Below are 168,963 nucleotides of genomic sequence, written 5' to 3'. Positions count from 1 at the left end.
CGTGGGATGTGGTCCCCCCGCCGGCGCCCCCCCCCGCGGCCCGCCCGGGGGGCTGGGGACCACGGCCGCCCCCCGGACCCCCCCAGGTCGGGGTGTGGGGCGCCCCCCACCGCGCCCCACCCCTCAGTCATGTGACAACCAGGGTGACCTGCCTGCTTTACATTTGTTACTCGATTGTAATTAGTCAATGCCTGGTCACGCTGCGCTGCTCATCGCGCCTCGTGGTGTCCACTTTGCTGGTATATCAGAGGATCGGTACGGCAGGCGCGTTGACGATCTGTGACGCCGCGCCTCCGACCGGTCGCCCTGCTGTTACCGCCGGGTAATCAGGGGGTTGTGACCTGCGCCGCAACGGGTGCACCATCAAGCCCGATGGTTACCAGCCGGTAACAGACCGCGGGCTCCCCGTGCGGGCCGCCCGTTCGGACCGGCCACTCGCGCGCATCGACCCGAGGAGGAGCCCGTGCAGGATCGGTTAGACAGTCAGGGTCGTACCCGATGGTGGCGGTTCGCCGCCATGATGGTGCCCGCCACGGCGGCCGCCGGCGCCATCCTGTTCGGAATGTCGACCGGCGCGATCGCGTCCGACATCACCGTCTCCGGGCAGACGTTCAAAATCGGCGCCGACCGGCTTGAGGGCGACGGCTTCAAGCAGTACGGCGGCATCGTCCGCGAGAAGGGCAAGGACGGGAAGTCCGGCCAGGTCCACCCGATCGCGCTCTCCGAGATCAGCAGCGCCGAGCTGTACAGCCTCTGCCAGTCCGTCCGCGCCGACCTGCCCGGCCTGCCGGTGGTGCTCACCATCAACGCCGGCGAGGGCAAGGAACCCGCCCGCGCCAAGGACCTGTTGATCGCGATGGACTCGTTGAACGGCAACGCCACCTTCACCAACATCAGGATCGGCCGCGACGCCACCGACCTGAACCCCACCGCGCAGGCCGGGTCGTTCGGCCAGAACTCCGACCACGTCACCATCACCAACCTGCAACAGGTGTCCCGCTACACCACGGCGGCCACGTTCAACCTGGTCGGCCTCCGACTCAAGGTCAACGTGGGTGACGACGCCAAGGGCAAGGAGTGCTTCTGAGGTGAGCACCGGCCCGTGGTAATCAGCACCGCGGGCCGGGCCCATGCCCCCATCCCCGCTCGGCCAGGAGGAGTACGTGACAACCGCGAACCCGTCCCACGCCCGGCCCGGTGGTCCGGCTCAGGCGTGGCGGCGCTTCCGCCGCTGGCAGCGCAGCCGGCCGTTCTGGGGCGGACTGCTCATCGCCCTGGCCGGACTGGAGATGTTCGCCTCCACCCGGATGACCCTCAACGGCCTCAGCTTCCACAGTGGCGCGAGCGGCCTGTTGTCGCTGTTGATCCCGATCATCCTGGTGACCTGCGGACTGCTGCTCTGGTTCACCCCGGCACAGCGGCTGTTCTACTCGATCGTCGCGGCGGTCACCGCGGTGTACTCGCTGATCGGGCTCAACCTCGGCGGCTTCTTCGTCGGTCTGCTGCTCGGCATCGTCGGCAGCGCGCTCGCCTTCGCCTGGACGCCGATCCGCCCCGCACCACCCACCCCGCAACAGGTCGAGACCGAGCAGGACGGCGATGATCTGGACGGCGTCGGCTTGGCAGGCGTTGGTCTGGCAGGTGTTGGCCAGGACGGAGCTGACCGCGGCGGCGTTGACCAGGACGGTGTCGAGCGGGCCGGTGTTGGCCAGGACGACCGTGACCCGGCCGGTGCTGGCCAGGACGGTGTTGGTCTGAGCGGTGACGGGCAGACTGGCATCGACCGGGTCGACCATCCGGCGGTCCGGGGGGCCGACGAGGGTTCGCCGCCCGAGTGGCCGGGACGTTCCGTGGATCCCCGCGCCTTCGCCGTCGCTCTCGTTGTTCTCGGCCTGGCGGCCGTCGGCCTGGCCAGCCAGCCCCGAGCGGTGCAGGCCGCGCCGAGCCGACCGACCCCGACCGGCTGTCCCACCCCGCCCCGGGCCGTCATCCCGTCGCCCAGCCGCAGCGCGGCCACGCCGGCGCCCACCCCGAGCCCGGCGCGGGGCGGCAACGTGATCACCGACATCCTGGACGGAATCGGCGATCTGCTCGGCATCGGTGGCCAAGAGGACCCCGCGCCCTCGGTGGCCCCCACCGCCACGCCGACAGCCCGGCCGACCAGCACGGCAGCGCCACGCCCCAGCCCCGGCGACTGCCCGTCGCAGCCGCCGGGCCAGCCGGGCCCGGGCAAGCCCGGCACGCCGGCACCCGACAAGCCGGGAACGGTGCAGCCGGGCAAGCCGCTGCCGCGTATCGCCGCCGACCCGGCCCTGCCGACGGTGGCCCGGACGCCGTCGAAGCTCACCGGGTCGTCGGTGCGGATGACCGGGCTACGGTTTGAGGGGGTTACGGACCTGCACACCGTGCAGGGCGACCTCAAGGTGCTGAAGTTCAGCATGCGGGAAGCCGTGACCGCAGACTTCCTGCTGCAGGCCGACGGCCCCGCAGGGCGCACCCAGCGGTACGCGACCAACCAGCTGACCGTCCGGGGAGACGTGGCCTTCTACGCGACCCGGTTCGTCGGCCGACTGCTCGGCATCAAGATCACGCTGACGCCGGACCTGCCGCTACCGGACGGCCTTCCGGTCACCTCGCCCATCCCGATCACGTTCACCGACCCCGTCATCGACCTGGCGTACGTCACCAGTGACACGCTGACCGCACGGCCGGCGCTGGCACTCACCCTCGGCTGAGCCCTCGGTGGCGCGAGCGGCCTCGGGTGGAGCGGCGAGCAGCCCTGACTCGGGCGGTCGGTCGCGGGAGCAGCCCCGGCTCGGGGCGTGGCTGCGCGCGGCGACGGACTCGTCGTACCGTCGGCGCGCGCAGCCGTGGCCGGTCAGAGCCGGGCCAGCGCCCGGCGCAGCGGGTCGAGACCCAGCGCACCCAGGTCCAACGCCTGCCGGTGGAACTCCCGCAGGTCGAAATCGGCGCCCTTGCGGGCCTTGGCGTCCTCGCGGGCCTGGAGCCAGATCCGCTCACCCACCTTGTACGACGGCGCCTGCCCCGGCCAACCCAGGTAGCGGTTCAACTCGAAGCGCAGGTTCTCGTCCGGAACCCGGCAGTGCGCCCGCATGAACTCCCAGCCCAGCTCGGGCGTCCACCGCTCGCCCGGGTGGAAACCGAAGGGATTGTCCTTCGGGATCTCCAGCTCCAGGTGCATGCCGATGTCCACGATCACCCGTGCCGCGCGCATCGCCTGGCCGTCGAGCATGCCCAGCTTGTCGCCCGGGTCCTCCAGGTAACCCAGCTCGTCCATCAGCCGCTCCGAGTAGAGCGCCCAGCCCTCGCCGTGCCCGGAGACCCAGCAGAGCAGCCGCTGCCAGCGGTTGAGCAGGTCGGCCCGGACAGCGGTCTGCGCCACCTGGAGATGGTGACCCGGCACGCCCTCGTGGTAGACCGTGGTCACCTCGCGCCAGGTGGAGAAGTCGCTGATGCCCTGCGGCACCGCCCACCACATCCGACCCGGGCGGGAGAAATCCTCACTCGGGCCGGTGTAGTAGATGGCGCCGTCGCTGGTCGGGGCGAGGCAGCACTCGATGCGGCGGACCTGCTCCGGGATGTCGAAGTGGGTGCCATTCAGCTCGGTGATCGCCTTGTCGGCCAGCGCCTGCATCCAGTCCCGGAACGCCTCCTTGCCCTGAATGGTCCGGGCCGGGTCGGCGTCCAACGTGGCCACGGCCTCGTCGACGCTGGCACCGGAGCCGGCGATGCGCCCCGCCACGACCCGCATCTCCGCCTCCAGGCGGGCCAACTCCGCGAAACCCCAGGCGTACGTCTCGTCGAGGTCGATCTTGGCGCCGAGGAAGTACTGCGAGGCGAGCTCGTAGCGCTCCCGGCCGGCGGCCTGCTTGTCCCGCCCGTGCGGGGCCAGCTCGTTACGCAGGAACTGGCCGAACTCGGCGGTCGCCGCGGTCGCCGCCGCGGCACCCCGACGCAGCTCCGCGCCGAGCGTGCCCTCCGCCCCCAGCCGCTCGACCAGCCCGTGGAAGAAGTTGTCGCCGGTCGGGTCGACCCAGATGTCGCACTGCTTGGCGACCTCGACCAGCTGCACCTTCGCGCTGACCTCACCGGCGGCGAGCGCCTCACGCAGCGTGGTCTTGTAGCCCTCCAGCGCGGCCCCGAAGCCGTTGAGCCGGGCGGCGATGTTGGCCTGCTCGTCGCTGGTCGCGGTCGGCATCAGGTCGAACACCATGCGAATCTCGTGCAGCCCGCTGGCGATCACGCTGACCTCGCTGGTCACCTCGCCGGCGTCGTAGCGGGCGAGGTCCAGGCCGAGCCGTTCCTGCATGGCCTCCTTGGCGGTCCGTTCCGATTCGGTCTCCGGCTCGGTCACCTCCAGCTCGGCGAGCGTCCGGCGGGTGAGGTCCGCGCGGGCCGCATAACCGTCGGGCGAGAGGTCGTCGAGCTGGTCGTCATGGCCGGCGATGCCGACGAAGGTCGCGCCGGTGGGGCTCAACGGCGCCCACTCGGCCACGTAGCGGTTGGCGAGTTCATCAATTCGTCCCACGGTGCGACCCTACGTGACCACCCCACCCCGGTGTCGCCGACGTTTGTCGTGTTCGAGCTGCGGGTTCAGGCACGGCGCGACGGCCGAAAGGCGCGCGACTTTGTCGTACGGTTCGGGCAGAGTGTCAGGGGTGACCACCGATACCACTCCTGACAAAGCGCCGGTCCGCGCCTGGCTGCCCGGCTTCGTCGCCCTCGCCGCGATCTGGGGTTCCAGCTTCCTCTTCATCAAGGTCGGGGTGGCCGAGCTGCACCCGGTGCAACTCACCCTCTACCGGGTCGTCGCCGGCGCGTTGACCCTGCTGGTCGTTCTCGCCGTGCTGCGCGACCGGCTGCCCCGTGAGCCCCGGGTCTGGGCGCACCTGGCCGTCGTCGCCGCCTTCGGCGTGGCGGTGCCGTTCACCCTCTTCGGCTACGGCGAGCAGCGGGTCGAGTCGATGCTGGCCGGCATCTGGAACGCCACCACGCCTTTGATCGTGCTGCCGCTGGCGGTGTTGGTCTTCCGCACCGAGCGGCTCACCCTGCGCCGTGCGGTCGGGCTCGGGCTCGGCTTCGTCGGGGTGCTGGTGGTGCTCGGGGTCTGGGAGGGCATCGGCGGGGCGCACTTCACCGGGCAACTCATGTGCTTCGGTGCGGCGGCCTGCTACGGCGTGGCCATCCCGTACCAGAAGCGGTTCGTCGCCGGCAGCGCGTACTCGGGGCTGTCGCTCTCCACCGCGCAACTCCTGCTCGCCGCCGCGCAGTTGGCCATCGTCACCCCCTTCGTCGCCGGCCTGCCGCCGCTGCCCACCGAGCTGTCGGCGGGGGTGGTGGCAAGTGTGCTGACCCTCGGTGCGCTCGGCACCGGGCTCGCGTTTGTGATCAACATGCGCAACATCCGGGTGGCCGGCGCGAGCACCGCGTCCACCGTCACGTACCTGATCCCGATCTTCGCGGTGCTGATCGGTGCCGTGGCGCTCGACGAACGACTCAACTGGCACCAACCGGTCGGCGCGCTGATCGTGCTGCTCGGGGTCGCGGTGTCGCAAGGGATGTTCAGTCGCCGCCGGACCAGCCCGGTCGTCGGCGTCGGCGCACCCACCACACCCGTCGCCGAACCCGCCCGCCGCTGACAGACCACCCGGATCAGGCTGGAGGGCTGGTCAGGAACGGTTTTGCGTCCAGGCCACCAGTTGCTCCGCCGACCAGGTGTTGATGACGCGGTCGGCGGGGACGCCGCAGAGGGCGGCGCGTTCGCAGCCGAATCGTTGCCAGTCGAGTTGGCCGGGTGCGTGCGCGTCGGTGTTGATGGCGAACCGGCAGCCGGCCTCCAGTGCCCGGCGGATCAGGCGCTTTGGGGGGTCCTGCCGCTCCGGCCGGGAGTTGATCTCGACGGCGGTGTCGTGCTCGGCGCAGGCGGCGAAGACGGCGTCCGCGTCGAAGTCGCTCTCCGCCCGGGTACGGGCGCGGTGCCCCCGGTCGCCTGGACCGGTCACCCCGGCCGGGCGGGACGACACCATCCGGCCGGTGACGTGGCCGAGGATGTCCAGGTGTGGGTTGGCGACGGCCTTCAGCATGCGCCGGGTCATCTTCGACCGCTCGTCCTTCAGGCCGCTGTGCACCGACCCGACCACCACGTCGAGCCGCGCCAGCAGGTCGTCGTCCTGGTCGAGGGAGCCGTCGGCGAGGATGTCCACCTCGATCCCGGTGAGGATCCGGAAGCCCTCGGGCAGCGCCGCGTTGACCTTTGCCACGTGGTCGAGTTGCTGGCGCAGCCGGTTCGCGGTCAGCCCCCGGGCCACCGTCAGCCGGGGCGAGTGGTCGGTGAGCACCAGGTACTCGTGGCCCAACTCCACCGCGGCCAGCGCCATCTCCTCGATGGGCGAACCGCCGTCGGACCAGTCCGAGTGGGTGTGACAGTCGCCGCGCAGGGCGGCGCGCAGCGCCGTGGCCTCGGCGTCCAGGTCGCTGCCCTCGGTCGCCACCAGCCGACGGAGGTAGACCGGTTCCTCACCGGCGAGGGACTCCGCCACGCAGCGGGCCGTGACGTCACCGACCCCGGCCAGCTCGGTGAGCGTGCCGTTGCCGGCCCGTTCGGTCAGCTCGGCCGCGGGCATGCCGGCCAGCGCTTTCGCCGCCGACCGGAACGCGCGTACCCGGTAGGTGGCCTCGTTGGCCCGCTCCAGGAGGAACGCGATCCGGCGCAGGTCGGCGATGGGATCTCTCGCGCGGGCCATGTCAGGGCGCCTTCGGGCAGCCGTGTCGGCGTTGCCACGCGGCGACCTCGGCAGCCGGTTCCCGGTTGCCGTCACGCCGCCAGGAGTCCAGGTAACGCGCCGGCCAGATCACCCCGCGTCGGATCCACCAGCCGTCCTTGCCCGAGCACGCCGGTGAGATGCCGAAGTGCACGTGGCAGACGTTGTTCGCGTTGCCGGTGCGGCCCACCTTGCCGAGCTGCTGCCCGGCGCGGACCCGCACTCCGGCGTCGACGCCGCTGGTCACCACGCTCAGGTGTGAGCCGTAGTAGCGCACCCCGTCGTCGCCGAGCAGGGCGACCGACAGGCCGCCGTTGTCCGGCCCCTGCCGCCCACGTTTGCTGTACCGGTCGACGCGGCTCACCTCCAGCACCGTCCCGTCGGTCACCGCCACGAACGGCTCGCCGCAGTCGGCGAAGAGGTCCGTCGCCGGGTACGCCCCGTGCGTGGGGTGGTAGTCGACGTTGTCGGCGCGTACCGGAAAGACATGCTTCAGCCCGGCGCGGGGTGCCGTCGCGGACGGCCTGGCCGACGACGGCGCCGGAGGGCTCGGGTCGGTCGCCGTCGGTGTGGGCGACTGCGACGCCGGCTGGTCGGCGGTCGCCCAGACCGCCGGTGGCGTCGGCGCGGCGCCGTCGGGCACCCCCGGCCGGGTGGTCGCGCAGCCGGCGGCCAGCACCGGGGCGAGCAGCAGCAGGATCGGGTACGCCGGACGAGCGCGGCGGCTGATCGTCGGCGAGGACATCAGGTCATCCTGGCAGAGCCGGTACCGTGGGCACGAGCGGCACGCGTGAGGGAGGGCAGCGACGGTGACCATTGCCCGACCCGAACCTGGCCCGGATTTCGGTGCCGCCCGCCCGGTGCCGCGTACCCCGTCGGGCCTCTTCCCCTCCGGGCCTCCGACCCGGCCCACCTACCGCGAGCCGCACCCGGTCACCGGCGGTGGTGTCGCCGCCGGCGGCGGCGCGGCGGCCGGTTGGCTGCTGTTGTTCGGCCTGCTCGGCACCGACGTGGCCAGCTACGCCTGGTGGACGGTGATCGCCGGCCTGCTGGCCTGGGTCACCGCCCTGGTGCTGGTCCGTTACGGCGACCGGGGGGTGGCCACCGGGGTCGCCATCGTCACGGCGGGTGGCTGGAGCATCGCCGCCGCGGTGGTGGCGGTCCGCTGGGCGACAAGTGGTGACTGGCCGCTGTGGTGACCGGCACGGACAGGCCCCGAAACGGCGCTCGGTGACTGCACCCTGTGCCCGGTTGGCTGCGTAGCGAACGCCGTCTTGACGTGGCCGCCGAGACTCGGCACGCTCGGGACTATGGCCTGGACCACTCCGCGGCAGGATCCCGATCGCAGTCGCCGTCGCCTGCAGTTGCTGGCCGAGTTGGCGGGCGCCCGGGCGGTCCGTCAGCGCAGCCGACCGCAGCGGCAGCGCACCGAGCGTCTGCGCCAGCTCATCGCCACCCGCCGCCGGGTCGTCGGCTGATCCGACTTTGTCAGGAATGACCCGCCCTTCGGGGCGTTGACGGGTCGCCCGCCGACCCGACCGGCTAACGTGCACGCGTAACGAGTCGACGCTGTGTCGAGGGCTATTGGGGGGACCGTGTCGTACTTCGCTGCGGCCGTGGTGCGCGACGACAGTGGCTGGACCGCCGCCGAGGTCAGCCTGCGTGGCGCCACCGACATCGACGAGGTCGCCGACCGGCTGCGGGACGTCGACCTGGAGGCCGACGTGTCGCTGCTCTTCGTCGAGGCCGACGACGCGTATCTGGTGATCCTGCGCCTCGACGAGGGCGAGGACCTGCGGGTGTTCGGTTCGGACTCCGCGTACGCCGAGGAGTCGCTGCTGGGGTCGGTGCTGGTCGGTGACCTGAAGACCTCGGTCACCGGGCTCGACGGTGACGAGGAGCCACGACCGGTGAGCACCGGCGACGAGGAGAGCGAGCAGCCCGTCGTCGACCCGGAGGCCGACCCGGTCGGTGAAGCCGACCTGCTGGCCAACCTGGGCATCTCCGCGCAGAAGCTGCTGACCCTCTGCACCCACGAGGGGATGATGCCGGCGGACGTCACCTCCGAGATCTGCCAGGTGCTCGGCTGCGCCGACGAGGTCGAGGAGCTGCGTGAGGTCTGAGCCGGCCGACGCGACCGATCCGTCTCTGGAGTCGATCCGGCCGGGCCAGCCGACCCCCGGAGCGGTGGGCCGCGCCGGGCCCGGCGCCAACGAGGGCCTGGCCGACCTGGGCGAGGCCGGCCGACGGCAGCGGCACGAGCTGTGGATGCGCCGCGCCCTGGAGGTCGCCGTCGCCGGACCACCCGTCGACGACGCGGTCAGCACCGACGTCGACGACGTGCCGGTGGGTGCGGTGCTCTACGCGCCGGACGGCACCGAGTTGGCCACCGGCCGCAATGAGCGGGAGCTGACCGGCGACCCCACCGCCCACGCCGAGGTGCTGGCCCTGCGCCGGGGTGCCGAGCGCGCCGGCCGGTGGCGACTGGACGGCTGCACCCTGGTGGTCACCCTGGAACCGTGCACCATGTGCGCCGGGGCGCTGGTGCTGTCCCGGGTCTCCACAGTCGTGTTCGGCGCGTGGGAGCCCAAGACCGGTGCGGCCGGGTCGCTCTGGGACGTCCTGCGGGACCGTCGGCTCAACCACCGCCCCGAGGTCTACGGCGGGGTGCTGGAGGCCGAGACCGCCGCCGTTCTGCGCGCGTTCTTCCGCTGAGGCAGGGCCGCCGGTCAGGCCGGCGGCAGGGTGACCGTGACGATCAGACCGCCGTCCGGGCGGGGCTGCGCCTCGGCGGTGCCGCCGTGGGCCCGGGCCACCGCGCGGACGATGGACAGGCCCAGCCCGAAGCCCCGCGCGCCGACGACCCGCTCCCGCGACAGCCGACGGAAGGGCTGGAACATCGTCTCGACGTCGTAGCCGGGGATGACCGGGCCGGTGTTGGTCACCACGAGGGTGGGCCGGCCGTCGACCAGCCCGGTGCGCACCTCCACCCAGCCGCCGGCGGGCAGGTTGTGGCGCAACGCGTTCTCCACCAGGTTGAACGTGAGCCGCTCCAGCAGCACCGGGTCGCCGCTGGTCGGCGCCGGGGCCAGGGCCCGCCGTACCGGCACGTCGGGTGCCTGCTTCCCGGCCTGCTCGGTGGTGTGCGCGCAGACCTCGGCCAGATCGACAGGCGTACGCTCGGTCAGCTCGTTCTCCGAGTCGGCCAGGGTCAGCAGGCCGTCGATCAGCCGCTCGTGGCGTTCGTTGACCGCCAGCAGCGACTCACCCAGTCGCCGGGTCTCCGCCGAGGCGTCCGGGCGGGTGACCGCCAGCTCCACCAGGGCGCGGTTGAGCGCCAGCGGGGTACGCAGCTCGTGCGAGGCGTTCGCCACGAACCGGCGCTGCCCGTCGAAGGAACGGTCCAGCCGTTCCAGCATCTCGTCGAAGGTGTCGGCGAGTTCGCGTACCTCGTCGGGGGGCCCGGTGAGCGCGATCCGTTCGTGCAGGCCACGGCCGGCGGTGTCGGCGCCGGCGATCCGGCGGGCCGTGCCGGTGATCTGGTGCAGTGGCTGCAACGCCCGGCCGGCGAGCAACCAGCCGAACGCGATCGCCACCGTCGACACCACGATCAACGCGATGCCGCCCTGGGTGAGCAGCGACTCCAAGGCGTTGCGCTTCGCCTCGTCCTGCACCTCCTGCACCAGGGCGCGCAGGTTGTCGATGTTCTGCCCGGTGGGTGTCGTCGGGGTCGTCGTCGGCAGGTCCCGCAGTTTCACCCCGAACGGCTGCGGCATCCGCTGATCCACCAGCACGTACGTGACGGCGAGGAGGACCATGCCGGCCAGCAGGAAGAGCCCCCCGTAGATGAGGGTGAGCCGGGCGCGGATCGTCAGGCGTTTCATCGGATCTGGTACCCCGCCCCGGGGACCGTCTCGATCACCGGCGGGTCGCCGAGTTTGCGGCGCAGCTTCATGACGGTCACCCGGACGACGTTGGTGAACGGGTCGATGTGCTCGTCCCAGGCGCGTTCCAGCAGGTCCTCGGCGGAGACCACCGCCCCGTCGGCGCGCAGCAGCTCGGCCAGCACCGCGAACTCCTTGCGGGACAGCGCCACGTGCCGGTCGTCCCGGCGTACCTCGTGTCGGGCCGGGTCGAGCTGGATGCCGGCGCGACGCAGCGTCGGCGGTGCCGCCGGCCGGGACCGGCGGGTCAGCGCGTGCACCCGAGCCGAGAGCTCGACCAGGGCGAACGGCTTGGTCAGGTAGTCGTCGGCGCCGAGCGCCAACCCCGCCACCCGCTCCCGGACCGCCGCCGACGCGGTCAGCATCAGCACCCGGGTCTCCCCACCCGCGTCCACGATCGCCCGGCACACGTCGTCGCCGTGCACCACCGGCAGGTCCCGGTCCAGGACCACCACGGCGTACTCGTTGACGCCGAGCCGTTCCAACGCGGCGTCCCCGTCGTACGCCACGTCGACCGCGAACGACTCGCGACGCAGCCACTCGGCGATGGCGTCCGCCAGCACGCTCTCGTCCTCGACCACCAGCACTCTCACCCCTCCATGGTGCTCGGGGTGCGGTAACGGCGGCATAACCGCCGACGGTAACGCCAGGGATACGCCCGCTGCCGTGCACTGAATGCCACGTTCGGCGAACCGCGCCGGACCTGAGCGGAAGCGGACACCATGCGACGACAGATGCTTGCGATCCCTGTCCTGCTCGCCCTGGCGCTCTCCGGGTGCGGCGGGGGAGGCGACGACGGCGGCGGGGTCGCGACCGCCGGTGGGGCGAAGGCCGAGGCCACGGCGAGCGGTGCGCCGGTCAGTGACTCGGACCGGCAACTCGCCTTCGCCCGGTGCATGCGGGAGAACGGGGTGGACATGCCCGACCCGGAGGCGGGCGGCCGTCCCGGCTTCCGGTTCGGCGCGGACGTGGACCAGCAGAAGGTCCAGGCGGCCATGGAGAAGTGCCAGGACAAGCTGCCCAACGGCGGGCAGGGACCGCAGCTCAACCCCGAGCAGGCCGAGCAGATGCGCACGCTGGCCAAGTGCATGCGGGAGAACGGGGTGCCGGACTTCCCGGACCCGGACGCCGACGGGCGGGTCCGGATCGGGGCGGGGGGCAACGCGATCAACATCGGCGATCCGGCCATGAAGGCCGCGCTGGAGAAGTGCCGGCAGCACGCACCGCAGTTCGGGGGTGGCCGGTGACCGGCACCATCCGACGCTCGCGGCTGCGCGCCGCCGTCACCGGCGGCGTCGTACTGCTGGTCGCCGCCGTGGGCGTGGTCGCGGCGGTGGGCTTCGGCGGTGGTGCCGACGAGGGCCGCGCCCAGGCCGGCGGCGCGCCACCCGCCACCGCCACGGTCACCCGGCAGACCCTCGCCGACTCGGAGACCGCCGACGGTGAGCTGGGGTACGGCACGACGCGTACCGCCACGGCGAAGCTCAGCGGCACCGTCACCGCGATGGCGGCCACCGGGTCGACGGTACGGCGGGGCAAGGCGCTCTACCTGGTCGACAACGAGGAGGTGGTGCTCCTCTACGGCGGGCTGCCCGCGTACCGGACCCTCGCCCCCGGGGTGGAGGGGCCCGACGTCGCGCAGTTCGAGCGGAACCTCGAAGCGCTGGGCTATACCGGCTTCACGGTCGACGACGAGTACACCGGCGCCACCGCGGACGCCGTCCGGGACTGGCAGGAGGACCTGGGTCTGCCCGAGACCGGTCGGGTCGAGCCGGGGCGGGTCGTGTACGCCGACCGGGAGGTCCGGGTGGAGAGCCACCAGGCCGACGTCGGCGGTCTCACCCAGCCCGGCCAGGCGGTGCTGACCTACACCGGCACCAGCCGGGTCGTCACCGTCGAGTTGGACGTGGACGACCAGCGGTTGGCCAAGCGCGACGCGAAGGTCAGCGTGCGGCTGCCGGACGGCCGGGCGGTGGCGGGCACGATCAGCACGGTGGAGACGGTCGTCCAGGCCGGCGCGACCGGCGCCAACGGGCAGGCCGGCGACGCCGAGACGAAGATCGAGGTGACCGTCGCGGTGACCGACCCGAAGGCTCTAACCAGCTTCGACCAGGCCAGCGCGGACGTCACGTTCACCGTCTCGGAGCGCCGCGACGTGCTCACCGTGCCGGTGGCGGCGCTCTTGGCGCTGGCCGAGGGCGGCTACGGCGTCCAGGTCGCCGAGGGTGACGCGAGCCGGGTCCTCGCGGTGACCACCGGGTTGTTCGCCGACGGCAGGGTGGAGGTCACCGGTACGGGGCTCGCCGAGGGCACGACTGTGGTGGTGCCGACGTGAGCGGCGAGGTGATCGTGCTCGACCGGGTCAGCAAGCGGTACGTCGGCGGCGTCGTCGCGTTGGACGACGTGTCGCTGCGGATCGGCCACGGCGAGTTGGTGGCGATCGTCGGCCCGTCCGGGTCGGGCAAGTCGACCATGCTGCACCTGATCGGGACCCTGGACCGGCCGTCGTCGGGCAGCGTGCTGATCGACGGGTACGACGCGGCGAAGCTGACCGACCGGGAGCTGTCCGCGTTGCGGGCCACCCGGATCGGCTTCGTCTTCCAGCAGTTCCACCTGGCTCCGGGTGTCCCGGTCGTGGACAACGTGGCCGACGGGTTGCTCTACTCCGGCGTACCCCGCAGGAGGCGGCGCGACCGGGCGGAGGCCGCGTTGGTCCGGGTTGGCCTGGGCCACCGGTTGCGGCACCGGCCGCACGAGCTGTCCGGCGGGGAACGGCAGCGGGTGGCCGTGGCCCGCGCGGTGGTCGGCGAGCCGGCGGTGCTGCTCGCCGACGAGCCGACCGGCAACCTCGACTCCCACTCGGGCGCCGGGGTGTTGGAGCTGCTGCACGATCTACACCGGGCCGGCACCACCGTCGTGGTGATCACCCATGACCGGGAGATCGCGGAAAGCCTGCCCCGGCAGGTGCGGATGCGCGACGGCGCGGTTCGGCACGACTCGGCCCTCGCCTCGGGCGGGGGCGGCTGATGGCGACGCTGACCCCGGCCCGACTGGGGCCGGCGGACGTCCTGCGCGTCGGTGGGGTGGGGCTGCGGACCCGTCCGCTGCGGGCGTTCCTCTCCGCGTTGGGCATCGCGATCGGCATCGCCGCGATGATCGCGGTGGTCGGCATCTCTTCGTCGTCCCGCGCCGAGCTGGACCGTGCGCTCGACGCGCTCGGCACCAACCTGCTCACCGTCGAGCCGGGCAGCACCCTGTTCGGCGCGGACGCGCAACTGCCCGAGGAGTCGATCGCGATGATCGGGCGGATCGGCCCGGTGACCGAGGTGTCCGCGACCGGCCAGGTGCCCGACGCCAAGGTGTACCGCTCGGACCGGATTCCGGCGGCGGAGACCGGCGGCATCGCCACCCGGGCAGCCCGGCTCGACCTGCTCGGCACGGTCGGGGCCGAGGTGACCACCGGCACCTGGCTCAACGAGGCGACCGCCCGCTACCCGGCGGTCGTGCTCGGCGCCACCGCGGCGCAGCGGCTCGGGATCACCAGGGCCGACCCGCGGGTGCAGGTGTGGCTGGGTGGGCGGCCGTTCACGGTGGTCGGCACCCTCGCCGCCGCACCGCTCGCCCCGGAGTTGGACACCTCGGCGTTGATCGGCTGGCCGGCGGCGACCGAATACCTGGGCTTCGACGGTCACCCCACCACCGTCTACACCCGGGCGCGGGAGTCGCAGGTCGAGGCGGTCCGGTCGGTGCTCGGCGCGACCACCAACCCGGAGGCGCCGAACGAGGTCGAGGTGTCCCGGCCCTCGGACGCGCTGGCCGCCGCCGAGGCGACCGACGACGCGTTCACCGGCCTGCTGCTGGGCCTGGGCGCGGTCGCCCTGCTGGTCGGTGGGGTCGGCGTGGCGAACACCATGGTGATCTCGGTACTGGAACGCCGGGCCGAGATCGGCCTACGCCGGTCACTGGGTGCCACCCGGGGTCAGGTCCGGACCCAGTTCCTCGCCGAGTCGCTGCTGCTCTCCGCGCTCGGCGGGATCGGTGGGGTGGTGCTGGGCATCCTGGTCACCTCGGCCTACGCGCTGTCGCAGCACTGGCCGACAGTGGTGCCGGCCTGGGCGATGCTCGGCGGGGTGGGCGCGACAGTGGTCATCGGCGGCTTGGCCGGCCTCTACCCGGCCGTACGGGCCGCCCGCCTCGCGCCGACGGAGGCGCTGGCCGTCGTCTGACTTGGGTGGCGCGGGTTGGGCCGGCGGTCTGGGCCCGGCGTGGCGCGGGTCGGGCCGGCGTGGCGGCCTGGGACCGGCACATGCGAAAGAGCGGTATGACTCAGAGGCATATTTATGCCTCTGAGTCATACCGCTCTCGGGCGTGACGCCGCCCGTCGGAACGGATCAGGCGATGATCGTGTCGAGGGCGATCTCGACCATCTGGCTGAAGGTCTGCTCGCGCTCCTCCGAGGTGGTCTTCTCGCCGGTCTTGATGTGGTCGCTGACGGTCAACACGGTCAACGCGCGGGCCTTGAACCGGGCGGCGATCGTGTACAGCGCCGCCGACTCCATCTCCACCGCCAGCACGCCGTAGTCGGCGAGGGTGTCGTAGAGGTCCGGCCGGTCGGTGTAGAAGGCGTCCGCCGCCAGGATCGGCCCGACGTGCATGGTGATGCCGCGCCGCTCCGCCACCTCGACCGACGTACGCAGCAGCCCGAAGTCGGCCACCGGGGCGTAGTCGATCAGCCCGTCGAAGCGCATCCGGTTCATGTTCGAGTCGGTGGACGAACCGATCGCCGCCACCACGTCCCGCAGTTGCAGGTCCGTGCTGAGGGCACCGCAGGAGCCGACCCGGATCAGCGTCTTCACGCCGTACTCGTTGATCAACTCGTGGGCGTAGATGGAGGCCGACGGCATGCCCATGCCGGAGCCCTGGACGGAAACCTCGACGCCGTTCCAGCGGCCGGTGAAGCCCAGCATGCCCCGAACCGTCGAGTAGCAGGTGGCGCCCTCGAGGTAGGTCTCCGCGATCCACTTGGCCCGCAGGGGGTCACCCGGCATCAGGACCCGCTCGGCGATCTCGCCCGGCTTCGCGCCGATGTGCGTACTCATGGCAAAGATCCTGCCAGGCCGGCCCGGGCGATACCGGTTCGGCGTCGGAACCGACGGTCCTGTACCCTCGTCGGCGGTGGCGTGTCCGAGCGGCCTAAGGAGCACGCCTCGAAAGCGTGTGAGGGTTAACGCCCTCCGAGGGTTCAAATCCCTCCGCCACCGCTCTGAGATGCAGAAACGCCCGGTCGATCCGCGAGGATCGACCGGGCGTTTTCGCGTCAGAGCTGTTGTTCGCCGCCGTCGACGAAGATCTCGCCGCCGGTCATGAAGCTGCTCTGGTCGGAGGCGAGGAAGAGCGCCGCGTTGGCGATCTCGTCCGGGTGTGCCATCCGCTGCATGGGCACGCCCGAGGCGATGGCCTGGAGCAACCCGGGGGCCTCCGCGGGGCTGGGTGCGAGCCCCGCGAGCCCCGGGGTCTCGGTCGAGCCGGGAATCAGGGTGTTCACCCGGATCTTCCGGCCGATCAGCTCGGCGGCCCAGGTGCGGCCGAACGAGCGGATGGCCGCCTTGGACGCGGCGTAGACGCTGAACGCCGGGGTGCCGTTGCTCGCGGCCGTCGAGCCGGTCAACACGACCGACGCGCCCTCGTTGAGCAGGGGCAGGGCCTTCTGGACGGTGAAGATCGTGCCGTAGACGTTGGTGTCGAAGGTGTTGGCGATGTGCTCGACCGTGATCGAGTCGAGCGAACGGAACTCCCCACCGCCGGCGTTGGCGAACACCACGTCCAGCCCCGCGCCGCGCTCCTCGATCGCCCGCATCACGCGGTCCAGGTCGTCGAGCTTGCTGACATCGCTGGCGATGCCGGTGACGTTGGCGCCGATGCTGGCCACGGCCTCGTCCAGCGGGCCCTTGCGGCGGCCGGTGACGAAGACGTACGCGCCTTCGGCGGCGAAGCGGCGAGCGGCGGCCAGGCCGATGCCCGTGGTACCCCCGGTGACGAGGGCGGTCTTGCCGTCGAGCTGTCCCACGATGGATCTCCTCTGTTGGGGTGTGGTGGTGTGCGGCCGGCCGTCGGGGCCGGTGGTCAACGGGTTGCCGAGGCGGCGAAGCTCGGCAGGAGGGTGGCCAGCTCGCGCCACTGCGGTAGGGGCAGCGTCGGCCGGTCGCGGGCGTCGGGTCGCAGCACGTGGAGGGCGACGTGGTCCGCGCCCGCGTCCAGGTGCTCCCGGATGCGGGTGGCCACCGCGTCCAGGTCGCCCCAGACGACGAGGGCGTCGATCAGGCGGTCGCTGCCGCCGGGGACCAGGTCGTCGTCGGTGAAGCCGAGGCGTGCCAGGTTGGCCCGGTAGGTCGGGAAACCGATGAACATCCCGATCCCCGCCCGTGCGGCGGCACGGGCCCGGTCCGGGTCCTCGTCGAGGACGACGGCGAGGTGCGGTGCGATCAGCGGCTGCTGCCCGACGCGCTCGCGCTGCCTCTCCGTGTAGTCCGGCGTCACGAGGAACGGGTGCCAGCCGGCTGTCCGCTCGGCGGCCAGGTCCGCCATCTTCGGCCCGAGCGCGCCGAGGATGCGTCGTCCGGCGGGGACCGGTCGAGGTGCGGCGTCGAGGGCGTCCAGCCAGCGACCCATCGTCTCCACCGGCCGGCCGTACTCCTGGCCCGCCTGAGCTGCGGAGTGGGCGTTGCTCACCCCGAAGCCGAGGATCGTCCGGGGGCCGTGCGTGGCGTCCAGCGCGGCCAACCGGTCACCCAGAGCCGTCGGATCCTGGCCCCAGATCGCCAGCACTCCCAGCGCGACAGTCGCGTGCGGTGCAGCCCCCAGCAGGTGCCCGATGTCGTCCACCGCGCCGCCGCCGTCCAGTCCGGGCACCCACAGCGCGCGAAAGCCCTGCTCGTCGAGTTCGGTCGCCGCGTCCCGGACGGCCGGGTCGGCGGCCCCCCGCAGCTCCATGCTCCAGAGCCCGAATGCAGGCAGCGAGGTGTTCAGTTCAGCCGTCACACCAACCTCCAGCAAATTTTGTACCGAGCGGTACGTATCCGACCGTAGCAACCCCCGGCCGGGTCCGCAAATTTCTGTACCGATCGGTTTTCTCTGTCGGTAGGATGAGGGAGAAGGGTGGTGGGCTGTGCCGCAACGAGGGCGACCACGGGGTTTCGACGCCGACGAGGCGCTGGAGCGCGCGGTGGAGGTGTTCTGGCGTCAGGGGTACGAGGGCGCCTCGGTGAACGACCTAGCCGAGGCCATGGGGATCAACAAGCCCAGCCTCTACGCCGCCTACGGCGGCAAGGAGGAGTTGTTCCGCAAGGCCGTGGCCCGCTACGCCGAAAAGGACATGGGGTACGCGCGGGACGCCTTCGCCCAACCGACCGCGTACGAGGTGGTGGCCACCCTGCTGCGCGAGAACGTGGTCGCCGTGACCCGGACCGACCGGCCGGCCGGATGCCTGTCGATCCAGGGCGGCACCAGCTGCTCCACCGAGAACGCGCCCATCGCCGGGTTCCTCGCCAGCAGTCGCCTGGCCGGCGAAGGTGCCCTCGCCGACCGCCTCGCCCGTGCCGTCGCCGACGGTGACCTACCCGCGCACGCCGACCCGGTCGCGCTCGCCCGCTTCGTCATGGTCGTCACCGAGGGGCAGGCGGTGCACGCCGCCGCAGGAGTCAGCAGGGAAGACCTGCGACAGGCAGCGGAGATCGCGCTCGCCGGTTTCGCCGCCGCGTCCGGGGCGCGGCCGCCCGAGTAGGCCATCGACCCGGCCCGAGCGTTCGAGCAGCTGTCCGGGGCAGCCGTCAGGCGACCGAGAACGTGATCATTCCGGTGTAGACGCCCGCGACGGTCGACATGGGAATCTGGACCGAGACGACGGGGTCCCAGGTCGCCGAGTTGTTGCCGATGCCGTCGGTCAGGGTGAACGCGGTGCGTTCGACATTGATGGTCTCTGCGTCCGCCGCAGTGGGTTGGCCCGAGGTGAAGGTGCCGATACCGCTGGTCGCGGTGGCCGGGCCGGACCAGTAGGAGACGTTGGTGTTGGAGATCGAGTGAACCGGCACGCCGCTGGTGACGAAGTTCGTCGCGACGACGGTCGCGGTCCAGGTCGGCGCCGACAGCAGGCGTTCGTCCGTCACCGTGACCGGGCCGAGGTTGCCCGACACGACTCCACCCAGGCTGGCGCTGCCCAGGTCGGCCGTCTCCGGCGCGCTGATCGACAACTCGCCCGGCTCCGCGCAGGTCGACCTGGTGACCGTGTCCGTGTCCATGGTGACCGCGCCGTTGATCGCCAAGGTCCGGCCGTCCACCTCGAGCGCCGCGCCCACGGTGATCGCCGTGAGGGCGAGGATGTTGCCGCGAAACAGGGAGTTGGCGCCGAGCGTGGCGGAGCTTCCCACCTGCCAGAAGACGTTGCACGACTGGGCGCCGTTGATCAGGTTCACAGTGCTCAACGCGCCGGTGACAAGTGTGCTGACGGTCTTGAAGATGAAGACCGCGTTCGGGTCACCCTCCGCGTCGAGGATCAGGTCTCCGGCGAGGGTGAAGGTGCCCCCAGCGGATCCGTACACGCCGGGGGTCTTGGTGGTGCCGCCGAGTTCGGTCGCGACGATGTCAGTGGTCGTACGCGAAACGGCGTCGTTGTAGGCGATCGTCAGATCGCTCTGGGCTTGCGCGGCAGGGCCGTCGTTGGAGTGGATCACCCCGTTCAGTTGACCCGGGGGGAACCCGGTCACGGCGGTGCCCGGGCTCACGCCCAGGTCACCGGTGACCACGCTGAGCCCGGTGTTGGTGACCGTCGTGCCGGCGAGGACAGCGAAGCTCTCGGCCGTACCCAGCGGCACCGGCAGTTCGGCGGCGCTCGCGGTGCGGGGGCCAGCCAGGACGGCCAGGACAGTGGCCGCGGCGAGCACTGTCAGGGCGGTGCCTACCCGGGCCATCTTTCGAGAAGCGCCATTGTGGGCAAGCATCGCCATGGTCTCCTCGGGAAGCTCGACTGGTAGTAGTCCTTCAGTGACCCATAGTGGCACAATCCGGCATGAAAGGACTTAACTCCTCATTGCTTGAGGAGCTGTTCCACGCCGTCGAGCAGACGTTGCAGACCGAATTCGAAAAGACTCTCGACATTGAGGTCGACCGCCGTCCGGCTGAGTCGGGCCAGGTGCGGAAACTCGCCCGCCGCGAGCAGCCCACCGAGCACCTCGGCCTGGGCCGCCATCCACTCGTCGTCGGTCAGGCCGGTGTCCTGCTCCGCCTCGGCCTCCCGTTCCAGGTTGATGGCGGTGCCGCGAACATGGTTGGCCAGGGCCGCCACCAGGTGGAGCTGGGTGTGCTGGTCCAGGCCGTGCCGCGCGAGGGCGCGCAGCGCCCACTCGGTGTGCGCGACGGCGTGCGGTGCCATCAGGGGGCGGGTCAGCGAGATGACCTGGGCCAGCCAGGGATGCCGCCGGTAGATCGACCACTGGAGCCGGCTGAGCAACTCCAGTTGGGCTCGCCATCCGGGTGGGAACGTGCGCGGCAGCCGATGCGCGGCGAAGGCCGCGTCCGCCATCAGCACCAGAAGTTGCTCCTTGCCCCGAACCTGCCGGTACAGCGACATGGTGGGGACGTCCAGCTCCGTCGCGATGCGCCGCATGCTCAGCGCCGGTAACCCCTCGGCGTCGGCCATCGTGATGGCGGCCCGCACCACCTGATCGCGGGTCAGCCCCGGGGCCGGCAGTCGCCGACCGCCGGCTGGTGTGCCTCGACCCGGCGCGGTCGGCTCTACGCCGGTCACCACCATGCCCACACCCGGCACCGCCCGCACCAGGCTCTCCTGCCGCAGCGCGGTGAGGGCGCGGCTGGCGGTCGCCATGGCGACGCCCCACTCCCGGACGATCTGCCGGGTGGACGGCACCCGGTCGCCGGGGCCCAGCTCGCCTGTCATGATGCGCCGTCGCAACTCCCCGACGATGCGCAGATAAGGGGGAGTGCTCTCGTCGATCTCCGCCACGGTCGCCTCCTGCCGGCCTCGGGGTGACCGTAGCGCACTAGAGCACCGGCAGGTGCCCCGTCGATGGTCGCGCGCTTCCTGCCACGGCGTACTAGAGCTCCCTGGCCAGGTGGTTGCCAGCTCGACATGCTCAGTGCAGCCCGGTGCGTACGCCGTACCGGCGTCGACGAAATGGGGAGACCATGACCAGCATTCCGTACTCTGGATGGGCCGTCACGTTGACCGCCCTCGCCCTCCTCGGCCCGGCGATGGCCGCCGGTCCGGCCGCGGCCACCGACGGTCTCCGGAGCGCGGCCGTCGTCCGCACCGACCAGGGCGCGGTGCGGGGGACCGTCGCGGCCGACCACCGCACGTTCCAGGGCATTCCGTACGCGAGCCCACCGCTGGGCCGGCTGCGCTGGGCCCCGCCACAGCCCGGTGCGACGTGGACCGGAGTACGCGACGCGACCCGGCCCGGTGCCGACTGCGCGCAACTGCAAGGGCTGCCGATGGACACACCCTCGGAGGCTGAGGACTGCCTCTACCTGAATGTCACCACCCCGCGTTCCGGCACCCGAACGCCTCGACCGGTCCTGGTCTGGTTGCACGGAGGGGACTTCCGGTTCGGCAGCGGCGCCGGGTACGGCGGACAGCGGCTGGCGGCCGGTGGTGACGTCATCGTCGTCACGGTGAACTACCGACTCGGCGCGCTCGGCTTCCTGGCGCATCCGGCGCTGGCCGGCCGGAACGGAAGCACCGGCAACTTCGGCCTGCAGGATCAGCAGGCGGCGCTGCGCTGGGTACGGCGCAACGCCGCGGCCTTCGGCGGCGACCCGGGCAACGTCACCCTGTTCGGCCAGTCCGCCGGGGCGACCAGCGTCTGCGCTCAGCTCGCCGCGCCCGCCACCGCTGGTCTGTTCCACCGCGCGATCATGCAGAGCAATTCGTGCGCCAACCCGGTCCAGACTCGGGCCGAGGCGACCGGGGCGGCCGAGGAGTTCGCTCGGAGGATCGGCTGCACCGACCCGGCCGTGGTCGCCGCCTGCCTGCGCGGACAGACCCCCGCCCGGCTGGTCGAGACGGTCGGCTATCCCGGCGCGGGTGTCGACCTCGGCCCGGTCGTCGACGGCCACACGCTGCCGGTGGACCCGGCCGAAGCGCTGACCACCGGGCGGCTTCATCGGGTGCCGGTGTTGACCGGGATGAACCGGGACGAGTCCCGGCTCGTGGTGTGGGGAATGGAACGGGTCGGACTCAACTGCCCGTCGCCGTCGCCGTCGCCGTCGCCGTCGCCGTCGCCGTCGCCCGAGCCGGAGCCGGAGTCTTGCCCGCTCACTGACGACCAGTACCGCGACCAGGTGCGCGGCATGTTCGGTGATCAGGCGGAGGAGGTGCTGGCCCGCTATCCGCGCGACCCCGCACAGCCCGCCAGCGCGACGTTGGGTGCGGTGCTGACCGATCACGACTACGCCGAGCCGGTCTACTCCGCCGCGCTGGCGTTCGCGCGGCGGGTGCCGACCTTCGGGTACGAGTTCGCCGACGAGGACGCGCCGTTCTTCACCGAGGGACCCGAAGCGACGTTCGCCATCGGCGCGTACCACTGCGCTGAGCTGCCGTACCTGTTCACTGTCGACTACGCCGAAGCGCTCACGCCGACCCAGCGGCGGCTCTCCGACGAGATGGTCCGCACCTGGAGCGACTTCGCCCGGACGGGTCGGACGGGCTGGCCTCGACTGCGCCCTGACGCCCCGTACGTGCGGGTGTTCGCCGGTGGCGGCGGTTCGGGCCCGACGGACTTCGCGGCAGCCCACTCGTACGACTTCTGGCGGTCGCTCCGCTGAACGACGACTGACCTGTCGGCCGGCGCGGTCCAGGTGTGTCGAGCCGACCCGACAGGTCAGTCCGCGCCGGTCAGCACGGGCCCGCACCCTCGTCGAAGAGGCGGCGGGCCCAGTCCGCGTACCCGGCGATGGTCTTTCGGACCGTGCGCCCGTCGTGCAGGAACAGGTACGCGCGGTCGCCGCTGCGGGCGAGTAACCCGTCGAGGCGGTGCGTCCCGTGTGGAGCGCGAAGTCGACTGACCTCCGGATAGCGGTCCCAGACCTGGTCAACGGGCGAGCCCGCCGTTATGCCCTCCGGTGTCCGCATCGGGTCGCCGACCCAGAGGAGCACGAGTTTGTCCTCCACGAAGACCGGGCTGACCGTGTCATGGCCGGCGAGCACCGGCCCGCAGGCATCCAGGCTGGTACGCAGGATGCCGCGCCGGGTCAGCTCGTCCTCGGTGGCACCGAACTCGATGTTCCGCAGGCCGTTCAGGTCAATGATCTCCACGCTGCCGGCGGGCCGGCCCTCCGGGACCGGCCCGGTTGGCGGTACGCCGCTGCCAGCGATCGAGGCAGCCGTCATCAGCGTGGCGATAAACGCAAATTGTCGCAATTTCATGGAATCCCCCAGTCCCCAACGGAACGGGAGCGTTCAGGTTGCTGCCGGTGGCCGGATTACTGGTTTTCCCATTGTTCGACCAGCTCGTCCCAGTAGTCGGCGCTGAGTCGACGCCGCCCGTGCGCCAGCCAGCCGTCGGTGTTCCGCTCCAGGTGCAACCCCAGTTCGGCGAACGGGTCGATCCACGTGCCGGGCTCGACGCCCAGTCGGGTCAGCGCCCCGTTGATCGGCCACCGCTCGCGCGGCGCGTCCAACTCGTCGTCGAAGCTCGGGCCCCAGGACAGCGCCCCGCCCAACCACACCGCCGCCGACTGGTAGCCGGCGCCACCGCCGAACTCCGCCTCCAGGTAGGCCACCGGCCCCGACTGCGACCAGCTGGTCAGCACCTCGACCAGCGCCGTCGACAACACCAGGCCGAACGGGCGCGCGGCGCTCCGGTCGTCCGTCGCGAAATCCGGCAGGGACCCGGTCAGCTCGACCACCAACTGCGGGGTGACCGGCAGCAACGCGAAGTCCTGGCGCAACTCGCCGAGGACCGCGTGATCCAGCTCGGCGGTCTGCTCGCGGAGCAGCTCAGCGTCCGCGACCACCGCGCTGAGCTGGTAAGCCATCAGGTCCCTCCGCCGTCCACAGCCTGTGGATAGAACATGTGTACGACGGCTCCCGGCCCGTCGGCTCCCGGACGGTACCCGCCGTCCGCACCGGTCCCTCCAGCCCACTACCCGTTCGTCTCATTTCGGCAACCTAATCGCCCACCTATGGTGTCGAGGCACCTATCGAAACGGGGTCTCTATGCGGCGAAGCTTATCTTTTCTCGTTCTTCCCACCGTCTTAGCCAGCCTGGTGCTCAGTGCTCCGGCGAAGGCTGCGGAAAGCGTTCGGACGATCACCCGGGACGGCGTTGTTCTCCAACACCACAAGGTGTCCTGGATGAAGACGCCGACAAGGTTTCGGGGCACGGGTCTCGGCCGTTCCGACTTCGACGGCGACGGTGTCGACGACATCGCGGCCACCAGCGACCCGTCCGATTACACGCTGCCGAAGGAGCCTTCTGGCGTGGTCCAGGTGCGCTACTCGTCGGCCCCGAAGGTCGACTACCTCATGGGCACCCTGGCGGATGGCGGCGGCTGCGTCTGTTTCGGCATGGCGCTCGTCGCGGGGGACTTCAACGGCGACCGTTTCGACGACCTGGCAATCGGCGATCCTGACGAGCCGGATCCCAAGAACAAGACCCACGCCGGGGGACTCTGGGTCATTCCGGGTAGTGGCACTGGCCTGGCTGTCGACTCGGCAGTGCACTTCAATCAGGATTCGCCTGGTGTTCCGGACAGTCCGGAGGACCTCGACCGGTTCGGTGCCGCGCTCGCGGCCGGTGACATCAACGGGGACGGCCGCGACGACCTCGCCATCGGCGCCTTCGGTGAGGCGATCGGAAGCAAGGCGACCGCCGGGGCTGTCACCGTCCTCTTCGGCGGGTCGGCCGGCCTCACCGGCACCGGGGCGCAGCACCTCCAGCAGGACCTGGCTGCCGTACCCGGCGCGGCGGAGAGTAACGACCAGTTCGGCTACACGCTCGCCATCGGCAAGGTCGACAACAACAAGTACAACGACCTGGTCATCGGCGCTCCTCGGGAGAACGACGGCGTGACCTGGGACGGCAGTGGCATGGTCACCCTGATGTGGGGTTCGCCGAGCGGTGTGTCCCCGACCGGCGCCACCTCGGTCACCGGTTCGGTGGTACAGACGAACGATGGGACCGACACCTACGCGTGGTACCTCGGCGACGCGCTGGCGGTCGGCGACGTGAACGGCGACGGGTTGGGTGAGGTGATCGCCGGAGCCCCCGGCGCCCAGACCCCGCACATCAACGGCGGCCTCGTCGCGGCTTTCGTCGGTCGGGCCAGTGGCCTGTCCGGCAGCGGGGTACAGATCATCACGCAGCGCACGGCCGGCGTACCGGGCGATCCTGGGAATGACGAATACTTCGGCGGGGCGCTCGCGGTCGGCGATGTGACCGGCGACGGCAGGGCGGACGTGCTGGTCGGGGCCCCCGGCGACCAGATCGGCTCGCGGACCGCGGCCGGCAGCATCACCCTGCTCAAGGGGTCCGCCGCCGGGCTGACGGGGTCCGGTGCGCAGGCGTTCGACCAGAACCACTCGGCTGTGCCGGACGGGGCCGAGAACGGCGACAGGTTCGGCTCCACCGTCGCTCTGCTGAACCTCGACCGCACCGGCGGGCTCGACGCCGTCGTGGCGTCGCCCGGGGAAGAGGTCAGCGGTGACCCGTCCGGATACCCGTCCGGAGTGATCAATCCGTTCTACGGTTCGGCCAGCGGGCTCGTACCGCAGAACAAGACGTGGAGTGGCCTGTCCGAGCGGACGGAGATCATCTGGCCCCAGCGTTACGGTCTCCGGATCGCCGGGCCGCAGAGTGGCGGCTCGCTGTTCTGAGCTGAGCGCAGCAACGCCCGGCCGGTCCGTCGTGGACCTGCCGGGCGTTCGCGCGTATACCGGCCGTGAACATGCCGTGAGCCGACGGTCGGCCGGCCCGCCGGCGCCGCTCAACCTGCCTGTCGGCGATGGTCCGCCGCCCTGTCGTCGTGGACCTGCCTGTCTGCGATCGTGGAGCGGCCTGTCGGCGACGGTCGAACCCGGCAGGCAGACGGTCGCGCCGGCCGCTACCGGTGCGACGGTGCCCGCCCAGCAAGCCTTCCGGCACCAAGTCTCCGAATCTTGGACAGTTTCCGTTCCGTGCGAACGGAAACTGTCCAAGATCTCGACGAACTTGAGGGGGTGGGCCGCATCCGGGCCGTCAGGGCCGGGTAGCGGTCGGAGCTGCGACGGTCGTCGGGGCCGTTCAGGCCCGCCGGGCGAGCTGGGCGACGAACGCACGCCAGGCCGCTGGCGCGAAGGCGAGCGCCGGGCCGGTCGGGTCCTTCGAATCCCGTACGCCGACGACGTCGGGCAGGTTGTCGGCGACCTCGACACAGGCGCCGCCGTTGCCGCTGCTGCGGCTGCTCTTGCGCCACCGGGCGCCGTTCAGCTCCATGACTCCGCCACTTCCTGAATGAGGTCGACCGACTGCCGGTGGGACAACGCCTCCCCGCGCACGTTCTCCCATGCCGCCATCATGGCGGCGATGTCGTCGGGATCGCTAGCGACTTGTCCCTGGAGTTGGTTGTCGAGGTAGCCGGCGACCCGGTGGTCGTGGCTGTGCGCGATCACGAACGGCCCGTTGAGGCCGGCGTAGGCGCCGACCGTGCTGGGCACGACGTGCACCCGGATGTGCGGCTCGGCGCACGCCGCCACCACGGCCAACAGTTGCGCGCGCATCGTCGACCGGCCGCCCACCGGACGGCGGATGACCGCCTCGTCGACGACCGCCGTGAACTGCGGCGGGTCGTCCCGCTTGAGCACGCCCTGCCGGCCGAGTCGGACGGTGAGATGCCGCTCGATCTCACCCCGGGGGATCAGGCCCGCGCCGCCCAGCACCGCGCGGGCGTACGCCTCGGTCTGCAGCAACCCCGGCAGAACTGTCGACTCGAACCAGCGAAGTGACACCGCCTCGCGCTCGATCTCCTGCCACGGACGGAACCAGATGGGGTCACGACGTCTCGAAGTGTCTGGCCAGATGTCCGACACGTCCTTGTGCAGCGCCTCCGCTGCCGCCAGTCGGTGCCGCGGATGCGGGATGCGGTCCTCGGTCAACCAGCGCCCCACGGTCTTCGGGTCGACGCCGACGGTCTCGGCGAGGGATTCGGTCGTGTGCCCGGTGTCGCTGAGCGCCACCCGGAGCGCATCGTTCACGGCTCCTCCATCGGATGTCCTAAATATCTGGAGACCATATAGCTACGCGGTGTATCTGTCTCGTAACTCACCCGAAGGTGGTCCACAGAAGACGGCGCGACCGGTGGAGGCGTAGGAGCCCGGCGGTCGGCGTCAGTCCGGGGGTCGCCCCGACGGGGAGGCGGGGCGGCCCCCCGTCCACCGCGCAGGAGGTCCGTCCATGCCCCGCCGCCGCTACCGGAACCACCTGCCGACCCGGCCCACCTGGCGCTGCGCCGCGTGCGGCATCGCCTGGCCATGCTCGGCGGCGAAGCTGCGGCTGCTCGGCGAGTACCGACACGACCGGCTCGCGTTGACCGTCTACCTGGCGACGCTACAGACGGAGGCCGGCGAACACCTCACCGACGTCGACCCGGCCCGACTGACCGACCGCTTCCTCTCCTGGGCCCGCGCCCGCGCCTGATCGAGCGCTTCCCGCCCTGGGCCCGCGCCGCGCCTGACCGAACGCTTTCTCGCCTGGGCGCACGCCGACCGAGCGTCAGGCGCCCGCGCCTGGCCGAGCGTCAGGGGCGCCAGATCGCCACGTCGATGTCGCGGCGTCGTTCGGCGAAGCGGCCGTTCCGTGCCGCCGTGATCAAAAGCTGGCGCAGGTCCGCCTCGAAGGCCGGGAGCCGGTCGGCGAACAGGTGTGGCGCCGCACTGGAGAGCGAGAACACCGCCGAGGTGACCTCGTCCACGGTGCGCTCCACCACCATCCCCTGTTCGACAGTGATCCGGGTGGGGCCGGTGAAGCCCGCCGCGCGCATGATCTCCCCCTCACCGGAGGGGGTGCCCGTCGGCAACAAGCCCTGCCCGGCCCGGCGGACCGGTCCCAGGTAGCTCGCCACCAGCTCGTCGATCTGCTGCCAGGGCGGTCGGGGGTACGGCAGCCGGTCGTCCCGGGTCACGCCCTGGTGCGTGTTGGCGCCGACGTGGACCCAGGCCCCGTCGGGCGTGAGCATGTCGCGGACGCGACCAACCACGAGCGGCCGGTCCATCCAGTGGAACGACTGGGCGAACGTGACCACCCGGAACGTACCCAGGTCGGCCGGAAGGGCCTCGGCGCGCAGGTGGCGCCACTCGACGTTGGTGGCCCCGACCTCGCCGGCTCTGCGCTGGGCTACGACGAGCATGTCCCGGTCCGCGTCGACGCCCACCGCCGCCTCGAACAAGGGCGCGAGCACCAGCGTCACCGATCCGGGCCCACAGCCGACGTCGAGGAGTCGCCCGGTGCCGTCGAGGTCGAGCGCTGCGCCGATCGCCTCGGCGAGGCTGGGTGGATAGGGCATCCGGCCGACGCTGTAGTGGCTGGCGCTGCCCGCGTACAAGGTCTCGTCCCACTCCCACACCGCGTCGGTCACGACGTCGATGAGACCACAAAGCCGAGCGTACAGGCGGTTACCGCACAGACGATTCAGGGCCGGTCCCCGTTGGGGCCGGCCCTGTCGTTCGTGCTGCTCAAGCGAGCGGAGGATACGAGATTCGAACTCGTGAGGGTGTAAACCCAACACGCTTTCCAAGCGTGCGCCCTAGGCCTCTAGGCGAATCCTCCGCGAGCCAGGATACAGGCCCGTGTCGGCCGGGCCACCCCACCACCCCCTGAAGATCGACGGGCGGTCGGGTAGGCTGGGCGTCACCTCCCGTGCGGCGGTATCTCGTGAACCTCCCCAGGGCCGGAAGGCAGCAAGGATAAGCGAGCTCTGCCGGGTGCACGGGAGGCCTTTTTGTCTGTGGGCCGGTTGATCCACTCGGCATCCGTGATGTCGCGGTGTCCCGGCCACACGGACACCGCGGTTTCCAGGAAGCCGAGTCGATCAAGCCCGGCGGCCGGGAAGCCGAGTCGATCAGGTCCGAAGGCCCAGGCGCCCCGGGGTGGTGGGTGGTCACCCGCGCCCGACCGGCGCAGAATGGCTCGGTCGAGAGGAGGCGGGACGAGTGACGCTGGCGCTCTACCGCAAGTACCGGCCGCGTACCTTCGCTGAGGTCATCGGTCAGGAGCACGTGACCGAGCCGCTGTCGCAGGCGCTGCGCAGCGGACGGCTCAACCACGCCTACCTCTTCTCCGGCCCACGCGGCTGCGGCAAGACCTCCAGCGCCCGGATCCTGGCCCGCTCGCTCAACTGTGAGCAGGGCCCCACCCCGGAGCCGTGCGGCAAGTGTGAGTCCTGCCGCTCGCTCGCCACCGACGGCGCCGGCTCGATCGACGTGATCGAGATCGACGCGGCCAGCCACGGTGGTGTCGACGACGCCCGCGAGCTGCGTGAGCGCGCCTTCTTCGCGCCGGCCAGCAGCCGCTTCAAGATCTACGTCATCGACGAGGCGCACATGGTCTCGACCCAGGGCTTCAACGCCCTGCTCAAGCTGGTCGAGGAGCCTCCGGAGTACGTCAAGTTCATCTTCGCGACCACCGAGCCGGAGAAGGTCCTCGGCACGATCCGCTCGCGAACCCACCACTACCCGTTCCGGCTGATCCCGCCGAAGGTGCTCCGCCCGTACCTGGAGCAGCTCACCCAGGCCGAGGGCGTCTCCGTCGAACCGGCGGTCTTCCCGCTGGTGGTCCGTGCCGGTGGCGGCAGCGCCCGGGACAGCCTCTCCGTGCTCGACCAGCTCATCGCCGGGGCCGGTCCGGAGGGCGTCAGCTACGCACGGGCCGCCGCCCTGCTCGGGGTCACCGACGCCGCGTTGATCGACGAGATGTGCGACGCGCTGGCCGCCGGGGACGGCGCCGCCGCGTACGCCACCGTCGACCGGGTCGCCGAGGCCGGGCACGACCCGCGCCGGTTCGCCTCCGACCTGCTGGAGCGGCTACGCGACCTGATCGTGATCCAGCAGGTGCCGGACGCCGCCGCGAAGGGCCTCATCGACGGTCCGGCCGACCAGATCGAGCGGATGGCCGCCCAGGCTTCGCAACTCGGCCCGGCCACGCTCTCCCGCTGCGCCGACATCGTGCACGACGGCCTGGTGGAGATGCGCGGCACCACCGCGCCGCGCCTACTGCTGGAGCTGATCTGCGCCCGGATGCTGCTGCCCGGCGTGGACGACTCCACCGGCGGCCTGCTCCAGCGCCTCGAACGGATGGAACGCCGGCTCACCCTGAGCGGCACCGACGCGCCGTCGGCCGCCGCGCCAACCAACAACCCAGGGGTACGCCCACAGCCAGCCACCCCGGTCCCGGCTGCCGCCACCCCGGCACCCGCGAACGCCCCGACCTCCGCACCGCCGTGGGCGGTCGACCCGGCAGCGTCCCCGACCCAGAACGCTGTGGGCGCTCCCGCCCCGGCGGCCTCGGTCACCGGGGCACCCGCCTCGCCCGCTCCGACCTCCGGTGCACCGGCCTCGTACGTCTCGGCGGCCGACTCGCCGATCCCGGCGTCCCCCGGCGCGTCGACCGGGTCGGGCCCCGCTGACCAGGCCGCACCAGTCTCGCCCGCCGGGCCGGCCCCGCGTCGCGTGGTGCCACCGTCGGCGGTGCTGCCCGACCCGGCCACGCCCGCGCCGCCCCGACCGGGCGCGCCGGCCGCCGCGCTGGACGCGGTCGCGGTCCGCCGCGTCTGGCCCGACGTGGTCGGCAAGGTCAACCGGACCAACAAACGGATCGCTGCCCTGATGCGGGACGCGGTCGTCCGCGAACTCGACGGCGACATGCTGGTGCTGACGGTGAAGTCCACCGTGCTGGCCAAGATGATGGCCGACCACGCGGCGGTGCTCACCGACGCGCTCTACGAGGAGTTGGGCGGGCGCTGGCAGATCCGGTGCGAGGTGGCCGGCGAGCGTGGTGGCGTGTCGCTGTCCGGCTCAGCCCGCTCGCAATCCGCCGCACCGCCCCGACCCGCCGCGCCGCCAGCCACGTCGGACACGCCGCCCGCCGCGCCGAACACCCCGACGCCGACTACCGCCGCCGGCCCGACGAGCGCGCCGCCAGCCGTCCCAAGCTCGAACCCCGCGCCAGGCTCGAACCCCGCGCCAGGCTCGAACCCCGCGCCAGGCTCGAACGCCGTGCCGGGCTCGAACGCCGTGCCGGGCTCGAACGCCGTGCCGGGCTCGAACGCCGTGCCGGGCTCGAACGCCGTGCCGGGCTCGAACGCCGTGCCGGGTTCGAACGCCGTGCCGGGTTCGAACGCCGTGCCGGGCTCGAACGCCGTGCCGGGCTCGAACGCCGTGCCGGGCTCGACGAGCGCGGCGCCAGCCGCGCCGGGCTCGAACCCCGCGTCAGGCTCGAACGCAGCGCCAAGTGCGTATGCCGCCGGGCCGGGGAGTGCGGCACCAAACACCCCGACCGCAGTCACCGGCCCGACGAACGCCCCGCCGAGCGCGGCGCACCCGACCGGCGCTGCCGGCCCGGCTTCGCGTGGCGGTGCCGGTGGTCACGGTGCCGGTGGGCAGGTCGCAGCGCCGTCCGCCCCGGCGGACGACGAAGGCGACTGGCCGGAGCCGGCCCGTCCCGGCGGCGGTGCGCCCCCGGCCGGCGAGGCGACGGATGACGAGGACTGGCCGGAGGCCGCCCGACCCGGCGGCGCGTCGGCCGGAAACGATTCGAGCGCCCACTCCGCACCGGCGTCGACCGGCACGAACGGGAGCGGCAGCAACGGCGGTGGCCCCAACGGCGGTGGCGCGAACGGCACCGGACCAGGCGGTTCGGGCGGTCCCGGGGTAGCGGCCGGTGGCGGCAAGCCGGGCGGGCGGGGTAACCCGACGCCGGCGGCCCGGCAGCCGGCGACAGCCGGTGGTGCCCCGGTGAGCAGCGCCATCGCCGCGGCTCGCGCGGCGGCGGCGGGGCGCGGTGCGCGTACCGGAGCGGCAGCCCGGCCTGTCGCGGACGCCGAATGGGCCGGCGAGCCGCCCTACGACCCGGACTACGACGGCCCGGCGCGGGCCGGCGGCCGGTCCGGTGGCGCGGCGGCCCCGGCCCCGGCCTTTGAGGGGTTCGACCCGGGCGACGAGCCGTTGGACGAGATCATCGACGAGAAGACCGCGCGGGAGTCCAGCGAGGAGCAAGCGGTACGGCTGCTCCGGGAGACCTTCGGCGCCGAAAAGATCAACGAAGTCGACGCCCGCTAACCCAACCCCCCGGCCGCCCGCACCGTCGATCATGGAGTTGTGGTGGGTGGCAATTCGCCCGTTGCTGACCTATTCCGGCACCACAACCTCATGATCGACGCGGGCGGGAGTGATCGACGCGGGCGGGGGCGGGGGCGGTCGACGGCTCGGCTAGCAGGACGCCGAGGCAGCAGGCCCAGAGGGGGAAGGGTAGGACGGCTACCCGTTCCATGCCGCCTACCCCGATCCCGAGGCCCTGCTGGGCGAAGAACAGCGTCGTCCCGGCCAGCGCGATGAGCCCGGCGGTGAGGGTGAGTCGTCGCCACCGGCCGAGCGTCGTGCCGCGCGGTGCGAAGCCGGCTAGGAGCAGGCCGATGTTGCCCACCCCCATGATCAGGAATGCGCCGAGGACGTGCAGGTTCTCGTCGATGTCGGCCGGGTAGACGGCCGCTAGGGCGTATCCGCCGGCGGCCAGCAGCAGGAGTGTCTGGGCCGAGCGCACCACCGGGCCGTGGCCGAGGATCCGCCAGGTCAGTAGGAGCCCGGCGGCGAGCAGTACGGCGGTGGCCAGCGTCGCGGTGTTCATCAGGGGGTGCCAGGGCGAGCAGACGTAGCGGGGGCGGGTGGTGTCCCAGATGCCGCAGTGGGCGTTGCCGAGGTCGCTGATGTTGTGGGTGGCCCAGCTGTAGGTCGGCTCGCGCCACCGCAGCCCGGTGATCAGGCTGGCGACGAGGAAGAGGGGAGCGGCCGCGAGCCAGCACAGCGCGCCGATCCGGCCGGTGCGGTTGAGGTTCATGCCACGAGCAGACCAGTGCGACGGGTCCGGGCGCACTACCCCCAGATGGCCGGTTCGGGGTAGTGGTAGCCGTACCGGGAGGCTCGGCGTGGGCGGACGCACCGGGCGGGGCGAGGTCGGTCCCAGCGGATAGGCTGAGCGGCGGTCGAGCAGACGAGTGCGAGAAGGAGCCATCCCGTGCGCCCAGGTGGACAGCCGAACATGCAGCAGATGCTGAAGCAGGCGCAGAAGATGCAGCAGCAGATCGCCGCCGCCCAGGCCGAGCTGGCCGAGGCCGAGCTGACCGGCACCGCCGGTGGTGGGCTGGTCACCGCGACCGTCTCCGGCTCCGGCGAGCTCAAGGCCATCAAGATCGACCCGAAGGCCGTCGACCCGGACGACGTGGAGACGCTGGAGGATCTGGTCGTCGCGGCCGTGCACAACGCCGCCGAGGCGGCCCGGGAGCTGACCGAGCGCAAGATGGGTCCGGTCGCCGGCGGCATGGGCGGCCTCGGCCTGCCCGGTTTCTGAGCCGGCAGATGTACGAAGGTGCCATCCAGGATCTGATCGACGAGCTGGGTCGGCTGCCGGGCGTGGGTCCGAAGAGCGCTCAGCGGATCGCGTTCCACGTCCTGTCCGCGGATCCGGCCGACGTCAACCGGCTGGCCGGCGCGCTGCGCAAGGTCAAGGAGCTGGTGCGGTTCTGCACGACCTGCTACAACGTGGCCGAGTCCGAGCAGTGCCGGATCTGCCGCGACCCGCGTCGCACCGAGGAGGTGCTGTGCGTGGTGGAGGAGCCCAAGGACGTGGTGGCCATCGAGCGGACGGGTGAGTTCCGCGGTCGCTACCACGTGCTGGGTGGCGCGATCAATCCGCTGGAGGGGATCGGCCCGGACAACCTCCGCATCCGGGAGCTGATGATCCGGCTCGGTGGCGGTGGCGTGCGGGAGTTGATCCTGGCCACGGATCCGAACACCGAGGGCGAGGCGACCGCCACCTACCTGGCGTTGATGGTGAAGCCGATGGGCATCTCGGTGACCCGGCTGGCCAGTGGACTGCCGGTCGGCGGCGATCTGGAGTACGCCGACGAGATCACCCTCGGTCGGGCCTTCGAGGGGCGCCGCGCGGTCTGACCCCCTGACGTAAGGCCGGTGGCCGGCACCCACGCGGGTGCCGGCCACCGCTGCGTCTCTGCCCGGAAATGATCTGACACCTGTGCCCTCATCGGGGCTGTTCGACGTAACAGTTTGGCATCGTGGTTGCTGATTGATCGGTTTTTGCCGCCGTTTACCTACGAATCGAATGTCAAGCGGCGGTTGAGGCACGATCCGATACCAACCGTCCACTCACCGGTTTCCGGGTGGACGCCTCGGGAGCTATGGTCACCGCCATCGGTGACCCCTGTCACCACGTTGTCCGTACCCCCAAGGACGAGGTGAAGCACACATGCGTGCACCCAGGCCGAAGGTCGCGATCGCGGCCATCGCGGTCGCGGCCCTCGCGGTAGCAGGCTGCGCCGAGAGCAACCGCGACGACAAATCCGGTGGTAGCAAGAAGGACACCCTCGTCTTCGGCGTCGCCGGAGACCCGAAGGTGCTCGACCCGAGCTTCGCCAGCGACGGTGAGTCGCTGCGCGTGGCGCGTCAGGTCTTCGAGACCCTGGTCCGACCGGAGGAGGGTGGCACCAAAGTCACCCCCGGCCTGGCCGAGTCCTGGACCCCGGACGCCGCCGGCACCACCTGGACCTTCAAGCTCCGCTCGGGCGTGAAGTTCCACGACGGCACCGACTTCAACGCCGAGGCCGTCTGCGTCAACTTCAACCGCTGGTACAACGCCAAGGGCCTCATGCAGAGCCCGGACGTGACCGCGTACTGGCAGGACGTCATGGGCGGCTTCGCCAAGAACGAGAACGCGGACCTCCCGCCGAGTCTCTTCAAGTCCTGCACCGCCAAGGACGCCACCACTGTGGACCTGTCCTTCACCCGGGTCTCCAGCAAGATCCCGGCCGCGCTGATGCTCCCCTCGTTCTCCATCCACAGCCCGAAGGCGCTGCAGGAGTTCGACGCGAGCAACGTCGCGGGCACCGCCGAGGACATCAAGTACCCGGCGTACGCGACGGAGCACCCGACCGGCACCGGCCCGTTCAAGTTCAAGGCCTGGGACGTCGCGAACAAGACGCTGACCCTGGAGCGCAACGAGGACTACTCGGGCACCAAGGCCAAGCTGAAGACCCTCATCTTCAAGACGATCTCGGACGAGAACGCCCGCAAGCAGGCGCTGCGCTCCGGTGACATCCAGGGCTACGACCTGGTTGGCCCGGCCGACGTCGACCCGCTGAAGAGCGAGGGCTTCAACGTCCTCACCCGTCCGGCGTTCAACGTGCTCTACCTGGCGATCAACCAGAAGGGCAACCCGAAGCTCGCCGACCTCCGGGTCCGGCAGGCCATCGCGTACGCCCTGAACCGTCAGCAGTTGGTCACCTCCAAGCTGCCGCCGGGTGCCAAGGTCGCCGACAACTTCATGCCGGACACCGTCGAGGGCTGGAACGGTGACGTCACGAAGTACACCTACGACCCGGCCAAGGCGAAGGCGCTGCTGGCCGAGGCCGGCGCGTCGAACCTGACGCTGAAGTTCCACTACCCGACCGAGGTCACCCGGCCGTACATGCCGAACCCGAAGGACATCTTCGAGTTGCTCTCGGCGGACCTGAAGGCCGTTGGCATCACCGTCGAGGCGATCCCACTGAAGTGGAGCCCGGACTACCTGAACGCCACCACCTCGGGTAGCAAGCACGACATCCACTTCCTCGGCTGGACCGGTGACTACGGCGACGCCTACAACTTCATCGGCACCTTCTTCGACCGGCCGAAGGACGAGTGGGGCTTCAACAACAAGGCCCTGTTCGACCAGTTCAAGGACGCGGACACCACCGCCGACATCGCGGCCCGGACCGAGAAGTACAAGGCCCTGAACAAGTCCGTGATGGACTTCCTGCCCGGTGTGCCGATCTCGCACTCGCCGCCGGCGATCGTGTTCGGCAAGGACGTGACCGGCGTCAAGGCCAGCCCGCTCACCGACGAGCGGTACGCCACCGCCGAGTTCAAGTAAGTCCTGATCTGACGCAGCAAGGAACGCGGGCGGGCGCTGTCGCACAGCGCCCGCCCGCAACCCTCCGCACCCCTTCGAGGCCGCCGTGTTCCGGTTCATCGTCAGGCGCCTGCTTCAGCTGATACCCACGCTGTTCGGGCTCTCCCTCCTGCTCTTCATCTGGCTCCGCCGTCTCCCCGGCGGCCCCGAGACCGCCATCCTCGGCGAGCGCGGCACGCCCGAGATGCGTGCCGCCATCCGCCGCAACATGGGGCTCGACGAGCCCATCCTGGTGCAGTACGGCCGTTTCGTACGGCGGCTGATCAAGCTCGACCTGGGCACCTCGACCTCCACCAAGCGGGCGGTCACCACGGAGTTCATCGAGCGCTTCCCCGGCACCGTCGAGCTGACCATCACCGCGATGATCATTGCGATCGGTGTCGGCATCCCGTTGGGCTACCTGGCCGCCCGTCGTCGCGGCCGTTTCCTGGACCACGCGTCCGTGGGCGGCTCGCTGATCGGCATCTGCATCCCGGTCTTCTTCCTGGGCTACGTGCTCAAAGCGATCTTCTCGGAGAACCTGCACTGGTTCCCGTCCAGCGGCCGGCAGGACCCGACGCTCGGAGCGACCCGGGTCACCAACTTCTTCGTCCTGGACGGGTTGATGACCCGTGAGTGGGACGCCGCCGCCGACGCCCTCTGGCATCTGGTGTTGCCCAGCATCGCGCTGGCCAGCATTCCGCTGGCGATCATCGTCCGGATCACCCGGGCGAGCGTGCTGGAGGTGCTGAACGAGGACTTCGTACGGACCGCGGAGGCGAAGGGCCTGACCGAGCAGACGGTTCGTCGCCGGCACGTGCTGCGCAACGCCATGCTGCCGGTGGCCACCTCGATCGGTCTGCTCGCGGGTGGCCTGCTCTCCGGCGCGGTGCTGACCGAGACCGTCTTCGCCTTCAGTGGCATCGGAGCGTTCGTCGCCGAGGCCATCGGCCAACGCGACTATCCGGTGCTGATGGGCTTCATCCTGATCATCGCGGTGGTGTACGTGCTGGTGAACCTCCTGGTCGATCTCTCCTACAGCTTCATCGACCCGAGGGTGAGGGTGCGATGACACTCAGCCCAGGCAAGAAGCGCGAAAAGATCGACCGGCTCTCCGAACTGGCCGCCCGTGACGACGAGCGGGGCGTCAGCCTCTGGCAGGAGGCGTTCCGCCGGCTGCGCGGTAACCCCGCCGCGATCGTCGGCGCGGTCATCCTGGCGCTCTTCGTGCTGGTCGCGGTGGTCGGCCCGTTCCTCGTGCCGTACGCCGCGACGGACACGATCGGCATCCGGGAGGGGCTGATCAAGCCGGGTGTCATTCCCGGCCCGACCGGTGACCACTGGTTCGGTTACGACCACCAGGGCCGTGACGAGTTCAGCCGGATGATCGTGGGTGCCCGGCAGACCCTGCTGGTCGGTGTGGTCTCCACCCTGATCGGTCTGGCGATCGGCGCGCTGATCGGTGGCGTCTCCGGTGCCGCGGCCGGTCTCGGTGGCCGCTGGGGGCGGTGGATCGACACCACCCTGATGCGCTTCATCGACATGCTGCTGGCGATGCCGAGCCTGCTGCTGGCGGTGAGCATCGCCGCCCTGCTCGGGGCCAGCCTGACCACTGTGATGATCGCGGTCGGTGTGGTTTCGGTGCCGGTGTTCGCCCGGCTGCTGCGCGGCTCGATGATCTCCCAGGCCAACAGCGACTACGTGCTGGCGGCGACCTCGCTCGGCGTGAAGAAGTCGAAGATTGCGCTGACCCACGTGGTCCCCAATTCGCTCGCCCCGGTGATCGTGCAGGCCACGCTGACCCTGGCCACCGCGATCATCGAGGCGGCGGCGCTCTCCTTCCTCGGCCTCGGTAACCCGGACACGGCCGTACCGGAGTGGGGTGTCATGCTCGCCGACGCGCAGCAGTACCTCGGCATCCGGCCGTCGCTGGCGATCTACCCGGCGGTCGCGATCATCATCACCGCGCTCGGTTTCACCCTGCTGGGTGAGGCGATGCGCGAGGCCCTCGACCCGAAGCTGCGGAAGTAGGCCCGCAATGGCACTGCTCGAAGTTGAAGATCTCGCCGTCACGTTCGCCCGCCGCGGTCAGCGCGCCGTGCACGCGGTCGACGGGGTGTCCTTCTCGGTCGACGCCGGTGAGGTGGTCGGCCTGGTCGGCGAGTCCGGCTGCGGCAAGAGCGTCACCTCGCTCGCGATCATGGGTCTGCTGCCCAAGCAGCCCGGCCTGCGGGTTGGCGGCAAGGCCGTCTTCGACGGCACCGACCTGCTCCAGCTCGACGACCGGTCGCGGCGGGACATCCGGGGTCGGGACATCGCGATGATCTTCCAGGATCCGCTCTCCTCGTTGAACCCGGTGATCCCGATCGGCTTGCAGGTGACCGAGGTGCTCACCCGGCACCGGGGGATGAAGGGCGAGACCGCGGCGAAGGAGGCGGCGGCGCTGCTGGACCGGGTCGGCATCCCCGACCCGAAGCGGCGGCTCAAGGAGTACCCGCACCAGCTCTCCGGTGGGATGCGCCAGCGTGCGCTCATCGCGATGGCGGTGGCCTGCCAGCCCCGGCTGCTGATCGCCGACGAGCCGACCACCGCGCTGGACGTCACCATCCAGGCCCAGATCCTGGAGCTGCTCAAGGAACTGGTCCGGGACTCCGGCACCGCGCTGCTGATGATCACGCACGATCTGGGCGTGGTGGCCGGCATGTGCGACACCGTCAACGTGCTCTACGGCGGCCGGGTGGTGGAGACGGCTCGCCGTCGTCCGCTGTTCCGTCAGCCGCGTCACCCGTACACCGTGGGTCTGCTCGGCTCGGTGCCGCGCCTGGATGCCGGGCGGGGCGAGAAGCTCAACCCGATTCCCGGCTCGGTCCGCGACCTGCTGCCCTGGCCGGACGGTTGCGCCTTCGCCCCGCGCTGCGCCCGACGGATCGACGAGTGCGTGGGCGAGCCGCCGGAGTTGGTGCACGCGCACGACGGACGGAGCTACCGGTGCGTCAACCCGGAGCCGCTGCCGGGCATGGTGCCCGCCCCGCGCGAGGAGGAACGAGCGTGAGTGAGAACGACATCCTCGTCGAGGTGCGCGACCTGAAGGTGCACTTCCCGATCAAGCGGGGGGTGCTCTTCGACCGGGTGGTCGGCCAGGTGAAGGCCGTCGACGGGGTCGACCTGAGCATCGCCCGGGGCAAGACGTACGGCCTGGTGGGCGAGTCCGGCTGCGGCAAGTCGACGTTGGGCCGTGCGCTGCTCCAGCTCACCCCGCCGACCGCCGGCGAGGTCAGCTTCGACGGCGTCGAGCTGACCACGCTGCCGTCCGGCAAGCTGCGCAGCATGCGTCGCCGGATGCAGATGATCTTCCAGGATCCGATGTCCAGCCTCGACCCCCGGCAGAACGTCGAGTCGATCCTGACCGAGGGCCTACAGACCCACGGGATCGGCACCGACCGCACCGACCGTCGACGGATCATCGGCGAGACGCTGGACGCGGTCGGGCTGCCCCGCTGGGCGCTGTCCCGCTACCCGCACGAGTTCTCCGGCGGGCAGCGGCAGCGCATCGGCATCGCCCGCGCCCTGGTGCTCGGGCCGGAGCTGATCGTCGCCGACGAGCCGGTCTCGGCGCTCGACGTGTCGATCCAGGCCCAGGTGGTCAACCTGCTGGACGAACTCCAGGACAGCCTGGGGCTGACCTATCTGGTGATCGCGCACGACCTCGCGGTGGTTCGGCACATCTCCGACACGGTCGGCGTCATGTACCTGGGGGCGCTGGTCGAGGAGGCGCCGAGCGACCGGCTCTACAACGAGCCGCTGCACCCGTACACGCGGGCGCTAATGTCCGCGGTGCCGGTGCCGGACCCGGACGTGGAGGACCGTCGGGAGCGGATCCTGCTCGCCGGTGACCTGCCGTCGCCGGCCAACCCGCCGTCCGGCTGCCGCTTCCACACCCGCTGCCCGTGGGCGCAGCCCACCCGCTGCGCCGACGAGCGACCGGTGCTGCGGGACATCGGCGTCAGCCGGGTGGCCTGCCACTTCGCCGAGCAGATCGCCAGCGGCGAGTTGCGCCCGCACGGGGTCAGCGCGCAGATCGTCCGACCCGCGGGCGAGGGGGACGCGCCGGGCGTGGTCTCCGCGCCCACCGAGCCCGGCTCGTACGTCTGAGACTGGACGCGGTGCCGGCGGTCGCGTCAGCCCTCGGGGCGGTTCAGCAGCCCCACCGCGACGCCGTGCACCGCGTCCAGCCCGGCCGGGTCGGCCAGCGTGACCGACGTGCCGGTCACCGCGTACCACTCGTCCGCGTCCTTGTACTGCACCCGCAGGGTGACCTTGCCGTCGGCGTACTCGGTGCGCAGCGTCAGGTCACCGGTGACGACGCCGACCTCGTCGGTCATCACACCGCCGGGGCCGGGCACGATGTCGGTGGTGCGGCTCTGTGGGCCGGCCGCGCCCCCCGAATCCGCGACCATGCCGGCACCGGGCACGGCGGCGGGGGTCTCGGCGGTGCCGTCCGCGGTCATGCCGGCGGCGGACGGGCCGCTCTCCCCGGCGGCGCTCACGAATCGCTCCCCACTGAACAGCCCTCCAACATGTCGGTCAGGGCGGCCTTCTCGGCGCTGGTCACCGTCAACCGCCAGTAGTGCTTGACCGTCACCCAGTCCTGGGCATATTTGCACCAGTAAGACCGGTTTGCCGGCTTCCACTGCGACGGGTCCTGGTCACCCTTTGCCCGGTTCGACGAGGCGGAAACCGCGAAGAGCTGCGGACGGGTGGTGTCGTTGGCGAAATCGCCGCGCTTCGCGTTGTCCCACTCGTCGGCACCCGAGCGCCACGCGTTGGCCAACGGCACCATGTGGTCGATGTCCACGTCGGAGGGATCCGAGAAGCTGCGACCGTCGTACACGCTCTCCCAGCGCCCACCGACCACGTTGCAGCCGGAGAGCTTCACGTCCTTGCCGTCGCGCTGGAGGATGCTGTCCCGGACATCGCAGTTCTTGCCGGTGTCCCGCCAGTGCGGGAAACGCTCCCGGCTGTAACCCTTCATCGAGCCGGCGGTAGCGACGGTGAGCTGGCTCAACTGCTCCGCGGCGTTGCCGCCGTCACTCGGCGGCGGTGCGGTCGGCTCATCCTGCGGGACGCAACCGGCCACGCCGAGCGCCAGCGCCGCGGCAAGCGCGGCCACCGCCGCTCGCGGTCCTGATCTGGTACGCACAGACGACACCTCTCCAGCTTGGGGGCTCCCGGCGATTGCGCACAGTACCCGGGCACGGTTTCGGCGTTTCGTGGCGTCTCCCACATGATGCAAGGCAGATTGGTGGGATGACCGCACCCGTACCGGCGTCCGCCCTCCGGATGGGCACCACCGCCGGCCGGGGCACGCTGCTCGCCGCCGTACTCGCCTCTGGCATGGTCTTCCTCGACAGCACCGTCGTCAACGTGGCGCTACCGAAACTCGGGCAGGACCTCGGCGCGAACGTTGCCGATCTCCAGTGGACCATCAACGGCTATCTGCTGATGCTGGCGGCGTTCGTGCTGCTCGGTGGCGCACTCGGGGACCGCTTCGGCCGGCGTCGCGTCTTCCTCATCGGCGTGGTCTGGTTCACCGCCGCCTCCGTGCTCTGCGGGCTGGCCCAGGGCACCGGCATGCTGATCGCGGCCCGATTCCTCCAGGGCGCCGGTGGCGCGCTGCTCACGCCCGGGTCGCTGTCGGTGCTCCAGGCGAGCTTCCACCCCGACGACCGGGGCCGGGCGATCGGCGCCTGGGCCGGACTGTCCGGGGTGTCCACCGCGCTGGGACCGTTCATCGGGGGCTGGCTGATCGACGCGCTCTCCTGGCGCTGGATCTTCTTCCTCAACCTGCCGATCGCCGTGCTGGTGCTGCTGGCCGCCCTGCGCTGGGTGCCGGAGAGCCGGGACGAGAGCGCCTCCCGCACCCAGGGACGGGGTCCGACCCGACGGCGGTTCGACGTCGCCGGAGCCCTGCTCGGAGCGCTCGCGCTCGCCGGCGTCACCTACGCCCTGATCGACGCGCCGGCCCGCGGGTTCGACTCCGCCGAGGTGCTGATCGCGGCGGTGGTCGGGGTGCTCTCCGCGGTGGCCTTCGTGCTGCTGGAACGGCGGCGTGGCGACGCCGCGATGCTGCCCACCGGGCTGTTCGGCAGCCGACTCTTCTCGGTGCTGAACCTCTTCACAGTGGTCGTCTACGCGGCGCTCGGCGGCTTCACCTTCTTCTTCGCCGTCTACCTGCAGAACGTGGTCGGGTGGTCGGCCTTCCGCACCGGCATCGCGCTGCTGCCGATGACCCTGCTGCTGTTGGTCGGGTCCGCCCGGGCCGGTGCGCTGTCGGCGCGGATCGGCCCCCGGCTGCCGCTCGCCATCGGACCGGTGATCGCCGCGGTCGGTCTGCTGCTGCTGCGCGGCGTCGGACCGGGCGCGTCGTACTGGCGGGACGTGCTGCCCGGGGTGCTGCTCTTCGGCATCGGGCTGACCCTGGTGGTGGCACCGCTGACCGCGTCGGTGCTGGCCGCCGTGCAGGACCGGTTCTCCGGGGTGGCCAGCGGCTTCAACAACGCCGCGTCCCGGGCCGGCGGCCTGCTCGCGGTGGCGGCGCTGCCGCTCCTGGTCGGGCTCTCCGGCGGCGGGTACGAGCAGAAGGCCGAGCTGACCGACGCCTTCCGGGGCGCGATGGAGTGGTGTGCCGGGCTGCTCGTGGCCGGCGCGGTGCTGGCCCTCGTGCTGGTCCACCGACCACCCCGGAAAGCACCGCCGTCCCAGCCCTGCCATTCGCTGCCCGCCGCGACACCCCCGAAGTAGGGATCCACCCCGGGGGTGTCGCGCGTAGGTCAGCGGCGGGCGCCGTTGACGGCGCTGGTGACCGCCTTGATCGACGCGGTGACGATGTTGGCGTCGGTGCCGACACCCCAGACCGTCTTCCCGTCCACCTCACACTCCACGTACGCGGCGGCCTGCGCGTCACCACCGGAGGAGAGCGCGTGCTCGTGGTAGTCGAGCACCCGTACGCCCACCCCGACGGACTGGAGCGCGTTCACGTACGCGTCGATCGGGCCGTTGCCGACCGCGGTGAGGGACCGCTGCTCGCCGCCCACACCGACCTGGGCCTCGATCTCGACCTTGCCGTCCGCCGTGCCGATCGTGTAGCCGGCCAGCCGGACCGCCGGGTCGGGCTGGTGGTCGAGCAGGTAGTGCGTCGCGAAGATCTCCCACATGGCGGCCGGGTCGACCTCGCCACCATCGTGGTCGGTGACCTGCTGTACCACCCCGGAGAACTCGATCTGGAGCCGGCGCGGCAGGTCCAGCTGGTGCTCGCTCTTCATGATGTACGCGACGCCGCCCTTGCCGGACTGCGAGTTGACCCGGATGACCGCCTCGTAGGTGCGGCCCAGGTCCTTCGGGTCGATCGGCAGGTACGGCACCGCCCAGGTGTGCTCGTCCACCGGTACGCCGGCCGCCTTCGCGTCGGCGGTGAGGGCGTCGAAGCCCTTCTTGATGGCGTCCTGGTGAGAGCCGGAGAAGGCGGTGTAGACCAGGTCGCCCGCGTACGGGTGGCGCTCGTGCACCGGCAGCTGGTTGCAGTACTCGACGGCTCGCCGGATCTCGTCGATGTTCGAGAAGTCGATCATCGGGTCGATGCCCTGGGAGAAGATGTTGAGCCCCAGGGTCACCAGGTCGACGTTGCCGGTGCGCTCGCCGTTGCCGAACAGGCAGCCCTCGATGCGGTCGGCACCGGCGAGCAGGCCCAGCTCGGCGGCGGCCACGCCGGTGCCCCGGTCGTTGTGCGGGTGCAGGCTCAGCACCACGCTGTCCCGGCGCGGCAGGTGCCGGTGCATCCACTCGATCGAGTCGGCGTACACGTTGGGGGTGGCCATCTCGACGGTGGCCGGGAGGTTGATGATCAGCGGCCGGTCGGGGGTCGGATCGATCACGTCGATCACCCGGGAGCAGACTTCCAGCGCGTACTCCAGCTCGGTGCCCGTGTAGGACTCCGGCGAGTACTCGTAGAAGATCTCCGTGTCCGGGGTGTGGATCTCCGCGTACTTCTGGCAGAGCCGCGCGCCGGTGGTGGCGATGTCGGCGATGCCGTCCTTGTCCAGGCCGAAGACCACCCGCCGCTGGAGAGTGGAGGTCGAGTTGTAGAAGTGCACGATGGCCCGCTTCGCGCCGCGCAGCGACTCGAACGTCCGGTCGATCAGGTGCTCCCGGCACTGCGTGAGCACCTGGATGGTGACGTCGTCCGGGATCATGTCGTCGTCGATGAGCTGCCGGACGAAGTCGAAGTCGGTCTGGCTGGCCGACGGGAAGCCGACCTCGATCTCCTTGTAGCCCATCTGGACCAGCAGCTGGAACATCCGGCGCTTGCGCTCCGGCGACATCGGGTCGATCAGGGCCTGGTTGCCGTCGCGGAGATCCACGGCGCACCAGCGGGGGGCGGCCTCGACGGTGCGGGTGGGCCAGGTGCGGTCCGGCAGCTCGACCCGGAACTGCTCCCGGTACGGCTGGTAGCGGTGGTACGGCATCCGGCTGGGGCGCTGCCGGGCGATGGGATCGGCGTCGGGATCGGTCGCGGCGTCGGTGACAGGTTGAGCCATCTCAGAGTGCTCCCTGGAACATGTGGCGTCAGCAGATCGGAAGGTGTCGGCGGGTGCCGGGCGACGGTGCGCGGCGGTGCCGAGAAGAAACTCGGATGTGCTGGACGGCGCGATGCGACTCCGCGACGAGGTGCCGGCCGGTCAGGCCTCGTCGCGGCGGCTAAGGAGGAGAAGCGCCCGCCACATGACCAGGTCACCCTACGTGATGGAACGGGGGGTGGAAAGACAGGTCCGGACTATGGGACCGGGGTCATGGCCGGCGCTGCGGCCTCGGCACCCAGCCGCGGCGTCCGTTGCGCCCAGGCCACCACGGGCACGATAGCCACCGCTACCAGCACGAAGATCGCTGCTATCGGTAACCAACCCCACCCGCCGGTGGTCACCCCGAGCGCGGTCAGCCCGGCCGGGGCGATCAGGTACTGCACCTGCGAGCCGAGCTCGAACGCCCCCACGTACGCGCCGCGCTGACCGGCCGGCGGCAGGGTGGCGGTGAGCCCCCAGCTGCCCGCCGACTCGATCAGCTCGGCCAGGATCAGCACCGTGGCGGCGGCCACCAGCACCACGACGGTGAGCGCGCCCCGGGTGACCCCGGAGATCGGCAGGACCAGGCAGAACAGGGCGATCAGCAGTCCGCCCCGGCGAGAGGCCCGTGCCGCGCCCGCCGCGGTGTCGGCGCCCCGGCTCACGCGGACCTGGAGCAGCACGATGAGGACCGTGTTGAGCAGCACCAGCCCGGCGATCACCGTCTTCGGGGCGTCGGTGTGGGTGAGGATCCAGAGCGGCATGACCGTCAGGTAGAGCGCCTGGTGCGCGGTGAGCAGCCCGGACAGCAGGGACACCGTCATGAACGGCCGGTCCCGCAGCACGGCGAGTCGACTCATCGGTTGCACCGGCCGGGCCACCTGCGACAGCCGGGGCAATCGCCGCACGAACAGGGCCGTCACCAGGAAGACAGTCGAGATGAACCAGGCCATCCCCCGGTACGCCGTGATCGTGTCCACCGCCAGCACCAGGCCGCTGATCACCGCACCGAGCCCGAAGCCGACATTCAGCGACGAGCGCTGGTACGCCATCGCGGTGACCCGTTCGGCCGGCGCGAGCGCGTTGATCGAGTAGACCTGCCGGGCCACGCCGACAGCGGCGTCCACGGCGGCCAGCGCCACCACCACGGCGAGGAAACCGGCGAAGCCGCCAACGAACGGGTACGTCGCGAAGAGCGCCGCGTTCAGCACCAGCCCGACCACCCAGACCCGCTGCGGTCCGTACCGGTCGGTGAGCCCGCCCAACGGCACCGTTCCCAGCAGCGACACCCCCGCCGCGATGGAAAGCCCCAGCCCCACCTGGGCGGCGCTGAGCCCGAGCGCCCGGGTGAAGAAGACGGCGCTGCCGGCGTGGAACAGCCCGCTGCCGACGGCGTAGACCATGGCCTGTACGGCCAGGGCGCGAGTCAGCCCGGCCGGCGGTACGACGTCTCGAACGGCGGTACGGATGGTTTCTCTGGTCCCCATGTCCGGGGAGTGAAGCGGGTCCCATCACCTCGGTCGAGTCTTTTAGGCTGGACCGAATCCTGCTCTGGGGGGCGCGTGTCCGAGTTGCGGTTCAGCCTGGCCGACGTGGCGGGAGTACGGCTCGCCGTGTCACCGGTCAACGAGACGGTCATGAGCATGTGGGCGCTGGCCAAACCGGTGCGCTACGCGGTGCACCTGCCCTGGATCGACCGGGCCCGGGTGACGTTGCGTCGTCCCGAGGTGGCCGACCGGGTCCGACCTCTGGTGGGGTTGGTCGTGCCGGGTCGCTGGCTGCCCGACTTCCTCACCCCCGCGGCCCGACCGAACGTGGAGATTGCCGAGCAGCTCGACCAGATCGCCGCGACGCCGCCGGCCGTGGTGGTCCAGGACCTGCTGTCGACCACCTGGCAAAAACCGCTGAGCCCGTTCGGGCGGGCGCTGCTCGCCGACCCCGGCGGGCTGTTGCCGCTGGTCGTCGACGCGGTGCGGGTCTGGTACGACGAGGCGATCGCCCCGGACTGGCCGCGGATGCGGGCGCTGCTCGACGCCGACGTGGCCTACCGGGCCGCGCAGCTCGCCGAGAGCGGCGCCGGTCGGTTCTTCGAGCAGCTCCACCCGAGCCTGCGCTGGCACGGCGACCGGGTGATCAGCGACGACACGTTCGAGCGGGACTTCGACCTCCGTGGGCGTGGGCTGGCGCTGAACCCGACGGTGTTCACCGAGCAGCACGTGCTGTGGAACCTGCTGGAGGATTCCCTGCCCGCCGGCGCGTACCCGGTCCGTGCCGTCGGCACGCTCTGGGAGGCGACCACCCCGCCGCCCGGCGACCCACTGGCACGGGTGATCGGCCCGGGGCGAGCCGCGCTGCTGCACCGGCTCGACACGGCGACCACCACCACCGACCTGGCCCGACTCACCGGGATGTCCGCCGGAAACGTCTCCCAGCACCTGACCGCCCTGCACGCCGCCGGCCTGGTCGACAGGTCTCGACAGGGTCGGCACGTCCTGTATCGCAACACCGAGGCCGCGGCGGTCCTTCTTCGCGCGAGCCGCGGCGAGTAGGACCGGCGAGCGGTCAGCCGAGCAGGAGTTCGGCCAGCGGTCGGCGGCGGCGCAACCCGGTCTCCTCGGCGACGAGGTCCGCCGGCAGGCTGAGCGGGTCGCCGAGTTGCCCGACGACGAGCACCGCGTACGGCCGCACGTCGGGGGGCAGGTGCAGGTCGGCGGCGAGGCCGGCGCGGTCCACGGTCAGCACCTGTCGCACGTGCAGCCCGAGCGCGGTGGCCTGCACGGTGAGATGGGCGACCGCCTGGCCCAGGTCGTACGCGGCTCCGTCGGGCGGCGTGGCGTCCGGTGCGGTGTCGCCGTCGACGTGTGCGGCGAGCAGCAGCGCGGCGGCACGGTGCGCCCACCGTTGGTCGCGCTCGGGCAGGTTGACCAGGATCCGCTTCCACGTCTCGTCGTCGCGGTGACCGAGGGTGAACCGCCAGGGTTGGCGGTTGCCCAGTGACGGTGCCCAGCGGGCCGCTTCCAACAGGGAGGACGCATCGCTCGCGCTCAACTCCTCGGTGGGGTGGAACGCCAGCGGACTCCAGCGGTAGGCGAGCAGCGAGGTGAGGTCGGCCATACGACGGATCGTCCTGTATGGGTGATTCGCCCCCTCGGCGAGGGTGGCTGAATGTGGGCAAGAGCACCCGTAACGGGACGAAGATCAAGGCGTTCCCGCGCTGGGGCTCTCCGACGGGTCCGGGGTCGGCGCCGCGGTGTCGAGCGGCTCCCGGTCGACCACCACCGGGCCGGCCAACTGCACGGTGGCAGGTGCCGGGCCGGGCGCGGCGGCCAGCCTCAGCGTCCCGGCCCCGGTCCGGACGCCGGTCGGCGTGCCGTCCCCGTCGTAGCAGTAGATGCCCACGTCCAGCGGGGCGTTGAGCGACGCCGAGGTGGAGTCCACCGAGTAGCAGGTGCCGGTGACGCCCTCGGGCGCGTTCGCCGGCGCGACCGCCAAGGGAGCGCGTCGGTCGGTCAGCACGTCCAGCCAGTCGGTGAACGGGTGCTGGACCCGGGGGTCCGACCGACGGGGGATCGCGTCGTCGCGATCACCCAGGCGTACGCAACTCGCCGACTCGGTATGACCGGCCGACGGCAGGGCGCACTGGAACAGCCCGTCGGCCGTGCTGGCCATCGAGACGTCGGCGGTGCCGCCCAACGCGCCCCCCGGCACGTCGACCCGCCAACTGCCGTCGTTCGCGCTGGTGAAGACGATGGTGCGATCCGGTTCGCCCGCCCGGCTGTACACGTACTGGGCCACCAGGTGACGGTCCTGAGCCGCCGCGGCCAGCGCGGCCAGCTCATCCCGCGCGGCCTCCACCTCGACCGGCCCCGGATCGGCGGGCGGTGGGGTCGGAGGCTGCTCAGTGGTGCAGGCGACAAGGAGGGCCGGCAGGGCGAGGACGAGCGGCCCGAGCACGCGGCCGGCCGAGCGGATGAGGACGGGCACCGGCCCATTCTGGTGGGTGTGGGCGGTTGGTGGGTGCCGGCGCGTACCGGCCCGTCCCGGCGTGTCGGGCGAAGCGTTCCCACGTACCGCCCGACCTGGCGGGACCGGCCCGGCCGGCCCCGGGCGGGCCGGATGGTGGGATCACCTGACCCGGCGTCGTTGCCCGCCGGATACCCTCATGGGGTCTGACACGCGCCGCCGGCCCCGGTTCCGGCGGCGTCGGCACGCTCAGGGTCGCTGGGAGGGAGTGCACGTCGTGGCACTCGTGGTGCAGAAGTACGGCGGGTCCTCCGTCGCCAACGCCGAGCGGATCAAGCGGGTGGCCGAGCGCATCGTCGCCGCCCGTAAGGCCGGCGACGACGTGGTGGTGGTGGTCTCCGCGATGGGCGACACCACCGACGAGCTGCTCGACCTGGCCAACCAGGTCAGCCCGCTGCCGCCGGGCCGCGAGCTGGACATGCTGCTCACCGCCGGTGAGCGGATCTCCATGGCCCTGCTGGCCATGGCCATCCACAACCTGGGGTACGAAGCCCGCTCGTTCACCGGTTCGCAGGCCGGCGTGATCACCACCTCGGTGCACGGCCGCGCACGGATCATCGACGTCACCCCCGGGCGGCTCAAGGGCGCGCTCGACGAGGGGTCGGTGGTCATCGTGGCCGGCTTCCAGGGCGTCTCGCAGGACACCAAGGACGTCACCACGCTGGGCCGCGGTGGTTCGGACACCACCGCCGTGGCGCTCGCCGCCGCCCTGCACGCCGACGTCTGCGAGATCTACACCGACGTGGACGGCATCTTCACCGCCGACCCGCGGATCGTGCCCAACGCCCGGCACATCCGGCACATCACCTACGAGGAGATGCTGGAGCTGGCGGCGTGCGGCGCGAAGGTGCTGCACCTGCGTAGCGTGGAGTACGCCCGGCGGGCGGGGTTGCCGATCCACGTCCGTTCGTCATACTCGACCAACACCGGCACGATGGTCACCGGATCGATGGAGGACCTTTCCGTGGAGCAGGCACTGATCACCGGGGTCGCGCACGACCGCAGCGAGGCCAAGATCACGATCGTCGGGGTGCCCGACGAGCCGGGTGCCGCCGCGCGGATCTTCGACACCGTCGCCGGCGCCGAGATCAACATCGACATGATCGTGCAGAACGTCTCCACCGAGGGCACCGGCCGGACGGACATCTCGTTCACCCTGCCCAAGGCCGACGGCCCCACCGCGATGGCGGCGCTCAGCAAGATCCAGGAGCCGGTCAAGTTCAAGGGTCTGCTCTACGACGACCACGTCGGCAAGGTCTCGCTGATCGGCGCGGGCATGCGCTCGCACCCCGGTGTGGCGGCCGGCTTCTTCGCCGCGCTCGGCGCGGCCGGGGTCAACATCGAGATGATCTCCACCTCCGAGATCCGGGTCTCCGTGGTCTGCCGGGACACCGACCTCGACGCCGCCGTCCGCGCCATCCACGACGCGTTCGAGCTGGGCGGCGACACCGAAGCCGTGGTCTACGCGGGGACGGGTAGGTAGCGCCGATGACGGCGCTGCCCACCCTCGCCGTGGTCGGAGCGACAGGTGCCGTCGGCACCGTGATGTGTGAGCTGCTCACCGGACGACGCAACGTCTGGGGTGAGATCCGGCTGCTCGCCTCCGAGCGCTCCGTCGGGCGTCGGGTGCGCTGCCGGGGCGAGGAACTCGTCGTCCAGGCGCTGACCCCCGAGGCGTTCGACGGGGTCCAGGTGGCCATGTTCGACGTGCCCGACGAGGTCTCCGCCGAGTGGGCGCCGATCGCCGTCAGCCGGGGCGCGATCGCGGTCGACAACTCCGGCGCGTTCCGGATGGACCGCGACGTCCCGCTGGTCGTTCCGGAGATCAACCCCGAGCAGGTCCGCAACCGACCCCGGGGCATCATCGCCAACGCCAACTGCACCACCCTCGCGATGATCGTCGCGGTCGCGCCGCTGCACCGCGAGTACGGCCTCCGAGAGCTGGTGCTCGCCTCCTACCAGGCGGTCTCCGGAGCCGGGCAGTCCGGCGTCGACATCCTGCACGACCAGCTCGCCAAGGTCGCCGGCGATCGGGCGCTCGGCTCGCGCACCGGCGACGTACGCCAGGCGGTCGGCGACGACCTGGGCCCGTTCCCGGCACCCATGGCGCTCAACGTGGTGCCCTGGGCCGGCTCACCGACGGACAGCGGCTGGTCGTCGGAAGAGATGAAGATCCGCAACGAGTCGAGGAAGATCCTCGGCCTTCCCGACCTCAAGGTCTCCGCCACCTGCGTCCGGGTGCCGGTGGTCACCGCCCACTCGGTCGCCGTGCACGCGGTCTTCGCCACCGAGGTCGACGCCGAGGGCGCCCGCGAGGCGCTCCGCAACGCCCCCGGGGTGATCCTGGTCGACGACCCCGCGGCCGGGGAGTTCCCGATGCCGATCGACGCCGTCGGCACCGACCCGTCCTGGGTCGGCCGGATCCGCCGCGCCCTCGACGACCCCCGCGCCCTCGACTTCTTCGTCACCGGCGACAACCTCCGCAAGGGCGCGGCTCTCAACACCGCCCAGATCGCCGAGCTCCTGGCCAAAGAGCTCCGCACCCCCTGACCCCGCGCCGGCCCAGGCTTGTCCCACCAGCGGCGTCGATCATGGAGTTGTGGTGGGCGAAACGTGACCGAACGAGGGTTATGTTCAGCACCACAACTGCATGATCGACGAGTGCCCGGGTGGGGTTGGGTGGGGTTAGGCGGCGGAGAGTAGGACTCCGTCTCGGCCCTGGCGTTTCACCGCGTAGAGGGCCTGGTCGGCCCGCTTCAGGGTGCGGTCGGGGGTTTCGCCGGGGCGGGGTAGGGCGACACCCACGCTGATCGTGCGGCCGATGCGCCGGGCCGCCTCGGTGAGCCGTTCGGCGATCCGGACCGCCTCCTCCGGGCGGCTCACCTCGATCACCGCGACGAACTCGTCGCCGCCGATCCGGTACAACTCGTCGCCGTGCCGCAGCGCGCCCTCCAGCGCCCGGGCCAACCCGACCAGCACCCGGTCGCCGGCCTGGTGGCCGTACGTGTCGTTGACGGTCTTGAAGCCGTCCACGTCGATCGCCAGCAGGGCCGTACGCCCGGGGGTGGCCGCAGCGATCCGCTGCCCGAACGGGCCGGTGTGCCGCAACCCGGTCAGCGGGTCGGAGCTGGCCTGCTCCCGCAGCCGGGCCAGCGTGCGCAGTCGATCCACGCTCGTCCACGCCTGCCCGGCGAGCAACTCCATCAGGCTGACCGTGGTCGGATCCGGACGCAGCGCGCGTTCGTCGGCGACCAGCAACACCCCGCCCGCGTCGGTCGGCCCGACCGGCACGGCGACCAGCGTGCGTACCCCCGCCCGGGTCAGCGGACGGTAGTCCTCGGTCGGGGGATGCCCGGGCTCGCCGAGCGTGTACCCGGCGCCGTAGCGGTGTGCCCGGTCGACCATCCGGTCCAGAGCGGCCGGACCCGCCCCGGCCAACTCGGCACGGATCCGGGTCTCCAGGTCACCCGGCGTCGCCGGGGACGGGCCGAGCTGACCGCCGAGCAGCAGCAGCGCGGTGGAGAGGGTGGAGACCTCCCGGGCGGCACGGGCTGCCGCCCCCATCACCTCCCCCTCGGTCGGTGCGGCGGAGAGCGCGGCGGCGTGCCGGAGCAGCTTCTCGCTGCGGCTCTCCGCCGGTGGCCCCCCGAGGGCGGCGACCCGCGTGCCGAGCCCGTCGGCCAGCCGCTGCGCGGTGTCCCGCCACGGCTCCAGGTCGGTCGGCTCACTCCACTGCAGGTCGAGCACGCCGATCGCCCGACCCGTCGGGTCCAGCACCGGTACGCACAGCTCGGCGGTCACGTCCGGGCGTACCGGGAGGTAGTCCGGGTCGAGGGTGACGTCCGGAACGACCGCGGGTACGCCGGTCGCGTACACCCGACCGACGATGCCGGTCCGCGCCGGCACGGTGGCGAAGACCTGCCAGGCCCCGGTCGCCGCGACGCAGCGCAGGCGGTCGTGGGCCGCGAGCAGCACGGAGATGGTCGCCGGGGTGTGCCGGGACAACGCGGTGACCGTCCACCGGCACGCCTCCGGCGTGCTGGACGCCATCGGCAGGCGGCCGGTGACGTCACGGATGACTCGCTGATGATCCACTCGCACGTCGTTCCAGGTAGGGGAGGGGCCCGGCCGACGCCGAACCGCTCGATCAAGCGTACTCACGGTGGCTGGGACCGGCCGGGCTTCGTACACACGTGCTATCCACAGCCTGTGGACGCAGCCTGTGGACGTGTGCCCCCGGGATGCCGTGCCTGGCGATAGCGTGGAGCATCCCGGCACCGAGGAGGCGAGCCCATGCTCATCGCCCAGCTCAGTGATCCGCACCTGACCACCGGCCTGCTCGCCGCCGAACCGGCCGCCGGGTTGCACCGAGCGCTGGGCCGGGTGCTGGCGTTGCGACCCCGACCGGACTGCGTGGTGATCACCGGCGACCTGGCCGACCACGGCCAGCCCGACGAGTACGCGGCGCTGCGTGAGGTGATCGGCCGGTTCCCGCTGCCGGTGCACCTGGCCACCGGCAACCACGACGACCGGGAGTCCCTGCTCGACGCGTTCGGGGGCACACCGTGGCTCGGCGGCGGCTTCTCGGCCTACTACCACGTCGACCACGAGGCGGCGTCCGTCGTGGTGCTCGACTCGCTCGTCCCCGGCAGCGACGGCGGCCAACTGGGTGAGGAGCAGCTCGGCTGGCTCGACGGGGTGCTGGCCGGGCGGCCCGAGGTCCCCGCCGTGATCTTCCTGCACCACCCGCCGGTCGCGGTCGGCATCCCCGTGGCGGACTCCATCCGGCTCGCCGACGGTGCCGCGCTCGCCGAGGTGATCGGCCGGCACCGGCACGTCGTACGGGTCGCCGCCGGCCACCTGCACCGCCCGGTCACCACGGCGTACGCGGGCACCGTCCTCACCGTGGCACCCAGCACGTGGAAGCAGAGCACGCTGACCATGAGCGCCGACGAGCAGATCGGTTGGGTCAACGAGCCGACCGCCTTCCTGCTGCACTCGGTCGAGGCCGGCGGGTGCGTGACCCACACCGTGCAGGTGAGCCACTCCGCCGGGCAGACCTGCGGCTTCTGAGAGCGTCGTCGTGCTGGTCTGGTACGTCTCGTACGGCTCGAACATGCACGCCGCCCGGCTGGCCTGGTACATCGGTGGCGGCTGCCCACCCGGCGGAAAGCGGACGTACCCGGGCTGCCGCGACCGGCGTCCACCGAGCCGGTCCGCGCCCGTGTCGCTGCCCGGCGGCATCTACTTCGCCGGCGAGTCCGGTGCCTGGACCGGCGGCATGGCCTTCTACGACCCGCATCTGCCGGGCGAGGCCGCGGCCCGCGCCTACCTGGTCACCCTGGAGCAGTTCACCGACATCGCGGCACAGGAGATGTACCGCCCGCCGGGCGACACGGCCGACCTGATCCCGGCGACCGGTGCGGCCATCGACGCCGCCGTCGCCAACGGACGGGCCACCCTCGGCCCGGGACGGTACGAGACGCTGGTCTGCCCGGGCCGCCGCGACGGCGTTCCGATGCTCACCTTCACGGCCCCCGAGGGGGCGTCAGCCGTGCGGTGCCGACCACCCGCGCCGATCTACCTCGGCATGATCGCCCGAGGGCTACGCGAGTCGCACGGCTGGCCGGCCGAGCGGATCGCCAGCTACCTGGCGGCCCGGCCCGGCGTGGCCGGCGCCTGGCCGCCGGACGCCGTGGCGGCCCTGGTCGACGAGGCGCTGGTCAACGGCTGACCCGCCCGGTCCTGCGCGGGTGCCGCCCGTCAACCGAGCAGGAACTCGCGCAGCGCGGGGGCCAGCGTCGTCGGCGGCACGTCGTGGTAGCCGCCGTCGAGGCTGACCGACCGGCCGACCGGGACCGCCTCGGCCGCAGCCCGGCTCGCATCCCGCAACCACTGTGGACTACCGGTGCTGTCCAGTGCGAGGGTCGGCGCGGTGATGGTCGCCAGCCGGTCCGCGGGGAGTCGCCCTCCGGCGGTGATGATCGCGTCGTACACCAGGGTGTGCGCGACCGCCGTCAGCCCACCCCACATCGGCTGCGACCGCATCCCGGTGATCTGCTCGGCCGGCAGCCCCACCGAGTCGCGGAGGAAGGTCTCCACCGCGCCGTCCCGGTCATCAGCGGCGATCAGCTCGATGAGCTCGGGTGTGATGTCCTTGCGCACGCCCACGTGCGGGCCGACCTGGAACGGTGGCTCGAACATGACCAACGCCGTCACCGGCAGGCCCTGTGCGGTGGCGAGGGCGGCCAGGACGGCGCCGGAGGAGATGCCGTAGACGGCGGCGGAACCACCTGCCGCCGCGATCAGGGCGGCCAGGTCGTCGATCTCGCGGCCGACCTCGTACGGTGCGGTGTCGCCGCTGTAACCCCGGCCCCGACGGTCATAGCTGAAGGCGGTGAAATCCGGTGCCAGCGCCGCACCCAGGTCACGAGTCGCGTTGCGATCGCTGAATGCGCCGCCGACCAGGATGACCGCCGGCCCGGCCCCGGACCGCTCGAACGCGATGGGCGTGCCGTCGACCGATCGCACCTGCTCCGCCACGGGTGTCGTTCCGTTCACGATGCCGCCCCCAGTCCTCGTTGGCTGTCCCGTCCTTTCTAGACCCTCGGTCCGACACTGTCCGGCAGACCGCGTTAAACGGTGTTCGATCTTGGCCTCGGCGTACCCCCTGCTCCGATGTGTCGCCTGGGTCGACCACTCGGCGTGCGGATGAGAGGCTGTCGGGGCGGGGGCCATGCTCAACCGCCGCCATCCGCGACCCTTCCGACGGCGTCCGTCGGCGGCCCGGTCGACCCAGAGGCCGGGCACCGTACGCGCCGATTCTCACGAGGAGATCCATGTTCATACCCGGGATGCGTCGGGCCGCTGTCGGCCTGACCGCGCTCGCGGTGGCCGCTTTCGGCGCGGTCGCCACCAGCCCTGAGCAGGCCGACGCCCGACCGAAGCCGGTCGACGTCACCCTGCTCGCCCTCAATGACTTCCACGGCAACCTCGAACCGCCGACCGGGTCCAGCGGCACCATCGCCGGGCAGACCGCGGGCGGCGTCGAGTTCCTGGCCACCCACCTTGCCGAGCTGCGTGCCGCAGCCAAGAAGAAGAACACCATCACGGTCGCCGCCGGTGACCTGATCGGCGCGTCCCCGCTGCTCTCGGCCGCATTCCACGACGAGCCGACCATCGAGGCGCTGAGCATGGCCGGGCTGGACTACGCCAGCGTCGGCAACCACGAGTTCGACGAAGGCGCCGCCGAGCTGCTGCGGATCCAGAACGGCGGCTGCCACCCGGTGGACGGCTGCGCCGACGGAACCCCGTACCGGGGTGCGGGCTTCCAGTACCTGTCCGCGAACGCCTTCAAGACCGCCACCGGCAAGCCGCTTATGGCGCCGTACGCGATCCACAAGGTGCAGGGCGTCAAGGTCGGCTTCATCGGGATGACCCTGGAGGGCACCCCGCAGATCGTCAGCCAGCAGGGCGTCGCCGGCCTCAGCTTCGCCGACGAGGCGGACACCGCCAACCGGTATGCGCGCGAGCTGCGCCGCAAGGGCGTGGAGGCGATCGTCGTACTGCTGCACGAGGGCGGTGCCCAGGCGTCGACCGGCGGCATCAACGACTGCGTCGGCATGACCGGGCCCATCGTGGACATCACCAACCGGATGGACCCGTCGATTGACGTGGTGGTCAGCGGGCACACCCACCAGGCGTACAACTGCGACATCAACGGCAAGCTGGTCACCAGCGCCAGCTCGTTCGGTCGCCTGGTCACCGACATCGACCTCAAGATTGACCGTCGGAGTGGGGACGTGCTCGCGGCCGCTGCGAACAACGTCGTGGTCACCCGCGACGTCGCCAAGGACCCGCGGCAGACCGAGCTGATCGACCGGTACAAGACGGTGCTCGGCCCGGTCGCCGACCGCCAGGTCGGCGTGACCAGCCAGGCGATCACCCGGAGCCAGGAAACCCTCTTCGGTACGAGTCTGGGCGAATCGCCACTGGGCAACCTGATCGCCGATGCGCAGCTCGCTGCCACCGACGACGAGCAGAACGCCGTTGCCGCCTTCATGAACCCGGGCGGGGTCCGGGCCGACCTCGACGCCGGCCCGGTCACCTACGAGGAGGCGTTCACGGTTCAGCCGTTCGCCAACAACCTGGTGACGCTCGACCTGACCGGCGCGCAGCTCTACTGCGTCCTGGAGCAGCAGTTCGTCACCGGTCGGACCCTGTACCCGTCGGCCACGGTGGGCTATGTGGTCGACCCGAACGGCACCACCGGTACGGTCGCTGACCCGTGCGCCGGCACCCGCGTGGTCCGGGGCAGCCTCACCATCGGCGGCACCGCCGTCGACACCGCCGCCACCTACCGGGTGACGGTGAACAACTTCCTGGCCGGCGGCGGTGACGGCTTCAGCGCCCTCACCGGTGGGACGAACCTGGTCACCGGCCAGATCGACCTGGACGCGTTCGTGGCGTACCTGACCGCCCAGTCGCCGGTCTCCGCACCGACGCTGGACCGGATCCGCACCACCGCCGAGTTCCCCGCCGCCTGACGGCCGACCCCGCGAGATCGGGCCCCGGAGCACCAGCTCCGGGGCCCGACCCGTCCCACCCACAGCCGCGCCGTGCGCTTGGTCGGGCCGTGCGCTTGGCCGTGCCGTCCCGCGTCCGCGCCCCGCAAGATCGCGCTCGAACATGGATGTAGTGGCATTGAGGGCGCCGGGATGCCACTACATCCAGGATCGTGCGCGATCTTGCTGCTCGGCGAGATCAGGCCCGCGCAACATCCGGGACGTAGCGCGGATCTTGGCGCGGGGTGCGGGGTGCGGGGTCCGTGACACCCCGCGCCGCACACACCCCGCGCCCCGCGGGGTGTGTCACGGGCCGCGCGGGGGTGTTCGAGGTCAGGCGGGGGTGGGCGTGGGGGCGGGGGACGCCGGGGTGGTGGTCACGAGGCCGTCCTGCTCGTTGGTGAGCAGCCGGCGCAGGGAGAGCGCGACCAGTGAGGCGACCAGGCAGCCGCCGACCACGGTCGCCACCCAGACCATGCCGTTGGCGGCGCCGATGAGTGGGCCGGCGGTCACCGGGCCGATCACACCGCTGATTCCGAAGATCATCGAACTCATCGCGTTGTACCGGCCGCGCAGCTCGTCGGTGGCCAGCGCGTTGGTCAGTGCGGGCATCACCGGGGAAAGCATCGTCTCGCCGAAGCCGAAGATCGCCGAGCAGAGCACGACGCACAGGGCGGCCAGCACGGCGTGCTCACCACTGACCAGGCCGGCCCCGCCGAGGACCAGCCAGGCGGCGGCGAACACCGCTCCCACCACGGCCAACGCCCGGGTGCGGCTGCGCCCCTCGATCCGGCGGATCACCAGCAGTTGAGCGAGCACGATCATCACGGTGTTGGCCGCGAGCGCCCAGGCCACGACGCGGGGGTTCACCTCGGCCACCCGCACCGCGTACGCGGCGAAGCCCACCTCCACCTGCGCGTATCCGCAGGTGGTGAGGATCAGCCCGAAGATCACCAGCCGTCGGAACGGGCGGTCGCGGAGCACCGTCAGGTAGCCGCCGGGCGACGGCTCGTCGACACCTCGACGTTTACCGAGTCGGTGACCCACGCCGGGCAGGGTGAGCAGGATCAGCGCCGGCATCAGGTAGGTCACCGCGTCCAGCAGGTAGATCGCCTGGAAGGTGCCGGGTCGGGCGGTGTCGACGATCGCGCCGGAGGTCATGCCACCGATGCCGATGCCGAGGTTGAGCAGGGCGAAGTTCAGCCCGAAGACCCGTTGCCGCTCATCGTCGTCGGTCAACGACGCGAGGATGGTGTTCTGCCCGGACCAGATCGCCGAGCTGCCGATGGCGATCACCGTCATCACCAGCAGGGCCGAACCGGTCGAGTGGACCAGCGCGAGCGAGCCGGTGCCGATCGCCTCGATCACCAGGCAGGGCACCACCACCCGGCGGGCGCCGATCCGGTCGATCAGCGTCCCGCCCAGCGGAGACAGGGCGAGGGTGACCACGCCGTACCAGCCGATCACGAGCCCGGCGCGGGTGTCGGTGAGCCCGCGTACGTCGGTCAGGTAGATGAACAGGAACGGCAGGGTCAGACCCCGCCCGACCGCCGACAGCAGAGTGCCGAGGAGGAGCCGGCGAGCTTCCGAACGGCGGGGCAGGGCACGACGCAGCATCCCGGCATTCTGTTCGGTGGGTCTGACGCCGCGCGAACCGTTTTGGCCACGCCTCGCGGTCACCGGGACCGTTCGGTGACCAATCCCACGTTGATCCACTCGTCCTGGTCGCGCTCGGCCGGTGTCCGCCGGGTCTGCGATGCTGGCGCGATGACCGGCACCTGGCGACATCTGCCCGCTACCGCCCGCGCCATCGCGGTGACCGCCACGACAGCCGTCGCCGCCGCCCAGGCACGCGACGGTGGGGCGTACGACGAGGCGGTCGGCGGTCTCGCCGCGGACGAACGTTCGGGGCTGGTGCTCGGCGCGGTGGTCCGGTTGCTGCTGGAGGAGAGCCATCCGGACGGGCTGACCGGCGACGACATCCGCCAGGTGTTGACCCGCTGCGTGCAGGAGTCGACGCGGTGGCGTTCGGACGTCGACCCGCACGTGGTGCTCGTCCTGCTGGCCGGCGCCCTGGGGGTGTACGACCCCGAGGGCGACGAGTCACCTCCGGACGCGTCCGCTCTGGCCCGACACGCCCCACTGCTCGTGGCCGACCTGTTGGCGGCGACCAGCGTGCCGTTGGACGACTACCTGGCCGCCGCGTTCACGGAGATCGAGCGCACCGAACGGCAGGACTGACCGGTCCCCGCCACCTCGAACGGAGTGGCGCGGACGGGCGTCAGGCCGTTCGCTACGAGCCGGTACTGGCGGTCGTCGAAACCCAGATCAGGAACACGATCGTCGCGGCGACTCCGGCGACCGCGACCAGACCGGTCACCAGGGCCGCACGAGGCGAGTTGCGTCCGCGCAGCTCGAAGGCGGCGGTGATGGTGAACAGCAACGCGAACACTTCAAACCCAGCGAGCCCGAGCAGTCCGATGAAGCTCAGCAGGCCCTCGACCATGTCGCGGCCAAGAAAGATCAGCCGGGCGCTGTACGCCGCTCCCGCCCAACACACCGTTGCCAGGCCCGCCAACACGTACACGGCCAGGAACGAGACGGGACCGCCCGGGGTCGCAGGGGGTGCCCCCGCCGGACCGTCGGGCGGGAGCCACGGTTGCGGTGCCTGAGGGTGGGTCATACGCGGACGCTAACCACGCGGCCCTACCACGGGAATCGGTCGACAGGGCTTGCCGGGGCAGACAAAAAGGCCAGGTGAGAGAAGATCTCACCTGGCCTTTACCTCTGGTCGGGGTGGCCGGATTCGAACCGACGACCTCTTCGTCCCGAACGAAGCGCGCTACCAAGCTGCGCCACACCCCGAGGCGTGCCGACAAATAGTAGCCCACTAGCCCCGATGGTCAAACTCGGTACCCCCGCCGCCCCGGCCAGCGGGCGGCGGGCCGGTCAGCGGGGGATGAGGGTGAGGATGCTGGCCTCCGGGGGGCAGGCGAAGCGGACCGGGGCGGTCGGGTGGGTGCCGAGGCCGGCGGAGACGTGCAGCCAGGAGTCCGAGCCCGGCCACCGGTGCAGACCGCGCGCCATCGAGCGGGGCAGACCGCAGTTGGTCACCAGCGCCCCGTAGCCCGGTACGCAGACCTGACCGCCGTGGGTGTGCCCGGCCAGCAGCAGCCCGAAGCCGTCCGCCGCCATCTGGTCGAGCACCCGGGGCTCGGGTGAGTGCGTCAGCGCGATGGAGAGGTCCGCCGAGGACGACACCGCGCCGGCCACGGCGGGGTAGTCGTCAAGGTCGATGTGCGGGTCGTCGACGCCGACCAGGTCGAGCTGTCGGCCGCCAGCCTTCAGCATGGTCCGGGCGTTGTTGAGGTCCGCCCAGCCGGCGCCGGTGAAGACCTGACGCAGCTCCTCGTAGGGCAGCTCGACGCCCTCGGTGTACTCCCGGTCGGGCAGGAAGTAGGTGAAGGGGTTCTTCAGCACCGGCCCGGTGTAGTCGTTGGAGCCGAACACGAACGCGCCCGGGTAGTCCAGCAGTGGTTGCAGGGCGCGTAGCACCCCGGGCACCGCGCCCGGGTGCGCCATGTTGTCGCCGGTCACCACCACCAGGTCGGGGTCGAGGGCGGCCAGCGATGCCACCCAGCGCTGTTTGCGCGCCTGGTCGGGCATCATGTGCAGGTCCGAGAGGTGCAGCACGCGCAGCGGTTCCGCGTCGGCCGGGAGCACCGGCACGTCGTACCGCCGCAGGGTGAACATGTTTCGCTCGACGAGCGACGCGTACGCGAGGGTGGCCGCGCCGATCGTGGCGGTTCCGGCGGCGAGCCGGAATAGTGTGCGCTTTCGCATGGCGTTCAGGGTAGTTTGACCGTCCATGAGCACGCTGAAGGACCGCCTCACTGCCGACATGCGTTCCGCGCTCAAGGCGCGCGACGAGCTGACCACCTCCACGCTGCGGATGGCCCTGGCCGCCGTCGGCACCGCCGAGGTCGCCGGCAAGGCCAAGCGCGAGCTCACCGACGACGAGGTGCTCGCGGTGCTGACCAAGGAAGCCAAGAAGCGTCGGGAGGCGGCCACCGCCTTCGCCGACGCCGGCCGCGCCGAGCAGGCCGCGAAGGAGAGCGCCGAGGGCGAGGTGTTGGACCGCTACCTGCCCAAGCAGCTCTCGGACGCCGAGCTGGCCGAGCTGGTGTCGGGGGCGCTCGCCGCGGGCGGCTTCACCGGCAAGGCCCAGATGGGCCCGGCGATGAAGGCGGCCCAGGCCGCGGTGGCGGGCCAGGCCGAGGGCGGCCGGGTGGCTGCCGAGGTACGCCGACAGCTCGGTATCTGACCCAGGAGGGTCAGCGGCACGCCAGGACGGTTGTCGCAGCGCTCGCTGGTCCGGACAGACGGAACGGGCGGGCACCCGAGGAGGGTGCCCGCCCGTTGCGTCCTACTGGTCGGCTCAGCCGTTCGGACGGCCGTTGCCGGGTCGCCCGCCGGGTTGGTTACCGGGTTGGCCGCCCGGAGTGCCGCCGGTGTTGCCCGGCGTGCCGCCGCCGCTGCTGACCTGGATGGTGACCACGCCACCCTTGATCGTGCGGCCGTCCGGGCTGGTGCCGGCCGCGTCGCCCGCCTTGCAGGAGGACGGCACCTTCGCGCTGGAGACGACCGGCTCGAACCCCGCGCCCTTGAGCCGGGACTTCGCCTGATCCACCGAAACGCACTTCACGTCGGGGATGCTGCGCTGGTCACCCTCGGAGATCTTCTGGCCCGGCGGCTCGAACTGGATCCGCGGTTTGCCCTTCATGGCATCCCGCAGGGTCTCGTACACCGGCGGGTTGATGCCGTCCTTCTCCTTGTGCTTCATCTTGACGTTCGTCTGCGGCCAGTCCGGGTCGGCCATGATGCCGGCCACCGAGTACTGCTTGGTCATGGCGACCAGGGCGGCTGTCTTCTCCGAGTCGGTGGTGCCGGACTTACCGGCCACCGGCGCGTCGACGATGCCCTTCACGACGGCGGCCGTACGGCTGCTACCGCACTTGCTGGTGCTGGAGTTGTCGCCGACCGGGCAACGGGCGGCGTCCACGGCGGCCCGGGCCACCTCGGTGCTGAACCGCTTCTCGCAGCGCGGGTTGGCGATGTCCAGCTTGTTGCCCTCCGGGTCCCGGATTTCCTGCACCGGGATCGGCTCGCAGTACTTGCCGTCGGCCGCCAGGGTCGCGTACGCGTTGGCCAGGTCGAGCGGGGTGGTGGAGGAGACACCCAGGGTGAAGGCGCCCCACTGGTGGGCATCGTTCTTGGTCGCGGCGAACTTGGCGTCGTTGCTCGCCCGGAACTGGATGCCGGCCCGCCGGGCGGCGTCGACCACGTTCTCCGCGCCGACCTGCTGCTGCAGTGGGACGAAGTAGGTGTTGACCGACTGGGCGAACGCGCTCCACATGTTCTGCACGCCGCCGGCCTTGAGGCCGGAGTTGGTCGGGCAGTAGAAGTGGGTGCCCTTGCAGGCCGCGGGGCTGCTGCTGTCGATGATGTATTCCGACTTGAACTGCTGCGGCGCGTTGAAGGTGTAGCTGAGCGGGATGCCCTTCTCCAAGGCGGCGACGATGCTGAAGATCTTGAAGGTCGAGCCGGCCTGGTAGCCGGTGATGCCGTTGCCTCCGGTGAGCAGCGGGTTGACCGTCGCCGGGTAGTTGCCCCGGATGCCCTTCCTGCTCTTCGCCGGATCGCTGGAGATCTTGTTCTTCGGGTTCTTCGGGTCGTCGAGCTTGAACTGCCGGTTGACCGCGAGCGCCCGCACCCGACCGGTGCCCGGCTCGACGACCGCGACCATGGCCGCTTCCTTGCTGTTCACGCTCTTGGCCTTACGGACCGCCTTGTCCGCGCCACGCTGCGCCTGAACGTCGATCGAGGTCACGACGGTGTAGCCGCCGCTCTTCAGCCGGCGCTCCCGGTCGTACGTGGTCGAGCCGAACGTCTCCTGATCCATCCACCAGCGGTAGAAGTAGTCGCAGAAGAAGCCCCACTCGTTGACGTTGGCGGCAACGCAGCCGTTGGGGGTGCGCTTGTCCTTCACCACCAGCTTGGTCGCCTTGGCGACGTCCGCCTCCTGCTGGGTGATGGCCTTGATGTCGACCATGTTCTGGATGACGTAGTCGCGCCGGTCCTTGGCGAGCGGGTAACCCGCCTCGGTGGTCGGGTCGTTCGTCGTCGGCGCCTTGACCATGCCGGCCAGCAACGCCGCTTCCTCGATCTTCAGCTTGCTCGGCGGCTTGCCAAAGTAGACCTGGCTGGCGGCATAGATGCCGTACGCGCCGTTGCCGAACGAGGCCAGGTTGAGGTAGCGGGTGAGGATCTCGTCCTTGGAGAACTCCTTGTCGACCTGGAGGGCCAGCCGCATCTCGCGGAGCTTGCGGGCGCTGGTGTCCTCGGTCGCCGCGACGACGTCCGCCGGGTGGGTGGCCGAGTAGGCGATGGCCAGCCGGACGTACTGCATGGTCAGCGTCGAGGCGCCCTGCCGACCGGAGCCTTCGCTCTGGTTGTTGACGAACGCGCGGGCGACACCGTTGATGTCGACGCCGTTGTGCTTGTAGAAGTCATGGTCCTCGGCCGCGATGATGGCCTTCTGCATGAACGGCGAGATGTCGGCGAGCTTCACGTCGCGCCGGTTCTCGTCGTACATCGTCGCGAGCGGTGTCTTGCCGTCCGAGGCCAGCAGGTAGCTGATCTGTGGCGCGCGGGCCACCGTCAGCTCCGTGGGCAGGGCACCGAATGTCTCGGCGCCAGCCTTCGCGGCCAGGCCGGACATCGCTACCGCGGGGAAGGCCGCCGCAGCGACCACCACGCCGGCCAGCAGGCCACATACGAGTAGCGATGCGGCGTTGGTCAGCACATTGTGGTCACGTTTCCGCATCCAGGTCACCTCGACAGGGTACGCGAGTAGGGAACGAGGGGCGCTGGGGCGTTCTTTCCCCATTTCCTGCGCGCGCTGCCCTCGTTGTGCTAAACGCACGACCCCCGGTACTTGGTTGCGTGTGACCTGGCGCGAGTCTCCTCCGATTCGGCGAGGCGGCGCAGCGTTATCGCCGAGCTCGGCGGGGTAACCGGCGGTCGAAGGCCCGGGAAGCCGGGAGTGTCCGGAATGATGGATTTCGTCGACAACGTTGCGTAATCAGTCGACTACAGAGCATGATGGGGGCGGCGACAGCGCCACATGTCGTCCGCGCCGCCTTGGGGAAGGCAGGCCGGGCGATCGGGGGGAATTGCCGGCTGACGTGCATCGACGAGGTCGGTAGGTACTGCAAGGGGGGACGTGTACACATGGGCATGATCACTGACTGGCCGTCGCTTGCGGCATGTCAGAACGGGGACCCGGACGCGTTGTTCGTACAGGGCGCCGAACAGAACGTGGCGAAGCGGATCTGCCGGAGCTGCCCAGTTCGGTACGAGTGCCTGGCCGACGCGCTGGACAACCGGATCGAGTTCGGTGTGTGGGGCGGCATGACCGAACGCGAACGGCGGGCGCTCCTGCGTCGTCACCCGCAGGTGACGAGCTGGCGCAAGATGTTCGAGGCCGCGATGAAGAAGAACAGTAAGGACAAGGCCGGTAAGGACAAGATTCTCGTCAGCGCGGCCAACTGACGCCGGTCACGGCCGGCTGATCGCCGCGCCGATCGTCCGTAGCCCGTCGACGTCGTGCACGTCGGCGGGCTGCGCCGTAACCGAAACCGCCGGCACGGCCGGGAACGCCTCGGTGAAGCGCGCGGCGACCTGCTGCTCGCGTACCGCCTGGCGAGCCAGCGTCGCGTGCGCCCGCAGCACGTCGGCGGTGGCCTCGTGCCCACCCAGCTCGGTCAGCCGCTCGGCGGCGACCCGGCTCTGCTCGGCGTCCAGCTCCGGGACCGCCGGACGGTGCACCCGGTTGAGCACCAGGCCGGCCAGCGGCATCCGCTCGTCCCGCAGCCGGCCCGCGAAGTAGGCGGCCTCCCGGACCGCGTCCGGCTCCGGTGTCGCGACCAGCAGAAAGGCCGTCTCCCGCGCCTGCAGGATTCGGTACGTCTGCTCGGCGCGCTGCCGGAAACCACCGAACATCGAATCCAGTGCCGCCACGAAGCCGGACAGGTCGGTGAGCAGCTGCGCGCCGAGCACCTTCTGCACCACCTTCGAGAACATCCCGAACGAGGCCGTGACCAGGCTGAACATGCTCCGGCCACCGCTGCGCGCCGGAGCCAGCAGCAGTCGCAGCATCCGGCCGTCGAGGAAACGGGAGAGTCGGGCGGGCGCGTCCAGGAAATCCAGTGCCGAGCGGGACGGCGGAGTGTCCACCACGATCAGGTCCCACTCGCCCCGGGCGTGCAACTGGCCCAGCTTCTCCATCGCCATGTATTCCTGCGTGCCGGCGAAGGTCGAACTCATCGCCTGATAGAACGGGTTCGCGAAGATCTCCGCGGCCTTCGTCGGGTCGGTGTGCTGCAACACCACGTCGTCGAAGGTGCGCTTCATGTCCAGCATCATGGCGTGCAACTCGCCGCCGCTGCTCTCGACGTCGATGCCCTTGACCTGGCGGGGGGTGTTGTCCAGCTCGGTCAGGCCCAGCGACTGGGCCAGCCGGCGGGCCGGGTCGATGGTGAGCACCACCGTGCGCCGGCCGTGGTGCTCGGCGGCCCGCAGCGCCAGCGCCGCGGCCGTGGTCGTCTTTCCCACTCCGCCGGCACCGCAGCACACGACGATCCGCACGCCGGGGTCGGCGAGGATCTGGTCGACGTCCAGCTGCGGCGCCGCGTCTTCGGAAGGCACCAATCGAGCGTATCGGGCCGGCGGGTCCACGCGCCCGCGCTGCGCCTAGGTGTGAGTCATTCGGCGCGGACGAGGGCCTGGGCCAGCGTCGCGAGCCCCGCCCGGTCCACCCCGTCGGGCAGCAACGGCAGCTCGATCATCGGCAGCCCCAACTCCACCAGGTCGGCGCGGAGCGAATCCTCCAGTTCGCGCCGGATGAGCTGGTCACGTGCCTCATCGTGCAGCCCGGCCACGATGTCCCGATCGGCCGGCAGCCCGGCGGCGACCAGCCCGCGCCTCAACTCCGCGGCGGTGACCGCCGGTCCGGCGGGCAGCGGGGCTCGGACACCGTTGACGAGCACCTTTCCGACGCCGAAGCCGAGGGCGGTCAGGTCGGCGATCGCGTCGACGGTCTCCTGGATCGGCATCTCCTCCAGCAGCGTGACCACGTGCACCGCGGTCATCGGGGAGCGCAGCAACGCGGCGACCCCCTCGCTCTGGGTCTTGATCGGGCCCACCTTGGCCAGCCGGGCGGTCTCCGCCGTCACGTTGAGGAACCGGCCGATCCGTCCGGTCGGCGGGGCGTCCAGCACCACCGCGTCGTACGCCCGCCGCTGCCCGGTGGTGCGGGTGGTGGCCTCCTTCACCTTGCCGGTGAGCAGGACGTCCCGCAGGCCGGGCGCGATGGTGGTGGCGAAGTCGATGGCGCCCAGCTTGCGTAGGGCCCGGCCCGCCGCGCCCAGCTTGTAGAACATGTCCAGGTACTCGAGCAGCGCCTCCTCGGCGTCCACCGCGAGCGCGCGTACCTCACCACCGTCCGGCGCGTCGGCGAGGTGCCGCTCCTCGTAGGGCAGCGGGTCGATGCCGAACAGCTGGGCGATGCCCTGCCGCCCCTCCACCTCGACCAGCAGGGTGCGCCGGCCACCCGCGGCGAGCGCGAGGGCCAGCGCCGCCGCCACGCTGGTCTTACCGGTGCCGCCCTTGCCGGTCACCACGTGGAGACGGGCGGGCCATCCGGTACCGGCCGGGTCGATGGGGCGCTCAGCTGCACACACCCGTCGAGCCTATCCAGGCGTGGCGGTCACGCGACCTCGCAGACCCACCAACCCGTCTTCTGCACCACAGTGAAGCGCAACTCCTGGTCGGCGACCTTCTCGTCGGCGGTGGTCATGGTGAGCCGGGTGGAGACGGTGGCCCGTTCCCCGGTCTGGTTGTCCACCTTCGGCGTGGTCCAGCGGAAGCGCGGGTTCTGGTAGGTGGAGGCGTACTTCTCCACCTCGGCCACCTTCGCGGCGATCTTGTCGTCGTCGCGGGAGGCGGCGCAGACGCGACTGGCCGCCTTGGTCGCGTCGCGATCCTTGTAGACCGCGGTGAGGAACTCGTCGACGGCGACCGCCGGCTCCTTGGCGCCCTCGCCGGTCTCGGCATTTCGCAGGGTCAGGAAGGCCACCACGCCGCCGCCCACGCAGAGCACCATGATCACGACCAGTGCGATCGCCGCGATCAGCAGGCCGCGCTTCTTCTTCGGCTCGGTTGTGCCCGGGTAGGGCGGGTAGGCCGGCGGGGGCGGAGGGATCGACGAGGGGTTCGGGGCACCCGGCTGCGTCGGGGGTGTGGCGGTCGAGGTGGGGCCGCCGGGCCCTTCCGGCTGGCCGGCACCGCTGGGCTGCCCGGGAAAGGTCGGCTGGCTGGCACCGCTGGGCTGCCCGGGAAAGGTCGGCTGGCTGGAGCCGGCCGGCTGCCCGGGGAAGGTCGGTGCGGTGGGGGCGGCGGGGAGCGCCGGCTGCGCGGGGGAGGTGGGGAGGGCGAGCTGCCCGGGCGGCGGAGCGGGGGTTGGCTGGGCGGGGATGGTCGGTGCGCCGGGCTGACCGGCGGGATCCGGGTGGGCCGGTGGGTGAGTGGGTGTGCCGGCCTGGTCGCCGCTGGGCGGGTGGGTCATGTCGTTCCCCCAGGGGTGCGGCGCCCGCCGCCACCCCTGGCGCCGAGCGTGATCGAGCGGGCGGCCGGGCGCTGCGCGACCGTCCGACCGGAAGGGTAGCGGTCGATGACGGGGTCGGTGTCGCCCCTGCCTGTCGGGCGGGCCCCACGATCCGGCGAGGGGTACCCGCGTCGGTTCCGGTGTCGGGCCTCCGACCTGCGGTGTGTCGCATATGTGACTGTTGGTGTCCTCTTGTGCGCGTCCTGTTGGCGGGACTGCGGCCACAGACCTACCTTCGTCCCGGTGCGGGGGCCGGAACGGACGAATGGGTCCGGGCCGGAAGCATGATCCGAGAGGTACGACCGGAGGCAGTGCATGCGCGACGCGGACAACATCCCTCGCACCCAGTTCCCGACGAACGACCGGCCCCGCCGGCCCGGGGCCGTGGTCGAGGCCGGCGGGCAGGTCACCAACCAGCCGATCAACGAACGGTCGTACCGCCGGATGCCGGAGCAGACGGAGACGAGCCGGATGCCGAGCCAGCCCGCCGAGCGGACCCGTGAGGACGACGAGCCGGGCTTCGTCATCCACCTGCCGATCCGGGTGCCGAACCTGGCGGCGGCGACCGTGTTGGCCGGCCGGGTCGCGGTGTCCCTGGGGTTCCTGCCCGAGCTGGACGCCGGCGAGACCACCGTGTCCAACGCCGACGACCAGAACAACCGGCACCGGGTCTTCTGTGACCTGCTGCTGCCCGACCGGTCCCGCTGCCCCCAGGGGTACGAGCACGAAGGGGGCTGCGGGGAGCTGCCGGCCACGCCGGAGCAGCGTCCCGTACCCGGTCCGGCCAGCGGACCGTAGGCTGTCCCTCGAACAATTCCGCACCGAGAGGGAGCCCTTCAGCGATGCAGAAGTGGGAATACTCCACGGTCCCGCTGCTGGTCCACGCGACCAAGCAGATCCTCGACAACTGGGGCGAGGACGGGTGGGAGCTCGTCGCCGTGGTCCCCGGCCCGAATCCGGACCAGCTGGTCGCCTACCTGAAGCGGCCCAAGGCGTGAGCAACGGTCCGCACGCGAAGCTCGCCGAGCTCGGTCTCGAACTGCCCGAGGTCGTGCCGCCGGTGGCCAGCTACGTCCCGGCCGTGCAGTCCGGGCAGCACGTGTACGTTTCCGGCCAGTTGCCGATGGCCGAGGGCAAGCTGCTCGCGACCGGCAAGGTCGGCGCCGGGATCTCCGCCGAGCAGGCGAAGGACCTGGCCCAGCGGTGCGCGCTCAACGCGCTGGCCGCGGTCGACTCGCTGGTCGGCCTGGAGAACGTGGTCAAGGTGGTCAAGGTGACCGGGTTCGTGGCGTCCGCGCCCGGCTTCACCGGTCAGCCCGCCGTGATCAACGGTGCCTCCGACCTCCTCGGCACCGTCTTCGGGGAGGCCGGCCGCCACGCGCGCAGCGCGGTGGGTGTGGCCGAACTGCCCCTGGACGCCCCGGTGGAGATCGAGCTGATCGTCGAGGTCGCCTGAGGTCCCCAGCACCCCGCGATCTTGCCCTTTCCGCTCGGACGAAAGCCCTGAACGGGGATGAATCAGGGACGGCAAGTGCAAGATCGTGGGGTGTGGCGGGCGGGGTCGTACGATCGCAGCCATGAGCGGGCACGTGACGGGGGCGGTGGCGGCGCTTGCCGACGAGCTACCCCGCTGGGTTTCACTGCTGCGTGCGCCGAACCCGGGGCCGATGACTCTCGACGGCACCAACACCTGGGTGCTGCGCGCCCCGGCAGCCGAGTACGCCGTCGTGGTCGACCCGGGGCCGGCGGACGAGGGGCACCTGACCCGGATCGCCGACCACGGCCCGATCGGGCTGATCCTGATCACCCACGGCCACCCCGACCACACCGAGGGCGCCGCACGCCTCAGCGAACTGCTCGGCGGGGTGCCGGTGCTCGCCGTCGACCCGGCGCACACCATCGGCGGTGAACCGTTGACCGAGCCGGCCGAACGCCTCGGCGGGTTCGGCCTGGAGATCAGTCTGCTGGGCACGCCGGGGCACACCGCCGACTCGGTCTGCTTCCTGGTCGCGCACGACGACGAGCGGGTGGTGCTCACCGGTGACACCATCCTCGGCCGGGGCACCACCGTCGTCGCCCATCCCGACGGGCACCTCGGTGACTACCTGAGCAGCCTGGAGCTGCTGTCCGCGTACCGGGGGATCCCGGCGCTGCCCGGCCACGGCCCGGCGCTGGCCGACTGCGCCGCCGCCGCCGACTTCTACCTCGCCCACCGCCGGGCCCGGCTCGACCAGGTCCGGGCGGCGGTCGCCGCCGGCGCCCACACCCCGGCCGACGTGGTGGCGACGGTCTACGCGGACGTGGACCGCTCACTCTGGTGGGCGGCCGAATGGTCGGTCCGTGCCCAGCTGGAGTATCTGGGCGTCGACACCGGGGAATCCGCGCCCGGGGTCAGTGGGTTGGAGCACATGTGACCTGCCCCGTGTGTGGAACCGTTGCCGTTCCCGGGGCGCGGTTCTGCCACAACTGTGGCGCCGCGCTGCCGGCCGCCGCCACGTTGCCGGCAGCCGAGCGCCGGGTGGTCACCGTGCTCTTCGGTGACCTCTCCGAGTTCACCTCCTGGTCGGAGGACCTCGACCCGGAACGCGTCGGCGCGGTCACCGACCGGGTGCTCGCCGCCCTCGCCGGTGCGGTGAAGACGTTCGGCGGGCACGTCGACAAGCTGACCGGTGACGGCATCATGGCGGTCTTCGGCGCCCCGGTGGCGCACGAGGACGACGCCGAACGGGCCGTCCGGGCCGCCCTGTCCATGCAACGGGCCGTCCGCCGGGTGCTCGACGACGAGCGGGGCGGCGGTGCGCCCCTCGGGCTGCGGGTCGGCCTGAACACCGGCGACGTCATCGCGGGCATCCAGGCCGCGATCGAATACACGGTCATCGGCGACACGGTGAACACCGCGGCCCGGCTCGCCGACGCCGCCGCGGTCGGGGCCGTCTACGCCGGTGGACGCACCGCCGCGGCCACCAGGCACGTCTCCTCCTGGCGGGCGCTGCGCCCGCTGCGGCTCAAGGGCAAGCGTGAGCCGGTCGAGGCGTACGAGCTGCTGGGTCTGCTGGACGCCCCGGGCACCCGCTCGGGGCTCGGCGACGAGGCGCCGTACGTCGGCCGGGAGACGGAGATCGGGCGGGTCGCCGGCCGGCTCGCCGAGGTGATCGACCAGGGCGACCCACGGGTGCTGCTGATGACCGCCGAGGCGGGCATCGGCAAGTCCCGGTTCGCCGCCGAGGTGGAGCGCCTCGCCGCCGGGTACGACGTCGGCGCTGGCCGGTACGCGGCGCACACCGGGGCCCGGGTGCTCTCGGTGCGCTGTGCCGCGTTCGGTGAGCGGCGACGGCTCGCGCCCCTGGCCGATCTGGTGCGGGCCGCCGTCGGTCTGCCCAGCGACGCGTCCACCGCGCTGACCCGCCCGGCGGTGGAGGAACGGCTGCGCCGGCTCGGGCAGCGGCTGGCCCGTTCCGGCGCGGAGACCCCGCCGATCGCCACGGAGCAGCTGCTCGCCCTGCTCGGCTACGCCGAACTCCCGGCACACAGTGGCACCGACAGCGGCGAGTGGGGCGGATCGGGCACTCCGGCCGCGGATGCCGAAGTGGTGCCGAACGCGGTCGCCGACCTGCTCAGCGGGCTCGCCTCGGAGGCGCCGCTGGTGATCGTGGTGGACGACCTGCACGACGCCACCGCCGAGACGATCAGTGCGCTCGGGTTGACCCTGTCCAGGCTCACCGGCCCGGTGCTGGTGCTGCTGCTCGGCCGCCCCGAGCTGGTGCGTACCGCCGGCGCGCTGACCCGGGTCGCGGACGCCGAGGTGCACTCGCTGCCGCCGCTGCGCGGCGCCGACGCGGCCCGGCTGCTCACCACCTACCTCGGCGGCGGCAAGTTGCCACAGGCCGACGCCGACCGGTTGCTCGCCACCGCGCAGGGCAATCCGTTCTACCTGGCTGAGCTGGTCACCCTCCTGATCGAGCGCGGCGCGCTCACCACCGAATCGGTGCGCGGTTCCGCTGCCGCGTCGGTGCGTGGCGCCGGCTCAGCGCGGGGTGCCGCCGCGGAACGGCCCGGCTCCGGCGAGCGGGAGCAGAGCGGGCCGGCCGGCTGGCGGTTGGTGCCGGGTTCGCTGGGCAGCCGGCTGCTCTCCCGGGACCTCGCCGCCGTGCTGGCGGCCCGCATCGACGCGCTGCCGCCGGACGCCCGGTCGGTGCTGCGCGACGCCGCGGTCACCGGTGACACGGTGCCGACCGGGGCGCTGGAGGCGATGCGGGAGCAGCGGGGTGGTCGCGACGGCCGGCCGTCGGCCGTGGTCGCCGTCGAGCTCGACCGGGCGGTCGAGGAGTTGCTGCAACGCCGGATGCTGCACCGCTCGCGTACCGGCTACTCCTTCGCGACACCGTTGATGCGGGAGGCCGCGTACGCCGGGGTAAGCAAGGCCGAGCTGGCCGAGCGGCACGCCGCGCTGGCCCGCTGGGCGGCGCCGGCCGACGACACCACGGCCAGCACGGTGGGCGGGTTCACCGACGAGGCCCGGGACGACTTCGTGGCGACGCACGTCGAGCGGGCCGCCACGCTCGCCGACGCGGTGAAGCTGCGCCCGGACGCGCCGGCCCGGGCGGTGGTTCCGCTCGGCGTCGCCGCGCTCGGCCGGGCCGCCCGCCGGGCGCTGTCCGCCGGTGAGCCGGCGATGGCCGTGGAGTACGCCGAGCGCGCCACCGAACTGGCCCGCGACGGGGTGCCGGCGGCCGATCAGGTGGTGCACGCCCGGGCTCTGCTCCAGGTCGGCCGGGTCTCCGACGCGTTGGCGTACGCGGAGAAGATCGCCGCGAACGCGGGGGACGAGGTCACCCGGGTCAGCGCCCTGCTGCTGGCCGGGCAGGCCCAGGAGACCCTCGGCGACCAGGGTCGGGCGGTGACCGCCTGGCAGGAGGCGTTGCAGGTGGCCACGGCGGGTCAGCTGCCCATTCAGCGTGCCACGGCGATGCGCCGGCTCGGCATGGCCGACTTCGTGGCCGGGCGGCTGAGTCAGGCGAGCAGCCGGTTGGCGGCCGCGTACCAGGTCAGCCTCGGCGCGCAGGACCGCCGCGGGCAGGCATGGTCTCTGCAGAACCTGGCCTGGGTGACCACCACCCGGGGCGACTTCGCCGGCACCGACGCGGTGCTCGGCCGGGCCGCCCGGCTCTTCGCCGAGCTGAAGGACCCGTACGGGCGGGCCTGGCTGCGGGGCACCACGGCGTTCGCCCGGTTGCTCGCCGGCCGACTGCGCGAGGCGTGTCGGATGGCGCAGGTGTTCCTGCCGTTCGGCGAGCGGGTCGGTGAGGCGTGGGCGGTGGGCACGTTGCGCGCGGTGGCGGCGTTCGCCACCGCCGAGTTGGGTGACCTGGCCGAGGCGGACCGGGAGGCCCGGCGGGCGTACCGGGAGTTCGCCGCCGCCTCCGACGACTGGGGGCGCGGGTTCGCCCTGGTGGTCCGGGCGGTGGTGGCGCGCGGGCTGGGCGAGCCGGAGCACGCGGCGGACCTGCTCACCGACGCCCTGGCGTACGCGGAGCGCACCTCGCACCCGCTGCTCACCGGGATGGCCGGCACACTGCGCGGCTTCGTCGCCCTGGACATGGGCGACTGCGAGACGGCCGAGCGGGTGGCCCGCGCGGTGCTGACCGCCGTGGAGCCGCACAACCCGCAGGCCCCGGCGCAGGTGGCGCCCCGGGTGCTGCTGGCCACGGCCCGTCTCGCCGCTGGTGACTCGGCGACCGCCGTCGGGCTGCTCGCCCCGGTGGCGACGGCCGCCGCGAACGCACCATCGCTGCTCTTCTCCCGCCGCCAGACGATGGCCCAGTACGCTGCCGCGCTGCTCGCCCACGGTCAGCGGGAGCAGGCGTTGGACTGGGCCCGCCGGGCGGTCACCGCACCGGCCGAGGACGTGCGCAGCCAGGTGATCGCGGCGAGTGTGCTGGCCGAGGCGTTGGCCGCCTGCGGTCGCCCGACGGAGGCGCTGTCCTGTGCGGAAGAGGCCGTCCGCCTGGCGTACGCCACCGAGCAGCGCAGCGAACGAGCCGCAGCCGACGCCCTCCACACCCGCCTAACCACAGCCCTGGTCTAACCCCCTGCCCCCTGCCCCCTGCCCCCCGCCCTGCCCTGCCCCCGACTGTTGATCAAGAGGTTTGCGTCAGGATTCGGGCTTCCGGTGACCGAAAGCTCTTGATCAACGCGGCCCGGGGGATGGGGCAGGTTTTTGCCGGTTTTGGGGATGTGGTGGTCGGGGGGAGCGGCTAGCGTGTCACCACCGCGTACGGGTCCACAGTGGTGACCGTCGCCGTGCCTGGGGAGGCCCTTCATGAAGCTGCCGCGATCCATCGCGGGCTGGACCATCGCGGTCTTCGGCGTGTTGGCGCTGGTGATGGGCGCGGTCGGGCTGCTCTGGCCGGAGGCGCAGCTGCGCATGCTCGGGTTGGAGGTGCCGGCGACGCGGGCCGTCGGTGACCACACCGGGACGTTCCTGCTGGCGTCCTCGATGGCGGCCTTCAACATGGGCGTCTACTACCTGCTCGCCACGGTGACCGAGTGGCGGGTGTTCTACCGGTTCACCGTGGTCTTCCGGCTGGTCACGTTCACCGTGTTCACCATCGCGGTGCTGGCCGACATCGCCCCCGACCGGTTCTTCGGGGTGGCGGCGTGGGAAGGGCTGGGAGCGGTGGCCACCGCCATCGGTCTGCGGCTGGATGCCCGTCGGGGCCTCCCCGCCGGCAGGGTCGGATCGTCCGAGGGTGCCGACACGGCTGCGGTCGCCGAGGAGGGTACCGGTCCCGCCGGTGCCGCTCCGGCGGACGCGGTGCGCTGAGCCATCGGTCGGGTTGGGTATTTTCGAGCGGTGACCGACACCCCGACCGGCGGCCCCCCAGTGCCGATCGTGCCCGGTCTGACTGATTTGCGGGTCTTTGCCCGGGGCGGGTACGCGACCGTCTACCAAGCCACCCAGATCTCCGTGGGTCGCGAGGTCGCCGTCAAGGTGGAGAACCGGACGCTGGACAGCGAGCGGGATCAGGCCCGCTTCCTGCGCGAGGCCCGGGCGGCCGGCCGGATGTCGTCACACCCGCACGTGGTCGACCTCTTCGACGTGGGGGTCACCGTCGACCAGCACCCCTACCTGATCATGGAGCTCTGCGACGGCTCGTACGCCGAACGGATGCGCACCTCGCCGCTGGGCCCGGTGGAGGCCCGCGACCTCGGCATCAAGATCGCGGACGCGCTGGCCCACTCGCACGCCGCCGGGGTACTGCACCGGGACGTGAAACCGGCGAACATCCTCTACTCGCCCTTCAACTCGGCGGTGCTCGCCGACTTCGGGCTCGCCGTCCTCGCCGAGCACCGGGACGCCTCGGTCACCCTGGAGGTGCTCACCCCGGCGTACGCGCCGCCGGAGATGTTCAGCCACAGCCCGCCGTCGCCGGCCGTCGACGTGTACGCGCTCTGCGCCACCCTCTACGCGGTCATGCACGGCCGGCCGCCGCGCTGGCAGTCCGAGCGCAACCCGAGCCTGGTCACCGTGCTGGAGATGTTCAACCAGCCACTCCCCGCCCTACCCGGGGTGCCGGACGAGCTGATCGACGTGCTGCGCGTCGGCATGGCCAACGACCCGGCCGAGCGTCCCTCCGCCCTGGAGCTGCACGACCTGCTCACCAACCTGCCACTCGGCCCGCCGGCGGCACCGGTGAGCGGCGCTCCGGTCAGCGGCGGCGCGACGCTCTCCGGCCCGTACGCGGCCAGCCAGCCGGTGCCCCGCCCGCCCATCGAGGACACTCAGCGAACGGTCCCCGCCGGTCGGCGTTGGCGGCGCTGGCTCTTCGGCGGCGCCGGGGTGCTCGCGCTCGCCGCCTCCGCGACCGCCGGGGCCTGGGTCGCCGACCGGGCGCCACCACCCGCCCCGTACCCGTCGGCCACCCAGATCGCCGCACCGGCGACCGGGCCGCTGCCCGGCTGCGCGACCGGCACCGGTGCGCCCACCGCCCTGCCCGAGGGCGCCCGGTGCCTGCCCGAGCTGGAGTGCTTCGGCCCGATGCGGATCCGCGGCAACCGCGCCGAGGCGGCTCGGCTGTCCTGCGCCGGCCGACACACCTGGGAGACGTACGCGGAGGGCATCCTGCCGGTGTCGCTGGTCGGCGCCGACTACGACGAGGTGGCCGCCGCCGAACCGGTACGGCAGGTGTGCAGCGCCACGACGTTCCGCCTGACCACCGGGATCGCCGAGGTGACCGGCTGGCACCTGGAGGTGCTCCCGCCGGTCGACGGCAGCATCGACCGAACCTACCGGTGTCTGGCGGGGCGCGGCGTGGACGCGCTCACCGCGCCGACGCTCACCGGCCGCTGAGCCCGTTCGACCCGCGTCGGCGATCACGCACCGCACGCAACGCGTCCCGGCTGTCCAGGGCGTCGAGAGTGTCCGCGTCGATCCCGTACGGCATCAGCTCGGGCGGCCCGAAGGCCGCCGACCGGTCCGCCGGCTCCGGGTCGTCGACCTGACGAGCGGCGGAGACCGCCACCCCGGCGATCATGGTCATGAGCACGCAGAGCAGCGCGAGAACCACACCGAGGAGATCTTGTCGGCGCCACACGACCAGCATGACCAGCGGCGCGAGGGCTCCCAGCGCCGCGAGCACCGCCACCGTGCGCGCATCTGGTCTGGACAGTCGGCTCACCCGTCCAGCATGTCGCGACAAGGCCGGCTGTCAACCGCAGAGCCGACCGCCGCGCCGATCGACGTCGATCCGAGCGGCCGCCCGACATGGACCACGGCACCCACACGGAGTGGACAAGAACGGCTACTCTCGGTGTCCCGCAGGCTCTTCCGGCAGCGAGGTCGCCCATGAATCCAGGCAGTTCGCAGTCCCGGCTCCGCTCGGTCGCGTCGACACTGGCGGTCGCCCTCACCCTCGTGCTCGCCGCCGCTGCCGGCTGCGACAGCCGGCAGGAACCGGAACTGCCCTCCGTGCAGGAGAAGATGCGCGAGACGCACATCTACGGTCAGTCGAAGCTGCGGGTCGGTGTCGCCACCAACGAGCCGCTCATGGGCGAGTTGCGAAACGGCCAGCACTTCGGGTTCGACGTCGAGATCGCGCGGTACATCGCGGCCTCCCTCGGCTACGAGGGGGACCAGCGGCTGGAGTTCGTGTCGGTCGCCACCGAGGACCGCATCCCGTCGCTCCAGGGCGGCACCGTCGACCTCGTGGTGTCCAGCTTCTCCATGACGGAGGACCGTAAGCAACTGGTCAGCTTCGCCGGGCCGTACTTCGTCACCACGCAGGAGGTGATGGTGCCGGTCCGACTCAAGGACAAGATCCGCACCATTGAGGATCTGCGCGACCCGGCCTACAAGGTCTGCACCAGCGGTGGCTCCACCACCGAGGCCGAGTTGGAGAAGCACCAGGTCAAGACGTTCGTGGTCAAGGACGTCGGCGACTGCGTCGATGGCATCCGGAAGGGCCGGTACGACGCGGTCAGCTCCGACGAGTCGATCCTCGCCGGTTTCCTGGCCAGCTTCCCCAAGGAGTTCGAGATCGTGGACATGCCGTTCGGCACCAGCGAGTTGCTGGGCATCGGCGTGCCGATCGGTGATCCCGCGTTGCGCGATCTGGTCGCTTTCTTCCTGCAGAAGAGCTACGTGCAGGGCCGCGACGGAGATGCCAGCCCCTGGCAGACCGCGTACAACCGGACCCTGGGCCCCTGGCTGAAGGCCGAGAAGCGCCAGCCGCAGCCGCTGGAGGTGCCGAAGCTGGTTGACTTCGACGACAAGGCGCCCGCGAAGTGAGCACGGCGCCGACCGCCACCGGCGGCGACGGGCCGGTCCCGCCGCCCCGCACGTCCGTGCCCGGCGGCGCCGCCGACTCGCCGACCATCGACGCCGCGGCGCCGCCGTTCGTCGACCGTCCGAGCACGCGTGCGGGAGGTGCGGTTGCCTGGCCGGCCGCCGTGCCGGTCGCCGAACCCGCCGAGCAGGTCGTCGCCGACGTCGAGCCCGGGCGGGTCCGCTGGGATCCAGCCGAGCGGCGTGCCCGCGCCAGCCAGTCGTTCTGGACCGCGGTGGTGGGCGTACCCGCGATCTTCTCGGTGCTCCGCCTCGGTGTGGAGGCCGGCGGCGAACTCCAGACCACGTTGCTGCTGGTGGCCAACGTCGGGCCGGTCAACCTGCTCGCCGGCTTCCTCACCACGGCGGCCCGGCTGCTCTCCACCGGTCTGGTCGCCGTCTTCGCACTCGGCGCGGTGCTGGCCGTCAGCGCGGACCGGCTCCCGCCGGGCACCCGTCGCCGCCCGCTCTTCGCCCGCTGGGCCGACATCACCCCGGCCTGGGTGGTGCTGGCCAGCTTCCTGCTCGCCCTGATCACCTGGCCGTTGCTCTACCTGCCGCTGCTGTTGCCGGCGTTCGTGGCCGCGTTCCAACTGCGACCCGGGCGGCTGCACGAGCGGGTCGTGCCTCGGCTGCTGCTGGTCGGCGTGCTGCTCGCCGGGTACGGCTGGCTGATGCTGCCCACGCTGCGCCAGGCGGTGCAGCAGGGCGGTGAGTGGCTGGTGCTGGTGCTCATCGTGGTGCCTCCGCTGCTGGCCCTGTTCATCGCGGGGCCGCTGCCGGGCATGGTGATCCGGCCGCTGGCGTCGGTGACCGAGGTGGCGGTGCTGGCCACCCTGGTCTGGGCGGCGGTGCCGGTGATCAGCACACCGGTGTTGCCGCTGACCGTCACCACGGTGGGCCCGGAGAGTGGGCCCACCGAGGACGTACGCGGGCACGTGGTCACCACCGACGACGTCAACATGGTGATCCTTCAGGAACGGGGCGGCGTCCGATACGTCCCGGTCGATCTGGTCCGCGCCCAGGTGCTCTGCCCGAGCGAGGAGGAGTTGCCCCGCCACCAACTGCGCATTCACGACTTCCACATCGAGGATTCCCTGTTGGAGGGCATGGGCCGTCGGGTCCGCCCGGTGCACCGCATCGACGCCGCCTGCCGTACCCCAGCCTGACGCCCGTCTGAGGAAAGCAGCGGGCGTCGCCTAGCGTGCCCGGCGGTTGGCCCGCACGAGTGCGACGGTGGCCAGCGGTATGCTGACCGCCCCGAAGGCCGCGACGCCGGCGAGCAGGTAGGCGATGCGGTGGTTGTGCGGAGCGCGGCGGTCGGCCACCTCCGCGTCCGGGTCCTGCGGGTCGTAGACGATCGGGATCTCGTCGCCCACCGCCGGAGCGGCACCGGGCGGCTCGTCGCCCTGACCGACAAGCGTCTGCACCCGCCGTCCGTCCGCGGTGTCGAACTCGACGTGGATGCGACCCTTGTTGACCTTGACGACCTGGGCGGCTGCCTCCACACCCCGGGTCTGTAGCGCCTGGTCGTTGCGCCACACCGTCCAGGCGGCGATGGCGAAGCCGATGACGACGACGAGGCCGAGCCCGGCGAACAGCGGCGCCGGCGGGCGACGGGTTTGCAGCAGATCCATGCCGATCACCATCTCCGGTGCGGCGTGTCGGTAAAGGCGATGCGGATCGCTGGGAACGCCTCAGCCGTATATACATTCCGGCGGTATATGCTGCGACGATGGCGAAGGCTTCCCTGCACGAATCCACCTACCTGATCCTCACCGCGCTCGTCGAGGCTCCACGGCACGGCTACGCCGTCCTCGAGGAGGTTCGGCAGATCTCCGACGGGCGGGTCGACCTGCGCGCCGGCACCCTCTACGCGGCCCTCGACCGGCTGCGGACCGAGGGCCTCATCGACGTCGAGCGCGAGGAGCAGGTGCAGTCCAGGTTGCGCCGGTACTACCGACTCACCGCCTCCGGGGCGCAACGGCTCGCCGAGGAATCGGCGCGTCTGCGCAGCAACGCCGACGCGGCGAGCGTGCGACTGCGCCGTGCCGGTCTCATCGTCGACGGCGGTGCGGCATGACGTTGGAACACGGTTACCGGTGGCTGCTGGCCTGTTATCCCCGCGCCTACCGTCGGCAGTACGAGGACGAGCTGATCGGGGTGCTGCTGGACGACGCGGCCCCAGGCCAACGCAGGCCTGCGGCGCGAGACGTGGTCGCCCTGCTCGGCGGCGCGTTACACGCGCATGTCCGCCAGGCTGGTGCGCGATTCTCGGGCGATGCGTGGCGGGAGGCGGCACAGGCGCTCGGCCTGATCGCCGCGTTGATGTTGTTCGTGCGGGATGCGCGCGTTCCGGTGGTGCACCTCGCCATGTTCGCGGACAGCTATCCCGAGGGGTTAGGAGAACCGTTCGTCCTCTGGCCGGTCGGTTTCGTGGCGCTGCTGTGGCTCACCGTGGCGGTGTCGGCCGTGTTCGGGTGGGGCCGGGCAGCAGCCGCGATCGCCGTCTGTTGCGCGGCGTTCGAGGTGATGCGGGTCGCCGAGGATTACGGGCAATATTCCACGGTGCGCAATCTCTGGCCCGCCGTGCTCGCCGCGATGGTTCCGCTGGTGCTCGCCGTCCGTGCTCCCCGTTCCGCGACGGCTTTCCTCGCGCGCTGGCGGCTCGGCACGCTGGCGGCGGCGACGCTGGTCAGCGTCGGTGCTCCGAGCATCGCCCAGGTGACTGGTGCTGATGACTCGACGACTCCCGTTTACGGCACGTGGATCTTCACCGTCGGCGTCGGCCGAATCGAGGCGATCCTGCTGACTGCGGGATACCTGCTCTTCGCCCTTGTCATCCTGTCGACGCCGGCGGTGCTGCGGCGACGCCTGCTCGCGCTTGTTGTTCCGGTGGGCGTCACGTTGGTGCTCACCCGAGTGGGGCTCGGCACCACGGGGACGTTCCTGGAGCGTTCCACCCACGACGGTGTCCTCGATGCGCTCACCCTGGCGCAGTGGCTGACCCTGGTGCTGGTGCCCGCGCTGCTCTTCGCGGTGGCCGTGGCGATCCTGAACCAGCGGGAGCGGTCGGGCACATAAGGCGCGTGAGGAGGCCGCCCGTCACGCGGCTCAGCGGCTGATCGACTCGGCTTCCTGGAAATCGGGGTGTCACTGGCTCTCGGACACCCCGGAATCCAGGAAGCCGAGTCGATCAACCCTCGGGCGCGCTGGCCAGGCTCAGTACGACTTGTCCTGGCCCAGGACGTGTTGGGCCACGAAGTTGAGGATCATCTCGCGGCTGACCGGGGCGATCCGGCCGGCCCGGACCGCGCCCAGCAGGGTCGCCACCCCGTACTCGGTGGTCATGCCGGCCCCGCCGAGCACCTGGACGGCGGTGTCCACGGCGAGCGCGGCGGCCTCCCCGGCCGCGTACTTGGCCATGTTGCCGGCCACCCCGGCCTCCAGGTCGCGGCCGGCGTCGTACAGGGTGGCCGCCTTCTGGATCATGAGGCGGGCCAGCTCCACCTGCACGGCCGCGTGTGCCAACGGATGCGACACCCCCTGGTGGGAGCCGATGCTCCGACCACCCCAGACCTTGCGGGTGGCGGTGTACTCACTGGCCCGCTCGATGGCGTACCGGCCGGTGCCGGCGCCCATCGCGGCCACCGTGATCCGCTCCGGGTTGAGCCCGGCGAAGAGCGCCGGCAGCCCGGCGTCCAGGGACTCACCGAGCAGCGCGTCGGCGGGCACCCGCACGTCGTCCAGGTAGAGCAGGAACTGGTTCTCCGGAGACACGATCTCCATGTCCAGCTTGGACCGGGTCAACCCGGCCGCGTCGGTCGGCACCAGGAACAGCGCCGGCTTCAGCTTGCCGGTGGAGGAATCCTCGGTACGGGCCACCACCAGCACGTGACCGGCCTCGTCGACCCCGGAGATGTAGCACTTGCGGCCGTTCAGCAGCCAGCCGTCGCCGTCGCGGCGAGCCACCGTGCCGAGCCGGTGGAAGTTGGAGCCGGCCTCCGGCTCTGTGATCGCAAAGACGATCTTCTGGGAGCCGTCGGCGAGGCCCGGCAGGTGCTTTTTGCGCTGCTCCTCGGTGCCGTGCCGGTTGAGGACTGTCGCCGCGATGGCGGTGGAGACCACCAGCAGCAGGAGCGGGCAACCCGCCGCCGCCAACTCCTCGCAGACGATGGCCAGCTCGGTGATGCCACCGCCCCCGCCGCCGTACTCGGTGGGGATGTTGACCCCCAGGTAGCCGAGCCGCCCGGCCTCCGCCCAGAGTTCGGTGGTGTGTTCGCCGGCCCTCGCCTTCTCGACGAAGTAACCATGGCCGTAGCGGCGACCCAACGCCCGCACGGCGTCCCGCAGTTGGTCCTGCTCAGGGGTGAGGTCGAGGGTCATCGGGCGTCCTCTTCTTCGATAACGGCCAGCACGGCGCCCGTCTGCACCTGACCACCGGCCGGCACCGGCAGGTCGGCGACCACGCCGTCGATCGGGGCGAGCACGGGATGTTCCAGCTTCATCGCTTCCAGGGTGAGCAACGGATCACCGGCGGCGACCCGCTGGCCGACCTGGACGTGTACCCGGGTCACCGCGCCGGGCAGCGGCGCGAGCAGCGACCCGGCCGCCACCGCCGCGGTGGGCAGCGGGAGACGCGGCAGCTCGGCCAGGCTCGCCGCCCCGTCCGGGCCGTCCACGAAGACAGCCGATCCCACCCGGTGTACGCGGTACGCGCGCCGAACCCCGTCGACGTCGAGCACCACCCGGTCCGGGGTGGCCTCGACCAGCGCAACGGTGGGCTCACCCGCCGACCCGGCGGTGTCGGTCGCTGCCCGCCGCTCGGCCGAGTCCTCGGCCGCTGACGAGCTGGACCAGTCGGCGAGCCGGCCGGTCCGGTCCAGGCGGTAGCGGATCTCGATCTCGTCGCCGTCCGGCCCGACGAACCGGCTGACCTGCGGGACCGCCGGCACGTTGCGCCAACCGGAGGGGAGCCCGGCAAGCACCGGTGCGGTCGCCCGGCGGTGCGCGGCGCCCGCCAACGCGGCGGCGAGGGCGGTGAGTGGGACCTGGTCGGCGGGAAGGAGTGGGGTGAAGACCTCCGGGTGCCGGTCCAGGAAGCCGGTGTCGACCTCAGCCGCCGCGAACTCCGGGCTGCGCAGCACCCGGACCAGCAGATCGCGGTTGGTGGCCACCCCGTGCAGCTCGGCCCGAGCCAGGGCACCCGCCAGGGCCCGAGCCGCCTCGGCCCGGGTCGGTGCCACCGCGATCACCTTGGCGAGCAGCGAGTCGTAGTGCACCCCCACCACCGACCCAGCCACCACGCCGGAGTCGAGCCGCAGGCCCGCCCGCTGGATCCAACCGAACTCGCGGTCCACCCCGGGCACGTCGAAGCGGTGCAGGGTGCCGGTCGCGGGCCGCCAGCCCTGCGCCGGCTCCTCGGCGCACAGCCGTACCTCGATCGCGTAGCCGCGTGTGGCCGGGTAGTGGTGATGTGCGGGCAGCGGGGCGCCCTCGGCCACCAGCAACTGCATCCGGACCAGGTCCAGCCCGACCGGAGTGACCAACTCGGTGACGGGGTGCTCCACCTGGAGTCGGGTGTTCATCTCCAGAAAGAAGAACTCGCCTGTCGGTGCCAGCAGGAACTCGACCGTGCCGGCCCCCACGTAGTCGACCGCCCGCCCGGCAGCCATGGCCGTCTCGTGCAGCCGATCATGCAGCCCCGGCGGGAGATCACCCGGAGCCTCTTCGATGATCTTCTGGTGCCGGCGCTGGATCGAGCACTCCCGGACGCCGAGCACGTGCACGTTTCCGTGGGTGTCGCCGAAGATCTGCACCTCGACGTGCCGGCCGCGCTCGACGTACCGCTCGATGAAGACCGTGCCGTCGCCGAACGCCGCAGCCGCCTCGCGGCGTGCGGAGGCGACCGCCTCGGCCAGTTCGTCGGCGGCCCGGACGATCCGCATGCCCCGGCCACCACCGCCGGCGGACGCCTTCACCAGCACCGGGAAGTCCGCGACGTCGTCGGTGTCGGTCCAGCTCGGCAGCATCGGCACGCCCGCCTCGGCGAGCAGCGCCTTCGCCGCCAGCTTGTCGCCCATCGCGGCGATCACCTTGGCCGGCGGCCCGACCCAGGTCAGACCGGCGTCGGTCACCGCCGCCGCGAACTCCGCGTTCTCGGCGAGGAACCCGTAGCCGGGGTGGACGGCGTCCGCGCCGCTGCGCAGGGCCGCGTCCAGGATCAGGTCGGCGCGCAGGTACGTCTCGGCCGGCGTGGCACCCGGCAGCCGGACCGCCTGGTCGGCCTCGGCGACGAACGGCGCGTCGGCGTCCGCGTCGGAGTGCACGGCGACGGTCTGCACGCCCATCGCTCGGCAGGTGGCGAAGACCCGGCGGGCGATCTCGCCCCGGTTGGCCACGAGCAGTCTGTTGATCATGGTGCCCTGAGCCTGCCTTTCGTTCGCGACTGCGGGACTCCGCTTCGCTGCGTTCCTCGCGCTCACGGCCTACATCCGGAAGACGCCGAAGCCGTCGGCGCCCTTCACCGGTCCGTTGTGGATCGCCGAGAGGCAGAGCCCGAGGACGGTCCGGGTGTCCCGAGGGTCGATCACCCCGTCGTCGTAGAGCCGGCCGGAGAGGAAGAGCGCGCCGGACTGCGACTCGATCTGCTGCTCGACCATCATCCGCATCGCCGCGTCGGAGTCCTCGTCGTAGTCGCGCCCCCGGGCGGCAGCCGCCTGTCGGGCCACGATCGACAGCACCCCCGCCAGCTGCGCCGGGCCCATCACCGCCGACTTCGCGTTCGGCCAGGTGAACAGGAACCTCGGCTCGTACGCCCGGCCGCACATGCCGTAGTTGCCGGCCCCGTACGAGGCGCCCAGGTTCACCGTCAGGTGCGGCACCGTCGAGTTCGACACCGCGTTGATCATCAGGGCACCGTGCTTGATGATGCCGCGCTGCTCGTACTCGGTGCCGACCATGTAGCCGGTGGTGTTCTGCAAGAAGATCAGCGGGGTGTCCGAGGCGTTCGCGAGCTGGATGAACTGCGCCGCCTTCTGCGCCTCCGCGCTGAACAGCACCCCTCGGGCGTTGGCCAGCACACCCACCGGGTAGCCGTGCAGTTCGCCCCAACCGGTGACCAGCGCGTCCCCGTACGCCGGCTTGAACTCGTCGAAGTCGCTGCCGTCGAGGATCCGGGCCAGCACCTCCCGGGGGTCGAACGGCACCTTCAGGTCGGCGCTGGTGATGCCGAGCAGTTCCTCCGGGTCGTACTTCGGCGGCTGCGGCACCGCCGTACGCGGCGACGGGCCCTGCTTGCGCCAGTTCAACCGGCGGACGCACTGCCGGGCCAGCCGGATGCCGTCCCGCTCGTCGGCGGCCAGGTAGTCGGCGAGCCCGGACGTGCCGGCGTGCATCGCCGCGCCACCCAACGACTCGTCGTCGGTGACCTCACCGGTCGCCATCTTCACCAGCGGCGGACCGGCCAGATAGACCTGCGACCGGTCCCGAATCATGATCACGTGGTCGGACATCCCCGGCACGTACGCGCCACCGGCCGTGGCGTTGCCGAAGACCACGCTGACCGTGGGGATGCCGGCCGCCGAGAGCCGGGTGAGGTCACGGAACACCCGACCCCCTGGGATGAAGATCTCCGCCTGGGTGGGCAGGTCCGCCCCGGCCGACTCGACCAGATTGACCATGGGCAGCCGGTTGGCCAGGGCGATCTCGCCGGCCCGTCGGGTCTTCGCGAGCGACCACGGGTTGACCGCGCCGCCGCGTACCGTCGGGTCGTTCGCGACGATCAGGCACTCCACCCCCTCGACCACCCCGATGCCGGTGACCACGCTGGCCCCGACAGGGAAGTCCGAGCCGTACGCGGCGACCGGCGACAACTCCAGGAAGGGGCTGTCGGCGTCCACCAGCAGCTCGATCCGCTCCCGGGGGAGCAGCTTGCCGCGGGCGTGGTGCCGGGTCACGTACTTGTCGCCGCCGCCGGCCCGCGCCTGGTCCAGCGCGGCGTCCAACTCGGCCAGCCGCTCCAGCAACGCCGCCCGGTTCGCCAGATACGAGGGCGCGGACGGGTCGACCGCGCTGTCCAGGGTGGTCACCGTGCCTCCTTCGTTCGCGACTGCGGGGCTCGCAGACCCGGCTCACTCCTCGCGCTCACAGGCCCATGCCCTTCGCGATGATCTCGTTCATGATCTCGGTGGTGCCGCCGCCGATGCCGAGGATCCGGGCGTCGCGGTAGTGCCGCTCCACCTCGGCGTCGCGCAGGTAGCCGAAGCCGCCGTGCAACTGCAACGCCTGGTCGACGACGTGGTCGCAGGCGGCCACCGCCACGTTCTTCGCCATCGCCACCTCGGTCACCACCGGCTCACCGGCCGCGACCCGGCCCGCGACCCCGTGCACGTACGACCGGGCCGCCTCGGCCCGCGTGTGCATCTCGGCCAACCGGTGTCGGATCAGCTGCCGGCTGGCCAGCGGACGACCGAAGGTCTCCCGGTCCCGGCACCAGCGGACCGCCAGCTCGACGCAGCGCTGCGCGGTCGCGTACGCCTGGGTCGCCAGCGAGAGCCGCTCCGCCGCGAAGTGCTGCATGATCGCCAGAAAGCCGGTGTTCTCCGCGCCGATCCGGTTGGTGACCGGCACCCGGACGTCCGCGAAGGACAGCTCGGCGGTGTCCGAGCAGTGCCAGCCCAGCTTCTCCAACCGGCGGCCCACGGTGAACCCGGGCGACCCCTTGTCGATGACAAGCAGGGTCAGTTCACCGCTGCCGGGGAAGTCGGTACACACCGCGGTGGTCACGAAGTCGGCCCGGTGCCCGCTGGTGATGTACGTCTTCGAGCCGTTCACCACGTAGTGGTCGCCGTCGCGGCGGGCGGTCGTGCGGATGCCTGCCACGTCCGAACCGCCGTCCGGCTCGGTGATGGCCAGCGCGCCGATCATCGTGCCGGAAAGGGTGGGCCGGACGTACCGCTCGATCAGGCTGTCGTCCCCCGGGGACGAGACACCGCCGAGCCGACCGCCCAGCGAGCCACCGGTACGGGCACCGGCCGCCGCGACCATGTGCGGCAACGCGATCCCGTGGGTGAACAGGGCCGCCACCAGCCCGGACGAGCCACCGGAGCGGATCAGCTCCTCGGTCACGATGATCGAGTCGAGCAGGTCACCGCCGCTGCCACCGACCGACTCCGGGAAGCCGACGCCGAGCAGGCCGAGCTTCGCGGCGGTCGCGTGCAGCGCCCGGGGCACCTCACCGGCCCGCTCCCAGTCGTCCAGGTGCGGCAGCACCTCCCGGGTCACGAACGCCCGGGTCAGCTCGCGCAGTTGCCGACGCTCCGGGGTGTCCACGATGCTCACTGCGCCGCTCCTGTCGGGAGGTCGACGATCCGGGCGCGCAGCAGTTCGCCGAGCGCCTTGGCCTGCGGGTCGAACCGGGTGGACGCGGCCACCCCCGCGCCGAGCAGGCCCTCGATCACGAAGTTGACCGCGCGCAGGTTCGACAACTCGTAGCGCCGCACCGGCAGCGACGCGGTCTCCGGCAGCAGTTCGGCCAGCCGTTCGACGGTCAACCAGGTCCGCAGCCACGCGTACCCGGCGTCGGAGCGCGCCCAGACCCCGAGGTTGGCGTCTCCGCCCTTGTCCCCGGAGCGCGCGCCGACCACCTCGCCGAGCACGCCGCGACGGGTCGGACCCTCGACCGGCACCCCGCTGCCCGGCGCCGTCTCATCCTTCGGAGCGGGGGAGGTGCCGATCGGCGGGGCGATCGGCACCCGCTCGCCGCCGGGCAGCACCGCGACGTGCGCCACCGCGTCCTGCGGCACCGCGTCGGCGGTGAAGACGCCGTACGGTGTCGCGTCACCGGGCAGGGTGGTCAGCGTGCAGCCCGGGTACGAGGCCAGGGCCAGCTCCACCGCGGCGGCCGAGAAGGCCCGCCCGGCCCGCGCCTTGTCGCCGTCCCGTAGGTGTACGTGCAGCAGGGCGCTGGCCGCCTCGGTGTCGGCGGCGTCCGGATGGTCGGTTCGGGCCAGCGTGAACTCCAGCCCGTCCTTGCCCACAGCCTCCTCGACCTGGCCCCGGACCAGGGCCGCCTTCGCCTCGATGTCCAGCCCGCAGAGGACGAACGTCATCGAGTTGCGGAAGCCGCCGAGGTTGTTGACGCCCACCTTGAGCGTGGGCGGTGGCAGCGCGCCCCGTACGCCGGAGACCCGGACCCGGTCCGGCCCGTCGGGGTTCAGCGTCACCGTGTCCAGTCGGGTGACCACGTCCGGCCCGAGGTACGACGGCCCACCGATCTCGTAGAGCAGTTGGGCGGTGACCGTCTCCACGGTGACCGCGCCGCCGGTGCCGGGATGCTTGGTGAGCACCGATGAGCCGTCGGCGTACACCTCGGCGATCGGGAACCCGGGCCGGTGACCGCCGTCGGGCAGTTCGGTGAAGAAGCTGAAGTTGCCGCCGGTGACCTGTGCCCCGCACTCGACGAGGTGCCCCGCGACGGTGGCCCCGGCCAACTCCTCGAGGTCGTCGCGGCCCCAGCCGTAGCGGGCGATGGCCGGCCCGACCACCAGCGACGCGTCGGTGACCCGGCCGGTGACCACCACGTCCGCACCGGCGTCGAGGCAGGCGGCGATCCCGAACGCGCCGAGGTAGGCGTTCGCGCTCAACGCGTCCGGCCGCTGGATCGTGTCGCCCTCGACATACCCGACCCGGGCCGGCAGGCCGAGCCGGTCGGCGAGCTTCTCGATGGCGGCGGCCAGGCCGGCGGGGTTCAGTCCACCGGCGTTCGTCACGATCCGTACGCCCCGGTCGAGGGCGGTGCCGAGGCAGGTCTCCAGCTGTCGCAGGAACGTCTTCGCGTAGCCCAGGTCGGGGTCGCGCAGGCGGTCCCGGGCGAGGATCAGCATGGTCAACTCGGCCAGGTAGTCGCCGGTCAGCACGTCCAGCTCACCGCCGTCGAGCATCTCCCGCCAGGCCGTGAACCGGTCGCCGTAGAAGCCGGAGGCGTTGCCGATGCGGATCATGCCCGTACCCCGTTCCGGCCGGCCGGCAACCGGCCGTCACCCGGCGGTCCGGCGAAGGCCTGAGCCACGTCGAGCCATTCGTCGGCGACCGGCCCGGTGGCGACCAGCGCGAGGTCCGCGCGGTGTCGACGCTGGGTGACCAGCAGGCAGAAGTCCCGAGCCGGGCCGGTGACCCGGTCGGCGGCGTCCGCCGGACCCCAACTCCAGGTGTCGCCGCCGGGCCCGACCAGCTCGACCCGGACCGGCGCCGTCGGTGCCTCCCGGCCGTGCGCGGCGAAGCCGTGCCCGAGGGTACGCACACCCAGGTGCGCGATGTGCCGAAGTCGGTCGCTGTCGGGGCGGACCACGTCGAGGGCGTCGGCCACGTCTGCGCCGTGCGCCCAGGTCTCCATGATCCGGGCGGTGGCCATCGAGGTGGCCGACATCCGGGTCCCGTACCAGGGCAGCTTGCCGCCGGCCGGAACGGCGGCCAGCGCCTCGGCGAGCGCCGTTCGCCCGGCGCGCCAACGGGCGAGCAGTTCAGCCGGCGGGGCGAGGAACTCCTCGGCGCCGACGTCGACGAGTCGGGTCACGTCCGGCGCGGCGGTCACCGTCGCGTAGAACGCCTCGGGGTCGGTCGCGGCCAACAGCGCGACGTGGTCGGTCCAGGCGAGGTGGGCGATCTGATGCCCGATGCTCCAGCCCGGGGCGGGGGTCGGCCTCGCCCAGTCGGCCACGGGCAGTGGGGCCACCAGGGTGTCCAGCTGGGCGGACTCGTCGGCCAGGTCCGTGAGCAGGTCGCTGAGGTCGACCATGGTGCCTCCGGTCGGTGGTGGCCGGTGCGGCCGGCGGTCAGGGCGTGAGCAGGGTGGCGAGCTGGCGCTTCCAGGTGGTCAACAGGGCGGCCCGGCGGGCGGAGTCGTCGCTGAGCAGGTTGGCCACCCCGAGCCCGCGGAGCAGATCGAGCGTGGCCTGTACCGCTTCGCGGACGCCGGGTCGGCGCTCGTCGACCCCGAGCAGGACGACGGTGAGCTGGTGCATCTCCCGCCCGACCGTCGCCTCCAGCGGCACCAGGGCGTCCCGGAGCTCCCGGTCGGTGCGGGCGGCGACCCAGAGCTCGAGCGCGGCCACGAACAACGGCCCGGTGAACGCCACGGCGAGCAGGTCGACCACCCGGTCCAACCGCTGTGGTCCAGTCGGCAGCGCCTCGGCCTCGGTGCGCAACTCGTCGGCCCGCCGCTCGGCCAGATGCCCCACGGCGGCCGTCACCAGCGCCGCCTTCGTCGGGTAATGGTGCAGCTGAGCCCCCCGCGAGACACCGGCCCGCGCCGCGACGACGGTGGTCGTGGTGCCAGACCAGCCGTGCTCGATCAGGCAGTCGACGGTCGCCTCCAGCAGCCGGGCCTGGGTGGCGCGGCTGCGTTCCTGCTGAGGGACACGCGTCGATGCGGTGGGCACGGGGACAGCCTGGGCCCTACGAAACAAACAGTCAAGACTGACTTTTTCTAGATGGTGGCCCTCCGGTTGGTGGCGGGGCTCGCGGTGGGGCGGTGATGGTGTGGCGGCGGCGCACGAGGTGCTTCGGGTGCGCTGGTCTCCCTTCGGAGCTGATGTCACAAACGAATCGCCCTTCGGCCCTGCCCCTCGGCCCTGCCCCTCGACCGCACCTGCTGGACTCATCCGTCGACCTCGCCCGCCGATCAGCTACGGCTGATGCCGCAAACGATTCAGCTCCAAAGGCTCCTAACCCGTATCCCGGCTGCCGCCCCAGCGTCGGTCAGGTTGCCGCGCCCCAGGGGCGGTCGGGTTGCCGCCCCCAGCGTCGGTCGGGTTGCCGCCCCAGCGCTGGTCGGGCTGCCCCTCAGCGGCCGTCGCGGGGGCCGAAGACGGCCAGCGCGTCGGCGTCGCTGTGCTGGGAGCGCAGGTACTCGTCGGCCCAGGCGGCGGCGTCGGGGAAGGTCGACTCCGCCGCCGCCCGGGCACAGGCCGCGTCCACGTCGAAGGCGGTGCGGCGCAGCTGGACGCCCGGCCCGAGCAGCGCCCACCACGCGCCCGCGCCCCCGTACGGCATGCCGATGCTGCCCGGGTTGACCACCAGGCGCCGGTCGACCAACCGGGTGAAGGGCATGTGCGTGTGGCCGCAGACCACCGTGGAAACCTCGGCCGGAAGACCGTCGAACACCTCCGCCCAGCGCGCCATCCGGGAGTCGACGAGCACCACCTCCTCGTCATCGCGGGGTGTCGCGTGACAGAACAGCGTCGGCCCGAGGCCGTCGATCTCCAGCGTCGCCGTCGCCGGCAGCGCGGCGAGCCGGGCCACCTGGTCGTCGCGTAGCTGCCCGGCGGCCCAGTTCGACACCTCGATGGAGGCCGGGCGGCCGGCCCGGGCCTCAACCAGTTCGCGGTCGGCATTGCCGCCCACCCAGCACACCCGGTCGCCGAGGTCGGCGAGTACGTCCAGCACCTCGACCGGTTGCGGGCCGGCGGCGATGTCACCGGTGAGCACGATCAGGTCGGCGGCGGCGACGTCCGGCTCGGCCAGTACGGCCTCCAGCGCCGGCAGGACGCCATGGATGTCGGAGAGCACGGCAACACGGTTCACCATGGCCCCAGCCTCACCGCCAGCACCGCCTCAAAGCCAGCGATTCTGCGCCAGGCAGATGGCAAACGTCCCCGCCTACCGTCGGTGACGGCAGGCGGGGACGTTTGGTGCTGCTCAGACGCGGGCGCGACGGGCCAGGCGCTCCGGGTCCAGGATGATGATGCTCTTGCCGTCCAGCCGTAGCCAGCCGCGCGACGCGAAATCGGCCAGCGCCTTGTTGACGGTCTCCCGGGAGGCGCCGACGAGCTGGGCGATCTCCTCCTGGGTGAGGTCGTGGGTCACCCGCAGAACGCCGCCGTCGCGGGTGCCGAAGCGACCCGCCATCTGAAGCAGGTTCTTGGCGACCCGGCCCGGCACGTCCGTGAAGATCAGGTCGGCGAGCGAGTCGTTGGTCCGGCGCAGCCGCCGGGCGAGCACCCGGAGCAACTGCTCGGCGATCTCCGGGCGGTTGTTGAGCCACGGCCGCAGCGCCTGCTTACGCAGCCGCACCAGCCGGGTGTCGGTCACCGCGGTGGCGGTCGCCGTACGCGGACCCGGGTCGAAGAGCGACAGCTCACCGACCATGTCCGACGGCCCCATCACCGCGATCAGGTTCTGTCGGCCGTCCGCCGCGCGGCGACCAACCTTGATCTTCCCGGACAGCAGGATGTAGAGGCTGTCACCGGGCTCGCCCTCATTGAAGACGATCTCGCCCTTACGGACTTCGATCGTCTCCATCTCCTTGGCAAGCGCCTCGGCAGCTTCCGGGTCAACACCCTGGAAGATCCCGCTGCGGGCCAGTACCTCGTCCATTGCGCACCTCCGGTTGCGCGTGCCGTCCGTCGGCCGGGGCCGCCGTCCGCTGATCCCCTCGCGCGCCGCCAAGTCTAGGCGCACGTGAGCATGAATCAGAGGTCGCCCCTGGAATCTTGATCGGTGGGCGTAACCTGCCCGACGTGCTGAGCGAGCCGATTCTGACCAGCCGTGCCGAAGACGGGCGGAACGTTCCGCTGCTCGTCTGGCGCGCGGACGTGCCTCTGCGGGCGGTCAGCAGTGGCCCTCTGGGCGGTGGCATCGGGGTGCGGCGGTGGGTACTGAACGCGACCGTACCGATGTCGTACGACCGGGAGGACCCCGCGGCGCACCTGGCCTCGCTCGCCGCTGAGCTGGCCCTCGACGGGCCCGGGGTAGGTCTGCTGACCGGCGTCGATGTGACCGAGATGGTGGCCCGGACCGACACCGGGGTGCGGGCCTGGGTGACGGTCGGGCTCGGCACGCCGGTGCCCGCGGCCGCGCCGACGCTGACCGCGCTCACCCCACGCGTCGGCACGGTCAACATCGTGGTGTACGTGCCGGCCCGGCTCGCCGACTCCGCACTGGTCAACGCGGTGGCCACCGCGACCGAGGCGAAGAGCCAGGCGATCACCGAGCTGGGGGTGCCGGGGACCGGCACGCCCACCGACGCGGTCACCGTGCTCTGCCCGGTGGACGGGCCGGAGGCCGCGTACGGCGGGCCGCGCTCCACCTGGGGCGCTCCGCTCGCCCGAGCGGTGCACGCGGCGGTGCTCGCCGGCGGTGCTCGGCCGGTCGTGCCGTGGTCTGAGCAGCTCAGGAGCGCAAAGTCCACCCGATCGGCTGTCGTTGGCGGGTTTAACGACCGGTAGGGTCGCGGGCGATGTACGCTCCCGCCTCCCTCGCGTCCCGCCCGCGTCGCCGCGTCGCCCTCGGCCTCGCCGCGCTGCTGGCCGCCCTCCTCGTGGCCGGCTGCGCCGACTCCGGTGGTGAGGCACCCGTCTGGCAGCCCGGCGCGGGAGGTGGTGGCACCGGTGCGCCGGTCTCCACGGCCGGCCCGAAGACCACCGCGCCGGCATCCTCCGGTCAGGGTGGCGCGATCTCGCTCTCCGCCACCGGCGACATCATCATGGGCAACGCGCCCAGTCGGCTGCCCGCCGCCGGCGGTAAGGGCTTCTTCAACTCGGTCACCGAGGCGCTCAAGGCCGATCTGGTGATGGGCAACCTGGAGGAGCCGCTGACCGTCGACACCGGCACCGGCAAGTGCGGGGCCAACTCCACCCGCTGCTTCCAGTTCCGGGCCCCGCCGGAGTACGCCGCGCACCTGCGCGACGCCGGCTTCGACGTGCTCAACCAGGCCAACAACCACGGCTACGACTACGGGCCCAAGGGCTACGAGAACACCCAGAAGGCACTGCAGAAGTACGACCTGGAGCACACCGGCGCACCGGACGAGATCACCGTGGTCGACGTCAAGGGCGTCAAGGTCGCCGTCGCCGGCTTCTCGTCGTACGTCTGGTCCAACAGCCTCGTCGACATCGCCAAGGCGAAGGCGGTGGTCGCCAAGGCGGCCACCATGGCCGATCTGGTCGTGGTGCAGGTGCACATGGGCGGCGAGGGTGCCGACAAGACCCGGGTGAAGCCGGGCACCGAGATCTTCCTGGGCGAGAACCGGGGCGACCCGGTGAAGTTCTCGCACGCCATGATCGACGCAGGCGCCGACCTGATCGTCGGGCACGGCCCGCACGTGCTGCGCGGGATGGAGTTCTACCAGGGGCGACTGATCGCGTACAGCCTGGGCAACTTCGCCGGCGGCGGCAACTCGCTGAGCAACGACGGTCGCCTCGGCTGGGGCGGGGTGCTGAAGGTGTCGCTCAAGCCGGACGGCGGCTGGGCCGGCGGCTCGTTCACCTCGACGTACATGAACTCCGCCGGCAAGCCGACGATGGACCCGGACGACCGGGGCCTGGGCCTGGTCACCGAGTTGAGCCGCGCCGACTTCCCGAAGGGCGGCGCTCGGCTCGACGGGCAGGGGAAGATCTCGCCGCCAACCGGCGGCTGACCCGAGCAGGACCGTCCGGGGTGCGACGTAGGCTGACCGTCGTGACCAGTAGCCCTCCCGGTGCCAGCGAGACCGATCTCGGGCGCAAACGCCGCGCCCGCAAGATCGGCCGGGTACTGACCGAGACGCACCCCGACGCGCATTGTGAGCTGGACCACTCCAACGCTCTGGAGCTGGCCGTCGCGACGATCCTGTCCGCGCAGTGCACGGACAAGAAGGTCAACGAGGTCACCCCGAAGCTCTTCGCCCGCTATCCGAGCGCTGCCGCGTACGCCGGCGCCGACCGGGGCGAGATGGAGGAGCTGATCCGGCCCACCGGCTTCTACCGCAACAAGACCGACTCGCTGCTCAAGCTCGGTCAGGCCCTCCTCGACCGGTACGACGGCCGGGTCCCGGGCCGCCTCGTCGATCTGGTGACGCTCCCCGGCATCGGCCGCAAGACCGCCAACGTGATCCTCGGCAACGCCTTCGACGTCCCGGGCATCACCGTCGACACGCACTTCCAGCGGCTGGTCCACCGGTGGCGGCTGACCACCGAGACCGACCCGGTCAAGATCGAGCACGCGATCGGCGCGTTGTACGACAAGCGCGACTGGACCATGCTCTCGCACCGGATCATCTTCCACGGGCGACGGGTCTGCCACGCCCGTAAACCGGCCTGCGGGGCATGCACCCTCGCGAAGCTCTGCCCTTCGTACGGCACCGGCCCGACCGAGCCGGCGTCCGCCGCCAAGCTGCTCAAGGGCCCTCGGGCGCGCGACCTCGCGGTGGCCGCCGGGGTCGACCCGGAGTTGGTGCCGGCGCAGGCGATCACGGCGGAGGTGCCGTGAACCGCCGCCTCGCCCTTGCCGTCCTGCCGCTGCTGCTGGCCGTCACCGGTTGCACCAGCGGCACGGCCGACGACGAGCCAGCCCCCCGCCCGGCCGCAGCCGAGCGTCCATCCCCGTTCCGGGACTGCGCCGCGCTGAGCACGGCACCCGCGGCCGCGTCCCCCGGCTCTGGCTCGGCGACCCCCGCGTCCCCCGGCTCCGGCTCGGCGACCCCCGGCTCCGGGACGGCGACCTCCGCTTCCCCCGGCTCCGGGACGGCGACCTCCGCTTCCCCCGGCTCCGGGACGGCGACCTCCGCGTCCCCTGCTTCGCCCGACACTGCGGCTTCCGGTACGTCCGGTCCGACGGCCCGCGCCGGTGGCGGGTCGGCGCTGCCGGAGCTGACTCTCTCCTGCTTCACCGGCGGCGCCCCCGTCGTGCTGCGGAACGTGGCCGGGCCGGCGGTGATCAACGTGTGGGCCTCCTGGTGCCCGCCGTGCCGCAAGGAGTTGCCCGCTTTCCAACGCCTGAGCGAGCGGGCCGCCGGTCAGCTCCAGGTGGTCGGGGTCAACAGCCGGGACAGCCGCAGCGGCGCCCAGTCCATCGGTGAGGACTTCGGGGTCCGGTTCCCGATGCTTGTCGACCAGGGTGAGGCGCTCCAGCGCGAGTTGAAGCGCAACGCCATTCCGCTGACCCTCTTCGTCGGCGCCGACGGTCAGGTCCGGCACATCGACGCGAGCGGCGCTCTCGACGACGCCAAGCTCGCCGAGCTGGTCCGCCAGCACCTCGGCCTGGCGGTGTCGGCGTGACCCGTCGGCCACCCGAGTGGATCGAGCCGTTGCTGACCCGGCTCGGCACCGCCCGCGCCGAGGACTTCACCCGGCTGACCACCCCGGCCGAGGGCGGTCGGGAGAGCGCGGTGCTGGTGCTGCTCGGCGAGCAACCCGGCGCGGGTCCCGACGTGCTGGTCCTGCAACGCGCCGCCACCCTGCGCAACCACGCCGGCCAGCCGGCCTTTCCCGGGGGCGCGGCCGACCCGGAGGACGTCGACGTCCGCGCCACCGCCCTGCGCGAGGCGAACGAGGAGGTAGGCCTCGATCCGGCCAGCGTGACCGTGCTGGCCGAGCTGCCGAAGCTGTGGATTCCGGTCAGCGACTTCGTGGTCACGCCGGTGCTGGCCTGGTGGCACGACCCGCACCCGGTGCACCCCCGGGAGCCGGCCGAGGTGGCACACGTCGCCCGCCTGCCGGTCAGCGAGCTGGTCGACCCGGCCAACCGACTGCGGGTCCGCCACCCGAGTGGCTGGATCGGGCCGGCGTTCTCGGCGCGCGGGATGCTCGTCTGGGGCTTCACCGCCGGCGTGCTCGCCACCCTGCTCGAGATGGGCGGCTGGGCCCGCCCGTGGTCGCGTGGCCGGGTGGTGGAGCTTCCGCCGACCGGGGCGACCCCGGCCCCGTCCGCCGGCACCGACGAGGCTGACGAGAACGCCCTACGCTGACCGCGCGGTCACCATCCGCAAGCGATGGTCATCCGGCGGGCACACTGCCCGTACGCTTGACCCGTGTCCGTCGTGGATCTCGTCCTGCTGCTGCTCATGCTCGTGTTCGCGATCAGCGGATACCGCCAGGGCTTCGTCATCGGCGTCACGTCGTTGTCCGGCTTCTTCCTGGGTCTGCTGCTGGGTCTCCAGCTCGGGCCGCTGTTCGCCAGACAGTTCGTGGACGCCGGCACCCGCGTGCTGATCTCGCTCGTGGCCATCTTCGGGCTGGCGGTGGTCGGGCAGGCACTCGCCGGTTGGCTCGGCTCGCACCTGCGTAAGACGATCACCAGCGACGTGGGCAAACGGATCGACGACGTCGGTGGGGCGTTCGTCTCGCTGTTCGCGGTGCTCCTGCTCGCCTGGCTGGTCGCCGTGCCGCTCGGCTCGTCCTCGGTGCCCTGGCTCGCCGCCTCGGTCCGCAACAGCGCGTTGATCACGGTGGTCAACCAGGTCCTGCCCGAGCAGGCCCAGCAGTTGTCCACGGCGCTGGAGGACACCGTCGACACCGACGGGTTCCCGGACGTCTTCGGTGACCTCGCACCCACCCGGGCCCGGCAGGTCGACCCGCCGGACCCGGCGCTGGCCGGCTCGCAGGTGGTGGTCAGCGGTCAGCAGTCGGTCGTCAAGGTGCTCGGGTCCGCGCCGAGCTGCTCACGCCGGATCGAGGGTTCTGGCTTCGTGTACGCGGACGACCGGGTGATGACCAACGCGCACGTCGTGGCCGGCACCCGCTCGGTCGCCGTGGAGTTGGGCGGCGAGCGGTACGACGGCAAGGTGGTGGTCTACGACCCGAACCGGGACCTGGCGGTGCTGCTCGTGCCCGGGCTGCCCGGGCCGTCCCTGCGGTTCGCCGCCGGCAACGCGGGCAGCGGTTCCGACGCCATCGTGCTCGGCTTCCCGCTCGACGGCCCGTACAACGCGCAGTCGGCGCGGGTCCGGGACGTCGACCGGATCAAGGGCCCAGACATCTACTCCTCCACAGACGTGACCCGGGAGATCTACACGATTCGAGCGCTGGTGCGCAGCGGCAACTCGGGTGGCCCGCTGCTCTCCGCCAACGGCCTGGTGCTCGGCGTGATCTTCGCGGCGGCGTCCGACGACCCGAACACCGGCTTCGCGGTGACGGCGGCCGAGGCCCGCCCGGTGGCGTTGGCCGGGGCCGAACGCAACCGGCAGGTCGGCACCGGCGAGTGCACCTGAGCGTCGCCGCGAGGTCGGCTCAGCTCTGGGCCGGCAGGGGGCGGCGCCCGGTGGTCGGCAGCTTCGCCCGGCCCCACCGCAGCCCTCGGTCCAGCACGGCGCGGGCCATGATCGCGACGCACGTGCCGCCGTTGAGGAAGGACGCCACCACGTCGCTCGGGTGGTGCATACCCCGGTACATCCGGGTCAGAGCCACCCCCAGCGGCACCATCAGCAGCAGCGTCCACCAGGCGACCTTCGCGCCGGTGCTCCGTGCCCGCAGCGCCATCAGCACGGCGATGCCGACGTAGAGCGCCACTGCCGCCGAGGTGTGCCCGGACGGAAAGCTCGACGTCGGTGGCGAGACGTCCATGTGTTCCACCGCCGGCCGCCGCCGGTCGATCGCCAGCGTGGTCAGCAGGAACACCAGCGCCTGGGCGGTCACCGCCGCGCACAGGAACAGCGGCTCGCGCCAACGCTTCAGCCAGAGCCGCAGCGCCAACGCCACCAACACGGTGACCACGACGATCATCTGGGTGCTGGCCAGCGTGCTGAACACCAGCGAGATGTTGTTCCAGTCGCCGGTGCGCTCGGCGGCCAGTTCCCGGTTCACCGCGTCCTCCGCGGTGAACGGCCAGGTCCGGGCGAACACCCGGGTGACCAGCACCCCGAGCAGCACCATGAGCCCGAGCAGGACGGACACCGGCAGCAGCACCCGCCGGACGATCTGGACCACGGTCTCGGACATGGGTGGGCCAGTACCCGCCGGGCCTCGTCGTCACTCCTCAGGCCGCTCCCGGGTGCCGCTCGACTTCGGGCGCGACGCCGTCGCGGGTCGGCCGGACCGGCCGGAGACCGGTGTGTGCCCGCCAACTGGTGAACGCGGCGGTGGTAGCCGCGACCACCGCCACACCGAGCAGCCACCCACCCACCACGTCGCTTGTGAAGTGCACGCCGAGCGCCACCCGGCTCAGCCCGGTCACCACGGTGAGCAGCACCGCCGCGACCCAGAGCGCGGCCCGCGCCGCCCCCCGCCCCGCGTACGGAAGGAGCACCAGCAGCAGCACCCCGGCGGCCAGGGTGGCGTTCAGCGCGTGCCCGGAGGGGAAGGAGTAACCGGCGGCCCGGGCCACCGGGTCCAGCAACTCCGGCCGGTCCCGGCCGACCAGCAGCTTGAGCAGCGGACCGATCAACCCGCCGACGACCATGGTGGTGGTCGCCCAGAGGGCCAGCCGGCGGGCTCCCCGACGCAGCAGCCAGACCACCAGGAGCAGGGCGACGGCACGCAGCGGCATCGGTGCGAACACCTCGGTCCAGACCCGCATCAGCACGACCCAGGCCGGGTGGTCCTGCGCGTAGCCGTGCAGCGCGTCGGTGACCGCCGTGTCCAGCCGGTGCAGCGGTGCCCAGGCACCGAGCACCAGCAGTGTGAGCAGCGCGAAGGGCACCAGCACCAGGAAGGCCGCCGTCGCGGCGAGCGTGAGCCGCAACCCCAGCGCGTGGTCCGGGTCGAATCGGCGGTGCCGCCAGGACGGCTGGCCGGTGGGGGCGAGGACGGGCGGCCGGTGCGTACTCATGGGTCCGTTCTACCCGGCCGGGCGGCGGGTCAGGCCTACCGGCCGGCGGTGATCAACGGGTCCGCTGGCGGAGCCGGCGGACCATCAGGGCCGCACCGCCGACCAGAGCGACGAGGAGTACGACAGTGGTCCACAGTTGCTCCGGCGCGGACGTGTCCTGTCCGCCCGCCGCCCGAGCCGTCCACCGGCTCTGCTGACCGGACGCGGCGAGACCGAGTGGGTCGCTGCCGGCACCGGCCACCGGACCGTCGTCGACCGAGCCGGGCGCCGGACCGAAACCGGTCACGCCCGGCGACGTCTGGTCGTCGAGCGGGTTGGTGGTCACCGGCGGCACCTGGGCGGTCAACGCGGCCACCGGGTCGACCACCCCGTACCCGAAGCGGTCGTCGCGCCCGGTGGGGCCCAGGTCCCGGGCGGTGGCCAGCAACCGGTTGACCACCTCACCCGCGGGCATCTGCGGATAGCGGGAGCGGACCAGCGCGGCGGTCGCGGCCACCAGTGGGGCGGCGAAGCTGGTGCCCTGCACCCGCCAGTACCCGCCGGGGGGCTTGGCGCCGACCAGCCCGCTGGCGGGAGCGGTGAGCACCGTCGCCCGGCCGGTGATCGAGCCGGACCACAGGTTGTCGCTGCTGCGTTCGAGGCCGGCGACCGCGAGCACGCCCGGCTCCCGAGCCGGGTACCAGACCTTGGTGCTGGTGGAGGTTGCCAGGTTTCCGGTGCAGGCGACCACGACGACGTCCCGGACGAACGCGTAGTCCAGGGCGGCGGCCAGGGCCGGGCTGTCGCCGCTGCCGCCCAGCGACAGGTTGATCACGCGGGCGCCGTTGTCGACAGCCCAGCGGACGCCCTGCGCGACGATCAGCGCGTCGTCGTAGCGGTTCTCCTCGTCGAGCACGCGGACCGGCAGGATCCGGGCGTCCGGTGCGAGGCCGACCACGCCCCGCTTGTCGTCGCTGCGCCCGGCGATCAGGCCGGCGACCGTGGTGCCGTGACCCACCGGGTCCGGGCCCGGAGCGCCGCCGGGACCGACCAGATCCTTGCCGGGCAGCACCTGGCCGACCAGATCGGGGTGCGTGCCGTCCACTCCGGAGTCGACCACCGCCACTGTCACGCCCCGGCCGGTCGAGCTGCGCCACGCCGTCTCGGCCTGCAACTCGTCGAGCTGCCACTGCTCGTCGCGGACCTGGTCGGTGCGGGCGATCGTGTCACCGGGGGCGAACGCCATCGGCGCGCCGGCGAGCTGTCCGCCGTTCGTGGGCGCGGCGACGGGCACGGCTGCCGCGGTCGGGGCCACGACGGCGAGCGCCGCGGCCACGCCGAGCAGCGCCCGGCCGGTCGCTCGTCGGGCCGCTGACGGACCGCTGTACCGCACCCCAGTCACATCCCCAGCCATTCATCCCGACGGAACCATGACGATCGGAGATTACCGGTTTCCCCACCCGTCACGGGAAGAACCGGCGAGTCAGGTCATGGCGGTGGCAGTTGTGCCAGCTGAACGAGGCGTACGCCCTCCCGCCGGGTGACCAGCCGACCACGCCCCGGCGGCAGCGGTCCGGGTCGGACCGGCCCGACGAGTGCACCCTCCTCGGGGCTGCCCGCCATCACCAGGCCGGCGGTGGACAGCTCCCGCAGACGCTGCACGATCGGCTCGTACTGTGCGCGGCCCGCCCCACCGGACCGCCGGGCCAGCACCAGGTGCAGCCCGATGTCCCGTGCGTGCGGCAGGTGTTCCTCCAGTGCCCGCAACGGGTTCGCCGGCCCCGCCGCCACCAGGTCGTAGTCGTCCACCAGCACGAACAGCTCCGGCCCGGACCACCAGGACCGGTCCCGCAGTTGCTGCGGGGTGACCTCCGGCCCGGGGGCCCGCCGCTCCAGGTAGCCGGCGGCCGACTCGACCAGGTCGGCGGTGTGTGCCGCGGCGGTGCCGTACCCGATCAGGTGTGGCGTCTCGATGGCGCCGAGCAGGCTGCGCCGGTAGTCGACGAGGATCACCCGGGCCTGCTCGGGAGTGAACCGGGTGATGATCGACGTGGCCAGCGCGCGCAGGAACGACGACTTGCCGCACTCCGAGTCCCCGAAGACCACGAAGTGTGGCTCGGTGGCGAAGTCGAGCAGCACCGGGCGCAGGTCCGCCTCCGCGATCCCGATCGGCAGCCGCAGCCCGGACGTCGAGGTGAGGTCCAAATCGGCGTACGGCAGCACCGGCGGGAGCAGCCGCACCCGGGGCGCCGGGGGACCCGCCCACCCGTCGGCGGCCCGCTTGACCAGGTCGGCGGTGTCCCCGCTGGCGGCACCGAGCTGGGGCAGCGCGGTGAGGAAGTGCAGGCCCTCCGCGGTCACCCCCCGGCCGGAGCGCTCGGGCACGTTCGCGGCGGCGCGCCGGGCCACCAGCGAGTCGGCCGGGTCACCGAGGCGCAGCTCCAGCCGGGAGCCGAACAGGTCCCGGATCGCCGGCCGGAAATCCAGCCAGCGCAGCGCGGTGGCGACCACGTGCAGCCCGTACGACAGCCCCCGGGTGGCCAGGTCGGTGACGAGTGGCTCCAGGTCGTCGTACTCGCCGCGGATGGTGCTCCACCCGTCGATCACCAGGAACACGTCGCCGTACGGGTCGGCGCCCAGCTGGCCAACCGTCCCCGCCGCCGCTCGGCGCTGCCGGTACGCGGCCATCGACTCCACGCCCAACTCTGCGAAGCGGCGTTCCCGGTCGACCAGCAGGGTGGTCATCTCGCCGACGGTGCGTCGTACGGCGGTCGGGTCGGCGCGACCGGTGACCCCGCCCACGTGCGGCAGGTCGCGTAGCGCGGCCAGCCCGCCGCCACCGAAGTCGAGGCAGTAGACCTGCACCTCGGCCGGTGTGTGGGTGAGCGCCAGCGCGCAGATCAGCGTGCGCAGGGCGGTGGACTTGCCGCTCTGCGGCGCACCGACCACCGCGACGTGCCCGGCGGCGCCGTCCAGCGCCAGCCAGAGCAGGTCCCGGCGCTGTTCCAACGGTTTGTCCACGACCGCCATCGGCACGCCGAGCGCGCCGTGCAGCTCCGGGTTGCCCACGGTGAGACCGCGCTTCGGGTGCACCTCGACCGGACCGAGCAGCTCGTCCAGCGCCGGCGGTTGACCCAGCGGCGGAAGCCAGACCTGGTGCGCCGGCGGGCCCTGCCCGACGAGCCGGTCCACCAGCAGGTCGAGCAGCGTCCTGCTGCCCTCCTCCTCCGACACGACGGGCGCGACCGGGGCTGCCGGCTCGGGCACCGGTACGACGTGGGTGGTGAAGGTGAGCAGTCGCGCGCCCCCCTCGGCGGCGACCCCGCCCGGCACGGCCCGACGGCGGACGGCACCGGAGACGTACGCGGCCTTGAAACGGGCCAGCGGGTCGGTGCCGGCGCGCAGGTAGCCGTGGCCGGGCGAGCGGGGCAGCTCGTGCGCGTCCGCCACGCCGAGCACCGTCCGGGACTCCAGCGCCGAGAAGGTGCGCAACCCGATCCGGTACGAGAGGTGGGTGTCCAACCCGCGCAGCCGGCCCTCCTCCAGGCGTTGGCTGGCGAGCAGCAGGTGCACGCCGAGCGACCGGCCCAGCCGGCCGATCTGCACGAACAGGTCGATGAAGTCGGGCTTGGCGGAGAGCAGTTCTGAGAACTCGTCGCAGATCAGCAGCAACGACGGCAGCGGTGCGAGGGGGCTGCCGGCCGCCCGGGCCCGCTCGTAGTCGCGGACGCTGGCGAAGTTGCCGGCGCGCCGCAGCAGCTCCTGACGACGGACCAACTCCCCGTTGATCGCGTCCACCATGCGATCGACCAGGGGCAACGCGTCGGCCAGGTTGGTGATCACGGCCGCGGTGTGCGGCAGCCGGTCGAACGAGGTGAAGGTGGCGCCACCCTTGAAGTCGACGAGCACGAAGTTGAGCTGCTCGGAGCTGTGCGTGGCGGCGAGCCCCAGCACCAGCGTGCGGAGCAGCTCGGACTTGCCCGAGCCGGTCGCCCCGATCAGCAGGCCGTGGGGGCCCATGCCGTCCTGGGCGGACTCCTTGAGGTCCAGCTCGATGGCGCCGCCGTCCACGCCCACCCCGATCGGTACCCGCAGCCGGTCCCGTGCCGAACGCGGCAGCCAGCCCTGTTCCGCCGTGAAGCTCTCCGGGTCACCGAGACCGAGCAGCTCGGGAAGGCCCAGGTCGGCCTGGAGTGGGGCGTCCGGCCCGCGTGCCGTGCCGGCGAGCCGCAGCGGCGCCAACCGTCGGGCGACCGCCTCGGCGTCGGCCAGGTCCAACTGGTCGACGGTGCCCACCTCGGCGTGCCCATCGGACGACCACGAGTGCAGCCGCCGGCCGTGCAACTCGAGCAGCAGCGCGTACCGATCCAGCAGTCGGGGCGGCGGGGTGTCCAGGTCCAGCACGGTGACCGCGTCGATGCCGCCGTCGCCGGTCAGGTCGGTGGCACCCGTCAGGTCGCCGCCGTCGAGGACCACCACCACGTGCGGGCCGTCGGTGGCCGGGCCGGCCGGGCTGAACCGGGACCGGGTGGCCAGCACGTCGGCCAGCAGCGACTCCAGTTCGGCGGCGGAGCTGGTGACCAGCCGTACCGGGCCGAGCGTGTCGGTGCGGCTGGGATGGTGGGCGTGCGGGAGCCACTTCACCCACTCCCAGCAGGCGCGGCGTTCCGGGCCGGCGCACACCGCGACGAGCAGTTCGTCGGGGGCGTGGAAGACCGCCAGCTGGGTCAGCACGGCCCGGACCAGCGCCTGCGCCGCCGGGTCGCCGGTGGGTGGCCCGCCGGTGGTCGGGGTGGTCGCCCGGCTGCGGCCGGCGGGTCGCACGTGCACCCGGGCGAAGCTGCGCAGCGACAGCGCCACCGGCAGGTCCGGCACCACGGAGTACGCGTCCAGGAAGCGGCGTAACGCGCCGGCGGTCATCGGCTCGAGCTCCTCCAGCGGCCGGGTGACCGGTGGAACGAGCGGGGTGGCCAGGGTCTGCGGCCCGACGGCGACCCGCACCACCGCGAAGTCCGGGTCGGCGGGACGCCGCTCCCAGACCCGGTGGCTGTCCACCGTCGACCAGAGCCGGCCCGGATCCGGGTGCCGGTAGTAGAGCCCGGCCCGTTGCTGGCCCGCGGTCCGCCGGACCCGTCGCCGCAGCGTGGCCAGGTGGCGCAGGTACTCCCTGCGGGCGGCCATCATCTCGGACTTCTTCGGGGTGCCGGAAGCGCTGCCCCAGGACGTCACAAGCATCGCCAGCGAGGAGAGCCCGAACATGCCGCCCACCACGTACGAGTAGGCGCCGCCGCCCCGGCCGAACATCATCGCCATCGCCACCGTGCCGCCGAGCATGGGCAGCAGCATGAGCATCTGCTGCCACCGTCCGCCGGTCACCACGGGGATCTCCGGCGGTGCCTCGACCGACAGCTCACCGGCGGGAATCTCCGGTGCTGGTCGGCGCGGTGGGCGCTTGATGACGACGGTGGACACTCGGCCTCCTGACAGCGCTGGGTAACCCGAGCCTGGCTCATGGTAGGTAAAGTCCTGTCGTCCGCGCAGCCTCCGATCCCCCTCGATATGGAGACCAGTCGATGACTACCGGGCTGGCACGCGTCACCATCAGCGCGCCGCAACGACGGGTGGACGTCGCCCTGCCGGAGCAGGTGCCCCTGGCTGAGCTGCTGCCCGACGTGCTCCGGCACGCCGGTGTCGGGCTCGCCGACGACGGCGAGCAGCACGGCGGTTGGGTGCTCCGCCGCACCGACGGGGCGTTGCTGGTGACGGCACAGGCGCTGCTGCCGCAGGGGGTCCGCGACGGAGAGGTGCTGCACCTCGTACCTGCCCGCGCGCACTGGCCCGAGTTGGAGTACGACGACGTCATCGAGGCGATCGCCGACGGTGCTCGCCGCCGCGGCGGCGCCTGGTCGCCCACCGCCACCCGGGTGGCCGGTCTGGCCGGTGCCGCCGTACCACTCGCGGTGGGACTGCTCGCGCTGCTCGCCGGTGGCCCGACGCACCGGGCCGGTTGGCTGGCAGCGGTCGCGGTGGCGCTGGTGCTCACCGTGGCCGGCACGGTCGCGTCCCGCGCCAACGGCGACGGCGCCGCCGGGGCGACGCTCGGCGGCTACGCGCTGCCCTACGCGTTCACGGCCGGTGCCCTGGCCGTCGGCTCCGGCGACCCGGTCGGGCCGTTCGCGCCGGCACGCTGGGTGGGCGCTCCCGAACTGCTGGCCGGCTCGGTCGCGCTGCTGCTGGTGGCGTTGATCTGTCTCCTCGGGGTGGCCAGCCGGCTCCGGGTCTTCGTGGCCGGTGTCACGGTCGGCCTGATCGGCGCGGGGGCCGCGCTCGGCGGGCTGCTGATGACCACGGCCGGTACGGCGGCCGTGCTGCTCAGCGCACTGGTCTTCGCCGTCGGCGTGATCCCGCTGCTGGCCATCCGGCTGGGCAAGCTGCCCCTGCCACCGATCACCCTGCCGGCCCCGACCCCCGCGGAGGAGCCGGAGCGGGCCCGGGATCTGCCGGACCGGGGCCGGGTGCACGCCGCCGTGATCCGCACCGAGGAGATGCTCACCGGGATGCTGATCGGCCACGCCCTGCTGGTGGTGGCCACCGCGGTCGTGCTCGTGGTTGCCGGTGGCACGGCCGGTCGGGTGCTGGTGGCGGTCACCTCGGCGGTGCTGCTGCTGCGGTCGAGGCTGTTCGTGGCGCTGCGACACCGGGTGCCGACGGTGCTCGCCGGGCTGGCCGGCTACGCGGTGCTGGGCGCGGTGCTGGTCGGTCGTACCGACGAGACCGGGCGGTTGGTGCTGGTCCTCGGCGGGGCGGCGCTGGCCCTGGTGGCGGCGGCCAGCGGCACCGCGTACGCCCGGCGGCCGGTCTCGCCGTACCTCGGAAGGGTCGCGGACCTCACCGACACGGCCCTGGTGGTCGCCGTGGTGCCGATCGCCTGCGCGGTGCTCGACCTGTACGACCGGGCCCGAGGGTTGCTCGGTTGAGCGACCCTCGGGCCCGGTGCGTCAGCGGTCGTCAGTGGGCGGATTCGCCGCGCGCCTCGGCGTCCCGGGCCCGCTGGTAGGAGGCGTGGATCTCGGCCTCGGCCTCGGTGCGGCCGACCCAGGTCGCGCCCTCCACCGACTTGCCGGGCTCCAGGTCCTTGTACACCTCGAAGAAGTGCTGGATCTCCAGGCGGTCGAACTCGCCCAGGTGGTGGATGTCGCGCAGGTGCTCCTGGCGGGGGTCCTCGTAGGGCACGCAGAGGACCTTGTCGTCCCCGCCCTTCTCGTCGGTCATCCGGAACATGCCGATGGTGCGGCAGCGGATCAGGCAGCCCGGGAAGGTTGGCTCGGGGACCAGCACGAGGGCGTCCAGCGGGTCGCCGTCCTCGCCCAACGTGCCCTCGATGAACCCGTAGTCAGCCGGGTACTGGGTGGAGGTGAAGAGGGTGCGGTCCAACCGGATCCGGCCGGTCTTGTGGTCCACCTCGTACTTGTTCCGGTGACCTTTGGGGATCTCAACCGTCACGTCGAAATCCATCTGCACGCTCCCTCGTCTGCCCACGCTGGCTAACGGAACCACTGGCGGCCCTCCGGACAGGTGAATGCCACCCACCGACTCCGGCCGCCGCATAGTCTTCGGACCGAAGTAGTGTCACCCAAGCCGATTTTCGCTGGGGGAGGAGGGGGTCGTGGGGAGGGAAGATTCACACTACCGCCCGGACGGGAGCTCCGCGCACGGTACCGGACGATCCGGCTCCGGCAGTGCCAAGGGGCGGGTCCCGGTGCCGGAGGCGCACCGTCCACGGGCCCCCGAAGCACCGACCCCGGCGCCGGAGACGGTGCCCGAGCGGCCGCCGCCACTGCCCTGGCGCCCACCGGCCGGGCCGGCATCGCCCGCCCCGAACGCCGGTCACTCTCCGGTGGCCGGCGGCGAGCGGCCGGTGAGCGGCCCACCGCGCGGCAGTGCCACCGTCCCGGTCAGCCCCGCGCCGGTCAGCCCGTCGTTCGGTCCCGGGCCGGCCGCCCACGGCCCCGGTGGGGTCCCCCCGCTGGGCCCGCCGATCTCCGCGTTGCCGGCACCCGCCGGCGCCGCACCCGCACCCGCACCCGCCCCGCCCGGCCGGCGGAGAGGGCTGCCGGTGGTGCTGGCCGCCGTGTTCCTGCTGGTGCTCGCCAGCGTCGGAATCGTGATCACCCGTCCCGGCCCGGTCGCCGGGTGGCTGGGCGACGACGCCGCCTCCGGGCCGAACGCGGCCGGTGCGAGCCCGGAACCGGCCCCGTCGGACGTGCTGGCCGGCCCGGATTCGAACGCCCCGGTGCCCACCCCGGACGGGGTTCGTGCCGCGCTCGATCCACTGGTCGGCGTCGCCGCGCTGGGCAGCCGGGTGAACGTCTCGGTCGCCGACGTGATCACCGGCCAGACGCTGTTCGCCAAGGGGGCGGACGACGGCACCGTGCCCGCCTCGGTGACCAAGCTGGCGACCGCGGTGACCGTGCTGGCGGCCCGGGGGCCCGGCTACCGGATACCCACGCGTGCGGTGGCCGGCGCGAAGGCCGGCGAGGTGGTGATCGTCGGTGGCGGCGACCCGACCCTCGCGATCGACAAGAAGGGCTACTACCCGGGTGCGGCGCGCCTGGACGACCTGGCCGCCCAGGTGCGTACCGCGCTCGGCGGCACACCCCCGACCAGTGTCACCGTCGACGGCTCGGTCTACTCGGGCCCGGTCTACGGCCCTGGGTGGGACGACGACATCCCCACCGGTGGGTCGGGCGGTGCGGTGACCGCGTTGATGACGGACGGCGCGCGTACCGACCCCGGCGTCGCACACGGGTCCGCCCCGCGGTTCGCCGAGCCGGACCTGGCCGCCGGCAAGGCGTTCGCGCGGTTGCTCGGGGTGCCGACCGACGCCGTGAAGCGGGGCACGGCCCCGCCCCAGGCGGCGGCCGGTGCCAGCCCGGCACCGGGCACCGAGCTGGGCGTGGTGCAGTCTCCGCCGCTGATCCGGCTCGTCGACGTCATGATCAGTGAGAGCGACAACCTGGTGGCCGAGGCGCTCGCCCGGCAGGTCGCGCTGGCCCGAGGTCAGCCTGCCTCGTTCGACGGGGGCGCCGCCGCCATGGACGCCGAGGTGGCCCAGTTGGGCCTGCCCGCCGACGAGATCAGCGTCTCCGACGCCAGCGGCCTGTCCCGTCTCAACCGGATCAGCCCGTCGCTGCTGACCGATCTGATCCGGTTGGCCGCCAGCCCGGACCACCCGGAGCTGGCCGGCGTCTTTGGTGGTCTGCCGGTGGGCGGTTGGTCCGGGACCTTGAACGAGCGCTACCGCGACACCGCCGGCACCGCCGCGGGCGCGGGCAGCGTCCGGGCCAAGACCGGCACCCTGACCGGCGTGCACTCCATCGCGGGCCTGGTCACCACCGCCGACGGCCGGCTGTTGACCTTCGCGGTGCTCACCGACAAGGTGCCGGGTGACCGGGATACCGCCCAGCCGGCGCTGGACCGGATCGCCGCCGCGCTGGCCGGTTGCGGCTGCGGCTGACCGTCGCCGGTCCGCCCGTGACGGGTCGCCACCGGGCGTCGATCGAGGGCGCGAGCCCGGGCCGGGGTGTCGCGGCGCGGGTACGGTGGGTCCATGGCGCAGTTCGTGGACTGGGATCTGGCCGCCGCCACGGCGGGGGCACTGAGCAAGTCTGGCCCCCGCGTGTCGTACGCCGAAGCCACCGACGTGGTCGGCGACCTGCGCCGGCTGACCGAGGAGGCGGCCGGGCACGTGGCCGACTACACGGGGCTGCGGGCGCAGGTGTCGCATCCGCCGGTCCGGGTGGTCGACCGTCGTGACTGGGCCGCGACCAACATCGCCGGGCTCCGCGAGGTGATCACTCCGCTGGTGAGTCGGCTCTCCGGCGACAAGCAGCCGGGCGCGTTGACCGAGGCCATCGGGTCCCGGCTGACCGGGGTGCAGGCCGGGACGGTGCTGGCCTACCTCTCCGGCCGGGTGCTCGGCCAGTACGAGGTCTTCTCGGCCGACCCGGGTCAGCTGCTGCTGGTCGCACCGAACATCGTCGAGGTGGAGCGCAAGCTCGGCGCCGACCCTCGGGATTTCCGGCTCTGGGTGTGCCTGCACGAGGTCACCCACCGCACCCAGTTCACGGCCGTGCCGTGGATGCGGGCCTACTTCCTCAGCGAGGTGCAGGCGTTCGTCGACGCCTCGTCGAGCGGGGGCGAGCACCTGGCCGAGCGGTTGCGGCGCGGGGTGGCCACGTTGTCCGAGGCGGTCCGTGACCCGGAGAGCCGCACCAGTGTGCTGGACATCGTGCAGACCCCGGCGCAGCGGGCCGTACTGGACCGGCTCACCGCGTTGATGACCCTGCTGGAGGGACACGCCGAGTTCGTGATGGACGGCGTCGGCCCGCAGGTGATCCCGAGCGTGGAGCGGATCCGGGCGTCGTTCAACCGACGCCGGGAGGCGGGCAACCCGCTGGAGAAGGCGATCCGCCGGCTGCTCGGGGTGGACGTCAAGATGCGCCAGTACGCCGAGGGGCGCAAGTTCGTGCACGGCGTGGTGGAACGTGTCGGCATGGAGGGCTTCAACTCGATCTTCAACTCGCCACTGACCCTGCCCCGGCTGTCGGAGTTGGGCGACCCGGACGCCTGGGTCGCCCGGGTGCACGGTCCGGCCGGCACCATCCCGGCCGCTGGCTGACCGCCCACCGGTGGCCGCGCTCGCTCCGCCGGTTGCCGCGATCCGGGTGGCGGTCCGCCGCGCCCTGACCGGTCTGCCGTCCGGCGGTCCGGTGCTGGTCGCCTGCTCCGGTGGGGCCGACTCGCTCGCGCTCGCGGCGGCCACCGTGTTCGTGGCGCCCCGGCTGGGCCGCACCGCGGTGCTCGTCACCGTCGACCACGGCCTGCAGGACGGCTCCGCGCAGCGTGCCGAGGCGGTGGCCACCTGGGCACGAGGGGTCGGTTTCACGTCGGCGACGGTGGTCCGGGTGGAGGTGGCCGGGCGTCCCGGCGGTCCGGAGGCGGCCGCCCGCGAGGCCCGCTACCAGGCGTTGACCGAGGCGGCCCGGCAGCAGAACGCCGTCGCGGTGCTCTCCGGGCACACCCGCGACGACCAGGCCGAGACGGTGCTGCTCGCGCTGGCCCGGGGCGCCGGCCCACGAGGGCTGGCCGGGATGCCCGCCCGACGCGATCTGGGGGGCGTGCCGCTGCTGCGCCCGCTGCTGGAGATCGGTCGGGAGCAGACGCGCGCCGCGTGCGCGGTGCTCGGGCTGAGCCCGTGGCAGGACCCGCACAACACCGACCCGTCGTACGCCCGGTCAAGGGTGCGGGCCGACCTGCTGCCGGCGCTGGTGCGGGCGCTCGGACCCGGCGTGGTGGACAACCTGGCACGTACCGCCCGGCTGGTGGCCGCCGACAACGCCGCGCTCGACGAGCTGGCGGGGACGGCGTTGGCGGCGGCCCGGTGCCCCGAGGGAGGGCTGTCCGTGCCGGCGCTGCTCGGCCTGGTCCCCGCCGTACGCGGCCGGGTGCTGCACTCCTGGGCCCGTGAGCTGGGCGCGCTGCCCGGCGCCCTGTCCCATCGGCACGTCGCCGCGCTGGACGCCCTGGTCACCGATTGGCACGGTCAGGGCCCAGCCGACCTGCCCGGCGGTGTCCGTGTGCTCCGCCGGGCCGACCGGTTGGCTCCCGTCGTCCCCGGCTGAGAACTTTGGTCAGCCGCTGTGCGCCCGGTCCCGGAAGGTGGTCCGGTAGCTGTGCGGGGTGGCGCCGACCCGGCGGGTGAAGTGGTGGCGCAGCGCGGCGGCGTCGCCGAAGCCGGACTGGTCGGCGACCGCCTCCACGCTCAACGGGGTCTCCTCCAGCAGCCGTCGGGCGAGCAGCACCCGCTGGTTGGTGAGCCAGTCGTGCGGGGTGGTGCCGGTCTCGGCGCGGAACCGGCGGGCGAACGTACGGGGTGCCATGCCTGCGCGGGCGGCCAACTCCTCCACGGTGGTCGTCCGGTCCAGGCGACCCATCAGCCACTCCAGCACCGGTTCGAGGGTGGGTGCCTCGGGCGCCTTCGGGATGGGTGCCTCGACGTACTGGGACTGGCCGCCGTCGCGGTGCGGCGGGACCACCATCCGCCGGGCCAGCCGGGTCGCGGTGGCCGAGCCGTGCTCCTGGCGGATCAGGTGCAGGCACGCGTCGATGCCGGCCGCCGTGCCGGCGCTGGTGAGCAGCCGACCGTCCTGGACGTAGAGCGAGTTGCAGCGCACCCGGGCGCGCGGGTGCCGCCGTTGCAGCTCGTCCACGTACCGCCAGTGGGTCGTGCACTCGCGGTCGTCGAGCAGCCCGGCCTCGCCGAGCAGGAAGGCCCCGGAGCAGACGCTGAACAGGTGGGCACCGCGGGCGTCGGCCCGGCGAAGCGCGTCGAGCACCGGGCCGGGGACGGTGGTGCCCTGGCTGTGCGCCGGAATGGCCACCAGATCGGCCTCGTCGACCGGGCCGAGGTCCGCGTGTGGGGTGAGGTGGAAGCCGGACGAGGTACGCACGGGAGCGCCGTCCGGGCTGCACACCTGGAAGCGGTAGGCGGGAAAACCGTCGGCCGTCCGGTCGGTGCCGAACACCTCGGCGAGTACGCCGAGCTCGAAGGGAGCGACCTGATCGAGGGCGAGGACGGCAACGGACCGCAGCATGTGACGAGGGTAACCCAACAGGTGGCAGTAAATCGATGACCAATGGCATTCCTGCCACTGTCCGACTGCTCTGTGCGGTCGCAGACTGTTCCTAGTCCGGTGCGCACCGGCGGCGAAACCGACAGCAATCATGCGAAAGCGAGCGCCGCCATGGAGTTCCTGCTCTTCCTCCTGTTCCTCGTCCTGCTCGTCGCCGCCTCGGCGGCCGGCCTCACCGTCGACAGTCACGACTCGGCCGACTGGAAGCCCAGCGACGACGGCCGCCGCTGGCGGTCACGCACCAACTGATGTGATTAGCGTAATTTGCGCCGAAAATCCTCGGCGGGACCGCGCCAAAAGGTGCGGCCCCGCCGACGGAGGCCATCCGACGTACGGCAGGCTAGGAGTCATGGCTGACGGCTCCTGGTACGACGCCGACATCGACCACGTGATCATTTCCGAGGCGCAGATCCGCGAGAAGACGGCGGAGCTGGCCAAGCAGGTCTCCGCCGACTACGCCCACGTGGGCGACGGGCTGCTGCTGGTGTGCGTACTCAAGGGCGCGGTGATGTTCATGGCGGACTTCGCCCGGGCGCTGGGCCGTAACGGCCCCCCGGCGGAGCTCGACTTCATGGCCATCTCGTCCTACGGCCAGGGCACCACCTCCTCCGGCGTGGTCCGCATCCTCAAGGACCTGGACCGAGACATCGCCGGTCGGCACGTGGTCGTCGTCGAGGACATCGTCGACTCCGGGCTCACGCTCTCCTGGCTGCTGCGCTACCTCGAGTCGCGCTCGGCGGCGAGCGTCGAGGTGGTCGCCCTGTTCCGCAAACCGGACGCGGTGAAGGTGCCGGTCCCGGTGAAGTACGTCGGCTTCGACATCCCCACCGAGTTCGTGGTCGGGTACGGCCTCGACTTCGGTGAGCGCTACCGGGAGCTGCCCTACGTCGGCGTGCTCAAGCCCGAGGTCTACGCCCGCTCCTGACGCCGGGCCCGACCCGTCCGGGCGGCTCGCCGGTCGGCATGAGCCCGACTCGCATCGGCACTCATCGAGCCGACGTTCAGCGGGCTCTCAGCTGATGCGGTTACCGTGTACCACGGTGGCCCGGAGGTTACTCCGCGCTCGACCCCCTCGATCGCGTGACCGGGCGCTCGGGTGGCCGAGTCGGACTCCCCGCCACGCCGGCTTTTGATGGTGCACGACTGCGGGGCTCGCAAGCTCACTCCTCGCGTACACGGTGTACCGTCGAATGACCGCGGCGCGGCAGTTTTCGCGCCCCGGGGTCGAGGCCGGCCCGCACGGCGGCTCCGGCCGCCGCTCACGCGGCGACACCATCAGACGGTCAGGACGTCGATCAGGAGGATGCGGGCGCTCCGGCGCTCGACAACAGTATGGAACGTACGCGTTTCTTCCGCCGACCGGTGGTCTGGATCATCCTGGTCATCCTCGGCGCCGTTGTGCTCAGTCAGCTGTTCACCAGTGGTCCCAGCTACCACCGCGTGGACACTTCCGTTGCGCTCGATCAGTTGCACACTGCCAAGATCAACAAGGTGGTCTTCCAGGACAAGGAGCAGACGCTCCAGCTGGACCTGGCCCAGAAGACCAAGTTCGGCAAGACCGAGACCAACAAGATCGAGGCCCAGTTCCCGTACCAGGCTGGCGACCAGATCTGGAACGAGGTGCTGGACGCCAAGGCGAACAACCGGGTCACCGGCCCGGCCGACGCCAAGGTCTCCTCGGACAGCATCTGGGTGAGCCTGCTGGTCAACCTGCTGCCGATCGCGCTGCTCGTGCTCCTGCTGCTGTTCTTCATGTCGCAGATGCAGGGCGGCGGCTCCCGGGTGCTCAACTTCGGCAAGTCCAAGGCCAAGATGATCACCAAGGACACTCCGAAGACGACCTTCGCGGACGTCGCGGGTGCCGAGGAGGCCGTCGAAGAGCTGTACGAGATCAAGGACTTCCTGCAGAACCCGGCCAAGTACCAGGCCCTGGGTGCCAAGATCCCGAAGGGTGTGCTGCTGTTCGGCCCGCCCGGCACCGGCAAGACGCTGCTGGCCCGCGCGGTCGCCGGCGAGGCCGGGGTGCCCTTCTACTCCATCTCCGGCTCCGACTTCGTGGAGATGTTCGTCGGCGTCGGCGCCAGCCGGGTCCGTGACCTGTTCGAGCAGGCCAAGACGAACGCCCCGGCGATCGTCTTCGTCGACGAGATCGACGCCGTCGGCCGGCACCGTGGCGCCGGCATGGGTGGCGGCCACGACGAGCGGGAGCAGACGCTCAACCAGCTGCTCGTCGAGATGGACGGCTTCGACACCAAGGGTGGAGTCATCCTGATCGCGGCCACGAACCGGCCGGACATCCTCGACCCGGCGCTGCTGCGGCCGGGCCGGTTCGACCGGCAGATCCCGGTGGACGCCCCCGACATGGAGGGCCGCAAGGCCATCCTGCGGGTGCACGCCAAGGGCAAGCCGTTCACGCCCGACGTCGACCTCGACGCGGTGGCCCGTCGTACGCCGGGCTTCAGCGGCGCCGACCTGGCCAACGTGATCAACGAGTCGGCCCTGCTCACCGCTCGCAAGGAGCAGCGGGCGATCACCAACGACTCGCTGGAAGAGTCGATCGACCGGGTGGTCGCCGGTCCGCAGCGGCGGACCCGGGTGATGAGCGACCAGGAAAAGAAGATCACCGCGTACCACGAGGGTGGTCACGCTCTGGTCGCCTGGGCTCTGCCGCACGCCGCGCCGGTGCACAAGGTGACGATCCTGTCCCGTGGTCGCTCACTGGGCCACACCCTGGTGCTCCCTACCGAAGACAAGTACACCCAGACCCGCGCCGAAATGATCGACACCCTGGCGTACGCGCTGGGCGGTCGCGCCGCCGAGGAGCTGGTCTTCCACGAGCCCACCACGGGTGCCGGCAACGACATCGAGAAGGCCACCCAACTGGCCCGCGCGATGATCACCCAGTACGGCATGAGCTCCAAGCTCGGCGCGATCAAGTACGGCACCAGCGGGGACGAGCCGTTCCTCGGCCGCAACATGGGCCACGAGCGGGACTACTCGGACTCGGTGGCCGCCGAGATCGACGGCGAGATGCGGGCACTGGTCGAGCTGGCGCACGACGAGGCCTGGGAGATCCTGGTGGAATACCGGGACGTCCTGGACAACATCGTGCTTGAGCTGATGGAGAAGGAGACCCTCTCCACGGCCGACATGGCGCGGATCTGCTCCCGGGTGGTCAAGCGCCCGCCGCTGGCGCCGTACAACGGCTTCGGCAAGCGTCAGCCCTCCACCGAGCCGCCCGTGCTCACCCCCGCGGAGAAGGACAAGCTCAAGGCGCAGGCCGAGGCCGACGGCGCGCAGGCGTCGGTTGGCGGCGTGGCGCCGTCCAACAACTCGGACGGCACGCACTGAGCGACGACCCGACGGCCAGCTCCCCACACCGGGAGCTGGCCGTCTCCGCGACCGAACCCGACGGCGACGACGAGTTGGACTACGTGGCCGCGCGGCTGATCAGTGGCAAGCTGACCGGCCGCCCCGTCGAGGACGCGGTCGACCTCGGCCGGATCGAGAAGGCCGTCCGCGAGATCCTGATCGCGGTCGGCGAGGACCCGGACCGCGACGGGCTCCAGCAGACCCCGGCCCGGGTCGCCCGCGCGTACGCCGAACTCTTCGCCGGCCTGCGGGTCGACCCGGCCCAGGTGCTCAGCACCACCTTCGAGGCCAACCACGAAGAGCTGGTCATCGTCCGGGACATCGACGTGATGAGCCTCTGCGAGCACCACCTGCTGCCGTTCCGGGGCAGCGCGCACATCGGCTACATCCCCGGCCCCGACGGGCGGATCACCGGCCTGTCCAAGCTGGCCCGACTCGTCGAGGTCTTCGCCCGTCGGCCGCAGGTGCAGGAGCGGCTCACCTCGCAGGTCGCCGACCTGCTGATGAGCAAACTCGCACCACGCGGCGTCGTCGTCGTGCTCGAATGCGAGCACATGTGCATGGCGATGCGCGGCATCCAGAAATCCGGTGCCAAGACCATCACGTCTGCCGTACGCGGCGTCCTGCAGAGCGACTCCAAGTCGCGGGCCGAGGCGATGGCGCTGATCATCCCCCGCTGACACCCCGACGCACCACGGCCGGCCGACACCCTTCCGGGACGGCCGGTCGTCGCGTTCCGGGTGTGCTGGCCCGGCGGGTGCGGCCAGGCGGTTTCCGGCCGGGCGCTTCGAGCCGGGCGGTTTCCGGCCGCGCGGTTTCCCGGTAGGCGGGCTTCCGGGTAGGCGGGCTTCCGGCCGGGTCAGCCGGCGAGCAGGGCCAGCAGCAGGCCCGCCGTGGCCAGCACCGCCGGCACCAGGCACACCAACGCGCCGAAACGCACCGTCCGGTCCAACCGCTCGGTGGGGCTGACCCGGAACAACCGCCCGATGCCGATCCAACCGGCGACGAACGCGACCGCCGGCATCGGCAGCCCGCAAATCAACGCCGCCACGGTTGCCGGTCCCACCCCCGTCGCCGCCAAAACCGCCACCTGGATCAGCGGCACCAGCAGTGCAAACGGCCCGTACACCAGGAGGTTGCGCGCTCGCGCGGGCCAAGAACCCGGCCGGATCCGGCGGCGCGCGGCCAGCGCCGCGTCCGCCGCCTCGGCCCAACCCCGCGCGGCCCGCAGCGCCGCCAGCACGGCCGCTGGGCCACCCGCCATCGACCGGGCGGCCTCGGTCAGCTCCGGCGGCGACGGCACGAGGGAGATCGCCGGTACGCCCAACTCACGCAGCCGTTCCTGCTGGCTCGCCAGTCCGGTACGGACCACCGTCAACTCCTCCCGGGCGGCCTCCGCCGACCGGGCCTGCTCACCGGCGGCGGCAGCCGCGCTCCGGCGTACCCCGTCCAGCTGGCGGGCGGCCGCAAGGTACTCCGCCCAGGCCGTGCTCGACTCGACCACCGGCGGCGACACGTCGCCGTTCGTCGCAACGGTCCGCTGCGGCCCCGGCCCGGTCACCGTCGCGTTCGGACCCACCTCGACACCCCCCACGCGTGCCACCCGATCAGCCGGCCTCGTCGGCGAACGGCACCAGGACGGTGCCTCGCTCGCCCGGGCCGTCCCAGAGCACCGCCCGGTCCGGGCGCGCCTGCCACTCGACCGGCCGACCGAAGACCGCGGTGAGTTGCGCGACCGGCACGTCCAGCACGGCCACCGCGGTCAGCTTGTCGACCTCGCCCGCCGGCTCGAACAACGCGGCGAACGGCGGCACCGCACGCCACCAGCCCAGCAGATGTCTTCCCGCCGGAGGCCCGTCGCGCAGGAGCGACCGCAGCCGGTCCACCGGCAGCTCCCGAGGGCCCGGCCGGTCCAGCCCGAAGACCACCAGGTACGTCGGCAGTTCGTCGGCCGCGTCCGCGAGCAGCGTCGGCAGATCCACCATCTCGGCCGGATGCCGGGCCGCCAACTCGGCCGTCAACGCCTCCGCCAGCGCCCGGGAGCCCGGGTCAGGTGCCGCCACCAGGAAGCGGGCGCCGCCTGGTGCGTGGTGAGCCGACGTGCTCCGCGCAGCCGTCGCCAACAGCCCGCCGGCCGCGGTGCCCGAGCCCAACACCGCGAGGTTGCGCCCGGCCGCCGGCCCCAACGGCACGGCGACCGTCGAGCGGGCCACGTCCACCGCCCGGCCCAGCAGGGCGGCCGGCCCGTGCGCCTGCCCGGCCAGAGCTGCCCGGTGGCGCGGATCGTTGCCCAGCAGCGGCCGGGCGTAACCCGCGAAGACCACCGGCGGCACCAACCCGGCCGGCCGGGCCGCCCACAACTCGTGCCGCAGCTTCTCCACGACCTCCGGATGATCCTGCGGATCCGGGTGACGAATCAACCGTTCGTGACCCCGGATGGCACCCCGAGGGCCGCCGAGCCCGCCGGCCGTGTTCACCACCGCGCTGCCCACCGGCAGACCGGCCGCCGAATCGTTCGTCGGCTCCAGCACCGGACTGCCACCCGGCAGCGCCACCCGCACCGGAAATTGCCCGAGCACCGAATCCCGATGACCAGCGTCGGCGCGCGCACTCAGCCCCAACTCGCCAGCGCCAGCCAACACAAGATGCACGCCGTACGCCCGGCCGGCCCGGGCCAGCCCGTCCAACTGGGTGGCCACCTCGGCGGCCAGCCGGTCCCGCTCGGCGAAGAGCAGCGGCACATTGTCCACCACACAGACGATCCGCGGCAGCGGCTGGTGCTGACGCAACTCCGCGAAGCGTTGCCCCCCGGCCCGGGCACCCGCCTCCGTGCGGCGCTGGACCTCGATCGTCAACTCGTCCAGCAGATCCCGGACGTACTCTCGGTCGGCGGCCATCGCGGCCGCGCGCACCTGCGGAACCCACGACCGGTCCCGCTCGGTCTGCAAGAACTCCACGAAGGACTCGCCGTCGCCGAGATCCGCCAGGTAGAACGCGAGGTCGTCCGGGCCGTACCGGGCGGCCAGGCCGAGCAACGCAGTGGTCAGGAACGCGGCACGGCCCGCCGCGGACCGACCACTCACCAGCCAGTGCGGGGTCAACTCGGTGAAACCCAGCGGCACCGACCGGCCCCCGGCATCGCCGACCGTCGTGGTCAACCCTTCGGCCGAATCGGACTCCCACAGCCGCTCACCCGTCGGCGGCAGCAGAGCACCCAACGCCAACCGCGAGCCCGCCTCCACCTGCTCGGCGAGCCGCCGACAGACCGCGTCGACCAGCTCCGCCGGCGGGTCCGACTCGACGAAGACCGGCGAGTTCAAACCGCCCGGCGGGTCGGCGCCAGGCCCGCCGAACGACGCTCCCGGCGGGTCTCCCAGCAGCGCGTACGCATTACGCAGCGCCAACGGCGTGGCGTGCGGCAGCGGCGCCCGGGCCGAGTACGGGCCGGCCGGCGGCCAACCCGCCACCACCAGGTGCAGCCCAGCGGCAGGCCCCTGCTCGGCCAACGTCTCGATGCGGGCCAGATCGCTCGGGCCGGTGGACTCCGGTAGTGCGGCCACCACCAGCAACAGCGTCCGATCGTGACGGCGCCGCCCACTCGCCCCCGGCGTGACCCACTGCTCCGCCTCGGTAAGCACCGCGCGCAGACCCGCCACGTCCACCGCCGGCGGCGGCAACAGACCAGCATCCGCGAGCGCCCCGAACGGCGTCAGCACAGCCCCGGTGGCATCCACCGCGCGAACCAGCAGGGCACCCGCCGGTGCCGCGCCCAACAACCGCAAAAGTACGGCCCGGAGCAACCCCGCCACCCGCGGCTCCCGCGCGTCGGCGTCCACACTGAGGTGACCGGTGCCGACAAGAGGCACCAACGCGGGGAAACGAGCATCGTCCAACGGCGCCGCGGTACCGACCCGCACGAACGCCGGCGGACCATCACCCGCCGGCGAGTTCACGGTGAGTGAATCCAGTGCCGCACCGGCCCAACCCGGAGCCAGCACGGCCGCGGCCGTCCGTAACCGGTCGGCCACCTCGTACTGACGGCGCTGATCGGCCGGAGCCGGCCGCGTCTCGTCCAGGATCCCGGCAGCCGCGGTCGCGACCGCCGTCGCCCGACGGTGCAGGGCTGCGGCGCGGTTCGTGCGAGCCTTCGGACCGGCCACCGCGTCCACCCCCTCTACCCGAGGTTGGCAACCCCTCCCCAGCAGAGACGGTATCCCAGCCGAGGGCGGACCTCCGGGAGGTGCCTCGGCGCTGCGCCGGTGTTGTCGTGGATCTCACCGGTGGGGAGGGGTCCGTCACGATCCGCTGGATCTGAGGCATTGGCTCCGGAGCGTCCAGCCGATAACTTCAGGAGGTGGAATCAGTGCAGCCCCCCGCCGGTTCCCAGGTCTCCCGCGTACCGGCCCAGCGGACACCGTCCGAGCAGCTGCCGCCCGCCCCGGCAACACCGGCACCGCAGCCGCCCCGCCGCCGGACGCGGACGGTGCTCACGGTCGTCGCCGGCGTACTCGCCCTGCTCTGCCTCGGCGGGGTCGCAACGGCGTATGTGTGGTACACCCGCGCCTCGACCCCGGATCGCAGCACGCCGGACGTCGCGGTGATCAATTACCTTCAGGCGACGCTCGTCTCCGGCGACTCGAACCGAGCGAAGTTGTTCACCTGCAGTGGCGCAGTCCCCGCGGTCGATGAGTTCGCTGCGGACGTTTCCGGACGGGAGCAGGAACTGGGCGTCTCTTTTTCGATCAACATCGAAGACGTCGTCGTTACTGAGACTGTCAGCACCGACGCCACCGTGATCGCTGTCATTCGGCGGAGCGCCACAATTGACGGAATTCATCAGAGCTTGGCAGACACGTGGCAGTTCGATTTGAACAACCGGGACGGATGGCGTGTATGTACTGGCTCCAGGATTAGTTGACCCTCATTCAATCCACAACAGATGGACCGGCACCTCCAAGGTAGTGGGTGATTGGCCGCGCCAGGCCCAGCGGTACCACTCCACCTCCGGCGTGATTCGCACGCAGATGTCCCCCTCGGCACCCGAGTAGGTTTCGGTGACCGCTCGAAGGTCACGGTGCTCCAGGCCGCCCTCGACGTGCACCACCCGCCGACCGGTGACCGCGTCCGCTTCGAAGACCGGTGTGGGGGTCCGGTGTGCCGGGCCGTCCAGCGAGACCAACCGGATGCCCGAGTCCCGGGCGCTTTCCATTCCAGGTCGGCTGCCGACGGTCTCGACCCAGACACGCTCCACCGGCACCAGCGGCGCGAACACCTCGACCTGGTCGGCTTCGGCCCGGTACCACTCGTGCTCGGGGATCACCGGCACGTAGGTCCGGGCGCTCTGCACCACCCGGTCGTCCGCGCGGAGATCGCCGCGCCAACCCATCCCGGGCAGCCCGACCAGTACCCGTCGCCCGCGGAGCTCCACCCGCTCCGTCGCGGGGACGATGGCCAGCGGTCTCGGCGGTTGCGGTGCCCAGTCGGGCTGGTCGGCGAACGGGTCGGGTAACGGTCCGGTCATACCCGTGGTGGCCTCACTCAGCGGCGCGCAGCGGGGCACCCCGCTCGCGCATGAACGGGACCGGATTCACCGCGCCAGAAGCGCTGCGGTTGTTGCGCAGGTGCACCTCGAAATGCAGGTGCGGACCCGACGAGTTGCCACTGCTGCCGACCTTTCCGATCACCTGACCGGCCGTCACGATCTGATCTTTCTTGACGAAAGGCTGGACCACCATGTGGCAGTACCGCGTGATGTAGCCGCCGGCGTGCAGCAGGTCGACGAACCAGCCGCAGCCCCCCTTGCCGGGGAATCCGTCCACGTTGCAGTCTTGGCGGCCGCGGTGGTCCTCGTCGCAGGTCGAAACCAGCACCCGACCGGTCGCAGCTGCGCGGATCTCGGTGCCCTTCCCCGCGCCGATGTCGACGCCGTTGTGACTGGGTCGGCTGGCGGTGCGGAAACCGGAGCCGACTCCACCGGGAATCGGCGCGGTCCAGCCGGAGGCGGCGATCTGGCCGCGTTCGGCCGCGTTGCACACCGCCTTGCCGTTGATCTCGACGGTGCGGGCCGCGCCACCGGCCAGGGCGTCCACGATCCGGCTGGCTACCTCTTCGTGTTTGGCGTACGCGTCCGGGTACGCGCTGACCTGCACCCGCTGCGCGACAGCGGTCAGCGGTCGGCGTTGCCAACTCTCCACCTTGACGAGCTTCTCGTAGAACTTGCGAGCCGCGTACGCGGGGTTCAACCGCTCGGCGACCGTGCCCCACCCCGGCCGCTGCTGGAACAGGCCCAGCGAGTCGTGGTCCGCGCCAACGCCCTCGTGCGGCAGGGCCAGGGACGCGGGCACTCCGCTGTTGGCCAGGTTGCGTAGGGCGGACTCCTGCATCGCGGTGGCGAGGGCGACGACCCAACCTCGCGAGGGCACGCCCATGTCCTGGCCGACCTTGATGATGATCGCGGCGTTGCGGATCTGGTTGTCGCCGTACTCGGTGAACCGCGGAAGCTTGCCAGCGACGTTCACCGCTCGTACCGGTCCGCACTCCCCGCCAGCCAGAACATCCCCGTTCTCGGCATCGCCACCGAGCCCGGTGAGGAAGAACGCCGCGGTGCCGCCGGTACAGCAGAGCAGGAGCAGTATCCCGGTGAGTACCGCGGCGACCACACCGAGCCGGAGGGGTCCGCGGCGGGTTTTGGCGCTACCAACGTCGTTCACGGCCGCTCCCAGTCCAGAACGTCGACCAGCCAACCACCGTTGGAGGTGACCAGCTCCAACCGGAGGGCTCCGGCATCAAGGGGAAGCAGCAACTCGACGAATGTCTCGTTCCGCTCTCGCATGGTCGGAGGGCCGGTGACCTTTTCGGCGGGCACGCTGTCGGGCTCGGCGCCGGTCAGCTTCTCCCGCAGCGCCGGCGTGGAGAGTGGCCGCAGGCCAGCGTGCCACTCTTCGGCGGTCATCCCGGGACGGCCCAGCCAGGCCTTGGCGAAGCGGTCGGCGGTCTGTTCGGGCGTGCGCGCGCCGGGCGACGTCACGGGTGACGGCGGAGCCGCGCTGTTGAGCAAACCGTCGTCGCCTGCCGTCGGGTCCACGGTGATGATCGGCCCATCCGGACGGCTGCTCAACCCATCCGCTGAGTCGACCGGGTTGGAGATCAGCCGGGTCGCTCCGAGCACGCCGACGACCACCACCCCGATCGCCAGCGCAATGCCCAGCCGGGACCGCAGCGCCCGAGTGAAGAGGAATTCCAACGCCCGTCGCATGACCGTCACCTCGCCTCTGAGCGCACCCGAGGTCCGGTGCGATCCGGTGCCCGCTCGGTGGAGCCCGGGCGGTAGACCACGAACGAAGGGTTCTCAGCCGGAACATCCGGCTCGGTCCAGGTCGCTGGCTGTCGACGTCGAGGCTGCGGGGCGACCGGACGGTTCCGACCTCTGCCCTCCTCTGCCTCGTCGGGCCGCTCTCGACCGTCCGGGCGCGCCGCGTCTGTGCGCCGCTCCTCGGCCGCAGCGGTCGGCACCGGGGCCGGGTCCTCCCGTCGGGCCTCCGGACGTAGCCGGGTCTGCTCCGCGTCGGGGGACCGTCGACGTCCGCCCACCGGCTCGGCGGTGCCGCCCGGCTCGGCCACGTCCAGCCGCGCGGCGGTCCGCATGTCGCGGAAGAACCGGCGGTGCCAGGATCCGGCCGAACTGACCGCTTCGCTGCTGTCCTTGCCGCCGAGTTGGGTGATCCGCCGGTACGGCCGCAGCAGCAGCCATCCGACCACCCCGCAGAGCCAGACCAGCACCACCTGAAGCCAACCCGGCATGGTCGGGGTACTCATGATCAGGTCGACGGCGAACAGGTAGATAGCTGCCCCGGTGCCGAAGATGGCGATGTTGAACAGCGCGGCTACCACGGCGTTCGCCAACCGCCGCAGGCCGGCGCTGGCCGGCCGCAGCAGACCGATGGTGCCCAGGATGGGTGCCGCGATCACCGCCCACCGGAAGATCAGGAAACCTAGCAGGACCAGTAGCGACGCGGTCAGATCGAACATCGCAAAGAGGAGGGCCGCGAGCACGGCGATGAACCCTGCGCCGACCCGGTCCATATCGCGTACACCCTGGAGGTATTCGTACGCCTCTGGATCTTCGGTCTTGATCTGCTGCGCCACCCGGGCCCACTGCTGCTGCTTGGCCTTGATCGTCGCGTCTCGGGCCGCCGAGCTGGCGCGCATAGACTTGGCCTCACCCCACGTCACAGATTTTGCATCGTAGAGTGCGGGGCCGTATTTGAGCGCCGTCTCGCTTTCTGCTGAACCTAGAACGCCCCGGAGCCAGTTCCGGTAGAGCATCGTCTCGGTCGCGGTGTCGCTTGCTCGGACGGCAGGGGCTCGTAGGTCCTTGCAGCGGGCAGGATCGATGCACCGCCCTGGGTCCGGTTCCTTCGCTTGCGGTCCAACGGCGTCATGCACCACTCCGAGGCTGGTGACAAGCGCACCGTCGGCGATGTTCGCCGACTTGACCGGCCAAGCGGCCAGTGCCGTGACCGCGACCATCACCAGCAGCGCCCAGCCCGCGGTGGTCATCGCGTTGCTCATGTCTGACTGGCGGGACCGCCAAAGTAGGTAAAGTCCCACCACACACAGGGTGACGATGCCGAAGACGCTGAACACCTTCTGGTACACGGCCTTGGTCGCCTGCTCGACAAGCGGGTCAGCCCAACCCCACATTGAACCGGGGTCCCAGGCGCGCTCCCTGAGCGCATTTGATGCGCCGATTATCGCCGTGGCGGCCATGAACTCGCCATTGGCGATCGTCGTGGTGAACTTGTAGTCCGGATGGAGCACACTCGAGGCGCAACCACCGATGTCGTAGGTGGTGTAGCTATAACCCCCGTAGCCATAGAGGCTGTACCGACCAGCTACTCCATTCGCTGCGTCCGTTGGGGGTGCGGCGGCGAACCAACCGGCGAGCCCGGAGTCCGGCGTACCCGGGGTCGGTGCGTTGCGGCAAGTAACCTGGTCGTCGGCGACCGCTTCTAGCTTCGCCACGCAGGCGCGGAAGTCGGCTTGCCATTCGGCGGTCGTGCAGAGGTCGGCGCGGGCCTGGGCGGTGGGCGGTGCGGCGGCTGCGGCCTCCGCGCCGATCAGCGGCCAGGTGAGGGAGACCCCGGCCAGTACGCCAAGGGCGAGCAGGAACGACACGATCCTTGCCCGGACCCCAGGGCCTTGGTCACGGCTTCCCGCCCCGGTTCGACCGAGGACCTTGACCCAGGCCCTAGCCATGTCACGCCTCCAGATCTGGCAGGGGGATGCTCGGCAGGACTCCGGCCGCTGCGGCGATCGCGGCGGGCGTCGTGTCGAGGTGGTCCAGCAGCCCTTCGACGTACGAGACGTCGACGCGGACCTTCTGCACGCGGCCGTCGACGTCGCGCATCACGAACTCGCGGAAGCCGAGACGGCTGGACGAACTGGTGTCGGCGGCGGAGAGCGAGGCGAGCGTGGCCTCGTACCCGTCGTTGACCGGCACCCGCAGCAGTCGCAACGCTTCGGAGGCAATCTCGGCGTCTTCGGCGATGCGGCCGACGAAGACGGTGGAGACGAGGTTCTGCACGTCGAGGCCGAGGATGTCGCGGGGGTTCTGCGAGGCGACCAGCGCGGCCAGGTTCCACTTGCGGGAGTCGCGGGCGAGTCGGACCAGGAAGGATCGGCCGGACCGCCAGCCCTCCATGAAGTGCGCCTCGTCGAGGCCGACGAGCTTGCGGGACGACATGGAGCCGCCGTAGCAGCGGCGGACGGCGAGCCGGTGCGCGGTGTGCAGCATAGGCAGCGCCAGGGCCTCCTCGGCCGACCAGTACTCGCGTTCGATCTTGAGGTCGGGCAACCGTAGCCCGGCCATGGTGATCACGGTGAGCGCCGCGTCGGCGCCGAGCAGCCCCTCCGGCGGTCGGCCGAAGAAGAGCATGGCCAGGGGCATCTCGGCGGTGTCCAGTAGGAGGTTGGCCAGTTCCTTGCCGGCGTCGTCGTCGAGCCGCCCGAGGCAGCTCACCACGTCGTCCAGGGTGGAGGTCTCCTCGGCGGGGACCTGGCGGACGGCGTGCCGGAAGAGGGTGGCGGTCGACGCCTCCCTGGCCACCTGCGGCGGGACGAGCATCATGCAGATGTCCTGGACCAGCATCCGCCGCTCGGCTCGGGCGTTGGAGACCGCGATCTCGAACTCCCGGTCACCAGCAGCCCCGCTGCCGAACTCGGAGCGCAGCGGTGTCGGGATGAGCGAGTAGGGCGCCAGGGTGCCGTGCTCCGAGCCGGTCAGGTTCAACACCCGGGAGTACGGCCGCAGCTCGGGCATCGCGCAGAGGCGGGCCAGCGGGCCGGACGGGTCGAGCAGGGTCACCTGGACACCTCGACGGGCGGCCAGGTAGCCCAGCGCGCCGAGCAGGGTCGACTTACCACCGCCCGGTTCGGCGACGAAGACCGCGAGCCCGGAGCGTTCCCGGACCTCCATGGGGAAGTGCAGGTCGAGGAAAACTGGGCGGCGGCAGGTGCCGGCGGTCCGGCCGATCAGGTCGCCCCGCCGGTCACCCACGTTCGATGCGGCCTGGGGGAGCGCCGCGGCGAGCAACGGCACCGGCATGCGGCGTACGTAGCCGGTGTTGGCGATCGGCTCGCCGGGGATGAACTCGCGGGCCAGCCAGTCCTGGTTCTTCGGGTGCTGCAGCGAGATGCGCAGCTCCCGGGAGTAGAGCTGGATGAGTCGGCGGGCCCGCTCCAGGCATTCCTCCCTGGTCCGGCCGCCGACCGCGATCCGGTGCCAGCCGTGCGCCCGGGCCGAGTCGACCGGCAGGCCGGTGGTCATCTCGTCGCCGATGACCAGGGCGCGCTTGGCCAGTCGTTCCAGCTCCGGGGGCGCGTCGATGCCGTGTTCGGCGTAGTCGAGTTGTTGCGAGCGGATCATCCGCAGCCGGTGTTCGAGATTGCGGAAGGAGTCGCCGGAGCCGAGGATGTCGACCCGGGTGGAGATTTCCATCGGCCAGGGCAGCCGCTCGTGGAAGTGCAGCCACGGCTCGTGCCGTTCCGGGATCTCCAGCGGCTCCATCCGGCCAACCGCGAGCACGGCCACGTGCCGCTCCTCGCCGGTCATCCGATTGACCAGCTTGACCGTCGAGCCGTACGGGGTGCGGTAGCGCTCGACCTGCTCGGTCATGGCGAGCAGGTCGCCGCGCTCCCAGCGCCCGTCGGTGACGGGGGAGAGGGTGCTCGGCGGCGACATGCACAACGCCACCGAGCGATAGAGCAGCCACTCCAGCTCCTGGGCGGTGACCCGCCGGCCACGCATGCCGAACGCGCCGAGCACCTCGTCGAACTGCTCCACGGTGCGGCCCAGCTTGCGGCGCTCGCCGTCGGCGGTGCCCCGGCCGAAGGTGCGCAGCAGCCGCTCGGTGAGTGAGTCGCCGAGGGAGCGGCGGGCGAAGGTGACACCCAGGTAGGTCTGCCCCTCGGCGTGGTTGACCGCCATGAGGTGCCGTTGGGCGGCGACCAGGTGATCGGCCCAGCCGGTGGTGCCGGGTACGTCGGGCAGCGGCGCCGAGGTGTGCGTGTCGATCGTGCGCGCCCACTCGTCGGCGGGGAACGGCCGGGTGGTGCGGCGCAGGTGCAGTCGGAAGCCGGCCAGACCGGCGTACTGCTCGGAGATCGCCGACAGCAGCGCCTCGCGTTCGGCGTCCGGCCGGAACGCCCAGCGGACCTCGGGCAGCCAGTACCAGGCCGTGACGGTGTTGGGTGTGAAGGTCAGGTGGCCGGCGATCTCGGTGATGGCCAACTCGACAGACGGATCCCGATCCCCGAACTTGATCTTCGGAGCGCGTACCCGGGTCGGCTTGACCGGTCGGTCCGGTCGGCTCGCGGCGCGCTGGCGAGACGGGGCGACCTCCCGGCCGGTGGGCTCGGTGCTCCTGGGTCGATCCGGCTCGGCGGCTCGGCGCGCCGTGCGCTCCAGAGCTGGCCGCTCCGCGGCGGTGATGCTGGCTGGCTGCTCGGCCGGTGCCGTAGACCGGGCCGGTTGAGCCGCCGGCGTGGCCGTGGGTCGGCTGCCCGGCAGGGTGCCGGCTGTCCGGCCGGCGGGACCGGTGGTCGTCGACGGCGACCCGCCGCCGGCGGACGGGCCGGGCTCGTCCGGTGGACGCAGCATCGGCCGTCGATCGCCGGCCTGGTGCGGCACCCGGGACTCGGTGGCCGGGTGGCCGCCGCCGGGCCGTGGCTCGACGGATCGGCCACCGCTGCCGGGCTGGTCGCCGGGAGTCCACGGTGGCTCGAACTCGGGAACCGCGCGGGCTGGTGCCGGGCTGGCGGTGGGTGGCGGCTGATGCGGAATCGCCGGCTGCTCGCGGGTACTCGGTCCGGCCGTGACGGCTCGTGCCGTGCCGGGTCGCCCCCCGCCGCCGAAGAGGTCCAGGAAGGGGGAGTCGATGTCGGCGTTCTCGCCCGCCGACACGGCGCTGGGCTCGGCCGGTGGCGTCCGGCGGGGAACCGGCCGGGGCGCCTGGAACACGCCAACGGCACCGTGGCCGGGGGACGTCACCAGCGCAGGGTCGAGGGCGACCTCATCCTCGTCCTCGGTGTAGTCGAAGGAGTGCGCACGGTGACCGGTCGGCACGCCTGGGCGGCCGGCCGGGGAGCCCGGCGTGGAGGAGCGGCTCATGCGACCGCCTCGGCCACTGTCGGCAGGCCCTTGCCCGCGTCCTGCGACGGACCGTTCGACGTACGTCCGGTCATGCCAGCTCCTCCCGAATCCTGATCCGGCTGCCGACCAGGCGCGGATCGCGCTGCTCGACCGCCGGCTCCCGGGTGCGTCGCCAGTCGGTCAGCGCGGTGCGGATGACCACCCGCGCGGGCCGATCGGGGTCGACGTGCCGGAAGATGAACGACGTGGTCACGATGGCGAGCGCGATCTCCCAGGCTGGGAAGAGCTCGACCGTCAACGTGAACAGCCAGTGGATGAACATGTAGAGGGGGACCAGCAGCATGAAGAGCCCGTACTGGGCGTAGGGCAGGTGGACCGGAAGGGTGTAACCGGGCGGCCCGAGGTAGACCAGGCGGGCCCGGTAGATGTCGTCGTCGGTGCGCAGCCGCATCTGGTGAACGCGCCTATTCGAAGATCAGGTCGATCAGGTAATCGCCGACGAAGAAGAGTGTTGCCGCGCCGGCGATGAAGGCGAGCCCGACGATGGCGATCGCGGAGCTGGTCAGCACCTTGGAGATCTCGCCTCGGCTGGCACGGCCGATGAAGATGACGCCCAGGACGGCGAGCAGGATCGGCGCGATCTTGCTGGCGAAGAAGGTGACGACACTGTTGGTGTCGATCCCCTTCGGTGCCGGCTCCGCGAGTGGAGTCGACGCCAGGGTGGAGAGCGCGTGGGCGACGCCGGACGACGCCGTCTCCATGAGCTCGAAGGCGATCACTGGAACCTCCCCATAGCGCGGCCGGCGGTGCCGCGGCGGTGCAATAGGCAAGCCTTGCGGGAAAAGTGCTCCACAGGGCATGGCGTTCTTGACCCTGTGTTCGTTACTCACCACGGAGGGTGGCGAGGTTTGGGCGGTTTTTCCCCGCTTCGGCCCTCCCTCCAAGCTTCGCCATCTCGATGCTGGCCAATTCCAAAGCGTACGGGCCGCCCCGGATTGCGACAAGCCGCGAAGGGGCTGCCCGATACTGCCCGGATGACCGATCGTACACCTGTTCTAATCGGCACGTCAGGGACGGTGGCGCGGGGCCGACCCGGGCCGGCGGGCGCCGCTGCCGCGACCGGTACCGTCTAGTCGTGACCGATCTGGTGCGGGCTTCGGGCCCGGTGGTGATGGGCGTCCTCAACGTCACACCGGACTCCTTCTCCGACGGCGGACGGTACGCCGACCTGGACGACGCCGTCGGACACGGCGTCCGTCTGCGCGACGACGGTGCGCACCTGGTCGACATCGGCGGCGAGTCCACCCGTCCGGGCGCCGAGCGGATCGACGCCGCGACCGAGGCCGAGCGGGTGTTGCCGGTCATCCGCGAGCTGGCCGCCGCCGGCGTGCCGGTGAGCATCGACACCAGCCGCGCCCGGGTCGCGGAGGCCGCCCTGGCCGCCGGGGCCGCGGTGGTCAACGACGTCTCCGGTGGGCTGGCCGACCCGGACATGGCCCGCGTGGTCCGCGACGCGCACTGCCCCTGGGTGCTGATGCACTGGCGTGGGCACTCCCGGGCGATGCGCGAGCTGGCCACCTACACCGACGTGGTGGCCGACGTCCGGGCCGAGTTGGCCCAACGGATCGACGCGGCGCTGGCCGCCGGGGTGGCCGCCGACCGCCTCATCGTCGACCCCGGGCTCGGCTTCGCCAAGACCGCCGCGCACAACTGGGAGCTCAGCGCCCGCCTGCCGGAGCTGCTGGATCTCGGCTGCCCGCTGCTCTTCGGGGCCAGCCGTAAGTCGTACCTCGGCGGTTTGCTCGCCGCCGCGGACGGCACGCCGCGACCGACCGCCCAGCGGGAGGCGGCCACCGTGGCCACCAGCGTGCTGGCGGTCGCCGCCGGCGCCTGGGGCGTACGCGTGCACGACGTGCGGGCCACCGCCGACGCGCTCGCCGTCTGGGCCGCGACCGGCAGCCCACGCCTGGCCGTGCCGCCGCACGACGAGAAGCGAGCGCGACCCGATCACGAACATGAGGTACGGCGATGACGACGGACCAAATCCACCTCACCGGCCTGCGGGCGCGCGGTCGGCACGGGGTGTACGACTTCGAACGCGTACAGGGGCAGGACTTCGTGGTCGACGCCGTCCTGGAGTTGGACCTCGGCCCGGCCGCCGCCACCGACGACGTCACCGCCACCGTGCACTACGGAGAGCTGGCCGAACGCCTGGTCGCGGTGGTGACCGGCGAGCCGGTCAACCTGATCGAGACCCTCGCGGACCGGCTCCTCGCGGTCTGCCTGGCCGACGAGCGGGTCGACGCCGCGACGATCACCGTGCACAAACCGGAGGCGCCGGTGCCGCACACCTTCACCGACGTGGCCGTCACCATGACCCGGAAGCGTGCCCGGTGACCCGGGCGGTCCTCTCGCTCGGCAGCAACCTGGGTGACCGGCTGGCGCACCTGCGCACGGCCGTCGCCACCCTCGGCGACGCGGTGCTCGTGCTCTCCGGGGTGTACGAGACTCCACCGTGGGGCGACTCCGACCAGCCCGCGTACCTCAACGCGGTGGTGCTCGCCCAGGACGCGACCGCGACCCCGCGCGACTGGCTGGAGCGGGCCCGCGACGCGGAGCGTGCGGCGGGCCGGGTCCGTGACCCGCAGCGGCGGTTCGGGCCGCGCACCCTCGACGTGGACGTGATCGCGGTCTGGGGCGACGACGACGAGCCGGTGCTCAGCGACGACCCGGAGCTGACCCTGCCGCACCCCCGGGCGCACCTGCGCGCCTTCGTGCTGCGTCCGTGGATCGACATCCAGCCGTACGGTCGGCTGCCCGGTCACGGTTGGTTGACCGACCTGCTGACCACCGGCCCCGCGGCGGACGAGGCGTTGGAACTGCGTCCCCGGCCGGAGTTGGCGTTAGAGTCGACGGCATGACCGAGCGGAACCGGCCGGCATGACGCAGGCGAAGCCCCCACCCCGCGGGTCGGGCCCGGACGGGTCCCGGATGGGCCCCACCCGGATCTCGACCCTGGTCGTGGCCGGCCTGGCTGCGGCGGCGGTGGCCTGGCTGCTGATCAGCACCCTCTACTACAGCGGCGTTCCCCGGCTGCCCTGGCTGCCGGTGGTGACGCTCGCTGGGCTCGCCGTGCTGGAGGCGTACGCGGCGGTCAACACCCGGGGCCGGATCGAACGCAAGCCGGGCCGGGAGCCGGTCAACCCGCTGTTGGTTGCCCGCTTCGTGGTGCTGGCCAAGGCGTCGGCACTGGCCGCGGCGATCTTCGCGGGCTTCTACGCGGGGCTCGCCGGCTGGCTCTTCGTGGAGACCACCCGCGCCGCCCTGGACGATCGACCGGCCGCCGGCGGTGGCCTGCTCGCCTCGCTGGCCCTGGTCGGTGCCGCGCTCTGGTTGGAGCGCTCCTGCCGGGTGCCGGAACGCCCAGACGACGAGCGCGAGCAGGACCCGCGGGAGAGCCGCCCCGGCCAGCGCTGAGCAGGGGGTTACGCCCGGCTGCGGGCGCGGGTACGGTGCCTGCGATCGGGAGCGAGGGCCGCCCGGGGTCCGTCCGCGCGCCGGACCGGGGACGGCCGGCCACTGGGGAGGCGGCGTCATGGGGTACGAAGAAGCGGGCCGGGACCGGTCGGCCGAACCCTCGTCGGGGGTGCCGGCCGCGGTACTGGAGAACGTCTTCGACGACCCCACCCAAGGCGAGCCCGGCCGGGATCGGATCGGCGTACACCTGGGGTGGGAGCTGCTGCTGCTGGCCGGGTTGGCGGCCGTGAGCTGGCTGCTCTGGCGGGAGGATCCGGCCGCCGTGCGCGACGGCAACCTGCGCACGCTGCTGATCGACGCGGTCGGGTTGGGGTTGCTCGCCCTGGCCGCCGGGCTGAGCCTGCGTACGGCAGCGCCGAACCTGGCCGTCGGCCCGATCGCGGTCGCGGCCGCCCTGCACTACGCCGAACAGGGTGACCGGGGCCTGCCGGCGTCGATCGGCCCGGCCCTGGCGGTCGCCGCGGTGGGCGGGCTCGCGCTGGCGCTGGCCGTGGTGGTGCTGCACGTGCCGGGCTGGGCCGCGAGCCTGGCCGGCGCCGCCGCCGTGGTGGTGTACATCGAACGTCGTTCGGCGCCCGTGCTGGTGCAGGGCGACTACGACCCGACAAGCAGCGCCGGGTACCTCTTCGCCGGTTTCGCCGCGGTGGCCGTCCTCGGCGGGCTGTTCGGCGCGGTCCGGGCGATCCGCCGGCTCGTCGGCCGGTACCGACCGATCGCCGACCCGGCCCGTCGGCGCGGCGCGGTGGCCGCCGCGGTGACCGCGGTCGCGCTTGTCGTCTCCACGGTGCTGGCCGCTCTCGCCGGCGTGCTGCTCGCCGCCAACGACCCCGGGCCGGTGGCGCCCACCTCCGGGCTGGACTGGACGGTGCTGGCCATCGGCGTGGCCCTGCTCGCCGGCACCAGCGCGTACGGTCGCCGGGGCGGTGTGTTCGGCACGCTGCTGGCGGTCGGCCTGGTCACCGTCTTCCAGGTGTACGCGCCGGAGCGCGGGTGGACGCTGAGCAACTGGGTGGTCGGCGGGGCCGCGCTCGGCGTCGGGTTGGTGGCCACCCGGCTGGTCGAGACGCTCGGGCGGCCCCGACCGGGCAGGCCCGACCGGCCCGAGCCGGTCAGCGACGGCACGATCAGCTCGGGCTGGACCATGCCGCAGGCGCAGTCCGTCGACAACTGGCCTCCCACGCTGCCGACCCAGGCCGCGCCCCAACCGGTCGACCCCTGGCGGGATCCGCGGTGGGAGGACGGCCCGCGACGGTGGGACACCGACGAGCGGTGAGCCGCGTCGCGTCCGCCGAGCCGGAGCTGATCTCGACCGTTAGGCTCGGCGACATGACCGACACACCTGCCGCCACCCCGGGCGGAACCTCGTTCGAGGAGCTTGACGCGCTGTCCACCGAGGAGCTGCGGGAGCGGGCGTTCGCCCTGGCCCGAGAGCGTCGGGACGTGGGCTTCTACTGGTCGGTGCTGCGCCACCTGCCGAACGCGGACGAGGCCACGGTGTTGGACGGCGCCCCGAACTCGATCGGCCCGACGATCGACGAGGCCAACGCGTTGTGGCGGGAGCTGACCGGTCACGGCTACGAGGAGTCGGCGCCGCTGCTGCGGGCCGCCTTCATCGACTACCTGATGAAGCACTGAGCCGCTCGGGGCAGCCCAGGTCGGCCCGAGCCAGCGGTTCGGGCTCTGGGCGGATCGCGTCGCTCGTGCACCGCTCCGGCCCGGTCAGCCGCTACGGCACGGCCGCCGGCACCGGCGCGCTCGCCGTGTTGCTGCTGGTCGGCATCTGCGGCAGTCCGGCGTACACCGGTTGGGCCGCCACCCTGACCGACCCGGCGTCGGGCGGCGCCTTCTACGCGCGCCTGCTCGCGTGGCCGGCCTGGCGGCTCGACGCGGACGGGCAGGCCGGCGGGTTGTTCGCCGCCGACCTGCGGGCCGTGCTGCTGGTGGTCCTCGCGGTGGCTCTGCTCTACCTGTTGCCCGCTGCCCAGGTCGCCCGGGTGCCGGGCCCGGTCAGCCAGTTCTTCTCCGGCTGGGCCGCGTACGTGCTGGCCGGCGGGCTGGCCGCCGTGCTGGCGGCGCTGCTCGGCCCGGCGCCGTCACTGCTGGGGGCACTGCAGGACGCCAGCACCGGTGCCGGGTACGGCTTCCTCACCGGCTGGATCATCGGCATCGCCAGCCTCGGCGGTCGCGCCTGACCCGACCGAGGCGGGGTCAGGCGCGGCGGTCGTGCCCGACCGGGCCGGGTCAGTTGGTCGGGCGGCCGAGATCGAGGAGACGCTGTCGGCTGAGCGCGCCCACCGGCCGGCCGGCGTCGGTCACGAGAAGCCGGTCCCGGCCCGAGGTGAGCAGGACCGCCAACGCGTCGTACGCGGAGCCGTCCACCGCGACGGTGGGCAGGTCCGGTGCGGCGTCCTCGGGGACCGGTTCCAGCGCCTCCCGGTCGAGTGGGGTGACCGCCAGCCGGCGGATGCCCCGGTCGGCGCCGACGAACTCGCGTACGAACGGGGTGGCGGGTGCGCCGAGCAGCGCGGCCGGGGTGTCGAACTGCTCCAGGTGCCCGCCCTCGGAGAGCACGGCGATCCGGTCACCGAGTCGGACCGCCTCGTCGAGGTCGTGGGTGACCAGCACGATCGTCTTGCGCACCTCCGCCTGCAGGCGCAGGAACTCCTCCTGGAGGCGGGCCCGGACGATCGGGTCGACTGCCGAGAACGGCTCGTCCATCAAGAGCACCACCGGGTCGGCGGCGAGCGCGCGGGCCACTCCGACGCGCTGCCGCTGGCCGCCCGACAGTTCGTGCGGGTAGCGACCGCCGAACTCGGCCGGGTCGAGCCCGACCAGGTCGAGCAGCTCGTCGACCCGGGCCCGGGTCTGGCCCTTGGGCCACCGGAGCAGGCCCGGCACGGTGGCCACGTTGGCCCGCACCGTCTGGTGTGGAAAGAGGCCGACGTTCTGGATGACGTACCCGATTCGACGGCGTAGTCGCACCGGATTGACGTCGGTGACGTCCTCGTCGCCGAGCGTGATGCGACCGGCCGTCGGTTCGATCAGACGGTTGATCATCCGCAGCACTGTCGACTTGCCGCAGCCGGAGGGGCCGATCAGCACCACCAGTTCGCCGGCCCGGACGTCCAGGCTGAGGTCCCGGACAGCCTCGGTGCCGTTCGGGTAGCGCTTCTGGATGCCCTGCAGGGAGATCGACGCCGCGCGAGGGGATTGGGCCACCTTGGCAGCCTCCGGGGTAACGTCCACGTATGTCCTTCCGCCTGAGCTACCGGGCCGACCCGGGTAACCCCTGGTTCTCCTGGCAGTACGTGCGGGACAACTCTGACACGATCCTCGCCGCGGTGCGCGAACACGCCTCTCTCACCGGGCGGGCGGTGTTGATCGCGGTGCTGATCGCCCTGCCGTTGTCCGTGCTGGCGTACTGGTTCCGTCCGCTCGCCGGTCCGATCCTCGCCGTCAGCGGGGTGGTCTACACCATTCCGTCGTTGGCGCTCTTCGCGTTCATCGCGCCCTACCTGGGCACCGGGGCGACCACGGTGTTGGTCGGGCTGGTCCTCTACGCGCTGCTGCTGATCGTGCGCAACGTGGTGGCCGGTCTCAACCAGGTGCCCCCGGAGGTTCGGGAGGCCGCCGAGGGCATGGGTTACGGCCGGTGGAGGCGGCTGTTCCGGATCGACCTGCCGCTGGCGCTGCCGGGCATCGTGACCGGCGTACGGCTGGCGACCGTCTCGACTGTGGCGTTGGTCACGGTCGGGGTGCTGGTCGGGCACGGCGGGCTCGGGCAGTTGATCTTCGCGGGCTTCCAGAACAACCTCTACAAGGCCGAGATCATGACCGCCGCGCTGCTCTGCGTGGCGCTCGCGATCGTCCTCGACCTGCTGCTCATCCTGGTCGCCCGGCTGGTGACCCCCTGGTCCACCCGGAGGGCACGGTGACCGTCGCGGCGAACCCGATCGGCCAGGCGATCACCTGGATCAACGACCCACTGAACTGGACCAACCCCGGCGGCATGCTGGACCGGCTCGGCGAGCACCTGACGATCTCCGCCCTGGCGGTGGCGCTCGGCTGCCTGGTGGCCTGGCCGCTCGGGCTCTGGCTGGGGCACCTCGGCCGAGGTGGCGGCCTGGTGGTGCTGATCTCCAACGCCACCCTGGCCATCCCCACCCTGGCGCTGCTGACCATCCTGCCGGTCGTCTTCGCCAGCGGCTTCGGGAAGACGCCGGTCGTGGTGGCACTGGCCGTCTTCGCCGTGCCGCCGCTGCTGGCGAACGCGTACACCGGGGTGCGGCAGGTGGACCCGGAGGCCCGCGACGCGGCCCGAGGGATGGGTCTGTCCAGCGCACAGCTGCTGCGCCGGGTGGAGTTGCCGCTCGCGGTGCCCTACCTGGCGGCCGGCTTCCGCACGGCGGCGGTTCAGGTGATCGCGACCGCGGCGTTGGCCTCCTTCGTCAACGGCGGCGGCCTGGGCCAGATCATCCGGACCGGCTTCGGTATCGGTATCGCGGCCGGCGGCGGGCAGATCGTCGCCGGCGGTGTGCTGGTGGCCGGGCTCGCGCTGCTGGCCGAGGTGGTCCTCGGCGGCGTCGAACGGCTGGTCACCCCCAAGCCGCTGCGGCGCGGGCGGCAGCGCCTGGGGCGGCCCCGGGCCGCCGACGCGACCGGGAGCGCCTGACCCATCCGGGTGAGTGCCGCGTCGAGCTGGCGACCCACGGCCGTCAAATCGGTGACGATGGGGTGACGAAGTCCATCCCAAGTTGTCGGTCGGTTGCGGAGCATGTTGGGTGGACATTCGCGGGCGGCCGACAGTCAGGATCGCCCGTCGGACACGCGGCCGGCCCGGGACGGGCCGCGCCGGGACACGGAAGGCGGGCACATGCGCGCACGTACACGTCTGGCGATCGGGGCGGTCAGCGCTGTCGCCGGGGCAGCACTCCTCACCGGCTGCGGCGACGCCGGCTCGTCCGGCACCGACGCACCCCAGACGAGCGCCTCCGGCGCCGGGTGCGCCCCGGTCGCGGGCCAGCAGCTCATCGCTCTGCAGGACGACAAGAAGCTCCAGAACTCGGACAACGTCATCCCCGCGGTCAACAGCAAGGCGGCCAACCCCCAACTGCTCGCCGCACTGGACAAGGTCTCCGCCGCGCTGGACACCCCGAAGCTGATCCAGCTCAACAAGGCCGTCAACGAGGACCGCAAGACCCCCAAGGTGGCGGCCGAAGAGTTTGCCAGCGCGAACAACCTCACCGCGGGCATCGCCAAGGGCCCGGGCGGCAACATCGTGGTGGGCGCCGGCAACTTCGCCGAGAGTCAGACGTTGGGTGAGCTGTACCGGATCGCGCTCACCGCCGCCGGCTACCAGGTCAAGGTGCAGCAGATCGGCAACCGGGAGCTGTACGCGCCGGCTCTGGAGAAGGGCGAGATCCAGGTCGTCCCGGAGTACGCGGCGACCATGGCCGAGTTCCTCAACACCAAGGCCAACGGCCAGAACGCGCAGCCGGTCTCCTCGCCGGACATCAACACGACGGTGACCGCGCTCAAGGCCGAGGGCGACAAGGCCGGCCTCACGTTCGGCACCCCGGCCGCCGCACAGGACCAGAACGCCTTCGCGGTGACCCAGGCCTTCGCCGACAAGTACGGCGTACGGACCCTCTCCGAGCTGGCGGCGAAGTGCTCCGGCAGCGCGACCGTGCTCGGTGGCCCGCCGGAGTGCGAGCAGCGTCCGTTCTGCAAGCCGGGCCTGGAGAAGACGTACGGGCTGTCGGTCGGCAAGTTCTCCTCGCTCGACCAGGGCGGGCCGCTGACCAAGAGCGGGCTGCGCGACGGTTCGATCAGCGTGGGTCTGATCTTCTCCTCGGATGGCGCCTTCGCCACCAGCTGAGCACATGCTGAGGACGCCCCCGCCCCGACCGGGCGGGGGCGTCCGTGCGTCCCGGGGACCCCGTTCCCTCCGCTGGATATCGTCGGTAGGCTGCACATCCATGCCAGCCCCGGCCACCTCTGACGCCCGGCGTCAACCATCGCTGCTGACCATGCTCTTCTGGGCGGGCGTCGCTCTCGCGCCGGTGGCGGCGCTGATCCTGCTGGTGGCCGACGGCAACGGCCCGCTGCGCTTCGCCGCGGTGCTCGCCATTCTCGCGGTGGTGCTGATCGGTCTCTCCATCGCGCTGCGGCCGGACGGCGAGGGCGCCTCGGCGCGGACCGACGAGCTGCTGGACGAGATCGAGGAACTGCGTCGGGAACTGCGCAGCGAGATCGTGGCCGCCGCCCAACGCGGGAACCAGGCCCTCGACCAGGCGCAACGGGCCCAGGAGGGGATCGCCGTGGTGCGCCGCCGCCTCGACGCCAGCGGTGCGGCCCTCGCCGGTGCCGTCCCCGCTGCCGAACCGGCGGGCGCCGGACGGGCGCGGGTGGCCGCCGTCGAGCCGCCGGTGGACGACGCGCCGGTGGCCCGTAGCCGCGTCCCGCTGGACGCGCCGGCCGGCCGCGCACGGGTGGCCGGCCCCGATGACGCGCCCCACTGGGGGCGCCCCGAGCACCCGGACGACGACGAGCCGGCGTACGCACAGGAGGCCCCCGAACCGCCGGCCGCCGCCGGAATGTACGGCGGGGAACGGCCGGCCGCCACCGCGTACGGCTCGGCCCGCCCCCGCGAACACGACCGCCCGGAGGCGGCGCACCGGCCGGGTGGCGTGGTCCGACACACCGAGACCGTGCACGTCACCACCCGACACACAGTGGTGGACGGCGGCCCGGCCGAGCCGGCCGGGCGCTACGGCGGCGGGTACGCCGGTCAGTGGACCCCACCCGCGCAGGAGTGGACCCGGGGCGGCGACGCGGACGAGCGCCCCCGCCCGGCCGGCCGAGCGAGAAGCGAGCCGGAGGAGCGCCCCCGAGCCGGATACGGCGACGAACCGGGCTGGACTGGCCGCCGGGACGAACCGGAGTGGACCGATCGGCGCGACGCGTACGCCCAGCCCGACGAGCCCGCCCCGGCGGCCCGGTCGCACCGCACCCCGGAGCGGCCGGCGGCGGGCTCCTGGGACAGCCCGGACGATCGGGGCTGGTCGGAGCAGCGTGATCGGGCGGGCGCCGCGGCGCCGCAGCCCGGACCGCCGCTGCGGGCCGACGACACCGGCGAGTACTGGTCGCAGCTGCGGGCCGGTGACCGCTGGGCCGCCGTCCGCGACGACGAGAACGGCCGCGAGCTGCGGGTCGGCGAACGCCGGGCCGAGGTGCACGCCGACGCCACCGGCACCGAGTACCGGGTGGCCGACCGCTGGGCCGCCGTCCGCCACGAGGAGCCGCGCCGCCACGAGGAGCCGCGCCGCCACGAGGACGCCGGCCGGTACGAGGACTCCGGCCGGTATGAAGAGCCGCGCCGGTACGAGGAGCGGGAGTCGTACCCCCGGGACGAGCCGGCGCGCCGCCACGACCGCGACGGTGGCCGGCGGGCCGAGCCGGGCAGGCCGGCGCTGCCGGTGGGCGGCGTGCCGGTGCCGGACGAGTGGCGCCCACCGCGCCAACGCGGCCACCAGGCGGAACCCGCGCCGGAGCGGACCGGCCGGCGGCGGGTCGACGAGCGCTACGGCTACCCACCCCAGGACGACGTACCGCGTGCCGGTGGCGCGCCGCCCGCAGACCGCTGGCGGTGACCGGTCAGGCGACCCGGATCACTTGTCGATGTCGCCGACCACGAAGAACATCGAGCCGAGGATTGCGATCAGATCCGGGACCAGGCAGCCGGGGAGCAGGGTGGCCAACGCCTGCACGTTCGCGTACGAGGCGGTGCGCAACTTCAACCGCCACGGCGTCTTCTCACCGCGGGACACCAGGTAGTAGCCGTTGATGCCGAGCGGGTTCTCCGTCCAGGCGTACGTGTGCCCCTCCGGCGCCTTGAGCACCTTCGGCAGCCGGGTGTTGATCGGCCCGGTCAGCCGGTCCACCCGGTCGAGGCACTGCTCGGCGAGGTCCAGCGACGCGTACACCTGGTCGAGCAGCACCTCGAACCGGGCGTGGCAGTCGCCGGCGGTCTTGGTGACCACCGGCACGTCCAGCTCGTCGTAGGCCAGGTAGGGATCGTCGCGGCGCAGGTCCAGGTCGAGCCCGGAGGCCCGGGCCACCGGCCCGGAAGCGCCGAACGCGGCGGCGTCCGCGGCGGACAGCACGCCCACGCCGACGGTACGAGCCAGGAAGATGTCGTTACGCCGGATCAGGTGGTCCAGGTCGGGCAGCCGGCGGCGCACCTCACCGATGGCCGCGCGGGCACGCCCGGTCCACCCGTACGGCACCTCCTCCTTGAGGCCACCCACCCGGTTGAACATGTAGTGGATCCGGCCGCCGGAGACCTCCTCCATCACCGCCTGGATGGTCTCGCGTTCCCGGAACGCGTAGAAGATCGGCGTGATCGCCCCGATCTCCAACGGGTACGAGCCGAGGAACATCAGGTGGTTGAGCACCCGGTTCAGCTCCGCGAGGGCCATCCGCAGCCAGGTGGCCCGCTCCGGCACCTCCATGCCCATCAGGCGTTCCACCGCGAGCACCACACCCAGCTCGTTGGAGAACGCCGAGAGCCAGTCGTGCCGGTTGGCGAGCACGATGATCTGCCGGTAGTCACGCACCTCGAAGAGCTTCTCGGCGCCCCGGTGCATGTAACCGACGATCGGTTCGCAGGCGACCACCCGTTCGCCGTCGAGCACCAGCTTCAACCGCAGCACACCATGGGTGGAGGGGTGCTGCGGGCCGATGTTCAGCACCATGTCGGTGCCGAGCTGCTGATCACCGGTGCCGGCGACCAGGCCGGCTCCGGTGCCGACGGTCAGTTCACGGAGGGCCCCGGCGTCGGTGGTCATGCCCGTCATCGTGCCACGGCCGGCCCGAGGCGGATGCCGACCGGCTGGCGCAACCACAGGTGCCCGCCGAGCCCGGCCGGGTCGGTCAGCTCGGCCACCGCCGACGCGGCGGCCAGCGCCCGCACGTAGCCGACCGGGTCGGTGCCGGCCAGGCTGAGCGGCGGTCGCCCGCCGTCGGCCCCGAGCGCCCGCAGCGCCTCCCGCTGCGAGACCAGGGAGTACGCGCACCGGGCGACCGCCGCACCAGCGGAGGCGACCGAGTCCATGGCCACGTGCGCGGTCACATCACTCGACCCGTTCGGCACCGGCGGCACCTGCCGCCCACCCCGGTACCCGGTCAACGTCCCATCCACCGGCCTGCTGTCCCGCAGGTGCCCGTAGTCGACTGCCAGCGCGAGCCCTCGCTCGATCTTGCGCACCGCGTTGGCCCAGGCTTCGTCCCGTGGTCTGCCGATCTCTGCTCGGTGGTCGCTGTGCGGGGTTTCGGGGCAGCCCGGCCGGCTCCGGGCGGTCAGGCTTGATCCCTCCGCCGGCCGGGCTGCGCCGAAACCCGACTCGCTTCCGCTGGTCGCGTCCGTCCTGGTCGCCTCCGGATTCGGGGCACTGTCCGTGCTGGGCAAGGTCCCGGGGCTGGGCCACCAGGTCGTGAGCCAGTCGAGATCGGCGGGGCTGACCGTCTCACCGATCGTCTCCACGCCACTTTCGGGGTCGACCAGCACGTATCGCCAGCCGTCTTCGGTGTGCACCGCGATGTCCAGCGGGACGTTGTCCAGCCACTCGGTGGCGAGCAGCACTCCGGTGATCTCGGCGGGGATCTCGGAGGTCCAGTTGATCTCTTCGGGCAGGTTCTCGGGGCGCGTGGCGTACTCGACGGCTGTGAAGCGCACCCGTTCCGCGAGCGACGGACGGGCGGTGCCGGACGACGGCTCGTCGAGCGACCGGCGGGCGGCGGCCGTGGGAGTCAGGGTTTCCGGGGAGCCCGCCCGCGCAGGGATCAAGCCTGACCGCCCGGAGCGGGTGGGCTCCCCGGAAACCCCCACCGCAACCTCGACGGCGCTATCCGACGCGACGAGCCTGAGCAGGGTGAGCAACAGCTCACCCCGACCCGCACCGACGTCGACAACATCGAGTCGGTCAGGGTGGCCGAGGGTCGCATCGACCTGAGAGACCAGCCGTAGCAGGGCGGTGGCGAAGGCCGGGGAGGCGTGCACGCTGGTTCGGAAGTGGTCGGCCGGCCCGGCGCCGGCGACGAAGAAGCCGTGCGGCCCGTAGAGGGCCTGGCTCATCGCGTCCCGCCACCGGATCGACATCAGTTCCCTCCGCGTTCGGGGTGTGTCACCGTGCCGACCCTACGGTCACCGGTCCGGCGCGACTCGTGATCCCCGGCCGTGCGGTCGTGGTTCACGCCTGGAAGTAGTGCCCCGCGTCCAGGTCGGCGATCAGGTCGGGGTGGGCGGGGGTCCAGCCCAGCAGCTCGCGCGTGACGGCGGACGACGTCGGGTTGTCCAGCTGCGCGAACGTCTCGAGGAAGCCGAAGTAACCGCTCGCCTCGTCGGGGCTGATGCTCCGGACCGGGATGTCGAGGTTGCGGCCGACGGCCTCGGCGATCTGCCGGAAGGGAACTCCCGCGTCGGCGACAGCGTGCAGGCGCGCACCGGCCGGGGCCTTTTCGAGGGCGAGTCGGTAGAGCTCGGCCGCGTCGAGCGTGTGCACGGCCGACCACCTGTTGGTGCCCTCGCCGACGTACGCGGCGTACCCGTGCTGCCGGGCCGCCGCGATGATGGTGGTGAGGAAGCCGACGTGGTCCAGCGAGCTGTGCACGATGGGGAGCCGGACGACGGAGGAGCGAACACCGCGGGCGGCGAGGCCGGCCACCAAGTTTTCCGCGTCGATCCGGTAGCCGCCGCCCGGGAAGGTGTCGCGTTCGGTGCCGGGGCGGCCGACGATGCCGCCCAGCACGAGCATTGCTGTCCCGCCCGTGCCGACGAAGGGCTTGCCGGAGCCGGCCAGGCCGTCGGCGAGTGCCGTGAGAGCCGCCAGGTCGACCTCGGCGGCGCCGGCCAGGTCGCCGGTGACCAGGAGGTCGTGGCGGAACGCCAGGTGGACCACCCCGTCGGAGCCGGCCGCCTCCTCCCGAAGCGCGTCGAGGTCGGAGAGGTCGCCACGGCGTACCTCGGCGCCGAGCTTCTCGATGGCGGCGGCGGACGTGTCGGAGCGGGCCAGGCCGACGACGTCGTGTCCGGCGGAGATCAGTTTCGGTACGACCGCGGAGCCGAGGTGGCCGGAGGCACCGGTGACGAATACGCGCATGGTGGTTCCTTTGTGGGATGGTCATGTCGCCTTGTGACATCACCGTACCGCACGATGTCGCGATGTGACATGGCGCGGCCGAAAAGAATGTCGCAGCGTGACATCGGATACCATCGCCGCATGGCCCGCTGGCAACCCGACGCGCGTGGCCGCCTGGAGGCGGCCGCCTTCGAGCTGTTCCGCGAGCGCGGCTTCGAGCAGACGACGGTCGCCGACATCGCCACCCGAGCCGGGCTCGACAAGCGCACCTTCTACCGACTCTTCGGCGACAAACGCGAGGCGCTCTTCAGCGGCGGCGAGCAGTTGGAGGAGGTTCTGGTCAAGGCGGTGGCCGAGACGGACGCCGGGCCGTTCGAGGCGGTCGTCGCCGCCTTCCGCCAGGTGGCGGAGCAGATCTTCACCGACCGCCTCGAGCTGGTCCGGATGCGCCAGTCGATCATTGCCAGTAGTCCCGAGTTGCAGGAGCGTGAGCTGCGCAAGACGAGCTCGCTGACGGCCGCGGTCGCCGCCGCTCTGCGTGCCAAGGGCCTCAGCGAGACGACCGCCGCCCTGGCGACCGAGTCCGGTGTGATGGTCTTCCGGGTGGCGCTCGCCCGCTGGGTCGCACCCGAGAGCGATGGCGGCTCGTTCGCCGACCTGATCGCCGAGGTCGCCACCGAACTACGCACGCTCACGACGGCCCCGGGCTGAGGCCGACCGGTCACTACCGTGCCCTTCCTTCGGTGGTGAACGTTTTCACACCTTCTGTTTCGGTCCCGTGACGCGGGCGCATACTTGCGATCGACCGGTACCCCTTCTCGAGGACTGGATCGTCGTCATGAGCGCACCGCTGCGCCCGCGCCCGGCCGCCCAGTTTGGGCCTGCCACACCGCGGGACCGCGCCGTCACCGGCGCCCCTCCCCGTCTTCTCACCGTCGGCGTCGTCGGCGCCGGTCGGGTCGGCGCCGTCCTGGGCGCCGCGCTCGCCGCCGCCGGGCACCGGGTGGTGGCCGTGGCGGGCGACTCCGGGGCCAGCCGCGCCCGTCTCGCCCTGCTGTTGCCCGACGCGCCGCGCAGCCCGGCCGTCTCCGTGGCCCGCGCCGCCAGCGACCTGCTGCTGATCGCGGTGCCGGACGACGCGCTGGCCGGCGTGGTCGCCGACCTCGCGGAGCGGGGTGCGTTGCATCCGGGTCAGATCGTCGCGCACACGTCGGGAGCGCACGGGCTGGCCGTGCTGGGGCCGGCCGTCGCGGCGGGCGCCCGGCCGCTGGCCCTCCACCCCGCCATGACCTTCACCGGTACGCCGGACGACCTCCCCCGGCTGGCCGGCATCTCGTACGGGGTGACCGCCCCGACGGATCTGCGTCCGCTGGCCGCCCGGCTGGTCGCCGACCTGGGTGGCGTGCCGGAGTGGGTGGCCGAGGCGGACCGCCCGCTCTACCACGCCGCGCTCGCGCACGGTGCGAACCACCTGGTGACCCTGGTCAACGAGGCGACCGACCGGCTGCGGGACGCCGGGGTGTCCCGCCCGGAGAAGGTGCTCGCCCCGCTGCTGCGGGCCGCCCTGGAGAACGCGTTGCGCCTCGGTGACGACGCGTTGACCGGGCCGGTGTCCCGCGGCGACGCGGGCACTGTCGAGCGGCACCTGGCCCGGCTGGCCGCCACCGCGCCGGAGTCGGTCCCCGCGTATCTGGCGCTGGCCCGTCGTACCGCCGACCGGGCGATCGCCGCCGGCCGTCTGCGGCCGGTGGACGCACAGTCGCTGCTCGGCGTGCTCGCCGAGACGAGCCGGGAGGTGGCGGCATGACGCAGGTCGTGCACACGCGCGCCGAGTTGGCCGAGGCGCGGACCGGGTTGAAGGGCACGGTCGGGGTGGTGATGACCATGGGCGCGCTGCACTCCGGGCACGAGACGTTGCTGCGCGCGGCCCGGGAACAGGCCGACCACGTGCTGGTGACGATCTTCGTTAACCCGTTGCAGTTCGGTCCGAACGAGGACTTCGACCGCTACCCGCGCACCCTCGACGACGACCTGGAGGTGTGCCGGCGGGCGGGCGCCGACCTGGTCTTCGCCCCGTCGGTGGCGGACATGTATCCGGACGGGCAGCCCCGTGTACGCCTCGACCCGGGTCCGCTCGGCGCGGAGTTGGAGGGGGCGAGTCGTCCCGGCTTCTTCCACGGCGTACTCACCGTGGTGCTGAAGCTGCTCCAGCTCACCCGACCGGACCTGGCGTTCTTCGGCGAGAAGGACTACCAGCAGCTCACCCTGGTCCGGCGGATGGCTCGTGACCTGGACGTGCCGGTCGAGGTGGTCGGCGTGCCGACCGTCCGGGAGCCGGACGGGCTGGCGCTCTCCAGCCGCAACCGTTACCTGAGCGAAGCGGAGCGGGCCGCCGCGCTGAGTCTGTCCGCCGCGCTGCGGGCCGGTGCGCGGGCCGCAGACGACGGCCTGGACGCGGGGGCGGTGCTGACCGCCGCGCACGCCGCGTTCGGGGCCGGTACGCCCGGTGCCCGCCTCGACTACCTGGTGCTCACCGATCCCGAGTTGGAACCGGGGCCGGTGTCCGGGCCGGCCCGGTTGGTGATCGCCGCATGGGTGGGCGCCACCCGGTTGATCGACAACGCGGCGATCCACCTCGCCCCGCGTCCGTGACCCGGCCACACCACCCTCCACCAATCCCGCGAAAGGCCACCCCGATGTTGCGGACCATGCTCAAGTCGAAGATCCACCGGGCCACGGTGACCCAGGCCGACCTGCACTACGTCGGTTCGGTGACTGTGGACGAGGATCTGCTCGACGCCGCCGACCTGCTCCCCGGCGAGCAGGTGGCGATCGTGGACATCACCAATGGCGCCCGGCTGGAGACGTACGTGATCCCGGGCGAGCGGGGCAGCGGCGTGATCGGCATCAACGGCGCCGCCGCGCACCTGGTGCACCCCGGTGACCTGGTCATCCTGATCTCGTACGGGCAGATGGACGACGCCGAGGCCCGCTCCTACCGGCCACGGGTCGTGCACGTCGACGCCGACAACCGGGTCATCGAGTTGGGTGCCGACCCGGCTGCGGCGGCACCCGGCACGGCCGGGAACCCGGTGCCCAGCCCGCTGGCCGTGTCCGGAGTCTGATCCCGCGTACCGCGATTCCGGTCTGTTACCGGAAGGTCATTTCCGGTTACCCTGGGCACGCTGGCGGAAGCCGGTCGGTGGCTGGGGGAGGCCGCGATGCGCCGTGCCATGACGACCCTGTTCGCCGCTGTTGCCACGGCGGCGCTGCTGGTGGGCTGTGCCGGGTCCGGGGGCCTGGACGGTGATCTGACCGACGACTGGGCGGCGTTGCCGGCACCGTCGGCGTTCACCCCGGCCGCCGGTGTGTGCCACGCCGCCGACTTCACCGATCTGGTCAGCCTGGCGAGCTACGAGCCGGTGGACTGCGCCGGGCCGCACCGCCTGGAGACCGTGCATGTCGGGGTGTTCCCAGCCGAGCGGACGACCGCTCCGGCGGGTGGCTCGCCGGAGCTGCGCGGCGCGTTCGCCGAGTGCGACACCCGGGCGACCGGCTACGTGGGTGACGACTGGCGGGCGGGCCGGCTGCGGCTGTCCGTGGCGCTGCCCAACGGGCCGGGCTGGGCGGCGGGTTCCCGCTGGTTCCGGTGCGACCTCACCGAGTTGACCACGGTCGAGGCGGCGGCCACCGTGGTGGTCCGGTCGGGCAGTCTGCGGGACGCGTTGAAGGGGCCCACCGGGCTACGCCTCGGTTGCCAGCAGACCCGCGGTGGCGCCGGCCGGGGGGTGCAGACGCTGACCCCGGTGGAGTGCGGCAAACAGCACGACGCCGAGTTCGTCGGGGTGTGGCGCGCACCGGACCGGGCGTACCCGACCCGGGATGCCGACTGGGCGCCGCTCTACACGGGTTGTCGCAGCGTCCTCGCCCGGTACGTGGGCGTTCCGGACGACGCCACGCTGCGCGTCCGCAGCGGTGTGGTGGTCCGACCGCCGGGGGCGGGGCGCTGGAAGGTCGGTGACCGGGGCGTCCGCTGCTATCTGTGGCTCAGCCACCGTACGGTGACCGCCTCGTTGAAGGGCGCGGGCCCGGCCGGGCTACCGGTCCGGACGAAGTGACCACGGCCTGACGCCCGACGCGCGCCGGACGGGGTAGCCCAAAACACTCGTCCCGCCCCCGCCGCCCCGGGCGAGGATGGTTCGGGTTGACTGGGGGGATGGACCTCCCGACCGTCGACCTGCCTGCCCTGCCCGTGTTGCTGGCCGCGCCCGCACCCGGCTGGGTGGAGACCACCGACGTGATCGTGGTGGGTTCCGGCGTGGCCGGGTTGACCGCGGCGCTGCACCTGCGGGAGGCGGGTCTGCACGTCACGGTGGTAACCAAGGTCAACATTGATGACGGCTCGACCCGGTGGGCGCAGGGCGGCATCGCCGCCGTGCTCGACCCGGCCGACACACCGGCGGCCCATGCCCGGGACACCGAGGTCGCCGGGGTGGGGCTGTGCGACCCGGCGGCGGTCCGGGTGCTGGTCGAGGAGGGCCCGACCCGGCTCCGTGAGCTGATGCGAATCGGCGCCGAGTTCGATCGTCACCCGGACGGTTCGCTGATGCTGACCCGAGAGGGTGGGCACCGGGCGGACCGGATCGTGCACGCCGGCGGGGACGCCACCGGCGCGGAGGTGCAGCGGGCCCTGCACGCCGCGGTGCAACGCGACCCGTGGATCCGGCTGGTCGAGCACGCCCTCGTCCTGGACCTGCTGCGCGCGCCCGGCGACGGCCCGGATGGGCTCGGCCCGGCCTGCGGGATCACCCTGCACGTGTTGGGTGAGGGCAGCGAGGACGGCGTCGGCGCGCTGCTGGCCCGTGCGGTGGTGCTCGCCACCGGCGGGATGGGGCAGATCTTCTCGGCCACCACCAACCCGGCCGTCTCCACCGGGGACGGGGTGGCGCTGGCGTTGCGGGCCGGCGCGGCGGTGACCGACGTGGAGTTCGTCCAGTTCCACCCGACTGCCCTGATCACCCCGCCCGGCGCGGGGGTGCCCGGTGCCGGGCACGCGCAACAGCCGCTGGTCTCCGAGGCGCTGCGCGGCGAGGGCGCGTACCTGGTGGACTCCGACGGCAAGCGGTTCATGGTGGGCCAGCACGAGTTGGCCGAGCTGGCACCCCGGGACGTGGTGGCCAAGGGCATCCACCGGGTGCTGCTGGCCACCGGCGCGGACCACGTCTTCCTCGACGCACGGCACCTGGGCGGCGACTTCCTGGCCGGTCGGTTCCCCACCATCGTGGCGTCCTGCCTGGCGATCGGCGTGGACCCGGCGACCGACCTGATCCCGGTGGCGCCGGCGGCCCACTACGCCTCCGGCGGGGTCCGGACCGACCTGCGCGGCCGGACCTCCATCCCCGGCCTGTACGCCTGCGGTGAGGTGGCCTGCACGGGCGTGCACGGCGCGAACCGCCTGGCCAGCAACTCACTGCTGGAGGGTCTGGTCTTCTCCCGGCGGATCGCCGAGGACATCGCGGCCGGCCTGCCCGAGCAGGCTCAGCCGGCGGACACCGGCGCCTGGCGCGGGGGTACCGGCTGGGTGCTGCCCGCAGAGGTGACGCCGACCCTGCAACGGGCGATGACCCGGGGGGCCGGCGTGCTCCGATCCGCGGCGACGCTGGCCGGGACGGCCGGGACGTTGACCGAGTTGGGCGTTGCCCGGGGCCGGCCACGAACCGCCGACTGGGAGGCGACGAACCTGCTCACGGTGGCGTCGACGCTTGTCGCCGCCGCGTACGCCCGTGGCGAGACCCGGGGTTGCCACTGGCGGGAGGACTTCCCGACGGCCGACGAACGGTGGCTGGGCCATCTGGTCGGGGCGGTCGGGGCGCAGGGCCGGGTGACGCAACAGTGGGAGGGAAACTCGTGATGGAGTCGACGGAGACGGCGTTGCGGGCGGCCGGGCTGGATCCGGCGTTGGTGCGGCAGGTGATCGAGGGCGCGCTGGTCGAGGATCTGGGCCCGGATTTCCTGGACGTCACAAGCGTGGCCACCATTCCGGCGGAGCAGACCGACACCGCCGACCTGGTGGCCCGCGCGGACGGGGTGGTGGCCGGGATGGCCGTGGCCGCCGCCGTGTTCGAGCTGGTGGGCGAGGTGACGGGCTTCGGTCGTACCGTCGAGGTGTCGGTGTTGGCCCGCGACGGCGAGCGGGTGGCCCGCGGCGACGTGCTGGCGACGGTCACCGGCCCGACCCGGCTGCTGCTGACGGCCGAGCGGACGGCGCTCAACCTGCTCTGCCGGATGTCCGGGGTGGCCACCCACACCCGGGCCTGGGCGGACGCGCTGGCCGGCACGAAGGCGATGGTGCTGGACACTCGCAAGACGACGCCGGGCCTGCGGGCGCTGGAGAAGTACGCGGTGCGGGCCGGCGGCGGCACCAACAAGCGGATGGGCCTCTACGACGTGGCCATGATCAAGGACAACCACAAGCTGGCGGCCGGAGGCATCACGGCGGCCTACCGGCGGGTCCGGGAGGCGTTCCCGGAGGTGCCGGTGCAGGTCGAGGTGACCACTGTCGACGAGGCGGTGGAGGCGGTGGAGGCCGGGGCCGACTTCCTGCTCTGCGACAACATGACGCCGGAGCTGCTGGCCGAGGCGGTGGCCGCGGTGGGTGACCGGGCGGAGCTGGAGGCAACCGGCGGGCTGACCCTGGAGGTGGCCGGCCGGTACGCGGCCACCGGCGTGGACTTCCTCTCGGTGGGCGCGTTGACCCACTCGTCGCCGATCCTGGACATCGCGCTGGACCTGCGCACCGAGTAGTTGTCTAGGCTGCGTGCGTGCTGCTCTGCATCGACATCGGAAACACCAACACCGTGCTGGCGACCTTCGACGGCGACAAGCTGGTGCACTCCTGGCGGATCAAGACCGATGCCCGTTCGACGGCGGACGAGCTGGGCCTGATGTTCCGGGGTCTGCTCGCCGGGGACAACGTCGAGATCACCGGTGTGGCCGCCTGCTCCACGGTGCCGGCCGCGCTGCGGTCGCTGCGCACCATGCTCAAGCGTTACTACGCCGACCTGCCGAGCGTGGTGGTCGAGCCGGGAGTGCGGACCGGCGTGCAGTTGGCGATCGACAACCCGAAGGAGGTCGGCGCCGACCGGGTGGTGAACACCCTGGCCGCGTACACCCTCTACGGCGGCCCGTCGATCGTGGTGGACTTCGGCACCACCACGAACTTCGACGTGATCAGCGAGCGCGGTGAGTTCCTCGGTGGCGCGTTCGCCCCGGGCATCGAGATCTCCTTCGACGCGCTGGCCGCCCGGGCCGCGCAGCTGCGCAAGGTCGAGGCCACCAAGCCCCGCTCGGTGATCGGCAAGAACACCGTGGAGTGCCTCCAGGCCGGCCTGTACTTCGGCTTCGCCGGGCAGGTGGACCGGATCGTCGAGCGGATGACCGAGGAGTTGGGCGAGGTGCGGGCGGTGATCGCCACCGGCGGCCTGGCCTCCCTGGTGATCAACGAGTGTCGCAGCATCACCCACCACGAGCCGATGATCACGCTGATCGGCCTGCGGATGGTCTACGAACGCAACCTGTGACCCCGGCCGCCGTCGGGGCCGGCCTCCGTGCGGGCGTCAGCGCCGCCGGGCGCGCAGTACAACCGTCCGGTACGGCAGCTCGACGGTGTCCCGGCCAGCCAGGGCGGGGTGGGTGTTCAGGAGTTCGCTCAGCTCCCGCTCGACCCGCCGCTGGTCCTCCGTGGTGGCGGTGAGCCAGTACGAGCGGGTGCGGACCACGCCGAGCAGCTCGTCCGGGGTGAGCGTGGTGCGGTGCGTGAACTCGCGCCGCTCGACGGTGTCGAACGCGGGGCCGAAGTCGGGGTGCTCGCCGATGAGTTGGAGGGTCGACTTGTCCCCGAAGTGGGCGATGCGACCCAGCTCGGCCACCCAGTCGACGCTGTCGTCCCGGATGTTCCAGATTGGGGCGAAGGCGCCACCGGGACGGAGCACCCGGGCGATCTCGGCGTGCGCGGGCTCCCGGTCGAACCAGTGGTACGCCGTCCCGACCAGCACCGCGTCCGCCGCCGAGTCGGGCAGCGGCATGGCCTCGGCGCTGCCCGCCAGGGCCGTCGTGCCCTGGGTGCTGGCGGCGAGTTGCGCCCGCATCCCCGGATCGGGCTCCACCGGTACGACCTCGTGGCCCAGGGCCAGCACGGCACGGGTCAGGATGCCGGTGCCCGCCGCGAGATCGACCACCCGGGCCTCGCTCAGCCCGTCGAGCGCCCAGCGGACCGCAGCCTCGGGATAACGTGGTCGAAAGCGGTCGTAATCACTCGCGGCGACACCGAACGACAGGGCGTGAGTGTGATCGACCATGACGGGCAGGTTATCCCGTAACGGCCTCCGGACCGCTTGAGTACGCTCGGGCCTGACCCCCTGTATCTCCGTGACGAGGAAGCGTGCCGTGAGCGAGCAGAACCCCGTGCCAGTGGACCCCGCCGACGACCTTCCCGAGCAGATGAAGGTCCGCCGGGAGAAGCGGGACCGGATGCTCGCCGAGGGCGTCGAGCCCTACCCGGTCGGTTTCCCCCGTACCACCACCCTCGCGCAGATCCGGGCGGGCTACGCCGACCTGCCGACCGACACCGCGACCGGCGACCAGGTCGCGGTCACCGGCCGGGTGATCTTCGTACGCAACACGGGCAAGCTCTGCTTCGCGACCCTGCGGGACGGCGACGGCACCGAGTTGCAGGCGATGCTGTCCCTGGACCGGGTCGGGCCGGAGCGGCTGGAGGCGTGGAAGCGCCTCGTCGACCTCGGTGACCACGTCGGCGTCACCGGTGAGGTGATCACCAGCCGCCGGGGCGAGCTGTCGGTGCTGGCCCAGCATTGGGAGATGACCGCCAAGGCGCTGCGACCGTTGCCGGTGGCCCACAAGCCCCTCTCCGAGGAGGCGCGCGTCCGGCAGCGTTACGTGGACCTGATTGTCCGGCCGCAGGCACGGGAGATGGTGCGTACCCGGGCCGCAGCGGTACGCAGTCTGCGCGATTCACTGCACGGGCAGGGCTTCATCGAGGTGGAAACGCCGATGTTGCAACTGCTGCATGGGGGCGCGGCGGCCCGACCGTTCGTGACCCACAGCAATGCGTTGAACACCGATCTGTATCTGCGAATCGCTCCGGAACTGTTTCTCAAGCGCGCTGTGGTCGGCGGTGTCGACCGCGTCTTCGAGATCAACCGCAACTTCCGTAATGAGGGTGTCGACTCTTCGCACTCGCCGGAGTTCGCGATGCTGGAGACGTACCAGGCGTACGGCGACTACGACACGATGGCCGAGTTGACCCGCAATCTCGTGCAACAGGCGGCGATCGCGGTGAGCGGCTCGACGGTGGTGACCCACGCCGACGGTCGAGAGTTCGACCTGGGCGGCGAGTGGCGGTCCGTGACGTTGTTCGGCGTGCTTTCCGAAGCACTGGGCGAGGAGGTCACCGTTCGCACCGAACGCTCCCGCCTCGTGGAGTACGCGGACAAGGTGGGATTGGCCGTGGACCCAAAGTGGGGCCCGGGCAAGCTGGCCGAGGAGTTGTTCGAGGAACTGGTCGTTCCTGGCCTGGAGGCGCCCACCTTCGTACGGGACTACCCGGAGGAGACGAGCCCGCTCACCCGGGCCCACCGCAGCGAGCCGGGGCTGGCCGAGAAGTGGGACCTCTACGTGCTCGGCTTCGAGTTGGGCACCGCGTACTCCGAGCTGGTCGACCCGGTCGTGCAGCGGGAACGGCTGGTGGCCCAGGCGCAGTTGGCCGCCCGTGGCGACGACGAGGCGATGCGTCTCGACGAGGACTTCCTTCGGGCGATGGAGTATGGAATGCCGCCGGCCGGCGGTATGGGAATGGGAATCGACCGGCTGTTGATGGCCCTGACCGGGCTCGGAATTCGGGAAACGATCCTCTTCCCGTTGGTCCGCCCGGAGTAGTCCTCCTCCGGCTCACGCCGAGCCGTAACCGGATCCTATTGACGCGACGAGCGGCGCACGGGTTATTGTGCTCTCGTTAGCAGGAGCACCCTGCTCGAAAGGAATGTGGGACGTGGCCAAGCAGATCATTCACAAGCTGGTCGATGACCTGGACGGCGGGGACGCGGACGAGACCGTCAAGTTCGCCCTCGACGGCGTTCAGTACGAGATCGACCTGTCGAGCGCCAACGCCGCGAAATTGCGCGATGCATTTGCGTCGTACGTCGGTGCCGGTACCAAGGTCGGCCGGGGTGGTGTCGTGATCGGTGGGCGGGCTGCCCGCGGTCGCGGTGGCGCGACCGCCGATCGGGAGCAGAACAAGGCGATCCGGGAGTGGGCCAAGAAGGCCGGCAAGGACATCTCGGACCGGGGTCGTATCCCGCAGGAGATCGTGGACGAGTTCCACGCGAAGCGCTGATCCGTCAGCAGTTTGGTGGCCAGCCGCCACCGCAGGCGACACCGACGCCGGGCCGGAGGAGTTCTCCGGGCCGGCGTCGCCGTATCCGGGCGGCTTCGCCATGCCCGGTTTAAGGCGGCATCGCCGCTTCGGTGCGGCATCGCCGGGTTGGTCGGGGCGGCCCCGCCGGGTCGTTCGGGGCGGCCCCGCCGGGCCCGTTCGGGGGCCGGGAAGCATTCCGGGCCGACCGACGTTGTCCACAACCAGTGGAGCAACTATCCACAGCCTGTGGACAACCTCTCCCAGGGCTGGGCGCGGCGCTCGTCGCGACCCCCGGTCCGCCCTCCCGGAGCCTCCCGGAGCCTCCCGGAACGCCTCCGGACCCCGGATCGGGCTTCCGTGGAGCCAGTCGGATTTCGCTCTGCGCGTAGCGACAGGGCTACCGGAACACCTCCTGAGCGCGGACGGTTGTTCAAAACGACGTGGAACCGACCCAGACCAGAGACACACGACCTCAGCTGAGTCGGTCAGCGACGATAGAGTAAGGAGGCACGGACGCCCGTCCCGGACGTTCGTGCACCGGCCCCGCCAAGATCTTGACCATCAAGGCGCACGGCACGTGAGGAGCACGAGGGCATGTTCGAGCGGTTCACCGACCGAGCGCGACGGGTTGTCGTCCTGGCCCAAGAAGAGGCCCGGATGCTCAACCACAACTACATCGGTACGGAACACATCCTGCTGGGCCTGATCCACGAAGGTGAAGGCGTCGCGGCAAAGGCCCTGGAGAGCCTCGGCATCTCCCTGGAGGGCGTCCGTCAGCAGGTCGAGGAGATCATCGGCCAGGGCCAGCAGGCGCCGAGCGGGCACATTCCGTTCACGCCGCGGGCCAAGAAGGTGCTGGAGCTGTCGCTGCGCGAGGCGCTGCAGCTCGGCCACAACTACATCGGCACGGAGCACATCCTGCTCGGGCTGATCCGTGAGGGCGAGGGCGTCGCCGCCCAGGTGCTGGTCAAGCTCGGCGCCGACCTCAACCGGGTCCGCCAGCAGGTGATCCAGCTGCTCTCCGGCTACCAGGGCAAGGAGCCTGCTGCTGCGGGCGCCGCGCCGGGTGAGGCCGCGCCGTCGACCAGCCTGGTGCTGGACCAGTTTGGCCGCAACCTGACTCAGGCCGCCCGCGAGGGCAAGCTCGACCCGGTCATCGGGCGCGAGAAGGAAATCGAGCGGGTCATGCAGGTGCTCTCCCGCCGTACCAAGAACAACCCGGTCCTGATCGGTGAGCCCGGCGTCGGTAAGACCGCCGTGGTGGAGGGCCTGTCCCAGAAGATCATCAAGGGCGAGGTGCCCGAGACCCTCAAGGACAAGCAGCTCTACACGCTCGACCTGGGCGCGCTCGTCGCCGGTTCCCGCTATCGCGGTGACTTCGAGGAGCGCCTCAAGAAGGTGCTCAAGGAGATCCGCACCCGCGGCGACATCATCCTGTTCATCGACGAGATCCACACCCTGGTGGGTGCGGGTGCCGCCGAGGGCGCGATCGATGCCGCGAGCATCCTCAAGCCGATGCTGGCCCGTGGTGAGCTGCAGACCATCGGTGCCACCACCCTGGATGAATACCGCAAGCACCTGGAGAAGGACGCCGCTCTCGAGCGCCGCTTCCAGCCGATCCAGGTGGGTGAGCCGTCGCTGGCCCACACCATCGAGATCCTCAAGGGCCTGCGTGACCGCTACGAGGCTCACCACCGGGTGAGCATCACCGACGCAGCTCTCGTGGCTGCCGCGACCCTGGCCGACCGGTACATTTCCGACCGCTTCCTCCCGGACAAGGCGATCGACCTGATCGACGAGGCCGGTGCCCGGATGCGGATCCGTCGGATGACCGCGCCGCCAGACCTGCGTGACTTCGACGAGCGCATCGCCCAGGTGCGTCGCGACAAGGAGTCCGCGATCGACGCGCAGGACTTCGAGCGCGCCGCCCAGCTGCGCGACAAGGAGAAGCAGCTCCTGGGCCAAAAGGCTCAGCGGGAGAAGGAGTGGAAGGCCGGTGACCTGGACGTCGTCAGCGAGGTTGACGACGAGCAGATCGCCGAGGTGCTCGGCAACTGGACCGGCATCCCGGTCTACAAGCTGACCGAGGAGGAGACCTCCCGCCTGCTGCGCATGGAGGACGAGCTGCACAAGCGCGTCATCGGCCAGGAGGACGCGGTCAAGGCGGTCTCGAAGGCGATCCGGCGTACCCGGGCCGGCCTGAAGGACCCGAAGCGCCCGTCGGGCTCGTTCATCTTCGCCGGCCCGTCCGGTGTCGGTAAGACCGAGCTGTCCAAGGCGCTCGCCGAGTTCCTCTTCGGCAGCGAGGACGCCCTCATCCAGCTGGACATGTCCGAGTTCCACGACCGTTACACGGTCTCCCGGCTCGTGGGTGCCCCTCCCGGCTACGTCGGCTACGACGAGGGCGGGCAGCTGACCGAGAAGGTGCGGCGTCGGCCGTTCTCGGTGGTCCTCTTCGACGAGATCGAGAAGGCCCACCCGGACGTGTTCAACACGCTCCTGCAGATCCTCGAAGACGGTCGGCTCACCGACGGTCAGGGTCGGATCGTGGACTTCAAGAACACGGTCATCATCCTGACCACCAACCTGGGCACCCGTGACGTCGCCAAGGCGGTGTCGCTGGGCTTCCAGCAGTCGGAGGACTCCGAGTCCAACTACGACCGGATGAAGCAGAAGGTCAACGACGAGCTCAAGCAGCACTTCCGGCCTGAGTTCCTCAACCGGATCGACGACACCATCGTCTTCCACCAGCTGCGCCAGAGCGAGATCCTCTCGATCGTGGACATCATGATCCAGCGGATCGAGGGCCAGCTGCGGAACAAGGACATGGGTCTGGAGTTGACCGACAGCGCCAAGAAGTACCTGTCCGCGAAGGGCTTCGACCCGGTGCTCGGTGCCCGTCCGCTTCGTCGCACGATCCAGCGCGACATCGAGGACAACCTCTCCGAGCGGATCCTGTTCAACGAGCTGACCCCGGGTCAGATCGTCGTGGTCGACTGCGAAGGCGACCCGGACGACATCGACAACTCCAAGCTCGTCTTCCGGGGCTCGGACAAGCCGGTTGAAGTTCCGGACGCCGTCCCGGCCGACCTCGGTGGCACTGCCGCTGGCACCGCCGCCGCAGGCGTGGACGAGTAACACAACCAGCAGTGGGCGGGGCCCCGGTGGCGAAAGCCACCGGGGCCCCGCCTTTTGCGCGACCCCCACAGGCCAAACCCCACCGCACCCGCCTCACGCAGCCCGCCCCCGCAAGATCCGCGGGGCGTGACGGTGGGCAGGGCGGTGAGCTCAGCGGTGTCCTGCCTCGCTCCTGGTGCAGGCCACCGCCCACAAGATCGCGCAACATCCTGGATGTAGTGGCATCCGGCGCGCCCGAGACCACTACATCCAGGATCGAGCGCGATCTTGCGGCGGGCGTGCGGCGCGTGTGGCGTGTGCGGCGTGCGGCGCTTGCGGCGGCTGTGGCCTGTGCGGCGTGCGGCGCGTGTTGCATGCGGCGCGTGGGTCCCGTGCGGAATGCGCTGGGTGGGGCCGACGGTCAGGTGCTGAGGTCGGCGGTTGGGAGGGACGGGCCGTCGCCGACCAGGCGGAAGGAGTCGGTGCCGGCGGGTTCGACCAGCCCGTCCTGCACCAGGCCGGCGAGGGCGCGGGCGCGTTGCAGGTCGTCGGTCCAGACCTGGTCCAGCCGCTGGTGTGGGACCGGCCCGGTGCTGTCCCGGAGCACTCCGAGCAGCAGGCCGCGGACCTGTCGGTCGGTGCCCGCGTACCGCTGGGGTCGGCGGGTTGGCCCCGCGGGCGCCTCCTGGCCGGACGCCCGCCAGGCGCAGACCGACTCGACGGGGCAGGCCGTGCAGCGCGGTGACCGGGCGGTGCAGATCAGCGCGCCCAGTTCCATGAACGCGGCGCTGGCCAGCGCCGCCGCGGCGGGTTCCGTGGGGAGCAGTTCTTCGGTGGCGACCAGGTCGGCCGGTCGGGTGACCGGTCCGGCGTCTGGTTCGCCGGCCACCGCCCGGCACACGACCCGGCGTACGTTGGTGTCGACGACCGGGTGCCGCTGCCCGTACGCGAAGGCTGCCACCGCCCGCGCCGTGTAGGTGCCGACGCCGGGCAGTGCCAGCAGTTGCTCCAGCCGGTCCGGCACCTGGCCGCCGTGCCGGTCGACGATCGCGACGGCGCACTCGCGTAGTCGGACCGCCCGGCGGGGGTAGCCGAGGCGTCCCCACATCCGGATCGCCTCGGCGGGGGTGTCCGCCGCCAACGCGGCCGGCTCCGGCCAGCGGGCCAGCCATGCCTGCCAGGCCGGCACCACCCGGACCACGGGTGTCTGCTGGAGCATGACCTCGCTGACCAGGATGGCCCACGGGGTGACCCCGGGCTCGCGCCATGGCAGGTCACGGGCGTGCTGTTGGAACCACCGGCTGACCAGGGTGGCGAAGTCGGGTTGAGTCATGGCGTCGTCGATGATGTCACGCCCGGCGTTCCCGTTGGGTGGGCGGCTCGGGCGGGGTGCCACGTCGTCGTTCGGCGGACGGGGGAGAATGCGCGGATGAACGAGCTCGCGATCACCGTCATCGGTCGGGACCGGCCGGGCATCGTGGCCGACGTCGCGGAGGTGCTGGCCCGACTGGGCGCGAACCTCACCGACAGCACGATGACGCGGCTGCGGGGGCATTTCGCGATGACCCTCATCTGTACCGGTCCGGCCGCCGCCGAGGTCGAGGCCGCCCTGGCGCCGCTGGCCGCCGAGGGCCAACTGCTGGCGACGGTACGCGCGGTCACCCCGGACGGCGATGTGCCTCCGGCGGGTGAGCCGTACGTGATGGCGGTGCACGGTTCGGACCGGATGGGGATCGTCGCGGCGATGACGCGGGCGCTGGTGGACGCCGGGGGGAATGTCACCGACCTGAGTACCCGGTTGACCGGTGCGCTCTACGTGGTCCTGGCGGAGGTCGAGTTGCCGGCCGGTGTGGCGGACACTCTGATCGACCGGCTGCACCGGACGGCTTCGGAGCTGGGCGTGGAGGTCACCCTCCGGCCGGCGGACCCGGATCTGTTGTGACCGGCGAGGAGCGCGGGCCGGAGGTCGGCCTGGGGGACTGGACACCGGAGTCGCTGGACGTGCCGGGCGAGGTGCGGGCGGTGGTGTCCGCCCCGCACCCGGTGCTGAGTCGGGCGGCGGACGAGGTTGACCCCACGGCCAAGGAGACGGTTCAACTCGCGGCCGACCTGATAGCCACCATGAAGGTCTCGCCGGGCTGCGTCGGGCTGGCCGCGCCGCAGGTCGGGGTGGGCGCTCGGGTCTTCGCCGTCGACGTGACCGGGCACCCGAAGGCGGTGACGGTGCACGGCGTCTTCGTGTTGTGCAACGCGCGGGTGGTCGAGGCGACGCGGTGGAAGCCGGGCCGGGAGGGCTGCATGTCGGTGCCGGACCTGACCGGGGACGTGAAGCGGGCCAGCCGGCTGGTGGTGGAGGGTGATCTGCCGGGCAGCGGCGAGCCGGTCCGGCTGGTGACCGACGGCTTCGAGGCTCGGGCGTTGCAGCACGAGATCGACCACTGCGCGGGGCTACTCTTCCTGGACCGGGTGGCCGGTGCGCACGCGGTCTATCAGCGCAAGGTCTACCTGTGATCGGGTGCCGGACTGTCCCCAGTGGAGGGTGGTGCGGGCGCCTCGGAGTGGTTCCGGCGCGTCGCGCCGCACTGCCGGGTACGGCGCGGCTACGGTGGAGGGCATCATGCGTCTGACGGTCGGCCCCCTGCCACCCGCCGTGTATTGGCGGCGTCGCGCCGTCGTACTCGGAGCGGGGTTTCTGTTCCTGATTGTCCTGCTCTACTCCTGCACCGGTTCGGGTGGTTCCGGCGGTCAGGAGCCGAAGGCGGGAGGTTCGCCGTCGGCGACGTCCGCCGCGACGTCTGGTCCCGGCGGGCCGGTGCTGACACCGCAGACCGGGGGCCCGTCATCGTCGGCGTCCGCTGATTCGGGTGCGACGAATCCGAGCCCGGCGATCACCAGCAACACACCGCCGCTGGGGGCGGCCGCCGGTGCGGAGGACGACGGCACCTGCACCGATGAGGAGATCAGCGTGGTCTCGTCGGCGAGTCCGACCTCGGTGCAGCGGGGCGCGGTGGTCGAGCTGCAACTGAGGATCAAGAACACGTCGGACCGGACGTGCAGTCGCAACGTCGGCGCCGACCTTCAGGAGATCTTCATCAAGTCCGGGGCCGAGAAGGTCTGGTCGTCGGACACCTGCGGCAAGGTCGTGGGCTCGGACGTGCAAAGCTTCACGCCGAACTTCGAGCGCTCCTACCAGGTGCCGTGGAACGGGCGCGACACCAGCCGCTGTGACGGTGCGCTGGCCGCCGGGCCTTTCCCGCCGGTCGGGTCGTACCAGGTGTTCGCTCGGGTCGGCACGAAGCTCAGCGACCCGGTGAAGCTCACCGTCACCGGCTGAGGCGGGTCAGACGTAGCGTTCCAGGATGGATGCCTCGGCGAGCCGGGACAGCCCTTCCCGGACGCCGCGGGCCCGGGCGTCACCGACCCCTTCGACGGCTTGCAGGTCCTCCACGGTTGCGCCGAGCAGACGCTGGAGGCTGCCGAAGTGCAGCACCAGGCGGTCGACCACCGCCACCGGTAGCCGGGGCACCTTGGCCAGCAGTCGGAAGCCGCGCGGACTGACCGCGGCGTCGAGCGCGTCGGACGCGGCCGGGTAGCCGATCGCCTTGGCCACCGACACCAGGTCGATCAGCTCGGTGGCACCGAGCAGGTCCAGCTCGACAAGGGCCTCGTCGAGGGTGCGCGACTTACGGCCGACGGGGAGGTAGTCCCGGATGACCAGGGTGCGGTCGGCGTCCACGCCGGCCATCAGCTCGTCGAGTTGCAGGGCGAGCAGGCGGCCGTCGGTGCCCAGCTCCACCACGTAACCGGCGATCTCGTCGGCGATGCGGCGAACCATCTCCAGTCGCTGCACCACGGCCACCGCGTCCCGCACGGTGACCAGATCCTCGATCTCCAGGGCGGAGAGCGTGCCGGAGACCTCGTCCAGCCGGAGCTTGTAACGCTCCAGGGTGGCGAGCGCCTGGTTGGCACGGGAGAGGATGGCCGCCGAGTCGTCGAGCACGTGCCGTTGGCCGTTGACGTAGAGGCTGATGATCCGCATGGACTGGCTGACCGAAATGACCGGGTAGCCGGTCTGGCGGGCCACCCGCTCGGCGGTGCGGTGTCGGGTGCCGGACTCTTCCGTCGGGATGGACGGGTCGGGCATCAGGTGCACGGCCGCCCGGACGATTCTGGTGCCGTCGCTGGAGAGCACGACAGCGCCGTCCATCTTGCACAGCTCGCGTACCCGGGTCGCGGAGAACTCCACGTCCAGCGGGAAGCCGCCGGTGCACAGGCCCTCGACCACCTTGTCGTAGCCGAGCACGATGAGCGCGCCCGTGCGGCCGCGCAGGATGCGCTCCAGGCCATCGCGCAGGGCGGTGCCCGGGGCCATCAGGGCGAGATTGGCCCGCAGCGGATCTCCGGCGCTCCCGGCGGCTCCCGCGGTCACGCTCACGCTGATCGGGCGGGCGGGCGAGCCCACGGCGCCGGTGCGGGCCTGGGGCGGCGCGCCGGCTGGCTTGGTGGTATCGCGGTCGATCGGCACGGGCACAGTCTACGGACTGCCGTGCGGTGGGTGCTGTCGTGGTTACTGTGATGTGTCACGATGCCGCCCTCTTCAACGTTTCCCGCTTGCGACGTGCTGTCCGGTTTCGCCGCCCTCGTCGGCACGGTGGGTCACTCGGCGGACGCGCGGGCCGCATGGTGCAGGGCCGAACGAACGTCGGTGACCTCGGTCACCCGCATCTGCCCGGGGCCGGCGCCGGTGCTGGCCGGGCCGCAGCCGGGCGGCACCAGGGCCACCTTGAACCCCAGCCGGGCCGCCTCGGCCAGCCGGCGCGGCACCGCCCCGACCCGGCGCACCTCGCCGGTCAGCCCCACCTCACCGATCGCCACCAGGTGCGGCGCGATCGCCAGGTTGAGCCCGCCGGAGGCGACCGCCAGGGCCACCGCCAGGTCGGCGGCCGGCTCGACCACCCGGATCCCGCCGACGGTGGCGGCGAAGACCTCCCGGTCGTGCAGGGTCAGCCGCTCGGTGCGCCGTTGCAGCACCGCGAGCACCATCGCCAGTCGCGCCGAGTCGAGGCCGGAGACGGTGCGTCGGGGAGAGCCCGCCACGGTCGCGCCGATCAGCGCCTGCACCTCGGTGACCAGGGCCCGCCGCCCCTCCATGGCCACGGTCACACAGGTGCCCGGGACCGGCTCCGCGTAGCGGGTCAGGAACAGCCCGGACGGGTCCGCCAGGCTGCTGATGCCGCCCTCGTGCATCTCGAAGCAGCCGACCTCGTCGGCCGCGCCGAACCTGTTCTTCACGCCGCGCACCAGGCGCAGCGACGAGTGCTTGTCGCCCTCGAAGTGCAGCACCACGTCGACCAGGTGCTCCAGCACCCGAGGCCCGGCCACCTGGCCGTCCTTGGTGACGTGCCCGACCAGCACGGTCGCGATGCCCCGCTCCTTGGCGACCGAGACCAGCGCGGCCGTGACCGCGCGGACCTGGGTCACCCCACCGGGCACCCCCTCGGTGCCGCTGGTCGAGATGGTCTGCACCGAGTCGAGCACCAACAGGCCCGGCTTGACCGCGTCGAGGTGACCGAGCACCGAGGCCAGGTCGCTCTCCGCGGCGAGGTAGAGCTGTTCGTGCAGGGTGCCCATCCGCTCGGCGCGCAGGCGCACCTGACTGACCGACTCTTCGCCACTGACCACCAGCGAGGGGCTGCCGGCGCCGAGCGCCCACTGCTGCGCCACATCCAGCAGGAGGGTCGACTTGCCCACGCCGGGCTCACCGGCGAGCAACACCACGGCACCGGGGACCAGGCCGCCGCCGAGCACCCGGTCGAGCTCGCTCACCCCGGTGGGCACGGCGCGGGCCGGGGCGGCGCTGATGGTGGCGATCGGTCGGGCCGGCTCGGACGGCATCCGGGAGCTGACCACTCGACCGGCGACGGTCGGGCCGGTCACCGTGCTCTCGACCACCGCGCCCCACTCGCCGCACTCCGGGCAGCGCCCCACCCACTTGGGCGGCTGGTGCCCGCACGCGTCGCACTGGTAGGCCGGACGCGGGTCGCGGGCGGCGGACCGACCACGGGCGGCACCGGCCGTGCCGCCACGCGGAGGAGTCGATCGGGAGGTGGTCACATCAGGACGCTAGCCCTCGCGTACGACGAAAACACCCCGGCGTGGTGGTCACCACGCCGGGGCGTTTGTCGATGTGCGGGTTCGGGTCACTCGTGGGTCGTGCCGCCCTCGTTGCCCTCGTAGCCGCCCTCGCGCTCGATGATCGGCGACGGCGGGGCCGCCGGGGTGAGCGGCACCGCGACCGGCGCCTGGCCGGTGACCGTGTTGCCGTTGCCGAAGTCGAAGGTCACGACGACGTTCTGGCCGGAGCGCAGCGCCTCGGTCAGGCCGATCAACCGGAGCTGCGTGGTGGCCTCGGAGTTGAACTGGATGTAGCTCAACGGCGCCAGCTCGATCCGAGCCGGCTGGCCCGGGGCGGAGGGGCTGGCCGAACCGGACGCCCGCGCCGACTCCGGGGCGGACGGGGTGGCTGAGGACGAGCCGGTCTCGGACGGCGTCACCGACGGGCTCGGCGAACCGGACGTCGAGTTGGACGGGCTGGCCGATCCGGAGCCCGACGGGCTCGCCGAACCGGACGGAGACGGGCTCAGGGAGGCGGACTCCGAGGCGGACGGCGACGGGCTCGCCGAGCCGCCGCTGATCACCACCTCGCGGGCGCTCTCCGTGGTGACGGTGACCGTCACCGTCTCCTTGGAGTCGTTGTAGATCACCGCGCCGAGCCCGGCGTCCTGGCCGGCCTTGTAGCCCTCGGTGCCGGGGAAGTCCACGAGCAGGCCTCGCACCGAGAAGGAACCGTTGCTGGTCGTGAGGCTGACGCCCTGGACCGACGGCTCCTTCAACGCGGTCTCGGCGATCTGACCGGTGCCGCATCCGGAAGCCAGCAGGCTGGCCGCCGCAATCCCGGACAGCAACAGGGCCGCCCGCCGGGATCCCCTGATCGAGCGCGTCACGTCGGTCCTCCTCGTCACAATCCCCACCCGGGCCGTACGCCGGGCACGGTGGCCATACCCGCGCAGACCGCGCTCCAGGGTAGTTGGGGCTGATCGAGGCCCGCACGCGGACCCGGCAATGCCACCTGCCCGGGTGGCGTTCACACCACCCGACCGCTCGCCACCAGCAGAACCACGTCGATGAGGGCCACCAGCATCACCGCCCGGAAGGCCGCCACCGGCCGCCGGCCGGCCCGGGTCGCCGAGCGCCCGGCGTACCAGCTCAGTGCTGGCACCGCGGCGGCCGTGCCGACCGCCGCCCAGCCGACCACCGACGGCGGTCCGGGTGGTCCGAGGACCAGGGTCGCGGTCGCCGCCAGGAGGAGACCCGCCGCGGCCACCCGGCTGCCGGCGGCGCCCAGCCGGTGGGGCAGGCCGCGCACGCCGGTGCGGGCGTCGTCGGCCAGGTCGGGCAGGACATTGGCGAAGTGCGCGCCGGCGCCCAGGCAGGCCGCCGCCGTCACCAGCCAGACGGGTGGGGCCGGCTGGCCGGGCAGTGCCAGCACCACGAAGGCGGGCAGCGCGCCGAACGACACGGCGTAGGGCAGCACCGAGAAAGCGGTGGCCTTGAGCGGCCAGTCGTAGAGCAGGGCGGAGACCAGGGCGAGCGTCAGCCAGAACGCCGCCGTCGGGTTCGTGGTCAGCGCCAGCAGCGGGCAGGCCACCGCGGCCGCCGCGGCGGCCCAGGCCGTGGCGCGCCGACCGACCGCGCCACTGGCGACCGGTTTGTCGGTACGCCCCACAGTGGCGTCCCGCTCGGCGTCCAGCGCGTCGTTGGTCCAGCCGACGGCGAGCTGGCTGGCCAACACGGCGAGCACCACCGAGAGGATTCCGGCCGGCCGGTGGCCCACTCCCCACGCCAGCAGACCGGCCACCGTGGTCACCGCCGCGGCCGGTTCCGGATGGCTCGCTCTGACCAGCCCTAACACCCTCGACGACATAAGGGAAGTCTGGTCGTTACCGAGCAGTCGTGCCACGCTCGGTTCCATGCGAGACGTGGCTGCGGCCGGGGCATCCACCGGTCCGAGGGTGCTGCCGCGAAACGATCCGCGTCAGTACGACGATCTGGCCGGTGAGTGGTGGCGGCCGGATGGCGCGTTCGCGATGCTGCACTGGCTGGCGGAGGCCCGTGCGGCGATGGTGCCGCCGGCCACCCGACCGGGCGCGCTGCTCGTCGATCTGGGCTGCGGCGCCGGCCTGCTCGCGCCGCACCTGGCCGGCAAGGGCTACCACCACGTCGGGGTGGATCTGACCCGCTCGGCTCTTGTCCAGGCGGCCGAGCACGGGGTGCGGGTGGTCCAGGGTGACGCCACGGCGGTCCCGCTGCCCGACGGCTGCGCCGACGTGGTCTCCGCGGGTGAGTTGCTGGAGCACGTGCCGGCCTGGCCGCGCGCGGTCGCCGAGGCGTGTCGGCTGTTACGCCCCGGTGGCGTGCTGGTGCTTGACACCCTGAACGACACGGCGCTGGCCCGGCTCATCGCGGTCCGGATCGCCGAGCGGCTGCCTACGGTGCCCCGGGGCATCCATGATTCACGGTTGTTCGTGGACGCGCGGGCGCTGGTGGCCGAGTGCGCCCGGCACGGTGTCGACCTGCGCCTGCGCGGCATCCGTCCGCAGGTCGGCGGCATGCTCGCCTGGTTGCTGCGCCGCGCCCGCGCGGCCGGAACGCCCGGTGCGGTGCCCGTCGGCCGCCCGCCGCGCATCGTGCCGACCCGCTCCACCGCCGTGCTCTACCAGGGCCGGGGGGTCCGCAAAGGATAGTCGGGCCGTGGCGGGGTATGGAACGCCAAGGAGGGGACGAGATGACGGTGCACGCGCTTGAGGCAGCACGCCGGTTGGCACCGCGGTTCGCCGCGCGGGCGGCCGAGCACGACCGGGACGGTTCCTTCCCCGTGGACGACTTCGCCGACCTGCGCGAGGCTGGCCTGTTCGGGCTGATGGTGCCCCGGGCACTCGGTGGCATGGGCGCCACCTTCGCCGAGTACGCCGCGGTGGCCACTGAGCTTGCCCGGGGCAACGGCGCGACCGCCCTGGTGTTCAACATGCACGCCTCGGTGACCGGAGCGCTGGGCGCGGTCACCGAGGAGTTGGCCGAGGCGCTGGGCGTACCGGACGAGGCGTTGGCCGCCCGCGACCGGCTGCTCAGCGCGGCGGCGCAGGGCTCCTGGTACGCGGTCGCGATGAGCGAGCGTGGCGCGGGCGCACGGCTGTCCCAGCTGACCACGGCGTACGAGCCGGTCGACGGGGGCTGGCACCTGAAGGGCAGCAAGACCTTCTGCTCCGGCGCCGGGCACGCGGACGGCTATCTGGTGGCGGCGCGTAGCGCGGCGGACCAGTCGGTGGTCTCACAGTTCCTGGTGCCGGCCGGCGACGGGTTGACCGTGGAGCCGACCTGGGACTCGCTCGGCATGCGCGCCACCTCCTCCCACGACCTGCACCTGGACGTCACCGTGCCCGCCGACCGGCTGCTCGGTGGCGTGGAGGGGCTGGCGCTGGTGGTCGCCCAGCTGATGCCGCACTGGCTGGTGGCCAGCTACGCGGCCGTCTACGTGGGGGTCGCCCGTGCGGCGATCGACGCGGCGGCCGAGCACCTCAACGCCCGTAACCTGGCCGGTCTGCCGGCGGTGCGGGCCCGGCTGGGTCGGGCGGACGCGGCGACGGCCGCCGCGAAGCTGGTGGTGGCCGAGGCGGCCCGTCGGGTGGACGAGGCGCCCGGTGACGAGGAGACCAACCGCTGGGTGTGGCGGGCGAAGTTACTTGCCGGGACGACGGCCGCCGAGGTGGCGGCGTCGGTGCTGGAGGCGGCGGGCACCTCGGCGACCCGCCGTGGTCATCCGCTGGAGCGGCTCTACCGCGACGCCCGCTGCGGCTCGCTGCACCCGGCCACGTCGGATGTCTGCGCCGACTGGCTCGGCATCGCAGCGTTGGGCGGCGACCCGGATCGTGACGGATCGGCACCGCGTTGGTGAGCCCGCCGCACCGGGCTCGCACGAGAGAACGACCAGCCGAGGTGGCTGGTGGGACGGCCAGGGGGAGGACAGCATCTGACGAGAGGTGGGGATCGTGTTCGTACCAGTGATCGCGGGGCTCGGGACAGCGCAGCCGCCGTCCGCTTCGCAGGACGAGTTGTGGGAGGGCTTCTTCTCCCGGCACTTCTCCGGCACCACCCGGTCGTTGGCCCAGCGAATCTTCGCCAACTCGGGGGTGACCCGGCGGCAGGCCGCGGTCAACCCGCTGCTGGAGGACGTCTCGGACTGGCCGACCGAGCGCCGGATGCGCCGCTACCAGGTGGAGGCGCTGCCGCTGGGCAAGGAGGCGGTGGGTCGCGCGTTGACCGCGGCCGGGCTGAGCGCCGGTGACATCGGGCTGTTCATCGTCTGCTCCTGCACCGGGTACGCCACCCCCGGGCTGGACATCCTGCTCGCCCGGGACCTGGGCATGGCAGCGGACACCCAGCGGATGTTCATCGGCCACATGGGCTGTTACGCGGCGTTGCCGGGGCTCGGCGCGGCGAGTGACTTCGTCACCGCCCGGGGGCGTCCGGCGCTGCTGCTCTGCGCGGAGCTGACCAGTCTGCACATCCAGCCGTCCAGCGCCCGGGTGGACACCCAGCAGATCGTCTCCCACGCGCTCTTCTCGGACGCCGCGGTCGCCGCCGTGGTCGTGCCGGGCGGCCGGGGGTACGCGGTACGCGAGGTCACCGCCGTCACCGACACCTCGACCGCCGACCACATGACCTGGGACGTCACCGACGCCGGGTTCCGGATGGGGTTGTCGCCGAAGGTGCCGCAGGTGCTGTCGAGGCACGTCCGCGGGCTGGTCGACGACCTGTTGGCCCGGCACGGCGTGGCCAGCTCCGAGGTGGACGGTTGGGCGGTGCACCCGGGCGGGCCGCGGATCCTCAACGTGGTCGAGCGGGAGTTGGCGCTGCCCCCGCTGGGGCTGGCGGCGTCCCGGGCGACGCTTGACGAGCACGGCAACTGCTCGTCGCCGACCGTACTGCTGATCGTGGACCGGTTGGGCCGGGCGACACCGGCGGCTCGGCGCATCGTCATGCTGGCCTTCGGCCCCGGCCTCACCCTGTACGCCGCCCTGCTGGATCGACAGGACTGAACCTCCGGCCGGTAGGCTCGGGGGGTGGATGCGACCTCGGACGACCGGCTGCGCTCGATGGTGCTGTTTGGTGCCGCGGTGGCCGTCCTGGTCGTCGGCGCCGGGTGGTGGCGTGCCGCCGCGCCCGCGTCGACGGCCGGGACGGCTGGTCCTTCGGCGGCCGTGCCATCGGTCGGGCCGAGCGTCAGCACTCCGATTGAACGCTTTCTCTTGGAGGACGAACCTGACGAGCGGGTGACGGTGCGGATGGACCCCAACACCGGCGAGGTCCTCCGGGTGCGCAGCGGCCCGCGGGCGGTGATCGACCCGGCGACGGGCTCGATCACCGACATCGACGGTGATCCCGCGGTGCTCTTCCCGGCGGGTGACCTGCCGTCGTTCCACGAGACGATCTGGCGGGAGCATCGGGAGCTCGCTCCTGGCCAGGACGTGACCCGGCAGGCCAGCGACGACGGCGCCCGCTACCTGCTCCAGTACCGGTGCACCCGCCCCGGCACGATGGTCGTGACGAGCACCGGGGCCGGAATCGTCGGCCGGCCGCGCATCGACTGCGACGGCATGATCGCCAATGCCGAGGTGCTGCCCGGTGGCGGGCCGTTCCGGTTGTCGCTGTCGGCCGTCGACCGGCCCATCGACATCCAGGCGCAGCTCGTCGCCCTGCCCCCTCGCTGACAGGGCCGCTCAGGCGGCCAGGGCGCTCAGGTCGTTCCGGTAGGACTCGACCGTGCCCAGTTCGGGCAGCACCCGGGTCACCGTGCCGGTCCGGTCGACCAGCAGGGCGGCCGCGGTGCCGGGACGGGCCGTTTGACCGAGGAACGAGCGGAGCCCTCCGGCGGGGTCGGCCAGGGCGCGAGCCTTCCGCCCGATGGTGGAACCGGCCGGGGGCGTCCGCCCACCGGTGACGGTGACCACGGAGACGCCGGCGGGGGCGGCCGCCAGGGCGTCGGTGACCCGGTCCGGGCAGGGGCAGCCGTCCAGCAGAATGATCATGGCGGGTAGCAGGCCGCGCAGGGGTACGGGCGCGTCGTCCGCGTCGACCAGGTCCAGTGCGGGCAGCGCCCGACCGACGAGGGTCGCGGGCGGCGCGTAGGGGGCCGGGGTCGGCCGGTCGGCGCCACGGTTGGCGCGGGGCCAGGTGACCACCAGCAGACCGGCCAGCGTGGTGAGGACCGCCACCAGCAGGACCAGCAGCGGTAGGGCCAGAGCCCGGTGACTGCCCGGGAGGCCGCTGGCCCGGCGCAGCTCACGGCGGACCTGGGCGGCCTCGGCGGCCAGCGCGGAGGCGTCGTCGGGAACCACCACGCGGCCCCATTCGGGCGGCAGGCCGGGCAGGCCGTCGGCTGGCCCGTGACCCTCTGCGTCCGGCTTGCCCATCGGACCTCCTGGAAGCGTCTCGAGAGCGGAGTGCGGCTCGGTCTCCAGGGTCGCGCACCAGGGGCTCCTCCCGCTACATCTGGGCGCGGTCCTGCTGGCCGGGCTACCATGGGAGGAGCGCATAGCCCTTGATCTCGACGTTCTGTTCACCCGTACCGGGCAGTCATTTGTGCGTTACGGAGCGTGTTCGAACCATCGGTTTGACCGCCTGTCAAGCTGAAGCAAGACCTCTCACAGGGCCCCTGAGCTGCGCCAACGGTCAGGACATCGGTGAGACATCGGTGCCTGAGCGTGTTACCCTAGACACAGCGAA

155 protein-coding genes, 3 tRNA genes, 1 other RNA gene and 1 pseudogene are annotated in these 168,963 nt (G+C 72.0%); 90 read left to right on the top strand and 70 right to left on the bottom strand.

Features of this window, described 5'->3' with window-relative positions; translation table 11 throughout:
• Window positions 1-463 precede the first annotated feature (463 nt).
• Window positions 464-1,087 (top strand): DUF6230 family protein, encoded by a 624-nt coding sequence (locus tag ACIBD9_RS02430; protein WP_112700053.1) that lies wholly within the window; start codon window positions 464-466, stop codon window positions 1,085-1,087.
• Between the two features lie 76 nt (window positions 1,088-1,163).
• Entirely contained in the window at window positions 1,164-2,735 is a 1,572-nt protein-coding gene (locus ACIBD9_RS02425) for a DUF6114 domain-containing protein (protein ID WP_396713794.1), read from the top strand.
• Window positions 2,736-2,878: 143 nt separating this feature from the next.
• Here the strand turns inward: ACIBD9_RS02425 and ACIBD9_RS02420 are convergent, their stop codons facing one another.
• Window positions 2,879-4,549, bottom strand: coding sequence for a DUF885 domain-containing protein (locus tag ACIBD9_RS02420; protein ID WP_396713793.1), 1,671 nt, complete (start codon window positions 4,547-4,549; stop codon window positions 2,879-2,881).
• 130 nt (window positions 4,550-4,679) lie between these two features.
• On the opposite strand from ACIBD9_RS02420, the gene ACIBD9_RS02415 reads away from it, so the two are divergent.
• Window positions 4,680-5,660 carry a DMT family transporter gene (locus ACIBD9_RS02415; RefSeq protein ID WP_396713791.1) on the top strand — a complete coding sequence of 327 codons (981 nt, stop codon included), beginning with the start codon at window positions 4,680-4,682 and terminating at the stop codon, window positions 5,658-5,660.
• Window positions 5,661-5,690: 30 nt separating this feature from the next.
• Here the strand turns inward: ACIBD9_RS02415 and ACIBD9_RS02410 are convergent, their stop codons facing one another.
• Window positions 5,691-6,764, bottom strand: coding sequence for a PHP domain-containing protein (locus ACIBD9_RS02410; protein WP_396713789.1), 1,074 nt, complete (start codon window positions 6,762-6,764; stop codon window positions 5,691-5,693).
• 1 nt (window position 6,765) lies between these two features.
• The gene (locus ACIBD9_RS02405; protein ID WP_396713787.1) at window positions 6,766-7,527 is read right to left on the bottom strand and encodes a M23 family metallopeptidase; all 762 of its coding nucleotides are present in this window, start codon (window positions 7,525-7,527) and stop codon (window positions 6,766-6,768) included.
• Window positions 7,528-7,591: 64 nt separating this feature from the next.
• Between ACIBD9_RS02405 and ACIBD9_RS02400 the strand changes: the two genes are divergently transcribed.
• From ACIBD9_RS02400 to ACIBD9_RS02385, 4 genes are all read left to right on the top strand, one after another.
• The gene (locus tag ACIBD9_RS02400) at window positions 7,592-7,981 is read left to right on the top strand and encodes a hypothetical protein (protein ID WP_238658772.1); all 390 of its coding nucleotides are present in this window, start codon (window positions 7,592-7,594) and stop codon (window positions 7,979-7,981) included.
• A gap of 111 nt (window positions 7,982-8,092) precedes the next feature.
• Window positions 8,093-8,260, top strand: a complete 168-nt coding sequence (locus ACIBD9_RS02395; RefSeq protein WP_167493094.1) for a hypothetical protein — start codon at window positions 8,093-8,095, stop codon at window positions 8,258-8,260.
• Window positions 8,261-8,377: 117 nt separating this feature from the next.
• Window positions 8,378-8,905, top strand: coding sequence for a tRNA adenosine deaminase-associated protein (locus ACIBD9_RS02390; protein WP_396713785.1), 528 nt, complete (start codon window positions 8,378-8,380; stop codon window positions 8,903-8,905).
• 145 nt (window positions 8,906-9,050) lie between these two features.
• Window positions 9,051-9,497, top strand: a complete 447-nt coding sequence (locus ACIBD9_RS02385) for a nucleoside deaminase (protein ID WP_396713834.1) — start codon at window positions 9,051-9,053, stop codon at window positions 9,495-9,497.
• Between the two features lie 14 nt (window positions 9,498-9,511).
• Here ACIBD9_RS02385 and ACIBD9_RS02380 read toward each other — a convergent pair whose 3' ends face one another.
• The gene (locus ACIBD9_RS02380; protein ID WP_396713783.1) at window positions 9,512-10,666 is read right to left on the bottom strand and encodes a sensor histidine kinase; all 1,155 of its coding nucleotides are present in this window, start codon (window positions 10,664-10,666) and stop codon (window positions 9,512-9,514) included.
• Window positions 10,663-11,319, bottom strand: a complete 657-nt coding sequence (locus ACIBD9_RS02375) for a response regulator transcription factor (RefSeq protein ID WP_396713781.1) — start codon at window positions 11,317-11,319, stop codon at window positions 10,663-10,665. The genes ACIBD9_RS02380 and ACIBD9_RS02375 overlap by 4 nt, the downstream gene beginning before the upstream one ends.
• Window positions 11,320-11,460: 141 nt before the next feature.
• Here ACIBD9_RS02375 and ACIBD9_RS02370 point away from each other — a divergent pair, with 141 nt between their 5' ends.
• From ACIBD9_RS02370 to ACIBD9_RS02355, 4 genes are read left to right on the top strand one after another with little or no spacing between them, the layout of a single operon-like run.
• Entirely contained in the window at window positions 11,461-11,973 is a 513-nt protein-coding gene (locus ACIBD9_RS02370) for a hypothetical protein (RefSeq protein WP_396713779.1), read from the top strand.
• Window positions 11,970-13,061, top strand: coding sequence for a peptidoglycan-binding protein (locus ACIBD9_RS02365; RefSeq protein ID WP_396713777.1), 1,092 nt, complete (start codon window positions 11,970-11,972; stop codon window positions 13,059-13,061). Before ACIBD9_RS02370 ends, ACIBD9_RS02365 begins: the two co-directional genes overlap by 4 nt.
• An 8-nt stretch (window positions 13,062-13,069) precedes the next feature.
• A complete protein-coding gene (locus ACIBD9_RS02360) occupies window positions 13,070-13,753 on the top strand; it encodes an ABC transporter ATP-binding protein (RefSeq protein WP_396713832.1) in 684 nt (227 codons plus the stop codon).
• Window positions 13,753-14,952, top strand: a complete 1,200-nt coding sequence (locus ACIBD9_RS02355) for an ABC transporter permease (RefSeq protein ID WP_396713775.1) — start codon at window positions 13,753-13,755, stop codon at window positions 14,950-14,952. The genes ACIBD9_RS02360 and ACIBD9_RS02355 overlap by 1 nt, the downstream gene beginning before the upstream one ends.
• Before the next feature lie 165 nt (window positions 14,953-15,117).
• Here the strand turns inward: ACIBD9_RS02355 and deoD are convergent, their stop codons facing one another.
• Window positions 15,118-15,825, bottom strand: a complete 708-nt coding sequence (deoD, locus tag ACIBD9_RS02350; protein ID WP_074315244.1) for a purine-nucleoside phosphorylase — start codon at window positions 15,823-15,825, stop codon at window positions 15,118-15,120.
• Between the two features lie 75 nt (window positions 15,826-15,900).
• Between deoD and ACIBD9_RS02345 the strand changes: the two genes are divergently transcribed.
• Window positions 15,901-15,987: transfer RNA gene (locus ACIBD9_RS02345), tRNA-Ser, on the top strand.
• Window positions 15,988-16,043: 56 nt separating this feature from the next.
• Here ACIBD9_RS02345 and ACIBD9_RS02340 read toward each other — a convergent pair.
• Window positions 16,044-16,793, bottom strand: coding sequence for an SDR family oxidoreductase (locus tag ACIBD9_RS02340; RefSeq protein ID WP_396713773.1), 750 nt, complete (start codon window positions 16,791-16,793; stop codon window positions 16,044-16,046).
• A 56-nt stretch (window positions 16,794-16,849) separates the two neighbouring features.
• A complete protein-coding gene (locus tag ACIBD9_RS02335; RefSeq protein ID WP_396713771.1) occupies window positions 16,850-17,764 on the bottom strand; it encodes a TIGR03620 family F420-dependent LLM class oxidoreductase in 915 nt (304 codons plus the stop codon).
• Between the two features lie 127 nt (window positions 17,765-17,891).
• Between ACIBD9_RS02335 and ACIBD9_RS02330 the strand changes: the two genes are divergently transcribed.
• Window positions 17,892-18,506 (top strand): TetR/AcrR family transcriptional regulator, encoded by a 615-nt coding sequence (locus ACIBD9_RS02330; protein ID WP_396713769.1) that lies wholly within the window; start codon window positions 17,892-17,894, stop codon window positions 18,504-18,506.
• 46 nt (window positions 18,507-18,552) lie between these two features.
• Here the strand turns inward: ACIBD9_RS02330 and ACIBD9_RS02325 are convergent, their stop codons facing one another.
• Both ACIBD9_RS02325 and ACIBD9_RS02320 read right to left on the bottom strand, forming a co-directional pair.
• Window positions 18,553-19,719: an ice-binding family protein gene (locus ACIBD9_RS02325; protein ID WP_396713767.1), complete on the bottom strand. Its 1,167-nt coding sequence runs from the start codon at window positions 19,717-19,719 to the stop codon at window positions 18,553-18,555.
• Between the two features lie 86 nt (window positions 19,720-19,805).
• Window positions 19,806-20,741: a TetR/AcrR family transcriptional regulator C-terminal domain-containing protein gene (locus ACIBD9_RS02320; protein ID WP_396713766.1), complete on the bottom strand. Its 936-nt coding sequence runs from the start codon at window positions 20,739-20,741 to the stop codon at window positions 19,806-19,808.
• Window positions 20,742-20,923: 182 nt separating this feature from the next.
• Here ACIBD9_RS02320 and ACIBD9_RS02315 point away from each other — a divergent pair, with 182 nt between their 5' ends.
• Window positions 20,924-22,561, top strand: a complete 1,638-nt coding sequence (locus tag ACIBD9_RS02315; protein ID WP_396713764.1) for a carboxylesterase/lipase family protein — start codon at window positions 20,924-20,926, stop codon at window positions 22,559-22,561.
• A gap of 70 nt (window positions 22,562-22,631) precedes the next feature.
• On the opposite strand, the gene ACIBD9_RS02310 is transcribed toward ACIBD9_RS02315, so the two are convergent.
• Window positions 22,632-23,126: a hypothetical protein gene (locus ACIBD9_RS02310; RefSeq protein ID WP_396713762.1), complete on the bottom strand. Its 495-nt coding sequence runs from the start codon at window positions 23,124-23,126 to the stop codon at window positions 22,632-22,634.
• A gap of 92 nt (window positions 23,127-23,218) precedes the next feature.
• A complete protein-coding gene (locus tag ACIBD9_RS02305) occupies window positions 23,219-23,773 on the bottom strand; it encodes a hypothetical protein (protein WP_396713760.1) in 555 nt (184 codons plus the stop codon).
• A gap of 181 nt (window positions 23,774-23,954) precedes the next feature.
• On the opposite strand from ACIBD9_RS02305, the gene ACIBD9_RS02300 reads away from it, so the two are divergent.
• A complete protein-coding gene (locus ACIBD9_RS02300; protein WP_396713758.1) occupies window positions 23,955-25,613 on the top strand; it encodes a hypothetical protein in 1,659 nt (552 codons plus the stop codon).
• Between the two features lie 406 nt (window positions 25,614-26,019).
• On the opposite strand, the gene ACIBD9_RS02295 is transcribed toward ACIBD9_RS02300, so the two are convergent.
• Both ACIBD9_RS02295 and ACIBD9_RS02290 read right to left on the bottom strand, forming a co-directional pair.
• Window positions 26,020-26,211: a DUF397 domain-containing protein gene (locus tag ACIBD9_RS02295; RefSeq protein WP_396713756.1), complete on the bottom strand. Its 192-nt coding sequence runs from the start codon at window positions 26,209-26,211 to the stop codon at window positions 26,020-26,022.
• Window positions 26,202-26,969 (bottom strand): Scr1 family TA system antitoxin-like transcriptional regulator, encoded by a 768-nt coding sequence (locus ACIBD9_RS02290; RefSeq protein ID WP_396713754.1) that lies wholly within the window; start codon window positions 26,967-26,969, stop codon window positions 26,202-26,204. Before ACIBD9_RS02290 ends, ACIBD9_RS02295 begins: the two co-directional genes overlap by 10 nt.
• 199 nt (window positions 26,970-27,168) lie before the next feature.
• On the opposite strand from ACIBD9_RS02290, the gene ACIBD9_RS02285 reads away from it, so the two are divergent.
• The gene (locus tag ACIBD9_RS02285) at window positions 27,169-27,411 is read left to right on the top strand and encodes a flavin reductase (RefSeq protein WP_112604744.1); all 243 of its coding nucleotides are present in this window, start codon (window positions 27,169-27,171) and stop codon (window positions 27,409-27,411) included.
• 100 nt (window positions 27,412-27,511) lie between these two features.
• On the opposite strand, the gene ACIBD9_RS02280 is transcribed toward ACIBD9_RS02285, so the two are convergent.
• Both ACIBD9_RS02280 and ACIBD9_RS02275 read right to left on the bottom strand, forming a co-directional pair.
• Entirely contained in the window at window positions 27,512-28,348 is an 837-nt protein-coding gene (locus tag ACIBD9_RS02280; RefSeq protein WP_396713752.1) for a class I SAM-dependent methyltransferase, read from the bottom strand.
• Window positions 28,349-28,454: 106 nt separating this feature from the next.
• A tRNA-Ser gene (locus tag ACIBD9_RS02275) sits at window positions 28,455-28,539 on the bottom strand.
• Window positions 28,540-28,621: 82 nt separating this feature from the next.
• On the opposite strand from ACIBD9_RS02275, the gene ffs reads away from it, so the two are divergent.
• Window positions 28,622-28,711, top strand: an RNA gene (gene ffs, locus ACIBD9_RS02270) — signal recognition particle sRNA small type.
• Window positions 28,712-28,922: 211 nt separating this feature from the next.
• Window positions 28,923-32,045 carry a DNA polymerase III subunit gamma and tau gene (locus ACIBD9_RS02265; RefSeq protein ID WP_396713750.1) on the top strand — a complete coding sequence of 1,041 codons (3,123 nt, stop codon included), beginning with the start codon at window positions 28,923-28,925 and terminating at the stop codon, window positions 32,043-32,045.
• A gap of 88 nt (window positions 32,046-32,133) precedes the next feature.
• Here the strand turns inward: ACIBD9_RS02265 and ACIBD9_RS02260 are convergent, their stop codons facing one another.
• Window positions 32,134-32,820, bottom strand: coding sequence for a DUF998 domain-containing protein (locus ACIBD9_RS02260; RefSeq protein ID WP_396713748.1), 687 nt, complete (start codon window positions 32,818-32,820; stop codon window positions 32,134-32,136).
• 201 nt (window positions 32,821-33,021) lie between these two features.
• Between ACIBD9_RS02260 and ACIBD9_RS02255 the strand changes: the two genes are divergently transcribed.
• The 7 genes from ACIBD9_RS02255 to ACIBD9_RS02225 all read left to right on the top strand — a co-directional run bounded on the left by ACIBD9_RS02255 (window position 33,022) and on the right by ACIBD9_RS02225 (window position 40,077).
• Complete coding sequence (locus ACIBD9_RS02255) at window positions 33,022-33,330, top strand: YbaB/EbfC family nucleoid-associated protein (RefSeq protein ID WP_007466279.1); 309 nt, start codon at window positions 33,022-33,024, stop codon at window positions 33,328-33,330.
• Between the two features lie 8 nt (window positions 33,331-33,338).
• Window positions 33,339-33,932, top strand: coding sequence for a recombination mediator RecR (gene recR / locus ACIBD9_RS02250; RefSeq protein WP_238657997.1), 594 nt, complete (start codon window positions 33,339-33,341; stop codon window positions 33,930-33,932).
• A gap of 313 nt (window positions 33,933-34,245) precedes the next feature.
• Window positions 34,246-35,907, top strand: a complete 1,662-nt coding sequence (locus tag ACIBD9_RS02245) for an ABC transporter substrate-binding protein (RefSeq protein WP_396713746.1) — start codon at window positions 34,246-34,248, stop codon at window positions 35,905-35,907.
• Window positions 35,908-35,992: 85 nt separating this feature from the next.
• On the top strand, window positions 35,993-36,997 hold the full coding sequence (locus ACIBD9_RS02240) for an ABC transporter permease (protein ID WP_145778530.1): 1,005 nt from the start codon (window positions 35,993-35,995) through the stop codon (window positions 36,995-36,997).
• Window positions 36,994-37,956, top strand: coding sequence for an ABC transporter permease (locus ACIBD9_RS02235; protein WP_238657999.1), 963 nt, complete (start codon window positions 36,994-36,996; stop codon window positions 37,954-37,956). The genes ACIBD9_RS02240 and ACIBD9_RS02235 overlap by 4 nt, the downstream gene beginning before the upstream one ends.
• A 7-nt stretch (window positions 37,957-37,963) precedes the next feature.
• The gene (locus ACIBD9_RS02230; protein WP_396713743.1) at window positions 37,964-38,977 is read left to right on the top strand and encodes an ABC transporter ATP-binding protein; all 1,014 of its coding nucleotides are present in this window, start codon (window positions 37,964-37,966) and stop codon (window positions 38,975-38,977) included.
• Window positions 38,974-40,077: an ABC transporter ATP-binding protein gene (locus ACIBD9_RS02225; RefSeq protein WP_396713741.1), complete on the top strand. Its 1,104-nt coding sequence runs from the start codon at window positions 38,974-38,976 to the stop codon at window positions 40,075-40,077. The genes ACIBD9_RS02230 and ACIBD9_RS02225 overlap by 4 nt, the downstream gene beginning before the upstream one ends.
• A gap of 26 nt (window positions 40,078-40,103) precedes the next feature.
• Here the strand turns inward: ACIBD9_RS02225 and ACIBD9_RS02220 are convergent, their stop codons facing one another.
• On the bottom strand, window positions 40,104-40,493 hold the full coding sequence (locus ACIBD9_RS02220) for a hypothetical protein (protein WP_396713830.1): 390 nt from the start codon (window positions 40,491-40,493) through the stop codon (window positions 40,104-40,106).
• Window positions 40,469-41,125, bottom strand: a complete 657-nt coding sequence (locus ACIBD9_RS02215) for an HNH endonuclease family protein (protein WP_396713739.1) — start codon at window positions 41,123-41,125, stop codon at window positions 40,469-40,471. The genes ACIBD9_RS02220 and ACIBD9_RS02215 overlap by 25 nt, the downstream gene beginning before the upstream one ends.
• Before the next feature lie 107 nt (window positions 41,126-41,232).
• Between ACIBD9_RS02215 and ACIBD9_RS02210 the strand changes: the two genes are divergently transcribed.
• On the top strand, window positions 41,233-42,726 hold the full coding sequence (locus ACIBD9_RS02210) for an MFS transporter (protein ID WP_396713737.1): 1,494 nt from the start codon (window positions 41,233-41,235) through the stop codon (window positions 42,724-42,726).
• A gap of 29 nt (window positions 42,727-42,755) precedes the next feature.
• Here the strand turns inward: ACIBD9_RS02210 and leuA are convergent, their stop codons facing one another.
• Both leuA and ACIBD9_RS02200 read right to left on the bottom strand, forming a co-directional pair.
• Window positions 42,756-44,519, bottom strand: a complete 1,764-nt coding sequence (leuA, locus tag ACIBD9_RS02205; RefSeq protein WP_396713735.1) for a 2-isopropylmalate synthase — start codon at window positions 44,517-44,519, stop codon at window positions 42,756-42,758.
• Between the two features lie 236 nt (window positions 44,520-44,755).
• The gene (locus tag ACIBD9_RS02200; RefSeq protein ID WP_396713733.1) at window positions 44,756-46,027 is read right to left on the bottom strand and encodes an MFS transporter; all 1,272 of its coding nucleotides are present in this window, start codon (window positions 46,025-46,027) and stop codon (window positions 44,756-44,758) included.
• A 75-nt stretch (window positions 46,028-46,102) separates the two neighbouring features.
• Here ACIBD9_RS02200 and ACIBD9_RS02195 point away from each other — a divergent pair, with 75 nt between their 5' ends.
• Window positions 46,103-47,089: an ArsR family transcriptional regulator gene (locus ACIBD9_RS02195; RefSeq protein ID WP_396713731.1), complete on the top strand. Its 987-nt coding sequence runs from the start codon at window positions 46,103-46,105 to the stop codon at window positions 47,087-47,089.
• Window positions 47,090-47,102: 13 nt separating this feature from the next.
• On the opposite strand, the gene ACIBD9_RS02190 is transcribed toward ACIBD9_RS02195, so the two are convergent.
• The gene (locus ACIBD9_RS02190) at window positions 47,103-47,654 is read right to left on the bottom strand and encodes a nitroreductase family protein (RefSeq protein ID WP_396713729.1); all 552 of its coding nucleotides are present in this window, start codon (window positions 47,652-47,654) and stop codon (window positions 47,103-47,105) included.
• A gap of 84 nt (window positions 47,655-47,738) precedes the next feature.
• The gene (locus ACIBD9_RS02185) at window positions 47,739-48,524 is read right to left on the bottom strand and encodes a hypothetical protein (protein ID WP_396713727.1); all 786 of its coding nucleotides are present in this window, start codon (window positions 48,522-48,524) and stop codon (window positions 47,739-47,741) included.
• A gap of 256 nt (window positions 48,525-48,780) precedes the next feature.
• Between ACIBD9_RS02185 and ACIBD9_RS02180 the strand changes: the two genes are divergently transcribed.
• Window positions 48,781-50,046 (top strand): aspartate kinase, encoded by a 1,266-nt coding sequence (locus ACIBD9_RS02180; RefSeq protein WP_151491046.1) that lies wholly within the window; start codon window positions 48,781-48,783, stop codon window positions 50,044-50,046.
• A 5-nt stretch (window positions 50,047-50,051) separates the two neighbouring features.
• Window positions 50,052-51,113, top strand: a complete 1,062-nt coding sequence (locus ACIBD9_RS02175) for an aspartate-semialdehyde dehydrogenase (RefSeq protein ID WP_396713725.1) — start codon at window positions 50,052-50,054, stop codon at window positions 51,111-51,113.
• A gap of 135 nt (window positions 51,114-51,248) precedes the next feature.
• On the opposite strand, the gene ACIBD9_RS02170 is transcribed toward ACIBD9_RS02175, so the two are convergent.
• Window positions 51,249-52,613 carry a diguanylate cyclase gene (locus tag ACIBD9_RS02170; RefSeq protein ID WP_396713828.1) on the bottom strand — a complete coding sequence of 455 codons (1,365 nt, stop codon included), beginning with the start codon at window positions 52,611-52,613 and terminating at the stop codon, window positions 51,249-51,251.
• A gap of 243 nt (window positions 52,614-52,856) precedes the next feature.
• Here ACIBD9_RS02170 and ACIBD9_RS02165 point away from each other — a divergent pair, with 243 nt between their 5' ends.
• Together ACIBD9_RS02165 and ACIBD9_RS02160 are read left to right on the top strand one after the other, a co-directional pair.
• A complete protein-coding gene (locus ACIBD9_RS02165) occupies window positions 52,857-53,636 on the top strand; it encodes a phosphodiesterase (RefSeq protein WP_396713723.1) in 780 nt (259 codons plus the stop codon).
• 10 nt (window positions 53,637-53,646) lie between these two features.
• A complete protein-coding gene (locus ACIBD9_RS02160; RefSeq protein ID WP_396713722.1) occupies window positions 53,647-54,297 on the top strand; it encodes a histone deacetylase in 651 nt (216 codons plus the stop codon).
• 29 nt (window positions 54,298-54,326) lie between these two features.
• Here the strand turns inward: ACIBD9_RS02160 and ACIBD9_RS02155 are convergent, their stop codons facing one another.
• On the bottom strand, window positions 54,327-55,106 hold the full coding sequence (locus ACIBD9_RS02155; RefSeq protein WP_396713720.1) for an alpha/beta fold hydrolase: 780 nt from the start codon (window positions 55,104-55,106) through the stop codon (window positions 54,327-54,329).
• Between the two features lie 296 nt (window positions 55,107-55,402).
• On the opposite strand from ACIBD9_RS02155, the gene ACIBD9_RS02150 reads away from it, so the two are divergent.
• Entirely contained in the window at window positions 55,403-57,109 is a 1,707-nt protein-coding gene (locus ACIBD9_RS02150) for a bifunctional metallophosphatase/5'-nucleotidase (protein ID WP_396713718.1), read from the top strand.
• A 351-nt stretch (window positions 57,110-57,460) separates the two neighbouring features.
• Here the strand turns inward: ACIBD9_RS02150 and ACIBD9_RS02145 are convergent, their stop codons facing one another.
• Window positions 57,461-58,744 carry an MFS transporter gene (locus ACIBD9_RS02145; RefSeq protein ID WP_396713716.1) on the bottom strand — a complete coding sequence of 428 codons (1,284 nt, stop codon included), beginning with the start codon at window positions 58,742-58,744 and terminating at the stop codon, window positions 57,461-57,463.
• Between the two features lie 75 nt (window positions 58,745-58,819).
• Between ACIBD9_RS02145 and ACIBD9_RS02140 the strand changes: the two genes are divergently transcribed.
• Window positions 58,820-59,368, top strand: coding sequence for a hypothetical protein (locus ACIBD9_RS02140; protein ID WP_387173716.1), 549 nt, complete (start codon window positions 58,820-58,822; stop codon window positions 59,366-59,368).
• A 52-nt stretch (window positions 59,369-59,420) separates the two neighbouring features.
• On the opposite strand, the gene ACIBD9_RS02135 is transcribed toward ACIBD9_RS02140, so the two are convergent.
• The 3 genes from ACIBD9_RS02135 to ACIBD9_RS02125 all read right to left on the bottom strand — a co-directional run bounded on the left by ACIBD9_RS02135 (window position 59,421) and on the right by ACIBD9_RS02125 (window position 60,970).
• Window positions 59,421-59,810 carry a hypothetical protein gene (locus tag ACIBD9_RS02135; protein WP_396713714.1) on the bottom strand — a complete coding sequence of 130 codons (390 nt, stop codon included), beginning with the start codon at window positions 59,808-59,810 and terminating at the stop codon, window positions 59,421-59,423.
• A 105-nt stretch (window positions 59,811-59,915) separates the two neighbouring features.
• Window positions 59,916-59,992, bottom strand: a tRNA-Pro gene (locus tag ACIBD9_RS02130).
• Between the two features lie 84 nt (window positions 59,993-60,076).
• Window positions 60,077-60,970: a metallophosphoesterase gene (locus ACIBD9_RS02125; RefSeq protein WP_396713712.1), complete on the bottom strand. Its 894-nt coding sequence runs from the start codon at window positions 60,968-60,970 to the stop codon at window positions 60,077-60,079.
• 25 nt (window positions 60,971-60,995) lie between these two features.
• Between ACIBD9_RS02125 and ACIBD9_RS02120 the strand changes: the two genes are divergently transcribed.
• Complete coding sequence (locus ACIBD9_RS02120; RefSeq protein WP_396713710.1) at window positions 60,996-61,451, top strand: GatB/YqeY domain-containing protein; 456 nt, start codon at window positions 60,996-60,998, stop codon at window positions 61,449-61,451.
• A 114-nt stretch (window positions 61,452-61,565) separates the two neighbouring features.
• On the opposite strand, the gene ACIBD9_RS02115 is transcribed toward ACIBD9_RS02120, so the two are convergent.
• Window positions 61,566-64,013, bottom strand: coding sequence for a penicillin-binding protein (locus tag ACIBD9_RS02115; RefSeq protein ID WP_396713708.1), 2,448 nt, complete (start codon window positions 64,011-64,013; stop codon window positions 61,566-61,568).
• 407 nt (window positions 64,014-64,420) lie between these two features.
• On the opposite strand from ACIBD9_RS02115, the gene ACIBD9_RS02110 reads away from it, so the two are divergent.
• The gene (locus ACIBD9_RS02110; RefSeq protein ID WP_030328078.1) at window positions 64,421-64,741 is read left to right on the top strand and encodes a WhiB family transcriptional regulator; all 321 of its coding nucleotides are present in this window, start codon (window positions 64,421-64,423) and stop codon (window positions 64,739-64,741) included.
• A 6-nt stretch (window positions 64,742-64,747) separates the two neighbouring features.
• Here the strand turns inward: ACIBD9_RS02110 and ACIBD9_RS02105 are convergent, their stop codons facing one another.
• From ACIBD9_RS02105 to ACIBD9_RS02095, 3 genes and pseudogenes are all read right to left on the bottom strand, one after another.
• The gene (locus ACIBD9_RS02105) at window positions 64,748-65,899 is read right to left on the bottom strand and encodes an ArsA-related P-loop ATPase (RefSeq protein ID WP_366333219.1); all 1,152 of its coding nucleotides are present in this window, start codon (window positions 65,897-65,899) and stop codon (window positions 64,748-64,750) included.
• 53 nt (window positions 65,900-65,952) lie between these two features.
• Entirely contained in the window at window positions 65,953-66,930 is a 978-nt protein-coding gene (locus tag ACIBD9_RS02100) for an ArsA-related P-loop ATPase (RefSeq protein ID WP_396713706.1), read from the bottom strand.
• Window positions 66,931-66,956: 26 nt separating this feature from the next.
• A pseudogene (locus ACIBD9_RS02095) lies at window positions 66,957-67,397 on the bottom strand (hypothetical protein); the annotation flags it as partial.
• Between the two features lie 771 nt (window positions 67,398-68,168).
• On the opposite strand from ACIBD9_RS02095, the gene ACIBD9_RS02090 reads away from it, so the two are divergent.
• From ACIBD9_RS02090 to ACIBD9_RS02060, 7 genes are all read left to right on the top strand, one after another.
• Window positions 68,169-68,651, top strand: coding sequence for a hypothetical protein (locus ACIBD9_RS02090; RefSeq protein ID WP_396713704.1), 483 nt, complete (start codon window positions 68,169-68,171; stop codon window positions 68,649-68,651).
• A 44-nt stretch (window positions 68,652-68,695) separates the two neighbouring features.
• Complete coding sequence (locus ACIBD9_RS02085) at window positions 68,696-68,851, top strand: DUF4177 domain-containing protein (protein WP_007466198.1); 156 nt, start codon at window positions 68,696-68,698, stop codon at window positions 68,849-68,851.
• Window positions 68,848-69,309, top strand: coding sequence for a RidA family protein (locus ACIBD9_RS02080; protein ID WP_354969064.1), 462 nt, complete (start codon window positions 68,848-68,850; stop codon window positions 69,307-69,309). The genes ACIBD9_RS02085 and ACIBD9_RS02080 overlap by 4 nt, the downstream gene beginning before the upstream one ends.
• A 121-nt stretch (window positions 69,310-69,430) precedes the next feature.
• Entirely contained in the window at window positions 69,431-70,267 is an 837-nt protein-coding gene (locus tag ACIBD9_RS02075; RefSeq protein WP_396713702.1) for an MBL fold metallo-hydrolase, read from the top strand.
• The gene (locus ACIBD9_RS02070) at window positions 70,264-73,938 is read left to right on the top strand and encodes an adenylate/guanylate cyclase domain-containing protein (RefSeq protein ID WP_396713700.1); all 3,675 of its coding nucleotides are present in this window, start codon (window positions 70,264-70,266) and stop codon (window positions 73,936-73,938) included. The genes ACIBD9_RS02075 and ACIBD9_RS02070 overlap by 4 nt, the downstream gene beginning before the upstream one ends.
• Before the next feature lie 234 nt (window positions 73,939-74,172).
• Window positions 74,173-74,676, top strand: a complete 504-nt coding sequence (locus ACIBD9_RS02065; RefSeq protein WP_396713698.1) for a hypothetical protein — start codon at window positions 74,173-74,175, stop codon at window positions 74,674-74,676.
• A 30-nt stretch (window positions 74,677-74,706) separates the two neighbouring features.
• The gene (locus ACIBD9_RS02060; protein ID WP_396713696.1) at window positions 74,707-76,203 is read left to right on the top strand and encodes a serine/threonine-protein kinase; all 1,497 of its coding nucleotides are present in this window, start codon (window positions 74,707-74,709) and stop codon (window positions 76,201-76,203) included.
• On the opposite strand, the gene ACIBD9_RS02055 is transcribed toward ACIBD9_RS02060, so the two are convergent.
• Window positions 76,190-76,531, bottom strand: a complete 342-nt coding sequence (locus ACIBD9_RS02055; protein WP_396713694.1) for a hypothetical protein — start codon at window positions 76,529-76,531, stop codon at window positions 76,190-76,192. The two genes, ACIBD9_RS02060 and ACIBD9_RS02055, sit on opposite strands and share 14 nt — an antisense overlap.
• 167 nt (window positions 76,532-76,698) lie before the next feature.
• Between ACIBD9_RS02055 and ACIBD9_RS02050 the strand changes: the two genes are divergently transcribed.
• Together ACIBD9_RS02050 and ACIBD9_RS02045 are read left to right on the top strand one after the other, a co-directional pair.
• Window positions 76,699-77,640: a transporter substrate-binding domain-containing protein gene (locus tag ACIBD9_RS02050; protein WP_396713692.1), complete on the top strand. Its 942-nt coding sequence runs from the start codon at window positions 76,699-76,701 to the stop codon at window positions 77,638-77,640.
• Window positions 77,637-78,845 (top strand): hypothetical protein, encoded by a 1,209-nt coding sequence (locus ACIBD9_RS02045; RefSeq protein ID WP_396713690.1) that lies wholly within the window; start codon window positions 77,637-77,639, stop codon window positions 78,843-78,845. The genes ACIBD9_RS02050 and ACIBD9_RS02045 overlap by 4 nt, the downstream gene beginning before the upstream one ends.
• Window positions 78,846-78,875: 30 nt before the next feature.
• Here ACIBD9_RS02045 and ACIBD9_RS02040 read toward each other — a convergent pair whose 3' ends face one another.
• Window positions 78,876-79,313, bottom strand: a complete 438-nt coding sequence (locus tag ACIBD9_RS02040) for a DUF3592 domain-containing protein (protein WP_396713688.1) — start codon at window positions 79,311-79,313, stop codon at window positions 78,876-78,878.
• A gap of 98 nt (window positions 79,314-79,411) precedes the next feature.
• On the opposite strand from ACIBD9_RS02040, the gene ACIBD9_RS02035 reads away from it, so the two are divergent.
• Both ACIBD9_RS02035 and ACIBD9_RS02030 read left to right on the top strand, forming a co-directional pair.
• Window positions 79,412-79,759, top strand: coding sequence for a PadR family transcriptional regulator (locus tag ACIBD9_RS02035; protein ID WP_396713686.1), 348 nt, complete (start codon window positions 79,412-79,414; stop codon window positions 79,757-79,759).
• 80 nt (window positions 79,760-79,839) lie between these two features.
• Window positions 79,840-80,760 carry a hypothetical protein gene (locus ACIBD9_RS02030; RefSeq protein WP_396713684.1) on the top strand — a complete coding sequence of 307 codons (921 nt, stop codon included), beginning with the start codon at window positions 79,840-79,842 and terminating at the stop codon, window positions 80,758-80,760.
• A 138-nt stretch (window positions 80,761-80,898) separates the two neighbouring features.
• Here the strand turns inward: ACIBD9_RS02030 and ACIBD9_RS02025 are convergent, their stop codons facing one another.
• From ACIBD9_RS02025 to ACIBD9_RS01985, 9 genes are all read right to left on the bottom strand, one after another.
• A complete protein-coding gene (locus ACIBD9_RS02025; RefSeq protein ID WP_396713682.1) occupies window positions 80,899-82,062 on the bottom strand; it encodes an acyl-CoA dehydrogenase family protein in 1,164 nt (387 codons plus the stop codon).
• Window positions 82,059-84,095, bottom strand: a complete 2,037-nt coding sequence (locus ACIBD9_RS02020) for an acetyl/propionyl/methylcrotonyl-CoA carboxylase subunit alpha (protein WP_396713680.1) — start codon at window positions 84,093-84,095, stop codon at window positions 82,059-82,061. Before ACIBD9_RS02020 ends, ACIBD9_RS02025 begins: the two co-directional genes overlap by 4 nt.
• Before the next feature lie 69 nt (window positions 84,096-84,164).
• Complete coding sequence (locus ACIBD9_RS02015) at window positions 84,165-85,766, bottom strand: acyl-CoA carboxylase subunit beta (RefSeq protein ID WP_396713679.1); 1,602 nt, start codon at window positions 85,764-85,766, stop codon at window positions 84,165-84,167.
• A 55-nt stretch (window positions 85,767-85,821) separates the two neighbouring features.
• On the bottom strand, window positions 85,822-87,018 hold the full coding sequence (locus ACIBD9_RS02010) for an acyl-CoA dehydrogenase family protein (protein ID WP_396713677.1): 1,197 nt from the start codon (window positions 87,016-87,018) through the stop codon (window positions 85,822-85,824).
• The gene (locus tag ACIBD9_RS02005; RefSeq protein WP_396713675.1) at window positions 87,015-88,679 is read right to left on the bottom strand and encodes an acyclic terpene utilization AtuA family protein; all 1,665 of its coding nucleotides are present in this window, start codon (window positions 88,677-88,679) and stop codon (window positions 87,015-87,017) included. Before ACIBD9_RS02005 ends, ACIBD9_RS02010 begins: the two co-directional genes overlap by 4 nt.
• The gene (locus ACIBD9_RS02000) at window positions 88,676-89,473 is read right to left on the bottom strand and encodes a TIGR03084 family metal-binding protein (protein WP_396713673.1); all 798 of its coding nucleotides are present in this window, start codon (window positions 89,471-89,473) and stop codon (window positions 88,676-88,678) included. Before ACIBD9_RS02000 ends, ACIBD9_RS02005 begins: the two co-directional genes overlap by 4 nt.
• Before the next feature lie 37 nt (window positions 89,474-89,510).
• Window positions 89,511-90,116 (bottom strand): TetR/AcrR family transcriptional regulator, encoded by a 606-nt coding sequence (locus ACIBD9_RS01995; RefSeq protein ID WP_396713671.1) that lies wholly within the window; start codon window positions 90,114-90,116, stop codon window positions 89,511-89,513.
• A gap of 403 nt (window positions 90,117-90,519) precedes the next feature.
• Window positions 90,520-91,263, bottom strand: a complete 744-nt coding sequence (locus tag ACIBD9_RS01990; protein WP_396713669.1) for a metallophosphoesterase family protein — start codon at window positions 91,261-91,263, stop codon at window positions 90,520-90,522.
• Window positions 91,264-91,374: 111 nt separating this feature from the next.
• The gene (locus tag ACIBD9_RS01985; protein ID WP_007466162.1) at window positions 91,375-92,052 is read right to left on the bottom strand and encodes a Crp/Fnr family transcriptional regulator; all 678 of its coding nucleotides are present in this window, start codon (window positions 92,050-92,052) and stop codon (window positions 91,375-91,377) included.
• A gap of 143 nt (window positions 92,053-92,195) precedes the next feature.
• Between ACIBD9_RS01985 and ACIBD9_RS01980 the strand changes: the two genes are divergently transcribed.
• From ACIBD9_RS01980 to ACIBD9_RS01955, 6 genes are all read left to right on the top strand, one after another.
• Window positions 92,196-92,903 (top strand): adenosylcobinamide amidohydrolase, encoded by a 708-nt coding sequence (locus ACIBD9_RS01980; protein WP_396713667.1) that lies wholly within the window; start codon window positions 92,196-92,198, stop codon window positions 92,901-92,903.
• 11 nt (window positions 92,904-92,914) lie between these two features.
• Window positions 92,915-94,093 (top strand): CapA family protein, encoded by a 1,179-nt coding sequence (locus ACIBD9_RS01975; RefSeq protein ID WP_396713665.1) that lies wholly within the window; start codon window positions 92,915-92,917, stop codon window positions 94,091-94,093.
• A 41-nt stretch (window positions 94,094-94,134) separates the two neighbouring features.
• Window positions 94,135-94,923: an endonuclease III gene (gene nth / locus ACIBD9_RS01970; protein WP_396713663.1), complete on the top strand. Its 789-nt coding sequence runs from the start codon at window positions 94,135-94,137 to the stop codon at window positions 94,921-94,923.
• Entirely contained in the window at window positions 94,920-95,711 is a 792-nt protein-coding gene (locus ACIBD9_RS01965) for a redoxin domain-containing protein (RefSeq protein ID WP_396713661.1), read from the top strand. The genes nth and ACIBD9_RS01965 overlap by 4 nt, the downstream gene beginning before the upstream one ends.
• Window positions 95,708-96,400, top strand: a complete 693-nt coding sequence (locus ACIBD9_RS01960) for an NUDIX hydrolase (RefSeq protein ID WP_387173650.1) — start codon at window positions 95,708-95,710, stop codon at window positions 96,398-96,400. The genes ACIBD9_RS01965 and ACIBD9_RS01960 overlap by 4 nt, the downstream gene beginning before the upstream one ends.
• 63 nt (window positions 96,401-96,463) lie before the next feature.
• Window positions 96,464-97,642, top strand: coding sequence for a MarP family serine protease (locus ACIBD9_RS01955; protein WP_387173648.1), 1,179 nt, complete (start codon window positions 96,464-96,466; stop codon window positions 97,640-97,642).
• A gap of 19 nt (window positions 97,643-97,661) precedes the next feature.
• Here the strand turns inward: ACIBD9_RS01955 and ACIBD9_RS01950 are convergent, their stop codons facing one another.
• From ACIBD9_RS01950 to eccCa, 4 genes are all read right to left on the bottom strand, one after another.
• Window positions 97,662-98,369 carry a phosphatase PAP2 family protein gene (locus tag ACIBD9_RS01950; RefSeq protein WP_396713658.1) on the bottom strand — a complete coding sequence of 236 codons (708 nt, stop codon included), beginning with the start codon at window positions 98,367-98,369 and terminating at the stop codon, window positions 97,662-97,664.
• Window positions 98,370-98,406: 37 nt separating this feature from the next.
• Window positions 98,407-99,198, bottom strand: a complete 792-nt coding sequence (locus ACIBD9_RS01945; RefSeq protein WP_396713656.1) for a phosphatase PAP2 family protein — start codon at window positions 99,196-99,198, stop codon at window positions 98,407-98,409.
• A gap of 52 nt (window positions 99,199-99,250) precedes the next feature.
• On the bottom strand, window positions 99,251-100,591 hold the full coding sequence (gene mycP / locus ACIBD9_RS01940; RefSeq protein WP_396713654.1) for a type VII secretion-associated serine protease mycosin: 1,341 nt from the start codon (window positions 100,589-100,591) through the stop codon (window positions 99,251-99,253).
• 74 nt (window positions 100,592-100,665) lie between these two features.
• The gene (gene eccCa, locus ACIBD9_RS01935) at window positions 100,666-104,649 is read right to left on the bottom strand and encodes a type VII secretion protein EccCa (RefSeq protein ID WP_396713652.1); all 3,984 of its coding nucleotides are present in this window, start codon (window positions 104,647-104,649) and stop codon (window positions 100,666-100,668) included.
• 101 nt (window positions 104,650-104,750) lie between these two features.
• On the opposite strand from eccCa, the gene eccD reads away from it, so the two are divergent.
• Entirely contained in the window at window positions 104,751-106,154 is a 1,404-nt protein-coding gene (eccD, locus tag ACIBD9_RS01930) for a type VII secretion integral membrane protein EccD (protein ID WP_396713650.1), read from the top strand.
• A 31-nt stretch (window positions 106,155-106,185) separates the two neighbouring features.
• On the opposite strand, the gene ACIBD9_RS01925 is transcribed toward eccD, so the two are convergent.
• Window positions 106,186-106,692, bottom strand: coding sequence for an inorganic diphosphatase (locus ACIBD9_RS01925; protein WP_109816465.1), 507 nt, complete (start codon window positions 106,690-106,692; stop codon window positions 106,186-106,188).
• Window positions 106,693-107,215: 523 nt separating this feature from the next.
• Here ACIBD9_RS01925 and dacB point away from each other — a divergent pair.
• The 3 genes from dacB to tilS all read left to right on the top strand — a co-directional run bounded on the left by dacB (window position 107,216) and on the right by tilS (window position 110,861).
• The gene (dacB, locus tag ACIBD9_RS01920) at window positions 107,216-108,694 is read left to right on the top strand and encodes a D-alanyl-D-alanine carboxypeptidase/D-alanyl-D-alanine-endopeptidase (RefSeq protein WP_396713826.1); all 1,479 of its coding nucleotides are present in this window, start codon (window positions 107,216-107,218) and stop codon (window positions 108,692-108,694) included.
• Between the two features lie 93 nt (window positions 108,695-108,787).
• Window positions 108,788-109,858: a zinc-dependent metalloprotease gene (locus ACIBD9_RS01915; protein WP_396713648.1), complete on the top strand. Its 1,071-nt coding sequence runs from the start codon at window positions 108,788-108,790 to the stop codon at window positions 109,856-109,858.
• 10 nt (window positions 109,859-109,868) lie between these two features.
• Window positions 109,869-110,861 carry a tRNA lysidine(34) synthetase TilS gene (tilS, locus tag ACIBD9_RS01910; protein ID WP_396713646.1) on the top strand — a complete coding sequence of 331 codons (993 nt, stop codon included), beginning with the start codon at window positions 109,869-109,871 and terminating at the stop codon, window positions 110,859-110,861.
• A gap of 9 nt (window positions 110,862-110,870) precedes the next feature.
• Here the strand turns inward: tilS and ACIBD9_RS01905 are convergent, their stop codons facing one another.
• Window positions 110,871-111,833 (bottom strand): GlxA family transcriptional regulator, encoded by a 963-nt coding sequence (locus ACIBD9_RS01905; RefSeq protein ID WP_396713644.1) that lies wholly within the window; start codon window positions 111,831-111,833, stop codon window positions 110,871-110,873.
• A gap of 150 nt (window positions 111,834-111,983) precedes the next feature.
• Here ACIBD9_RS01905 and ACIBD9_RS01900 point away from each other — a divergent pair, with 150 nt between their 5' ends.
• The 4 genes from ACIBD9_RS01900 (at window position 111,984) to folE (ending at window position 115,924) form a co-directional block, all read left to right on the top strand.
• Window positions 111,984-112,121, top strand: a complete 138-nt coding sequence (locus ACIBD9_RS01900; protein WP_238659545.1) for a hypothetical protein — start codon at window positions 111,984-111,986, stop codon at window positions 112,119-112,121.
• 100 nt (window positions 112,122-112,221) lie between these two features.
• Entirely contained in the window at window positions 112,222-112,797 is a 576-nt protein-coding gene (gene hpt, locus ACIBD9_RS01895) for a hypoxanthine phosphoribosyltransferase (protein WP_030328005.1), read from the top strand.
• A 407-nt stretch (window positions 112,798-113,204) separates the two neighbouring features.
• The gene (ftsH, locus tag ACIBD9_RS01890) at window positions 113,205-115,223 is read left to right on the top strand and encodes an ATP-dependent zinc metalloprotease FtsH (RefSeq protein WP_238659546.1); all 2,019 of its coding nucleotides are present in this window, start codon (window positions 113,205-113,207) and stop codon (window positions 115,221-115,223) included.
• Between the two features lie 35 nt (window positions 115,224-115,258).
• A complete protein-coding gene (gene folE, locus ACIBD9_RS01885) occupies window positions 115,259-115,924 on the top strand; it encodes a GTP cyclohydrolase I FolE (protein WP_355065033.1) in 666 nt (221 codons plus the stop codon).
• Between the two features lie 179 nt (window positions 115,925-116,103).
• Here the strand turns inward: folE and ACIBD9_RS01880 are convergent, their stop codons facing one another.
• Both ACIBD9_RS01880 and ACIBD9_RS01875 read right to left on the bottom strand, forming a co-directional pair.
• A complete protein-coding gene (locus ACIBD9_RS01880; protein WP_396713641.1) occupies window positions 116,104-116,847 on the bottom strand; it encodes a hypothetical protein in 744 nt (247 codons plus the stop codon).
• Window positions 116,848-116,851: 4 nt separating this feature from the next.
• Window positions 116,852-119,413 carry an FtsK/SpoIIIE domain-containing protein gene (locus tag ACIBD9_RS01875; protein WP_396713639.1) on the bottom strand — a complete coding sequence of 854 codons (2,562 nt, stop codon included), beginning with the start codon at window positions 119,411-119,413 and terminating at the stop codon, window positions 116,852-116,854.
• A 185-nt stretch (window positions 119,414-119,598) separates the two neighbouring features.
• Here ACIBD9_RS01875 and ACIBD9_RS01870 point away from each other — a divergent pair, with 185 nt between their 5' ends.
• The gene (locus tag ACIBD9_RS01870) at window positions 119,599-120,162 is read left to right on the top strand and encodes a hypothetical protein (protein ID WP_396713637.1); all 564 of its coding nucleotides are present in this window, start codon (window positions 119,599-119,601) and stop codon (window positions 120,160-120,162) included.
• Window positions 120,163-120,165: 3 nt separating this feature from the next.
• On the opposite strand, the gene ACIBD9_RS01865 is transcribed toward ACIBD9_RS01870, so the two are convergent.
• The 7 genes from ACIBD9_RS01865 to ACIBD9_RS01835 form a co-directional block, all read right to left on the bottom strand.
• A complete protein-coding gene (locus ACIBD9_RS01865; RefSeq protein ID WP_387173627.1) occupies window positions 120,166-120,765 on the bottom strand; it encodes a hypothetical protein in 600 nt (199 codons plus the stop codon).
• Between the two features lie 13 nt (window positions 120,766-120,778).
• On the bottom strand, window positions 120,779-121,954 hold the full coding sequence (locus ACIBD9_RS01860; RefSeq protein WP_396713635.1) for a M23 family metallopeptidase: 1,176 nt from the start codon (window positions 121,952-121,954) through the stop codon (window positions 120,779-120,781).
• The gene (locus ACIBD9_RS01855) at window positions 121,951-122,508 is read right to left on the bottom strand and encodes a hypothetical protein (RefSeq protein ID WP_396713633.1); all 558 of its coding nucleotides are present in this window, start codon (window positions 122,506-122,508) and stop codon (window positions 121,951-121,953) included. The genes ACIBD9_RS01860 and ACIBD9_RS01855 overlap by 4 nt, the downstream gene beginning before the upstream one ends.
• Window positions 122,505-124,502 (bottom strand): MFS transporter, encoded by a 1,998-nt coding sequence (locus ACIBD9_RS01850; RefSeq protein ID WP_396713631.1) that lies wholly within the window; start codon window positions 124,500-124,502, stop codon window positions 122,505-122,507. Before ACIBD9_RS01850 ends, ACIBD9_RS01855 begins: the two co-directional genes overlap by 4 nt.
• A gap of 1 nt (window position 124,503) precedes the next feature.
• Complete coding sequence (locus ACIBD9_RS01845; protein ID WP_396713630.1) at window positions 124,504-127,914, bottom strand: ATP-binding protein; 3,411 nt, start codon at window positions 127,912-127,914, stop codon at window positions 124,504-124,506.
• Window positions 127,915-127,984: 70 nt separating this feature from the next.
• Window positions 127,985-128,347: a hypothetical protein gene (locus ACIBD9_RS01840; protein WP_053654782.1), complete on the bottom strand. Its 363-nt coding sequence runs from the start codon at window positions 128,345-128,347 to the stop codon at window positions 127,985-127,987.
• Between the two features lie 13 nt (window positions 128,348-128,360).
• Entirely contained in the window at window positions 128,361-128,675 is a 315-nt protein-coding gene (locus ACIBD9_RS01835) for a hypothetical protein (RefSeq protein ID WP_074315118.1), read from the bottom strand.
• 356 nt (window positions 128,676-129,031) lie between these two features.
• On the opposite strand from ACIBD9_RS01835, the gene folP reads away from it, so the two are divergent.
• The 7 genes from folP to ACIBD9_RS01800 all read left to right on the top strand — a co-directional run bounded on the left by folP (window position 129,032) and on the right by ACIBD9_RS01800 (window position 133,625).
• Window positions 129,032-129,928: a dihydropteroate synthase gene (folP, locus tag ACIBD9_RS01830; protein ID WP_396713628.1), complete on the top strand. Its 897-nt coding sequence runs from the start codon at window positions 129,032-129,034 to the stop codon at window positions 129,926-129,928.
• Window positions 129,925-130,293, top strand: a complete 369-nt coding sequence (gene folB, locus ACIBD9_RS01825; protein WP_396713626.1) for a dihydroneopterin aldolase — start codon at window positions 129,925-129,927, stop codon at window positions 130,291-130,293. The genes folP and folB overlap by 4 nt, the downstream gene beginning before the upstream one ends.
• On the top strand, window positions 130,290-130,817 hold the full coding sequence (folK, locus tag ACIBD9_RS01820; protein WP_396713624.1) for a 2-amino-4-hydroxy-6-hydroxymethyldihydropteridine diphosphokinase: 528 nt from the start codon (window positions 130,290-130,292) through the stop codon (window positions 130,815-130,817). The genes folB and folK overlap by 4 nt, the downstream gene beginning before the upstream one ends.
• Before the next feature lie 19 nt (window positions 130,818-130,836).
• Window positions 130,837-131,373 carry a DUF3180 domain-containing protein gene (locus ACIBD9_RS01815; RefSeq protein WP_396713622.1) on the top strand — a complete coding sequence of 179 codons (537 nt, stop codon included), beginning with the start codon at window positions 130,837-130,839 and terminating at the stop codon, window positions 131,371-131,373.
• 118 nt (window positions 131,374-131,491) lie between these two features.
• Entirely contained in the window at window positions 131,492-132,706 is a 1,215-nt protein-coding gene (locus ACIBD9_RS01810; protein ID WP_396713620.1) for an ABC transporter permease, read from the top strand.
• Window positions 132,707-132,759: 53 nt separating this feature from the next.
• Window positions 132,760-133,068, top strand: a complete 309-nt coding sequence (locus tag ACIBD9_RS01805) for a hypothetical protein (protein WP_184179324.1) — start codon at window positions 132,760-132,762, stop codon at window positions 133,066-133,068.
• A 65-nt stretch (window positions 133,069-133,133) separates the two neighbouring features.
• A complete protein-coding gene (locus ACIBD9_RS01800) occupies window positions 133,134-133,625 on the top strand; it encodes a hypothetical protein (RefSeq protein WP_396713618.1) in 492 nt (163 codons plus the stop codon).
• A 49-nt stretch (window positions 133,626-133,674) separates the two neighbouring features.
• Here the strand turns inward: ACIBD9_RS01800 and ACIBD9_RS01795 are convergent, their stop codons facing one another.
• Window positions 133,675-134,679, bottom strand: coding sequence for an ABC transporter ATP-binding protein (locus ACIBD9_RS01795; protein ID WP_396713616.1), 1,005 nt, complete (start codon window positions 134,677-134,679; stop codon window positions 133,675-133,677).
• Window positions 134,680-134,681: 2 nt separating this feature from the next.
• Here ACIBD9_RS01795 and ACIBD9_RS01790 point away from each other — a divergent pair, with 2 nt between their 5' ends.
• The 4 genes from ACIBD9_RS01790 to ACIBD9_RS01775 all read left to right on the top strand — a co-directional run bounded on the left by ACIBD9_RS01790 (window position 134,682) and on the right by ACIBD9_RS01775 (window position 139,085).
• A complete protein-coding gene (locus ACIBD9_RS01790; protein ID WP_396713614.1) occupies window positions 134,682-135,368 on the top strand; it encodes an ABC transporter permease in 687 nt (228 codons plus the stop codon).
• Complete coding sequence (locus ACIBD9_RS01785; protein ID WP_091403223.1) at window positions 135,365-136,105, top strand: ABC transporter permease; 741 nt, start codon at window positions 135,365-135,367, stop codon at window positions 136,103-136,105. Before ACIBD9_RS01790 ends, ACIBD9_RS01785 begins: the two co-directional genes overlap by 4 nt.
• A gap of 201 nt (window positions 136,106-136,306) precedes the next feature.
• Entirely contained in the window at window positions 136,307-137,311 is a 1,005-nt protein-coding gene (locus tag ACIBD9_RS01780; protein ID WP_396713611.1) for a glycine betaine ABC transporter substrate-binding protein, read from the top strand.
• A 100-nt stretch (window positions 137,312-137,411) separates the two neighbouring features.
• Window positions 137,412-139,085, top strand: a complete 1,674-nt coding sequence (locus ACIBD9_RS01775) for a hypothetical protein (RefSeq protein ID WP_396713609.1) — start codon at window positions 137,412-137,414, stop codon at window positions 139,083-139,085.
• An 18-nt stretch (window positions 139,086-139,103) separates the two neighbouring features.
• Here the strand turns inward: ACIBD9_RS01775 and ACIBD9_RS01770 are convergent, their stop codons facing one another.
• The 3 genes from ACIBD9_RS01770 to ACIBD9_RS01760 form a co-directional block, all read right to left on the bottom strand.
• Window positions 139,104-140,291: an NADH-quinone oxidoreductase subunit D gene (locus ACIBD9_RS01770; protein ID WP_238661369.1), complete on the bottom strand. Its 1,188-nt coding sequence runs from the start codon at window positions 140,289-140,291 to the stop codon at window positions 139,104-139,106.
• Window positions 140,288-141,592 (bottom strand): SAM-dependent methyltransferase, encoded by a 1,305-nt coding sequence (locus tag ACIBD9_RS01765; RefSeq protein ID WP_396713607.1) that lies wholly within the window; start codon window positions 141,590-141,592, stop codon window positions 140,288-140,290. The genes ACIBD9_RS01770 and ACIBD9_RS01765 overlap by 4 nt, the downstream gene beginning before the upstream one ends.
• Window positions 141,593-141,683: 91 nt before the next feature.
• Complete coding sequence (locus tag ACIBD9_RS01760) at window positions 141,684-142,592, bottom strand: SDR family oxidoreductase (RefSeq protein ID WP_396713605.1); 909 nt, start codon at window positions 142,590-142,592, stop codon at window positions 141,684-141,686.
• 120 nt (window positions 142,593-142,712) lie between these two features.
• Between ACIBD9_RS01760 and ACIBD9_RS01755 the strand changes: the two genes are divergently transcribed.
• The 8 genes from ACIBD9_RS01755 to ACIBD9_RS01720 all read left to right on the top strand — a co-directional run bounded on the left by ACIBD9_RS01755 (window position 142,713) and on the right by ACIBD9_RS01720 (window position 150,151).
• Window positions 142,713-143,282, top strand: a complete 570-nt coding sequence (locus ACIBD9_RS01755; protein WP_396713603.1) for a TetR family transcriptional regulator — start codon at window positions 142,713-142,715, stop codon at window positions 143,280-143,282.
• Window positions 143,283-143,409: 127 nt separating this feature from the next.
• Window positions 143,410-144,378 (top strand): Rossmann-like and DUF2520 domain-containing protein, encoded by a 969-nt coding sequence (locus ACIBD9_RS01750; protein ID WP_396713601.1) that lies wholly within the window; start codon window positions 143,410-143,412, stop codon window positions 144,376-144,378.
• A complete protein-coding gene (gene panC / locus ACIBD9_RS01745; RefSeq protein ID WP_396713599.1) occupies window positions 144,375-145,223 on the top strand; it encodes a pantoate--beta-alanine ligase in 849 nt (282 codons plus the stop codon). The genes ACIBD9_RS01750 and panC overlap by 4 nt, the downstream gene beginning before the upstream one ends.
• 44 nt (window positions 145,224-145,267) lie before the next feature.
• Window positions 145,268-145,696, top strand: a complete 429-nt coding sequence (gene panD / locus ACIBD9_RS01740) for an aspartate 1-decarboxylase (RefSeq protein WP_030327945.1) — start codon at window positions 145,268-145,270, stop codon at window positions 145,694-145,696.
• A 96-nt stretch (window positions 145,697-145,792) separates the two neighbouring features.
• Complete coding sequence (locus ACIBD9_RS01735) at window positions 145,793-146,689, top strand: septum formation family protein (protein WP_396713597.1); 897 nt, start codon at window positions 145,793-145,795, stop codon at window positions 146,687-146,689.
• A 98-nt stretch (window positions 146,690-146,787) separates the two neighbouring features.
• Window positions 146,788-148,482 (top strand): L-aspartate oxidase, encoded by a 1,695-nt coding sequence (locus ACIBD9_RS01730; RefSeq protein WP_396713595.1) that lies wholly within the window; start codon window positions 146,788-146,790, stop codon window positions 148,480-148,482.
• Window positions 148,482-149,375, top strand: coding sequence for a carboxylating nicotinate-nucleotide diphosphorylase (gene nadC / locus ACIBD9_RS01725; protein WP_396713593.1), 894 nt, complete (start codon window positions 148,482-148,484; stop codon window positions 149,373-149,375). The genes ACIBD9_RS01730 and nadC overlap by 1 nt, the downstream gene beginning before the upstream one ends.
• Before the next feature lie 17 nt (window positions 149,376-149,392).
• Window positions 149,393-150,151: a type III pantothenate kinase gene (locus ACIBD9_RS01720; protein ID WP_238660076.1), complete on the top strand. Its 759-nt coding sequence runs from the start codon at window positions 149,393-149,395 to the stop codon at window positions 150,149-150,151.
• 36 nt (window positions 150,152-150,187) lie between these two features.
• Here ACIBD9_RS01720 and ACIBD9_RS01715 read toward each other — a convergent pair whose 3' ends face one another.
• Window positions 150,188-150,928, bottom strand: coding sequence for a class I SAM-dependent methyltransferase (locus ACIBD9_RS01715; protein WP_396713590.1), 741 nt, complete (start codon window positions 150,926-150,928; stop codon window positions 150,188-150,190).
• 88 nt (window positions 150,929-151,016) lie between these two features.
• On the opposite strand from ACIBD9_RS01715, the gene lysS reads away from it, so the two are divergent.
• The 3 genes from lysS to ACIBD9_RS01700 all read left to right on the top strand — a co-directional run bounded on the left by lysS (window position 151,017) and on the right by ACIBD9_RS01700 (window position 156,141).
• A complete protein-coding gene (gene lysS, locus ACIBD9_RS01710) occupies window positions 151,017-152,525 on the top strand; it encodes a lysine--tRNA ligase (RefSeq protein ID WP_396713588.1) in 1,509 nt (502 codons plus the stop codon).
• Window positions 152,526-152,637: 112 nt separating this feature from the next.
• Window positions 152,638-152,982, top strand: coding sequence for an Lsr2 family protein (locus ACIBD9_RS01705; RefSeq protein WP_036392792.1), 345 nt, complete (start codon window positions 152,638-152,640; stop codon window positions 152,980-152,982).
• 615 nt (window positions 152,983-153,597) lie between these two features.
• On the top strand, window positions 153,598-156,141 hold the full coding sequence (locus ACIBD9_RS01700) for an ATP-dependent Clp protease ATP-binding subunit (RefSeq protein WP_396713586.1): 2,544 nt from the start codon (window positions 153,598-153,600) through the stop codon (window positions 156,139-156,141).
• Between the two features lie 400 nt (window positions 156,142-156,541).
• Here the strand turns inward: ACIBD9_RS01700 and ACIBD9_RS01695 are convergent, their stop codons facing one another.
• Complete coding sequence (locus tag ACIBD9_RS01695) at window positions 156,542-157,453, bottom strand: A/G-specific adenine glycosylase (RefSeq protein ID WP_396713584.1); 912 nt, start codon at window positions 157,451-157,453, stop codon at window positions 156,542-156,544.
• 96 nt (window positions 157,454-157,549) lie between these two features.
• On the opposite strand from ACIBD9_RS01695, the gene ACIBD9_RS01690 reads away from it, so the two are divergent.
• The 3 genes from ACIBD9_RS01690 (at window position 157,550) to ACIBD9_RS01680 (ending at window position 159,454) form a co-directional block, all read left to right on the top strand.
• A complete protein-coding gene (locus ACIBD9_RS01690; protein WP_396713582.1) occupies window positions 157,550-158,062 on the top strand; it encodes a glycine cleavage system protein R in 513 nt (170 codons plus the stop codon).
• The gene (locus ACIBD9_RS01685; protein ID WP_396713580.1) at window positions 158,059-158,631 is read left to right on the top strand and encodes a peptide deformylase; all 573 of its coding nucleotides are present in this window, start codon (window positions 158,059-158,061) and stop codon (window positions 158,629-158,631) included. Before ACIBD9_RS01690 ends, ACIBD9_RS01685 begins: the two co-directional genes overlap by 4 nt.
• A 106-nt stretch (window positions 158,632-158,737) precedes the next feature.
• Window positions 158,738-159,454: a hypothetical protein gene (locus tag ACIBD9_RS01680; RefSeq protein WP_396713578.1), complete on the top strand. Its 717-nt coding sequence runs from the start codon at window positions 158,738-158,740 to the stop codon at window positions 159,452-159,454.
• A gap of 6 nt (window positions 159,455-159,460) precedes the next feature.
• Here the strand turns inward: ACIBD9_RS01680 and disA are convergent, their stop codons facing one another.
• The 4 genes from disA to ACIBD9_RS01660 all read right to left on the bottom strand — a co-directional run bounded on the left by disA (window position 159,461) and on the right by ACIBD9_RS01660 (window position 164,104).
• Window positions 159,461-160,645 carry a DNA integrity scanning diadenylate cyclase DisA gene (gene disA, locus ACIBD9_RS01675; protein ID WP_030327921.1) on the bottom strand — a complete coding sequence of 395 codons (1,185 nt, stop codon included), beginning with the start codon at window positions 160,643-160,645 and terminating at the stop codon, window positions 159,461-159,463.
• A 131-nt stretch (window positions 160,646-160,776) separates the two neighbouring features.
• Window positions 160,777-162,234: a DNA repair protein RadA gene (gene radA / locus ACIBD9_RS01670; RefSeq protein WP_396713577.1), complete on the bottom strand. Its 1,458-nt coding sequence runs from the start codon at window positions 162,232-162,234 to the stop codon at window positions 160,777-160,779.
• Window positions 162,235-162,320: 86 nt separating this feature from the next.
• Window positions 162,321-163,124 (bottom strand): hypothetical protein, encoded by an 804-nt coding sequence (locus tag ACIBD9_RS01665; RefSeq protein ID WP_396713575.1) that lies wholly within the window; start codon window positions 163,122-163,124, stop codon window positions 162,321-162,323.
• A gap of 140 nt (window positions 163,125-163,264) precedes the next feature.
• Window positions 163,265-164,104, bottom strand: a complete 840-nt coding sequence (locus tag ACIBD9_RS01660) for a UbiA family prenyltransferase (RefSeq protein ID WP_396713573.1) — start codon at window positions 164,102-164,104, stop codon at window positions 163,265-163,267.
• A gap of 46 nt (window positions 164,105-164,150) precedes the next feature.
• On the opposite strand from ACIBD9_RS01660, the gene ACIBD9_RS01655 reads away from it, so the two are divergent.
• From ACIBD9_RS01655 to ACIBD9_RS01640, 4 genes are all read left to right on the top strand, one after another.
• On the top strand, window positions 164,151-164,924 hold the full coding sequence (locus tag ACIBD9_RS01655; protein WP_396713571.1) for a class I SAM-dependent methyltransferase: 774 nt from the start codon (window positions 164,151-164,153) through the stop codon (window positions 164,922-164,924).
• Between the two features lie 41 nt (window positions 164,925-164,965).
• Window positions 164,966-166,132 carry an acyl-CoA dehydrogenase family protein gene (locus ACIBD9_RS01650; RefSeq protein ID WP_396713569.1) on the top strand — a complete coding sequence of 389 codons (1,167 nt, stop codon included), beginning with the start codon at window positions 164,966-164,968 and terminating at the stop codon, window positions 166,130-166,132.
• An 85-nt stretch (window positions 166,133-166,217) separates the two neighbouring features.
• A complete protein-coding gene (locus ACIBD9_RS01645; protein ID WP_396713567.1) occupies window positions 166,218-167,276 on the top strand; it encodes a type III polyketide synthase in 1,059 nt (352 codons plus the stop codon).
• A 24-nt stretch (window positions 167,277-167,300) separates the two neighbouring features.
• Complete coding sequence (locus ACIBD9_RS01640; protein ID WP_396713565.1) at window positions 167,301-167,948, top strand: hypothetical protein; 648 nt, start codon at window positions 167,301-167,303, stop codon at window positions 167,946-167,948.
• Window positions 167,949-167,957: 9 nt separating this feature from the next.
• Here ACIBD9_RS01640 and ACIBD9_RS01635 read toward each other — a convergent pair whose 3' ends face one another.
• Window positions 167,958-168,650: a hypothetical protein gene (locus tag ACIBD9_RS01635; protein ID WP_396713563.1), complete on the bottom strand. Its 693-nt coding sequence runs from the start codon at window positions 168,648-168,650 to the stop codon at window positions 167,958-167,960.
• Window positions 168,651-168,963 lie beyond the last annotated feature (313 nt).

This window comes from Micromonospora sp. NPDC050784, assembly GCF_044456765.1.
Lineage (GTDB): Bacteria > Actinomycetota > Actinomycetes > Mycobacteriales > Micromonosporaceae > Micromonospora > Micromonospora foliorum.
The sequence above is the reverse complement of the archived record's forward strand: the minus strand, read 5'-3'. Positions and strand labels throughout refer to the sequence as shown.

Coding starts and splice junctions, on each gene's coding strand:
- ACIBD9_RS02170 (WP_396713828.1), bottom strand. CDS start 52,613: ATGGCGTCCAGCACGCCGGAGGCGTGCCGGTGGACGGTCACCGCGTTG.
- ACIBD9_RS01905 (WP_396713644.1), bottom strand. CDS start 111,833: ATGCTGCGGTCCGTTGCCGTCCTCGCCCTCGATCAGGTCGCTCCCTTC.
- panC (WP_396713599.1), top strand. CDS start 144,375: ATGACGCAGGTCGTGCACACGCGCGCCGAGTTGGCCGAGGCGCGGACC.
- mycP (WP_396713654.1), bottom strand. CDS start 100,591: ATGGCTGGGGATGTGACTGGGGTGCGGTACAGCGGTCCGTCAGCGGCC.
- ACIBD9_RS02300 (WP_396713758.1), top strand. CDS start 23,955: ATGCGGCGAAGCTTATCTTTTCTCGTTCTTCCCACCGTCTTAGCCAGC.
- recR (WP_238657997.1), top strand. CDS start 33,339: ATGTACGAAGGTGCCATCCAGGATCTGATCGACGAGCTGGGTCGGCTG.
- panD (WP_030327945.1), top strand. CDS start 145,268: ATGTTGCGGACCATGCTCAAGTCGAAGATCCACCGGGCCACGGTGACC.
- ACIBD9_RS02000 (WP_396713673.1), bottom strand. CDS start 89,473: ATGGTCGACCTCAGCGACCTGCTCACGGACCTGGCCGACGAGTCCGCC.
- ACIBD9_RS02190 (WP_396713729.1), bottom strand. CDS start 47,654: ATGGCCGACCTCACCTCGCTGCTCGCCTACCGCTGGAGTCCGCTGGCG.
- folB (WP_396713626.1), top strand. CDS start 129,925: ATGACGACGGACCAAATCCACCTCACCGGCCTGCGGGCGCGCGGTCGG.
- ACIBD9_RS01760 (WP_396713605.1), bottom strand. CDS start 142,592: ATGCGCGTATTCGTCACCGGTGCCTCCGGCCACCTCGGCTCCGCGGTC.
- ACIBD9_RS01750 (WP_396713601.1), top strand. CDS start 143,410: ATGAGCGCACCGCTGCGCCCGCGCCCGGCCGCCCAGTTTGGGCCTGCC.
- ACIBD9_RS01635 (WP_396713563.1), bottom strand. CDS start 168,650: ATGGGCAAGCCGGACGCAGAGGGTCACGGGCCAGCCGACGGCCTGCCC.
- ACIBD9_RS02065 (WP_396713698.1), top strand. CDS start 74,173: ATGAAGCTGCCGCGATCCATCGCGGGCTGGACCATCGCGGTCTTCGGC.
- ftsH (WP_238659546.1), top strand. CDS start 113,205: ATGGAACGTACGCGTTTCTTCCGCCGACCGGTGGTCTGGATCATCCTG.
- ACIBD9_RS02355 (WP_396713775.1), top strand. CDS start 13,753: ATGGCGACGCTGACCCCGGCCCGACTGGGGCCGGCGGACGTCCTGCGC.
- ACIBD9_RS02245 (WP_396713746.1), top strand. CDS start 34,246: ATGCGTGCACCCAGGCCGAAGGTCGCGATCGCGGCCATCGCGGTCGCG.
- ACIBD9_RS01805 (WP_184179324.1), top strand. CDS start 132,760: ATGACCGACACACCTGCCGCCACCCCGGGCGGAACCTCGTTCGAGGAG.
- hpt (WP_030328005.1), top strand. CDS start 112,222: ATGGCTGACGGCTCCTGGTACGACGCCGACATCGACCACGTGATCATT.
- ACIBD9_RS01775 (WP_396713609.1), top strand. CDS start 137,412: ATGCCAGCCCCGGCCACCTCTGACGCCCGGCGTCAACCATCGCTGCTG.
- ACIBD9_RS02040 (WP_396713688.1), bottom strand. CDS start 79,313: ATGGATCTGCTGCAAACCCGTCGCCCGCCGGCGCCGCTGTTCGCCGGG.
- ACIBD9_RS02200 (WP_396713733.1), bottom strand. CDS start 46,027: ATGGGGACCAGAGAAACCATCCGTACCGCCGTTCGAGACGTCGTACCG.
- ACIBD9_RS02150 (WP_396713718.1), top strand. CDS start 55,403: ATGTTCATACCCGGGATGCGTCGGGCCGCTGTCGGCCTGACCGCGCTC.
- ACIBD9_RS02410 (WP_396713789.1), bottom strand. CDS start 6,764: ATGGCCCGCGCGAGAGATCCCATCGCCGACCTGCGCCGGATCGCGTTC.
- ACIBD9_RS02145 (WP_396713716.1), bottom strand. CDS start 58,744: ATGCTGCGTCGTGCCCTGCCCCGCCGTTCGGAAGCTCGCCGGCTCCTC.
- ACIBD9_RS02230 (WP_396713743.1), top strand. CDS start 37,964: ATGGCACTGCTCGAAGTTGAAGATCTCGCCGTCACGTTCGCCCGCCGC.
- ACIBD9_RS02285 (WP_112604744.1), top strand. CDS start 27,169: ATGCCCCGCCGCCGCTACCGGAACCACCTGCCGACCCGGCCCACCTGG.
- ACIBD9_RS02005 (WP_396713675.1), bottom strand. CDS start 88,679: ATGATCCGCATCGGCAACGCCTCCGGCTTCTACGGCGACCGGTTCACG.
- ACIBD9_RS01765 (WP_396713607.1), bottom strand. CDS start 141,592: ATGTCGATCCGGTGGCGGGACGCGATGAGCCAGGCCCTCTACGGGCCG.
- eccD (WP_396713650.1), top strand. CDS start 104,751: ATGACTACCGGGCTGGCACGCGTCACCATCAGCGCGCCGCAACGACGG.
- ACIBD9_RS01695 (WP_396713584.1), bottom strand. CDS start 157,453: ATGACTCAACCCGACTTCGCCACCCTGGTCAGCCGGTGGTTCCAACAG.
- ACIBD9_RS01845 (WP_396713630.1), bottom strand. CDS start 127,914: ATGAGCCGCTCCTCCACGCCGGGCTCCCCGGCCGGCCGCCCAGGCGTG.
- ACIBD9_RS02085 (WP_007466198.1), top strand. CDS start 68,696: ATGCAGAAGTGGGAATACTCCACGGTCCCGCTGCTGGTCCACGCGACC.
- ACIBD9_RS02260 (WP_396713748.1), bottom strand. CDS start 32,820: ATGAACCTCAACCGCACCGGCCGGATCGGCGCGCTGTGCTGGCTCGCG.
- ACIBD9_RS02315 (WP_396713764.1), top strand. CDS start 20,924: ATGACCAGCATTCCGTACTCTGGATGGGCCGTCACGTTGACCGCCCTC.
- ACIBD9_RS01770 (WP_238661369.1), bottom strand. CDS start 140,291: ATGACGGGCATGACCACCGACGCCGGGGCCCTCCGTGAACTGACCGTC.
- ACIBD9_RS02395 (WP_167493094.1), top strand. CDS start 8,093: ATGGCCTGGACCACTCCGCGGCAGGATCCCGATCGCAGTCGCCGTCGC.
- ACIBD9_RS02235 (WP_238657999.1), top strand. CDS start 36,994: ATGACACTCAGCCCAGGCAAGAAGCGCGAAAAGATCGACCGGCTCTCC.
- ACIBD9_RS01945 (WP_396713656.1), bottom strand. CDS start 99,198: ATGAGTACGCACCGGCCGCCCGTCCTCGCCCCCACCGGCCAGCCGTCC.
- ACIBD9_RS01730 (WP_396713595.1), top strand. CDS start 146,788: ATGGACCTCCCGACCGTCGACCTGCCTGCCCTGCCCGTGTTGCTGGCC.
- ACIBD9_RS02370 (WP_396713779.1), top strand. CDS start 11,461: ATGCTTGCGATCCCTGTCCTGCTCGCCCTGGCGCTCTCCGGGTGCGGC.
- ACIBD9_RS01790 (WP_396713614.1), top strand. CDS start 134,682: ATGTCCTTCCGCCTGAGCTACCGGGCCGACCCGGGTAACCCCTGGTTC.
- ACIBD9_RS02165 (WP_396713723.1), top strand. CDS start 52,857: ATGCTCATCGCCCAGCTCAGTGATCCGCACCTGACCACCGGCCTGCTC.
- ACIBD9_RS02305 (WP_396713760.1), bottom strand. CDS start 23,773: ATGGCTTACCAGCTCAGCGCGGTGGTCGCGGACGCTGAGCTGCTCCGC.
- ACIBD9_RS02175 (WP_396713725.1), top strand. CDS start 50,052: ATGACGGCGCTGCCCACCCTCGCCGTGGTCGGAGCGACAGGTGCCGTC.
- ACIBD9_RS01950 (WP_396713658.1), bottom strand. CDS start 98,369: ATGTCCGAGACCGTGGTCCAGATCGTCCGGCGGGTGCTGCTGCCGGTG.
- ACIBD9_RS01990 (WP_396713669.1), bottom strand. CDS start 91,263: ATGGTGAACCGTGTTGCCGTGCTCTCCGACATCCATGGCGTCCTGCCG.
- ACIBD9_RS01660 (WP_396713573.1), bottom strand. CDS start 164,104: ATGTCGTCGAGGGTGTTAGGGCTGGTCAGAGCGAGCCATCCGGAACCG.
- ACIBD9_RS02310 (WP_396713762.1), bottom strand. CDS start 23,126: ATGACGGCTGCCTCGATCGCTGGCAGCGGCGTACCGCCAACCGGGCCG.
- ACIBD9_RS01780 (WP_396713611.1), top strand. CDS start 136,307: ATGCGCGCACGTACACGTCTGGCGATCGGGGCGGTCAGCGCTGTCGCC.
- ACIBD9_RS01915 (WP_396713648.1), top strand. CDS start 108,788: ATGGCGCAGTTCGTGGACTGGGATCTGGCCGCCGCCACGGCGGGGGCA.
- ACIBD9_RS01650 (WP_396713569.1), top strand. CDS start 164,966: ATGACGGTGCACGCGCTTGAGGCAGCACGCCGGTTGGCACCGCGGTTC.
- ACIBD9_RS02090 (WP_396713704.1), top strand. CDS start 68,169: ATGCGCGACGCGGACAACATCCCTCGCACCCAGTTCCCGACGAACGAC.
- ACIBD9_RS02110 (WP_030328078.1), top strand. CDS start 64,421: ATGGGCATGATCACTGACTGGCCGTCGCTTGCGGCATGTCAGAACGGG.
- ACIBD9_RS01850 (WP_396713631.1), bottom strand. CDS start 124,502: ATGGCTAGGGCCTGGGTCAAGGTCCTCGGTCGAACCGGGGCGGGAAGC.
- ACIBD9_RS02035 (WP_396713686.1), top strand. CDS start 79,412: ATGGCGAAGGCTTCCCTGCACGAATCCACCTACCTGATCCTCACCGCG.
- ACIBD9_RS01715 (WP_396713590.1), bottom strand. CDS start 150,928: ATGGTCGATCACACTCACGCCCTGTCGTTCGGTGTCGCCGCGAGTGAT.
- ACIBD9_RS01735 (WP_396713597.1), top strand. CDS start 145,793: ATGCGCCGTGCCATGACGACCCTGTTCGCCGCTGTTGCCACGGCGGCG.
- ACIBD9_RS02295 (WP_396713756.1), bottom strand. CDS start 26,211: ATGGAGCTGAACGGCGCCCGGTGGCGCAAGAGCAGCCGCAGCAGCGGC.
- ACIBD9_RS01900 (WP_238659545.1), top strand. CDS start 111,984: ATGGAGTTCCTGCTCTTCCTCCTGTTCCTCGTCCTGCTCGTCGCCGCC.
- ACIBD9_RS02050 (WP_396713692.1), top strand. CDS start 76,699: ATGAATCCAGGCAGTTCGCAGTCCCGGCTCCGCTCGGTCGCGTCGACA.
- ACIBD9_RS02380 (WP_396713783.1), bottom strand. CDS start 10,666: ATGAAACGCCTGACGATCCGCGCCCGGCTCACCCTCATCTACGGGGGG.
- leuA (WP_396713735.1), bottom strand. CDS start 44,519: ATGGCTCAACCTGTCACCGACGCCGCGACCGATCCCGACGCCGATCCC.
- ACIBD9_RS01840 (WP_053654782.1), bottom strand. CDS start 128,347: ATGCGGCTGCGCACCGACGACGACATCTACCGGGCCCGCCTGGTCTAC.
- ACIBD9_RS01925 (WP_109816465.1), bottom strand. CDS start 106,692: ATGGATTTCGACGTGACGGTTGAGATCCCCAAAGGTCACCGGAACAAG.
- ACIBD9_RS01865 (WP_387173627.1), bottom strand. CDS start 120,765: ATGACCGGACCGTTACCCGACCCGTTCGCCGACCAGCCCGACTGGGCA.
- deoD (WP_074315244.1), bottom strand. CDS start 15,825: ATGAGTACGCACATCGGCGCGAAGCCGGGCGAGATCGCCGAGCGGGTC.
- ACIBD9_RS01810 (WP_396713620.1), top strand. CDS start 131,492: ATGGGGTACGAAGAAGCGGGCCGGGACCGGTCGGCCGAACCCTCGTCG.
- ACIBD9_RS02115 (WP_396713708.1), bottom strand. CDS start 64,013: ATGCGGAAACGTGACCACAATGTGCTGACCAACGCCGCATCGCTACTC.
- ACIBD9_RS02325 (WP_396713767.1), bottom strand. CDS start 19,719: ATGCTTGCCCACAATGGCGCTTCTCGAAAGATGGCCCGGGTAGGCACC.
- ACIBD9_RS02135 (WP_396713714.1), bottom strand. CDS start 59,810: ATGACCCACCCTCAGGCACCGCAACCGTGGCTCCCGCCCGACGGTCCG.
- ACIBD9_RS02125 (WP_396713712.1), bottom strand. CDS start 60,970: ATGCGAAAGCGCACACTATTCCGGCTCGCCGCCGGAACCGCCACGATC.
- ACIBD9_RS02385 (WP_396713834.1), top strand. CDS start 9,051: ATGCGCCGCGCCCTGGAGGTCGCCGTCGCCGGACCACCCGTCGACGAC.
- ACIBD9_RS01755 (WP_396713603.1), top strand. CDS start 142,713: ATGGCCCGCTGGCAACCCGACGCGCGTGGCCGCCTGGAGGCGGCCGCC.
- ACIBD9_RS02020 (WP_396713680.1), bottom strand. CDS start 84,095: ATGATCAACAGACTGCTCGTGGCCAACCGGGGCGAGATCGCCCGCCGG.
- nadC (WP_396713593.1), top strand. CDS start 148,482: ATGGAGTCGACGGAGACGGCGTTGCGGGCGGCCGGGCTGGATCCGGCG.
- ACIBD9_RS02075 (WP_396713702.1), top strand. CDS start 69,431: ATGAGCGGGCACGTGACGGGGGCGGTGGCGGCGCTTGCCGACGAGCTA.
- ACIBD9_RS01975 (WP_396713665.1), top strand. CDS start 92,915: ATGTACGCTCCCGCCTCCCTCGCGTCCCGCCCGCGTCGCCGCGTCGCC.
- ACIBD9_RS01680 (WP_396713578.1), top strand. CDS start 158,738: ATGCGTCTGACGGTCGGCCCCCTGCCACCCGCCGTGTATTGGCGGCGT.
- ACIBD9_RS02405 (WP_396713787.1), bottom strand. CDS start 7,527: ATGTCCTCGCCGACGATCAGCCGCCGCGCTCGTCCGGCGTACCCGATC.
- ACIBD9_RS01815 (WP_396713622.1), top strand. CDS start 130,837: ATGACGCAGGCGAAGCCCCCACCCCGCGGGTCGGGCCCGGACGGGTCC.
- ACIBD9_RS02025 (WP_396713682.1), bottom strand. CDS start 82,062: ATGACCCTCGACCTCACCCCTGAGCAGGACCAACTGCGGGACGCCGTG.
- ACIBD9_RS01655 (WP_396713571.1), top strand. CDS start 164,151: ATGCGAGACGTGGCTGCGGCCGGGGCATCCACCGGTCCGAGGGTGCTG.
- ACIBD9_RS01985 (WP_007466162.1), bottom strand. CDS start 92,052: ATGGACGAGGTACTGGCCCGCAGCGGGATCTTCCAGGGTGTTGACCCG.
- ACIBD9_RS01690 (WP_396713582.1), top strand. CDS start 157,550: ATGAACGAGCTCGCGATCACCGTCATCGGTCGGGACCGGCCGGGCATC.
- ACIBD9_RS02255 (WP_007466279.1), top strand. CDS start 33,022: ATGCAGCAGATGCTGAAGCAGGCGCAGAAGATGCAGCAGCAGATCGCC.
- ACIBD9_RS02210 (WP_396713737.1), top strand. CDS start 41,233: ATGACCGCACCCGTACCGGCGTCCGCCCTCCGGATGGGCACCACCGCC.
- ACIBD9_RS01700 (WP_396713586.1), top strand. CDS start 153,598: ATGTTCGAGCGGTTCACCGACCGAGCGCGACGGGTTGTCGTCCTGGCC.
- ACIBD9_RS02120 (WP_396713710.1), top strand. CDS start 60,996: ATGAGCACGCTGAAGGACCGCCTCACTGCCGACATGCGTTCCGCGCTC.